Annotated in this window: 174 protein-coding genes, 1 tRNA gene, 4 pseudogenes and 1 riboswitch (1 of these 180 running past the window's edge); of the genes and pseudogenes, 83 read left to right on the top strand and 96 right to left on the bottom strand. The window is 70.7% G+C overall.

Features of this window, described 5'->3' with window-relative positions; translation table 11 throughout:
• Positions 1–95 precede the first annotated feature (95 nt).
• Positions 96–557, bottom strand: a complete 462-nt coding sequence (locus HNR40_RS39410; protein WP_184970757.1) for an RDD family protein — start codon at positions 555–557, stop codon at positions 96–98.
• A 90-nt stretch (positions 558–647) separates the two neighbouring features.
• On the opposite strand from HNR40_RS39410, the gene HNR40_RS39405 reads away from it, so the two are divergent.
• Both HNR40_RS39405 and glnA read left to right on the top strand, forming a co-directional pair.
• Positions 648–1,574 (top strand): hypothetical protein, encoded by a 927-nt coding sequence (locus HNR40_RS39405; RefSeq protein ID WP_184970756.1) that lies wholly within the window; start codon positions 648–650, stop codon positions 1,572–1,574.
• Positions 1,575–1,667: 93 nt separating this feature from the next.
• Positions 1,668–3,092, top strand: coding sequence for a type I glutamate--ammonia ligase (glnA, locus tag HNR40_RS39400; protein ID WP_184970754.1), 1,425 nt, complete (start codon positions 1,668–1,670; stop codon positions 3,090–3,092).
• A gap of 50 nt (positions 3,093–3,142) precedes the next feature.
• Here glnA and HNR40_RS39395 read toward each other — a convergent pair whose 3' ends face one another.
• Complete coding sequence (locus HNR40_RS39395) at positions 3,143–5,170, bottom strand: tetratricopeptide repeat protein (protein ID WP_184970752.1); 2,028 nt, start codon at positions 5,168–5,170, stop codon at positions 3,143–3,145.
• Between the two features lie 101 nt (positions 5,171–5,271).
• On the opposite strand from HNR40_RS39395, the gene HNR40_RS39390 reads away from it, so the two are divergent.
• The 3 genes from HNR40_RS39390 to HNR40_RS39380 are packed head-to-tail and all read left to right on the top strand — an operon-like array spanning position 5,272 to position 7,672.
• Positions 5,272–6,303 (top strand): hypothetical protein, encoded by a 1,032-nt coding sequence (locus tag HNR40_RS39390; RefSeq protein ID WP_184970750.1) that lies wholly within the window; start codon positions 5,272–5,274, stop codon positions 6,301–6,303.
• Positions 6,304–6,357: 54 nt separating this feature from the next.
• Positions 6,358–7,140 carry an aminoglycoside phosphotransferase family protein gene (locus tag HNR40_RS39385; RefSeq protein ID WP_184970748.1) on the top strand — a complete coding sequence of 261 codons (783 nt, stop codon included), beginning with the start codon at positions 6,358–6,360 and terminating at the stop codon, positions 7,138–7,140.
• Positions 7,141–7,144: 4 nt separating this feature from the next.
• Positions 7,145–7,672, top strand: a complete 528-nt coding sequence (locus tag HNR40_RS39380; protein WP_184970746.1) for a GNAT family N-acetyltransferase — start codon at positions 7,145–7,147, stop codon at positions 7,670–7,672.
• Here HNR40_RS39380 and HNR40_RS39375 read toward each other — a convergent pair.
• The gene (locus tag HNR40_RS39375) at positions 7,669–8,322 is read right to left on the bottom strand and encodes a GOLPH3/VPS74 family protein (protein ID WP_184970744.1); all 654 of its coding nucleotides are present in this window, start codon (positions 8,320–8,322) and stop codon (positions 7,669–7,671) included. The genes HNR40_RS39380 and HNR40_RS39375 overlap by 4 nt on opposite strands.
• A 79-nt stretch (positions 8,323–8,401) precedes the next feature.
• A complete protein-coding gene (locus HNR40_RS39370) occupies positions 8,402–11,365 on the bottom strand; it encodes a bifunctional [glutamine synthetase] adenylyltransferase/[glutamine synthetase]-adenylyl-L-tyrosine phosphorylase (protein ID WP_184970742.1) in 2,964 nt (987 codons plus the stop codon).
• Between the two features lie 79 nt (positions 11,366–11,444).
• Here HNR40_RS39370 and HNR40_RS39365 point away from each other — a divergent pair, with 79 nt between their 5' ends.
• Positions 11,445–11,975 carry an HXXEE domain-containing protein gene (locus HNR40_RS39365; RefSeq protein WP_221341365.1) on the top strand — a complete coding sequence of 177 codons (531 nt, stop codon included), beginning with the start codon at positions 11,445–11,447 and terminating at the stop codon, positions 11,973–11,975.
• Here the strand turns inward: HNR40_RS39365 and HNR40_RS39360 are convergent.
• Complete coding sequence (locus HNR40_RS39360; RefSeq protein ID WP_184970740.1) at positions 11,932–12,633, bottom strand: type 1 glutamine amidotransferase; 702 nt, start codon at positions 12,631–12,633, stop codon at positions 11,932–11,934. The genes HNR40_RS39365 and HNR40_RS39360 overlap by 44 nt on opposite strands.
• Positions 12,634–12,684: 51 nt before the next feature.
• Here HNR40_RS39360 and HNR40_RS39355 point away from each other — a divergent pair, with 51 nt between their 5' ends.
• The gene (locus tag HNR40_RS39355) at positions 12,685–16,143 is read left to right on the top strand and encodes a serine/threonine-protein kinase (RefSeq protein WP_184970738.1); all 3,459 of its coding nucleotides are present in this window, start codon (positions 12,685–12,687) and stop codon (positions 16,141–16,143) included.
• 9 nt (positions 16,144–16,152) lie between these two features.
• Positions 16,153–17,022 carry an alpha/beta hydrolase gene (locus HNR40_RS39350; protein WP_184970736.1) on the top strand — a complete coding sequence of 290 codons (870 nt, stop codon included), beginning with the start codon at positions 16,153–16,155 and terminating at the stop codon, positions 17,020–17,022.
• 4 nt (positions 17,023–17,026) lie between these two features.
• On the opposite strand, the gene HNR40_RS39345 is transcribed toward HNR40_RS39350, so the two are convergent.
• Positions 17,027–17,740 carry a PaaI family thioesterase gene (locus HNR40_RS39345; protein ID WP_184970734.1) on the bottom strand — a complete coding sequence of 238 codons (714 nt, stop codon included), beginning with the start codon at positions 17,738–17,740 and terminating at the stop codon, positions 17,027–17,029.
• Between the two features lie 254 nt (positions 17,741–17,994).
• Between HNR40_RS39345 and HNR40_RS39340 the strand changes: the two genes are divergently transcribed.
• Positions 17,995–19,239: a serine hydrolase domain-containing protein gene (locus HNR40_RS39340; protein WP_184970732.1), complete on the top strand. Its 1,245-nt coding sequence runs from the start codon at positions 17,995–17,997 to the stop codon at positions 19,237–19,239.
• 15 nt (positions 19,240–19,254) lie between these two features.
• Here the strand turns inward: HNR40_RS39340 and HNR40_RS39335 are convergent, their stop codons facing one another.
• A complete protein-coding gene (locus HNR40_RS39335; protein WP_184970730.1) occupies positions 19,255–21,525 on the bottom strand; it encodes a collagenase in 2,271 nt (756 codons plus the stop codon).
• Between the two features lie 335 nt (positions 21,526–21,860).
• Here HNR40_RS39335 and HNR40_RS39330 point away from each other — a divergent pair, with 335 nt between their 5' ends.
• Positions 21,861–22,613, top strand: coding sequence for a class I SAM-dependent methyltransferase (locus tag HNR40_RS39330; RefSeq protein WP_312896676.1), 753 nt, complete (start codon positions 21,861–21,863; stop codon positions 22,611–22,613).
• A gap of 515 nt (positions 22,614–23,128) precedes the next feature.
• On the opposite strand, the gene HNR40_RS39325 is transcribed toward HNR40_RS39330, so the two are convergent.
• Complete coding sequence (locus HNR40_RS39325) at positions 23,129–25,189, bottom strand: SufS family cysteine desulfurase (RefSeq protein WP_184970726.1); 2,061 nt, start codon at positions 25,187–25,189, stop codon at positions 23,129–23,131.
• 196 nt (positions 25,190–25,385) lie between these two features.
• On the opposite strand from HNR40_RS39325, the gene HNR40_RS39320 reads away from it, so the two are divergent.
• Positions 25,386–26,597 carry a helix-turn-helix domain-containing protein gene (locus HNR40_RS39320; RefSeq protein WP_184970724.1) on the top strand — a complete coding sequence of 404 codons (1,212 nt, stop codon included), beginning with the start codon at positions 25,386–25,388 and terminating at the stop codon, positions 26,595–26,597.
• Here HNR40_RS39320 and HNR40_RS39315 read toward each other — a convergent pair.
• On the bottom strand, positions 26,554–27,039 hold the full coding sequence (locus HNR40_RS39315; RefSeq protein WP_184970722.1) for a methylated-DNA--[protein]-cysteine S-methyltransferase: 486 nt from the start codon (positions 27,037–27,039) through the stop codon (positions 26,554–26,556). The two genes, HNR40_RS39320 and HNR40_RS39315, sit on opposite strands and share 44 nt — an antisense overlap.
• A 16-nt stretch (positions 27,040–27,055) precedes the next feature.
• On the bottom strand, positions 27,056–27,868 hold the full coding sequence (locus HNR40_RS39310; RefSeq protein ID WP_312896675.1) for a TetR/AcrR family transcriptional regulator: 813 nt from the start codon (positions 27,866–27,868) through the stop codon (positions 27,056–27,058).
• Positions 27,869–27,937: 69 nt separating this feature from the next.
• On the opposite strand from HNR40_RS39310, the gene HNR40_RS39305 reads away from it, so the two are divergent.
• Positions 27,938–29,575: a right-handed parallel beta-helix repeat-containing protein gene (locus HNR40_RS39305; protein WP_184970718.1), complete on the top strand. Its 1,638-nt coding sequence runs from the start codon at positions 27,938–27,940 to the stop codon at positions 29,573–29,575.
• Here the strand turns inward: HNR40_RS39305 and HNR40_RS39300 are convergent.
• Positions 29,572–29,970, bottom strand: a complete 399-nt coding sequence (locus tag HNR40_RS39300) for a nuclear transport factor 2 family protein (protein ID WP_184970717.1) — start codon at positions 29,968–29,970, stop codon at positions 29,572–29,574. The genes HNR40_RS39305 and HNR40_RS39300 overlap by 4 nt on opposite strands.
• 63 nt (positions 29,971–30,033) lie before the next feature.
• Between HNR40_RS39300 and HNR40_RS39295 the strand changes: the two genes are divergently transcribed.
• Positions 30,034–30,597 carry a TetR/AcrR family transcriptional regulator gene (locus tag HNR40_RS39295; protein ID WP_184970715.1) on the top strand — a complete coding sequence of 188 codons (564 nt, stop codon included), beginning with the start codon at positions 30,034–30,036 and terminating at the stop codon, positions 30,595–30,597.
• Here the strand turns inward: HNR40_RS39295 and HNR40_RS39290 are convergent.
• The gene (locus HNR40_RS39290; protein ID WP_184970714.1) at positions 30,594–32,363 is read right to left on the bottom strand and encodes an NAD+ synthase; all 1,770 of its coding nucleotides are present in this window, start codon (positions 32,361–32,363) and stop codon (positions 30,594–30,596) included. The two genes, HNR40_RS39295 and HNR40_RS39290, sit on opposite strands and share 4 nt — an antisense overlap.
• Before the next feature lie 67 nt (positions 32,364–32,430).
• Entirely contained in the window at positions 32,431–33,648 is a 1,218-nt protein-coding gene (locus tag HNR40_RS39285) for an MDR family MFS transporter (protein WP_312896674.1), read from the bottom strand.
• A 59-nt stretch (positions 33,649–33,707) separates the two neighbouring features.
• Here HNR40_RS39285 and HNR40_RS39280 point away from each other — a divergent pair, with 59 nt between their 5' ends.
• Positions 33,708–34,694, top strand: coding sequence for a DUF5937 family protein (locus tag HNR40_RS39280; RefSeq protein ID WP_184970712.1), 987 nt, complete (start codon positions 33,708–33,710; stop codon positions 34,692–34,694).
• Here the strand turns inward: HNR40_RS39280 and HNR40_RS39275 are convergent.
• From HNR40_RS39275 to HNR40_RS39265, 3 genes are read right to left on the bottom strand one after another with little or no spacing between them, the layout of a single operon-like run.
• On the bottom strand, positions 34,638–35,132 hold the full coding sequence (locus HNR40_RS39275; RefSeq protein WP_184970710.1) for an expansin C-terminal domain-related protein: 495 nt from the start codon (positions 35,130–35,132) through the stop codon (positions 34,638–34,640). The genes HNR40_RS39280 and HNR40_RS39275 overlap by 57 nt on opposite strands.
• Positions 35,133–35,162: 30 nt before the next feature.
• Entirely contained in the window at positions 35,163–36,119 is a 957-nt protein-coding gene (locus tag HNR40_RS39270; RefSeq protein ID WP_184970708.1) for a terpene synthase family protein, read from the bottom strand.
• 14 nt (positions 36,120–36,133) lie between these two features.
• Positions 36,134–36,679, bottom strand: a complete 546-nt coding sequence (locus tag HNR40_RS39265) for an EF-hand domain-containing protein (protein ID WP_184970706.1) — start codon at positions 36,677–36,679, stop codon at positions 36,134–36,136.
• Between the two features lie 152 nt (positions 36,680–36,831).
• Between HNR40_RS39265 and glnA2 the strand changes: the two genes are divergently transcribed.
• The 7 genes from glnA2 to HNR40_RS39230 all read left to right on the top strand — a co-directional run bounded on the left by glnA2 (position 36,832) and on the right by HNR40_RS39230 (position 45,177).
• Positions 36,832–38,193, top strand: coding sequence for a gamma-glutamylpolyamine synthetase GlnA2 (glnA2, locus tag HNR40_RS39260; protein WP_184970704.1), 1,362 nt, complete (start codon positions 36,832–36,834; stop codon positions 38,191–38,193).
• A 145-nt stretch (positions 38,194–38,338) separates the two neighbouring features.
• On the top strand, positions 38,339–39,877 hold the full coding sequence (locus HNR40_RS39255; RefSeq protein ID WP_184970702.1) for an MFS transporter: 1,539 nt from the start codon (positions 38,339–38,341) through the stop codon (positions 39,875–39,877).
• A gap of 7 nt (positions 39,878–39,884) precedes the next feature.
• Positions 39,885–40,487: a TetR/AcrR family transcriptional regulator gene (locus HNR40_RS39250; RefSeq protein WP_184970700.1), complete on the top strand. Its 603-nt coding sequence runs from the start codon at positions 39,885–39,887 to the stop codon at positions 40,485–40,487.
• Positions 40,488–40,707: 220 nt separating this feature from the next.
• Positions 40,708–43,008 carry a right-handed parallel beta-helix repeat-containing protein gene (locus HNR40_RS39245; RefSeq protein ID WP_221341362.1) on the top strand — a complete coding sequence of 767 codons (2,301 nt, stop codon included), beginning with the start codon at positions 40,708–40,710 and terminating at the stop codon, positions 43,006–43,008.
• A gap of 11 nt (positions 43,009–43,019) precedes the next feature.
• A complete protein-coding gene (locus HNR40_RS39240) occupies positions 43,020–43,385 on the top strand; it encodes a cupredoxin domain-containing protein (protein ID WP_184970698.1) in 366 nt (121 codons plus the stop codon).
• Positions 43,382–44,608 carry a hypothetical protein gene (locus tag HNR40_RS39235; protein ID WP_184970697.1) on the top strand — a complete coding sequence of 409 codons (1,227 nt, stop codon included), beginning with the start codon at positions 43,382–43,384 and terminating at the stop codon, positions 44,606–44,608. The genes HNR40_RS39240 and HNR40_RS39235 overlap by 4 nt, the downstream gene beginning before the upstream one ends.
• Complete coding sequence (locus HNR40_RS39230) at positions 44,605–45,177, top strand: TetR/AcrR family transcriptional regulator (protein ID WP_184970695.1); 573 nt, start codon at positions 44,605–44,607, stop codon at positions 45,175–45,177. Before HNR40_RS39235 ends, HNR40_RS39230 begins: the two co-directional genes overlap by 4 nt.
• Here the strand turns inward: HNR40_RS39230 and HNR40_RS39225 are convergent.
• The 4 genes from HNR40_RS39225 to HNR40_RS39210 form a co-directional block, all read right to left on the bottom strand.
• Positions 45,118–45,693, bottom strand: coding sequence for a vitamin K epoxide reductase family protein (locus HNR40_RS39225; RefSeq protein ID WP_184970693.1), 576 nt, complete (start codon positions 45,691–45,693; stop codon positions 45,118–45,120). The genes HNR40_RS39230 and HNR40_RS39225 overlap by 60 nt on opposite strands.
• A complete protein-coding gene (locus tag HNR40_RS39220) occupies positions 45,674–46,393 on the bottom strand; it encodes a DsbA family protein (RefSeq protein ID WP_221341361.1) in 720 nt (239 codons plus the stop codon). Before HNR40_RS39220 ends, HNR40_RS39225 begins: the two co-directional genes overlap by 20 nt.
• A 110-nt stretch (positions 46,394–46,503) precedes the next feature.
• Complete coding sequence (locus HNR40_RS57560) at positions 46,504–47,490, bottom strand: M56 family metallopeptidase (protein WP_184970691.1); 987 nt, start codon at positions 47,488–47,490, stop codon at positions 46,504–46,506.
• On the bottom strand, positions 47,487–47,930 hold the full coding sequence (locus HNR40_RS39210; protein WP_184970689.1) for a BlaI/MecI/CopY family transcriptional regulator: 444 nt from the start codon (positions 47,928–47,930) through the stop codon (positions 47,487–47,489). The genes HNR40_RS57560 and HNR40_RS39210 overlap by 4 nt, the downstream gene beginning before the upstream one ends.
• 115 nt (positions 47,931–48,045) lie before the next feature.
• Here HNR40_RS39210 and cutA point away from each other — a divergent pair, with 115 nt between their 5' ends.
• Entirely contained in the window at positions 48,046–48,378 is a 333-nt protein-coding gene (cutA, locus tag HNR40_RS39205) for a divalent-cation tolerance protein CutA (protein WP_184970687.1), read from the top strand.
• Here the strand turns inward: cutA and HNR40_RS39200 are convergent.
• Positions 48,367–49,587 carry an MFS transporter gene (locus HNR40_RS39200; protein WP_184970685.1) on the bottom strand — a complete coding sequence of 407 codons (1,221 nt, stop codon included), beginning with the start codon at positions 49,585–49,587 and terminating at the stop codon, positions 48,367–48,369. The genes cutA and HNR40_RS39200 overlap by 12 nt on opposite strands.
• Before the next feature lie 129 nt (positions 49,588–49,716).
• Here HNR40_RS39200 and panB point away from each other — a divergent pair, with 129 nt between their 5' ends.
• Both panB and npdG read left to right on the top strand, forming a co-directional pair.
• Positions 49,717–50,538 carry a 3-methyl-2-oxobutanoate hydroxymethyltransferase gene (gene panB, locus HNR40_RS39195; protein WP_184970683.1) on the top strand — a complete coding sequence of 274 codons (822 nt, stop codon included), beginning with the start codon at positions 49,717–49,719 and terminating at the stop codon, positions 50,536–50,538.
• 78 nt (positions 50,539–50,616) lie between these two features.
• Positions 50,617–51,264, top strand: coding sequence for an NADPH-dependent F420 reductase (gene npdG / locus HNR40_RS39190; RefSeq protein WP_184970681.1), 648 nt, complete (start codon positions 50,617–50,619; stop codon positions 51,262–51,264).
• A gap of 208 nt (positions 51,265–51,472) precedes the next feature.
• Here the strand turns inward: npdG and HNR40_RS39185 are convergent, their stop codons facing one another.
• From HNR40_RS39185 to HNR40_RS39160, 6 genes are all read right to left on the bottom strand, one after another.
• Entirely contained in the window at positions 51,473–52,078 is a 606-nt protein-coding gene (locus HNR40_RS39185) for a response regulator transcription factor (RefSeq protein ID WP_184970679.1), read from the bottom strand.
• Positions 52,075–53,160, bottom strand: a complete 1,086-nt coding sequence (locus tag HNR40_RS39180) for a sensor histidine kinase (protein WP_184970677.1) — start codon at positions 53,158–53,160, stop codon at positions 52,075–52,077. The genes HNR40_RS39185 and HNR40_RS39180 overlap by 4 nt, the downstream gene beginning before the upstream one ends.
• 12 nt (positions 53,161–53,172) lie before the next feature.
• A complete protein-coding gene (locus tag HNR40_RS39175) occupies positions 53,173–53,898 on the bottom strand; it encodes an ABC transporter permease (RefSeq protein WP_184970675.1) in 726 nt (241 codons plus the stop codon).
• Entirely contained in the window at positions 53,895–54,776 is an 882-nt protein-coding gene (locus HNR40_RS39170) for an ABC transporter ATP-binding protein (RefSeq protein WP_184970674.1), read from the bottom strand. Before HNR40_RS39170 ends, HNR40_RS39175 begins: the two co-directional genes overlap by 4 nt.
• Positions 54,777–54,795: 19 nt before the next feature.
• A complete protein-coding gene (locus tag HNR40_RS39165) occupies positions 54,796–55,500 on the bottom strand; it encodes an alpha/beta fold hydrolase (protein WP_184970672.1) in 705 nt (234 codons plus the stop codon).
• A 464-nt stretch (positions 55,501–55,964) separates the two neighbouring features.
• A complete protein-coding gene (locus tag HNR40_RS39160; protein ID WP_184970670.1) occupies positions 55,965–57,386 on the bottom strand; it encodes an aminotransferase-like domain-containing protein in 1,422 nt (473 codons plus the stop codon).
• A 59-nt stretch (positions 57,387–57,445) separates the two neighbouring features.
• On the opposite strand from HNR40_RS39160, the gene HNR40_RS39155 reads away from it, so the two are divergent.
• On the top strand, positions 57,446–58,615 hold the full coding sequence (locus tag HNR40_RS39155) for a trans-sulfuration enzyme family protein (protein ID WP_184970668.1): 1,170 nt from the start codon (positions 57,446–57,448) through the stop codon (positions 58,613–58,615).
• A 40-nt stretch (positions 58,616–58,655) separates the two neighbouring features.
• Positions 58,656–59,570 carry a threonine/serine dehydratase gene (locus HNR40_RS39150; RefSeq protein ID WP_184970666.1) on the top strand — a complete coding sequence of 305 codons (915 nt, stop codon included), beginning with the start codon at positions 58,656–58,658 and terminating at the stop codon, positions 59,568–59,570.
• Positions 59,571–59,625: 55 nt separating this feature from the next.
• Here the strand turns inward: HNR40_RS39150 and HNR40_RS39145 are convergent, their stop codons facing one another.
• Positions 59,626–60,756 carry a lipase family protein gene (locus HNR40_RS39145; protein ID WP_184970664.1) on the bottom strand — a complete coding sequence of 377 codons (1,131 nt, stop codon included), beginning with the start codon at positions 60,754–60,756 and terminating at the stop codon, positions 59,626–59,628.
• A 127-nt stretch (positions 60,757–60,883) separates the two neighbouring features.
• On the opposite strand from HNR40_RS39145, the gene HNR40_RS39140 reads away from it, so the two are divergent.
• Positions 60,884–61,462, top strand: coding sequence for a hypothetical protein (locus HNR40_RS39140; RefSeq protein ID WP_184970662.1), 579 nt, complete (start codon positions 60,884–60,886; stop codon positions 61,460–61,462).
• Here the strand turns inward: HNR40_RS39140 and HNR40_RS39135 are convergent.
• A complete protein-coding gene (locus HNR40_RS39135; RefSeq protein WP_184970660.1) occupies positions 61,403–62,365 on the bottom strand; it encodes a LysR family transcriptional regulator in 963 nt (320 codons plus the stop codon). The genes HNR40_RS39140 and HNR40_RS39135 overlap by 60 nt on opposite strands.
• A 73-nt stretch (positions 62,366–62,438) precedes the next feature.
• Between HNR40_RS39135 and HNR40_RS39130 the strand changes: the two genes are divergently transcribed.
• Positions 62,439–62,690, top strand: a complete 252-nt coding sequence (locus tag HNR40_RS39130; RefSeq protein WP_184970658.1) for a CBU_0592 family membrane protein — start codon at positions 62,439–62,441, stop codon at positions 62,688–62,690.
• Positions 62,687–63,337: a cyclase family protein gene (locus HNR40_RS39125; protein ID WP_184970656.1), complete on the top strand. Its 651-nt coding sequence runs from the start codon at positions 62,687–62,689 to the stop codon at positions 63,335–63,337. Before HNR40_RS39130 ends, HNR40_RS39125 begins: the two co-directional genes overlap by 4 nt.
• Positions 63,338–63,349: 12 nt before the next feature.
• Here HNR40_RS39125 and HNR40_RS39120 read toward each other — a convergent pair whose 3' ends face one another.
• The 4 genes from HNR40_RS39120 to HNR40_RS39105 are packed head-to-tail and all read right to left on the bottom strand — an operon-like array spanning position 63,350 to position 68,382.
• Positions 63,350–63,529 (bottom strand): hypothetical protein, encoded by a 180-nt coding sequence (locus HNR40_RS39120; RefSeq protein ID WP_184970998.1) that lies wholly within the window; start codon positions 63,527–63,529, stop codon positions 63,350–63,352.
• A 42-nt stretch (positions 63,530–63,571) separates the two neighbouring features.
• Positions 63,572–66,202, bottom strand: coding sequence for a helix-turn-helix transcriptional regulator (locus HNR40_RS39115; RefSeq protein ID WP_184970654.1), 2,631 nt, complete (start codon positions 66,200–66,202; stop codon positions 63,572–63,574).
• 3 nt (positions 66,203–66,205) lie between these two features.
• Complete coding sequence (locus HNR40_RS39110) at positions 66,206–66,991, bottom strand: NAD(P)H-binding protein (protein ID WP_184970652.1); 786 nt, start codon at positions 66,989–66,991, stop codon at positions 66,206–66,208.
• Positions 66,988–68,382: a DsbA family protein gene (locus tag HNR40_RS39105; protein WP_184970649.1), complete on the bottom strand. Its 1,395-nt coding sequence runs from the start codon at positions 68,380–68,382 to the stop codon at positions 66,988–66,990. Before HNR40_RS39105 ends, HNR40_RS39110 begins: the two co-directional genes overlap by 4 nt.
• A 73-nt stretch (positions 68,383–68,455) precedes the next feature.
• Between HNR40_RS39105 and map the strand changes: the two genes are divergently transcribed.
• Positions 68,456–69,304 carry a type I methionyl aminopeptidase gene (gene map, locus HNR40_RS39100; protein ID WP_184970647.1) on the top strand — a complete coding sequence of 283 codons (849 nt, stop codon included), beginning with the start codon at positions 68,456–68,458 and terminating at the stop codon, positions 69,302–69,304.
• Here the strand turns inward: map and HNR40_RS39095 are convergent.
• The 4 genes from HNR40_RS39095 to HNR40_RS39080 all read right to left on the bottom strand — a co-directional run bounded on the left by HNR40_RS39095 (position 69,291) and on the right by HNR40_RS39080 (position 73,738).
• Positions 69,291–69,680 (bottom strand): sensor histidine kinase, encoded by a 390-nt coding sequence (locus HNR40_RS39095; RefSeq protein ID WP_184970645.1) that lies wholly within the window; start codon positions 69,678–69,680, stop codon positions 69,291–69,293. The two genes, map and HNR40_RS39095, sit on opposite strands and share 14 nt — an antisense overlap.
• 180 nt (positions 69,681–69,860) lie before the next feature.
• Positions 69,861–71,837: a bifunctional copper resistance protein CopD/cytochrome c oxidase assembly protein gene (locus HNR40_RS39090; protein ID WP_184970643.1), complete on the bottom strand. Its 1,977-nt coding sequence runs from the start codon at positions 71,835–71,837 to the stop codon at positions 69,861–69,863.
• Complete coding sequence (locus HNR40_RS39085) at positions 71,834–72,403, bottom strand: copper resistance CopC family protein (RefSeq protein WP_184970641.1); 570 nt, start codon at positions 72,401–72,403, stop codon at positions 71,834–71,836. Before HNR40_RS39085 ends, HNR40_RS39090 begins: the two co-directional genes overlap by 4 nt.
• A gap of 51 nt (positions 72,404–72,454) precedes the next feature.
• Complete coding sequence (locus HNR40_RS39080) at positions 72,455–73,738, bottom strand: helix-turn-helix domain-containing protein (RefSeq protein WP_184970639.1); 1,284 nt, start codon at positions 73,736–73,738, stop codon at positions 72,455–72,457.
• 377 nt (positions 73,739–74,115) lie between these two features.
• On the opposite strand from HNR40_RS39080, the gene HNR40_RS39075 reads away from it, so the two are divergent.
• The gene (locus HNR40_RS39075) at positions 74,116–76,929 is read left to right on the top strand and encodes an AfsR/SARP family transcriptional regulator (protein ID WP_184970637.1); all 2,814 of its coding nucleotides are present in this window, start codon (positions 74,116–74,118) and stop codon (positions 76,927–76,929) included.
• Here the strand turns inward: HNR40_RS39075 and HNR40_RS39070 are convergent, their stop codons facing one another.
• Positions 76,930–78,465 carry a PucR family transcriptional regulator gene (locus tag HNR40_RS39070; RefSeq protein WP_184970635.1) on the bottom strand — a complete coding sequence of 512 codons (1,536 nt, stop codon included), beginning with the start codon at positions 78,463–78,465 and terminating at the stop codon, positions 76,930–76,932.
• A gap of 94 nt (positions 78,466–78,559) precedes the next feature.
• On the opposite strand from HNR40_RS39070, the gene HNR40_RS39065 reads away from it, so the two are divergent.
• The 3 genes from HNR40_RS39065 to HNR40_RS39055 are packed head-to-tail and all read left to right on the top strand — an operon-like array spanning position 78,560 to position 82,440.
• Positions 78,560–80,758, top strand: coding sequence for a xanthine dehydrogenase family protein molybdopterin-binding subunit (locus tag HNR40_RS39065; protein WP_184970633.1), 2,199 nt, complete (start codon positions 78,560–78,562; stop codon positions 80,756–80,758).
• Positions 80,759–80,767: 9 nt separating this feature from the next.
• A complete protein-coding gene (locus HNR40_RS39060) occupies positions 80,768–81,001 on the top strand; it encodes an EF-hand domain-containing protein (protein WP_184970631.1) in 234 nt (77 codons plus the stop codon).
• A gap of 59 nt (positions 81,002–81,060) precedes the next feature.
• Positions 81,061–82,440: an NCS2 family permease gene (locus HNR40_RS39055; protein WP_184970629.1), complete on the top strand. Its 1,380-nt coding sequence runs from the start codon at positions 81,061–81,063 to the stop codon at positions 82,438–82,440.
• Here the strand turns inward: HNR40_RS39055 and HNR40_RS39050 are convergent.
• Complete coding sequence (locus HNR40_RS39050) at positions 82,412–85,396, bottom strand: AfsR/SARP family transcriptional regulator (RefSeq protein ID WP_184970627.1); 2,985 nt, start codon at positions 85,394–85,396, stop codon at positions 82,412–82,414. The two genes, HNR40_RS39055 and HNR40_RS39050, sit on opposite strands and share 29 nt — an antisense overlap.
• 68 nt (positions 85,397–85,464) lie before the next feature.
• A complete protein-coding gene (locus tag HNR40_RS39045; RefSeq protein WP_184970625.1) occupies positions 85,465–86,457 on the bottom strand; it encodes a pentapeptide repeat-containing protein in 993 nt (330 codons plus the stop codon).
• 173 nt (positions 86,458–86,630) lie between these two features.
• On the opposite strand from HNR40_RS39045, the gene ald reads away from it, so the two are divergent.
• The gene (gene ald / locus HNR40_RS39040) at positions 86,631–87,746 is read left to right on the top strand and encodes an alanine dehydrogenase (RefSeq protein WP_184970623.1); all 1,116 of its coding nucleotides are present in this window, start codon (positions 86,631–86,633) and stop codon (positions 87,744–87,746) included.
• Positions 87,747–87,748: 2 nt separating this feature from the next.
• Here the strand turns inward: ald and HNR40_RS39035 are convergent, their stop codons facing one another.
• Complete coding sequence (locus tag HNR40_RS39035; RefSeq protein WP_184970621.1) at positions 87,749–88,450, bottom strand: thioredoxin-like domain-containing protein; 702 nt, start codon at positions 88,448–88,450, stop codon at positions 87,749–87,751.
• A 117-nt stretch (positions 88,451–88,567) separates the two neighbouring features.
• Here HNR40_RS39035 and HNR40_RS55450 point away from each other — a divergent pair, with 117 nt between their 5' ends.
• Both HNR40_RS55450 and HNR40_RS39025 read left to right on the top strand, forming a co-directional pair.
• Complete coding sequence (locus tag HNR40_RS55450; RefSeq protein ID WP_184970619.1) at positions 88,568–89,176, top strand: DUF305 domain-containing protein; 609 nt, start codon at positions 88,568–88,570, stop codon at positions 89,174–89,176.
• Positions 89,173–90,567 (top strand): phytoene desaturase family protein, encoded by a 1,395-nt coding sequence (locus HNR40_RS39025; RefSeq protein WP_184970617.1) that lies wholly within the window; start codon positions 89,173–89,175, stop codon positions 90,565–90,567. Before HNR40_RS55450 ends, HNR40_RS39025 begins: the two co-directional genes overlap by 4 nt.
• Positions 90,568–90,571: 4 nt before the next feature.
• Here the strand turns inward: HNR40_RS39025 and HNR40_RS39020 are convergent, their stop codons facing one another.
• From HNR40_RS39020 to HNR40_RS39010, 3 genes are read right to left on the bottom strand one after another with little or no spacing between them, the layout of a single operon-like run.
• Entirely contained in the window at positions 90,572–91,621 is a 1,050-nt protein-coding gene (locus HNR40_RS39020; protein WP_184970615.1) for a threonine aldolase family protein, read from the bottom strand.
• Entirely contained in the window at positions 91,618–92,247 is a 630-nt protein-coding gene (locus tag HNR40_RS39015; protein WP_184970613.1) for an SDR family NAD(P)-dependent oxidoreductase, read from the bottom strand. The genes HNR40_RS39020 and HNR40_RS39015 overlap by 4 nt, the downstream gene beginning before the upstream one ends.
• Entirely contained in the window at positions 92,244–94,304 is a 2,061-nt protein-coding gene (locus tag HNR40_RS39010; protein ID WP_184970611.1) for a DUF6421 family protein, read from the bottom strand. Before HNR40_RS39010 ends, HNR40_RS39015 begins: the two co-directional genes overlap by 4 nt.
• A gap of 689 nt (positions 94,305–94,993) precedes the next feature.
• On the opposite strand from HNR40_RS39010, the gene HNR40_RS39005 reads away from it, so the two are divergent.
• Together HNR40_RS39005 and HNR40_RS39000 are read left to right on the top strand one after the other, a co-directional pair.
• Positions 94,994–95,419, top strand: coding sequence for a hypothetical protein (locus HNR40_RS39005; RefSeq protein ID WP_184970609.1), 426 nt, complete (start codon positions 94,994–94,996; stop codon positions 95,417–95,419).
• A 143-nt stretch (positions 95,420–95,562) separates the two neighbouring features.
• Positions 95,563–96,792 (top strand): serine hydrolase domain-containing protein, encoded by a 1,230-nt coding sequence (locus HNR40_RS39000; RefSeq protein ID WP_184970607.1) that lies wholly within the window; start codon positions 95,563–95,565, stop codon positions 96,790–96,792.
• A 395-nt stretch (positions 96,793–97,187) separates the two neighbouring features.
• On the opposite strand, the gene HNR40_RS38995 is transcribed toward HNR40_RS39000, so the two are convergent.
• Both HNR40_RS38995 and HNR40_RS38990 read right to left on the bottom strand, forming a co-directional pair.
• Positions 97,188–97,883 (bottom strand): hypothetical protein, encoded by a 696-nt coding sequence (locus HNR40_RS38995; RefSeq protein ID WP_184970605.1) that lies wholly within the window; start codon positions 97,881–97,883, stop codon positions 97,188–97,190.
• A complete protein-coding gene (locus HNR40_RS38990; RefSeq protein WP_184970603.1) occupies positions 97,880–98,224 on the bottom strand; it encodes a hypothetical protein in 345 nt (114 codons plus the stop codon). Before HNR40_RS38990 ends, HNR40_RS38995 begins: the two co-directional genes overlap by 4 nt.
• 157 nt (positions 98,225–98,381) lie before the next feature.
• Between HNR40_RS38990 and HNR40_RS38985 the strand changes: the two genes are divergently transcribed.
• The 7 genes from HNR40_RS38985 (at position 98,382) to HNR40_RS38955 (ending at position 104,907) form a co-directional block, all read left to right on the top strand.
• Entirely contained in the window at positions 98,382–99,620 is a 1,239-nt protein-coding gene (locus HNR40_RS38985) for a helix-turn-helix domain-containing protein (RefSeq protein WP_184970601.1), read from the top strand.
• Positions 99,621–99,922: 302 nt separating this feature from the next.
• Complete coding sequence (locus HNR40_RS38980; protein WP_312896684.1) at positions 99,923–100,555, top strand: HAD family hydrolase; 633 nt, start codon at positions 99,923–99,925, stop codon at positions 100,553–100,555.
• Positions 100,556–100,626: 71 nt separating this feature from the next.
• Positions 100,627–101,802 carry a helix-turn-helix transcriptional regulator gene (locus HNR40_RS38975; protein ID WP_184970597.1) on the top strand — a complete coding sequence of 392 codons (1,176 nt, stop codon included), beginning with the start codon at positions 100,627–100,629 and terminating at the stop codon, positions 101,800–101,802.
• A gap of 93 nt (positions 101,803–101,895) precedes the next feature.
• Entirely contained in the window at positions 101,896–102,309 is a 414-nt protein-coding gene (locus HNR40_RS38970; protein WP_184970595.1) for a hypothetical protein, read from the top strand.
• On the top strand, positions 102,306–102,587 hold the full coding sequence (locus HNR40_RS38965) for a hypothetical protein (protein ID WP_184970593.1): 282 nt from the start codon (positions 102,306–102,308) through the stop codon (positions 102,585–102,587). The genes HNR40_RS38970 and HNR40_RS38965 overlap by 4 nt, the downstream gene beginning before the upstream one ends.
• Positions 102,588–102,853: 266 nt before the next feature.
• Positions 102,854–103,753: a radical SAM/SPASM domain-containing protein gene (locus HNR40_RS38960; RefSeq protein WP_184970591.1), complete on the top strand. Its 900-nt coding sequence runs from the start codon at positions 102,854–102,856 to the stop codon at positions 103,751–103,753.
• On the top strand, positions 103,750–104,907 hold the full coding sequence (locus HNR40_RS38955; protein ID WP_184970589.1) for an rRNA adenine N-6-methyltransferase family protein: 1,158 nt from the start codon (positions 103,750–103,752) through the stop codon (positions 104,905–104,907). Before HNR40_RS38960 ends, HNR40_RS38955 begins: the two co-directional genes overlap by 4 nt.
• On the opposite strand, the gene HNR40_RS38950 is transcribed toward HNR40_RS38955, so the two are convergent.
• The 3 genes from HNR40_RS38950 to HNR40_RS38940 all read right to left on the bottom strand — a co-directional run bounded on the left by HNR40_RS38950 (position 104,904) and on the right by HNR40_RS38940 (position 108,508).
• Complete coding sequence (locus tag HNR40_RS38950; RefSeq protein WP_184970587.1) at positions 104,904–105,125, bottom strand: winged helix-turn-helix domain-containing protein; 222 nt, start codon at positions 105,123–105,125, stop codon at positions 104,904–104,906. The two genes, HNR40_RS38955 and HNR40_RS38950, sit on opposite strands and share 4 nt — an antisense overlap.
• A gap of 393 nt (positions 105,126–105,518) precedes the next feature.
• Positions 105,519–107,054, bottom strand: a complete 1,536-nt coding sequence (locus tag HNR40_RS38945; RefSeq protein WP_312896673.1) for a serine/threonine protein kinase — start codon at positions 107,052–107,054, stop codon at positions 105,519–105,521.
• Positions 107,051–108,508 (bottom strand): hypothetical protein, encoded by a 1,458-nt coding sequence (locus HNR40_RS38940; RefSeq protein ID WP_184970585.1) that lies wholly within the window; start codon positions 108,506–108,508, stop codon positions 107,051–107,053. The genes HNR40_RS38945 and HNR40_RS38940 overlap by 4 nt, the downstream gene beginning before the upstream one ends.
• Before the next feature lie 106 nt (positions 108,509–108,614).
• Between HNR40_RS38940 and HNR40_RS38935 the strand changes: the two genes are divergently transcribed.
• Together HNR40_RS38935 and HNR40_RS38930 are read left to right on the top strand one after the other, a co-directional pair.
• Positions 108,615–110,606: a hydantoinase/oxoprolinase family protein gene (locus HNR40_RS38935; RefSeq protein WP_184970583.1), complete on the top strand. Its 1,992-nt coding sequence runs from the start codon at positions 108,615–108,617 to the stop codon at positions 110,604–110,606.
• Positions 110,597–112,279, top strand: a complete 1,683-nt coding sequence (locus tag HNR40_RS38930; RefSeq protein ID WP_184970581.1) for a hydantoinase B/oxoprolinase family protein — start codon at positions 110,597–110,599, stop codon at positions 112,277–112,279. The genes HNR40_RS38935 and HNR40_RS38930 overlap by 10 nt, the downstream gene beginning before the upstream one ends.
• Here the strand turns inward: HNR40_RS38930 and HNR40_RS38925 are convergent.
• From HNR40_RS38925 to HNR40_RS38885, 9 genes are all read right to left on the bottom strand, one after another.
• Complete coding sequence (locus HNR40_RS38925) at positions 112,228–112,806, bottom strand: Uma2 family endonuclease (RefSeq protein ID WP_184970579.1); 579 nt, start codon at positions 112,804–112,806, stop codon at positions 112,228–112,230. The two genes, HNR40_RS38930 and HNR40_RS38925, sit on opposite strands and share 52 nt — an antisense overlap.
• A gap of 63 nt (positions 112,807–112,869) precedes the next feature.
• Positions 112,870–113,508, bottom strand: a complete 639-nt coding sequence (locus HNR40_RS38920; RefSeq protein WP_184970577.1) for an adenosylcobinamide amidohydrolase — start codon at positions 113,506–113,508, stop codon at positions 112,870–112,872.
• The gene (locus tag HNR40_RS38915; protein WP_184970576.1) at positions 113,505–114,278 is read right to left on the bottom strand and encodes an ABC transporter ATP-binding protein; all 774 of its coding nucleotides are present in this window, start codon (positions 114,276–114,278) and stop codon (positions 113,505–113,507) included. The genes HNR40_RS38920 and HNR40_RS38915 overlap by 4 nt, the downstream gene beginning before the upstream one ends.
• The gene (locus tag HNR40_RS38910; RefSeq protein ID WP_312896672.1) at positions 114,275–115,312 is read right to left on the bottom strand and encodes a FecCD family ABC transporter permease; all 1,038 of its coding nucleotides are present in this window, start codon (positions 115,310–115,312) and stop codon (positions 114,275–114,277) included. The genes HNR40_RS38915 and HNR40_RS38910 overlap by 4 nt, the downstream gene beginning before the upstream one ends.
• Positions 115,312–116,277: an ABC transporter substrate-binding protein gene (locus HNR40_RS38905; protein ID WP_184970574.1), complete on the bottom strand. Its 966-nt coding sequence runs from the start codon at positions 116,275–116,277 to the stop codon at positions 115,312–115,314. Before HNR40_RS38905 ends, HNR40_RS38910 begins: the two co-directional genes overlap by 1 nt.
• A 70-nt stretch (positions 116,278–116,347) precedes the next feature.
• Positions 116,348–116,461, bottom strand: a riboswitch (cobalamin riboswitch).
• A 13-nt stretch (positions 116,462–116,474) separates the two neighbouring features.
• Entirely contained in the window at positions 116,475–117,335 is an 861-nt protein-coding gene (locus HNR40_RS38900; RefSeq protein WP_184970572.1) for a Gfo/Idh/MocA family protein, read from the bottom strand.
• Between the two features lies 1 nt (position 117,336).
• Positions 117,337–118,521, bottom strand: coding sequence for a cytochrome P450 (locus HNR40_RS38895; protein WP_184970570.1), 1,185 nt, complete (start codon positions 118,519–118,521; stop codon positions 117,337–117,339).
• Positions 118,467–119,468, bottom strand: coding sequence for a phosphotriesterase family protein (locus HNR40_RS38890; protein WP_312896671.1), 1,002 nt, complete (start codon positions 119,466–119,468; stop codon positions 118,467–118,469). The genes HNR40_RS38895 and HNR40_RS38890 overlap by 55 nt, the downstream gene beginning before the upstream one ends.
• The gene (locus HNR40_RS38885) at positions 119,453–120,220 is read right to left on the bottom strand and encodes a phytanoyl-CoA dioxygenase family protein (protein ID WP_184970568.1); all 768 of its coding nucleotides are present in this window, start codon (positions 120,218–120,220) and stop codon (positions 119,453–119,455) included. Before HNR40_RS38885 ends, HNR40_RS38890 begins: the two co-directional genes overlap by 16 nt.
• A gap of 78 nt (positions 120,221–120,298) precedes the next feature.
• Here HNR40_RS38885 and HNR40_RS38880 point away from each other — a divergent pair, with 78 nt between their 5' ends.
• Entirely contained in the window at positions 120,299–121,195 is an 897-nt protein-coding gene (locus HNR40_RS38880; protein WP_184970565.1) for a TIGR03621 family F420-dependent LLM class oxidoreductase, read from the top strand.
• 43 nt (positions 121,196–121,238) lie between these two features.
• Positions 121,239–121,826: a histidine phosphatase family protein gene (locus tag HNR40_RS38875; RefSeq protein ID WP_184970563.1), complete on the top strand. Its 588-nt coding sequence runs from the start codon at positions 121,239–121,241 to the stop codon at positions 121,824–121,826.
• A 10-nt stretch (positions 121,827–121,836) separates the two neighbouring features.
• Here the strand turns inward: HNR40_RS38875 and HNR40_RS38870 are convergent, their stop codons facing one another.
• The 6 genes from HNR40_RS38870 to HNR40_RS38845 all read right to left on the bottom strand — a co-directional run bounded on the left by HNR40_RS38870 (position 121,837) and on the right by HNR40_RS38845 (position 125,216).
• A complete protein-coding gene (locus HNR40_RS38870) occupies positions 121,837–122,103 on the bottom strand; it encodes a sigma factor (RefSeq protein ID WP_184970561.1) in 267 nt (88 codons plus the stop codon).
• Entirely contained in the window at positions 122,103–122,978 is an 876-nt protein-coding gene (locus HNR40_RS38865) for a maleylpyruvate isomerase family mycothiol-dependent enzyme (protein ID WP_184970559.1), read from the bottom strand. Before HNR40_RS38865 ends, HNR40_RS38870 begins: the two co-directional genes overlap by 1 nt.
• A 24-nt stretch (positions 122,979–123,002) precedes the next feature.
• Positions 123,003–123,779 (bottom strand): hypothetical protein, encoded by a 777-nt coding sequence (locus tag HNR40_RS38860; RefSeq protein WP_184970556.1) that lies wholly within the window; start codon positions 123,777–123,779, stop codon positions 123,003–123,005.
• A gap of 45 nt (positions 123,780–123,824) precedes the next feature.
• Positions 123,825–124,070, bottom strand: a complete 246-nt coding sequence (locus tag HNR40_RS38855; RefSeq protein ID WP_184970554.1) for a hypothetical protein — start codon at positions 124,068–124,070, stop codon at positions 123,825–123,827.
• Positions 124,071–124,157: 87 nt separating this feature from the next.
• The gene (locus tag HNR40_RS38850; RefSeq protein ID WP_184970552.1) at positions 124,158–124,394 is read right to left on the bottom strand and encodes a DUF397 domain-containing protein; all 237 of its coding nucleotides are present in this window, start codon (positions 124,392–124,394) and stop codon (positions 124,158–124,160) included.
• A complete protein-coding gene (locus HNR40_RS38845) occupies positions 124,395–125,216 on the bottom strand; it encodes a Sco1979 family transcriptional regulator (RefSeq protein WP_184970964.1) in 822 nt (273 codons plus the stop codon).
• A gap of 223 nt (positions 125,217–125,439) precedes the next feature.
• On the opposite strand from HNR40_RS38845, the gene HNR40_RS38840 reads away from it, so the two are divergent.
• Together HNR40_RS38840 and HNR40_RS38835 are read left to right on the top strand one after the other, a co-directional pair.
• Complete coding sequence (locus tag HNR40_RS38840; RefSeq protein WP_184970550.1) at positions 125,440–125,943, top strand: ATP-binding protein; 504 nt, start codon at positions 125,440–125,442, stop codon at positions 125,941–125,943.
• Between the two features lie 87 nt (positions 125,944–126,030).
• A complete protein-coding gene (locus tag HNR40_RS38835) occupies positions 126,031–128,430 on the top strand; it encodes a helicase-associated domain-containing protein (protein ID WP_184970547.1) in 2,400 nt (799 codons plus the stop codon).
• On the opposite strand, the gene HNR40_RS38830 is transcribed toward HNR40_RS38835, so the two are convergent.
• Positions 128,414–129,055 (bottom strand): TetR/AcrR family transcriptional regulator, encoded by a 642-nt coding sequence (locus tag HNR40_RS38830; protein WP_184970545.1) that lies wholly within the window; start codon positions 129,053–129,055, stop codon positions 128,414–128,416. The genes HNR40_RS38835 and HNR40_RS38830 overlap by 17 nt on opposite strands.
• Positions 129,056–129,091: 36 nt before the next feature.
• Here HNR40_RS38830 and HNR40_RS38825 point away from each other — a divergent pair, with 36 nt between their 5' ends.
• The gene (locus tag HNR40_RS38825) at positions 129,092–129,427 is read left to right on the top strand and encodes a rhodanese-like domain-containing protein (RefSeq protein WP_184970543.1); all 336 of its coding nucleotides are present in this window, start codon (positions 129,092–129,094) and stop codon (positions 129,425–129,427) included.
• A 1-nt stretch (position 129,428) separates the two neighbouring features.
• Here the strand turns inward: HNR40_RS38825 and HNR40_RS38820 are convergent, their stop codons facing one another.
• Positions 129,429–130,682 carry an ArgE/DapE family deacylase gene (locus tag HNR40_RS38820; protein WP_184970542.1) on the bottom strand — a complete coding sequence of 418 codons (1,254 nt, stop codon included), beginning with the start codon at positions 130,680–130,682 and terminating at the stop codon, positions 129,429–129,431.
• Positions 130,683–130,724: 42 nt separating this feature from the next.
• On the opposite strand from HNR40_RS38820, the gene HNR40_RS38815 reads away from it, so the two are divergent.
• Positions 130,725–131,636 carry an endonuclease/exonuclease/phosphatase family protein gene (locus tag HNR40_RS38815; RefSeq protein ID WP_184970540.1) on the top strand — a complete coding sequence of 304 codons (912 nt, stop codon included), beginning with the start codon at positions 130,725–130,727 and terminating at the stop codon, positions 131,634–131,636.
• Between the two features lie 5 nt (positions 131,637–131,641).
• Here the strand turns inward: HNR40_RS38815 and HNR40_RS38810 are convergent, their stop codons facing one another.
• The 3 genes from HNR40_RS38810 to HNR40_RS38800 form a co-directional block, all read right to left on the bottom strand.
• The gene (locus HNR40_RS38810) at positions 131,642–132,205 is read right to left on the bottom strand and encodes a DUF1349 domain-containing protein (RefSeq protein ID WP_184970538.1); all 564 of its coding nucleotides are present in this window, start codon (positions 132,203–132,205) and stop codon (positions 131,642–131,644) included.
• A 4-nt stretch (positions 132,206–132,209) separates the two neighbouring features.
• Positions 132,210–132,881: a spherulation-specific family 4 protein gene (locus tag HNR40_RS57555; RefSeq protein ID WP_184970537.1), complete on the bottom strand. Its 672-nt coding sequence runs from the start codon at positions 132,879–132,881 to the stop codon at positions 132,210–132,212.
• 436 nt (positions 132,882–133,317) lie between these two features.
• Positions 133,318–134,187 carry an NAD-dependent epimerase/dehydratase family protein gene (locus HNR40_RS38800; protein ID WP_184970962.1) on the bottom strand — a complete coding sequence of 290 codons (870 nt, stop codon included), beginning with the start codon at positions 134,185–134,187 and terminating at the stop codon, positions 133,318–133,320.
• A 275-nt stretch (positions 134,188–134,462) separates the two neighbouring features.
• Here HNR40_RS38800 and HNR40_RS38795 point away from each other — a divergent pair, with 275 nt between their 5' ends.
• Positions 134,463–134,783, top strand: a complete 321-nt coding sequence (locus tag HNR40_RS38795; RefSeq protein ID WP_184970536.1) for a GroES family chaperonin — start codon at positions 134,463–134,465, stop codon at positions 134,781–134,783.
• Between the two features lie 150 nt (positions 134,784–134,933).
• Here the strand turns inward: HNR40_RS38795 and HNR40_RS38790 are convergent, their stop codons facing one another.
• Both HNR40_RS38790 and HNR40_RS38785 read right to left on the bottom strand, forming a co-directional pair.
• Complete coding sequence (locus HNR40_RS38790; RefSeq protein WP_184970535.1) at positions 134,934–135,851, bottom strand: hypothetical protein; 918 nt, start codon at positions 135,849–135,851, stop codon at positions 134,934–134,936.
• Positions 135,852–135,904: 53 nt separating this feature from the next.
• Entirely contained in the window at positions 135,905–136,339 is a 435-nt protein-coding gene (locus tag HNR40_RS38785; protein ID WP_184970534.1) for a TIGR02611 family protein, read from the bottom strand.
• A gap of 118 nt (positions 136,340–136,457) precedes the next feature.
• On the opposite strand from HNR40_RS38785, the gene HNR40_RS38780 reads away from it, so the two are divergent.
• From HNR40_RS38780 to HNR40_RS38770, 3 genes are read left to right on the top strand one after another with little or no spacing between them, the layout of a single operon-like run.
• Positions 136,458–137,363, top strand: a complete 906-nt coding sequence (locus tag HNR40_RS38780; RefSeq protein ID WP_184970533.1) for a phosphotriesterase family protein — start codon at positions 136,458–136,460, stop codon at positions 137,361–137,363.
• Between the two features lie 20 nt (positions 137,364–137,383).
• Entirely contained in the window at positions 137,384–138,343 is a 960-nt protein-coding gene (locus HNR40_RS57550; RefSeq protein WP_184970532.1) for a sensor histidine kinase, read from the top strand.
• Between the two features lie 39 nt (positions 138,344–138,382).
• Positions 138,383–139,036 (top strand): response regulator, encoded by a 654-nt coding sequence (locus HNR40_RS38770; protein ID WP_184970530.1) that lies wholly within the window; start codon positions 138,383–138,385, stop codon positions 139,034–139,036.
• Here the strand turns inward: HNR40_RS38770 and secY are convergent.
• Positions 139,029–140,294, bottom strand: coding sequence for a preprotein translocase subunit SecY (secY, locus tag HNR40_RS38765; RefSeq protein ID WP_184970528.1), 1,266 nt, complete (start codon positions 140,292–140,294; stop codon positions 139,029–139,031). The genes HNR40_RS38770 and secY overlap by 8 nt on opposite strands.
• Before the next feature lie 85 nt (positions 140,295–140,379).
• On the opposite strand from secY, the gene HNR40_RS38760 reads away from it, so the two are divergent.
• Positions 140,380–140,976 carry a P-loop nucleotide/nucleoside kinase family protein gene (locus HNR40_RS38760; protein WP_312896670.1) on the top strand — a complete coding sequence of 199 codons (597 nt, stop codon included), beginning with the start codon at positions 140,380–140,382 and terminating at the stop codon, positions 140,974–140,976.
• Here HNR40_RS38760 and HNR40_RS38755 read toward each other — a convergent pair.
• Positions 140,918–141,529, bottom strand: a complete 612-nt coding sequence (locus tag HNR40_RS38755) for a TetR/AcrR family transcriptional regulator (protein WP_184970524.1) — start codon at positions 141,527–141,529, stop codon at positions 140,918–140,920. The two genes, HNR40_RS38760 and HNR40_RS38755, sit on opposite strands and share 59 nt — an antisense overlap.
• A gap of 49 nt (positions 141,530–141,578) precedes the next feature.
• On the opposite strand from HNR40_RS38755, the gene HNR40_RS38750 reads away from it, so the two are divergent.
• Positions 141,579–143,750 (top strand): excinuclease ABC subunit UvrA, encoded by a 2,172-nt coding sequence (locus HNR40_RS38750; protein ID WP_184970522.1) that lies wholly within the window; start codon positions 141,579–141,581, stop codon positions 143,748–143,750.
• Here HNR40_RS38750 and HNR40_RS38745 read toward each other — a convergent pair.
• Complete coding sequence (locus HNR40_RS38745) at positions 143,713–144,486, bottom strand: putative hydro-lyase (RefSeq protein WP_184970520.1); 774 nt, start codon at positions 144,484–144,486, stop codon at positions 143,713–143,715. The genes HNR40_RS38750 and HNR40_RS38745 overlap by 38 nt on opposite strands.
• A gap of 47 nt (positions 144,487–144,533) precedes the next feature.
• Here HNR40_RS38745 and HNR40_RS38740 point away from each other — a divergent pair, with 47 nt between their 5' ends.
• Positions 144,534–145,976 (top strand): hypothetical protein, encoded by a 1,443-nt coding sequence (locus HNR40_RS38740; protein ID WP_184970517.1) that lies wholly within the window; start codon positions 144,534–144,536, stop codon positions 145,974–145,976.
• A gap of 35 nt (positions 145,977–146,011) precedes the next feature.
• Positions 146,012–146,443 carry a PaaI family thioesterase gene (locus HNR40_RS38735; protein ID WP_184970515.1) on the top strand — a complete coding sequence of 144 codons (432 nt, stop codon included), beginning with the start codon at positions 146,012–146,014 and terminating at the stop codon, positions 146,441–146,443.
• A 9-nt stretch (positions 146,444–146,452) separates the two neighbouring features.
• Here HNR40_RS38735 and HNR40_RS38730 read toward each other — a convergent pair whose 3' ends face one another.
• The 4 genes from HNR40_RS38730 to HNR40_RS38715 form a co-directional block, all read right to left on the bottom strand.
• Positions 146,453–147,703, bottom strand: coding sequence for a sugar ABC transporter permease (locus HNR40_RS38730; protein WP_184970513.1), 1,251 nt, complete (start codon positions 147,701–147,703; stop codon positions 146,453–146,455).
• Positions 147,700–148,470, bottom strand: a complete 771-nt coding sequence (locus HNR40_RS38725) for an ATP-binding cassette domain-containing protein (RefSeq protein ID WP_184970511.1) — start codon at positions 148,468–148,470, stop codon at positions 147,700–147,702. Before HNR40_RS38725 ends, HNR40_RS38730 begins: the two co-directional genes overlap by 4 nt.
• 1 nt (position 148,471) lies before the next feature.
• A complete protein-coding gene (locus HNR40_RS38720; RefSeq protein ID WP_184970509.1) occupies positions 148,472–149,590 on the bottom strand; it encodes a sugar ABC transporter substrate-binding protein in 1,119 nt (372 codons plus the stop codon).
• Positions 149,591–149,667: 77 nt separating this feature from the next.
• Positions 149,668–150,078, bottom strand: a complete 411-nt coding sequence (locus HNR40_RS38715) for a winged helix-turn-helix transcriptional regulator (protein WP_184970507.1) — start codon at positions 150,076–150,078, stop codon at positions 149,668–149,670.
• A gap of 67 nt (positions 150,079–150,145) precedes the next feature.
• On the opposite strand from HNR40_RS38715, the gene HNR40_RS38710 reads away from it, so the two are divergent.
• From HNR40_RS38710 to HNR40_RS38685, 6 genes are all read left to right on the top strand, one after another.
• Complete coding sequence (locus tag HNR40_RS38710; protein ID WP_184970504.1) at positions 150,146–151,063, top strand: NADP-dependent oxidoreductase; 918 nt, start codon at positions 150,146–150,148, stop codon at positions 151,061–151,063.
• A gap of 68 nt (positions 151,064–151,131) precedes the next feature.
• Complete coding sequence (locus HNR40_RS38705) at positions 151,132–152,196, top strand: ATP-binding protein (protein ID WP_221341357.1); 1,065 nt, start codon at positions 151,132–151,134, stop codon at positions 152,194–152,196.
• The gene (locus tag HNR40_RS38700) at positions 152,193–153,245 is read left to right on the top strand and encodes a vWA domain-containing protein (RefSeq protein WP_184970500.1); all 1,053 of its coding nucleotides are present in this window, start codon (positions 152,193–152,195) and stop codon (positions 153,243–153,245) included. The genes HNR40_RS38705 and HNR40_RS38700 overlap by 4 nt, the downstream gene beginning before the upstream one ends.
• Positions 153,242–153,910 carry a hypothetical protein gene (locus HNR40_RS38695; protein WP_184970498.1) on the top strand — a complete coding sequence of 223 codons (669 nt, stop codon included), beginning with the start codon at positions 153,242–153,244 and terminating at the stop codon, positions 153,908–153,910. The genes HNR40_RS38700 and HNR40_RS38695 overlap by 4 nt, the downstream gene beginning before the upstream one ends.
• A 245-nt stretch (positions 153,911–154,155) precedes the next feature.
• On the top strand, positions 154,156–155,088 hold the full coding sequence (locus tag HNR40_RS38690) for a LysR family transcriptional regulator (RefSeq protein WP_184970496.1): 933 nt from the start codon (positions 154,156–154,158) through the stop codon (positions 155,086–155,088).
• Between the two features lie 83 nt (positions 155,089–155,171).
• Entirely contained in the window at positions 155,172–156,617 is a 1,446-nt protein-coding gene (locus tag HNR40_RS38685; RefSeq protein WP_221341356.1) for a S1 family peptidase, read from the top strand.
• 54 nt (positions 156,618–156,671) lie between these two features.
• Here HNR40_RS38685 and HNR40_RS38680 read toward each other — a convergent pair whose 3' ends face one another.
• Positions 156,672–157,199, bottom strand: coding sequence for a histidine phosphatase family protein (locus HNR40_RS38680; protein ID WP_184970494.1), 528 nt, complete (start codon positions 157,197–157,199; stop codon positions 156,672–156,674).
• Positions 157,200–157,328: 129 nt separating this feature from the next.
• On the opposite strand from HNR40_RS38680, the gene HNR40_RS38675 reads away from it, so the two are divergent.
• Positions 157,329–157,402 (top strand) — tRNA-Ile (locus HNR40_RS38675).
• A 263-nt stretch (positions 157,403–157,665) separates the two neighbouring features.
• On the top strand, positions 157,666–157,929 hold the full coding sequence (locus HNR40_RS38670) for a hypothetical protein (RefSeq protein WP_184970492.1): 264 nt from the start codon (positions 157,666–157,668) through the stop codon (positions 157,927–157,929).
• On the opposite strand, the gene HNR40_RS53905 is transcribed toward HNR40_RS38670, so the two are convergent.
• Positions 157,915–158,292 carry an integrase core domain-containing protein gene (locus HNR40_RS53905; RefSeq protein ID WP_221341355.1) on the bottom strand — a complete coding sequence of 126 codons (378 nt, stop codon included), beginning with the start codon at positions 158,290–158,292 and terminating at the stop codon, positions 157,915–157,917. The genes HNR40_RS38670 and HNR40_RS53905 overlap by 15 nt on opposite strands.
• Positions 158,293–158,710: 418 nt before the next feature.
• Between HNR40_RS53905 and HNR40_RS53900 the strand changes: the two genes are divergently transcribed.
• The gene (locus HNR40_RS53900; protein WP_221341354.1) at positions 158,711–158,902 is read left to right on the top strand and encodes a hypothetical protein; all 192 of its coding nucleotides are present in this window, start codon (positions 158,711–158,713) and stop codon (positions 158,900–158,902) included.
• A 432-nt stretch (positions 158,903–159,334) separates the two neighbouring features.
• Here HNR40_RS53900 and HNR40_RS38660 read toward each other — a convergent pair whose 3' ends face one another.
• The 7 genes and pseudogenes from HNR40_RS38660 to HNR40_RS57990 all read right to left on the bottom strand — a co-directional run.
• Positions 159,335–163,534 carry a heparinase II/III domain-containing protein gene (locus HNR40_RS38660; RefSeq protein ID WP_184970490.1) on the bottom strand — a complete coding sequence of 1,400 codons (4,200 nt, stop codon included), beginning with the start codon at positions 163,532–163,534 and terminating at the stop codon, positions 159,335–159,337.
• Between the two features lie 543 nt (positions 163,535–164,077).
• Positions 164,078–164,509: pseudogene (locus HNR40_RS38655) on the bottom strand (transposase); the annotation flags it as partial.
• A 50-nt stretch (positions 164,510–164,559) separates the two neighbouring features.
• On the bottom strand, positions 164,560–165,141 hold the full coding sequence (locus HNR40_RS38650; protein ID WP_221341353.1) for an integrase core domain-containing protein: 582 nt from the start codon (positions 165,139–165,141) through the stop codon (positions 164,560–164,562).
• Positions 165,142–165,268: 127 nt separating this feature from the next.
• A complete protein-coding gene (locus HNR40_RS38645) occupies positions 165,269–165,760 on the bottom strand; it encodes a hypothetical protein (RefSeq protein WP_184970486.1) in 492 nt (163 codons plus the stop codon).
• Between the two features lie 33 nt (positions 165,761–165,793).
• Positions 165,794–165,964, bottom strand: coding sequence for a hypothetical protein (locus tag HNR40_RS38640; RefSeq protein WP_184970484.1), 171 nt, complete (start codon positions 165,962–165,964; stop codon positions 165,794–165,796).
• 131 nt (positions 165,965–166,095) lie between these two features.
• Positions 166,096–167,499, bottom strand: coding sequence for a vanadium-dependent haloperoxidase (locus HNR40_RS38635; RefSeq protein ID WP_184970482.1), 1,404 nt, complete (start codon positions 167,497–167,499; stop codon positions 166,096–166,098).
• Positions 167,500–169,221: 1,722 nt separating this feature from the next.
• Positions 169,222–169,461 (bottom strand): annotated as a pseudogene (locus HNR40_RS57990) (tetratricopeptide repeat protein); the annotation flags it as partial.
• Between the two features lie 113 nt (positions 169,462–169,574).
• Between HNR40_RS57990 and HNR40_RS38625 the strand changes: the two are divergent.
• Complete coding sequence (locus HNR40_RS38625; RefSeq protein ID WP_184970480.1) at positions 169,575–170,033, top strand: hypothetical protein; 459 nt, start codon at positions 169,575–169,577, stop codon at positions 170,031–170,033.
• A gap of 301 nt (positions 170,034–170,334) precedes the next feature.
• On the opposite strand, the gene HNR40_RS38620 is transcribed toward HNR40_RS38625, so the two are convergent.
• Entirely contained in the window at positions 170,335–170,853 is a 519-nt protein-coding gene (locus HNR40_RS38620; protein ID WP_184970478.1) for a tyrosine-type recombinase/integrase, read from the bottom strand.
• A gap of 137 nt (positions 170,854–170,990) precedes the next feature.
• On the opposite strand from HNR40_RS38620, the gene HNR40_RS38615 reads away from it, so the two are divergent.
• Complete coding sequence (locus tag HNR40_RS38615) at positions 170,991–171,587, top strand: hypothetical protein (RefSeq protein WP_184970476.1); 597 nt, start codon at positions 170,991–170,993, stop codon at positions 171,585–171,587.
• Between the two features lie 49 nt (positions 171,588–171,636).
• Here HNR40_RS38615 and HNR40_RS38610 read toward each other — a convergent pair whose 3' ends face one another.
• Entirely contained in the window at positions 171,637–172,005 is a 369-nt protein-coding gene (locus tag HNR40_RS38610; RefSeq protein ID WP_184970474.1) for a hypothetical protein, read from the bottom strand.
• 518 nt (positions 172,006–172,523) lie between these two features.
• Here HNR40_RS38610 and HNR40_RS55435 point away from each other — a divergent pair.
• From HNR40_RS55435 to HNR40_RS38595, 4 genes and pseudogenes are all read left to right on the top strand, one after another.
• A pseudogene (locus tag HNR40_RS55435) lies at positions 172,524–172,707 on the top strand (transposase family protein); the annotation flags it as partial.
• Between the two features lie 55 nt (positions 172,708–172,762).
• Positions 172,763–172,863, top strand: a pseudogene (locus HNR40_RS57985) (IS5/IS1182 family transposase); the annotation flags it as partial.
• A gap of 1,352 nt (positions 172,864–174,215) precedes the next feature.
• Positions 174,216–175,745, top strand: coding sequence for a hypothetical protein (locus HNR40_RS38600; protein ID WP_184970469.1), 1,530 nt, complete (start codon positions 174,216–174,218; stop codon positions 175,743–175,745).
• A gap of 110 nt (positions 175,746–175,855) precedes the next feature.
• Entirely contained in the window at positions 175,856–176,170 is a 315-nt protein-coding gene (locus tag HNR40_RS38595) for a response regulator transcription factor (protein WP_184970467.1), read from the top strand.
• A gap of 172 nt (positions 176,171–176,342) precedes the next feature.
• Here the strand turns inward: HNR40_RS38595 and HNR40_RS38590 are convergent, their stop codons facing one another.
• The 3 genes from HNR40_RS38590 to HNR40_RS38580 are packed head-to-tail and all read right to left on the bottom strand — an operon-like array spanning position 176,343 to position 177,936.
• A complete protein-coding gene (locus HNR40_RS38590) occupies positions 176,343–176,849 on the bottom strand; it encodes a hypothetical protein (protein WP_184970465.1) in 507 nt (168 codons plus the stop codon).
• Complete coding sequence (locus HNR40_RS38585; protein WP_184970464.1) at positions 176,836–177,363, bottom strand: PLL family lectin; 528 nt, start codon at positions 177,361–177,363, stop codon at positions 176,836–176,838. The genes HNR40_RS38590 and HNR40_RS38585 overlap by 14 nt, the downstream gene beginning before the upstream one ends.
• Before the next feature lie 27 nt (positions 177,364–177,390).
• The gene (locus tag HNR40_RS38580) at positions 177,391–177,936 is read right to left on the bottom strand and encodes a carboxymuconolactone decarboxylase family protein (protein ID WP_184970462.1); all 546 of its coding nucleotides are present in this window, start codon (positions 177,934–177,936) and stop codon (positions 177,391–177,393) included.
• Between the two features lie 138 nt (positions 177,937–178,074).
• Here HNR40_RS38580 and HNR40_RS38575 point away from each other — a divergent pair, with 138 nt between their 5' ends.
• Positions 178,075–178,893 (top strand): helix-turn-helix transcriptional regulator, encoded by an 819-nt coding sequence (locus HNR40_RS38575; RefSeq protein ID WP_184970460.1) that lies wholly within the window; start codon positions 178,075–178,077, stop codon positions 178,891–178,893.
• A gap of 389 nt (positions 178,894–179,282) precedes the next feature.
• On the opposite strand, the gene HNR40_RS38570 is transcribed toward HNR40_RS38575, so the two are convergent.
• Complete coding sequence (locus HNR40_RS38570; protein WP_184970457.1) at positions 179,283–179,756, bottom strand: cytochrome P450 family protein; 474 nt, start codon at positions 179,754–179,756, stop codon at positions 179,283–179,285.
• A gap of 315 nt (positions 179,757–180,071) precedes the next feature.
• On the opposite strand from HNR40_RS38570, the gene HNR40_RS38565 reads away from it, so the two are divergent.
• The 3 genes from HNR40_RS38565 (at position 180,072) to HNR40_RS38555 (ending at position 186,581) form a co-directional block, all read left to right on the top strand.
• Positions 180,072–181,520: an MFS transporter gene (locus tag HNR40_RS38565; protein ID WP_184970455.1), complete on the top strand. Its 1,449-nt coding sequence runs from the start codon at positions 180,072–180,074 to the stop codon at positions 181,518–181,520.
• Between the two features lie 307 nt (positions 181,521–181,827).
• A complete protein-coding gene (locus tag HNR40_RS38560; RefSeq protein WP_184970453.1) occupies positions 181,828–184,809 on the top strand; it encodes an AfsR/SARP family transcriptional regulator in 2,982 nt (993 codons plus the stop codon).
• 473 nt (positions 184,810–185,282) lie between these two features.
• Entirely contained in the window at positions 185,283–186,581 is a 1,299-nt protein-coding gene (locus HNR40_RS38555; protein WP_184970451.1) for a glycosyltransferase, read from the top strand.
• On the opposite strand, the gene HNR40_RS38550 is transcribed toward HNR40_RS38555, so the two are convergent.
• Positions 186,578–187,606, bottom strand: coding sequence for a class I SAM-dependent methyltransferase (locus HNR40_RS38550; RefSeq protein ID WP_246509958.1), 1,029 nt, complete (start codon positions 187,604–187,606; stop codon positions 186,578–186,580). The genes HNR40_RS38555 and HNR40_RS38550 overlap by 4 nt on opposite strands.
• Positions 187,603–187,971, bottom strand: a complete 369-nt coding sequence (locus HNR40_RS38545; protein ID WP_184970449.1) for a TcmI family type II polyketide cyclase — start codon at positions 187,969–187,971, stop codon at positions 187,603–187,605. The genes HNR40_RS38550 and HNR40_RS38545 overlap by 4 nt, the downstream gene beginning before the upstream one ends.
• 217 nt (positions 187,972–188,188) lie before the next feature.
• Between HNR40_RS38545 and HNR40_RS38540 the strand changes: the two genes are divergently transcribed.
• Positions 188,189–189,682 (top strand): peptide MFS transporter, encoded by a 1,494-nt coding sequence (locus HNR40_RS38540; protein WP_184970446.1) that lies wholly within the window; start codon positions 188,189–188,191, stop codon positions 189,680–189,682.
• A gap of 156 nt (positions 189,683–189,838) precedes the next feature.
• Positions 189,839–190,666: an AfsR/SARP family transcriptional regulator gene (locus HNR40_RS38535; RefSeq protein WP_281395737.1), complete on the top strand. Its 828-nt coding sequence runs from the start codon at positions 189,839–189,841 to the stop codon at positions 190,664–190,666.
• Positions 190,667–190,680: 14 nt separating this feature from the next.
• Here the strand turns inward: HNR40_RS38535 and HNR40_RS38530 are convergent, their stop codons facing one another.
• A protein-coding gene (locus HNR40_RS38530) for an acetyl-CoA carboxylase biotin carboxylase subunit (protein WP_184970443.1) crosses the window boundary here: on the bottom strand, positions 190,681–191,521 show its 3' portion. 515 nt of this gene lie beyond the right edge of the window; the window shows 841 of its 1,356 coding nt (coding positions 516–1,356); its start codon lies off the right edge, out of view; the stop codon is at positions 190,681–190,683.

Here is a 191,521-nt window from a genome sequence, read left to right as displayed (position 1 = left end):
TACATGTTGACGGTGCTACATGTTGACGGTGCTACATGTTGACGGTGCTACATGTTGACGGTGCTACATGTTGACGGTGCTACATGTTGACGGTGCTACATGTTGACGGTGATCGTGTTGGACGCGCGGTCGTGCATGCCGCGGTTGTCGCGGTCGTAGATCACCGCGGGCACGGCCAGGCACAGCAGCACGGTGCGGACGAACACCGGCAGCAGCCGGGGGATGCCGCCGTCCATGGCGACGACCTTGATCTTCAGCAGCCGGTGCCCGAACGTCTGGCCCAGGAAGGCCACCAGCAGCAGATATTGCAGGGCGAAGATGAGCACCGGCGCCCACGGCGAGGCGGTGGGACTGATGCCCAGGATGAGCTGCGCGATCGCCCAGGTGCAGATCATCCAGTCGATGACCAGCGCCGCGATCCGCCGCCCCCACCCGGCCACCGACCCGCTGCCCCGCTCTGGCAGCCCCAGCCGCTGACCCGGGTACCCGAGGTCGACCCCGGCGGCGCGCACGCCGCCGAGCCAGGTCTGCGTCCAGCGCGGCTGCTTCTCACTCATGCCCACCACGGTATCCGGCCGGGGCGCCGGTCGCGATTGTGACCCAATCGCGCTTCTGCCTGGGCGTTTCCGCACGCATGATGTCTCCTCATGGACGACCTCGACGCACGCTTCCAGGAGCTGGTGTCCCAGATCGGGGAGGGCGAACAGCGCAGGATGCGCGAGGCCGCCGCCAAGGCCGCGCGCCAGGCCGCGCCGCCCGCTTCCCGGCGGCCGTCCTCACCCGCGCGGCGGTGGGCGCTGGCCGTCGTCCTGGTCCTGGCCGTGCTGGTCGCCGCGGCGAGCGTGCTGGCCTTTCGCCCCGAGTTGCTGACGCCCGAGCCGGCCGTACGGCGGATCCGGCCCGCGCCCACGAGCACGCCGGAGCCGCCCGCGCCCGCCGACCCCTTCGAGGGCTCCCCCGCCGCCGGGTACGCCTCGGGGGCGGCGGGGTTCGAGCTGCCCGAGCCGAAGGCGGTCGGCGGGTTGTCGGCGAAGGAGGTGGGCAAGGGGCTGGCGCGGGTGCGTGACCTGCTGACCGCCGCCTACCTCGACCCGGCGACGCTCATGGGCGGCGAGCCCAGGGCCTTCGCCGGCCTGGCCGACGCGGAGCAGCGTAGGAAGGTCACCCGGGCCTGGGTCAACAGCTTCGCGCCCGGCACCACCGAACTGGCCACCGACGTCATCAAGGTCCGCGGCGAGGCCACGCTCTCCCGCTACCGCGAGGGCGCCCGCGTCAAGATCACCTACCTGGTCGTCTACGCCGTCCAGCCACCGGGCCGCCCCGACCAGGTGGTCCGGCTGGTGACGCACGCGCGGGGCTCATTCGACATCTTCGAGTCGGCGGGCGGGGTCCGGGTGTGGGTCGAGAGCCTGGGCGCCAGCGCCACCCCGGTGCGTTGCGACACCGACGGCTACATCCACCCGCAGTTCCCCGCGTCCGACCCGGGCCAGGTACGCGGCACCGGCGCGCCACGCGACCCCTATGACCTGCATCAGCCCGTGGGCGACGGATGCACGGCTTCGTCGGCCACGTGAGGCCCCTTAACACCGGCGAAACAAACGAGACACGGCGTGGAAATCGCCTCGCCCTAACGTCGGGCTGATACCCGTCCCCAGGGAGGTTCGAGAGTGTTCAACTCCGCCGACGACGTCCTGAAGTTCATCCGGGACGAAGGGGTGCAGTTCGTCGATGTCAGGTTCACCGACCTGCCGGGGACGACGCACCATTTCACCTTCCCCGTCGAGAACTTCGGCGCCAGCGTCTTCACCGACGGCCTCATGTTCGACGGCTCGTCGATCCGCGGGTTCCAGGCCATCCACGAGTCGGACATGCTGCTCCTGCCCGACCCGACGAGCGCGGTCGTGGACCCCTTCCGCCAGCACAAGACGCTCAACATCAACTTCTTCGTGCACGACCCGCTGACCGGCGAGGCCTACAGCCGCGACCCCCGCAACGTCGCCCGCAAGGCGGAGGAATACCTCAAGGGCACGGGCATCGCCGACACCGTCTTCTTCGGCCCCGAGGCGGAGTTCTACATCTTCGACGACGTCCGCTTCGAGACGAGCGCGAACGCCGGCTACTACTACATCGACTCCATCGAGGGCGCCTGGAACACCGGCAAGTCCACCGAAGGCGGCAACCTGGGCTACAAGCCGCGCTACAAGGGCGGCTACTTCCCGGTCCCGCCCATGGACCACTTCACCGACCTGCGCTCGGAGATGGTCCGCAACCTCATCGAGTGCGGCATCGACGTCGAGATGCAGCACCACGAGGTCGGCACCGCGGGCCAGGCCGAGATCGACTTCAGGTTCGGCACGCTGCTCAAGACCGCCGACAACCTGATGCTCTACAAGTACATCATCAAGAGCACCGCCCTGGAGTACGGCCACACGGTCACCTTCATGCCCAAGCCGATCTTCGGTGACAACGGCTCCGGCATGCACTGCCACCAGTCGCTGTGGAAGGACGGCTCGCCGCTCTTCTACGACGAGGTGGGCTACGCGGGCCTGTCCGACACCGCCCGCTACTACATCGGCGGCCTGCTGAAGCACGCCCCCTCGCTGCTGGCCTTCACCAACCCGACGGTGAACTCCTACCACCGCCTGGTGCCCGGCTACGAGGCCCCGGTCAACCTGGTCTACAGCCAGCGCAACCGCTCCGCGTGCGTGCGCATCCCGATCACCGGCTCGAACCCGAAGGCCAAGCGCATCGAGTTCCGGGTGCCCGACCCGTCGTGCAACCCGTACTTCGCCTTCGCCGCCATGCTGATGGCCGGCATCGACGGCATCCGCAACAAGATCGAGCCGCCGGAGCCGGTGGACAAGGACCTCTACGAGCTGCCGCCCGAGGAGGCCCGCAACATCCCGCAGGTCCCGGGATCCTTGACCGACGTCCTGAACGCCCTGGAAGCCGACCACGACTATCTCCTGGAGGGCGGCGTCTTCACGCCCGACCTGATCGAGACGTGGATCGCCTACAAGCGCGAGAACGAGGTCGACCCGATCCGCCTGCGCCCGCACCCCCACGAGTTCGAGCTCTACTACGACGTGTAGGACGGCGAGCACGGCCCGGCGTCGACCGCGATGCCGGGCCGTTCGCTCGCTCAGGGCCCGGTCTGGTCGCGCCGCAGGTGGGCACGGGCCTGTTCGATCACCACGTGGCCGGGGCCGAGCACACGTTCGCCGGTTTCCAGGAGTTCCGCGTATATCGCGTGGGCCACGGCCGGGGAGCCGGTCGATGCCAGGAAGTCGGCGAACACCAGCTTGGTCTGCAGGGTGAAGACGTTGTCGGCGCCGAGCACCCGCTCGTATCCCGCTATGCAGGCGCGATAGAGCCCGGCCGCGCGTTCGTCGTCTCTGGCGTTGCCCACCACCATCGCCAGCCCCCGCTTGGCCATCAGCGTGTCGGAGTCGTCCCCGCCCAGCACCCGGACGCTGTCCGCGCAGGTCGACTCCATGAGGGCGATCGCGCGCTCGTGCTCGCCGGCGTGGCTGACGGTCAGGGCCAGCAGGCCGCGGCGGGCCAGGGTGACGCGGTGGCCGGAGCCCAGGACCCGGACGTGTTCGGCCACCGCCCGCTCCTGCAGGGGCACCGCTTCGGCCGGGTCGTAGTTCAGGCTGTAGACGTCGGCCAGGCCCGCGTACGACTTGAGCGTGCCGGGGTGGTCGGGGCCGAGGACGCGGATGTAGTCGGCGATGGTGCGCTCGTAGATCTCCACCGCGCGTTCGGGCCGGCGCAGGTGACTGTAGGAGAAGGCCAGGTCGGCCCTGGTGTTCAGGGTGATCTCGTGCTCGGGGCCGAGGACGCGTTCGAAGTCGGCCAGGCACTGCTCGAAGAGGGCCACGGCGTCGGCGTTGCTGGAGTGGCGGGCCCGGTAGCCCACGCCCAGTTGCCGCAGGGTGGCCAGCACCGGAGCCGCGCGCTCGCCCACGTGGGCGTAGACCGCCTCCGTCTGGGTGACGAAGGACTCCCATTTGCCGCGGTTCACCCAGGTGTCCAGCGGGCGGTACAGCTGCAGGAGGTAGGCGGCCCGGTCGAGGGCGCGGCCCGTGGCGTCGGGGTCGCGTTCCCTGAGCACCCGCTGCGTCACCCGGTGCATCACCACGGACTGGCGGTCCTGGCTCCAGGTCAGCAGCGACCTGCGCACGAGGGCGGCCAGCCGGTCGAGAGCGTCGTCGTCGATCTCCGGGTAGAGCAGGCCGCGCGGGACGCCGTCGGGCGACAGGACGGACAGGACATTGAGCACGTCGGCCGCGCCGTCGATCTCCGCCTCCGCCGCCTCCACCGCGAGGGTCACGGCCTGCACGGCGCTGTCGGGATAGGCGTCGCTTTCGACGCTGCGCAGGCTCCTGGCCAGCGGCACCCGGCGCAGCGTGGCCAGGTAGCCGGCGTAGGTGGATCCGCGATCCTCGATCAGGGCCGCGGCCTGGGCCAGGGCGAGTGCCAGATGGCCGAGTTCGGCGGCCAGGGCGGCGGCGCCGGCGGGGTCGTCGAGGCCAGTGGCCCGTTCCAGGAACGCCACCGCCTCGCCCTCGGTGAACACGTCCACCGGCACCCGCGCGCCCAGCCGGTCGAACGCCCGGTCCCTGGTGGTGATCACCGTCTGCACGTTGCCGGTCGCGGGCAACCATCGGCGCAGCTCGCGTACGCTGGCCGCGTTGTCGAAGACCACGAGGCACGGCTCGCGGGCGGCGGCCAGCCAGTCGCGGGCCTTCTCGGCGGCCTCGGCCCAGGAGTCGTTCGCGCCGCGCAGGCCCGCCCGGTCGGCGAGCCGGCCGAGCCCGGCGACGATCTGCTCATGCGTCTCGGCGTGGACCCAGGCGACGACGGCGAACGAGGCGGCCTGGCATTCGCGGGCGTACGCGGCGGCCATCGTGGTCTTGCCGACGCCCGGCGCCCCGCTCACCGAGCGGACCACGCTCACCCGGTCCTCGCCGCGCAGCCCGGACATGATGCCCGGACGCTCCTGGAAGGAGGCGGGGAGCTGGGGGATGTCTCCCACGACGAGCCGTCCGGCGGCGGCCGGAGGCGCCCCTACCTGAACGGTGTTGTGATCGCCTGGGATGACGATGGCGCGCTCGCCGACAGAGCCGGCGGCCACGGCCCGATCGCCCGCCGCGTCCTGGGTCATAGCCCAGTATGTGCATTTCGGGGGTCCGTCGCGGGCGTGATCCGCGGATCGCATTGCGGGCCGGGCGCGCCGGGGTGTATCAAGGCGCGGGGTGATCCATTTTGCTATCTCTTTACGTCGATCTGGCGATCGGGCTGATCCTGTCGTTCCTGCTGCTGTCGTTGCTGGTCAGCGGCATCAACGAGGGAATCGTGCGGTTGCTGGCCATCCGTAGCAAGTTCCTGTGGGCGTACCTGCGCGACACCATGGACGGGTCTTCCAACGGCAGGGCGTGGTTGCCGGCCAAGATTCGCGACGTGTTCACGGCGCTGCCGTTCCTGCACGATCCGAGGCCCAAGCACAGCGACCAGCCGTCGCCGGTGGAGTCCACGATGCCGGCCCACGAGTCGGTGGCCGACGACGCGATGACGAAGCTGCTCTACGAGCGGGTCCGCGAGATCGACCACCCCAAGACGGGCAAGACGAGCATCTCCAACATCCCGCCCGCCCGCTTCGCCGTGGCGCTGATGGAGCTCGCGGCCACCGACCCCAACGGCGTCGAAGGCTGGCTGGCCAAGCTCAAGGCGATGAAGAGCCCGTTGTACGGCCACCTCATGGGTGTCTGGGAAGGCGCCCAGCGCGACCTCGACCGGTTCAGGCAGGGCGTCGAGACCTGGTTCGACGGCGAGATGCAGCGCCTGTCGATGCTCTACAAGCGCTACGTGAAGTGGGTCATGGCCGCGCTCGGGCTGGTGGTGACGCTGCTGTTCAGCATGGACGGCCTGGAGTACTCCAAGACGCTGCTGCGCGACAACGGGCTGCGCACCGGCGTGGCCGCGGTGGCCGCCGGCGACCCGGCCACCGTCAACGAGCTCAAGGCCAAGTGCACCGAGAACGTCCAGCTGACCGACTGCCTCACCGAGACGCTCAGCTCGCCCGCGCTGGTCAAGATCTTCGACAACGCGATCATGCACATCACCATCCCGGCCGACGGCGACCCCAGCATCAACTGGAACGGCGGCGTGTGGTGGGACCGCCTCACCACGCTCAGCCACTGGCCCGGCTACCTGCTGACCTATGTGGCGCTGCTGTTCGGGGCGCCGTTCTGGTGGGACCTGTTCCGCCGCATCACCGGCCTCAAGAGCCGCCGATAGGACCGTCGTCACCGGGCTCAAGGGCCGCCGATAAGATCGTTCTCACTCCCGGCAGTGAGGACGACCTTGATCGACGACTACGCCCGCGCGATGGGCCGCACCCCGGACGGCCTGCGGCTGGTCCGCGGCGAGCACGCCGACGTGGTGCTCGACGACGACACCGGGCTGGCCTGGCGTTTCCCCCGCTACGGCGCCCCGGTGGAGCCGCTCGCCGAGCGTGTGCGCCTGGTGCGCGCCCACGGCCTGCCCGCCCCCGAGGTGCTGCTCGTGCGCGCCGACTGCCTGGTGACCCGCCTGCTGCCGGGCGCGCCGCTGTCGGAGCGGACGCCCGTGGACCCTGACGCGCTGGCCGCGCTCCTGACAGCCCTCGCCTCCGTCCCGCACGACGACGCCGCGTCCTGGCGCGGCTCCACTTCCTGGCGCGCGGAGTGGCAGACCCTCGCCTCCGAGGTACGGCACCGCGTCGCCCCCCTCCTGTCCCCCGAGGCGGGCCGAAGGGCGCTGGCCGAGGTCACCGCGGCCGCCGAGACCGCCGCGAGCGCCCCGGCCGGGTTCGTCCACGGCGACCTGGGCGGCGCCAACGTGCTGATCGAGAACGGCCGGGTGAGCGGCGTCCTCGACTGGGACGAGGCGGGACCGGGCGACCCGGCGGTCGACTTCGCCGCGCTGTCGGTCTCCTCGCCGGAGCCGGTCAGGCGGCGGCTGGCCGTACGGTTTCCCGATCTCGCGGAGCGGGCGCGCGCCTATGCCGCGACCTTCGCCCTCCAGGAGGCCGTGCACGGGCTCCTGCACGACGAGCCGGAAGCTGTGGAGGCGGGGCTTTCGTCCTATCGTTGACGGGATGGAGACCGAGCGACTGATCATGCGCCGCTGGCGCGAGGAGGACCGCGAGCCGTTCGCCGCCATGAACGCCGACCCGGAGGTGATGGAGCACTTCCCGGCGCGGCTGACGCGGGTACAGAGCGACATGATGATCGACCGCATGGAGATGGGCTTCGACCGCGACGGCTACGGGCTGTGGGCGCTCGAGGTGCGGGAGAGCGGGGAGTTCGTCGGCTTCACCGGGCTGATCTACTGGGACTTCCCCGCCCATTTCACCCCCGCCGTCGAGGTCGGCTGGCGGCTGAGCAGGGCCGCGTGGGGCCGCGGCTACGCCACCGAGGCGGCCAGGGCGGCGCTGGCCCGCGGCTTCGGCGAGCTGGGCCTGAAGGAGATCGTCTCGATGACGGCCGTGGCCAACGTCCGTTCGCGCGCCGTCATGGAACGCCTGGGCATGACCCGCGATCCGGCCGACGACTTCGACCATCCGAACGTGCCCGAGGGCAGCCCGGTCCGCCGTACCGTCCTCTACCGGCTGAGCCGTCCCTAGAGCGCGCCGTCCCCGAACACCGTGTTGAACGCCGTCGTGGCCACGTCGCCCTTGCCTGCGCCGCCGTAGTAGGCGAGCAGTTCCTGGCCGACCCAGTCGCCGGCGACGAGCTCGTCGGCCCGCGCTGTGTCGGCGCCGGGGAACAACTGGGGCAGCAGGCGCGCGGCGTACACCACGGCCAGCACCGCGGCGGTGCGGGGGGTGACCTCCGCGCCGCCGAACCCCGCCTGGATCCGGGCCCTTACCTCCTGCTCGAAGGCGGGGTCGCCCTGCGGGTAGCGGGTGCTGGTGAAGACGCCGAAGCTCCTGCGCCGCTCGGCCCGCAGGGCGCCGGTCTCGGCCAGGCTCTCCAGGATCGGGGCCGGGTTCTGCTCGGCGTGCAGCCTGGCGAACCACGTGCGCGGCAGGAGCGTGGTCTCGACCTCGCCGATCCTGGCCAGCACCGCGTCCAGCGCGGCGTCACCGGTCGGCGCGCCGTCCAGCAGCAGGACGCCGCCGTCCTCGTCGAGCTCGATCCGCTCCCTGAGCGCGAGCTCCGACATCAGCGCCGCGACGAGGACGAGCTTGACCCGCTCCTCCTTGACCAGCGGCTTGCCGTCCTCGTCCGCGTGTGCGAGGAGCACGAACTCCTCGGCGATGCTCAACGTCATGCCCCGAGTGTGCCTCCTGCCCCTGGGGCAGGTGCAGACTCCGCCGTCATCGATCCCGCCTGACAAACGTCATCCCGGCTCAGGAGCCGTAGAAGACACGTTCCACCACCTGGCGGGCGCGGCGGGTGACCCGGCGGTAGTCGTCCATGAGGTCCTCGGAGCCGTCCGGCGGGTAGCCGAGGGTGCGGGCGATGAGGCGGCGTTCCGGGGCTCCGGCCGGGAGGCTGTCGCCGGGACGGCCCTTGACGAGCATGATGGCGTCCCTGATGCGGGAGGCGGCCCGCCACGCCTCGCCCAGCACCGCCTCGTCGGCCGCGTCGAGCAGGCCCTCCTCCACCGCCGCGCGCAACGTTCGCAACGTCTGGGTGGTACGCAGGGACGGGTGCTCGTGGGCATGCTGGAGCTGGAGCAGCTGGGCCACCCACTCCACGTCGGACAGCCCGCCGCGGCCCAGCTTGGTGTGCAGGGCCGGGTCGGCGCCGCGCGGCAGCCGCTCGGCCTCCATCCTGGCCTTGAGCCGGCGGATCTCCCTCACCGCGTCCTCACCGACGCCGCCCGTCGGGTAGCGCAGGCCGTCGGCCGTCGCGGTGAACTCCGCCCCCAGCCTGGCGTCCCCGGCCGAGAAGCGGGCGCGCAGCAGCGCCTGCGACTCCCAGGGCGACGACCACCGGGCGTAGTAGGCGGCGTAGGAGGCGAGCGTACGCACCAGCGGGCCCTGCCTGCCCTCCGGCCGCAGGTCGGGGTCGATCAGCAGCGGCGGGTCGGGCGCGGGCAGCGCCAGCAGCCGGCGCAGCTCGTTGGCCACCGCGAACGCGGCCTCCGACGCCTCCCGCTCATCCGAGCCCGCGGGCGGCGAGTGGACGAACATGACGTCGGCGTCGCTGGCGTACGAGCATTCCATCCCGCCCAGCCGGCCCATCGCGATCACCGCGAAGCGGGTCGGCAGCGGGGCCCGGCGTTCCAGGGTGACCTTGGCCACGGCCGCGTCGAGCGCCGCCTGGATGGTGACGTCGTTGAGCTCCGACAGGGCCACGCCCACCTGTTCGATGTCGATCAGGCCGGAGATGTCGGCGACGGCCGTACGGAAGAGCTCCTTGCGGCGCAGCGCGCGCACGGCGGCCACGGCCGCTTCGGCGTCGTCGTGCCGGGAGACCGCCGCGGAGGCCTCGGCGAGCAGCGCGGCGGCGGGACGGGTGGCGAGCTCGTCGTCGGAGCCCAGCAGCGCGACGGCGTCGGGGGCGTTGGTGAGCAGGCCGGTCGCGTAGCGGCTGGTGCCCAGCACGCGGGCCATCCGCGCGGCGACGGCGGTCTCGTCGCGCAGCAGCCGCAGATACCAGGGGGTCGAGCCCAGCTTGTCGCTCACCTGGCGGAAGCCGAGCAGGCCCGCGTCGGGATCGGGGGTGCCGGCGAACCAGCCCAGCATCACCGGCAGCAGCGTGCGCTGGATGGCGGCGCGGCGTGAGACTCCGCTGGTCAGCGCGGCGATGTGGCGCAGGGCGCCGGGCGGGTCCACATAGCCGAGCGCCTCCAGCCTGGCCGCGGCGGCCGAAGTGGAAAGGCGCGACTCCGACTCGGGCAGCCGGGCGACCGCCTGCAGCAGCGGCCGGTAGAACAGCTTCTCGTGCAGCCGCCTGGCCTCCATGGCGTGGCGGCGCCAGCGCGCGGTGAACTCGCCCACCGGGTTCACCTGCGTGCCGAGCGCGCGGCCGAGGCGGCGCAGGTCTTCCTCGGCGGTCGGCAGGACGTGGGTGCGGCGCAGCCGGTGGAGTTGGAGCAGGTGCTCGACCTGGCGCAGGAACGTATAGGCCTCGGCGAGCTGGCGGGCGTCCTCGCGGCCGACGTACCCGCCCCGGGACAGTGCGGCCAGGGCGGGCAGCGTGGCCTTGCGGCGCAGCAGCGGGTCGAGGCGGCCGTGCACGAGCTGAAGCAGTTGCACCGCGAACTCGATGTCGCGCAGCCCGCCGGGGCCCAGCTTGATCTGCCGCTCGCCCTCCGCCCGCACGTGCTCCTCGACCCGGCGGCGCATCGCCTGGACGTCCTCGACGAAGTTCTCGCGAGTCGCGGCCGACCAGACCAGGTCGTTCACCGCGGCGACGTAGGCGGCGCCCAGCTCCAGGTCTCCGGCGACCGGGCGGGCCTTGAGCAGCGCCTGGAACTCCCACGTCTTGGCCCAGCGGCGGTAGTAGGCCAGGTGGCTGGCGAGCGTGCGTACCAGCGGGCCCGAGCGGCCCTCCGGGCGCAGTCCCGCGTCGACCTCCCACAGGGCGCCTTCCGAGGTGGCGGCTGAGCAGGCGCGCATCATCGCCTGGGCCAGGCGGGTGGCGGTGCGCAGCGCCTTGGTCTCGTCGGCGCCGTCGCGTGGCTCGGCCACGAAGATGACGTCGACGTCGCTGATGTAGTTGAGCTCGCGGGCGCCGCACTTGCCCATGCCGATGACGGCCAGCCGTACCGTGTCGAGGCCGTCGGGGGCCTCGGCGCGGGCGATGGCGAGCGCCGCCTCCAGCGCCGCGCCCGCCAGGTCGGACAGCTCCGCGGTGACCTCGGCCGGCGCGGCCTGCCCGGTCAGGTCGCGCGCGGCCAGGTGGAGCAGGCGGCCGCGGTAGGCGACGCGGAGCGCCACCAGGGTGTCGGTCGTCGTGCTCGCGCGGGGCTCGGTCGCGGCGGGCTCGGCGCCGACCGCGCGGAGCAGCTCCGCGCGCGCCTCCTCCAGCTCCGGTACGGCCAGCAGCCCCACCTGGCCGGGGTGGCGCACCAGGTGTTCCCCGAGCGCCGCGCTCACCCCGAGCACGGCGAACAGGCGCTCGCGCAGCGGCCGGTCGGCGTGGAGGGCGGCCAGGACGTCAGGGTCGCGTTCGGCGAGCCGGGTGAGCGAGGTCAGCGCCAGGTCGGGATCGGCCACCCGCACCAGGTCGTTGAGCAGTTCCTCGACGACGGAGGCGGTGGACGGGGTCGGGGTGAGGCCGGCTACCAGGCGGGCCGCGCGGGCGCCGTCGGCGAAGCCGAGCTTGGCCAGGCGGGCTGCGGTGGACTCGATCCTGGGCACCTCCCCATCTTGACAGGTGGCCTCGCGGAACGCTTAAAGTAAAACGCAACGGTGCGTTGTGTTTGTGGTCGGGAGGGCGATGATGGGACAGGTTCCGAAGACGGTGACGTGGGGGCTGCTGGCGGCGTGGGCGGTGCACGACGCCGAGGAGCTGGCGACGATGGCCACGTGGGTGCGCGACAACCGGGAGCGGCTGGAGGAGCGGTTCCCGCAGGTGCCGTGGGCGCGGCTGGAGGTGTCGCAGCGACATGTGAACGTGGCGATCGGGCTCATGGCCGGAGTGATCGCCGCCGCCGCTGCCGACGGGGCGCGCACCGATGGGCGCAGCCCGCTGTTCCAGACGGTGCTGGCCGGGTTCGGGCTGCACGGGCTGGTGCACCTGGCCCAGGCCGCGATCACCCGCGGCTACACGCCGGGGCTGGTCACCTCACCGCTGGTGGTGCTGCCGTTCGCCGCCTGGGCGTGGCGGCGGCTGAAGGCCGAGGGCGTTCCGGTGCGCGGGAGCACGGCGGGCCTGCTGTGGTTTCCCGTGGTGCTGGGCGGGGTCCACGCGCTGGCCCACCTGCTCACCCGGCCGAGGAAGCCCCGGGAGAACGACCGCTGGTTCTGACGACGGCGGCGAAGGCCTCCGCGACGGGCCGCCAGGTCGCGACCAGGCTCGCGTCGGCGGCCTTCACCTCGGTCGCCAGCTTCTGGTCCTGCCCGGAGGCGGCGATCCAGCGGTCGAAGATCTCCGGGGTGACCTCGGGGTGGAACTGCACCGCCCAGGCGCTCGTGCCCAGCCGGTAGGCCTGGTGGGGGTAACGCTCGCCGGTCATGAGCAGGGTCGCGCCCTCCGGCAGGGTGGTCATGGCGTCCCGGTGGAACTGCGCGGCGGGGACCGTTCCCGCCAGGCCCGAGCCGGACAGAAGGGGATCGGCGACCGGGAGCAGCGTCACCTGGCAGGCGCCGATCTCCAGGCCGGCCGCGCCGCGTTCGACCGTTCCGCCGCAGGCCAGCGTCATGAGCTGGGCGCCCAGGCAGATGCCCAGCACGGGGGTTTGCGCGGCGACCGAGCGGCGGATCAGGTCGCGGGTGGCGGGCAGCCAGGGGTAGGCCTCGTCCTCCCAGGCGGCCATCTCGCCGCCGAGCACGATGAGGCCGTCGGCGGCGTCGGCGGGGATCGGGTCACCGAGGTAGGGGCGGACGACGTCGCAGGGCAGGTCGAGCCAGGCGGCGAAGTACCCGAGGGGCGCGTCGGCCTCGTGTTCGATGACGGTGATCCGCATATTGCGTAATTTACCGGCAACCATCCCCTGCTCAGCCGCATCCAAGTGGCCATGGGGAAGTTGATCGACGGGGACCCGCAGCGGCTCGGCTCGTACTGGCTGGCGGGGCGGCTGGGCGCGGGCGGTCAGGGCGTCGTCTACGAGGGGTACGGCGAGGACGGCCGCCGGGTCGCGGTCAAGGTGCTGCACGGCGACCAGACCGCCCAGTTGGTCAGGGAGGCGGAGGCGGCGCAGCGGGTGGCGTCGTTCTGCATCGCCGAGGTGGTCGGTGCCGATCTGGAGGGGCCGCGGCCGTACATCGTGAGTGAGTACGTCGAGGGGCCGAGCCTGCGGGCGGCGGTCGCGGACGGGCGCCGGTTCGCGGGCGGGGACCTGCACCGGCTGGCCACGGCGATCGCCACCGCGCTGACCGCGATCCACGACGCCGGGGTGGTGCACCGCGACCTCAAGCCGGACAACGTGCTGCTCGGGCCGGACGGGCCCCGGCTGATCGACTTCGGCATCGCCAGGACCGCCGAGATGTCGCTCACGACGACGGGGCTGGTGACCGGGACGCCCGCCTACATGGCGCCCGAGGTGTTCACCGGGCAGCGGGCGGGGGCGCCGGCCGACGTGTTCGCGTGGGCCGGTGTGCTCGTCTTCGCCGCCACCGGCGCCGATCCGTACGAGGCCGACAGCCTGGGCGCCATCATGCACCGCGTGCTGTCGTCCACGCCCGACCTGAGCGTGCTGCCGGACTCGCTGCGCCCGATGGCCGAGGCGGCCATGAGAAGGGACCCGGCCGAGCGGCCGAGCGCCCGTGAGCTGCTGCTCGCGCTGGTCAGCGGCGACACCCGGCTCGACGCCGCGCACCTGAACCGCGGCGGGCCCGCCCTCCGGTGGTCGGCGGACGGCCTCGACACCGGGCGCCTGCTGGCCGCGGGCGGGCGCGAGGCGGCGCGGATGGGCGCCGCGGCCGACGACCCCGCCCTGGGCACGCTCGCCGAGGAGACCTACGGCCTCCTCGATCCGGCCGAGCGGGAGCTGGCGCCCGAGGTGTTCCTGCGGCTGGTCACGGTCGGCCCGCGCGGCGAGCTCACGGTACGGCAGGCCGCCCTGGCCGAGATCCTCGACGGCCGCCCCCTGCCGGAGGCGGCCGCGGCCAAGCGCCTGCTGGAGGTCTTCGGCTACCTCTTGACCAGGACGGACGACGAGGTGACGCTGGCCCGCCCGGCGCTCCCCCACGCCTGGCCCAGGTACCGGCGCTGGATCGAGGCCAACCGCGACGGCCTGGCCGTACACCGGGAGATCCTCGCCGCGGCGAGCAGGTGGGAGGCGGCGGGACGCAGGGACGGCGACCTGTTCCAGGGCAGCAGCCTGGAGAACGCGCTGCAGTGGGCGGCCACCGCGCGCAGGAACATCACGCTGTCCACGGCCGAGCGCGACTTCCTGGAGGCGGCGGCGCGGCTGTCGCGCGGCCGGGCCAGGCGCTCGCGGCTGGCCGCGCTGAGCCTGGCGGGGCTGCTGGTGATCGCGCTGGTGGCCGGAGGGCTGGCGATCCACCAGGGGCGGCTGGCCGATCAGCGGTCCGAGCAGATCGCCGGGCAGTTACGCAGGTCGGAGGCGGACCGGCTGGCCACGCTGGCCGCCTCGACCCGGCGCGCCGACCCGATGCTGGCGGCGCTGTTCAGCGCGACGGCGTGGAAGCTGGACCAGACGCCGCACACGCGGGCGGAGCTGACGGTCTCCGCCAACCAGCGGGAGACCGGCATGTTCCGCGATCCGGCGACCAGCCCGGACACGATGCGGGCCATCAGCGCGAACGGCCGCTGGCTGGTGAGCGTCGGCGACGACGAGGCCCGGCTGTGGGACCTGCGGACGGGGCGGCGCGCGGGCGGGGTGCGCGCGCTCGGGCTCAAGGGCGAGCTGACGGGCGCGGTCGCGCTGTCGCCGTCCGGGCGCACGCTCCTGGTGGTGACGGCCGGGCGCGCCCGGGCGTGGGAGGCCCGCACGGGCCGGCCGATCCGGAGTGTGACCTTCACCAAGCCGTTCGACCTGGTCTACGGGTGGGTCGGCGTGGTCTTCCCCACGGAGGACACGCCCGTGGTGACCGACGCGGACGGAGGCACGCGGTGGAATCTGCGCACGGGCGCGACCAGTCCCTCACGCGTGCGGGACGGCACGGCATACAGCCAGGACGGACTCTGGCGGGCCGAGGAGGTCGGCGTCCCGGACCCGAAGCGGGTGCGGCTGACCGGGCGCGGGCGCGTGGAGGAGCTCGGTGACCTCGACGGCGCGGGCACACAGGGCGTCTGGAACAAGGGCGGCCCGGTCTTCAGCGGCGACGGGCGGCTGGTGGCCACCATGGCGGAGGAGACCATCCAGTTCTGGCGGATGTCCGACACCCAGTTGCTCGCGTCGGCGCCGGTCAGGGGCGAGGCGGAGGAGGCGTCACGGCCGACCGGCGGCTTCGACGGCACGACCTTCCGCTATCTGCAGGCCGACCAGGTCTTCTCGCTCGACGTCGGCGACCTGCGAGGGAGGCCGGCCAACCCGCTGGAGATGGGGCAACTGGCGCCGGACGGCACCAGGATGGCGATCGGCGGCCTGGGCGACGGCGTGCGGATCCGGCGGGTGTCCGACGGCAGGCCCGAGGGCGGGGCGCTGGAACTGGAGACGGCCCATTTCAGCCCGGACGGCCGTCTGATGGTCAGCATCGACCTGGAAAGACGGCGGGTGACGGTGGTGGAGGACGGCACGGTCCACACGTTCACCCCGGACGGAAAGCTGGGGCCGGAGCTGGTCTCCGTCAGCCCGGACGGCGCCCTGCTCGCCCTGTCGATGACCTCGTCGGGGTTCAAGCGAAAAGACGACTATCTGGTCCAGGTCTGGGACTGGCGGGCCCGCCGGATGTTGTGGCAGTCCACGCACGACGGCCAGCCGCTCACGACCTTCTCCCCCGACGGCCGGCGGCTGGCCGTGGGCGGGCGGCACGTGACGGTCGTCGACGCCGCCACCGGCAGACCGGCGGGCCCCGCGTTCGGCGGCACCGGAAGGGAAAGCGCCGTCGTCGGCCTGCACTTCGACCGCGCCGGCGGCACCCTGTTCGTCATCGACTCCCGTGAGCGCATGACCGGCTGGGATCTGGCCACCTGGCGGCGTACGGGCGGGGTCTCCACCGGCGTCGGCACGATCAGCGCGCGCTCGCCCCGCGAGGACGTGGTCGCGGCCTGGACCACCGCCGACGGCAGGGTCCGCCTGTACGAGCCGGTCAGCGGCACCGAGCTCGCGATGCTGCGCGACACCGGCGGCGCCCTGGACCCGCAGGTGCGCGAGGTGCTCTCGCTGGCCTTCAGCGCCGACGGCTCCACCCTGCTGACGCTGGACCGCGACGGCCACCTGAACGAGCACCCGGTCGCCCCGGCCAAGGTCGCCGCCGCCGTCTGCGCCCGCGCGGGCCGCTCGCTCAGCGAGGCGGAATGGCGTACGTACGTGAATCCAGGACTCCCCTACACGAAAGGCTGCTCCTAGGATCACGTCATGCGATACGACGAGGTGGACGGTATGCGGTTCGCGGTCTTCGGATCCGGGCCGAAGCTGATCGTCGCGGTGCACGGCATCACCGCATCGCTGATGGCGTGGAACGCGGTGGCCGCGCACCTGCCGCCGGAGTGGTCGCTGGTCGCCATGGACCTGCGCGGGCGCGGCCACAGCGCGGACCTGCCCGGCCCCTACGGGCTGGAACGGCACGCCGAGGACGTGCTGCGGGTGGCGGAGCACGTGGGCGCCGGTGCCGGGGCGGTGCTGACCGGGCACTCGATGGGCGCGTACGTGGCGGTGCTGGCGGCGGCGCGGCGCGCGTTCGAGCGGGTGGTGCTGGTGGACGGCGGGCTGCCGTTCCCGCCCCTGGCGCCGGGTGCGGACGTGGACGCCGAGATCGAGGCCACGCTCGGCCCGGCGATCGCCCGGCTCAGCCAGACGTTCCCGTCGGCGGACGACTACGTGGCCTTCTTCCAGGCGCATCCGGCCTTCGTCGGCCACTGGACGCCGACGGCCGAGGAGTACGTGCGCTACGACCTGACCGGTCCGGAGGGGGCGCTGCGCTCGCGAGCCGTCGGCACCGCGGTGCGCGAGGACGGCCGGTGGATGCGGCTCAAGGGGGACGCGATCGGGTCGGCGCTGGCCGCGATCGAGGCGCCGGTGACGTTGCTGCGGGCGCCGCGCGGGCTGCTGAACCAGGAGGTCGGGATGCTGCCGGGCCCGTTGGCCGCGCACTGGGAGCGGCGGGTGCCGGGGCTGCGCGACGAGCTGGTGCCCGACTGCAACCACTACACGATCATGTTCGACGAGCGGTGCGCGGCGCTGGTGGCCGCCCGCCTGTCAGGGGTACGGCCGGGCCGTACCCCTTGAGGGGTCAGCGTGGAGCGATCCACGTGGCGCGGGCGGCGGCGACCAGGGTGCCGTCGCCGTCGTAGATGGCGCTCTCACCGAAGAGCTTGCGGCCCTCGCGGCCGGTGGCGCGGCCGACGACCGAGTAGGTGCCGTCGGGGTAGACCCGCCGGTGGATCTGTACGGCCAGCCGCCCGAGCAGGGCCGACTCGCCGGGCCCGAAGTGCGCCCAGCCGGTGACGCAGTCGAGGGCGGCGCCGACGATGGCGGCGGGCACGCCGTCGTCACCGGCGACGCTGTACGGCACCCGCCAGCCGGCCGCCACCAGGTCGGTGCCCTCGACCGGGCCGGGGTAGATCCGCAGGCCGTCGCCGGGGTCGCGCAGGCCGCAGACGAAGCACTCGGGGAAGGCGTGGCCCTGCCAGCCGGGGAACCCGGCCTCGGCGCGGGCGGCGTCGGCGAAGCGCACGTACTCGGGGGCCTTCAGGTCCTCGTGCACGGGGATGGCCTCGACCAGCAGCTTGTCGCCGTGGTAGAGCGAGGCGGTGTTGGCCACGTGCTCCAGGCGCAGTTCGGTCTCGACGGGGGTGGGGGCGTGGAGGGTGACCTCGACGGCGTTGCCTCGGCCTCCCAGAGCTTCGGCGACCGTACCGGCCAGCCAGCCTCCGTTGACGATCCCCTGGGGACCCTGGAAGCGCTCGGGAACGGTCAAAACAGTCTGCAGAGCAGCCGTCGTCATGCGTCATCCTCCTTCATCGCGATATAACGCCCACGCCAGAAAGTTCATTTCAAACAGACCTATTTTAGGGTGTCTTGCCTGGGCTATTGCGCTCGCCCCACGTTCGTCGGCGACCCCAGGTGTGCGGGACATCCGGAAAGGTCCGTAATATACGGACCTCATTGAGACGGATGTGACTCGGGGGTCACCTGTGAGACTACCCGGCCTCGGCCGGGGCGCAGCTGACCCGTCATACCCCTAGGAGATCCCACCCGATGACCGTCAGCCGCCGGACCCTGCTCAAGACCGGCGCGGGACTGCTGCCCGCCGCCGCGCTCGTCACCCGCCCAGCGCAGGCCGCGCCCGTCCCCGCCGTCGAGGCGAACGGCGTCGCCCCGTCGCAGCTCGCCGGGTTCGACAACCTGATGAAGAAGTTCGTCAAGGACCGCAACATCTCGCAGTCCCAGCTGGCGATCATGAAGAACGGCCGGATCGTGCTGGCGCGCGCCTACCGCTACAACGACGGCTCCCGCGCGGTGCCCGCGATCACGCCGACCTCGCAGATGCGCATCGCGAGCCTCAGCAAGAACATCACCGCCGCCGCGATCATGCGGCTGGTCCAGGACGGCAAGCTCAGCCTGTCGGCGAAGGTCGCGCCGCTGCTCGGCCTGTCCACCACCACCGACCCTCGGCTCGCCCAGGTCACCGTGCTGCGGCTCATCCACCACCTGGGCGGCTGGGACCGCGACGTCTCCAAGGACCAGCTCTGGCTCGACCACACCATCGCCGCCGCCCTCGACGTGCCGCTCCCGATCGGGCACGCCGAGATCATGAAGTACGGCTCGCAGCGCCGCCTCGACCACGACCCCGGCACCAAGATGGTCTACAGCAACTACGGCTACATGCTGCTGGGCCGGATCATCGCCAAGGTCTCCGGCCAGTCCTACGAGTCGTACGTGCGTGCCAAGCTCCTCGCCCCGCTCGGCATCACCCGGATGCGGCTCGGACGCAGCCTGCGCGCCGAGGCGTTCCCCGGCGAGGCGATCTACGAGTCGAAGTACACCAACAAGAGCGTCGTGGACGCCTCCGGCAAGGTCCTGCCCTACCCGTACGGCGGGTTCAACATGCCCAACCAGGACGCCAACGGCGGCTGGCTGGCCTCCGCCGTCGACCTCGTGCGCTGGACGCTGGCCATGGACCGGCCCGGCAAGGTGCTCAGCTCGGCGTCGATCGCCAAGCTGATCGCCAAGCCGGAGACCGGGGTCAACGAGTTCGGCTCCTGGTACGGCGGCGGCATCTGGGTCCGTCAGGTGCCGGGGAACGTCAACACCTGGCACAACGGCTCGATGCCGGGCACCTACACCTACCTGTGCCGGATCCAGAACGGCTTCAGCTACGCCGCCTGCTTCAACCGGCGCGAGGAGCAGGGCTCGCCCGACTTCGACGGGTTCTCCGAGCTGATGAACAAGGTCCCGGTGAGCTCGTGGCCCACCGGGGACCTCACTTCGCGTTACTTCTAGAAGCTCGCGTTACTTCTAGAAGCTCGTCGTCACCGCCGCTCCGGTGAAGGCGGCGGTGCCGTACAGGCTGATGTAGTGGTAGCCCGCGGGCGGGTTGGTGACGGTGAGCGTGTGCGCGTTGCCGGCGCCGGTCGCCCGCTGGGTGTAGGAGCCGGTCGTGGCCCACGACGATGAGCTGTAGTAGAGGTCGGCGTCACCGGTGCCGGCGTCGCTCTTGATGGTCAGCTTCGCCGTACCGGCCGGGACGAGGATGTACAGGTAGGCGTAGTTGCCCTGGCCGGCCGACAGGCCGCTGCGGCGGCAGTTCTGGCCGAGCGCCCGCGTGTCCGAGCCGGTGCACTCCGGCACGGGCGGCTCACCGGTGTCGCCGCCGCAGGCCCCGGCCGCGCAGGCCGTCAGCCAGGTGTCGAAGCCGGCGTTGTAGTTCAGCGACCTGAGGTGGGTGCGGGCGGCGTTCCAGTTGCCGGTGCGGTAATGGCCGAGGACGGTGTTGACGTCCGCGCGGTGCTTTTCGAACATGAAGCGGACCGCGAGGTAGCCCCACCGGTAGACGCGCTGGGTGTCGTGGTCGTAGGTGGTGTCGAAGACCGTGCTCAGCGGGTACGTGTGCCTGGCCGCCTCCTCGATCGCCGCGTCGTAGGCCAGGCGGCGGTAGCCGTAGGAGACGTACTCGGCGAAGCCCTCGATCCACCAGATCGTCGGCGTGCTCACGCCCGCCTCGAAGTCGCCGTGCATGTTGAAGCGGCCGTCGAGATAGTGCGTGTACTCGTGGTTGAGGTTCCAGATGTGGAACGCCGGGCGCAGCCACTCGGCCTCGTAGGCGATGAACCTGGGCAGGTTCCCTGCCGCCGACGGGTCGCCCTCCAGGTACATGCCGCCGTTGTTGGTGTCGATGCCGAAGATGGCGCCGGCGTAGGTCTGGTAGTCGTCGCTGGAGTCGAACGCGTTGACCTCCAGCGTCGCGTTGTTGTCACCGGCGACCGGGCCGTTGTCGGCGGCCAGGTTGTGGAAGTAGGCGTCCTGGCCACTCAGGCTGGAGCAGGTGCCGCTCAGCTCGGCCGCGGTCATCTGCTGGGCGCGGATCCTGAGCGTGGGGCCGCACGTGTGCCGCACGGGCAGGGCGGCGGCGGTCAGGCGGTTCTGCAGGTCGCAGGTGTCGTAGAAGGCGCAGTTGGCGCGGTCGTAGAAGTCGGCCATCTCGGCCACGCCCACCCAGAGCTTGGCGGTCGGGCCGGTGATCCGCGAGCGCTGCAGCAGGTCGCGCAGCATCGGGCGGACCGTCGCCCTGAGCTGGGCGTGCTGCACGAAGCGGGCCAGCTCGCGGCCCGCGTTGCCGGTCAGGTAGGCGCGCTCGGTGTTGAGCAGGTTCAGGTGGTTGACGGCGAAGTCGCGCAGCGTGGTCAGCGTGCTGGGGTCGTTCTGGACGGCGGTGACGAACTCCGGGAGCTGGTGGCCGCGGAACAGGACGGTGTAGACGCTGTTGACGGCGTTGACCATGTACCACGAGGCGTCGTAGGAGCTGTTGTAGGCGGTCAGCAGGCGGCGTACGACGGGGAGGTAGCGGGCGTTCTCCTGGGCGCTGTCGATCAGGATGACCGCTTCGCCCAGCACCTCGCCGTTGGCGTCGCTGACCGTGCCGGACCGGCTGTTGTTGTGGAAGGCGTCGAGGCCGCCGCGGATGGCGGTCCTGAGCGCGGCGCCGTACTGGCCGACGTCCTGCGAGTAGTACCACTGCACGTAGTAGCCGGCGCGTAGATAGAGGACGAGCTGGAGCGTCTTGGTGCTGTTGTCGCCGGGGTATGTGGCGGCGGTGTCGCGCAGGGCGTTCGCGACCGTCACCATCTGCGACTCCTGGAAGGCCGCGCGGGCCCGGGAGCCGGTGAGCGAGAAGAGCCCGTTCAGACAGCTCATGTCGGCGGCCTTGACGGCGGTGACGAGGGCGGCTCCGGTGCGGCCCTCGACATCGCAGGCGGCCAGCGACCTCTGCCGCTGGGCGGGCTGGTCATAGTCCTGCTTGAGCCGGTCCGTGGTGGCCGGGAGGGGCGGGCGGACATCAGCTTTGAGGGGTTGGTCCTGCTGGTGCCGGGCCTCGGTGGCTTCACTGGCCGGCTGGGGGGCCGGGTCCGTGCGGGGGGCCGGGTCCGTGCGGGGGGCTGCGTCCGTGCGGGGGGCGGGCTCGGTGCGCTGGGTTGCGGTCTGTGGGGCGGGCGTCTGGGCATTGGCCGGTACGGCGAGGCCGCCGAGCACCAGCCCGGCCGCCACGAGTAAGGATCCTGCGACTCGCATCGCATACTCCTGGGTTGGGGGGTGGGTAATGTGATATGTAAAATTTCACATTGCGCATAGGCGAATCAACCCCAAACCTCACGGAAAATCCCGCGCGGACTCCGGACGCGTCGATCCCGTCCCGGTAGGCCTTCGGCTCTGGCTGCGGTTGTCCGCTCTCGAAGGGGGACACCCCGCGTCCCCGCGCGGCCCAGCCCGAGACCCACCTACCGACCAAGTGGTAGGTCCTGGGCTACGGGCCAACTCCTGAAGGGTCCGCGAGGCTGGGCGCTCATAGCCGGAGGCGAGGTGGTGCAGTGGCGAGGCCGGGGTTGGGTGGGTGAAAGGATCGGGTGGTGGAATATGACGAACTGATCGCACAAGGACTGACCACGCCCTTCGAGGGCTGGGACTTCGGGGTGTTCCAGGGGCGGATGGTCGAGGACTCCAAGGCCTTGCCCTGGGACTATGAGGAACTGGTGCGGGAACGCCTGCCGTACACGGGATCGCTGCTGGATCTTGGGACGGGTGGGGGCGAGTTGCTGGCCTCGCTCGCTCCGCTGCCCGCGCGGACGGCGGCCACTGAGGGGTATGCGCCCAATGTCCCGGTGGCCAGGAAGCGGCTGGAGCCGCTGGGGGTCGAAGTCGTGGAGGTGGGTGACGATGATCGGCTGCCGCTTCCCGACGGGTCGTTCGAGCTGATCGTCAGCCGGCACGAGTCCTACGATCCCGCCGAGTTGCGGCGGGTGCTCAAGCCTGGGGGGACGTTCATCACCCAGCAGGTCGGCGGGCGGGACCTCGCGGACGTCAACCGGGCGCTGGGGGCGCCGGCGCACGAGTACGCCGAGTGGGATCTCGCCTCAGCCGTCGAGGAGCTGGTGGAGGAGGGGTTCGAGGTCTCCTGGCAGGACGAGGCTCTGGTTTCGTCCACGTTCCATGATGTTGGGGCGCTGGTGTTGTTTCTGCGGATCACGCCGTGGCACGTTCCCGACTTCGACGTCATCCGGTACGGCGACCGCCTCCGCGCGCTCCACGACCAGATGCGCACCGGCCACCCCCTGACCGCCACCGCCCACCGCTTCGCCCTGACCGCCCGCAACCCCACCTGATCCCCCGGGCTCGGGCCCTGGCGCCTCGGGCTTGCCTTCGCGCCCCCGGGTCCCGTCTTCGCGCCCCCGGGTCCCGTCTTCGCGCCCCCGGGTCCCGTCTTCGCGCCCCCGGGTCCCGTCTTCGCGCCCCGGGGTACCGCCTTCGTGGCCCGGGGTACCGCCTTCGTGGCCCCCGGGCTCGCCTTTGTGACCCTCGCCTCGCACCCTTGTGCCCCCGGTTGCCTCGGCATGGACGGGCTTCGGTCAGGGGTGTTGCCGGGCGGCTTCGCCGTCGAGGGCAGGGAAGTGCGCGGAAGGGTTGCGAGCACTGAGGGCGGCGACGGAGCGGCCCAGTGCGCCCCGGCCGAGTTCGTCCTGGCTGAGGAGGCGCCGGGCCGGGTGGCGGTGGTGCTGTTTCTGGCCCGGTCTGGTGGCGGTGCGGGTTCTCACCCACGAGCCGCCTTCCAGACCGGCGCAGGCCGTACCCCAGACCTCCCGACGCCAGATGCGACAACGCCCGAGGAGCGTGGGAGGAGCTAGACGGCCGTGGCTGTCACCACGCTCGATGCCGTCAGCGCGTGCACACCCTCAGCGTCGGTGCGGTCGGCGAGGTTGGCGCGGACCGCGTCCAGCAAAGCGGTACGCCGCTCACTCCCCAGCCCGGCCACCTCAGGCCCCACAGCCGAGAACGAGAACAGGCACGACAGCGCCTCGACCCCACCGGCCACGGTGACCGGCACCGTCCACTGGTCCAGCCGCACCTGCCCGAACCCGGCGAACGCCACCAGGTCCGCGACCTCCTCCCCGGCGAGCGACCACGGTTCCTCGAACAGCGCCGCCGCCTCGTGCCCGAGCACGGCGGCGAGCGCCTCGTGCAGGGCCTGGAAGAGCGGGTTGCGGTCCAGGGGCAGCCAGGTGGCGATCGCGAGCCGCGCCCCCGGCCGCAGCGCGCGGCGCAGTTCGGCGACGGCGGCCCGGCGGTCGGGGACGTACTGGAGCACCTGCTGCATGGTGACCAGGTCGAACGCCTCGTCGGAGACGTGGAGCGGCGCGGCGCCGCATTCGACGTACTGGATGGCGGCGCTGCCCGCCGCGGGCGGCACCTCCTTGGCGAGGGCGAGCATGCCGGCGCTGATGTCGGTGCCGACCACGGCTCCCGCGGGTCCTACTGCGGCGGCCAGGAGGCGGGCGACCGTACCGGGGCCGGTGCCGACGTCGAGGGCCCGCGCGCCGGGCGCGGGGGCCAAGGCGCCGACGAGCGCGTGGCCCCACGGCTCGAAGATCCCGGGCATCAGGATCTCCTTGTAGGGGCGGACGGGGCGGGTGTCGGTCAGTTCGGGCGGGGTGGCGTAGACGGTGGTGGTGGAGCGGGTGCGCTCCAGGGTGTCGGCGAGGAAGTCGACCTCGGCGGTGGTGTTGTACAGGTAGAAGGAGGCGCGCACGGCGGCGGGGATGCCGAAGCGGCTGCAGGCCAGCTGGGCGCAGTGGTGTCCGGAGCGTACGGCGATGCCGGCCTGGTCGAGGGCGGTCCTGACCTGCTGGAGCGGCACGCCGTCCAGGACGAAGGACATGAGCGGCAGCCGGTCGGCGGTGTTCTCGGGGCCGATGAAGCGGATGCCGGGGACCTGGGCGAGCCGGTCGAGCGCGTACTCGATGAGGGCCTGGTCGTGGGCGGCGATGGCGTCCATGCCGAGGGAGTCGAGGTAGTCGCAGGCGGCGCCGAGCCCGACGGCCTGGGCGACCGGCGGCGTGCCCGCCTCGAAGCGCAGCGGCGGCGGCGCGTAGGCCATGGCGTCCAGGGTGACGGTCTCGATCATCTCGCCGCCGCCGAGGAAGGGCGGCAGTTCGGCGAGCAGGTCGTATTTGCCCCACAGGACCCCGATGCCGGTGGGGCCGCACATCTTGTGCCCGGAGAAGGTGACGAAGTCGGCGCCGAGCGCGTTCACGTCGATGCCCAGGTGCGGCACCGACTGGGCGGCGTCGACCACGAGCAGCGCGCCCACCTCGGCGGCGCGGGCGGCGATGGGCGCGATGGGGTTGACGGTGCCGAGGATGTTGGAGGCGTGCACGACGGCGACGAGCTTGGTGCGCTCGGTGACCCGCTCCTCGAGGTCGGACAGGTCGAGGCGGCCGTCGTTCGTGATGCCCAGGTAGCTGATCTTCGCGCCGACCCGCTCGGCGAGCAGCCGCCACGGGATGAGGTTCGAATGGTGTTCCATCTCGGTGACGACGATCTCGTCGCCGGGGCCGATCCGGTGCTCGTCCTCTGCCCACATGAGCGAGTAGGACAGCAGGTTGACGGCTTCCGTGGCGTTCTTGGTGAACACGATCTCCTCGCTGCGCCGCGCGCCGACGAAGGCGGCCACCTTGCCGCGGGCGCCCTCGTACAGCTCGGTGGCCTCGACCGCGAGGCGGTAGACGCCGCGGTGGACGTTGGCGTTGGAACGTGTGTAGTAGGCGTTGAGCTGGTCCAGCACCGCCGATGGCTTCTGCGTGGTCGCCGCGCTGTCCAGGTAGACCGGTGGGCCTGAGCCGTCAGCGGCCGGGTCGAAGAAGGGGAAAGACTTCCGAATCGTTTCGACGTCCAGTAGCCCCATCGTGATCTCCTTCTGCCGAAAGGTGTAGGGGCAGTCTGGGCACGGGAGATCGGGCTAGATCCAACTGCTGTTGTACGGCAGGCGATCCTTTCCACGGTAACCCGGATCCGCCCCCGCGGAACCGGCAGGAAGTGGCCGCCTTTCCTGGCCGCCGGGAGCCGCGGGGCGCCACCGGATCCTCGCCTACGGTGAAATCATGACCAGCGACTTCATGGTCGACGGAGCCAGGATCATGGCCGTACGCCGCTCGCGCGGCATCTCGCGGCGGATCCTGGCGAACCTCGTGGGCTGCAGCGAGGAGTGGCTGCGCCTCATCGAGAACGGCGCCCGGCCGCTGGACCGGCTGTCCACCATCCTGCGCATCGCCGACGTGCTGCGGATCAGCGACCTGTCGGAGCTGGTCGGCGGCGACGTGGCGCTGCCCGCGATGGGCGCGCAGGGTGAGTACGACGAGATCGGCCACGCGCTGCTCTATCCCAGGCGGCTGTCCGGGGAGCCGGGCGAGAGCGTGCACCGGATCGCCCGCCACGTCTCGGCCGCGTGGGACGTCTGGCAGCGTTCGCCGCGCCGCTATTCGGAGGTGCGCAGGCGGCTGCCGGAGCTGCTGGTGATGGCCGAGACGGCGCCGCTGGACGAGGAGCCGGCGGCGGCCGGGCTCACGCAGGTCTACCGGCTCTTCTCCACGTTCCTGCGCGGCTGCGGCCAGCACGCGCTGGCGCTGCTGGCCGCCGACCGGGGCGTGGCCGCGGCCGGGCGCGCCGGTGACCCGCTGCTGTCGGCGGTGGCGCGCGCCGAGCTGGCCGAGGTCCTCATCCACCTGCGCAGGTACGGCGACGCCCGCCAGCTCTGCCTGGCCGCGATCGACGGCGTGGGGCAGGCGGGGCCGTCCGCGATCGCCGTGGCGGGAGGCTGCTATCTGACGGCGGCGCAGGCGGCCGCCGAGGAGAACGACGTCCCGCACACCGAGGAGCTGCTGCACCGCGCGCGGAAGATCGGCGAGTCGCTGGGCGAGGACCGCGACGACCTGCACGCCCCGTTCGGCGCGGCCGAGGTGGAGGCGCAGGCGGTGGCCGTGGCGGTGCGCCTGGGACGCTACCGGCAGGCCATCCGCCTGTCCGGGGAGATCGACCCGGCCCGGCTGCGCGCCAGGGACCGCCAGGCCCGCTACTTTTTGTCGCTGGCCAGAGCCCACTCGATGGAGCGTGACGCAGCGGGCGCCACGGCGATGCTGCGCAGGGTGCTGGACGGCTGCCCGGAGGAACTCGCCTACAACCCGCAGGCCGCCCGCGTCATGGAGCAGCTGCGCCTGGTCGACTGCGCCACGACCCGAGGGGAACTGCGCGAGATCACGCTGTCGACGCGGCTCAGAAGAGCGTCCCCCGCTCGAAGTCGAGCAGGTAGCGCTTGACCGGCAGCCCGCCGCCATACCCCGTCAGGTCGCCGTTGGCGCCGACGAGCCGGTGGCAGGGGACGATGATGCTGACCGGGTTGTGGCCGTTGGCCAGCCCGACCGCGCGGGCCGCGCTGGGCGGGCGGCCGAGCCGTCGCGCCAGCCCGCCGTAGGTGAGGGTCTCGCCGTGCGGGATCTCCATGAGCGCCGCCCAGACCTCTTTCTGGAACGGCGTGCCGACCAGGTTCATCGGCAGGTCGAAGACCTTCAGGTCACCGGCGAAGTACGCCCGGAGCTGGCCGGTCACCTCGCCGAAGGGTTCGGGGTCCGGATGCCCGAAGAACTCCTCCGGCGGCCGGTAGCGCTGCTCGCGCATGTAGAGGCCGGTCAGCAGCCCGTCGAGGGCGACCAGCGTGAGCGGCCCGACGGGGCTCTCGATGATGGTGTGCGTGCGGATCATGGCATCTGCCAGAATTTCACACTTTGCGGCGGCGGTACGCCTTCTGCTGACAGGCCCGCGAGCAGTAGGCGCGGGGCCGTCCGGTCTCGGCCGGATCGATCACCTTCCCGCAGACTGCGCATCGAGTTTCGTCACGCACTTCATCACGGATGAGCGCCTCGATCCCGTCGAGCACCCGCTGCAGCCCGAACTCGAAAGGGTCGAGCGGCTCGTCGAAGCCGCCCTCCTCGTAGATGCGCGTCAGCGTGGGATAGCGGTCGAGGTGCTGGTAGAGCGAGTCGCGCGCACCCCACCACTCGTCGTGGCCGACGCCGGTGCGCCGCTCGATCCTCGTCGTCTCGACCACCTCGCGGGCCGCGCTCTCCACGAAGTGGCCGACCAGCCCCACCACCGCCACCACCTGGGCCGGCCGCAGCCCGGTCGCGGCCACGATCGCCAGCGCCTGCTCGAACCCCGCGATGGAGTTCGGCCCCGGCACGTGCCGGACGCCCGCCGACTCCAGCAGCCACGGATGGCGCCGGTAGAACTCCAGGCCCGAGCGCGCCCACGCCTCGGTGTCCGCCCGCCACCCGCGCGGCGGGCCGAGGTCCGGCTCGGTCCCCAGCGCGGTGTCGCGCATGAGGTCCACGAGCTCGGCCTTGCCGGGAACGTGACGATAGAGCGACATCGTGGTGTAGCCGAGCCGCTCGGCCACCCGCCGCATCGACACCGCCGCCAGCCCCTCGGCGTCGGCCAGCTCGATCCCGGCGCGCACGATGCGCTCCAGGTTGAGCCCGCCGCGGCCCTTGGCACCCCACAGCAGTTCCGTGCTGCGCTCCGGATTGGCCACCTCTTGACTCCTCTCCCTGTATATGCTGTATACCAGATGTGTACACCGCATACCTGGAAGGGATTCCTCATGATCTTCGTCGACCCCTCCGGCGACGACTCCGGCCCCGGCACGATCGAGCGCCCCTTCGCCACCCTGGAACGCGCCCGCGCCGCCGGCGGCGTGATCACCCTCAGGGCCGGCGTCCACCGGCTGACCGAGACGCTCCGGCTGACCGAGGCCGACTCCGGGATCGTCCTTCAGGCCCACGGGTACGGCACCGCCGTACCGGAGAAGGTGGTCCTCAGCGGCGGCACGCCGATCACCGGCTGGCAGGAGGGCGACGGCGGCGTGTGGACGGCGGCGGCGCCCGCCACCCCCGTGCGCCAGCTCTACGTGGGCGGCCGCCGCGCCGAGCGCGCCTCACTCCCACTCGGCGAGACGGCGATCACCACCACCGAGACCGGCTACGTCCTGGAGGAGGCCGTGGACTGGCCGGGCGCGGTCGAGTTCGTCTACCGCGGCGCCTACCCCTGGTCGGAGGCTCGCATCCCGGTGGCGTCGATCTCCGGCACGAACATCACCATGGCCCAGCCCGCCTTCGGCTGGGCGCGCAAGCTCTACCACTCGATCATCTCCTGGGAGGGCTTCGGCGAGCAGTACGCCGTGGACGCGCCGACCTCGGCGGAGAACAGCCCCGCCTTCCTGACCCCTGGCACGTTCGCGGTGAGCGAGGGCGTGATCCACTACCTGCCGCTGCCCGGCGAGAGCCCGGACGACGTGGTGGCGCCAGCCCTGGAGACGCTCGTGCACGCCGAGGGGGTGCGCGGCGCGACCTTGCGCGGCATCACGTTCGCCGAGGCCGCGTGGACCCGGCCGAGCGGGCAGGAAGGCTTCCTCCACTACCACGGCAACGGCTTCTACGTCGGCGGCGACCTCCAGATCGTCACGTTCGACGGCGGCCAGGTCACCGTGCCGGGCGACAGTGCCGCCATCCCCGGCAACGTGGTCGTCGACGGCGCCTCTGACGTGCTCGTGGAGGGCTGCCGGTTCACCAGGCTCGGCGGCGTGGCGCTGGAGTTCCGCGGCGCCGGGGCGCGCAACGTGCTGCGCGACAGCGAGATCGACGAGGTGGCGGGCGGCGGCGTGGTCATCGGCGACGGCGCCCGCGAGCACCGGATCGAGCGCACCTGCCTGCGCCGCGTCGGCCTCGACTACCACGGCTCCCCCGCGATCCTGATCGCCGGGACCGAGTCCGCGGTCGTGGCCCGCAACGACATCGGCGAGGTGCCGCACAACGGCGTCGTCGTCAACGCGAGCCGCGGCACCCAGGTGATCGGCAACCTGATCCACGACACCATGCAGGTGCTGGCCGACGGCGGCGGCCTGTACGTCTCCGGCCCCCAGGGCTCCTCCTACGCCAGCGGCGCCCAGATCCGCGGCAACGTGATCAAGGACACGCTCACGCCGTACAACTACGGCCTCTACACCGACTACGGCGCGGCCTGGGTGACCGTGCAGGGCAACGTGGTGCACCGGGCCGACAACCCGGTGGTGCTGGAGCCGTCGCCGCCGCTGGAGCACGTGGCGTTCATCGGCAACTTCTGGGACGCCGACCCGGGGCAGCCGCCGAAGGGCGTGACGCTCTTCGACAACACCGTGCTCGGCGAGGGCGTGCTGGAGTCGGACCCGGCGGTGGCCGACATCGTGGCGGGCGCCGGGATCTAGGCGGCCAGCGCCTCGTGCCAGCGGGCCGTGTCGGTGTATTGGTGCAGCCAGGAGATCCGGCCGTCGGCCACCCGCCACAGGTGGACGAACTCGGCCTCGTACTCCCGGCCCGTGGCCCGAGCGCGGCCCCGGTAGTGACCGGTGACCACGACCGTCCCGTCGGCGGTCTCCTGCCAGGTCTCGTCGTAGGGCGCGGTGTCGTACTCCGCGAACACCGCGCCCCACACCCGGGTCAGCACCTCCGCCGGCCCGCTGAAGGCGCCGCCCGCCCCGCACGGCATGCCCGGCGCGGTGCGCGCCTCGAAGTCCGGATGCAGCAACGCCAGGATCGCGCCCCCGTCGGCGGTCTGGGCGGCGCTGTAGAACCCCTTGACCACGTGGCTCGCAGTGGACATGCCCGTCCTTCAATTAGATGGTAGATTCTAGAACTCCTCCACTAATACCATCGAAGGGCGAGCGTGGGAAGACCGGCGAAGTTCACCCAGGACCAGATGCTGGACGCCGCGCTGGCCATCCTCGGTGACGGCGGCCCCGCCGCCGTCACCATGGCCGCCGTCTCGGCGCGCACCGGCGCCCCGATCGGATCGCTCTACCACCGCTTCGCCTCCCGCGACCTGCTGCTGGCCAGGCTGTGGCTGCGGTGCGTGGAGAGCTTCCGTGAGGGCTTCATCGCCGCCATGGCGGACGACGACGTCGAGGCGGCCGCCCTGCACACGCCCCGATGGTGCCGCGCCAACCCCGCCGCGGCCGCCGCCCTGCTCCTGCACCGCAGGGAAGACCTGGCCGCCCAGTGGCCGGACCAGCTCGGACCCGAACTGGCCGAGGTCAACACGTCGACGGCGGACGCCCTCGACGCCTACCTCGCGCGCCACCCGGGCGCGGACCGGCAGCACCTGATGTTCGTCCTGGCCGACGTCCCCTACGGCGCCGTACGCCGCCATCTCCTGGCCGGGCGCACCCCTCCCCCGGAGCTGGACGCCCTCATCCTGACCACTTGCCGGGCCGTGCTGGCGACAGGCTAGGCCTGCTCGCGCCAGCGGTTGGTGATGGGCAGGCGGCGGTCGCGGCCGAAGTTCTTCGGGGTGATCTTGGGGCCGGGCGGATACTGGCGGCGCTTGTACTCGGCCAGGTCGACCAGCCTGATGATCCGGGTGACCAGCGCCGGATCGTGGCCGGCGGCGATGAGCTCGGCCGAGCCCATGTCCTTCTCCACGTAGTCGTCCAGCAGCCGGTCCAGCACCTCGTACGGCGGCAGCGAGTCGGTGTCGCGCTGGTCGGGGCGGAGTTCGGCGCTCGGCTCCTTGGTGATGGAGTTCTCCGGGATGGGTGCCGGCACGTCCATCGCGAACAGCGGGCTGTGATGGGCGTTGCGCCAGCGGGCCAGCTCCCACACCATCGTCTTCGGCACGTCCTTGATGGGCGCGAAACCGCCGGCCGAGTCGCCGTAGAGGGTGGAGTAGCCGGTGGCGAGCTCGCTCTTGTTCCCGGTGGTCAGCACCAGGTGGCCGTGCTCGTTGGACAGGCCCATGAGGATCATGCCGCGTACCCTCGCCTGGAGGTTCTCCGCGGCCAGGCCGGACAGCTCGATCTCCTTCTCGAAGCCGCTGACGATGTCGCCGATGGGCACGACGCGCGAGTGGACGCCCTGCCGCCGCACCAGCTCCTCCGCGTCGCCGATGGAATGCTCGGAGCTGTAGCGCGAGGGCATGAGCACGACGTGGACCCGCGAGGGGCCGACGGCGTCGGAGGCGATGGCCGCGGTCAGCGCCGAGTCGATGCCGCCCGACAGGCCCAGGATGACCGACTGGAAGCCGTTCTTGGCCACGTAGTCGCGTACGGCCAGCACCAGCGCGTGGTAGACCTCGGCGGGCGCGTCGAGCGGCGCGGCCAGCGGCGCCGGGACGGGCTCGTAAGGGGCGACCGGCTCCTTCGACAGCACGAACCGGTCGACGGTGATCGTGGAGCCGTCGCCGGCGTCGTAAGCGACCTGCGAAGGCGGCGCGTCGGAGGTGGCCAGATCCAGGTCCACCACGAGCAGGTCCTCCTGGAACTGCCGCGCCCGCGCCACCAGCACGCCCGTCTCGTCGACGACCAGCGAGTCGCCGTCGAAGACCAGCTCGTCCTGTCCGCCGACCTGGTTGACGTAGACGAGCGGGCAGCCGGCCTCGCGCGCGCGCCGCGCGCACAGCTCCAGCCGCACGTCGTCCTTGTCCTTCTCGTACGGCGAGGCGTTCGGCGCGACCAGCAGCCCGGCCCCCGCCTGCGCGACGGCGGCCACGGGCCCCCCGTCCTGCCAGAGGTCCTCGCAGACCGCGACGGCCACGTCGACCCCGTGCAGCCGGAAGATCGGCAGCCGGTCGCCGCGGACGAAGTAGCGGTACTCGTCGAAGACGCCGTAGTTGGGCAGGTGGTGCTTGGCCGTGCGGTAGACGACCTCGCCGCGGTGCAGCAGCGCGGCGGCGTCGAGCGGCGCGCCCTTCGGCCGGCCGGCGCGCGGCGCGAGCCCGGCGCGGTCGACGTAGCCGACGATCACCGGCAGCTCGCCGAGCCCTTCCAGGGCCAGGCGGGTCGCCGACTCCTCCAGCGTGCGGATGCTGGCCTCCACGAAGGAGGTGCGGAGCACGAGGTCCTCGACGGGATATCCGGTGAGGAACATCTCGGTGAAGACCGCGAGGTGGGCGCCGCGCCCGGCCGCCTCGCGGGTCCACGCGAGCAGCTTGTCGGCGTTGGCGGACAGGTCGCCGACCGTCGGGTTCGTCTGGACGAGCGCGATGCGCAGTTGAGCCACGCGACCAGCCTAGTCTGCGGCGCATTCGTACCTGCGGAGGCGTCGCCGTGCCGGGATGTCCCTGGCTCTAGGCTGCCAGGGCGCTTCTGCGGCGGACGGCGGGCCCGAGGGCGATCATCCCGGCGGCCGAGAGCATGCCGACGCCGCCGAGCGTGAACCACAGCGCGCCGGGGCTCACGCCGAGCAGCGCGCTGCCGGCCAGCGGCGCGAGCACGGTCGAGGCCGACCAGGCGAAGCCGTACAGCCCGGAGTAGCGTCCGCGCAGGTGCGCGGGGGCGAGGGCGGCCACGATGGTGCCGACGATGCCCGCGGTCACGATCTCGCCGGCGGTCCAGACGACGATGGTGAGCGCGAGCATGGCCACGTTGGTGACGAACGCCGTGAGGGCGAAGCCGACGGCCATCACGGCCAGCCCGGTGGCCAGCGTGATGGGCGCGTCCAGGCGGCCCAGCCAGTTGGACACCAGGGGCTGCACCACCACGATGAGCACCCCGTTGAGCGCCATGGCCAGCCCGAACTCGCCGGTGCTGAGCCCGACGACCTTGGTCATGGCGACGGGGAGCATGGTGAACGTCTGCGAGTACATGATCGCGTTGCCCAGCACGACGAGCGTGAAGCCCACCATGACCCGGTCACGCAGCACCGTGCCGAACCCGCCGCCGGCCGTCCCCTCGGCCGGGGGCGGCGGCGCGGTCTCCGGCACCGCCCGCCACACCAGCACGGCGAAGGCCACGCTGGTGGCGGCGTTGATCCAGAACAGCCAGACGAACCCGAGCTCGGCCAGCCAGCCGCCAGCCGTCATGCCCACCGCGTAGCCGAGGTTGATCGCCCAGAACAGCAGCCCGTAGGCGCGCGGCCGTTCGGCGGGCGGGACCAGGTCGGCCACGAGCGCGTTGGAGGCGGGCCGGTAGGCGTCGATCACCACGCCGAGCACGAACATGGCGGCCAGGATCGACGGCAACGAGGTGCTGTAGCCGAGCCACATCATGGCGGCGGCGGTGGCCAGCATGCCGCCGGCCAGCGTGGCGCGGCGGCCGATCCGGTCGGTCAGCACCCCGGCCAGCAGCTGGGAGATCAGCGACCCGGCGCCGAAGAGTGCCATCACGAGTCCGGCCGCGGCGACCGACAGCCCGCGCGCCTGGGTCAGGTAGACGCCGGTGAACGGCAGCACCATGGTGCCGAGGCGGTTGACGAGCGTGCCGCTCCACAGCGCCCAGAAGGGCCTGGGCAGCCCGCCGACCTTCGACCGCAGGAAGGATGGCTTCTCGGCCAGTGCGTTAGTCACCCCCAGAGCATGAGATATCCGCTTTTGGGGCTCCAACGATTTAGGGCACACTAAAACCTATGGGAGTCACCTGGGTGCTCAAGAGCGAAGACGTGGCCAGGATCCGGTTCGGCTTCTCCCCGCTGTGGGAGCTCGTCGCCAGCCTGCGCACGCTCCAGGACCCCGCCCGCCAGCTCGTCCACCTGCCGTGGATCAAGGCGGTCCGCCCCCGCCTGGCCCAGCTCGACATGGACGAGCTCTTCGCGCTCGTCCCCGCCGAGGGCTACATCGCCGACTTCCTCACGCCGCCGCCCGACACCCCTTTGCCCGACTTCGCGCAGGAGCTCGACCGGGTACGGCGCACGCCGCCCGAGACCGCGGCCCAGGAGGCGGACAGGGTCGCGAACGTCGACCGGGCCGTCACCGAACGCTTCCGCGCCGACCCCGAAGCGGGCCTGCGCCGGGCCGCCGACGCGCTCCAGGCCTACTGGGACGCCTGCTTCGCCGAGTACTGGCCGCGCGTCTACGGCCTGCTCGAACGCGACGTCCTGCGCCGCTCGCGGCAACTGGCCACCGGCGGCGCCCGCGAGCTGTTCGCCTCCCTCGACTCCGCCGTCGTCTGGACCGGCGAGCGCCTGCTCGTCGACCGCCCCTGGTGCGAAGACAGCGGCCTGCACGGCGACGGCCTGGTCCTGGTGCCGAGCGCCTTCTACTGGCCGTCGGTCGCCGTGATGACCGCGCCGTACCAGTCGGCGCTCATCTATCCCGTGCTGGGCGTCGGCACGCTGTGGGAGGACGGGCCGCCGCCCGCGCCCGGCGCGCTGGCCGCCCTCATCGGCAGGAGCCGGGCGCAGATCCTGCTCGCGCTGGCCGAGCCGGCGACGACCTCGGCGCTGGCCCGCCGCATGGCGCTCACCGCCGGCGCGGTCAGCCAGCACCTCGGCGTGCTCAGCGACGGCGGGCTCGCGGTCGGCATGCGCGTCGGCAAGCAGGTCGTCTACCGGCGCACCTCAACAGGAGACGCGCTGGCTGTCGGCAGCGGCGGGAGCCGGCGTGGGAGCGGGTGAAGGGCGGGCGGGGCCGTACAGGAAGACGCCGGTGCGCTGCACCTCGCCGGGAGCCAGGTCCAGGTCGTCGACGGTCCTGCGGTGCGCGCGCACGTCGGTGACCCGGAACGCGAACGGCCCGTCGCCAGCGCCGTCGCGCGCCACCCAGTAGCCGTCAGCGCGCCGCCGCAGGTCGCGCCAGCGGCCGTCCACGCGGACCTCGACGCTGCGCAGCGGCCCGCCGTGATCGAGCACCTGTACGGCCAGCCACTCCTCGTCCGAGCCCGGCTTCACCACGAAGCCCAGCGACCGCTCCGCCTGCGGATCGGCCCGCGGCACCGCGCAGGCGGGCCCGTTGAACAGGTTGACCGTCCACAACACCACGCCCGCCGCGCCCAGCGCCGAGATCGCGCTGAGCCCCCGCCGACCCCGCCGCCTCCGCCGTCTGTGCCGCGCCACATGAGTACATAGTGAAATCGCGCGGTCACGTTACGTATATCGCGCCGACTCCAGCAGCCAGTCCAGGTGGGCACGCGGCGCGGCCAGGTAGGCGCAGGCCACCTTGCTGGCGTCGCGGGCCTCCTTGGGCTCCAGCTCGTCGAGCGGCAGCATGCGGGCCGCCGCGCGCATGTCGGCGCAGCGCTCCTCGACGCGGTCGAGCACCCACCCGGTCGCCGCCCGCTCGTCCAGGTCGAGCTCGTGCATGGCGATGACGACCAGGTTGTGGGCGTCGCCCTGCTCCTTCGGGCGCGAGGCGACGTCGTTGCACCAGGCGATCGTGTCGCTGCACGCCTCCACCAGCTCGCGCCAGGCGTCGCAGGCGTGCACCCAGTCCGGCACCTCCACGCGCAGGCACGGCTCGACCAGGTCGTAAAGGTAGGGGCCGACGGTGCCCCTGCGCAGCGCCGGGTATTCCTCGATCGTGGGGATCCGGCCCGTCGCCCGGTTCCTGGCCTCGGTACGGCAGGCGTCGTGCTGGCGCTGCAACCCCATCGCGAACCTGGCACGCCACCGGTCGCTCATCCTGGCACTGGTCACCCGCCACAGGTCGGCGAACGCCGACTCCAGCGGATGCTGCGCCGTACCCTGGAGCAGGCCCTGGAAGATCTCCAGCGGGCACGGCCCCTCGTCGAGCTCGTCGTCGAAGTGGTAGAGCCACGTCAGCCACTGCGCGAACAACGCCGCGGCGGCCGCGTCGAACTCCGCGAACGCCCGCCCGGCCATCCGGTGGAAGCCCACGCCCGGATCGGCGCGCAGCCCCGTCCTGCGGGCCCAGTCGAGCACGGCGGCCTCGATCGCGTACACCGACGGATGCATACGGCAGGGCGCGGCCATCGCCGGCACCCGCTCGACCAGCGGCAGCAGCGCCTCGGCCGGACTGCCGCCGCGGCGGGGCGCGGGAAGCACCGGCTTCCTCGCGAGCACGGAACGCAGCACGTCCCTCATGGAGGCGATCACCATCACAGGGGCCCGAAGAACCAGTTGCCGCGGGCGTGCGGGTCCTCGCCGGTGTAATACTCCTTGGCCGCGTCGACCAGGTCCGTCACCGACAGCACCCCCTGCCCGGTGCGGTCGAGGCGGTCGAAGGCCTCGTCCACGTCGTCGTAGGCGGTGCCGAAGGCGCTCAGCATCGTGCGGAACTCGCCCGGCCTGACGAACCCGTCGCCGTCGGCGTCGCAGAGTTCCGCCACCGCCTGGATCGCGGGACGGAAGACCGGCTCGTAGCGCTCCCCGTCGATGAACGCCGCCGCCATCGCCTTGTGGAAGTCCTCCCGGGTCATGCGCGCGTCCGCGTCGCGGTCCAGCACCCCGGACAGGGCGGCCCAGATCCCGTCGAAGCTGTCGACGAGCTTGGTGCCCGTCGCCGAGGTCGGCGACTCGCCGAAGCCCACCAGGATGCGCGCGCCCAGACCCAGAAGGTCCGCACGCTCGATCTCGCCGCCGCCACTCACGTCGATGTGGTCGAAGGCGCGGTCGAGTTTGTGATTGCGCAGGTCGATAGCCACGAAATGCCTCCCCCGAGACTGATCTGCGTGCTCACATTAGGTGGACGCGGGTGGTTTGTCAGTGAGCCACGCACCGGAGGGGCACGTAACGTGTGCGAAACACGGACACGGCATCCTGTAAGCGACCACCAATGTCTTCACGAGGGGCTGCCTTGGACCGCCAGCAGGAGTTCGTGCTCCGCACGCTCGAGGAACGCGACATCCGGTTCATCCGGCTGTGGTTCACCGACGTCCTCGGCTTCCTCAAGTCGGTCGCCATCGCCCCAGCCGAACTCGAGGGCGCCTTCGCCGAGGGCATCGGCTTCGACGGCTCGGCGATCGAGGGCTTCGCCCGTGTCTACGAGTCGGACATGCTGGCCAAGCCGGACCCGTCGACGTTCCAGATCCTGCCGTGGCGCAGCGAGAACCCGGGCGCCGGCCGGATCTTCTGCGACATCCTGATGCCGGACGGCTCGCCGTCGCACGCCGACCCGCGCTGGGTGCTGAAGCGCGCGCTCGCCAAGTGCGCCGACATGGGCTTCACCTTCTACACCCATCCCGAGATCGAGTTCTTCCTGCTGAAGAACCGCCCGGTGACCGGGGAGAGACCGGAGCCGATCGACGCGGGCGGCTACTTCGACCACACCCCGCACAGCTCGGGCCACGACTTCCGGCGCCAGGCGATCATGATGCTGGAGTCGATGGGCATCTCGGTGGAGTTCAGCCACCACGAGGGCGCGCCCGGCCAGCAGGAGATCGACCTGCGCTACGCCGACGCCCTCACCACCGCCGACAACATCATGACCTTCCGCCTGGTCATGAAGGAGGTGGCGCTGGAGCAGGGCATCTGGGCGTCGTTCATGCCCAAGCCGTTCACCGAGCACCCGGGCTCCGGCATGCACACCCACATGTCGCTGTTCGAGGGCGACCGCAACGCCTTCTACGAGGCGGGCTCCGAATACCAGCTCTCCAAGACCGGCCGCTCCTTCATCGCGGGCCTGCTGCGGCACGCCGCCGAGATCACCGCGATCACCAACCAGTGGGTCAACTCCTACAAGCGCCTCTGGGGCGGCGCCGAGGCCATCGCCGGGATGGGCGGCGAGGCCCCCTCCTACATCTGCTGGGGCCACAACAACCGCTCGGCGCTGGTCCGCGTTCCCATGTACAAGCCGCACAAGGGCGGCTCGACCCGCATCGAGTTCCGCTCGCTGGACTCCGCCTGCAACCCCTACCTCGCCTTCGCCGTCATCCTCGCCGCCGGCCTGAAGGGCATCGAGGAGGGGTACGAGCTCCCGGCGGCCGCCGAGGACAACGTCTGGACCCTGACCAGCGCCGAACGCCGTGCCCTGGGCATCCGGCCCCTGCCTCAGTCGCTGGACGAGGCCATCGGGGTCATGGAGCAGAGCGAACTGGCCGCGGAGACGCTGGGCGAGCACGTCTTCGACTTCTTCCTGCGCAACAAGCGCGCGGAGTGGCGCGACTACCGCCGCCAGGTCACCGAGTTCGAGCTGGGCCGCTACCTGCCGGTTCTGTAGGGGCTTCCCGAGGGGCCGAGGGATGCATCCCCTCGGCCCCTTTTTGTGAGCTTCCTTACGAAACGGGACCGTTGCGTATCGGAATCTCTTGCGATACGGTGACGTTGCGAAACTTTCCCGTATCGAAATTAAGGACCATTCCCCCATGGAAACCACCAACGGACACCCCCGCAGATGGGCGATTCTTGGCGTGCTCGTCTTCAGCCTGCTGGCGGTCGTGCTCGACAACACCATCCTCAACGTGGCGATGAAGACGATCGCCGATCCGGTCCAAGGATTGGGCGCCACCCAGAGCGAGCTCGAGTGGGCGATCAACTCCTACACCCTCGTGTTCGCCGGCCTCTTGTTCACCTTCGGCGTCATCGGTGACCGTACCGGGCGCAAGAGGATGCTGTTCATCGGCATGCTGCTGTTCGGGCTGGCCTCACTGGCCTCCGCCTATAGTCAGGATCCGACGCAGCTGATCCTGGCCAGGGCCGCGATGGGCATCGGCGGCGCGGCGATCATGCCGGCCACGCTGGCCATCATCTCCAACGTCTTCCCGCCCCACGAGCGCGGCAAGGCCATCGGCGTCTGGGCCGGCGGCGTCGGCCTGGCGGTGGCGATCGGCCCCATCACCGGCGGCCTGCTGATCGAGCACTTCTGGTGGGGCTCGGTCTTCCTGATCAACGTGCCCATCGTGATCATCAGCATGATCCTCATCGGCACGATCGTGCCCGAGTCGCGTGACCCGAAGCCCTCCAAGCTCGACCCGGTGGGCGTGATCCTGTCGATCATCGGTCTGGTCGCGGTCGTCTACGGCATCATCCGCGGCGGCGAGCTGGGCTCGGTCCTCAACGCCGAGGTCCTGCTGCCGACGCTGTTCGGCCTGATCGTGCTGGGCGCCTTCGTCTGGTGGGAGCGGCGCGTCGAGCACCCCGCCTTCGACGTCCGCAACTTCTCCAACGTCCGCTTCAGCTCGGCCATCGGCATGATGGGCATCGTCTTCTTCGCGATGATGGGCGGGATGTTCTTCCTGACCTTCTACCTGCAGATCGTGCTGGGCTTCAGCGCGCTGCAGGCGGGGGCCATGATGATCCCGTTCGCCGCCGCGCAGCTCATCTTCGCGCCGCTCAGCCAGCGGATCAACGAGCGCTTCGGCGCCAAGCTCTCCTCGACCGTGGCCATGCTGATCATCGCCCTGATCCTGGCCAGCTACGCGCTGTTCGATCAAAATACCCCGATCGTGCTCATCGAGATCGTCTTCTTCATCCAGGGCGCCGCGATGGCCAACATCATGCCGCCCGCGACGACCGCGATCATGGAGGCGCTGCCCCGCGAGAAGGCGGGCGTCGGCTCCGCGATGAGCAACACCGTCCGCCAGGTGGCCGGCGCGCTGGGCGTGGCCGTGCTGGGCGCGGTCCTGTCCTCGGCGTACCGCAGCGAGATCGCCCCCGCCCTGACCGCCCTTCCCGAGGCGGCACGGCACGCGGCCGGCGAGTCCATCACCAACACGGTCGCCGCCGCCCAGGGCGATCCGGCGATCCTCGGCCCCGCCTTCAACGCCTTCATCGACGGCATGCACGTGACCGCTCTGGTCTCGGCGGTCATCGCCCTGGTGGGCGTCGGGGTGGTCGCCAAGTGGATGCCGGGCAAGGCCGCGGCGGTCCTGCCCGTGGAAGACAAGGAACCAGCGGTAGTGTGAGGCCGCGATGACGATTCAGGATGCAGGGGCGGCCCGTCCGGCGGGCCGGCCGCGTAGCGAAAAGGCCGAGAAGGCCATTCTCGAGGCCACCCTCGACCTCATCGGTGAGGGCATGGGCATCTCCGAGCTGTCGATCGAGGCGATCGCGGCCAGGGCCGGGGTCGGCAAGACGACGATCTACCGGCGCTGGTCGAACAAAGAGGACCTCGTGGTCGACGCGCTGGCCACGCTGAAGGCGCCGGTGCCGCCGCTGGCGGGCGAGTCGGTGCGCGACGACCTGGTCACGCTGCTCGACCAGATGCGCGACGAGTCCGGACATGTCAGGACCAAGTGTGTGATGAACATCGCGCTGAGCGAGTCGGACCGGTATCCGCACCTGTTCGAGAAGTTCAGGAAGATCGCGATCGAGCCACGCCGGGCGGCGATGCGCCAGGTCCTGGAGCGGGGCATGGCCAGCGGCGAGCTCCGTTCCACGCTGGAGATCGAGCTGGCCATGGCCATCCTGACCGGCACGATGGTCTGGTTCACCAAGTGGGGCGACACCTCGGACCGCGGCCCCGAACTGGCCGAGGGCATCGTCGACCAGGTCCTGGCCGGAATCGCCCCCTGACCCGACCCACCTAGATCGCGCCCTGAGCCACTCTTGATCGGCCCCCCTGAACCATCCCTCGATCGCACCCCGAACCTATCCCTTGCTTGTACGGCGGGCGATCCGCCGTACCAGGGGGCAGGGAACGGCGGTGTCCGGCGGGGCGGCCCGCCGTACGAGGGGCGGGGAATGGCGGTTCCGGGGCTGGGCAGAACGTGAGCAATGTTCTAGTCTCGCGGCCATGCCCCCCATGCGCAGGATCGTGGCCTTAGGCGCCCTGACATTAGGGCTCCTGTTACCCGCCACCGCCGCACTGGCCCACGAGGAGCGGAAGGTCACGCTCCCGGACGGCAGCGGCAGTGTCCCGGCCCACCGGCAGGCCGAGCCCGATCTGCTGGTCTGCAAGAGCGACCGGCCCGACTTCGAGCGCCGCGTCGAGAACTTCCCCGCGGCCCTCAAGCAGCGAAACATCCAGCTCTACGAGTTATGTCAGCAAAAGGGCGTCAGAAACCTCCAGGAAGCCATCGACAAGGTCGACAGGCCGGGCATGGCGATCGCCATCCTTCCCGGGCTCTACCTGGAAGAGCCCGGCAGGGCCGCCCCCACCGGCGCGTGCGCGAACCTCCCCGCCCGCTGGTCCAGCTGGGGCTACCAGATCCTCTCCTTCGAACAGCAGCAGGCCTGCCCGCACAACCAGAACCTCGTCGCGATCCTCGGCAAGAAGGATCTGCAGATCGAGGGCACGGGCGCCGGGCCGCTGGACGTGGTCATCGACGCGGAGTACCGCAAACTCAACGCCATCCGCGCCGACCGCACGAACGGCATCTACTTCCGCAACTTCACCGCCCAGCGCACCACCTTCAACTCCCTGTACGTCCTGGAGACCGATGGCTTCGTCATCGACAAGGTGCTGACCCGCTGGAACGACGAGTACGGCTTCCTCACCTTCGCCAGCGACCACGGCCTCTACACCGACTGCGAGTCCTACGGCAACGGCGACGGCGGCCTCTACCCCGGCAGCGCCTCCAACCTCAACGACGGCCGGGGCCACGAGGTCCCCCGCTACGCCATCGAGATCCGCCGCTGCAAGAGCCACGACAACGCGCTCGGCTATTCGGGCACCGCGGGCGACTCGATGTGGGTGCACGACAACGAGTTCTACGACAACATGGTCGGCGCCACGATGGACAGCCTCTGGCCCGACCACCCCGGACTCCCGCAGAACCACGCGAAGTTCGAGAACAACAAGATCTACAACAACAACCGCGACTACTACCGGTACACACGCGACGGCACCTGCGCGAAGCCGCCCGCCGAACGCGGTTACGAGAAGGGCGTGGTCTGCCCCCAGGTCGGCGTGCCACCGGGCACCGGCATCCTGGTCGCCGGCGGCAACTACAACGTCTTCAGGAACAACCGGGTCTGGGGCCACGCCGGCAGCGCGTTCCACCTGTTCGGGGTGCCGGCGTTCATCCGGGGCGAGGAGGCGCTCGCCAAGCAGGCCGACACCTCCAACCACAACCGCTACGAGGGCAACGTCTTCGGCGTCAGCCCGACCGGCGAACAGCGTCCGAACGGGCGGAACGTGTGGTGGGACGGGCAGGGCACGGGCAACTGCTTCCAGGCCGACACCGGGGCGTCCTCACCACAGGCGCTGCCGGTGTGCGGTGCGTCGGCGCCCGGGGTGTCGGGCGGGTCGCATCGGTGGGTGGCGGAGCCGGTCAAGATCCTCAAGCTGTACCTGTGCTCGGACTTCTCGGCCCAGGACGCCCAGCTGCCGGCGGGGTGCGACTGGTTCGGGGCCGCGGGGCTGGGGAAGGTGGAGACGCAGCTGGCGTTGGGGGGATCGTTGGTGCTGGGGTTGCTGGCCCTGCTGTTCTGGTACCGCAACCCGATCCGCCCGCCCGCCACGACATCGCCCAAGTCGGCCTTCGAAACGCAGGCACTCCCCATGCCACCTCCCGAGACACCAAGCCCTGAAGAGAGCGCTCCCGCCGTGGTGGCGGATGCTCCGGGTGCGGCGAATGCTCGGGTCATGGCAGACCCGATGGTTGCGGATGCGTCGGGCGCCCCGGACACGGCGGATGTTCCCGGCGCGATGGACACGGCGGATGTTCCGGGCGCGGTGGACGCCCTGGACACGACGGGCGCCGCAGACCCGGCGGTTGCGGGTGCTTCCGTGGGTGTCGGGAGGGTGCTTGTGGTGGGGACCCTGGTTGGGGTGGCTGGTCTGGGGCTGGATGTGGTGGCCGCTTCCGCGGACTCGCCTCTGCTGACGGCGGTCGCATTGGCCGGGGTGGCGGTGTGGCTGGTCTGTCTGGGTGCTGTCGCGCGGCGGGTCCGGCCGGTGTTCGGGTGGTTCACGGTGGTGCTTGGGGTGCTGACCGCGGCCGACGCCTTTGATCGGGCGGTTCATCTCATTCCACTCATTCCGCTGGGTCCCGGCTGGGTGCGGGGGCTGCTCACCGGGGTCTGGGTGTTGTGGGCGGTGGTGGTGCTGGCGCCGCGCCGCCGTACCGGGGAGCGGGGGGTGGTCGGGTGAGGTGGCTGTTGGTGGCGGCCGTGGTGGTGGCGGGGTGCGGGCAGTTGTCCGATACGCACCGTCGGCCGGGTAACAGCCATGAGGTGGCCACCGCGGCGCCCAGCACGGTCAACGGCGAGGTCGTGGTGCCGATCACGATCGCGCAGGGGCAGGTCAGCCCGCCGTCGGGCTGGGTGGAGATCAGGAAGGGGCAGCCGGTCGCCATCACCGTGACCAGCGATGTCTCGGACGAGGTCCACGTGCATGGTTATGACGTCGAGGCCGAGCTTCTGGCGGGTAAGGCGGTTACGGTGCGGTTCACGGCGGATGTGGCCGGGGTGTTCCAGGTGGAGACGCATGAGAACAAGCTGGTGCTCACCCAGCTGGCGGTGAAGTGAGCGGGATCCTGGCGCACGGGGTCGGCAGCCGGGGTGACCTGCCGATCCCGCTGTTCTACGCGTATGCGGGGGCGTTCGCGGCGCTGGTGGTGTCGTTCCTGGCGCTGGGGCTGCTGTGGCCGGACTCGCGGTTTCGGGGTGAGGTCGCTGGACGGGCGCTGGCGCTGCGCCTGCCTGCTGTGTCGCGGATGTTGCGGGTGATCACGCTTCTGGTGGTCGGGTACACGGTGGGGTGGCTTGTTCTGGGGCCTGAGGAGGGGAACGCGGGGCCGCATCTGGTCTATGTGATCTTCTGGGTGGGGCTGGTGCCGGCTTCGCTGGTGTTCGGGCCGGTGTGGCGGGTGCTGAGCCCGTTGCGGCTGCTGCCGGACCGCGCCCGCCGGCCGCTGCCCCCGCGGCTCGGCTACTGGCCGGCCGCCGCCGGGCTGCTAACGTTCACGTGGGTGGAGCTCGTCTCGCCGGAGCCGGCCGCGCCGTACACGCTGCTGGTCTTTCTGCTGGTGTACGGCGGCGCGCAGATCCTCGCCACGCTCCGGTACGGCCACGCGTGGCTGGCCCGAGGCGAGGCCTTCGAGGTGTATTCAACGCTGATCGGGCAGCTTGCCCCGTTCGGGCGGCGGGGTGACGGGCGGCTCGTGCTGCGCAATCCGTTCGACGGGCTGGATGCCGTCCAGCCGGCGTCTGGGCTGGTCGCGACCGTGTGCGTGCTGCTCGGGAGCACCGGGTACGACGGGTTCTCCGGCGCGCCGGTCTGGGTGGACGCGCTGCAGTCGGGTGCGGCGGGCCGGGTCGTGCTGGGCACGGCGGGGCTGGTGGGGGCGATCGTGCTGGTGACGGCGCTGTACGCGGGCTGTCTGTGGCTGGCGGGGCGGATCGGCGGCGCGCGCGGGCTGGCGCCGAGGTTCGCGCACTCGCTGGTGCCCATCGCCGTCGGCTACCTGGTCGCCCACTACTTCTCGCTGCTGGTGATCGAGGGGCAGCGCGCGTTCGTGCTGGCGCTGGGGCTGCGGGCCGAGGTGGACCTGGAGGCGGTGGGGCCGGGGACGATCGCCACGGTGCAGGTGCTGGCCATCGTCATCGGCCACGTCGCGGGGGTGGTGGCCGCGCACGACCGGTCGGTACGCCTGCTGCCGCCCGCGCGGGCCGTCGCCGGCCAGATCCCGATGTTCGTGCTCATGATCTGCTACACGATCGGCGGCCTGACCCTGCTGCTGGCCGCATGAGGCGGGCACCGGTCCAGCGGCGCAGCGCCGAGCGGGTCGAGCGCATCCTCGACGCCGCCGCCCGGCTGCTCGACGAGAGCGGCTACGAAGGGCTCAGCACCCGCCGGGTAGCGGCGGTGACCGGGCTGCCGATCGGCTCGGTCTACCGGTACTTCCGCGACAAGCGGGAACTGGCCGACGCGCTGGCGGCGCGGAACCTGGCCGCGTTCGTGCGCCGGGTGCGCGGGCGCGGGATCACGCACTGGGAGCCGCTGGTGGAGGCGGTGGTCGATGAGTACCTGGAGATGAAGCGGACCGTGCCGGGGTTCGCGGTGGTCGACTTCGGGGCGAACGCGGAGGTGGCCGAGGCGCTGGCGGAGGTGCTCGCCGTACAGGCTGGGCTGGTTTGTGACAGTGGTGTGCTGCTCGTCGCGGTCGAGGCGGCGGACGCGCTGCTGCGCGCCCACCACGACGAGCCGCACCTGATCGCCGAGACCAAGATGATGCTGCGCGCCTACCTCGCGCTGCGGCTAGACCAGGCTGCTCCAGTACGTCCAGAAACGGATGGTGATGAGCGCGAGCACGGCTAGGTACCACAGCGTCAGCACGATCACGTGGTTGCGCGCGAAGGGGCGGGCGAGGTTCCTGAGCGTGACGTAGAGGAAGATCGGGATCGTCACCGCCCACACGACCATGCAGTACGGGCAGAGCGCGCCGATCACGTAGAGGCTCTGATAGATCAGCCAGTGCACGAACACGACGCCCGCGGTGACCCCGATCTGCAGCCCCGCCCAGAACCACCGCTTCAGCACCGCCCCGGCGAGCAGCGCGACGCCGGTGGTCGTGACGATCGCGAACCCGGCCACGCCCAGCAGCGGGTTGGGGAAGCCGAACAGCTCCGCCTGCGGCGTGGACATGATCGAACCGCACGACAGGACCGGGTTGATGCTGCAGCTCGGGACGTACGCGGGATTCTTCAGCAGCGCGATCTTCTCGACGGCCAGCACGAACGCCGCGACCAGCCCGATCCCGCCACCGATCAGCAGCAGGTACGGCAGCAGCCGGGGGAACGGCTCCGCCCGCTGCTCACTTGGCGAGAGCCGCATCGATGGCCGCCTTGATGTCGTCGGTGGACTTGGGCTGGAGCTTCTGGCCGTTCAGGAAGAACGTCGGGGTGCCCTCGACGCCGAGCGCCTGCCCGTCGGCGACGTCCTTGTTGATGCGGGCCAGCGTCTCCTCGGCGGCGTAGGCCTTGTCCCAGGCGGCCATGTCCAGGCCCATGCTCTGCGCGAACTCCCTGAACAACTTGTCGGCCGGGGTCTGCTTCTCCGCCCACTGCTTCTGCGTCTGGTACATGCGCTGGTACATGGCGTCGAAGCGGCCCTGCTTGGCCGCCGCCTCGACCGCCCGCGCGGCGCGCTCGGCGTTGAAGTGGCTGGCGATCGGGAAGTAGCGGGCGACGAAGGTGACCTTGCCCTGGTACTGCTTGCGCAACTGCTCGATCACCGGGAACGCGGCGCCGCAGGCCTCGCACTCGAAGTCCAGGAACTCCACCAGCGTGACCTTGCCGTCCGGGGCGGTCTGGAGGCGGTGGCTGTCGGCGCGTACCACCTGGGCCTGCTCGGCCGGCGCCTCCCCGCCGGACCTGCTGACCACCAGGACGGCGGCGACCACGACCGCGAAGACGGCGATGGCGGTCAGGACGAAGGCGGTGTTGCGCTTCCTGGCGCGCAGGCGGTCGTCTTCCTCGCGCATGGCCTCGACCTTGGCGCGGCGCGCCTGGGCCCGATCCTGCTCGTCCGACACGTGGCCTCCCTGGAGTTTCTACGTCACGTAGAAAATTGGATTTCTACATAGCGTAGAAGACAAGGGCAGTGGTCGGTCCCCCGGTTCACACAACATCGGGCTACCCGGGCTCAGCCGGGCCAGAAGGTGACGCAGGCCACCGGGGCGACCAGCACGGCCAGCGGGCCGCTCATCAGGGCCAGCGCGGCGGTGTACACCGCGGCCGGGACCCATCTCCGGCCCCGGGACGTGCCGAGCAGGCGTTCCACCCGCTGCACCACACCCTCGTCGGCCAGCCCGAACGCCACCTCGGGCCCCTTCGGGGCGGCCATGAGCACGATCGCGCGGGCCAGCGTGCGATCGCCGCTCACCTGCCGGGCCCGATCGTCGGCGAGCATCTCCAGCAGCACAGGTACGGCCTGCCGCGCCGCCTTCACCACAGGCAGCCAGGGAAAGGCGGCGGCCAGCGCCGCGAACGGCATCAGGAACAGGTCATGCCTGCCCCGCGCGTGGGCCCGCTCGTGCGCGAGCACCGCCCGGAGTTCGGCGGGGTTCAGCAGATCGAGTGCCCCGCGGCTCAGCACCACCCTCGACCGCCATCCGGGCACGCAGTAGGCCACCGGCTCGGCGCCCGGCAGCACGTACACCTCACGATCGATGGGCAGACCCACGCCACGCCCGTCGACCGGCACGCCCATGTCGCGCTCGTCGATCCGGTCGGCCAGGATGTCCACGAGCGTGCGCTGGCGGCGTTGCCTGGCCACGGTCCTGACAGCGGTGCGGGCCGTGTGTGCCACGAGCCAGGCGATCAGCGCGGCCGACCAGGCCAGCGCCAGGTTGTGCCCTGGACCGAGCCCTGCCAGGCCGCGCCCGTCGACCACCTGATGCCCGAACGTGTGCATCCCATGCGGAAAGGCCGCCGCCAGCGGGGCGACCGCCGCGACCAGCCCCACCCCCACGGCCCCGAGCCCACCGGCCAGCGCGATCGCCTGCCACAGCACCAGCGCCGCACGAGGATGCCGCCGCGCCCACTCCGCCCCGGCCAGCGCCGAGGCCACCCGCCCGCCGAACACCACCGGCAGGAGCGCCACCCCGGTCACGACCAGCCAGAACGTCACGACCCCCCGCCCCTGACCGAACCACTACGATCCGCCGTCAGAGCTTCCGGGGTCGCCGTAAGGTCGGGGCGGTGCGTTTCCCCGGGCGTCGTCAGGTCGGGGCGGTCTGTCAGGGCGGCGCGGAGGGCGGCGGCCACCTCTGGTGAGACCGCGCCCACGAACCGGTTCACCGCCGCTTCCACGTCACCGGCCTCGTCCAGTGCCTCCCGCATGGCCTCGGCCACGAAGGCGTCCTTGCCGGCCGCAGCACGGTAGAGATGCGCCCGGCCGGCCCGTTCCCTGGTCGCCAGGCCCTTGCGCGACAGGCGTACCAGCACGGTCAGCACGGTCGTCACGGCGGGTGAGGAGGGCAGCGCGGCGGCGAGGTCCTGGGCCAGGATCCCCTCCGGGTGCGCCCAGAGGGCCTCCATGACCGAGCGCTCCAGGTTGCCGAGCCGCACCGCCGTACCCCTCTCGCGAGATTCTCGCTCTACGGTAGACGCTCCTCCGCGATGGCCGGAGCCGGCCGCCCTCAAGGGCCTTTCCTGGGGGGATAAATCCGCACAAAATGCGTCTATGACCGGCCATCTGCACGTGTACACGACAGTGGACAGCGCCGATGCGGCCGAAAGCCTGGCCCGCGACATCCTGGGCGCCCGACTGGCCGCCTGTGTCCAGATCATCGGGCCTGTCCGGTCCCTGTCCTGGCGGGAGGGAGTGCTGGACGACGCCCAGGAATGGCAACTGCTGATCACGACGCCCGCCGCCGACTACCCCGCCCTGGAAGCGCACATCGGGGTCAGCCACGGCTATGCGACCCCGGAGATCGTGGCCACCGAGATCGTCGCGGGCAGCGCCGCGTATCTGCGCTGGCTCGATGCTCCCGACCAGGGGCTCTCACAGAGGTGAGGTCGTGGCGACCGTCTCCTCGCGGACCGGGGCGGGCGCGAAGGCGGCCGGGCGGCGCCGCCACAGCGGGAGGGCGATGAGCACCATGACCACGCCCACCAGGCCGGCCGCGGCGAACGCCCACGCGGGGCCGTACCCGTCGATGATGGCGCCCGCGATCGGCGCGGACGACGCGCCCCCGATCAGCAGCGCGGTGCCGTGGAAGCCCATCGCCTCGCCCCTGGCCGCGGCCGGGACCCAGCGGCTGGCCGTGTCGACGGTGCTGGACAGGGCGGGCGCGCACAGGATGCCCGCCGGGACCAGGGCGAGCAGCAGCAGGCGCCAGTCGCCGCCGGCCAGCCCGACCGGGATCGTCAGCGCGCCCATCAGCCCGATCAGGAGCAGCGGCGAGAAGCCCCGCGACAGGCCGCCGTAGACGAAGCCGCCGGCCAGCGAGTAGAAGCACCAGATCGCCACCGCCAGGCCCACCCAGCCGACGTGGCCGGCGTTCTTCATCGTGGCCACCATCGCGAGCTCGGAGGCGGTCAGGATGAACGTGGCCGCCGCGGTCGTGCCCAGCAGCGCCACGAACGCGGGCGTCAGCCACTGCCGACGCGGCACCTTGACCTGCTCCACCAGCAGTTCCTCGGCCGAGCGGGTGGGCGGGTTGAGCAGGGTCAGGGCGGTGCCGGAGCCGACCAGGCCGACGGCGACGACCGTCATCGTCCACGTGCTGCCGAGCGTCGTGACGCCCGCGACGGCCAGCGCGGGCCCGGCCATGTACGCCAGCTCGACCAGCATCGAGTCGAGCGAGAAACCCATCCGGCGCTGCTCCGGCGGCACCAGGGCGGCCAGGCACTGCCTGATCACGCTGAACACCGGCAGCGCCAGCAGCCCGGCGACCGCCGCCGCGACCGCCAGCACGGGGAACGGCAGCGCCCACGCGGTGGCCCAGAACACCGCCTGGGCGAGGGTGGTGGTGATGAGGACGGGACGCAGGCCGTATTTGTCGACGAAGCGCCCCGACAGCGGCGAACCCACCGCCATGCCGACCGTGCTGGCCATCGTGACCAGGCCGGCCTTGGCGAATCCGAGGTCGAGGGAGTATGCCACGTGCAGGGTCAGCGCCATGCCCGTCGCCGTGGACGGGACACGGGCGAACAGCCCGATCAGCAGCAGGTTCCGGACACCGGGCAGCCGCAGCAGGCGCCGGTAAGGCTCGATCGCCATGATTGTTACTTACCTCCGACCCCTATTGTGACGGGTCGCACTGACAGTTTCCGCCCGGATGAGGCATCATCGATGGTGTCCGGGTACGCCACTGGGGCGACTCGAGGCTTTGTTCAGGAGGGTTGTTCCATGTCCTCTCTGTATGGCGGCGTCACGGGCCGCCGGGTCACCATCCGCGATCTGGCCCAGGCCAAGGAGCGTGGCGAGAAGTGGCCCATGCTCACCGCGTACGACGCGATGACCGCCCGCGCGTTCGACCGGGCCGGGGTGCCGGTGCTGCTGGTCGGCGACTCGGCGGCCATGGTCGTCTACGGCTACGACTCCACCCTGCCCGTCACCGTCGACGACCTGCTGCCGCTGACGGCGGCGGTGGTGCGCGGGTCCTCGCGCGCGCTGGTCGTCGCCGACCTCCCGTTCGGTTCCTATCAGGCCTCGCCGGCGCAGGCGCTGGAGACCTCGGCCCGCTTCATGAAGGAGGCGGGGGCGCACGCGATCAAGCTGGAGGGCGGGCGCCGCGTGCTGCCGCAGGTGGAGCTGCTGGTGTCGGCCGGGGTTCCCGTCATGGGGCATCTCGGGCTGACCCCGCAGTCGGTCAACGCGCTCGGCGGCTACCGCGTCCAGGGGCGCGGCCAGTCGGGCGACGAGCTCATGGCCGACGCCAAGGACCTCGAACGGGCCGGCGCGTTCGCGGTGGTGCTCGAATGCGTGCCCGCCGAACTGGCCGAGCGGGTCACGACGTCGCTGTCCATCCCGACGATCGGCATCGGCGCCGGTGACGCCACCGACGCCCAGGTCCTGGTATGGCAGGACATGATGGGACTGACGGAGCACCCGGCCAAGTTCGTGAAGGCCTACGGCACGCTGGCCGCCGACCTCGACCGCGCCGCCCGCGCGTTCTCCGACGAGGTGGTGTCGGGCGCGTTCCCGTCCGCCGAGCACACCTACACCTGACGTCCACCTGACGTCCACAGTTCCGCAGGGCGGTACCTGGAGGCGGCTCCCGGCGGCCGGGCTGGCATGATCTGAGCCATGACAGACGTGAGCGGGCTTTCGATCGGCATTCTGGGCGGCACCGGAGACCAGGGCAAGGGGTTGGCGCGGCGGTTCGTACTGGCCGGGCACACCGTGCTCATCGGGTCACGCAGCGCGGAACGAGCACAGCAGGCGGCCGAGCCCATCGGCGCGCGGGGCGCGGGCAACGCCGAGGTGGCCGCCCAGGCGGACGTGGTGATCGTGGCCGTCCCCTGGGACGGCCACAAGGAGCTGCTGGAATCCCTCCGCAGCGAGTTGTCCGGAAAAATCGTGATCGACTGCGTCAACCCGCTCGGCTTCGACAAGCAGGGCGCCTACGCGCTGCCCGTCGAGGAGGGCAGCGCCGCCCAGCAGGCCGCCGCCGTGCTGCCGGACAGCCGCGTGGTGGCGGCCTTCCACCACGTCTCGGCCGTGCTGCTCCTGGACGAGACGGTGGAGAAGGTCGACCTGGACGTGCTGGTCCTGGGCGAGGACCGCGAGGCCACCGACACCGTCCAGGCGCTGGCGTCGGTCATCCCGGGCGTGCGCGGCGTCTACGGCGGCCGCCTGCGCAACGCCCACCAGGTCGAGGCGTTCACCGCCAACCTGATCTCCATCAACCGCCGCTACAAAGCTCACGCCGGCCTCCGCATCACCGACGTCTGACGGCTTCCGCGCCGACGCATCCCTTAAGGCTCTCGCGCCGACGCCTCTCTTATGGCTTCCTCGCCTACGCGTCTCTCAAGGCGCCCATCCCGTACGGCTCCCGCCACCAAGACGCCACCCTCCGACGTGAGCGGCCCCCGATCATCGGGCGCTTCTCACGTCGGACGTGGTCCCCGCCGCCACGAGGCACGTACACCGGCCAAGTGGTTCACAACCACCCGGCATCCTCGGCGATCCGCACCGCGTCGATCTTGTTACGGGCCCCGGTCTTGGTGATGGCCGAGGTCAGGTAGTTCCGTACCGTGCCCGGCGACAGATGCAGCCGCCCGGCCGTCTCCTCCGCGCTCACCCCCTGGGCCGCCTCCCGCAGGACCGTGGTCTCGCGCTGGGTCAGGGGGCTCTCGCCGTACTCCATGGCCGAGCTCACCAGTTCGGGGTCCAGCACCCGCAGCCCCGCGTGCGTGCGGCGGACCGCGTCGGCCAGCCGCTCCCCCGGCGCGTCCTTCACCAGGAACGCGGTGATTCCGGCGGCCAGCGCTCTGCGCACCTGGCCTGGCCGGCCGAGCGCGGTCAGCACCAGGATGCGGCACTGCGGCAGCCGTTCGCGCAGTTCGGCGGCGGCGGTGATGCCGTCCACGACGGGCAGGTCGATGTCGACGATCGCCACGTCGGGGCGGTGTTCCAGGGCGGCGGGCACGATCTCGTCGCCGCGCGTCACCTCGGACACCACCGCGAGGTCGGGCTCCAGCCGCAGCAGCGCGGAGAGCGCCGCGCGGATCATGAGCATGTCTTCGGCCAGCAGCACCCGGATCACGCCGGCACCTCCACGACCAGCCGGAACGCGCCGCCTTCCGCGCGCACGGCGACGGTGCCGCCGGCCTGCCCGGCGCGCTCGGTCAGGCCGGTCAGCCCGCTGCCGTCCTCGCTGGGCGCGTCGGGCGCGCCGTCGTTGACGATCTCCAGGCGCAGCCGGCCCGCCTGGGCCGCCGTGGTGATGGTGCAGGTCGTGGCGGCGCTGTGGCGCAGGACGTTGGTGATGCCCTCGCGTACGGCCCAGGCCAGCGCCTCCTCCGACGCCCGGGGCGGCACGCGGTCGGCCAGGTTGACCTGCACGCTCACCCCGGACGCCTCCAGCAGCGAAGCGGCCCGTTGCGTCTCGCCCCGGAGCGTCAGCTCCCGGTAGCCGCGGGCCACCTGCCGTACGTCCTGGGCCGCCTCCCTGGCCACCTTCACCAGGTCGCCGACCTCGGCGCGGGCCGTACCGGGATCGCGGTCCATGAGACGGGCGGCCAGATCGCCCTTCAGCGCGATCGCGGTGAGGCTGCGACCGAGACCGTCGTGCAGGTCGCGCGAGATGCGCAGCCGCTCCTTCAGCACGGCCGCCTCGGCCAGCCCGGCGCGGGCCGACTCGAGTTCGCGGCTGACGGCGACCAGGCGGACGACGACGTACACGATGATGCCGCTGATCGGGATCGTCACCGCGTAGAGGGCGGCGACGACGGGGATGTTCAGCGTGACCATGATGCCGCCCGCCTGCACCACGGTCATCAGCGCGAGCAGCGGACCGGCCGCCCACAGCGGCAGATACAGCAGGAGCGTGCCGGCGAGCAGCTGCGCGGTCACCCCGGACCACCCGCTCGGCAGGAACGGGTCGGGCAGGTAGGTCGCCACGGCCTGGAACACGACCGTCAGCGGGAACAGCGGGGGCCGCACGCCCCGCAGCGCGGCCCGCATGTTGAGGAAGTGGGGGATCCAGCAGCCGGCGAGCGCGGCGAGCACGAGCAGGGTGACGTCCATGCGGCCCGAGCTCAGGTAGATCAGGCCGAGCATCGGATAGCCGACGGAGATCACCGCGATCAGCCAGGTGGCGAGGCGTTGAGCGGAGGAAGCGGTCATTGTCCGACAAATCTACGAGCGCCGCGGCTCCCAGCGAAACCAGAGCCGGATCGCGACCAGCCCGGCGAGCGTCCAGAGCGCCAAGTTCAGGGCGGGCGCGGCGAACTCGCCGGTCTTCATCGCGTGTACGGCGGCGCTGGTCGGCAGCAGGTCGAAGACGGAGCGCACCCAGGAAGGCAGCAGGTCGAGCAGCGGCCCCATCGCGCCGGCCCCGACCCCGCACACCAGGAACACCGGCACCGTCATCGCCGCGGCCAGCTCCGCCCGCGGGATCGCCGCGGTGTAGGCGGCGCCGAGCACCGCCACGCAGACCGCGCCGCCGAGCGTCGCCGCGACGAAGACCACCGGATTGTCGGGAAACGGCACGTCCGCCACGAACCGCACCGCCACCAGGCAGCCGACCACGAGCGCGACCGTCTGCGTCACCGTGCTGGCGATCTCCCCTGCCAGGATCTGCCCGTCGGTCAGCATCGTCGAGCGCAGCCGCTTGAGCACGAGCTGGTCGCGCCGCATGGACAGCGCCACGGCGATGTTCATGAACCCGGTGATCGACAGCACGAGCGCGGTCGAGCCGTAGAAGGTCTGGGTGGCCCAGGCGACGCCGTCCGCCTGGACGTGCCGCATGAGCAGCGGCATCCCGACGGTCAGGCCCACCGGCGTGATCACCGACCCGGCCAGCATGGCCTTGTCCCGCCAGAACAGGCGGGCGCCGAGCTTGTAGGTGGCCGCGAGGCTCATGAGGTGCTCCTGTCGAGGAAGAGGTCTTCGAGGGTGGCGGCGCGTACGTCGAGGCCGGTCAGCCGCAGGCCGCGCCCGGCCGCCCAGCTCAGCAGCGTCTGCGCGGCCAGGTCGGGGTCCTCGGCGCGGCAGACGGCCAGCTCGCCCTCGAGCGTGACCGGCAGCGGCAGCTCGTCGGGTGCGACGCCGGGCGGCATCCGGAAGGCCACCCGGCCGCTCTGGGCGGCCAGCGTCTCGGCCATGCCGCCCGCGGCGACGATCGCGCCGCCGTCCAGGATGGCCAGCGACGAGGCCAGCCGCTGCGCCTCCTCCAGGTAGTGCGTAGTCAGCAGCACCGTGGCGCCATCGGCGGCCAGGCCGCGCACCAGCTCCCAGGTGTCGCGGCGGGCCTCCGGATCCATGCCGGTCGTCGGCTCGTCCAGAAAGAGCACCTCGGGACGTCCCAGCGTGGCCAGCGCCAGATCCAGCCGCCGCTTCTCCCCGCCCGAAAGCTGCCGCACCTTGGTGCCCGCCTTGTGCGCGAGCCCCGCCAGCCGCAGCGCCTCATCGCGCGGGCGGGCCGCCGCGGTGAAGTCCCGCCAGGTGTCGACCGTGCGCGCCACCGTCAGGTCCGGGAAGAACCCCGCCTCCTGCAACATCACGCCGGTACGGCGCCGCGCCTCTCCCCGCTGCCCCGCCGGATCGAGCCCGAGCACCCGCACCGTGCCCTCGTCCGGCCGCTGGAACCCGGCCAGCACCTCGACCGTCGTCGTCTTGCCCGCGCCGTTGCGGCCCAGCAGCGCGAAGATCTCCCCTTCCGCGACCTCGAAGGAGACGCCCTTCACGGCCTCGAACGCGCCGTAGCGCTTGACGAGGCCGGATACCTGGATGGCTGTCATGCCTCCGATCGTCGCGGGGTCAGCGTTCGGGGAACAGTGAAGAATTCACGATCCGCAGCAGCGTGTCCGCGACCCCTTCCGGGTCGACGACCTGGTGAAGGTGGGCGCCGGGCGCCCGGGTGACCGGCCAGCCGCGGGCCGCCGCCCGCTCGGCCACCTTGTCGTACGGCGGGCCGTACCAGAGAAAGCCGCACGGAACCCCATCCCAACCGGCCGGGACCGGCACACGCTGGGTGTAATAGACCAACGGCAGCCGAGGCTGCTCCTCGACCACCCGCCGCCTGACCTCGGGGTCGGGCAGCATCGGGGCGACGTCCTCCTCGCTCCACCAGTCGGTCCAGCGCGGCAGCAGCCCGTCATCTCCGGCGAGATCCCGAAGAAACGGCAGGAACGCCTCCTCCGCCGTCCTGACCAGCCCGTCACGTGGCGGCAGATGGGCGTCCGCGAACACGCAGGCCACCACCCGCTCCCCCAGCCCCTCCTTCACGACCGGCAGGAACAGCCCCGCGTTGCTGTGCCCGACCAGCACCAACGGCCCTTCCTCCGGTACGGCCGCGCGCACCGCCTCGACCACCCTGGGCCAGTGCGGCGGACCGCCCTCGGTCACCGCGGTCAGATCCGGCACCACGGCCCGCCTCCCCCGCCGGCCGAGCGCCTCCGCCACGGGCCGCCACGTCGAAGGACCTACCGAGGGGCTGTGCACGAGCACGAAGATCGCCTGCATGCCCGCCACTTTCCCACGCCCGCAAACCCCACCGCCCCGATATCGCTCCCAGCGTGACCCCCGTTCCCTGGCTACTTCACTGCCTGGGTAACCCAAGGCATTGGCTACCCGGGTCGGGGGTTACCCGGAAGGGCGGCGCCCCTGGTGAGGGTGACAAAGCCCGCCGACCGCCACGGCAACACGGACGTCACCCCGTGGAAGAGCCTCAGCTGGACGAGCGGCCTGAGAGGGCGAGGCCCGCAGGGATGCCCACGACCCGGAGGGATGGCCCGCGAGGGGTGTCCGAGAGGGCGTGGTCCGGCAGGAGTGAGCGGAGGCGCAGGCGGGAGCGGGCCGGAGGAGGGAGCGGGAGCAGGAGCGGGCCGGAGGAGGGAGCGGGAGCAGGAGCGGGCCGGAGGAGGGAGCGGGCGGGACGAGGGAGCGGGAGCAGAGGCGGGAGGGGGGTGGAGGAGGGGGTTGGGGGGTTAGACGATTAGGGCGTGGGTGGTGGTGGGGTGGTGGGTGCCGTCGTAGGAGTGCCAGGCGGCCGACAGCCCGGCCACGGCACGGCTGAGCTCGCGGGGCGTGAACAGGAAGTGCAGCCGCGTGTAAGAGCCCTGCCCGCCCACCGGGTCGAACGCGCGCCCGGGCGGGATGGCGACGCCGTGGCGCAGGGCGACCTGGGCGAAGGCGTCGGTGTCGCCGTGCGGCAGCCGTACCCAGATCGTCTGGCCGCCCTGGGCCGGCTCGAACGACCACGACGGCAGCCACTCCCGCAGCTCAGCGCACAGGTGGTCGTGACGCTCACGCAGTACGGCGGTGCGGTCGCGGCGGATCTCCGGCAGGCGGCGCAGCAGCGCGACGGCGGCCAGCTGGGAGACGGCCTCGCCCGCCAGGTCGTGGATGGCGCGCAGCCGGGCCAGGCGGGTGGCGAGCGGGGCGGCGGCGCGGATCCAGCCGATCCGCAGGCCGCCCCACACGACCTTGCTCAGCGAGGCGATGGTGATGATCTGCTCGCCGGAGGTGAAGGAGGCCAGCGGCGGCGGGGTCTCGCCGGAGAAGCACAGTTCGGCGCAGACCTCGTCGTCGATGAGCGGCACGTCGTGCTCGGCGGCGAGCGTGGCCAGGCGGCGGCGGGTGGGCACGTCCATGACGGCGCCGGACGGGTTGCTGGCGGTGGGGACCGTGTAGGCGAGGGCGGGGCGTGCGCGCAGCGCGCCGGCCACCCCGTGTTCGGCGCCGCGTACGACGGCGGCGGCGTGCCGGAAGACTTCCAGCGCGCCCGGGTAGGTGGGCGTCTCGGTGAGGACGGTGTCGCCGGGCTGTACGAGCAGGCCGGTGAGCAGTGAGAGCGCCTGCTGGGCGCCGTTGGTGACGACGATCTCGTCGGCGGTGGTGGGCAGGCCGCGGGCGCGGTAGTAGGCGGCGATGGCCTCGCGCAGCGCGGGCTGGCCTGCGGGGTAGTAGCCGAGGTCGTGGGGGCGGGCGGCGAGCCGTTCCGCCGCCTCGGCGTAGGCCTCGACCATGAACGGCGGCGGCACGTCCGGTGCGGCGCAGGTGAGGAGCTGGACCCCGTCGGGCGGGTGGAGCATGTGCTGGATCAGCGGATTGGCGGGCACGCCGTCGACGACGCGGGCGGCCGACAGCTGGGCGGCGGCGACGCGGGTGCCGCTGCCCTGGCGGCGTACGACGCGCCCTTCCTGCTGGAGCAGGTCGTAGGTGGCCACGACGGTGCCCCGGCCGACGGCCAGGAGCTTGGCCAGCACCCGGTCGGGCGGCAGCAGGTGGCCGGGCGGCAGGACGCCGTCGTCGATGAGCGCGCGCAGCCGGGCCGTGAGCAGGAGGTACAGCGGCCCCCGGCCGGTGGCCCACCGGCCGAGCAGATCCACCAGATTGGCTCCATCCATGGACCAATTCTCCACCATTGGATCTGACATTGCAGGACATTTCCGGAGATGCTGTTGACATGGAACTTCGTCCCGAGACCCGAGCCGTCCACCTGCCCCAGCCGGAGATCACCGGCAGCCGGCCGATCACCGTGCCGATCTACCAGACGTCCGGGTTCGTGTTCGACGATCCCGCGGTCTTCGCCGACGCCATGGGCCGCCCCGACGGCTCCTTCGTGTACGGCCGGCTCGCCAACCCCACGGTCCGCTCCCTGGAGACGGCGGTCTCCGGCCTGGAAGGCGGCGTCGCCGCCCTGGCCACCGGCTCCGGCATGGGCGCCATCAACTGCGTGCTCCTCGGCCTGCTCGGCCCCGGCGACCACCTGGTCTCCCAGAAGGCCATCTACGGCGGCACCGCCGCCATGATCAACGAGCTGGTCCACCGCTTCGGCATCACCGTGACCTACGTCCCGGAGGACGACCCGGAGGCGCTGCGCGCGGCCGTACGCCCGGAGACCAAGCTCGTCTACCTGGAGACGCTCGCCAACCCCGCGCTGCAGGTGGCCGACCTGCCCGGCATGTGCGCCGTGGCGCGCGAGCTCGGCATCGTCTCGGTCGTGGACAACACGTTCGCCACACCGCTGCTCTGCCGCCCGATCGAGCACGGCGCCGACATCGTGGTGCACTCCACCACCAAGTACCTGTCCGGCCACACCGACGTCGTCGGCGGCCTCGCGGTCTTCGCCGACGACGCGCTCTACCGCAAGGTGTGGCACTTCTCGGTGGAGCTGGGGGCCACGCCGGACCCGTTCGCCGCGTGGCTGACGCTGCGCGGGCTGCAGACCCTGCACCTGCGCATGGAGCGCCACTGCTCCAACGCCCGCTACCTGGTCTCCCGGCTGGCCGCCCACCCCGCCGTGTCCGCGGTCCACTGGCCCGGCCTGCCCTCGCACCCCTCCTACGAGCTGGCCGGCAAGCTGCTGCCCGACTTCGGCGGCGTCTTCTCCTTCGAGCTCGCCGGCGGCCGGGCGGCGGGCGAGAAGTTCATGGCCGCGGTACGGCTGGCCCTGCTCGCCCCCTCACTCGGCGGCGTCGAGACCCTGGTCATGCACCCGGCCACCACCTCCCACCGCTCGCTCAGCCCCGAGGAACTGACCCGCCACGGCATCGGCGAGGGCACCATCCGGGTGGCCGTGGGCATCGAGCACCCCGAGGACCTCTGGGCCGACCTTGAGCAGGCGCTGTCCTAAGGTCGGATGGAACGACGACTCCGTGGCGAGGGGATGACAGATGACGGTGACGCACGCCGACGTGAAGGCGGCCGGGGAACGTGTCGCGGACCACGTCCTGCGCACTCCGATCCTGGAGATCTCCCCCGGGGTGATCTTCAAGCTGGAGCAGGTGCAGCGGTCCGGCTCGTTCAAGGTGCGCGGGGCGTTCAACCGCATCCTGTCGGCGGGGACGCTGCCGCCCACCGGGGTCATCGCGGCCAGCGGCGGCAACCACGGCCTGGCCGTCGCCTACGCCGCCCGCGCGCTCGGCGTCCGCGCCGAGATCTTCGTGCCCACGGTGACCAGCCCGGTGAAGCTCGCCGGGCTGCGCGCGCTGGGCGCCGAGATCACCCAGACCGGCGCCATCTACTCGGCGGCCGCCGAAGCCGCGGCAAAACGGGCCGCGGAGACCGGCGCGCTGCCCGTGCACGCCTACGACCAGCCCGAGGTGATCGCCGGGCAGGGCACGCTGGCGCTCGAACTGATGGAGCAGGCGCCCGGCGTCGACACCGTCCTGGTCGCGGTGGGCGGCGGCGGCCTGGCGTCCGGCGTCTCACTCGGCCTGCGGGAAGGCGTGAAGCTGGTGGCCGTGGAGCCCGAGCTGATCCCCGGCCTGCACCGGGCGTTGCGGGCGGGCCACCCCGTCCCGGTCGAGGTCAGCGGCGTGGGCGCGGACGCGCTCGGCGCCACCCAGGTGGGCGGCCTGGCCTTCGGCATCCTGTCGGGCGCGGGTGTGGAGAGCGTGCTGGTCTCGGACGAGGCGATCATCGACGCCCGCCGCCGCCTGTGGTCGGAGCACCGGCTGGTCGTCGAGCACGCCGGCGCCGCCGCCTACGCGGCCCTGCTCAGCGGCGCGTACCGGCCCGCAGACGGGGAACGCGTGGCCGTGGTGCTCTGCGGCTCCAACACCGACCCGGCGACGCTGACCGCCTGACGCGGGAAGGGGTCGCGCTGGGGGGTGTGAGGCGCGACCCCTTGGTCCGCGGATTTCAGCAGTTGCCGAAGGCGGGCAGGCCGTACACCCTCAGGGCCAGCCACTCGATCGCCAGGGGGCCGCCCTCGACGGCGCCCAGCACGTGGTTGCCGCCGGGGATCGACAGCCAGCGCGCGTTCACGCCGGCCCGGCAGTACTCCGAGCGCAGCGTGGAGCCGACGGCGTGCGGGATGATCTCGTCGCCGCGGGCGTGGTAGAGGAAGATGGGCACGCGCGGGGGCCTGGCGCCCAGGCGGTTCTCGGCCAGGCGGGCCAGCCACTTGGGCTGGTTCATGAGGTCGATGGGCGACAGGTCGGAGAAGCGCAGACCGGCGAGCTTGGAGAGGTCGCCCACGCAGTCGTCGGCGGCGTCGGTCATCAGGGCCTTGCCGCGGTCGTTGAGGTCGTTGAAGAGGTCGAGCTCGTCGTAGGCGGCGTCGAAGCCGACACCGGCCGCGGCGGCGAGGCCGAAGTTGGCGCCGCCGTCGAGGCTCTGCGCGACGGCCTTCAGGTCGGCGGGCACGCCACCGGCGGCGACGCCCTTGAGGCGGAGGTCGGGAGCGTAGGAGGGCTGGAGCTGGCCGGCCCACCCGGCGGAGGCGCCGCCCTGCGAGTAGCCCATGACGCCGACGGGCGCACTGGCCGACAGGCCGGAGCCGGGCAGCCGGATCGCGGCGCGTACCGAGTCGAGGACGGCCTGTCCCTGCGAGATCCCGGCCATGTACGTGTGCTGGCCGGGCGTGCCGAGCCCCTCGTAGTCGGTGACGGCCACCGCGAAGCCCTTGAGCAGGAACAGGCTGACCAGGGCCAGCTCGGTCTCCCTGCCCTCGCGCATGGCGAGGGACGGGGCGCACTGGTCGCCGAGTCCGTGGGTGCCGACGGCGTAGCCGATGACGGGGCGGCGGCCGAACGGGTAGGACGCCTTGGGCACGAGCACGGTCGCGGAGACGGCATTGGGCGCGCCGGTCGCGGAGGTGGAGCGGTAGAGCACATTCCAGGCGTTCACCGGGACTTCGAGGAGCTTGCCCGGCAGCAGGTACACCGTGGTCGGCTGGGCGGAGATCACGTCTCCGGCCGAGGCCGCCTGAGCGGGCACCGGTAACAGGATCAGCGAGATGATCAGGGATAAGATCACGGACAGTCTCATGGCGCCGTCCTCCCGCGCGAAGACCACGCTGGCCGCGTGGAAACCACGCTGATCGTTACCCGGCGGTAACCTTCTGTCAAGGCCCGAAATAACGCCGGTCAGGACATCCGTCCGGCAGTATGGTCGGATGGACTCAGGGTCTGTGGCCTTCCTCCGCGAGCTCCTCGCCGACACGGGCTGGATCGAGCGCACCCGCGAACTCGGCATGGCCCTGCGGGCCACCCGATCCCCCGGCGGCCTGCTCCTGGTCGGCACCCCCCTCGACGAGCCGTGGCACCTGACCGCGCACCTGGGCGACGAGGCGCGCCTGTCCGGCCTGCCGCAGCTCGCGCCCACGCTGGTGCGCTGGCAGCCGCCCGCCGACGCCCCCGCCCACCTGCGGATCGGGCTGGAGCGCATCGAGGCGGCCCGGCGCGGTGAGACGTTGTTCGTGGTCGCCGAGCAGCAGGCGCCGGTGCCGCTGCTGGAGCGGGTGGACGACGCCCGCCGTACCGGCGCGACGATCATCGCGCTGGAGAGCGGCGACCCCGAGCTGACCGGCCTCGCGCACGAGGCGCTGGCGATCCCGCAGCACGGGCTGATCACCTTCGACGGCGCGCAGCACCTGGTCAGCACCGCCGCGGGCGAGATCCCGCAGCGGCCGAGCCTACGCGACCGGCTCGCCAGGCTCCTCGACCGCGTGAGCGGACCGCAGGTGGCCGACTAGCTCCCGCGTCGCGTCCTCGATCGCGCCGATCACGACCGCCTGCACGGGGTCGGGCTCCCCCGACCGGGTACGGCTGACGCGCGTCACCGCGTCCAGCCGCCGGGCCCCGACGTCCTTGATGTAGCTGACCCGCACCTCGCCATCCGGCACGTCGAGCAGGGCCAGCTCGGGCACGATGGCGACCCCGTGCCCGGCCACGACGAGCGACAGCGTCGGGCCGAACTCGGTGATGACGTGCACCTTGCGCGGCTCGAACCCGTGGATGGCGGCCAGCCGGTCCAGCGCCTGCCCGCAGGCCTGCGAGGGCTCACCGGCCACCCAGGGCATCCCGGCGAGCTCCCCGATCGTGCGCGGCGTCTCGGGCCAGGCGGGCGGCGCGACGATGCGGTACTCGTCGACGTAGAGGGTGCGCGTGGACAGCGACGGCTGCGACAGCGCGGGCAGGCTCATGTCCTGCTCGGTGATCAGCACGTCGACCTGGCCGAGCCGGAGCTCCTGGAGGGCGGGCGGGCCGTACACCTCGTGGATGATCGGAACGATCTTCGGATGGTGGACGGCGAGCCGCTGAATCGCCGGGACCAGGATGTGCTTGATCACGGTCGGGAAGGCGGCGATCCGCACCGGCCCGGCCAGCCGCTCGGTGAACCGGGTGAGCTCGCGCCGGGCCTCGGCGAGCTCGTCCTCGACGCGTTCCGCGTACCCGGCCAGCACGCGGCCGGCCGGCGTGAGCGACACGCGGCGCTGGGAACGGTCGATGAGCGCGAGGCCGACCTCGCGCTCCAGGTGGGCCAGTTGCTGGGAGACGGCGGAGGGGGTGAGGAAGAGCGCCTCGGCCGCGCGCATGACGCCACCGCGGCGGGCCACCTCGTGCAGGACACGCAGGCGCCGAGGATCGATGTCCATGCAGGTCAGCTTACGCGCAACTGTAGATTTCATTACTTGTGCTTTAGCTCAGGAAATCCGGAGAATGTCCGCCATGGAGTTACTCCTCGACGCCCTGGGCTGGCTGGGCGCGGCCACCCTGCTGTACGGCTACGCCATGGTCTCCTCGGGGAAGATGTCGGGCGACGGCCTGCCGTACCAGGTGATCAACCTGTTCGGATCGGTCAGCCTGATGATCAACAGCGGCTACAAGGCGGCGTGGCCGTCGGCGGCCCTGAATCTCATCTGGGCCGGGATCGGTATCGTCGCCCTCGTCAAGCTCTACCGTCTGGGAGTCGCCCGATGATCGTCGAACTCAGCCACCGCATCGTCGAGGGCATGACCACCTACCCGGGCGTGCCGGGGCCCGTTCTCGGCCTCCACCTGAGCAGGGAGGACTCCCGCGAGGTCTACGCGCCCGGCACGGAGTTCGAGATCGGCGTGATCACGCTGACCGCCAACACCGGCACCTACCTCGACACCCCGTACCACCGCTACGCCGGCGGCGCCGACCTGGCGCGGGTCCCGATCGAGAAGCTCGCCGACCTGCCCGGCCTCGTGGTCCCCGCCGAGGGCCGCCGGGCGATCGGCCTCGACGCCTTCGACGGCCTGTTCGTACGCGGCCGCGCCGTCCTCGTACGGACCGGCTGGGACGCGCACTTCGGCACCGAGACGTACCTGAGCGGGCACCCGTACCTGACCTCGGAGGCCGCCGAATGGCTCGCCGAGCAGGGCGCCGCGCTGGTCGGCATCGACTCGCTCAACATCGACGACACCCCGCCAGGCGGCGAACGCCCCGCGCACACCGTCCTGCTCGCCGCCGGCATCCCGATCGTCGAGCACCTCACCGGCCTGTCCGCGCTGCCGGCCGGCGGTTTCCGCTTCCACGCCGCGCCGCCGATGGTGTCCGGCATGGGCACCTTCCCGGTGCGCGCCTACGCCGTCATCCCGTAGGGCGGCGGCGCGTCAGTCGTCCTCGTCCTGGTCGGCCTCGTCCCACGCCTTGTTCCTGGCGGCGGCGCGTTCCAGTGCGCCTGCGGCCTCCTCCTGGGTGGCGTAGGGACCCATCCGGTCCTTGTTGGGGCATCCCTGGTCGGGCTCCACCCTCATGTGCTTGAGGCAGAACCACCACTGGCCTTCGCTCACGTGAGCAATGATGCCCCTTTGATCCCTTCCCAAGCATGAACATCAGAGGCCGAGTCCGGCCAGTTCCCCCCGCGAGGCCACGCCCAGCTTGGGAAACGCGTTATACAGGTGGTAGCCGACCGTGCGCGGGCTCAGGAACAGCCGTGCCCCGATCTCCCGGTTGCTGAGCCCTTGGGCGGCCAGCCGTACCGCCTGGAGCTCCTGGGCGGTGAGGCGTTCCGCGAGGTCGGGCGCGTGCGCGCGCACCGCGCGGCTCTCGCCCGTCGCGCGCAGCTCGCGCCGCGCCCGCTCGGCCCACGGCGGCGCGCCCAGGCGTTCGAAGGCCTCTGCGGCGGTCCGCAGCCACGTGCGTGCCTCGCTCATCCGGCGCTCGCGCCGCAGCCGCTCCCCGTAGAGGAGCTCGGCGCGCGCCCGGTCGAGGGGAAACGCCTCATGGTGTACGGCCAGCGCGTAGTCGTCCGGGTCGTCGGTGAGCAGCGCCCGGTTGCGCAGGGACACGCCCTCGGCCCAGGCCTGTCCGCTCTCGCGGGCCCACCGCTCGTAGGTCGCGGCCGGGCCGGCGGCGTCGGCGGGGCGGCCGAGCCGTACCGCGGCCTCGACCATGAGGGGCAACGCGGACAGCATCCCCATCGGCCGCGAGCCCGCGAGGACGGCGGCCAGCCGGTCGAAGGCCGGCTCGTAGCGGCCGAGCCCCAGGTCGAGCAGGCTGAGCGCGGCGGCGGCGTGCACCGAGCCGGGGGCCAGCCCGCGCTCCAGCGCCTCGGCCGACAGCTCGCGGCAGCGTTCCTCGTCGCCCTCGATCGCGGCCAGTTCGGCGAGGACGGCGCGCAGCTCCAGCGCGGGCCGGGTCTGCCCGGTGTCGGCGGCGATCCGCAGCCCGTCCTCGGCGGTGAGCCGGGCGTCGCGGTGCGCGCCGGTGAACAGCTGGCAGCGGGCCAGGATCACCTGCACGGCGGGCAGCGTGCCGAGCGCGCCGTGCTCGCGGGCGTCGCGTTCGAGCCAGGAGACCTCGCCGTAGGCGCCGGCGATGTCCCCGGTGATCAGGCGCATCCGGGCGAACAGCAGCCGGTCGCGCACGTCGGCGGCCTCGCCCGGCGGGTCGGCGAGCAGTGCGCGCAGGGCGGCCAGGCCGTCGGCCACCTCGCCGCGGTCGATGCGGTTGGCGGCCAGGGCGGCGGTGGCCAGCGTGGCGACCGGGGCGCCGCCCTTCAGCGTGCCCGCGAAGCCGCCCATCATCTCGACGCACTCGAAGTCGTTGTTGCGCCAGGCCGCCGCGACCGCGTCGCGCAGCAGGACGACGGAGTCGCTCGGGGCCGCCGGGTCGGTCTCGTGGAGCAGGATGCGGTAGGCGTCCTGGGCGTCGTCGCGGGACTCGGCGAGCACGGCGCGCAGCTTGGCGGCGTGCACCCGCTCCTCGAAACCGGTCAGTCGCAGCAGCTCGGTGGCCTTCTCGAACTGCCCGGCGTCGGTGGCCGCGCGGGCGGCGGCGACGCGGCGGCGGGCGCGCACTGCCGGGTCGGGGGTGAGCTCGGCGGCCCGCGTGTAGGCGGCGGCGACGGCCGCGTAGCCGCCCCGGTCTCTGGCCCGCTCGGCGGTGGCCGCGAGCGCGGCGGCGACGTCCTCGTCGGGTTCCGGGGTGGCGGCGGCCAGATGCCAGACGCTCCGGTCGCCGTCGAGGACGTCGGCCAGCGCCCGGTGCGCGGCCATCCGCCTGGCCAGCGGGGCGCGCTGGTAGACGGCGCTCCTGATCAGCGGGTGGCCGAAGGCCAGGCGGGCGCCTGAGGCGGTGAGGAGCTCCGCGCGTTCCGCCGGTTCGAGGTCGGCGGGCCCGGCGCCGAGCAGGCCCGCGGCGGCGAGCACGGCGGCCGCGTCGCCGGTGTCGTCGGCCGAGGCCACCAGCATGAGCGTGCGGGTGGCTTCGGGCAGGGCGGCGACCCGCTCGGCGAACCCCTGCTGAATCCGGCTCTGCACCGGCACGATCCCCACGGAGTAGGGGCCGGACTGCCGACGCGCGGCCGACAGCTCCAGCAGGGCTAGCGGGTTGCCCGCCGACTCGACCAGCACCTCCTCGCGCTCGCGGGCCGACAGTTCGCCCGCGCGCTCGGCCAGCAGGGCCTGGGCGCTCTCGTCGGCCAGGCCGCCCAGGCGCAGCTCGGCCAGGCCCGCCGCCTGGAAACCGGGGGCGTGCGGCTCGCGTACCGTCAGCAGCATCACCACCCCCTCGGCCTCCAGCCGCCGCGCGGCGAACAGCAGCGCGGCGGCGGAGGCGTGGTCGAGCCACTGCGCGTCGTCGACGAGGCAGAGCAGCGGCCCCGCCTCGGCCAGCAGCGTCAGCACGGCCAGCCCCACCAGGAACGGGTCACCCTCCCCCGCCGGTCCGGTGCCGAGCGCGGCGGCCAGCGCCCTCGCCTGCCCCTCCGGCAGCCGGTCCAGCCGCTCGGCGGTGCGGCCCAGCAGCAGGCTGAGACCGGCGTAGGGCAGCTCGTGCTCCGACTCGATCCCGGCGCCCCGCAGCACCGGCAGCCCCCCGGCGCGCGCGGCGGCGGCGTCGAGGAGCGCGGTCTTGCCGATGCCCGCCTCACCCCTGATGACCAGCGCCGCGCTGGCGCCTTCCCGGGCTCCGGACAGCAGCCGCTCGATCATGGCCGTCTCGTCCGTCCGCCCGTGCAGCATGTCTCAGAGGCTACCCGCGAAGTCCCGGGCGTGATCGGCGGCCCACTCCCGGTAGGTGCGCGCGGGCCTGCCGGTCAGCTTCTCGACGGTGTCGGTGACCCGCTCGGGCGGGAAGTCCTGGAGCGCGTCGGCGAAGTCGCCGTAGAGTGCGGCGATCTCCTCGCGGGTCATGTTCTCGAAGCGCAGCGGCCGCCGCAGGACCTCGCCGAGCACGCGCACCCGCTGCCCGGCGTCGAGAGGCTCCGGGCCGGTGAGCACGTAGCTCTGCCCGGCGTGGCCCGGGTCGAGCAGCACGCGGACCCCGGCGGCGGCCAGGTCGGCCTCGTGGATCAGCGTCCGCTTCCAGTCGCCGAAGGGCCCGCGGGCCACATCGCCCGTCGCGAGGCCGGGCGCCCAGCGCAGGTCGTTGGTGGCCAGGCCGGTGATGCGGAGGAACGTCCAGTCCGCGCCGGACTCCCTGACCAGGCGTTCCATCTCACCGTGGGCGTAGTTGATCGGGTCGGCCGCGCCGGCCTCGGCAGAGGAGAAGTAGACGACGTGCCTGCCCGGCCGGGCGATCCTCCCGACCGCCTCCGCCTTCCTGGGATCGCCGAGCACGGGCCAGACGAGGAAGACCTTGTCCACGCCGTCGAGCGCGGCGTCCAGGGTCGCCGGGTCGGTGAGGTCGCCGTAGACCTCCCCCGGCCGCTTCGGGTCGCGGGTCAGCGCCCGCGCCTCGACGCCCTGCTCGCGTAGCCGGTCGACCACCTGGCCGCCGACGCTTCCTGTTCCTCCGGTCACCAGGATCATGACGCTTCCCCGATCAGCTCGTAGAGGGTCTCGACGGACTGGGCGCCGGACAGCGTGCGCGATCCGGCCTCGAACACCGGCACCCCGCTGACCTGGACCTCGGCGAGCCTGGCCCGCAGCTCGTCCGCGCCGCCGTCCTGCCAGGTCACGCCGGTCTCGGCGGCCAGTTCCCTGAGCGTCGCGAGGTCGGACAGGTCAAGGCCGTCGGTGAAGTAGGCGCGGAACAACCGCTCGGTCATCTCCTCCCCGCGCCCCTGCGCGGAGGCCAAGGCGATCAGCCGGTGCGCCTGGAAGGTGTTGGCGAACCGGGCCCGGTCGAAGCGGTAGTCGAGGCCCTCCGCCGCGCCCAGGCGGGTCATCCGCTCGGTCGACGTGGCCGCCTCCGGGCCGAAGGCCCGCTCGTGCACCAGCGTCAGCGGCTCGACCTCCCGCACGCCGGGAGCCAGCTGGTACGGACGGAAGTCGACCTCCACCCGGGCGTCCTCGGCCCGGCGTCGCTCCAGCGCCGTCCGCAGCCGGTTGAAGCCCAGGTAGGACCAGGCGCAGGCCAGGTCCAGCGTCATCACGACCGTGGGCGGGGCGAAGTCCGCGCGGTGGTCGGCCACCCACTCCCGGTAGGTGCGCGCCGGCCGCCCGGTGACCTCCTCGACCGCGCCGGTCACGGGCTCGGGCCGCGCGGTGAGCTGGCGCATGTCGTCGAAGGTGTCGTCGACGGCCTCCGGCGGCAGCCACGTCTCGAAGTGGGCCCTGGCCTCCGTCAGCGGCATCTCCTCGAAGCGCAGCGGCCGCCCGATGACCTCGGCGATGATCTCCACCCGCTCTTGCTGGGTCTGCGCCTCGGGCCCGGTCACCTCGTACGCGGCCCCCACGTGGTCGTCGTCCAGCAGCGCCCGCACTCCCACGGCGGCCAGGTCAGCCTCGTGCACCAGCGACCTGGCCCACCCGCCGAACGGCTCCCGCACCACCCCGCCGGCCCGGATGCCCGCCGCCCAGCCCAGGTCGTTGCCGGCGAAGCCGCCGCCCCGCACGAACGTCCACTCGACGCCCGACTCCCTGATCAGGTCCTCGATCATCCGGTGGGAGGAGTTCACCGGATCGGTCCCCTCCTCCGCCCCCAAGGAGGACAGGTAGACCACCCGGCGCACCCGCCCGGTGATCTTCTTCAGCACCTCCGCGGCCCGCCCGTCGGCGGCCAGCGTCGGCCACACGAGGAACACCTTGTCCACGCCGTCCAGCGCGGCGTCCAACGTGGCGGGGTCGCCGAGGTCGCCGTAGACCTCCCCGGGCCGCTTCGGATCGCGGGTCAGCGCCCGCGCCTCGACACCCTGCTCACGCAACTGTGCGACCACCTGGCCGCCGACTTTTCCGGTAGCTCCGGTAACAAGAATCATGTCTGCGACCGTAGGCTCCGGTGGCGGGACACAGCATCTGTCAACCGACTGGGGCTCGGTAGACTCGTGTCCCATGACGACACTGCTCCAGCCCGGACGGATCTCGCCCATGCGTAAGGTCCCCGCCCACATCGAGCGGCCGGAGTACGTCGGCAAGAAACGCCCCAAGACCGGTGAGTCCGATGTGAAGACGCCGGAGGTCATCGCGCGCATGCGGGTCGCCGGCAAGCTCGCCGCCCAGGCGCTGGACGAGGTCGGCAAGCACGTACGGCCGGGCGTCACCACCGACGAGCTCGACCGGGTCGGCCACGAGTTCCTGCTCGACCACGGCGCCTACCCGAGCACGCTCGGCTACAAGGGCTATCCCAAGTCGCTGTGCACCTCGATCAACGAGGTCATCTGCCACGGCATCCCCGACGACACCGTGCTGCGCGACGGCGACATCGTCAACGTCGACATCACCGCCTTCATCGGCGGCGTCCACGGCGACACCGACGCCACCTACCTGGTCGGCGAGGTCGACGAGGAGTCCAGGCTGCTGGTCGAGCGCACCCGCGAGGCCATGATGCGCGCCATCAAGGCGGTCGCGCCCGGCCGCCAGCTCAACGTCGTCGGCCGCGTCATCGAGTCCTACGCCAAGCGCTTCGGCTACGGCGTGGTGCGCGACTTCACCGGGCACGGCATCGGCACGAGCTTCCACTCCGGCCTGATGGTCCCCCACTACGAGGACCCCTCGCTGCGCGTGGAGCTGCGGACCGGCATGACGTTCACGATCGAGCCGATGCTCACGCTCGGCACCATCGACTACGACATGTGGGCCGACGGCTGGACCGCGGTCACCAAGGACGGCAAGCGCACCGCGCAGTTCGAGCACACCATCCTGGTGACCGACAGCGGCAGCGAGATCCTCACCCTCGCCTAGGCACCACTCCGGTCACCGTCGTGCCCTCGCCGCGGACGCTGTTGACCGACAGGCTGCCGCCGATCTCGGCGAAGTGGGCGCGCATCCGCGTGATGCCGCGCCCCACGTTCGCCGCGTGGAACCCCGTGCCGTCGTCGCTGACCGTCATCCGCAGGCCGCTCTTGCTCGCCGTCACGGCGACGGAGACCACCCGTGCTCCGCTGTGCCGTTCGACGTTGGCAAGGGCTTCCAGAACAACCGCGAGCACCGCACGCGCGATGGGCTGCGGGACCTCGACCGTGGGCAGCGCCCAGGTCTCCACCGTGATCCCGGTGCGTTCGCCCCAGTCGCCGAGACAGCCTTCCAGCTCCTCGGCCAGGCCCCGCCCCCCGCGCATGCGCGTCTCTTCCGCCAAGTGATCTCGCCCTTCTACAAGCGGGCAACGCACCGGACCTGACTCCGGCACCCCTCAGGCCACCGCGTGCGGCCGTAAGAACTGCCCGGCTCCCCCACGTGAAAGCCTACTAGGGCATACAACGCACGTGGGGGTGACAAGGTTGCTTTCATGACGCGGGAGTTACTCGCCCTTGTCCGCCTTGTTGAGCCGCGCGAGATAGTCGTTGTAGTCGTTGAGCGCGGTGTCGCCCGCCGGGTTGCGGTCCGCGCGCCGGTCCTCCCGCCGCGCCGTGCGATCCTCGTCGCGATACCACTGAACGGCGATCGCCAGCAGAACGATCAAGGTCGGGATCTCGCCGAACCCCCACGCGATGGCTCCGCCGTTGTTCTGGTCGGCCAGCAGCGGCCCGCCCCACGTGCGCCCGAGCTGCTCATACCAGTCGGCGGCCAGCACCGTGCCCATCATCATCAGCGCGATGCCGAAGAACGCGTGGAACGGCATGGTGACGAACAGCAACAACAGCCGCCCCACGTACGGCAGCTTGTGCGGCGACGGGTCCACGCCGATGATCACCCAGAAGAACAGGCTGCCGCTCAGCAGGAAGTGCAGCGTCATCGCGATGTGGCCCAGGTGCTCCTCCATCGCGCCGGCGAACAGCGGGGTGAAGTAGAGCGCGTAGGTGGAGGCGATGAAGATCGCGGTGGCGATCGCCGGGTGCGCGATGACCTTCACGGCCCTGCTGTGCAGGATCGTCGTCAGCCACTCGCGCGGGCCCCGGTCGCCGCGGCGGGCGGCGGGCTTGAGCGCGCGCAGCGCCAGCGTCACCGGGGCGCCCAGCACCAGGAAGATCGGCACGATCATGGACAGCGTCATGTGCTCGACCATGTGCACGCTGAACATGACCTTGGCGTAGCGGGCCACGCCGCTCTGGGTGGCGATCACCAGGATGGCCACGCCGATGAACCAGGACGCCGTGCGGCCCCAGGGCCACTTGTCGCCGCGCTTCAGCAGGCGGTAGACGGCGGCGCCGTACAGGATGGCGAGGGCGGCGGCGATGGCGGCGAAGAACAGATCGAACCACCACATCGAGGCCAGCGTCTGCAGCGTCATCGGCGGCGGCATCGCGAAGCCCAGCAGCTCGAACGCGCGGTCGGCGGGCAGGCTCACCACCGGCGGCGGGGTGCGCGAGAGCGCCACCGCGAGGCCGACCGTGGCGAACATCAGCAGCGCCTCGCCGGCCGCCAGCCGGGTGAACGCCCTGGGCTGACCGGCCGCCAGGCCGACCATGGTGCGCTGGCGGTGGAACCAGCCGATGTAGCCGAGCAGCACGAAGCCCACGGTCTTGGCCACGATCAGCACGCCGTAGCTGGAGGTCCACAGGTCGGAGACGGCGGTCAGCCGCGCGACGACGCTGAGCACGCCCGACAGGCCGACGATCACGTAGAACCAGAGCGCGGCGCGGGAGAAGCGGGCGGCGGTCTGCTCCAGTTGCGGCGCCTTGCGCACCGCGTGGACCACGAGCACGACCAGCCCGCCGACCCACAGCGCGAGGCCGGTCAGGTGCAGCGACAGGCCTGCCGTGGCCAGGTCGTGGTTGGGCGAGGAGGAGGCGTGCCCGGTCAGCGCCGGGGGAAGCAGCGCGACCAGCCCGAGCACGAGCAGCCCAGCGGCCGCCCCGGCGGTGATGGCGCCCCGCGAGAACAGCGCGATGGCCACCCCGAACAGGATCACCAGCGTCAGCGCGATGCCGTTGCCGACCTGCGTGGCGTAGCTCGGGATGTAGTTCTTGAGAACGACGTTCGCCACCGAGTCGGTGTAAAGGTCGGAGAGCTGGAAGAGCATCAGCAGGAACGCGAAGCCCGACCACGACAGCGCCGTCCACGAGGCGGCCTTGACGTAACCGAGCGCGCTCTTGCCGAGCATGCCCTTGTCGCTGGGCAGCAGCAACGCCGCCACGAGCAGCAGTCCGACGGTCGCCACGGCCGCCGCGTCCATGCCCAGCTTCGACAGCGGCAGCCCCCAGCGCGTCAGCGCCCCTGCCACCGGAATGCCGGGAATGACCCGGGGGAACGCCGCGCCACCGGCGATCAGCGCGATGACCAGCCCGGCGACGGCTGCGGCAACGGTCCCGAGCGCCACCCGGGCGGTTTTGCTCACGGCTTCTTTCTCCGCATGCTCAGCAGGAACCCGATGCCGATGCCCGCCAGGGCGCCGACCACGATGATCAGCCAGATCGGGAACCCGGCCGGCTGGTCCTGTTCGGCGCTGGCCGGAGTCTGGTCCGGCGTCTGCACCTGCTCGGACGGCGACGGCGCCGCCGCGCTCGCGCTCTCCGACGGGGTGGCCGAGGTCTCGGGCTTGGGCGCGCCCTTCACCGTGAACGGGATCTCACCCTCGATCGGGTGCCCGTCGGAGGAGACCACCCGGTAGGCGATCGTGTACTTCCCGTCCTGCAGCGCGCCCTTGAGCGCCTGAGTCACCACCTTGCCGTCGAGCTCCGGCTTGCCCTGGTGGAACTCGACGCCGTCACCCCTCACGATGACGAACGGCATGCGCACCTTGGCGGTGAACTCCAGCTTCACCTGGTCCACGGACTTGACCGTGCTGCCCTTGGCCGGGTCGCTGGTCCGCAGCGCGTCGTGCGCCAGAGCGGGGGAAGCGGTGCCGAGGAGGATCAGGGCGGCGAGAATCGCGGTGAGTGCCGCGAGCGGGGATTTGTTCATGGCACCCCCAAGGCTACCCACGACACCACCCGGTCCCGCCGCCGCGCCGGGCTACAACCCGGCCGACGCCAGCGCCCGCTGGTACGCCCCGACAGCGCCCTCCATGTCCCCGAGCTGCTCCATGCCCTCGGCCGCCGCGTACCAGGTGCTGGCGACCTTGCTGGAGTCCGGCATGGGGCTCAGCCACGCGCGGACCGCGTCGATCTCGCCCGCGGCGGATTCGAGCCTGCCCAGCCCGATGTAGGCGCGGCTCAGCAACAGGTGGGACTCGGCGCCGGCCGCCCGCGCGGTGCCGGGAGCCTCGTCGCGCCCCATCGCCGCGTGCTCGAGCGCCTCCTCCAGACGTCCCGCGACGATCTCGCTGCGTGCCAGCTCCATCAGGCCGTGGGCCTTGTCGAAGGTGCTCGCGGAGGTCTCCGAGAGCTCCTGGTTGGCGCGCAGCACCATCTCGCGCGCCTCGCCGCTGGCCTGCGGACGCACACGCAGCAGCAGGGCCGCGTACGCCAGCCGCATCCGGGCGAGGTTGCGCGGCTGCCCGGTCTCGGACTGCACCGCGAGCGCGCGCTCGGCCAGCGCCAGGGCTTCCTCGCCCTGGCCCATGGCCAGCGCGACGAGCGAGGCGTTCCAGGACGCGGCGACGGTGGAGCGGGGTGTCCCGAGCGCGTCCGCCGCGTTGAGCAGTTCGGCGGCGTACTGCCGTGCCCGCAGCAGGTCGCCCCTGTAGAGGTAGGCGGCCAGCAGGTTCGCGCCCAGCTCGATGAGGGAGTCGGACCAGGAGGGGCGGCTCGGGGAGCCGAGGACGGCCTCCCCGACCTCGACCGCTTCGGTGAGGCGGTCGCTGACCTTGTAGACGCGTACCAGCGCGCTGGCGACCTCGATCTGGCGCTCGGAGGGGAGCTCGTCCTCGCGCAGCCTGCAGAGGATCTCAGCGGCGCCTGCCAGGTCGCCGGACGCCTCCGTGGCCAGGGCAAGTCCGAATTGTACGTCTTGACGCAGTGAAGTGAGACCTGTCAGGTTGTTGTCGGCCAGCAGCTCGGCGAACCGGGTTCTGGCCTCGGTGACCTCACCGTTTTCCAGCGCCAGACGGGCGTAGCCGAGTGCGAGCTCGATGTCCTCCATCTGCTCGGCGGTTACGCCGTTGACCAGATAGGAGAGTGAGCAGTCGAGCTTCTGGGCGAGGAGCTCGAGGACCGCAGGAGTCGGGGTACGCTTGCCACTCTCGATCAAGGAGACATAGCTGTCGGACAGTTCTGGGTGCGCCAGTTGGGCCTGCGACAGCCCTCGCTGTCGCCTGACAGTCTTAATCCGCAGGCCGACCAGGTCAGATGTGGTCACCGCTGACGCTCCCTGAAATGATAGATCCCAGTATCACCCACAGGCGAGGGAGAACCCCCCATGCGCACGCGTCTTGCCATGTCCGCACTAGCTGTAGTGATTGCGACCATTGCGGTCGCTGGAGGCAATGCTACGGCGGCCAATGCCGAATCGCCATCCATCCCCTCAACCAGCGCCTGGTACGACATTCCTTCCTGCTGCTGACCGCATCGGCAGCTGCGCCACCCACTTGCTCAGCCGCACTCTGTGTGAGTGGGCGGCGTGATCGCCGATCCCATTGATGCGCCCCCACACGCACCCCGTACAGACAGATTAGGTCGCGCATCTATATTTCACCTACATTCGGCGCCAGGCTCCGACGCGGTGGGGGGATCCGAGTGGGCTCAGACGTTCACATCCGCCTTCTCGGGCTGGTGGGCGGGTCGACGACACGTGGTGCCATCGACCCGGGGCCACCCCGGCAGCAAGCGGTCCTGGCCATGCTGGCCTGCCACGCGCCGCAGCCGGTCGGCATCGGCGCCCTGGTCGACGGGCTGTGGGACGGCGAGCCGCCGCGCAGCGCCGAGCAGAGCATCTACACCTACATCGCCGGCCTGCGCCGGGTTCTCGAAGACGCCCGCGCACCCCGCGCGCGGGCGTCCGTCGTCGTCGCCGCCAACCGCGCCTACCAGCTCCGGCTCGACCCGCGGCAGATCGACGCCCGCCTGTTCGCCCTTCACCTCGAAGAAGCACGCCTGCTGCAGGGCGGTGGCCGCCACTCGGAAGCGCTCCCGCTTCTGGAGCGCGCCCTCGAACTTCCGCAGGGACCGCCGCTGAGCGGCGTGCCCGGCCCCTTCGCCGACGCCGAGCGGGCCCGGCTGGGCGAGCTTCAGCTGACCGCGGTCGAGCGCCGGGCGGAGTCGCTGCTCCAGCTCGGCCGGCCGGACGACGCGCTGCCCGCGCTCCAGGAGTCGGTTGCGCACCACCCCTTACACGAACGGCTCCGCGAGCTGCTCATGCTGGCGCTCCACCAGGCCGGCAGGCAGGCGGAGGCGCTGGAGTCCTTCGTGGCCGGACAGCGCGTCCTGGCCGATGAGCTGGGCGTCGACCCCGGAGCGGGCTTGCGCGCCGCGCACGAGCTCATCCTGCGCGGGACGGACGTCCCCCGGCCCGGCGTGCCGCGCGAGCTGCCCCGCCCGTTGTCCGGCTTCGTGGGCAGGGCCGGGGAGATCGTCCGGCTGCGGTCGCTGCTCGCCCCCGAGGGCGGCGAGGCGCCCCACCCGTTCGTCGCGATCTGCGGCCCGCCCGGGGTGGGGAAGTCCGCCCTGGCCGTCCACCTGGCCGACGCGGTCAAGGAGCGCTTCCCCGACGGGCAGCTGTTCGTCAACCTGCGCGGGGCGACTCCGGAGATCGCACCGCTGTCGCCGATGGACGTGTTCGGCCGCTTTCTGCGTGCGGTGGGCATCGCCGGTCAGATCGTCCCGGCCGATCTCGACGAGGCGGCCGCGCTGTGGCGTACCCACATCGACGGCAGGCGGCTGCTGATCGTCCTCGACGACGCGGCCGGCCTGGAGCAGGTCCTGCCCCTGCTCACCACGCCCCTCGGCACCTCCGTTCTGGTGACCAGCCGCGAGACGCTGTCGGCCGGCGACGACTGCGAGCAGCTCGTGCTCTCCGGCCTTTCCCCGGAGGACTCGTCGGCGATGCTGGCGAAGCTGGCCGGATCCGAGCGGGTGGCGGCGCGGCCCGCCGACGCCGCGCGGGTGGCGCGCATGTGCGGCGGCCTGCCGCTGGCCCTGCGCATCGCCGGGGCGCGGCTGGCGGAGCGGCCGGAGTGGAGCATGGCCACGCTGGCCGGGCGGCTGAGCGACGAGCGGACCCGGCTGGACGAGCTCCAGATCGGCAGGATGGCGGTCCAGTCCAGCCTGGAGTCGAGCTGGACCGCGCTGCGCGACGCCGGGCGGCCGCGCGACGGCGCCGCCGCGCGGCTGCTGGCGCTGCTCGGCGTGCTTCACCTGCCCGATGTGACCGCCCAGATCGCGGGCGCCCTGCTCGGCGGGCCGGAGGGCGCGGCTCGCGGGGCGCTCGACCGGCTGGCCGAGGTCCACCTGCTGGAGCCGGTCCAGGACGACCGCTTCCAGATGCACGATCTCGTCCGGCTCTTCGCGACCACCTTGCGACCGGAGGGAGCGCGCGAGACCGTCGTCAGGGTCCTGACGTACCTGGTCGTCACGGCGCGCCGGGCCGTCACCCTGACCAATCCCCAGCGGGTGCTGGCGCCCGCCCCGGACCTGGAGGCGCTCCCCGCGCCCCTGAGCGACGCCGGTCAGGCCCAGCAGTGGCTGCTCGCCGAGGAGGCCAATCTCCTGGCCGCCGCGAAACAGGCGATGTCGGACGACGGCGAGGAGATCGCCAGGCTCGGGGTTATGCTCGCGTTCGCCCTCAAGTGGTTCCAGTACGGCACGTTCCGCCTGGCGGAGATGTCGGCCTGCAACGAGCAGGCCCTGGAGGTGGCCACCCGCCTGGACGACAGCTCCCTCGCCTGCCACGCCCACAGCCACCTCGCTTTCACGCTGGCCCATCGGGGCCTGCTCACCGAGGCCGTACGTCACCGTGAGCTGGAGCTCAACCTGGCCCGGCAGACCGGCGACGCCTTCAGCGAGCAACGATCCCTCGGCAACCTCGCGAACATCCACATCATGTGGGGCAACCACGAGATCGCCCTCGAGTACGCCGCCCGGCAGTTCGAGATCGCCCGCGAGCTCGGCTCGCGGCTCGGCATGCGCTACGCCCAGATGATGCGGGGTGATGCCCTTCGCTACCTCGGCAGGCGCGAGGAGGCCGTCAGAGCTCTCGACGAGGCGCTGGACGCCGCCGTCACCGACGGCGACGCCCACCACGAAGCGGCGCTCCACATGATCCTCGGCGAGATCTCCCTGGAGGAGCAGCGTCCGCGGGACGCCCTGGGCGGCCTCCACCGCGCCCTGGCGCTCAACCACCAGGTGATCTACCGCGTGGCCGAGGTCCGCGTTCTCATCCGCATCTCGCAGGCGCACCGTCAGCTGGGGCAACCGGCCATCGCCCTGGAGCACGCCGAACAGGCAGTGCTCGTCTCCCGCACGCTCGGCGACTCCATGTGGGCGGACGAGGCACGCCAGGAGCATGCCGCCGTCTACCGTGAGCTCGGCATGGCGCCGGTGGACCCGGGCTGATCAGGGGGCGCGCAGGGCGAGGTAGAAGTCGACGCGGTCCGGCATCGTGGACAGGTCGCGGCCGGTCAGGTCCTCGATGCGTTTGATCCGGTAGCGGACCGTGTTCACGTGCACGTGCAGATGCTCGGCGCACAGCTGCCACGAGCCGGCCGCGTCGAGGAAGATTCCCAGCGTGTGCATCAGGTCGGACTGGTGCCGGCGGTCGTAGTCGCGCAACGGCCCCAGCAGGCTCGCGGCGAACGAGCGGCTGATGTCGGCGGGCACGGTGGCCAGCAACAGTCCGTGCGTGTAGATCTCGGCGCTGGTGACGACGCCGCCGCCGCGGGTCTCGGCCAGCCGGCGGGCGTGGCCGGACTCCGTCACCCCGCCGCGCAGCCCGGCCGCGCCGGACAGCGCGCTGCTGAGCCCGGCGCACACGCTGGTGCCCGGCAGCGACGACAGCACGTCCATGCCCGCGCGCAGCCGGTCGGCGAGCTCGCTCACCGACCTCCCGCGCAGGGGCACGACGGCGATCGCGCCGTCCGGACCCTCCGCGGCCACGACCTCGCGCCCGAGCAGCTCCTCGATCACCTGGCCGCCGAGTGTCACGGGGCCGGGGTCGCGTCCGGGCGCGCCGGTCGCGGTGGCGTTCACGATGGTGTACGGCTCCGCCGCGTCGATCCCGCAGGTACGCAGCCCGGCGTTGAGCTCGGCGGCGTCGCTCTCGGCCAGGGCGGCGGCGATCAGCTGCCCGGCCAGCCGGCGCTCCACCCGGCGGCCGGCGTCCAGGCGGATACGTTCCAGCGCGACGCAGGCGGCCAGCTCGTAGCCGAGGTCGGCCCGGTCGAGCAGGTCGCCGTCGCAGGCCAGGGCCCATCCGGCGGCGCGATGGCCGCGGCCGACGGCGAAGACGGTGTGCCCGCCGGTCACGAACGGCAGCCGGGGCGCGGCCAGGTAGGCGCGCGCGAGCCGTACCCTGGCGGGCTCCTCGGTCCGAGCGGCGCCTTCAGCGGCCGGATCTCCTTCGGAGGCCGGGTCTTCGAGGGCGCCCGCGATCAGTTCGCCTGAGGCGGAGACGACCGCGCCCGTCACGCCGAGCTCGGCGGCCGTGAGGGCGACGAGCTCGGGCAGGTCGGCGCCTTCCGCGACGGCGGCGACGATGCGGCGGTGGCGGCCGAGTTCCTCGCGCAGGTCGCCCGACAGGCGCGGCACGACGATCTCGCTGAGTGTGCGGAAGGAGACGGCGGTGGGGACCTCGATGAGCGGAAGTCCGGCGGCGGTGCAGGCGGCGACGAGGTCGTCGGGGATGTGGCCGAGCCAGGCCTGCCCGGCGCCGAGCGCGGCCACGCCCGCCTCGCGCAAGGCGGCGACGAAGCGTGGCGAGTCGCCGGGGCCCTGGCGCCACAGCATGCCGGTGAGCACCAGCTCGCCGCCGGACAGGTAGCGGCCGGGCTCGGGCAGGTCGGTGATGTGCACGGTGCCGAACTCGGCGGAGGGGTCGCCGGTGAGCAGGTTCAGGCGTAGCTCCGGGATCGCCAGCAATTCACTGATGCGCACTTGGAGGAATATACAAGTGTGCCCGCCAACCGCTGACCGTGATTTCACCTGTCGCGCATAGGACGCCCGCGCGGGCCGGTGCTGTACTCGGAAGATGACGGAGACGGTCGGCACGGCGCGGCAGGGCGTCGGTGAGAGCGCGCGACGGCCCGACGCCGCGCTGAAGGTGACGGGCGAGTTCGCTTATGCGTCCGACCTGTGGCTGGACGGCATGGTCTGGGGCGTGACGCTGCGCAGCCCGCACGCCTCGGCCTGGATCAGGTCGATCGACGTGGGCCCGGCGCTGCGGATGGCGGGCGTGCACGCGGTGCTGACGCACGAGGACGTGCCGGGCGAGAAGTTCTACGGCCTGGAGCACCACGACCAGCCGGTGCTCGCCATCGACCAGGTGCGCTACCAGGGCGAACCGGTGGCGCTGGTGGCTGCCGACCATCCGGAGACGGCGCGGCGCGCGGCGGCGGCGATCTCCGTCGAGTACGAGCTGCGCCCCGCGGTCACCGATCCGAGGGCGGCGGCCGACGATCCCGGCCAGCCGCACGTGCAGCCGGGCGGGAACATCCTGCGCAGGCAGCCCGTCACGGTCGGCGACACGTTCGAGGCCGACGTGGTGGTGACCGGCGAGTACGAGGTCGGCATGCAGGACCAGGCCTTCCTCGGCCCGGAGTCCGGGCTGGCGGTGCCCGACGGCGAGGGCGGCGTCGACCTCTACATCGCCACCCAGTGGCTGCACGTCGACCGCGACCAGCTCGCCCCCTGCCTGGGCCTGCCGCCCGAGCGGGTGCGGCTCACGCTGTCGGGCGTCGGCGGCGCGTTCGGCGCGAGGGAGGACCTGTCGATGCAGGTCCACGCGTGCATGCTGGCGCTGCGCCTGAACCGGCCGGTCAAGATGTCCTATGGGCGCGAGGAGTCGTTCTTCGGCCACGTCCACCGCCACCCGGCCTGGATGCGCTACGAGCACGGCGCCACCCGCGACGGCGAGCTGGTCTACGTCAAGGCCGAGATCCTCCTGGACGGCGGCGCCTACTGCTCCTCCTCCCCCGCCGTCGTCGGCAACGCGGCCTCGCTCGGCGTCGGCCCGTACGAGGTGCCGAACGTGCGGGTGGTCGCCACCGGCGTCTACACCAACAACCCGCCGTGCGGGGCGATGCGCGGCTTCGGCGCCGTGCAGGCGTGCTACGCCTACGAGTCGCAGATGGACAAGCTGGCCGCCGCCTGCGGGCTGTCGCCGGTCGAGATCCGCGTCCGCAACGCCGTCTCGCAGGGCTCGCGGCTCATCACCGGCCAGCTCATCGACGCGCCCGCCCCGCTGGCGGACATGCTGCGCACGCTGGAGTCGATGCCGCTGCCCGCCGCCGCCGACGACCGCGCCGACCTGCGCGACCTGCCGGGCGGCGTCTCACAGACCACCCACGGCGAGTCGGTACGGCGGGGCGTCGGCTACGGCGTCGGCATCAAGAACATCTGCTTCTCCGAAGGCTTCGACGACTACTCGACGGCCAGGGTCCGCGCCGAACTGGTCAACGGCGAGCCGCACGTCACCGTGCACACCGCCGCCGCCGAGGTGGGCCAGGGGCTGGTGACCGTACAGGCGCAGATCGCCAGGACCGAGCTCGGCGTCGACGACGTCACCGTGGCCACGGCGGACACGGCGGTCGGCTCCGCGGGGTCGTCGTCCGCCTCGCGGCAGTCGTACGTCACCGGCGGCGCGGTGAAGGCGGCGTGCGAGGCGGTCCGGGCGCGCTTCCAGGGGCTGGAGGCGCGGGCGGCGCTGGAGAAGTTCGGGCCGATCGAGGAGACGAGGGAGTACCGGCACCGGCCGACGTACCCGCTGCACCCGGTGACCGGGCAGGGCGACTCGCACACCCAGCTCGCCCTGTGCGTGCACCGGGCGGTCGTGGACGTGGACGTCGAGCTCGGGCTGGTCAAGGTGGTGGAGCTGGCGGCGGTGCAGGACGTCGGGCGGATACTCAACCCGCTCGCGCTGGAGGGGCAGATCCACGGCGGCACCGCGCAGGGGCTCGGGCTGGCGCTGATGGAGGAGATCCAGGTCAGGGACGGGCGCGTGGTGAACCCGTCGTTCACCGACTACCTGATCCCCACCATCCTCGACATGCCGCCGATGCGGCTGGAGATCCTGGAGAACGCCGACCCGGCCGCGCCGTACGGGCTGAGGGGGGCGGGTGAGCCGCCCACGCTGTCGTCGACGCCGGCGATCGCGGCGGCGGTGCGCGACGCGACCGGCCTGGCCCTCGCGCGGGTGCCGATCCGGCCCGAGGAGATAGCGCTCCTATAGGTTGTCGGGATGAGCAACATCGAGGCTGAGGCGAGAGAAGAATTCGCCAGATTCGACACCGACGGCGATGGCGTCATCACCGTCGAGGAGATCCGGAAGGTCAACGAGGCACTGGGGACGCACGGCCTCGACCACACCGAGATCGAGCTGTTCATCAGATCGGCGGACAAGGACGGGGACGGGCACATCGGACTGGAGGAGTTCGTCGCCATGGTCGGCGGCGGACGGCACGAGAAGGCATGACCGGCTCCCCCGCCGGGTAGGCAACCGGCAATCCCCCTTGATCGCTAGGGGGGACCGCTGTGCTCGACCGCTTCTTCGAGCTGTCCGGGCGGGGGACGACCGTAGGCCGTGAGGTACGCGGTGGCATCACCACGTTCATGGCCATGGCCTACATCATCCTGCTCAACCCGATCATCCTGGGCGGCGCCAAGGACGTCACCGGCGCGCAGCTCACCATCGCCCAGCTCACCACCTCCACGGCGCTGGCCGCCGCCATCTGCACGCTGCTCATGGCCGTGGCCGGAAACGCGCCGTTCGGCCTCGCGGCCGGGCTCGGGCTGAACGCGGTGGTGGCCTACCAGGCGGCGCCGTTCATGACCTGGGCGCAGGCGATGGGCCTGGTGGTGCTCGAAGGCGTCGTGATCATCATCCTGGCCGTGACCGGGCTGCGCACCCTGATCATGAACGCGATCCCGCTGGCTCTCAAGCACGCGATCAGCGTCGGCATCGGCATGTTCATCGCCCTGATCGGCCTCGTGGACGCCGGTTTCGTGGGCCGCGGCACCGGCACGCCCGTGCAGCTCGGCGCGACCGGCCACCTGTCCGGCTGGCCCGTGGCGGTCTTCTGCTTCGGGCTGCTCCTCATGATCGTCCTGTACGTCAGGAAGACGCCGGGCGCCATCTTGATCAGCATCGTCGTCACCACGATCGTCGCCGTGATCGTGAACTCGCTGGCCGTCATCGACCCCAAGACCTGGGGCATCGTGGTGCCCCGGCTGCCCGAGTCGCTCGTCGCGGCGCCCGACTTCGGGCTGGTCGGGCAGGTCGACGTGTTCGGCGGCTTCGCGCGGGCCGGCGTGGTCACCGCGACCGTGGTGCTGTTCACGCTGGTGCTGTCCGGATTCTTCGACGCGATGGGCACGATCATCGGGGTCAGCGACGAGGCGGGCCTGGTCGACGAGAAGGGCCGGGTGCCCAGGCTCGGCGCCATCCTCACCGTGGACGGCGTCGCCGGCGTCGTGGGCGGCTCCATGAGCGCCTCGGCCAACACCGTCTTCGTGGAGTCGGCTGCCGGGGTCGGGGAAGGGGCGCGTACCGGTCTGGCGAGCGTCGCGACCGGGGCTTTGCTGGGGCTGACGCTGCTGTTCACGCCGCTGGCGGCCGTGGTGCCGCCCGCCGCGGCCACGCCCGCGCTCGTGCTGGTCGGGGCGCTGATGATGACGCAGTCGCGCAAGGTTCCCTGGGAGGACCTGGACCTGGCCATCCCGGCGTTCCTGACGATCGCGCTGATGCCGTTCACGTACTCGATCACCAATGGCGTCGGCGCCGGAGTGATCGCCTACACGCTGATCAAGGCGGCCCGCGGGCGCTTCCGGGAGATCCCGTGGCTGCTCTGGGTGGTCTCGGTCATCTTCGTGGCCTACTTCGGGATCACCGCGCTGGAGGGACTGTTCGGCTGACGGCCAGCGCCTCGCGGACCGCGTGCCGTTCCACCCGGACCCGCGCCTCCCACCGCGGATTCTTCAGTACGGCGGCCAGGGCCGCCGCCCGCTCGGCCAGCTCCCCGGCCTCCTCCAGGCGCCCCAGCTCGCGCAGGGCACACGTGCGGCCGACCATGTTGCGCAACTCGCCGATGCGGTTGGCCACGCTGCCGAGCAGGGCGGCGGCGTGGTCGAAGCGGCTCAGCGACCGCTCGGGCCGGCCCAGAGCCAGGCAGGTCTCGCCCAGGACCAGGTGGGCCATGCCCTCCTGGTAGGCGTCGCCGTCGCTCATCGCGCCGGCCAGGACCTCGGCCAGGGGTTCCGCCGCCTCCTCGGGACGGCCCAGCCCCAGCAGGGCGTTGCCGATCATGAGCTGGGCGTAGCGGATGCCGACCGGCGTGCCGATGTCCCGGGCGATCACCAGCTGCGCCCGCGCGAAGGTCAGGGTCCGGCTGTAGCGTTCGGAGATCAGGTTCAGGTTGGCGAGGTTGCCCAGGGCGCGCTGCTCGCCGAAGCGGTCGCCGAGCCGTCTGGCCAGGTCGAGCGCGGCCTCGTGGTGCCCGGCCGACTCGCCCAGCCGGTTGGCCATCCACAGAGCTCCGGCCACGTAGGCGTGGGCCTGCTGGGCGAGCGCCGGGTCGTCCAGCCGCCGGGTCACGGCCAGCGCCAGCTCGTTGCACTCCAGCATGTCGATGGTGTGGTAGGCCATGCTCTGGAACCACATGAGCGAGAAGGCCAGCGCGACGCCCAGCCTGGCGATCTCGTCGTCCTGGCCGGACATCGCCTGCTTGGCCGCCGAGACGAGGTTGGCCGACTCGGCCACCAGCCACTCCTGGCCCTGCCGCGGGGAGTCCAGGGCCGCGGGCTCGGCCTCGACAGGAGGGATGACGGGCTGGACCCGATGCGGGTCGACCAGGACGCTGGCGTGCCGGGCGGACGCCACGCAGAACGCCAGCGCCCTGACCATCGCGGCCTGGGCCCCGGCCGGCCTGAGCTCCGCGGCGAACAGGCGGACCAGATCGTGCAGGTGGTAACGCTCGGCATGGCCGCGTTCGACCAGATGGGCGTCGGCCAGGCGGCACAGGGCCGCGGCCGCCTCGGCGGTGTCCGAGCCCAGCAGCGCGGCCGAGAACTCGACCGTGATCTCGGGGAAGTGGAGCTCGCCGAGCAGCGACAGCAGGCGGGCGGCGGCCCGGTCGCGACGGTGCGGGCTGTCGTGGAGGGCGCTCCAGCTCGACATGAGCGCGGAGCGGACGGCGAAGTCGCCGATCTGCAGCTCGTGCAGGCGGCGGCGCTCGTCGCCGAGCCGCGTCACCAGGTCGGCGACGCTCCAGCTCGGGTGGTCGGCCAGGCGCGCGCCGGAGATGCGCAGGGCCAGCGGCAGCCCGTCGCACAGGCGCGCCAGCCGTTCCGCCTGGGCAGGGTCCGCCGCCACCCGCTCCGCGCCCGCGAGTGTGGCGAGCATCGCGGAGGCCTCGGCGGGCAGCAGCCCCTCCAGCCTGACCTGCGCGCAGTCGTCGCTCGCTGCCAGCGTCTCCCTGCTGGTGACGATCATGGCCGTGCCCGGCGGCGGTGACAGGAGCGGCCGCACGTGGTCGAGACCGGCGGCGTCGTCGAGGATGACCAGGACGCGCCTGCCGTGCATCCTGCTGCGCCACTCGGCCGCCGCCTCGTCCAGATCCACCGGTACGGCACTGCCCGGCACACCCAGCGCCCGCAGGAACCGCCCGAGCACCTCCAGCGGAGTCAGCGGCGGCACGCCGGGCGTCCTGCCGCGCAGGTTCACGAACAGCTGGCCGTCGGGGAAGCGGTCGGTGACGGCGTGGGCCAGCTTCAGCGCCAGGGCGGACTTGCCGATGCCGGGCGGCCCGGAGATCGCCACCAGCGGATGACCCCGCTCGGCGACCAGCTCGGTCAGCCTGGCCAGCTCCCCGGCCCGGCCCACGAACCCGATGAGCGCCCGGGGAAGCTGCCGCGGCACCGGATCCCGGCTGCCCTGCGGGTCCGCACCATCGGGGCCGACCTCCCCCGCCGTCACGGGCCGCCCGCCCTGCGAGCCCGCGCTCTCGTGAGCGATCTCCCTTCCGACCGGCGCCTCCACGAGCCCGCCCGAATCCGGCGTCGCTGCGAGCCCGCGCTGACCAGGCGCCTTTGCGGGTGTGCTTCCGCCCGCGACCCCCGGGACGGGGTCGCCGCGGAGGATCAGCTCGTGGCAGTGGCGCAGGCTGGTGCCCGGGTCCACGCCCAGCTCGTCCGCCAGGACGCGGCGGCCGTCGGCGAAGACCTCCAGCGCCTCCGCCGGACGTCCGCACTGGTAGAGGGAGAGCATGAGCAGTTCGCGCAGCCGTTCACGCAACGGGTGGTGGGCCAGCAGGCCGTTGAGCGAGTCGATCGCGGCGTCCGCGCGGCCGGTCTTCAGCAGGGCGTCGGCGCGCAGCTCGGACGCCGACAGCTGTAGCTCCTGGAGACGCCGCCGCTCCGCCTCGGCGAACGGGCCCGGCACGCCGCCCAGCGGGTCGCCCCTGACCAGCCCCAGCGCCCGGTCCAGAGCCGACAGCGCGGCCGGGTGATCGTCGTGCTGCCCGAGCCGCCTGGCCTCATCGACCAGCCCGGTGAACTCGCGGGAGTCCACCCGGTGCGGATCCAGCCGCAGCTGATAGCCGCCCGCGCCGCCCACCAGCACGCTCGGCGGCTCCCGCCGTCCGCGCACCGGCTCCAGCACCCGGCGCAGACCGGCCACGTACGTGTAGACGCTCTGCCCCGCCGAGCGCGGCGCCCGTGCGCCCCACAACCCCTCGATCAGCGCCGTCATCGCGACCGGGTGCGGCGCTTGCGCGGCCAGCATCACCAGGACCGCCTGCCGGCGGGGCGGCCCCGCGACGAACGCCCCCGCGGCCGTGCGCACTCCCACCGGTCCGAGCAACAGAATCCGCACCTGACAACCCTCCGAAGGCCAGACTCACCGGGGAGCCTAGCCACCGCCCCCGACAATCCGGGCGCGGCTCAGAGATCGGCTGAGTTGCAGGCCGTGCCGTTGTTGTCCTTGTCCACGTACCAGGTGTATTCGGTGTGCCGGCCCTTGGTGTAGGGGCCGAGACCCGCGGCCACCGCCTCCTTGCAGGACGGGTAGCGCTTGTCCTTGGCGGGCAGCAGCGAGCCGCCGGTCGGGTTGGCGCCGACCGGGGTGTTGGCGGCCGGCGCGGTCGCGGTCGGGTTGCCGGTGCCGGTGTTCGGCAACCCGGTGTTGGGCAACCCGGTGTTCGGCAATCCAGTGTTGGGGGCCCCGGTGTTCGGCGACCCCGTGTTGGGCGCGCCGGTGTCCGGCGACCCCGTGTTGGGCGCGCCGGTGTCCGGCAGCCCCGTGTTCGGGGATCCGGTGCCGGTCGGGGCTCCGGTGCCGGGGACGCCCGTGCCGCCCGCGCCCAGGCGGACGGCGAGGGCCTCCGCCTCGGCCTTCGGCAGCGGGCCGATGCTCACGCTGTCGCCGTCCATCGCCTGCAGGACGGACGGCGCGGCCACGACGACGTTCGCCGGCGTCAGCACCACGGCCAGCGGCCGCTGGTCGCCGGCGAGCTCCTGGATGATCGTGGCCACCCGCGCCTTGAAGGCGGGCGCCATGGCGATGCGGACCGAGTACGTGCCGTCGTCCTCGGCCACGGTCTCGATCTGCTGCACGGCGTTGACCGTGACGCCCTTGCCGATCAGGTAGCAGGTGGTCTTCAGCTCGTCCAGGACCGCTTCCTCACCGGGGCACGGCGCTTCCTTGGACTCGCGCACGGGCGCGAAGTGAATGGGGGTGGCGAGCTGCATCGGCGGCACCGCGCCCAGCAGCGGGGCGTCGGGGCTCCTGGTCATGAGGACGGCCACCGCCCCCAGCACACCGGCGATCACGATCACCAGGACGAGCGAGACGATCAGGACGATCGTGGTGAGCTTGCTGGCCTGCGGCTGCTCAGGCCGCGGCGTGTCGGAGACCGGTGGATTCTCCATCGACATGGACGACGACCCCATCCTGGCGTTCGCGGGCTGCCGGTGAGCTTATCGAGGACAAGCCGGACCGGGGTAATCAGCCGGAATTTCTCCACTTTCCACCATGGTGTGAGGAAGAATGGAAGAACAATTACAGATTGTCGATAGTTCTGTTTGACTGGCGAGTCGAGAGTGGTCTCATGAAGGTCGGAGTACCCCGCGAGATCAAGAACAACGAGTTCCGCGTGGCTCTCACCCCCGCGGGCGTCCACGAGCTCGTACGGCACGGCCACCAGGTCCTCGTCGAGCGGGACGCGGGCACGGGCTCGGCGATCCCCGACGCCGACTTCGCCAACGCCGGCGCGCTCATCCTGGACGGCGCGGACGCCGTCTGGACCGAGGCCGATCTGGTCCTGAAGGTCAAGGAGCCGGTGGCCGAGGAGTATCACCGGATGCGCAAAGGGCAGGTGCTGTTCACGTACCTGCACCTGGCGGCATCCGAGGCGTGCACCCGCGCGATGCTGGAGTCGGGGGTGACCGGCGTCGCCTACGAGACCGTGCAGACGGCGAACGGCGCGCTGCCACTGCTGGCCCCGATGTCCGAGGTGGCCGGACGGCTCGCGCCCCAGGTCGGCGCCTACCACCTGATGCGTTCCAAGGGTGGAAGGGGCGTGCTCATGGGCGGCGTGCCCGGCGTGCGGGCGGCGAACGTCGTGGTGATCGGCGCCGGCGTCTCCGGGATGAACGCCGCCGCCATCGCGCTCGGCATGCAGGCCGAGGTGCTGCTGCTGGACCGCAACATCGACAAGCTGCGCCAGGCCGACGCCATCTACCAGGGCCACTGCCAGACGGTCGCCTCGAACACGCTGGAGGTCGAGCTCGCGGTGCTGGAGGCCGACCTGGTCATCGGGGCGGTCCTGGTGCCGGGGGCGAGGGCGCCGAAGCTGGTCTCCAACGACCTCGTACGCAGGATGAAACCCGGCTCGGTGCTGGTGGACATCTCCATCGACCAGGGCGGCTGCTTCGAGGACTCGCGCCCGACCACCCACGCCGAGCCCACCTACCGGGTGCACGACTCGATCTTCTACTGCGTGGCCAACATGCCCGGCGCGGTGCCGCACACCTCCACGTACGCGCTGACGAACGTGACACTCCCCTACGCGCTGGCGATCGCCGACCTGGGCTGGGCGCGGGCCCTGCGCGAGGACCCCGCGCTGGCCCACGGCCTCAGCACACACGAAGGGCACCTCACCAGCCGGCCCGTGGCCGAGGCGCACGGGCTGGAGTGGGTGCCCATCGAGGACGTGCTCGGCTAGCCCTACTGGTTGGACGACGACGGCGTCGGGGCGGGGCTGCCGGTCGGCTGCTGCTGCGGCTCGGGCGGCAGCGGCTGCTGGTCGGCGGTCGTGGTGATCGCGTCGGCTCCGCCGCAGGTCGCGCCCGGCTCGGGGGTGTCCTTGCCGTTCTGGTACTTCTTGATGAACGCGGGCAGCTTCTCGTCGGTGGCCTTGTCCAGCTTCAGCTGGTGTCCCCAGGAGGAGGCCACGATCGGAGCGGGCAGGTTCGCGAACGGGCTGACGAGCATGTACTCGATGTTGCCCGTCTCACTGGCGACCTTCTTCAGCGCGTCGACCTCGGCCTTGGGCAGATCGGGCCGGTAGGTGATCCAGACCGCCCCGTGCTCCAGCGAGTGCACCGCGTGCTCGGGGTGGATGGGCTTGTCGTAGATGTCGCACTTCTGCCAGTAGTTGTTGTGCTCACCGCCCACGGGCGGGTTCTCCTTGTAGGAGACCGTCTTCCACACGTGCTGCCCGGCCTCGTACTTGACGCTGGTGACGGCGTCGAGGGAGCTGGCCCTGGACTGGTTGATCAGGTAGAAGCCGACCACGCCGACGAGCAGCACGATGACCGCGCCACCCGCTCCCCACATGAGGAACGCGGTGCGGCGCTCCTTACGCCTCTGCGTGGCCCGCATCTTCTCCAGATGCTCGCGCCGCGCCTGCGCTTTCTCCTTCGTCATCGCGATTTTCCTCCATCGGCATGCCAACTGCGGGTCACCCTATGCCCTCCGGGCGTATATGGAGAATAAGAAGCTTAACGACGAGCTCACGCCAGCCCTGGGTACGCTGGAAGCGACATGAACAAGCTCATCGCCGTCGCCGCGGTCGCTCTCGCGGCCATTGCCGCATTCCTGCTCTTCGGCAGGGGAGGCACGCCTTCCGAGACCTCGCCGGAGGCCGGGTTCGCCCGTGACATGGCCACCCACCACGCGCAGGCGGTGGAGATGTCGTTCACGATCAGGGACAAGGGCCCCGCCCCCGAGGTGCGGAACCTCGCCTTCGACATCATCAACACCCAGGCGAACCAGCGCGGCATGTTCCTCGGCTGGCTGCAGCAGTGGGATCTCAGCCAGACGACCGACCTGCGGCCGATGGCGTGGATGAGCGGGCACGGGCACGGCGGGCAGCCGGTGAAGGCGGGCGTGATGCCCGGCATGGCCTCGCGCGAGGAGCTGGACAAGCTCAAGGGGCTGCAGGGCAAAGAGGCCGAGGTGCAGTTCCTGCAGCTGATGATCCGCCACCACGAGGGCGGGGTGCAGATGGCCAGGGGGCTGCTGCCGCTCTCGCAGCGCGACGAGGTGACCGACATGGCGCAGAAGATCATCGACGGCCAGAACGGCGAGATCAAGCTGATGACCGAGATGCTCAGGCATCGCGGGGCGCAGCCGCTGCCGTCCATCTTGTGACCTACGACGCGGCGGTGGTCGGCTCCGGCCCCAACGGGCTCGTGGCCGCGATCACCCTCGCCGCCGCCGGACGCCGGGTGCTGCTGCTGGAGGCGGCCGACGGGTTCGGGGGCGCGCTGCGCTCGGCGGAGCTGACGCTGCCCGGCCTTGTCCACGACGTGGGCGCGACGGTGCTGGCCATGGCGCTGGTCTCGCCCGCCTTCCGGGCGCTCGGGCTGACCACGATCGTGCCGTTCGCGCAGCCCGATGTCGCCGTGGCGCATCCGCTGGACGACCGGCCCGCCGCGCTGGTGCATCGTGACGCCGGCCGTACCGCGGAAGGGCTGGGGCGGGACGCGGCGGCGTGGCGCGCGTCGATCGGGGCGGCGGCCCGCGCGGGCCTGCCGCTCGTCGAGACGCTGCTGTCGCCGCTCTCGCCGCCCAGGGCTCCGGTGGCGGCGGCGCGGTTCGGGCTGCTCGGGGCGCTGCCCGCGACCGTGCTCGGGCGCGCGCTGTTCCGCACCGTCGAGGGGCGGGCGCTGCTGGCGGGCATGGCCGCGCACTCGGTGCTGGACCTGCGCGCGCCGATCACGGGCGGGTACGGCATGCTGCTCGCCGCCAGCGCGCACATGGTGGGCTGGCCGCTGGTCAGAGGCGGTTCGCAGGTGCTGGCCGACGCGCTGGTGGAGCGGCTGAGGCGGCTCGGGGGCATCACCGTGAGCGGCCACCGGGTGCGCGACCTGCGCGAGCTGGACGCCCCGATCGTGATGCTCGACGTGACGCCCCGGCAGTTCCTGCGGATGGCCGAGCTGCCCACCGGCTACCGCGACCGGCTGCGGCGCTTCCGGTACGGGCCGGGCGTGTTCAAGATGGACTGGGCGCTCGACGGTCCGGTGCCCTGGAGTGATCCGGAGGTGGCGCGGGCGGGCACCGTCCACCTGGGCGGCACGCTGGAGGAGATCGCGCTGAGCGAGGCCGAGGTGTCGGCAGGACGCCACTCGCCGCGGCCGTACGTGCTGCTGGTGCAGCCGTACGCGGCCGATCCCACGCGGGGCGGGCACACGCTGTGGGCCTACTGCCATGTGCCGCGCGGCTCGCCGGCCGACATGAGCGCGGCGATCGAGGCGCAGATCGAGCGGTTCGCGCCCGGCTTCCGCGAGCGGGTCCTGGCCCGGCACACGATGAACACCGCCGACCTGGAACGGTTCGACCCGAACCTGGTCGGCGGCGACATCAACGGCGGCACCGGCTCACTCGGCCAGTTCGTGAAAAGACCGGTGTGGTCACCGGCGCCGTGGCGCACGCCGCTGCCCGGCGTCTACCTGTGCTCCGCCTCCACCCCGCCCGGCGGCGGGGCGCACGGCATGGGCGGCTACCACGCCGCCCGCCTGGCGCTGCGCGAGCACCCCTGACGGCTCAGGCCGACATCTCCTCGCGCACCGCGGCGGCGAAGGCGTCCACGTCGGCCTCGGTGGTGTCGAAGGAGCACATCCAGCGCACCTCACCGATCGCCGAGTTCCAGGTGTAGAAGCGGAAGCGCTTCTGCAGCCGCTCCGTCACCTCCGGCGGCAGGATGGCGAAGACCGCGTTGGCCTCCACCGGCCTGGGCACCTCGACGCCGGGGATGTCGCGCACGGCCTCGGCCAGGCGGCGGCCCATGGCGTTGGCCCGCTTGGCGTTGCGCGACCACAGGTCGCCGCCGAGCAGCGCCTCGAACTGGGCCGAGACGAACCGCATCTTGGACGACAGCTGCATGTAGGTCTTGCGGATGTAGTCGACGCCGCGGGCCGCGTCGGGGTTGAGCACCACGACGGCCTCGCCGTACAGCAGCCCGATCTTCGTGCCGCCGAAGGAGAGCACGTCCACGCCCGCGTCGGTGGTCAGCGCGCGCAGGGGCACGTCCAGCGCGGCGGCGGCGTTGGTGAGGCGGGAGCCGTCCAGGTGGACCTTCAGGCCGAGCCCGTGGGCGTGCTCGCAGATCGCGGTGATCTCGGCGGGGGTGTAGACGGTGCCGAGCTCGGTGGTGTTGGAGATCGACACGACGCCGGGCTGGGCGCGGTGCACGTCGCCGAAGCCCCACGCCTGCGTGTCGATCAGCTCCGGGGTGAGCTTGCCGTCCGGGGTGGGGACGGTGAACAGCTTGATGCCGCCCGCCACCTCCGGCGCGCCGCCCTCGTCGGTGTGGATGTGGGCGGTGTCGGCGCAGACGACCGCCTGCCACGTGTCGAGCATGGCGCGCAGCGAGACCACGTTGGCGGCGGTGCCGTTGAAGACCGGGTAGACCTGGGCCCGCTCGCCGAAGTGCCGACGGAAGACGCCCTGGAGCGCCTCGGTGTAGACGTCTTCGCCGTAGGAGATCTGGTGGCCGCCGTTGGCGCGGGCGATGGCCTCCAGGATCTCCGGGTGGACGCCCGCGTAGTTGTCGCTCGCGAACGCCTTCAGTTCTGGGTCGTGCCGGGAAATCACGCGGTGAGGTCCAATCGGGTGCCGTTGATCTGCGCGGCCGGGCGCTCGTAGAGGCCGCCGATGGCCTCGGCGAGAGTACGCACGTCGGTGAACCCCTCGAACCGGGCCTCCGGTTTGGCGGCTCGCATGGCGTCGTTGACCAGCGCCTTCACCACCAGGATAACGGCGGCCGAGCCGGTGTCCCTGAGCGCGTCGGCCAGCGACCTGGTCCACGCCTCCGACGCGGCCTTGGCCGCGGCGTAGCAGGCGCCGCCCGCGGTGGGCGTCTCGGCGGCCTTGGCCGAGACGATCGCGAACCGGCCGTTGCCGCTCTTGCGCAGCAGCGGCTCGAAGGCCAGCGTGACGTGCTGGAGGGTGCGCACGAGCAGGTCGTGCAGCAGGTTCCAGTCGTCCAGGTCGGTGTCGGCGAACGTCTTGCCGCCGCGCCAGCCGCCCACGAGGTGCACCACCCCGTCGACGCGGCCGTGCTCGGCGTCGACGCGCTCGGCCAGCGCCTGTACGGCGGCGCGGTCCAGCAGGTCGACGTCGTCCTTGTCCACGCCGACGACGGTGTGGCCCTGCTTCTCGAAGTGCTCGGCGACCGCCCGGCCGGTGGGCCCGGCGGCGCCGGTGATGAGGATGATCATGCGCGGATCCCCTTGGTGCTCTCGACGACGTCTGCGAGCTTACGGCGCAGCGCCTCGTAGAACATGCTCAGGGGGAACTCGTCCGACAGCACCGCGTCCACCTTGGCCTTCTGCTCCTCCGGCAGCGCCTGGATGCCCTTGGACCAGGTCGAGGCGGGGTTCGGCTCCACGTAGGCGCTGACCAGGTCGTACGCGGCCAGCCAGTGCGCGATCTTGGACCGGTCGATGCTGTCGCGGTAGAGCTTCTCCACCTCGCCGCGCAGGTCGGCGACGCCGTCGGCGACCCGCTCCCAGTCGATCGTGAGCCGGTTGTCGGTCCAGCGCACGACGTCGTTGCGGTGCAGGTACGCGAAGAGCAGCTGGCCGCCGAGCCCGTCGTAGTTGCGCACCCGGGCACCGGTGATCGGGAAGCGGAACAGCCGGTCGAACAGGATCGCGTGCTGCACGTAGCGGGCGTGCGGCACCCCGTCCTTCTCCAGCTTCACCGCCTCGCCGAACGCGGTCAGGTCGCAGCGCAGCTCCTCCAGCGAGTAGAGCCAGTACGGCATCCGCTGCTTGATCATGAACGGGTCGAACGGCAGGTCACCGTGGCTGTGGGTACGGTCGTGGATCAGGTCCCACATGACGAACGTGTCCTGGGCGAGCTGCTGGGAAGCCAGCAGGCGGGCGGCGTCCGGGGGCAGGTCCAGCTTGAGCGTGGCGGCGGCGGCGCCGGAGACCGCGCGGAACCTGGCCGCCTCGCGGTCGGCGAAGATGCCGCCCCAGGTGAAGCGCTGGGGCGCCTGCCGTACCGCGACGGTCTCGGGGAACAGCACGGCCGAGTGGGTGTCGTAGCCCGAGGTGAAGTCCTCGAAGGCGATCGGCACGAACATCGGGTTGTCGTAGCCTCCGGCCTCCAGCCCGGCCAGCCAGTCGGGCCAGATCGTGCGGATCCAGACGGCCTCGACGTTGCGGTTGGGGTTGCCGTTCTGCGTGTACATCGGGAACACCACCAGGTGCTCCAGCCCGTCCACGCGCTGGGTGTCGGGGTGGAAGAGCTCCAGCGACCCGAGGAAGTCGGGGACGCCGAGGTCCTGCTCCGACCACTGGCGCAGGTCGGCCTGAACCGCCTGGAGGTAGGCGGCGTCATGCGGGAAGTGCGCCGACATCCCGCCCACCTGGCGGGCGATCGAGTCGACGAGTTCCTTGGCCCGCTCCTTCTCCTCCGGCACCGAGCCGTCCTTGACCTGCAGCGGGCGCAGCTCCTCGACCGTGGCCTTGAGCGCGGCGAACCCGGCGGCCTTGGCCTCGTCCGTGCCCGTCGCCGCCCGGTCGTCACCCGGTACGCGCGCGGCCCAGGTGACCACGTTGCCCCAGAGGCGGCGGTGGTCGTAGTCCTCGATGGAGTCGTCGCCGAACAGGTCGGAGTCGGCGAAGACGACCACGCGGCCCTTGCCGTACGCGCGCGCCACGGCCAGCGGGGCGGCGGCCGGGGTGGCGGACGGCGAGGACGCGAACAGGACGGTGGCCCCGTCGGCGGACAGGACGCCCGACCGGTAGAAGCAGGCCTCCCTGACGCCGGCGAGCAGGCCGTCGGAGGTGTTCTTCGCGGCCAGGACCCAGGTGGCGACGTCCCGGTGGGCGTTGCCTGGGTCGCGGACCGTGGTGTGCTCGACGGTCACGCCGAAGCGGGCGAGCAGGTCGTTGAGGTTGTTGCCGTACTTGTCCTGCTCCTCCTCGGCCAGCACGACCAGTCCGCCGCCGTCCTCGACGTAGGCGGTGATGGCGTCCAGCTCGGCGGCGGAGAAGACCGGGCTGCCGTGGCCGGTGGTGCGCTCCCAGCGCTCGCCCGACGGGTGCGCGATGACCAGGACGTCCTTGTCCTGGAGCGTTCCCTGGTCGAGGGCGCCGGTGGTGTGGGCGGTGACGGTATGCCCAAGGTGTCGCAGTTGCGCGGCGGCGCGCGCGTAGCTGTTGTCGTCGGGGTGGCCCGGGTTCATCGCCTCGGCGACGTCGCGCCGGATGGTCCACGACTCGCTGTGGGCCTCGTCGAAGAGCACCTTGGGGAATGACTTCATGAAATATCTCCTGCCAAAGTCACCTATTGACGGAAAATATACACGAAGGGTGGGGGTGCAACGCTAGTCCCTTCATGATCCGAGGGTGGGCACCGAAGGCGTCGATGCTGGCGGCGGCCCTCCCGCGCCCGCGGCATGCCGATGGTGGCGGCATCTCCGGACATACGCGCTTTCTACGACCCCGAAGCCATGGAGGTCGTGATCCGCTTCGCACCTTCATGGCATGCTTAGTGGCCGTTTGGGCGGTATGACGCTGAGGAAGGCTGATAGAGAGTGAGCGAGGAGCTGGCGGGGCGGCTACGGCAGCTGCGTGACCTGACCGGCCGGCCGGAGCCTGCGCGACCACGGCGCGGCGGAGCGGCACCTCGGGCGGGCTCTGGAGCTCGCCGTCGAGCTGGGCCTCTCGTCCGGCACCCAGTCCCTGGACGCCCGCGCGATCCCCTCCACCTGCTGCGGGCCCATGCTCAGATAGCCGGTACGGCCGTGTTGCACGGGTGTCCCGTCCCGGGACACCTGCGCGACGGCCGTGCGGCGGGGTGACGGCGCAGGTCGGCAGGGTGTCGCCGGGATGTCTCGTGTCCCGCGAGGCCTGACGCGGCTTGTCCCGGACCGCCCGCCGGATCAAGGCTCTGGGCCATGCACACGACACCTTCCCTGCTCGCCGAGCTGGACGCGCTGCCAGGTGGGAAGTGGACGGGACGCTCGCCGCGCCCGTGGCGGCGGTGGCCGAGCTCCTGCTCGCCGTCACCGCGGGGCGGGTGGGCGATGACAACCTGCTGGTGCTGGCCAGGGCCTCGGCGGCACGGCAGGGAGCGATGAGCGTGGTGGCCGGCTCCGGCACCGGCGCCTATCGCGCCGAGTTCGCCGGACCGGTGGAGCCGGTGGAGATCGAGGTGGACCCGGCCCGGTCCAGGCTGGCGGTGCGGAGCTGGTACGCCGGGGTGCACGCCGTCACCGCCTGCCCCGAAGGGGCCCGGGTGACCCGTCGCGTGTACCAGGTCCTGCCCGGCCATCCGGGATTCGCCGGCGGGATCGCCGAGATCGGCCTGCGTACCCGCATGTCACGCGATCTGCGGCAGGTGCTGGACGTGATCGCCGACCGGCTCGGCTGCTGAAGCGGCGGCGTGTCAGCGGCCGTGTCAGCACGACGACGGTCCGGCGTCAAGGCGGTCGGCGATCGTCTACCTCATGAACAGCGCGGCGATCGCGGCCTCAGGGCCCGGCGCCTGGCGCATCGAACACTGAAAACGAGGAGATCATGATGGAACACGGCAAGAGCGGCTTCTCCGAGTCGGGCCTGCGCCGGGTGCGTGAGGTGCTGGGGCGGCACGTCGAGTCCGGGCAGATCCCCGGGCTGGTCGCCCTGGTCAGCCGCGGTGACGAGACGCACGTCGAGACCATCGGGACGATGCGGCACGACGGCGGCGCGCCGATGAGCCGGGACACGATCTTCCGGATGGCCTCCACCTCCAAGCCGGTCACGATCGCGGCGGCGATGGTGCTGCTGGACGAGTGCAGGCTGCGGCTGGACGACCTGGTCCAGGAGTGGCTGCCGGAGCTGGCCGACCGGCAGGTGCTCAGGAGCATCGACAGCCAGCTCGACGACACCGTGCCGGCCCGTCGGCCGATCACCGTCCGCGACGTGCTCGCCTCCACCTTCGGGCTCGGCATGGACATGACCGTGCTGGGCACCCCGATCATGGGCGCGATCTTCGAGCGGGGCCTCACGCCCAACCTGCCGACGCCGGTGCCCGAGCAGGACGAGTGGATGCGCCGCCTGGGCGAACTTCCGCTGATGCACCAGCCCGGCGAGCGCTGGCAGTACCAGATCAGCAGCGACCTGGCCGGCGTGCTCGTCTCGCGCGTCACCGGCCGGCCGTTCGAGGACTTCCTGCGCGAGCGCGTTTTCGAGCCGCTGGGCATGAAGGACACCGCCTTCCACGTCCCCGCCGACAAGATCGACCGCCTGCCCACCCTGTACGCCCCCGACCCGCAGACCGGCGAGTTCCAGGTCTGGGACGAGGCCAAGGGCGGACGCTGGAGCGCCCCGCCGGCGTTCCAGGGCGGCGGTGGCGGCCTGGTCTCCACCGCCGACGACTACCACGCCTACTTCCGCATGCTGCTCAACGGCGGCACGCACCAGGGTGAGCGCATCCTGTCCCGCCCCGCCGTACAACTGATGACCACCAACACCCTCGCACCCGAGCAGCAGGCGGCCAGGCACGCCATGGCCACCGAGAACGTCCACATCTCCTTCGGCCAGGGCCAGCAGGGCGGCTGGGGCTACGGCATGGCGGTCCGCACCCAGCGCAACGACTACGCCCCCATCGGCCAGTTCGGCTGGGACGGCGGCAGCGGCACCTCCACCTACGCCGACCCCGAGAACCAGCTCACCGGCATCCTCCTCACCCAGGTCGGCTACACCGTCCCGGCCCCGGCCCGCCTGATGACCGATTTCTGGACCACCCTCTACCAGGCCATCGACTAACCATGGTCCTCGCGCTGACGCGCTCGGGCTCCTCTCACGGGGGAGCCCAGCTCCCCCGCGCCCCCTCGCCGGGGGGCCTCCCGGCCCCCGGTCCCCCGAGCGCTGGCCGGGTTCCGTGGCTCAAGAGCATGGAGCTCGCTACGCTCGCGCGCCTTTCCGGGTTTCCCCACCCGTTATCCCGATCGGTGGCCGGCCAGCTGGACCCCACCCAACCAGGAGATTCTTCATCCCAACCGCTAGTTGACCAACCACCGATGGACCCAACCAGACCGGACCCCTCGCGTAAGCGTGACCGGTTGGCCGACGGCCCCGGCATCCATGGGCCTACGCGTAGTCCCGCGGAGCTTCACGATGGCCACTCACGACTCTGATGCCGGAGGTACCCCACCCCAGCTCTATGGCTGCGAATCGCGCAGACTTCGCAGCCAAAGGGGCCTCACCAAAGAACAGCTGGCCGAGGCAATCACCACGGCGGGCTCGTCGCGCATGTCGATCAGCCGCACCCACGGCTGCTTCCCCAGGGCCACGCGCAACAGCCGGTCGTGACCCTGGCCGTACGGGATATTCACCTCGTGCGCGAACTTGACCGGCGTCTCATCGAACTCGCTCGGCATGTACAGGTCTGCCGTCACGGCGTACGGCTCGGTCGCGGCCACGGAGACGATGCGGAACCGCTCGACCAGCCGAGGGCACGTCTTCAACGACTCGGGGATACACGCTGGGCACGTGGGCGGCAGGTTCGTGATGGGCGTTCCGTCCGGCGCTGTGGCGGGGTCGTCGACGAACAGCCACGAGATCCGGCCGTCGTCGCGGACGCATGACGCGGAGTCCACCATGCACAAGTGATCCCGCAGCATCACCCGCGTGCGCGGGGTGTTGACCGCCTTCCACCTGTACAGGCCAGCCCGGTCCTGGCCGTGGCGGACCCACAGGACGCCCTGCTCGAAGTCGTCGTCCGCAGGGTCAACGTAGGACAACCGGATGTCGTCCACCGCCGGGTCCCACCGGAACGCCAAGGGCAGAGCGCGGCGCTCTCCCGTCCAGAGGGTCTGATCGGGGATGCGCAGACCCCGCCGGGTACGCGTCTTCACAACTGCTCCGCGGCCAGCAGCCGACCGACCCGCGCGCAGTCCTGCGGCGCCACCACACCGTAGCCCTGGACGAGCAGGACGCTCTGCCCGGCCGCCCACGGCCGCCACAACTTTGCCAACCCCTCGGCGTCGACCACGCCCAGCGCATCCACCACGGCAGTGATCGGGGCCTGCTGAAGCAGCGCCCCGGTGGCGGAGGCCATGGAGTGGCTGTAGGTGGTCTGGTGCATGGCTGAGACCCACGCGATCTCAGCGAGTCGGAACTCGACATCCCGCTCCCGGAGCGAGGAGCCCAGCAGTCGCCGCCAGTGCTCGAACTGCTCGGCAAAGGTGTACTCCATGGCTTCGCGGCACGTCGCGACGATCGTGTCTGGGGCACTGCCTGCGGGTTCATCCACGAGACCCATCTCAGCCGCCTGTGATACGACTGCGAAGAGGACACTGGAGGCGGAGCCCGGATATCCGCCGTGTCCGCCCCGCCCTCCGGAGGTACCCGCGATGAGCGAAGTTCCCGCCTGGTCACGTCGGCTACGCGCCGAACGGACGAGGCGCGGATGGTCTCAGCGAGACCTCGCCGTTCAACTGGCCACAGCAGCGAACAGGCCCTTTCCCGAACCGGAAAGCGTGGTGCGCCGTATCCGCGACCACGAGAGCGGCAAGCACCGGCCCGACGACGAGTACGCCGAGCTGTACTGCCGCGTGTATGGCCTTAGCGAGCATGCATTCTTCGGCGATCCGGCTGACGATGCCGACCTCGGCGACGAGATCGACGCGATAGAACTCGCCCGCCGGGCGGCAGCCAGCGACGTCGGTAGGGAGACCCTGGAACGGCTGGAACTCGCGGTGGACGACCTGGCATCCGCCTACCCGCGCACACCACCCGCCCAGCTCCTGGGACGTGTGAGGCGACACCTGGAGTACGTCGGCCGCCTCCTTGATGGCAAGAAGACCCTCACCGAGCACCGGCGGCTGCTTGTGACTGGAGGCTGGCTGTCTCTACTCGGCGCGACCTGCCACATCGACCTGCGCCAATATCCCGCCGCCGCCGCACGGCTCCGGACCGCCGCCCAGTTGGCCTGCCACGCTGAGCACCAGGAGATCAGGGCCTGGTGCCTGGAGACCGAGGCGTGGCAAGCCCTCACCGAGGGCGAATACCACCACGCCATGGTCCTCTCCCGGGGCGCACAGGATGTGGCGCCGCGCAGCAGCTCCGCTTACATCCAGGCGACCGGCCAGGAGGGGCGGGCGTGGGCACGGATGGGCAAGGGTCCGGAGACGCGGGATGCGCTCACCCGGATTCAGCAGCTCGTCTCGCCGATGCCAATGCCGGACCGGCCAGAGCACCACTTCCGCTACGACCCAGTCAAGAGCGAGGCGTACACGGTCACGACCCTGTCGTGGCTTCGAGACCCGGCAGCCGTGCAGTACGCGCGCCAGGTGCTCTACCGCCTGGAGTCTCGGGAGGACGGCGGGCCGCGACCGCGCCGCGCCGCCTCCGCGCGTCTGGACCTCGCGCTGGCTCTGCTCGCCACCGACGAGCCGGGTGAGGCGGGGCACGTCGCGCTGCAGGCGATGACGACGCGGCTGCTCGTCCCCTCGAACTATTGGCGGGCCAAGGAGGTCATCGTGGGTGTCGAGCAGCACGGTATCCCGGAGGCTGACGAACTACGCGAGGTTTACCACGAGTTGTACGGCACGCCAGCCGAGGCACAGCGCCAGATTGGCCCCGGGTTCTAAGCCTATCCGTGCCCTCCGAACCGAGCGCGGATCTCCCCCGCATGCCCGCGCCGCGGGCATGGCCGCCAGCGCCACGGCAGCACCGCCGAGCGAAGGACTCCGCGCCCGTAGAAGGCTTATCTCCCCGTAAGGAACAAAGGGCGTGATCACGCACAAATGCGGAGTTATCGTGACGGCATGCGAGAGTCACTCGCAATCGGGGGCGATGACGTGGAGCTCGGCGAGGGAAAACGTCACACGGCCAAGACGACCGCCTTCCCAGGCGTCACCTGGTCGTGCGGCCACCTATGCTCATGCACGTGATGACCATCGTCCTCGACGTCGGTGAAACCATCGTCCGCGACGACCGCTATTGGGCAGCCTGGGCCGACTGGCTCGAAGTCCCTCGACACACTCTGTCTGCCCTGGTCGGGGCCGTCGTAGCGCAAGGCCGCGACAACGCCGACGCCATCCGGCTCTTGGATCCCGATGTGGACATCGCCGCCGAGTACGCGGCCCGGGAAGCGGCAGGTCTCGGCGAGGTCCTTGACGAAGCCGACCTCTATCCCGACGTTCGCCCCGCTCTGGCCGCTCTCCGAGAGGCCGGCCACCGAATCGTGGTCGCGGGCAACCAGACCGTTCGCGCCGCCGACCTACTCCGGCGCCTGAACCTGCCCGTCGACGCCATTGCCACCTCCGGTGAATGGGGCGTCTCCAAGCCGGACCCGGCCTTCTTCACCCGAGTATTGGAGCTCACCGGATCCGCTCCGGCCGCCACCATTTACGTCGGCGACCATCCCGCCAACGACATCACCCCCGCACGCGCCCTCGGGATGCGCACGGCTCACATCCGTCGCGGCCCATGGGGGCACCTGTGGGCAGACGACCCGGCGGCGGCTGCGGCGGACTGGCGGATCAACAGCCTCGCCGAACTCGTCACGATCGCCGCAGAATAGCGCGCTAACTGGGCAAGTTGGTAGTCGGCTCGCTACAGTCCGAGATAGACGTCTCCGGAATCGAGCTCCCCATGCCCCCCAGCAGCGGGATTGGTCGACGCATCGCGTACCACCGGGGCGTCGCGAGCATGACCCAACAGCAGCTCGCTGACGCCGCGAGCATCCATGTAGGCACTCTCCGAAAGATCGAACGCGGCGCCCGCGGTGCGGGCGACAGTGTGTTGGAGGCCATCGCGGCCGGCCTTGGGCTCGACCCGTCGATACTGCTGGCGGACCGCGCCCAGGCCAGCGCCCGGATCCAGCACGCGCTGCCTGATCTGTCTGCGGTCATCGCTGCCTACGACGTGCCCGAGGACGGCCCCGTCCGCGCACTCGAAGAGTTGCAAGCCTCGGTCGCGGAGTCTGCTTCATGGAGGCTGGCCGCGCAGTATGTGCGGATCGTGCGCCACGTGCCGGAACTGCTCACCGAGCTCTTCCGCGCTTTCCATACCGCGACCAGCGAGCAGCAGCCAGAGATCGCGCGACTGCTCGTGTCCGCCTGCCGTTCCGCCGATGCCGTGGCTTACAAACATGGCGCCCACGATCTGTCAGCCCGGCTCATCGACCTGATGCGCTGGGCGGCGCCACACACCGACGATCGCCTGATCGACAGCGTGGTCGCCTACGTACGAACCGAGACGTTCTTCGCGGCGTACGCGCATTCGTCGGGACTGCGCGCTCTGCAGCGGGCTATGGATGCCGCACCCCCACCGACGCTGGCGCCGTCCATCGCGGCACTTGGGGCACTCCACATGAGGGCCGCGGTCATCGCGGGCCGGGCCGGCGACGTCGACGCTGCGGACTTCCACCTCACCCAGGCTCGACACCTCGGCGACCAGGTGGCCGAGGGCATCTACGCCGGCACCGCCTTCGGTCCCTGTTCCGTCAGGATCCACGAGGTCTCCGTAGCGGTGAGTCTCGGCAGCGACCACGTGCAACGCGCACTCGACGTCGCTCGCGAATGGGTACCTCCACCAGATCTACCAGCTGAACGGCGCAGCGGCTTCTACATCGAACTCGGCCGAGCCCAGCTGTGGGCTGGCCTGCCAGACGACGCCTTCGAGTCGCTCAAGGTGGCCAGAAGGATCGCGCCACAGCACACCAGAGACCATCGCTGGGTGCGCGAGGACGCCGCCACGCTGCGCCGGCTCAAGCGGGCCGACGCCGAATCGCTGAGCAGCTTCGCGGAATGGTGCCACGCCGTCTGATCACGCAATCCAGGTGACCCACACTGGGTCACCTGTCGCCAGATGCACACCGGATCATCAGGTTGTCCAACGGCGACAGATCGGATTGCCCCGGTGTCCAAGGTCACGCGAGCGCCCGAGATAAGCATTGTTCGTCTCCACGGCGAAGCCTGCATTCGCTGCGGCTCTGTATCGCGGCCTCTGCATGCAGCTGGCCAGATCACGTATCGAGGCCGTCCCTGGAACGTGGTTGCGTGCGACCGCCACGCTCCAGGCCAACAGCTCGACGGATTCCGCAAGGACCTTCCTGATTGGAAGTTCTGGCGTGGTCGCGATGAGCAAGGTGCTCAGGCCGGTTGGTATGCCACCCGGATCAACGACGCGCCTGTCGAGGAGACCGTCGCCCACGGCCTGAGCCGGACCGTGGGGGCCGGCTCAGCCGACGAACTGCGCCGACTCGTGGTGGAACAGGACGAAGCTCGTGCCGAGCTGGGAATCATCAGCCTGGCCGCAGGGAGCACTTCATGACCCAGCGCGGCGGCGGCCAGACCGTTTCCCAGGCTGCCGACGCCGCGCTGCCCTCACCCGACCGGCAGCTGAACCTCCTGCGACAGGACTACCCCGGCTGGGACATCACGGTCGAGGACGGCCAGTGGACCGCCCGGCTGCGCAGGCCCCTCACCTCGGACCTCGCGCGGGCAGGCATCAGCGTGGTAATCACCGCACCATCCGCCGCGGAGCTCGTAGCCCGCCTCGGGCGCGAGGTGATGCGGTTCCAGGCCGTCCGCCAGGCGGCCTCCCAATGACAGTCCGGCCGTGGCAGACGCCGAAAGCTGCCGCGGCCGGGCGGGTGGTGGCCCTGTCCCGCTCTGGAGGGGTGACGGGGCAGGGCCACCACCCACGCAAGCGTCCGGCTGCTGCCATCGCCGGACCGGCCCGCCGGGTCCACCAGCCCGCGGGCCACCACAAGCCCGGGATCTACCCCCACGGTTCCCGGCTGACGTGGCCCCGCCCGGCCCGCAGTGTGAAGGCTGACCCGGGCGGGGTCACCCCGTCTCATCAGGAGGACCTTATGAGCACGGCACCACCCGCCCTGGACTTCTTCTGGGCTGAGATCACCGGCAAGTGCCAGCTGTCCTGCACCCACTGCTACGCCGGCTCCGGGCCGGACGGAACCCACGGCACCATGACCGCCGCCGAATGGGTCACGGCCATCACGCAGGCCCGCACGCTGGGCGCCCGCATGGTGCAGTTCATCGGCGGGGAACCCACGCTCCACCGCGACCTGCCGACGCTGATCGGGCACGCGCTCGGCGACGGGCTTGAGACCGAGGTGTACACCAACCTCGTCCACGCCACCCCCGCGATGTGGGAGGTGTTCGCCCAGCCCGGCGTGCGCCTGGCCACCAGTTACTACACCGACGACCCCGACCAGCACCGGCAGATCACCGGCCGCAAGACTCTGCACCTCACCCGCCGCAACATCGCGCAGGCGGTCACCATGGGCATCCCCATCCGCGTGGGCATCGTGGGCGTCGTCAACGGCCAGCGCGTCGACCAGGCCAAGGCCGAGCTCGCGCAGCTCGGCGTCACGGACGTCGGCATCGACCGGATGCGGCTCCTCGGCCGCCCCGCCCGTGCCGCCTGCGACGCCTCCGAGCTGTGCGGCCGGTGCGGCGACGGTATCGCCGCGATCCTGCCGGATGGCACCGTCACCCCGTGCCCGCTCGGTCGCTGGCTCAAGGCCGGCAATCTCCGCGACCTCGGCCTGGGCGAGTTGTACGCTGGCGCCAACCGTCTTGCCGCCGACTCGGGCGTCCACGCGCGGCGCATGCCGCCGTGCGAGCCCGACGGAGACGGCCAGTGCGAGCCGAAGTGCCGTCCCGGCTGCGATCCGGCACTCGGCTGCAGACCTCCAGGCGGCGACCCGCCGCCGCCCCCGCCCGACGACCGACGCAAGGTGGCGTCATGACCGTGACCGGCGCGTATGGCCCGTCGGACCTGACCGCCTATCTGATCTCCTCCGGCGTACTCGACTCCGACGATGCGCGCCAGCGCCTCTGGCTGCGCGCGTTCGACGAGATACCCCGGCACCTGTTCGTCCCCGAACACGCCTGGGCGCAGCCGCAGTACGACACTCCAGACCACGCGATCAGCCGCGACCACGACCCCACCAACTGGTGGAAGGCCGTCTACACCAACACCGCCATCATCACCCAGCGCGGCGAAGGCACCACCGACGTGGCCGACATCAGCGCCTACCCCACCTCATCGGTCTCGTCCCCGCACGTCGTCGCCGAGATGCTTCACCTGCTCGACCTGGAACGCCACCACAACGTCCTGGAGATCGGCACCGGCAGCGGTTGGACTGCCGGCCTGCTCTCGTGGCGGCTCAGCGACGACCAGGTGACCACGATCGAGGTCGACAAGGCCGTGGCCGACGCCGCCGAGGAGAACCTCCGGCGGATCGGCGGGGTGGTCGAGGTCATCGTCGGCGACGGCCAGTTCGGCTGGCCCGACCATGCGCCGTACGACCGCGTACACGTCACCTGCGGAGTGCGCGACATCCCCTACGCGTGGGTCGAGCAGACCCGGCCCGGCGGCTCGATCGTCCTGCCATGGATGCCGATGCCCGGCCAATGGGGCATGCAACTACGCCTGGACGTGCTCGACGACGGGACCGCGATCGGCACCTTCCACAACGACTGCGGGTTCATGATGCTCCGCTCTCAGCGCGACGCGTGGTCGACGTTCCCGGACGACAGCGCCGACAGCGTCACGACCACCACGCGGACCGACCCCCGCGAAGCCTGGGCCGCGCTCAACCGCGGGTTCGGGCTGGGGCTGGCCGCCACCGCCCCGCACATCGCCATCACGTCGGCCGGACGCGAGGTGCTGGCCGACGGAAGCGGCTGGGTCATGCGGCTGCGGGACCTGCGCGACGACGGCTGGGCGATCGCGACCATCCGTCCTGGCGAGGACACCGAGGTCGTCCAGAGCGGCGCCCGCCAGCTCTGGACGCAGCTGGAGACGGCGTTCATGGAGTGGCTGCGCGGCGGCCGGCCGGACAGGTCCGCGTACCGGATGCTCGTCACCCCGTCGAAACAGGACGTGTGGCTGACCTAGGCCCGCTCGACCACATAGATGCCCATGCCGGGCTCGGTCTCTACGAGGCCCTCGTCCTTGAGGACCTTGACCGCTTTGCGGAGCGTGTCGCGGGCGAGGCCACCGGTCTCGGCCTCCAGCTCGACCAGGCTGGGGTTCCGGGGGCCTGGCGGGATCTGGCCCGAGAGGATGCGTTCGCGCAGCTCGGCGGCGACCTGCTGGTAAGGACGCTTTGGCATCCGCGACACCGAGCGCCCGATCAGCCCCCGCATGTCGTCAGCGCATCCCTCTGGGACGCCTTCCTTGATGGTGCCAGGAAGGGGAGGCGTTGCCGGATCGTGTCAGGGACTACCGCGAGGGGTCCGGTCTGGTTGGGTCCATCGGTGGTTGGTCAACTAGCGGTTGGGATGAAGAATCTCCTGGTTGGGTGGGGTCCAGCTGGCCGGCCACCGATCGGGATAACGGGTGGGGAAACCCGGAAAGGCGCGCGAGCGTAGCGAGCTCCATGCTCTTGAGCCACGGAACCCGGCCAGCGCTCGGGGGACCGGGGGCCGGGAGGCCCCCCGGCGAGGGGGCGCGGGAGAGCTGGGCTCCCCCGTGAGAGGAGCCCGAGCGCGAAGCGCGAGGACCGTTTAGCCCACCCGTACGGACTGCCGCACCCGAACCTGCGTGGCGTCGTCGCAGGTGGCTCGGGCGCAGAAATACAGGAGCAGCATCGGCTTGGCCGGACGGTCGACCACGTAGCCGACGAAGCCCAGTCTCGATCCGCCTCGGGGGTCCTGGAGGGTGCCCTGGAAGCTGCGGGCCTGGCTGCTGCCTGCCTGGTCCTCCACCGGGTTGCGTGGGATGGTCACCTGGCCGGGCAACAGACCCTCCAGCGTCGACTTCATCTGGTCGGCCGTGGCGGTGCCGTCCAGCGTGTCCGAGAGCTGGACGTATACGCCGGACGCCGACTCCGGGTCCTCCGCGATGATCGGGGCCACCTTTGACCAGTCCGCGCTGGCCCCCGACACGAACAGTGACTCGAACTCGGCCGCCCGTGGCGAAACCACCGCGAACAGGTCCCCGTGCGTGATGGCCGTCCAGTCTGCCGGGTGGTCGAACGTCAGCGGGGCAGCCGCCGTCTGCCCGTAGCCGGTCCACGCGTCGGATCGCTGGTTCATCAGCACCAGCACCGCCAGGACCAGCGCCGCCACCGCCGCCATCAGGGCGGTCAGCACGATGGGCAGCTTGCCGCCTCGCGGTATCGGCCTCGCGACCGCGCCGCTGCCCGAAACGGCGCCTCCAGCGGATCGGAAGATGGGCAGTTGCGCGCGCGGCGCGGTCTCCGGGACGTGGCCGCTGATCGCGTCGCGCAGCGCGGCCACGAACGCGGTGCAGCTCGGGTAACGCTGTTCCGGCGCCTTGGCCAGGGCCCGCATCATCACCCCGTCCACCTCGAGCGGCAGGTCGGGCCGTACCTGCGACAGCGGCGCCGGCTGTTCGGCCAGGTGCGCCCACAGCAGCGCGATGTCGTTGTCCCGCTGGAACGGCAGCCGCCCCGTCAAGGCCTCATAGACCACGCAGGCAAGGGCGTATTGGTCACACCGCCCGTCCACGGTCTCCTTGTTGATCTGCTCGGGCGACATGTAGCGCGGCGTGCCGATGAACTGGTCGGTCTGGGTCAGCCCGGAGATCGAGGTGCGGTGCTTGGTGATGCCGAAGTCGGTCAGGTACACGTGGTCGCCGGCCATCAGGATGTTGGCGGGTTTGACGTCGCGGTGGATCAGATCGTGGGCGTGGGCGGCGTCGAGGGCCGCCGCCACCTGGGCGAAGATCGTGTTGGCCTGGGCGACGGGCAGCGGGCCCCGGTCGTAGATGTGGCGGCGGAGGTCGGAGCCGTCGACGTAGCGCATGGCGATGTAGAGGACGCCGGAGGGATCGGCGTTGGCCTCGTAGATCGGGATGATGTTGGGGTGTTCGATGCTGGCGACGGTGCGCGATTCCAGGATGAAGCGCTGGCGGAAGCGGTCGTCGACGCTGAGGATCGGGTTGAGGATCTTCAGGGCCACGCGCCGGCTCAGGCGCGGGTCGAGTGCCAGGTAGACGACGGCCATGCCGCCTTTGCCGACGATGTTCTCGATGAGGTACCCGGCGACCTCCTGCCCGATCAACGATCTGTCGTTCACGTCGGCAGCCCGCAGTAGCCGCAGAACCGGTGGCCGTGTCCGAGCCTCATGCCGCAGCCGGTGCAGTAGCGCTGTTCCGGGGCGGTGAGCACGGGGTTGGGTGTCGGCTGGAGCGCCTGGTCGCGGCGTACGACGACGGTCTCGGTGGAGCCTTCGTCGAGGCGGGGCCGTACCGCGGCGACTGGGCCGTCCGGTGGACGGGGCGGCGCGGCGGCGGCGGGCGCGCGGCCGCGGCGCCACAGGAAGAACGCGCCCAGCAGGGCCGCGACGAACAGCACCCCGGCGGCGGCGATGAACGGCCACAGCGGGATGGAACTCCCCTGCCGCAGCGGCGTCTGCTTGGTGCCGGCGTCCTCGGGGGTGCCGCGCTTGGCCAGCGAGGTCTTCAGGTGCGCCCCGGCGACGATGTGGCCGGGGTAGAGCTCCAGCACGCGCTGGAAGCCGGGCGCGGACTCGGTGTAGTACTTGGTGTGGAAGCGGGTGAGCGCGGCCTCGAAGGTGGCGTCGACGGCGCCGCGTCTGGGCGTGACGCCGGCCGCGGCCAGCGCGGCGGTGATCTCCCTGACGCCGACCATCCTGGCGTCCTTGCCGCCGCCGACGAGCATGCCGATGACGTGGCCGTCCTTGTCGCCGATGACCGGGGCGCCGATCATGCCGCGGTCGGCGAGGCCGCCGAGCTTGACCGGTTCGTCGACTTTCTTCTCCGGGTCGGAGAAGGGCCGCCCGCCCTGGCCGGCGCCGCCCTGGCCGAGGTGGGCGATCTCGACGGTGTGCTGGAGCTTGGCGGCGGGGCGGCCGAGGAATCCGGCGACGTTGGTCGGTGAGCCCGGTTTGTCGGGCACCTTGTCGGCGAGGGGCGCGGTGGGCATGCCGACGCTGCCGTCGGCGCGGCCGGTGGGGACGAGCACGGCGGGGGTGTCGGGGCCTGAGCCCGCCTTCACGACCTCGGCGGTGAAGCCCTTGGCGTCGGGTGGCGAGATGTTCGGAAAGATCGTGATGCTGGTGGTGGCGTTGATGATGCAGGTCGCGGTGGGACGCTTGGGCGGGTAGCAGTCGCGCAGGTGCCGGTCGAGCTGCGGGTCGTCGAGCTTGTGCCGCTTGAAGTCGGCCGGGACCTTCACCTTGTGGTGCTCGGAGAAGACCTTGTTGGCGGCGTAGATACGCACGTCGTCGGGGCTCTGCACGATCCTGGTGAGCGTCACGATGGCGCCCTCGGGATTGACCACGATGCCGGTGCCCTTGCCGATCGGCAGATCGTAGGCACGTTCCACGTGGACGAGGTCGCCGATGTGGTCCAGCAGGGTGATCTCCACGTGCGCCGTCGCCTCCACCCTGACCACCGCCGGCGTCACCAGATCGGTGATGCCGCTGGGGTGTTCGTGAGCCAGCGCGGGCAGGCCGAGCACGACCACGGTCATCGCCGTGGCGCCCACCAGAGCCGTGAGACGCGACATTTCCGCTCCCCTACGAAATGGATAGAAACAGCGTCCCAACCACCCGGCATAAGTCAAGGTCCCGGCACATAGACAAGCGCTTGCTAGGCGACCTACGGTGAACCCGATGAGCTACGTGATCGCCGTCGATGTGGGCGGCACCTTCACCGATGTGGTGCGGCGCGGATCCGATGGCCGGACCGTGGTGGCCAAGGTACTCAGTACCCATGACGATCCGGTATCAGGCGTAACGACGGGAATCCGCCGCGTCCTCACCGACCCGTCAGAAGTGACCAGGGTCGTCCACGCCACCACGCTGGCCACCAACGCCGTCCTGGAGCGCAAGGGCGCGCGCGTCGCCTTCGTCACCACCCGCGGGTTCCGCTCGGTCATCCCGCTCGGCCGCTACGCCCGCGTCGAGGAGGACCGCTACGACCTGCGCTTCACCCCGCCCCCGCCGCCGGTCGCCGCCGAGGACTGCTTCGAGGTGGCCGAGCGCGTCTCCAGCCGCGGCGCCGTACTCACTCCCCTGGACCTTGATTCTGTACGGCGGGCCGCCGCGGACATCGTCGCCCGGGGCATCACCTCGGCGGCCGTCTGCCTGCTGCACTCCTACGCCAACCCCGTCCACGAGCGCCAGGTGGCCGCGATCCTGCGGGAGAGCGTCCCCAACGTGGCCGTCTCCAGCGAGGTCTGGCCGGAGATCCGCGAGTACGAGCGGGCCACGACCACGATCATGTCCGCCTACATCGGCCCGCTGATGTCCGACTACCTCAGCCGCCTGCGCGGCAGCCTGCGCGAATTGGGCATCGACGCCCCCGTGCACGTCATGGACTCGGCCGGCGGCGTCATCTCCGCCGAACTCGCCGCCCGCCGCGCGGTGGCCACGATCGAGTCGGGTCCCGCCGCCGGGGTCCTGGCCGCCGCGGCCACCGGGCTGCCCGCGGTCGTCTCCTTCGACATGGGCGGCACCACCGCCAAGGCCTGCCTGGTGCGCGACGGCGTCCCGGAACTGACTCGCGAGTTCCACGTCGGCGGCAAGGGCAGCTTCGGCGGGCGGCGGGCGGGCACCGGCGTGCCGATCAAGACGCCCGCCATAGACCTGGCCGAGGTGGGCGCGGGCGGCGGCAGCATCGCCTGGGTGGACGAGGCGGGCGCGCTGCGCGTGGGTCCCCGGTCGGCCGGGTCCTCCCCCGGGCCCGCCTGCTACGGCCTGGGCGGTTCCGATCCGACGGTCACCGACGCCAACCTCGTGCTCGGGCTGCTGTCGTCGGCGTCGATCCCGTTGTCGCGGGCGCTGGCGGTGAAGGCCATGGAACGGCTGGCGGTGCCGCTCGGGGTGTCGGCCGAGGAGGCGGCCGAGGCCGTGCACGAGATCGTGTGCGCGTCGATGGCGTCGGCGGTGCACGTCGTCACCGTGCAGCGCGGCATCGACCCGCGCGGCTTCACGCTGGTGGCCTTCGGCGGGGCGGGGCCGATGCACGCCTGCCGGGTGGCCGAGCGTTTCGGCATCACCGAGGTGCTGGTGCCCGCGCACTGCGGCGTGGCCTCGGCGGCGGGCCTGCTCACGGCGGTGCCCGCGACGGAACGGGTCCGCTCGGCCCTGTCCGCGCCCGACCCGGCCCGGATCTTCGCCGAACTGGCCGGAGAAGCGGCCCACGACCTCGGCCTCCCACTGTCGGAGCTGCGGGTCACCCGGCTGGCCGACGTGCGCTTCGCGGGTCAGGCGCACGACCTGACCGTGGAGTGGAGCGACGACCCCGGCACACTCTCCGCCCGCTTCTTCGCGAAATACACGCAGGTGTACGGCATAGCCCAGCAAGGCGCGACCGAGCAGGTGAGCTACCGCGTCCGCGTCACCCACGAAGCCGAGACCCCGGAGCCGGGCGGCATCCCCGCGGAGAGCGTCGCGGCGGCTCCGACAAGCAGGACCGTGTATCTGGGCGGCCCCGTCGAGGTCCCGGTGCACACCCGCGCCACCTTCACCACCCTGGACGGCCCGGCCGTCATCGAGGACCCGGAGGCCACCATCGTCGTCCCGCCCGGCTGGCGCGCCCGCCTCGGCGGGGCGGGAGCCGTACACCTGGAGCACGCATCGGACCTGACCGCATGGACCTGACCGCGGAAGTGCTGCGCCACGCGCTGGTCGTGGCCGCCGAGGAGGCGAGCATCGTCGTCGTGCGCTCGGCCTACTCCACCTTCATCGTCGAGGGCTCCGACGCCTCCGCCGCGATCCTCGACGCCGACGGCGCCCTGATCGCGCACTCCATGGCCACCACGCTCATGAACAGCATGGCGCTCAAGGTCGCCCTGCCCGAAGTGCGCAAGGACCACCCGGCCATGCGCGACGGCGACGTCTACGTCACCAACGACGCCTACCGGGGCGGCGTCCACACCAACGACCTGCTCGTCTTCCGCCCCGTCTTCGTCGGCGGCGTCCCGCGCTACTTCACCGCCACCATGATCCACGTCTCCGACCTGGGCGGGCTGTCGGCGGGCGGCATGGCGCCGCTGGCCACCGACATCTTCCTGGAGGGGCTGCAACTCCCCCCGATCCTCCTGGCCACCGACGCGGGCGTGGTGCCCTCGGTCGAGGCGGTGCTGCGCGCGAACAGCCGTACCCCGGACAAGGTCATGGGCGACGTCCGCGCGCTCGTGTCCGGGACCGCCGTCGCAGCGACCCGCCTGCGCGCCCTCATCCAGGAGTACGGCGAAGCCGGCCTGGCCCGCGGCATAGCCGGATACCTGGACTACACCGAGGAAAGGACCCGGGCAGCGCTGGCCGAGCTGCCGCGTGGCCGCTTCACCGCCGCGTACCCCATCGACGACGACGGCCTGGACCCCGACGCCCCGCACCACGTGCAGGTCGCGGTCACGCTGACGGGCCGCGGCGCGGTCCTCGACTTCGCCGGCACCGGCCCGCAGGTGCCCGCCGCCATCAACGCCTCGGCGTCGCAGTCGCTGGCCGCGGCGGTGTTCGCGCTGCGCTGCTTCCTGGACCCGTCGATCCCCATGAACGAGGGCTGCCTGCGCGCCCTGGACATCCGCCTGCCCGAGGGCTCCCTGCTGAACGCCCGTTCCCCCTACCCGTGCGGCGGCCGGTTCGTGCCCATCTACGCGGCGATGGAGGCGGTCATCCAGGCGTTGTCCGAGGCGGTGCCGGAACGGGCGATCGCGGCCAGCGGGATCCTGCAGCCGTTCTCGATCGCCGCGATGGGCGCGCCGTACTGGATCCACCTTTCCTACGACTTCGGCGGCGTGGGCGCGCGGCGCGGCCTGGACGGCCCGGACGCGACCGGCGTGCACTTCGGCATCGGCCGCAACTCGGTGCCGCAGGCCGAGCCGGTGGAGAGCCGGTGCCCGCTGGTGGTGGAGTCGGTGGAGACCATCCCGGACTCCGGCGGTCCCGGCCGCTGGCGAGGCGGCCTGGGCACGCGCACCGTCTACCGCTTCCTGACGCCCTGCCACGTCACCACCCGAGGCGACCGCCTGCGCATCCCGCCCCCGGGCCGCGAAGGCGGCAAGCCCGGCAGGCTGGGCGGCTTCTTCAAGCGATCGGCGGACGGAACGGTCGAACGCCTGGCATCAAAGGTGAACAACGTCCTGTTCACGGAGGGCGAGGCGTTCATCGTCGAAACCACGGGCGGCGGCGGCCTCGGCCCGCCCTCCGACCGCCCCCGCGAGGAGATCGAGGCCGACCTCCGCTCGGGCCACATCACCGAACCCGGCGCCCACCGGGACTACGCGCCGCGCGGCCTGACCAGGTCGCCAGGGTCGAACGCGACCTCATAGGGCGTGCTGAGCTGGGCGACCTCGCCTGCCTTGTAGACCTCGGGACCCGCGTAGCTGCCGTCTTGGAGCGTGTAGACGTAGAGAGCCTCGGGCTCGATCCGCCAGTAGGTGGGGATGCCCGCTTTGGCATATTCAGCGGTCTTAAATGTGCGGTCACGTGCCCTCGTGCTCGGGCTGACGACCTCCACGGCGAGCAGGATGTCCGCCGGGGCGAACATCAGCTCGTTGGCTTCTACCACAGCCGTCGGCACAACCACCAGATCAGGGATGAAGAAGTCCTTCTCGGTCACCCTGAGGTTCACTGTCGACAGCGGCTCCAGTGTCGGCGGCGCGAACTCCTCAAGGAGCAGCTCCAACCGTCGGATCGCACGCTGATGCAGGGGGAGGGGGGCAGGGCTCACCAGTAGGCTCCCGTTGAAGAGCTCGTAGCGGTTCCCGTCGTCGGGGAAGCGCAGCAGGTCATCGACGGTGAACGGCGGCTTTCCCGGAAGAACCGTGCTCGTCTCGGTCGGTTCGATCACTGCCATCGCGGTCACCCACCCAGTATCGCGATCGTTGCCCTAGCTCACATGGTACTTCCCAGATTTCCGTCACTTTCCGTTGCGGTGTCGCCACTTTTCGGCGCCGGTGCGGACCGCGGTGTGGACGGCGCGGGCCATGCGGGAGCCCCAGTCGGAGCGGGGGCCGCCGAAGAGTTCCTCGGGGCCCGAGGAGCGGACGGCCACGCAGACCGCGTCCGAGGCGGTTCCGGTGCAGGGGAAGCCGGTTTCGGCCAGCGCCTGTGATTTGGCCTCGGTCACCGTCATCACGGTGTTGACCAGGGCGGCGTCGGTCATCGCCACCGGCGCCACCACCACGATGTTGATCGTGCCCACGCGGATCGGGGCCAGTTCCGGGTCCACGGCGTCGGGGGGTGCGGCGGCCCAGGTGGGAACGCGTAGGCCGACCGTGGCCCAGGCGGTCGCGTCGCCGTCGGCCGCCGTCTCCACGCGGTCCACGGAGGCGGCGGTCATCATGCCGACCCCGGAGCCTCCGGGGCCGAGTGCCGTGAGGTGGTCCACCGGGTCCATGCGGGAGTAGCCCGCCACGACCTGGGCGTTCAGGATCCAGGAGCGGGGGCCGATGCCGCCGCCGAGCATGGCCGAGGAGATCGTCCGCCAGCCGGGCCCCAGCTCCCACAGCAGCGACCCGAGCCGGACGCCGTCCTCGGCGCGATAGGAGAGGTTCACGGTCCTCCTCGGATCAGGTGGACGACGGGCCGTCCGTCGGGACCGGGTTCGATTTTGACGTGGGCGTCGAAGTGCTTGCCTATCAGCGCCCCGGTGAGCACCTGGACGGGCTTGCCGTGCGCGGCGGCGCGGCCTTCTGCGAGCAGGAGGAGGGTGTCGGCGTACTGGCCGGCGACGGTGAGGTCGTGCAGGGTGGAGACGACGGTGAGGCCGTCGGCCAGGCGCAGGCGGTCGACGAGTTCGAGCACCTGCTGCTGGTGGCCGAGGTCGAGGGCGGTGGTCGGCTCGTCGAGCAGCAGGACGGGCGCCTGCTGGGCCAGGGCCCTGGCCAGCACGACGCGCTGGCGCTCGCCGCCGGACAGCTCGCCCAGCCGGCGGGCGGCGAAGGAGCTCAGGTCGAGCCGGTCCAGGACGGACGCGGTGACCTCCCGGTCGTGGCGGCTCTCCCGCCCCAGATAGGGGATGTACGGCGTGCGGCCCAGCAGCGCGTACTCCGAGACGGTCATGTCGGGCGGCAGGGCAGGCGTCTGGGGTGCGTAGGCGACCAGGCGGGCCCTGGCCCTGGGCTTGAGTGAGGCGGCGGGACGCTCGTCGATCGACACCTCGCCCCGGTGGCCGACGATGCCCATCACGGCCTTGAGGAGCGTGGACTTGCCGGCGCCGTTGGGGCCGATGACGGCCAGCCATTCGCCGCGCCGTACCTGGAGGGTGACGTCGGAGAGCACCTCGCGCTCGCCGAGCGTGACCGACAGGCCGGAGACGCCGATCATGTCGAGGTCCTGCGGGTCATGCGGAGCACGGCGACGAAGAACGGCGCGCCGATGAACATGGTCACCACGCCGATGGGGAGTTCGGCGGGGGCGATGACGGTGCGGGCGAGCAGGTCGGCCAGGACGAGGAAGGCGGCGCCACCGATGAGCGAGAGCGGCAGCACGATCCGGTAGGAGCCGCCGGCGAGCCTGCGCACGACGTGCGGGACGACGATGCCGACGAAGCCGATCAGGCCGCTGACCGCGACGGCCGCGGCGGTGGCGAGGGAGGCGGCCAGCAGGACGGCCAGCCGTACGCGGGAGGCGCGCACCCCGAGCGCGGTCGCCTCGTCGTCGCCCACGGACAGCACGTCGAGCATGCGCCCGTGCACGAGCAGCGCGACCGAGGAGACGGCGGCGTAGGGCAGGACGAGCCAGAGCTGGTCCCAGCCGCCGCCGACGTCGCCGAGGATCCAGGAGTAGATGCGCTGCAGCTCCTCGACCTTGAACTGCTGCACGAACGTCTGGATCGCGGTGAGGAAGGAGGTGACGGCCACCCCGGCCAGCACCAGGGTGGCGGTGCCGCCGGAGCGGCCGGCGGTGTTGCCGAGCGCGAAGGCCAGCATGACGCCGCCGATCGCGCCGACGAACGCGGCGACGGGGATGGTCAGGACCGGCGCCGGAACCATCACGATCACCAGGGTCGTGGTGAGCCCGGCGCCCGCGGCCGCGCCGAGCAGGTACGGGTCGGCCAGCGGGTTGCGGAAGACGCCCTGATATCCGGCGCCGGCCATGGCGAGCAGGCCGCCGACCACGGCGGCGACCAGGACTCTGGGCAGGCGCAGCTCGTACAGCAGGCCCTTCTCGATCGGCGCGAGGCCGGAGTCGATCTCGACGAACGGCAGCCAGTCCAGCGCCTGGAGCACGACCTGCCACGGCGAGATGCCGGCGGCGCCGCCGAGCAGGCCGGCGACCATGCTGGCGGCGAGCACGGCGAGCGCGCCCGCCACCCAGAGCGGCCGCGCCCGTGCGGGCCTGAGCTGCGTGTCGAGCACTACTTCGCGGCCGCCTTGTTCACCGCGTCGCCGATGGCCTTGGCCAGGTCGACGACGCGCGGGCCCCAGCGGGAGGCGATGTCATCGTCGAGCAGGACGACCTGGTCGTTCTTGATGGCCGACAGGCCCTTCCAGCCGGGCCGCTTGGCCAGGGTGTCCTTGTTCTGCTGGCAGCACTTGACGTCGGCCAGGAAGATCAGGTCGGGGTCGGACTTGGCGACGAACTCGGCCGAGAGCTTGGGGTAGCCGCCGGCGGCGCCGGGGGCCTTGTCGGCGATGTTGGTCAGGCCGAACATCGAGTAGATCTGGCCGATGAAGGTGCTGGACGTCGCGGCGTAGGGGGTCTGGTCGAGCTCGTGGTAGTAGGTGAGCTTCTTGTCCTTGGGCGCGGCGGCGGCGAGCTTGTCCATCTCGGCCTTCATGCCGGTCACGACCTGGTCGGCCTTGTCCTTGTTGCCGGTGGCGGCGCCGAGGTCGGCGATCTCGTCGTAGGCCTCGTCGATCTTCGTGGGGGCCGGTTCGAGCAGGACGGGCACGTTGAGCTTGCCGAGCTCGGCGACGATCTTGTCCAGGTCGTTGGAGAGCACGACGAGGTCGGGCTTCTTGGCGACGATGGCCTCGACGTTGGGCTTGAACCCGGACAGGTCGCTCTTGGGGGCCTCGGCAGGGTAGTTGGACTGGTCGTCGACGGCGACGACCTGCGGGCCCGCGCCGATCGCGAAGAGCGTCTCGGTGTGGGCGGCGGACAGCGAGATGATCCGCTCGGGCTTCTTCGCCAGTGTGACGGAGCCGTTGCCCGCCTCGATCGTCACGGGGAAGCCTGCGGCGGCGGAAGGCGCGGCCGAGGTGGGCGCGGCGGAGGTTGGCGCGGCGGACGAGGTGGTGGTCGTGCCGGTCTGACCGCAGGCGGTCAGGACGAGCGTTCCCAGCAGCGCGCCCGCGAGGGCCGTGCGTACGGGCCTCACGAGAAGTCCTTTCAGATCGGAACCGAGAGACCCGCGTTGAAGCGACGGATCACCCTTTTCCACGAGGGTTGATGACGTCAGCGCGGTGGCAGGCGACCTGGCTTTGACAGTTGCGGGACAGCGCCGGATTCACACCGGACTTCGCTGCGACACTGCGCGTCGGACAAACGCTATCAATGCTCCGATGCCGATCGGAGTCAAGGGGTGGTGACTTGATTCTCCGCCTCGGAGATGATGCGCTGCAGCCGCAGGCCGTGGGCGGCGTCGAGGGGGTGCCCGTCGCCCTGCCGTACGGTCTGGGCGAACTCGGCGGCCACGACCTCCAGGGGGTCGTCGTCGAAGTGCGGCAGCGTCACGTTGCCCGTGCGGCCGTAGACGGCGAACGTCGAGGGCGGCAGATCGCCGGTGCCGGCCATGCAGAGGGAGATCTCGCTCACGGCGCCGCCCTCGTGGTCGAGCAGCAGCCCGACCCAGCCGAGCGGGTTGCCGTGCGCGCGCACGCCGGTCACCCGGCCGAGCGCGGCGTCGAGCAGGTCGATGACGTGCGGGCCGACGTCGAGCAGCGCGCCGCGCTGAAGCCGCCACGGGGTGCCGAACGGGTGCTCGCCGCTCAGCACGTCGCTGACGTTGACGGCGTGCCCGCCGAAGGGCTCGATCTCGGCGCACCGGCTCAGGAACTCGCGGACCTGGGGCGCGTACCTCAGCGTGAGCAGCATCTGGGACGGCACGCCCGCCTCGGCGACCGCGTCGGCCAGCCGCTGGGCGCCGTCCAGGGAGTCGGCGAGCGGCTTCTCCAGCAGCAGCGCCTTGCCCGCGCGCGCCGCCTTCACCCCCAGCTCAGCCTGTACGGCCGGCGGCACGCAAAAACACACCGCCTCACAGGCGTCGAAAAGATCCTCGATCCGCTCGAACACCGGCGCCCCGAGCCGGGCGGCGGCCTCCGGCCGGCGGGCCCAGACCCCGGCGAACTCGATCTCCGGGCTCTTGGCCAGCATCGGCGCGTGCGCCATCTCCGCCCACGGACCTGCCCCGACCAACCCGACCCTCACCGGTTCCATGTCACCATTTAACCGGCAATTCGGTCAGCCCTCGACCGACGATCGACTTGCGGTACACCACAGGCCCCGGGACCAGGCGCAGGCCGGGCAGCCGCTGCCCCAGCACCTCCAGCGCGGTACGCAGTTGCAGCCGCCCGAGCGCCGCCCCCACGCAGAAGTGGATGCCGTAGCCGAAGACCATGTGCCCGTCGGCGTTGGGCCGGTCGAGGTCGAAGGTGTCCGGATGGGCGAAGACGGCCTCGTCGTGGGCGGCCGAGTCGGTGGACAGCAGCACCAGCGACCCCGCCGGAATGCTCACCCCGTGCAGGGAGATGTCGGCCGTCGCATACCGGAAGGAGCCCAGCGAGGCCCCGTCGATGCGCATGCACTCCTCGACCGCCGCGGTCAGCTTGTCCGGCGGCACCGGCCAGATGCCCTCGCGCAGCAGCCGCAGCACGCTGTTGCCGAGCTGGTTGGGGACGGTGTCGTTGCCGCCGAGCAGGATCGTGGAGATCAGCTCCACCACCTCGCGATGCGACAGCTCCTTCCCGATCAGCCCGGTCATCAGCGAGGTGAAGTCGTCACGCGGCTCCCGCGCCCGCGCGGCGACCAGCCGGTCCACGTAGTCCAGGTACTCCAGGAAGCTGTCGGCCAGCACGAGCTGCCGCTCCGCCGGCTGCGGCGACAGGAAGAGCTGGAACCAGTCCTTGACATGCGCCCGCACGAACGCCTCGTCCGCCTCCGGCACCCCGATGAAGCGGGCGGTCAGCTTGACCGACGGCTCGTGGCCCAGGTCGCGCACGAAGTCCGCCTCGCCCCTGGCCTCGATCCGGTCCAGCAGGTCCTCGTTGAGCTCGCGGAAGCGCTGCTCCATCGCGGCGACCGCGCGCGGCGTGAACGCCCGCGACACCGACCTGCGCAGCCGCGTGTGGTCCGGCGGATCCACGTTGGCCACGAAGCTGGACAGGAACGAGCCGTGCTCCCCCAGCTTCTCCCGCGTCTGCTCGGTGAGGCTGCGCGAGATCGTCAGCGACCCCTCGGAGGAGAAACGCCCCGGGTCGCCGTAGGCGGCCCGCACGTCGGCGTGCCTGGTCAGCACGTACGCGCCCAGGTGCTCGCTGCGGAAGACGGGGTGCTCGCGCCGCAGCCGCCTCAGGAAGCCGTAGGGGTCGGCGACGTGCCAGTCGGAGCTGACGTCGAAGTCCATCCAAAGATCCTTCGCGGGTTGTCGACCAGCATCTGGCGGATCTGGTCCTCGGTGACGCCGCGCTTGCGCAGCTCGGGCAGGACGTCGCGGGAGATGTGCAGGAGGTGGTAGTCGGGGTGGCGGCGCCGTACGACGTCGGCGTCGAAGCGGTCGTTGAAGCAGTAGGAGTCGTGGGACAGGACCATCCGCCCGGCGTGGCCCCGCTCGCAGAGCGCGGCCACGACCGCGACGCGGTCCTCGAACGTGCTGATGGTCGCGATGCCGAAGCGGTCCATGCCCAGGTAGGAGCCGGCGGCGAGGAGCTCTTCGAGGTAGTGCAGGTCGGTGGAGTCGCCGGCGTGGCCGATGACCACGCGGGTGAGGTCCACGCCGCAGGCGGCGAGCAGGCGCTGCTGGTCCAGGCCGCCCGGCTCGTGGCTGTGGGTGGTGATGGGCGCGCCGGTCTCCACGTGCGCGTCGGCGACCGCGCGGAAGACCCGCTCGCAGCCCGCGGTCATGCCGGGCCGGTCGGTGGCGCACTTGAGCATGGCGGCCTTCACGCCGGTACGCCCGATGCCCTCGGCGATGTCGCGCACGAAGAACTCCGCCAGCCGGTCGGGCCCGCCGAACAGCGAGCCGGGCCCCCGGTTGCCGAAGTACGGCGGCAGCGCGTCGTAGGTGTAGAGCCCGGTGGCGGCCACGATGTTGACCGAGGTCAGCTCGGCCACCCGCTGAACGGCCGGCACGTAGCGGCCCAGGCCGAGCACGGTCAGGTCGACGATCGAGTCGATGCCCTCGGCCTTCAGCGCGTCCAGCTTGGCCGCGGCCTCGCGGGCGCGGGCCTCCAGGTCCCAGCCTTCGGGGATGTCCGGCCAGTTCCAGAGGATCTCCGGGCTGAGGCCGAAGACGTGCTCGTGCATGAGCGTCGCCCCGAGGTCGGCGACCGGCCCTCTCACGGTCTCAGGCACGGGAACCTCGGGTGGTCGAAGGGCCGGTTGACGGTCAGGCCGAGCCCGTCGGTCTGCCCGTACGGCGCGCCGGTGTAGAGGGCGTCGGCGTCGAAGTAGGTGGCGGTGAACGACAGGCGGGCCGCCTCGCGCCGGTTGGCCGGCGCGCCGTGCACGGTCAGCGCGTGGTGCACGGTCGCGTCGCCGGCCTTGAGGTCCAGCGGCGGCGACAGCTCCAGTTCCTTCAGCCAGGGATGCTGGCTGAGCTGGTCGTCGCCGGCGCCGACGAAGCTGCGCCCGAGCAGGCCGTGCCGGTGGGAGCCGGTGTAGAAGCGCAGCGCGCCCATGTCGGCGGGCACGTCCGCGAGCGCGAGCCAGACGGTGAGCATGGCCGAGCGGTCCATCGGCATCCAGGGGAAGTCCTGGTGGAACACGGTGGAGCCGTGCTCGCCCGGCTCCTTGACCAGCAGGTTGGTGACCTGCACGCGCACGGCGGCGACGCCGTGGAGCATGGCGGCGGCACTGGCGGCGATGGCCGGGCTCCTGGCCAGCGCGCCGAAGGCCGCGTCTCGCTCGGCGATGTCGCGGGACTGGCCGAAGGCCTGGTCGACGGCGGTGGCGCCGGCCTTCGGGCGGGCGGCCAGGTGGGCTTCTGCGCGTTCGCGCAGCTCGGCAACGCCGGCCGGGTCCACCAGGCGCGCCAGCCGTACCCACCCCTGGTTCTGGAAGGCGGTGATCTCGTCGGCGGTCGCCTGCCGTGCCTGGATGTCCATGTACCCGATATTGGTAGCAAGCGCTTGGTAAGTCTAGTCACCCTTGCTTCTCAGCCAAGCGCTTGTTTGGATTGCCGCATGCGTCCCTTCAGGTTCGGTGCGGTCGTACGGCACGCGGAGTCGGCCAAGGCGTGGGCCGAGCAGGCCAGGAGGCTGGAGTCCTCGGGCTTCGACGTGATGCTCGTCCCGGACCACCTCGTCGGCGCGCGCTTCGCCCCGCTGCCCGCGCTCGCGGCGGCGGCCACGGCCACCACCCGGCTGCGGCTCGGCACGATGGTCCTGGCCAACGACTTCCGCCACCCGGCGGCACTGGCCAAGGAACTGGCCACGCTCGACGTGCTCTCCGACGGCCGGGCCGAACCGGGCATCGGGACGGGCTGGCTGGCCGCCGACTACACGGCGGCCGGGCGGGTCCTGGATCCGCCGGGTGTGAGGGTGGGGCGGCTGGCGGAGGCGCTGGCCGTACTGAAGGGGCTGTGGGGTGAGGGGCCGTTCAGCCACGACGGCGCGCACTACCGCGTGGACGCCCTCGACCTCTACCCGAAGCCGGTCCAGCGTCCGCACCCGCCGCTGCTGCTGGCCGGCGGCGGGCCGCGCCTGCTGCGGCTGGCCGCGCGCGAGGCCGGCTCGGTCAACCTGGCGACCCGCGTGCGCGCCGACGGCTCGGGGCCCGACCCCGCCGACGGCGGCCTGGACGCCTTCCTGGCCAAGATCGCCATCGTCCGGCAGGCCGCCGAGTCACGCCCGGTCGAGCTGGGCACCAGCATCCTGGAGCTCGGCGAGGGCGGGGCGGAGGCGTGGAGCCACGCCGACACCTCGGCCATGGCCGAGACCCCGCAGGTGCTGCGCGGGACCCGGCACGACATCCGCGACAAACTGCGCCACTGGCGCGACGAGCACGGCCTCACCTACTTCGTCCTCCACCACGAGCGGGACCTCGACGCGTTCGCCCCCGTGGTGGAAGACCTGGCCTGACCTGGCGGGAAGTCAGCCGATGGCGTCCTGGTTTGATGGGTGCATGAGGGAACTACTGCTGCTCAGGCACGGCGAGACCGAGTGGAGCAAGAACGGCAGGCACACCGGCCGCACCGACCTGCCGCTGACCACGCACGGAGAGGGCCAGGCAGCGGCCCTGGCGCCGCTGGTCAAGGGCAACGGTTTCGACCTGGTGCTGGTGAGCCCGGCGCAACGGGCCAGGCGCACCGCCGAGCTGGCCGGTCTGACCGACTACGAGGTGGATCCCGATCTGTGGGAGTGGGACTACGGCGGCTACGAGGGCATCACCACGGCCACGATCCGCGAGACCCGGCCCGGCTGGTACCTGTGGCGTGACGGCGTGATCCCCGGCGACGCCGAGCATCCCGGCGAGAGCGCCGCCCAGGTGGGCGCCCGCGCCGACCGGGTGATCGCCCGCGCCAAGGCCGCCGACGGCGAGGTCGCGCTGGTGGCGCACGGCCACTTCCTGCGCGTGCTGGCCGCGCGCTGGCTCGGGCTCCCGCCCGAGGACGGGCGCCTGTTCCGCCTCGACACCGGCACCTACTCCAAGCTCGGCTTCGAGCACGCCGAGCCGGTGGTGCTCAACTGGAACGCCCCGGTGCTCAGCTGACCCCCGGTGCTCAGCTGACCGCGCTGCGCAGGGCCGACTCGTGCAGGCTCCTGGTGACCAGCCAGGCCCGCAGGGTGCCGTGCCGGGGGTCGTAGGAGCCCGGCCGCTCCCACAGGGCGGCGAAGACCTCCTCGGTGATCGCCTCGGCGGTGGCCGCGCTGCCGGTGACCCTGACGGCCACGCCGTACACGGAAGGGGCGTGCAGGTCGTAGGCGGCCTCCAGCGCGCGCAGGTCCCCGCACAGGAGCCGCGCGCGCAGATCCTCGTCCTCGGCCATCAGTCGCAGCCCAGCGTGGCCGCGGCGGCGACGAGGTCGCGGGCGAGCCCGGGGTCGCCCTCGGCGGCGTAGGGGAACTCGCGCGCCCGCCCCGCCAGCAGCGTGCAGAACCCTTCGGCCTCGGCCGACAGCAGGACCGCGACCCGCTCGGACGGCTCGGCCAGCGGCACCGTCCAGGTGCCGCCGCCGGGACCGGTCAGCACGAACGTGGCCGAGACGTGCCGGCGCGGCCCCTTCAGCGCTTTCGGCAGCATGCCCAGCCCGAACTCCACGATCTGCCGCAGGTGATCATCGGCGGGCGGCGCGCCGCGGGGGCGGCCGACGGCGGCCCTGATGTCCTCGGCGTGCGTCCAGGTCTCGAACGCCCGCTGCACCATCGCCTGCCGCAGCGACCCGCGCGCCGGACGCGTCCCGGCCAGCGCGACCTCGACGCCGAGCAGCGCGTGCGCGCCCCCGGCGACCCGTTCGAGCAGCGCGCCCGCCTGCTCGCGCCAGCGCCGGTGCACCGGCGCCTCCCGCGCCCGCACGCCCATGAACTGCGCCACCCGCGCGTCGTTGGCGGCCAGATGCTCGACCATCGCGCGCACGGTGCCGTGCTTGACCACCGGCGCGTCCCACTGGGGCACGCTCAGCTCGGCGAGCAGCTCGTCCATGAGCGCCACCTGCGTCGCATACGGTACGGCTACCGCCGCCACCTCCGCCGTCGCCGGCTGCCTGCGCCCGCGCGCCCTGGACAGCACGCGCTCGCGCAACATGGCAGGCGGCGCCTGCGCGTGGCCGGGCCGCTCCACGAGCGCGATCGCCGCCGTGCACTCGGGGCACTCGGCCACGTGCTCGTCGGGACTGCGACCGTTGAAGAGGTACGGGTCCGTCATTGGGGACACCTCCGCAGCCCGACGCTACGTCCGCGCGCGCCCCGCGTCGAGTGCCAGCTTGCTACCGGGGAAGGGCGAGAGCACCGTCTCCCGCCAGGGCCCCTCCAGGAAGTCGCGCGCTCGCTTGCGCCAGCCGGGCAGCCGGTCGTCGGCCTCGGCCTCGTCGTCCAGGCCCAGCGCGGCGTCGTGGGCGCGCTGCGCGGCCAGGTGGGCGTCGAGCGACATGCCCCAGACGGTGACCGCCTCGGTGTCGCAGAACAGCACCTCGTAGAGCCCGACCAGCCGGTGGCCGTGGTCGGCGAGGATCGGGGCGCGCTCGGTGCGGACCGCCTCCAGGTAGTCCAGGGCGGCGCCGGGGCGTACGCGGGCGCTCTCGAACAGGTAGAACTCCGCCCCGTAGCCCTCGGTCACCAGGTCGGCCAGCACGGGCGAGCCGGGCGCGGCGCCGAGCGGGCGGGAGAAGGCGGAGAAGCGCAGGTCGTCGATGTCGGACAGGAAGAGCCGGTCGTCGACGCCCTGGTAGATCTCCATCATCTGCCGCCAGCCGCCGTCCCAGCCGCCGTGGCAGTCCCAGAGCGTGACGGCCTTGAACTGCGGGTGGCCGGTGATGCCGACGGCGTAGAACGCGCCGACCAGGTCGATCTCGCGTGACCTGATCGACATGCCCTCGGTCAGGGATGGCTCGCGCCTGCTCTGGTCCTCGCGCTTGTAGCGGGTGAGCCAGGTGAGGTACTCCATCGGCCTGCGGGAGTTCATGGGCCGGAAGTCGACCTCTTCGAGCAGGTAGATGCCACGCCGCACCACGCCACCTCGCCTCTGCCAAGCGTTTGCTTGGTAGATACGCTATCAGGCGGGGACCGGTTGCGGACCACGCCCGGTGAGCCATTCCAGGACACGCCGGTGACCCGAGGCCGCGTCCTCGAAGTGCCCCCAGTGCCAGTAGCGCGGCTGGTCGCGGATGCCGGTCACCCACGTGCGATAGGAGATCGAGCCGTGGGCCGGGGCCACGCCGTACGTGCGGACGACGACCTTGCCGCCGGGCGCGAAGAGCACGTCGTCGGCGATCGGATAAAGGGTCAGCGAGTCGAGCATGGAACGATCCTCACAGCGCGCGAGGTCCGGCCCATTACACCCCCGGCGCGCCGCCGTTACGCGGCGGCGCCGGAGGTAAAAATGACGTTAAACGAGGAGGCCGTCGAACTCTCCGTCCTTCACCCCGAGCATGAGCGCCCGGATCTCATCGCGGGTGTAGATCAGGGCCGGCCCGTCGGGGAAACGCGAGTTGCGCATGGCGATACCCCCGTCGGGGAGCTCGGCGAGCTCCACGCAGTTGCCCTGCGAGTTGCTGTAGCGGCTCTTGCGCCAGGCCACCTGCTTGAGGTCGGCCGCGGGCATGCCGTTATACGTGTGCTTCATCTAGATCTTTCTGAGAAGACCGCCGATGAGCTCCACGGTGCCCCCTGGCGTGGTGCTCTCCACGCACAACTGCTCCATAGCGGTGAGGTACGGATCGACGTCCTCACGCTTGTCGAGGTACAGGGCACCCCAGAGCTGTTCGACGTATACGACGTCCGACAAATCGGACTCGGGAAACCGCAAGATGCTGAACGCGCCACCTTCAGCGGCGTGCATGCCGTACCTGAAGGGCATCACCTGAATGGTGATGTTGGGGAGGGCGGCGACCTCCAGCAGGTGCTGGAGCTGCTCGGCCATGATGTCTCTCCCGCCGATGGTCCTCATGAGCGTCGCTTCGTCGATGACCGCCCACAGTCGCGGGCCGTCCTTCTGGGTGAAGCGCTCCTGCCGCTGTAAGCGCAGATGCACGCGGCTTTCTATCTCTTCGGAGGTTGCATCGGGGTTGCCGAGCCGGTAGACGGATCGCGCGTAGTTGGCCGTCTGCAGCAGACCGGGCACGTGCTGCACCTCGTAGGTGCGGATCACGCTCGCGGCCTCCTCCAGCCCCACATACGTGGTGAACCAACCGGGCAGGACGGACGAGTACTTGTGCCACCATCCCGGGGTGTTGGCCTCGCGGACCATCTCCAGCAGCGCTCGCCGCTCGGCGTCGTCGCTGACGCCGTACAGCGTGAGCAGGTCTTCAACGTCACGTGTCTTGAACCCGACGCGGCCGAGCTCCATCCGGCTGATCTTGGACTCGGACGCCCGGATGTGGAAGCCGGCCTGGCCGCGGTCAAGTCCGCAATCCTCGCGCAGGCGCCTCAGGCTCGCCCCGAGCATGATGCGCCGAACTGTCGAAGCTGAACCCGGCGGATCGATGGACACGTGCTGCTCCTTGGTCGATTCCTTGTCACACAGTCTGTCACTTCACGGCCGAAAGATCATGGGCCGCGGACAAGATCCCCTTTCCCGCCGATTGACCATTTGATGGCCAACCGTAGCGCGCAGCGCGTGCTTCTGCACGTGCATTCGCTCTTGCACCTGCACGATAGTTTGCCCCAGAATGATCAACGTGCAATCCACCTTGGCGCACGGCCAATGGACCACGTTCGACTGGTGGCCCCCGGTCGGCTGGTGGCCGGAGGCGGCGCGTGATCTTCTGGTGTCCGGTCCCCATGCGAGCGCCACCTTCGTACTTCCGCCCGCCGCACCCTCCGTGCACTCCGCCCGCGTCTTCACCTCCGGCACGCTGAGCGGCTGGGGTCTGCCGGAACTGGCCGAGAACATGGAGCTGGTCGTCTCCGAGCTGGCGACCAACGCCCTGCGGCACGGCCTGCGGCTCAACGAGCCCCAGTGCCGGCGCCCCGTCCACATGTCGCTGGTACGGCGCGGCCCCCTGGTCACCTGCGCGTTCACCGACCCGGGCTCGTCCGTCCCGGTCCTGCGCTACCCGGGTCCCCTCGACGCCGGCGGACTGGGCCTGCACATCGTCGACTCGCTCAGCATGCGCTGGGGATGGTCCGCGCTGGCCCCGCACGGGAAGATCGTCTGGGCAGTCCTGTCCTGACAGCCCCATCCCGGCGGGTCATCTGCACTACCGTGGTTGGTCATGGCTCACGGTGAGTCCCGCGCGACCCCATGAGAGTGCTGACAGATGGATGATCACCTGCTCGGCTGGCTCCGAACACTCGACGAAGACAGGCTCGGCCGTGTCCTGGCCAACCGGCCCGACGCCATCGCTCCCCCGTGGCCGCGCCGCCTCGACATGCTGGCGCAGCGCCTCGGCAACGGCTTCGCCGTCATGGAGTCGATGCGCGGCCTTCCCCTGCCCTGCCTCGAACTCGCCCAGGCCTGCCTGGTGATCCACGCGCCCACGCCCGGCACCGTCTCCGCGCTGCTCGGCGCGCCGGTCGAGGAGACCACGCCCTGGCTCGACTGCCTCTACGACCACGCGCTGGCCTGGCCCGACGGCGAGGGCGTCATCCACCTGTCGGAGGCGGTCTCGCGCTGGTGGGCCGCCCCGCTCGGCCTGGGCGAGCCGCTCGACCACTACCTCAACTCCTGGACGATCAGCAACGACGCGCTGCGCGCCATGGCCCGGAGCCTGGGCGTGCCGCCCCACGGCAACAAGCGCCGCACAATCGTGCGGGCGACCGAGGTCCTGGCCGACCCGGCCCGCATGGAGGCCATGCTGGCCAGCGCCCCCGAGGGCACCAGGCAGCTGCTGGAGTCCTTCGCCTGGGACGGTCCCGTGCGCGGCGTCGAGGGCGGCCGCTTCGTGCTGCCCGGCACCCCGGAGAAGTGGGCCGCCGACCACGGCCTGCTCTACCGCCCCCGCTGGGACCTGGCGGAGATGCCCCGCGAGGTGGCCCTGTGCCTGCGCGGCCCCGACTACCACCCGCCCTTCACCCCGCACCCGCCCGAGGTGGCCACCATCCCGATCGACCCGGCCGAGGTCGACCACCTGATGACGCTGGCCGCCCCGCACGTGGTCGAGCGCTGCGCGGCCATTCTCGACAACACCTCCAAGACGCCGCTGCCGCTGCTGAAGACCGGCGGCGTCGGCGTGCGCGAGGTGCGCAGGGTGGCCAAGGAGACCGGCTGCGACGAGGACGAGACCCGGCTGCTGCTGGAGGTCTGCGCGGTCTCCCGGCTGCTGGCCTGGGACGAGCAGTCGGGCGGCATGGTGCCCACCGACCGCTTCGACCGCTGGCGCCTCGACGAGGGCTCGGCCCGGCTGCGGGTACTGCTGTCGGCCTGGTGGCGGATGGAACGCTCGTCGCTGCGGAAGATCGACGGCAAGTACGGCACCGTGCTCGGCGACGACCCGTCCGGCTCCTCCGTGGCGAGGGTGCGCAGGGCCGTGCTGACCGGCCTGGCCCACCTGCCCTCCGGCACCGCCTTCGCCGACCGGGGCAGCCTGGTGCGTAACGTGCACTGGCACGCGCCCCTGCTCGACCAGGCGCTGCTGGCCGAGTGCGCGGCCGGGGTGATCGACGAGGCGAGGCTGCTCGGCCTGCTGGCCAACGACGGCCTGACCGACCTCGGCCGGGCCCTCGCCGGTCTGGCCGCCCAGGCCGGGGACGAGAACGACGACTCCGTTCCGCTGGTCGAGCACGATCCGGTGCTGGTCGGCGCGTCCACCCGGGCCCTGGCCAGCGTGCGCAGGAGCGCGCTGTTCGGCCCCGACCTCACCGCCGTGGTGACCGGGCCGCCCTCCTCGGAGCTGGCCGCGCTGCTCGACCGGGTCGCCGAGCGGGAGTCCAGGGGCGCCGCCTCGGTGTGGCGCTTCACCACCGAGAGCGTGCGCCGCGCCCTCGACGACGGCTACGAGGCCGACGAGTTGCTGGAGGAGCTGAGCGGCGTGGGCTCCATCCCGCAGCCGCTGGAGTACATGGTCCGCGACGTGGCCAGGCGCCACGGCGAGGTGACGGTGACCTCGGTCGGCTGCATCGTGCAGGCCGGCGACCCGGCGCTGCTGGCCGAGATCGCCGGGCACCGCCGCCTGGCCAGGCTGGGGCTGCGGCTGCTCGCGCCCACCGTGCTGGTCAGCTCGGAGCCGGCCGAGCGCACCCTGGCCGTGCTGCGCGAGCACGGCTACTCCCCCGTGCCGGTGGCCGACACCGGCGAGATCGCCATCCGGCGCACCCGCGTCGAGGAGCGCCAGGGCGGCAAGCTCATCCTGCTGCCCGGCGGCCAGGTCGCCGAACTGTCGGAGATGGACGACCCGGCCCACCTCATCCCCGAGCCGGGGCCCGACCCGCACGAGCACGCCAGGCGGCTGGTCGCCTCCTCCACGCAGAACGGCCAGGCCGGGCGCACGTGGGCGGTCATCGGCCGGATGGCCTCCCGGCTGCCCACCGCGCAGCAGTCGCTGCTCGGCTTCGTGGTCGACCGCGGGGTGCGGGCCGGGATCACGCTCACCGACGGGCTGACCGCCACGATCAGCCACGGGGAACTGCGCGGCAGCGCGCTCGACGCGTGGTGCGAGGAGGCCGGCGACTACCTGGAGTTCCCGCTGGCCGAGATCGTCGAGGTCAGGGCGACGTACTAGCCAGGGATCCGGCCAGGTCCAGCGCCGCCTGGCGGGCTCTGGGCTCGCCGTACTCCTGCTTGAGTATGTTCGCCAGTTCGCCGCCGACGGCGGCGAGCATGAGGTGGGCCAGCGCCTCGGCGTCGGCGCCCGGACGGGCTTCGGTCAGCAGGATGGCGACGTGGCGGTGCCAGAAGCGGTACGCGCCGATGCGGTAGCGGGCGCCGGGGCTGGCGGTCTCCGACATGCGCACCAGGTCGAGGTGGGCGAACAGGTAGTCCAGGTACGCGGCGGCGAAGGCGGCCAGGCGCTCGGCGGCGGGCGCGCCGGGGCCCAGGGGCGGCGGGCCCGACAGGATGCGCTCCTGCAACTCCTGCTCCCGCCGGTCGAGCAGCGCCACCGCCAAGCCCGACTTGTCGCCGAACCGGCGGAACAACGTGCCCTTTCCCACGCCCGCCTCGGCCGCGATCGTGTCCATGGAGACCGCCTCGACGCCCTTCTCCGCGAACAGGCGGGCCGCGGCCTTGAGGACCTTCTCCCTGTTCCTGGCCGCGTCGGCGCGTTCGGCGACCGGGCGGGCGCGCAGGATCTCCAGCGTCTCACTTGACGAAGCGGACTGCGGTCCGCTAGTTTTCGAGCCATCCACGAAACGGACTGTAGTCCATTTACTCTGGAGGTCGCAATGACCGCGCTCATCTCCCGCGAAGAGCTCAAGACCGCGATTGAGGACGGCTCCGTGACCGTGCTCGACGCGCTGGGCGGGCAGTACTACGAGCAGCAGCACCTGCCCGGCGCGATCGCGCTGGTCGAGGGCGAGGTGAACGAGCGCGCGGCCGGGCTGCTGCCCGACCGCGACGCCGCGATCGTCACCTACTGCTCCAACCCGGCCTGCGGCAACAGCCAGGCCGTCGCCAACCGGCTGGAGGCGCTCGGCTACACCAACGTCCGCAAGTACCGCGAGGGCATCCAGGACTGGGTCGAGGCCGGGCTCCCGGTCGAGTCCGGGGTGCTCGCCTGACTCAGAGCGTGCCGCACCGGCGCAGGGTGAGCAGGGCGAGCGCGCGTGTCACCTCGCGCACCTCGGCCAGCTCGACCTGCTCCCTCGGGGCGTGCGCGAAGGCCACGTCGCCCGGCCCGTAGTGGAGCGAGGGGATCCCGCCGCCGTTGTACAGGCGCAGATCGCTCCCGTACGGCGCCGCCGTCTCCGGGGGCCCGGCCCCGCGCACGGCGGCCACGGCGGAGGTGACCTCGGCCAGCAGCGGGTGGCCGGCCGGCAGCCGCCCGCTCGCGAACTGCCCGCCCGGCCAGGTGACGACGGGCGGGTTGGCCCGCAGCCACGGGTCGGCGGCGGCCAGCACCGCCTCCTCGAACGCCTCGCGCGCCTCGGCCGGATCCTCATCCAGCCGCACGCCCATCCGCCCCTCGGCCACCAGCAGGTCCGGCACGCTGCTGGCCCAGTCGCCGGCCCGCACCGTCCCGACCTCGATCGGGTACGGCATGCGGTTGCCGTCGAAGATGACCGGCAGGTTCCGGTTCCGCTCGGCCTCCAGGCGCCGGATCGCCTGGAACACCGGCCAGAACACCTCGATCGCGCTGACCCCCTCGTACCGGGTGGCCCCGTGCGCGGCGCGACCGGCCAGTTCCAGCCGGAAGGTGAGCGCGCCGGCGTTGGCCGTGATCACCGCGCCGCTGGTCGGCTCGGTGATCACCGCGGCCTCGCCGGTGTGGCCCCTGGCCAGGGTGGCGAAGGCGCCCAGGCCGCCGTCCTCCTCGCTGACCACGCAGTGGACGGCCAGCGGCCTGGCCAGCCGTACCCCCGAGCGGTGGAGCGCGCGGACCACGGCCAGGTTGACGGCCACGCCCGCCTTCATGTCGCAGGCGCCGCGGCCGTGCAGGGTGTCGCCGGTGATGCGGGCGGCGAAGGGGTCGCTGCCCGCCCACTTGGCCAGGTCGCCGGTGGGGACGACGTCCGCGTGGCCCTGCAGGATCAGCGCGGGCGGGCCCTCGCCGGAGGTGGTGCCCACGACGCCGTAGCCCTCGGCGCGCGGGGCCTCGGTGCCGGGGAAGCCGTCGCGGGCGCGCAGGTCGTCGAGGTCGAGTTTCCAGACGTCGACGTCCATGTCCGCTTCGGTGAGCAGGCGGGCGAAGCGGTGCTGCAGGTCGGACTCGGCGTCGGTGCCGGTCACGCTCGGGATCCTGACCGCTTCGGCCAGCAGGTTCACGGTGTCCGCGTCGTCGATGGCGTCCAGGACGCGGGCTTCCACATCACGCATACGGTGAACCGTATCCGGCTTGTCCGGCAATACAGCCATGTGATGTGGATTCTGGTGGTTCCCTTCGCGGGGTGGGCGGTGTTGCGGGTGGCCGGAGTGGTGCCCGCCTGGCCGTGGGTGCCGCTGGTGGCGTTCACGCCGTATGTGGCGATCGTGTCGGTGGTGCCGCTGGCGCTGGCCGCCGCGCGGCGGCGGTGGGCGGCGGCCGGGGTGGCCGCGGTCAGCTGCCTGGCCCTTGCCGGGAGCGTGCTGCCCCGTCAACTGCCCGAGGCCAACCCGCCTGCCACGGGCGCGCGGCTGCGGGTGCTGGCCGTCAACCTGCGCGTGGGCCAGGCCGAGCCCGAAGCCCTCGTCGCGCTGGTACGGCGGCTGCGTCCCGACGTGCTGACGCTGCAGGAGTTCACGGCGGAGTCCCGCGAGCGGGTCGATTCCGCGGGGCTTGGCGGGCTGCTGCCGCATCGGGTGGACCGTTCGGCGCCTGGGGCCAGCGGGTCGGCCGTCTACGCGCGGTATCCGGTGACCGAGCTGCCGATGATCGCGTACGGGGACTTCCGGCAGACCCGGGCTACGGTGACCGTGTCGGGTGTCGCGGTCGAGGTTGTGTCTGTTCATCCTTGCGCGCCCCGGTACGACGGGCGGGTCACCTGCTGGCGTGAGGGCCTCGACGCCCTGCCACGGGCCGGGGACGGGCTGCGGGTGCTGGCCGGCGACTTCAACGCCACCCTCGACCATCCGCCCATGCGCACCCTGCTGACGTCCGGCTACCGGGACGCCGCCGACGTGACCGGGCAGGGGTTCACGCACACGTGGCCGGTCGTGGGGTGGAAGTATCTGCCCGGCGTGCAGATCGACCACGTCCTGGCCTCGCGGGAGATCGCGGTGACCGGGTTCAGCGTCCACGACCTGCCCGGCACCGACCATCGGCCCGTCTTCGCCGGCCTCCGGCTTCCCTAGGCGGATCAGGCGGCGGCTATGCGGACGTCGGTGAAGCGGAGCGGGAAACCCTTGCCCACCGGGGCCGCGGCCATCGCGCCGGCCAGGACCGGGGCCTCCGGCGGGAAGTAGGCCACGCGTAACAGGTGTTCCGGGGGTTCGCCGGCCAGGCCGTACCGGATGCTGACCGCGTCGCCCACCCGGTCCAGCTCGAAGGTGACACCGTCCGGGCTCTCGTGCAACGGCAGCATCGAGGCGTCGGAGTAGTCGCGGGTCACCACCGTGGCCAGCGAGAACACCCCGTCGGCGAACTCCACGCCCGCCTTGATCCAGGTCGTCTCGTCGATCCGCAGGACGGCGCCGGCCTGGTCGTGCTGCTCGGAGTACTCGCCGGTGAAGGTGACCGAGAGCCGCAGGTCGCCGTTCTGCGTGCGGCCGAAGACGTGGGCGTTGTCGAAGGTGTAGCCGTAGCGGGTGCGCCGCCACAGATCCGTGCCGCCGTCGCAGAACAGGGTCAGGCCGTCGTCGGCGGTCCACTCGCGGGGAGGGTTCAGCCACTGCCAGCCCGTGGCGCCGAAGGCCATGATCATGTTTTTATCCTGCCACGATCCTCCGACCGTAGTAAGCGGGCAGGTCTGTCCAACCGGGGCCGTCACTGAGGTGGACCGTTCCCGCCAGCCTGGCCGCCTTCCGCAACGTCGCCACCCGGACCCGCTCGCCCACCCCGTGGATCAGATGGCAGAAGCGGCCGCGCGCCAGCGCCCTCGCCCAGGCGGGCTCCCTGATCGCGCGATAGGCGGCCAGCGGGCCCTCGAACGTCACCAGCACATCCGCCAGCGCCGCGTAGCCGGGGTCGGGGTAGACGCCCGGGTTGAGGACGATCGTGCCTCGGACGCCGTCGACGATCTCGCGGTAGTGCTCCAGGCGGTCGGCGTCGGCTGCGACCTGGTCGAGGAAGACGCCGCGCAGGCCGTACCAGGACCTGATCCTGCGCAGGTCGGCGCGCACCTCAGCCGCGGCGCGCAGCCCGAAGTCGGTGTCCACCCGCGCCAGCACCTCGCTGCCCGCCGCGACCAGCCTGCCCACGATCGGCGCGTAGGCGGCCTCGCGCTCCTCACCGAGATCAAGCACCACCAGCCTCGGCGGTACGGCCAGCAGCCGCCGCCACGTGTCCGCCGCCTCCCCCGGGTGAAAATAGGCCGGCACACAGGCCCCGACCAGTGCCTCCCCGACCTCCAGCAAGCGCACTTCCTCCTGCTCACCCACCCGTCCCCCACCTCTCCCCAAAACCGCCCCACTCCTCCGCAAACCAGCCCCACCCCGAGACTCCGCCCCGACCACCCCACGTCCCAACTCCGGCCAGCCCCCGCCCGCCACATGCCCCGGCTCGGCCCCAAGCTCAGGCCGGGTCTCGACAGCACCATGCCTGGGCTCTGGCCGGGTCTCGACAGCACCGTGCTTCCGACCGGCCCCGGGCTCCGGCCGGGTCTCGACCGGCCTGTGCCCGTGAGACCACGGCTCTCCGGGTTTCGCATGGCCGGACAGCCATGGCTCGCCCGACCTTTCGCGGGTGCCCGGCGTCACGTGCACGTCCGGGCTGCCGGGTGTCGTGGGCGTTGTGTGGCCGGGTGGTGTGTTGCCCGGTGTCCAGTCCCGTGCCGCGTTGCCGCTCATGCCCGCCCCTTGCCGATCCGGTGACCGCTCATGGTTTTCCGCTCTCCACCGGCCGGGCCGGGACGTTCAGGGCCGACCACAACGTCTGGAGCGAGTCGCGCAGCGTCGTGCGCGGCCGCCAGCCCAGGGAGTCGGCCGCGCGGGTGATGTCGGCGCACTGCCATGGAACGGCGGGCGAGCCCTGCCCGCCGGGCAGCACGCGGGCGCCGGGCCTGGCGACCTCCACGAGGGTCGAGACCAGGTCGTGGACGGGGGTGGCGCGCCCGCTGCCGATGTTGAGCACCGGCGGCAGCGGCCCGTCGGCCCTGGCGGCCATCGCCACCGCCTCGGCTACGTCGCGCACGTCCACGAAGTCGCGGTAGACGTCCTGGCCGCCGACGACCAGGTCGCCGCCGTCGCGCAGGGCGAGGACGAGTTTGGTGGGCAGCGTGGCGGGCGGCGCGCCGGGTCCGATGACGTTGAAGACGCGCAGGACCGAGGCGTCGAGGCCGTCGGCGGCGGCCGCGCGGACGAGTTCGGTCCCGGCCAGCTTGGCCAGGCCGTACGCGCCGATGGGGTCGCAGGGGGCGTCCTCGGAGATGGGCGGGCCCATGGGCACCCGGCCGTATTCGGCGGCGCTGCCCACCTGCACGTACTTCGCCCTCGGGGCCGCCACGGCGAGCGTGGCCAGCAGGCGGGCGACGGCTACGACGTTGTCCTTGGCCAGGGTGGCCGGGTCGCCGCCGGTGGCTCCGGCGCAGTTGATCACGACGTCGGGGGCGATCTCGTACATGAGCCCGGTCAGCTTGGCGTGCCCCGAGGCGGCCAGATCGATCCGGCCGCGCGGGACGGCGACGACGTTCCGCTCCCCCAGCGCGGCCCGCACGTGCCGACCGATGAATCCGGCGGCGCCGAACATCACGATCACCGCGAGCCGCTCCCCATATCACCACAACCCCGCACTCAGCCAGATGCCCCCCTTGACACCGCGGCTGAGCAAGTTATAGCCGAGCTCCGGGAAGGCCCGCCGGAGGTTCCCGCAAACCAGGCTCTGACCTGCGCAAACACCATCCACCGACATTTCCGCAAATTTCGCGCGAAAGGCCTCAAGCGGCAAATGTCCCCCGGCCGGAGCGCCAGACCGTCCGGGGCATGCGGGCGGGCCGAGGTTCCCGATGGACGTAAACTGCGGATGTGGCAGAACCGAAGTTCGAGATCCAGATGCTCCACGACCGGGTGCTGATCCGGCTGGAGCGCGAGGCCGAAGAGCGGCGCAGCGGAGCGGGGATCGTCATCCCGGCGACGGTCAAGCTCGCCAACCGGCTGGCCTGGGGCCAGGTCTGCGGCGTGGGCGCGAGCGCGCGCACGGTCAAGGTCGGCGACAAGGTCCTGCTCAACCCGGAGGAGCAGTTCGAGGTCGAACTGCACGCCCAGACGTACCTGGTCATGCGCGAGCGCGACCTGCACGCGGTGGCCACCACCGAAACCGACCACGGCACCGGCCTCTACCTGTAGCCACGCACCGCACGACCGGCCAGGCCCGCACCACGCACCGCGCAACCGGCCAGGCCCGCACCACGCACCGCGCAACCGGTCAAGCGCGCACCACTGACCGCGCCACCTGCCAGCCGCGCACCGGTGACGGCGCGACCGGTCAGGTGCGGATCACTGGTCGCGGACGAAGTGCAGCCAGAGGTCGCCGCGCCACGTCTTGGCGGGAACCCCGGCGAGCACGCGCTTGGTCTTGCCGGTCAGGTCCAGGACCACCAGCCGGTACGCGCCCTGCCACGCCGTGACCGCGATCACGTGGCTCTCGTCCCACCACCCGAACAACGCCTCGGGCTGGGCCCGCACCCGCCGGACGATCTTCCCGCTGGCCGGGTCGACGACGCACAGTTGCTCGACGAACGACGACGGGCACCACATGGCCAACTGCCGGCCCGACGGCGAGAAGGCGTCCTCGGGTCCGGTGGGCAGCCCGATCGCGGGGAACGTCCGCACCACCTTGCCGTCGGCCGGGTTGTAGACGCGCAGGCCCGTGCCGTACTCGGCGATGAGGTTGCCGTCGGGCGTCCACCAGAAGCCCGCGCGCGCCGCGGTGCCGGTCACGGTGACCGTGCGGGCGGTGGAGGTGAGCGCGTCGACGACGGTGAACCCGGTGGTGCGCCACTTGCCGCTCACCTTCTTCTCCACGGTCAGCACGACCTTGGTGCCGTCGCGTGACCATGAGGCGTAGGAGGCGGTGAGCGGCTTCCTGACCGTGCGGATGCGGGCGGGTTTGCCGGCGACCCGGTCGGTGACGACCACCGAGTCCCAGCCGGCGCGGTAGGCGTCGGGCACCGCGGCGACCCTGCGGCCGTCGGGTGAGAGCGCGGCCTCGGAGAAGCCCTTCTGCCGGACGAAGGTGTCGCCGGTCAGCGCCCTCAGGTAGGTGCGCTTGGTGCCGAATCCGTACGAGCTGAGGCGTACCGGATCGTTGGTCTGCTCCTGGACGGTCACCCCCGTGCCGGGCAGGGGCACGTTGGCGGCCACGCCCGCAGGGGCGAGCAGCGCGATCACCGCGAAGACGCTTTTGACGAGCACGCCCGCAGATTAGACACTCCTGGGGACAAAGTCCCGCATGATGCCGAACGGGTCTAGAGGTAGTCCTTGGCCATCTGCAGGAGGTCGACGCCGAGGGTCCTGAGGCCGAAGTAGACGATCACGCCGGCGGCCGCGACGGTCACGACGGCGACCAGGATGCGGATCGTCCAGCCCTGCCGTTTGTACCACTGGGTCCAGGCGTGAAGCGTGCGCTTGCCGAACTCCAGCACCTTGTGCGCCCAGTGGAACTCGGTGGCCAGCACCGCGAGGCCGGCGAAGACGACCAGCCAGCCGGGACCGGGGAACGGCACCATGATGAGGCCGCCGATGACCATGACGGCGCCGATGACGCCGATGACGATCTTCAGCGTCAGCGCGCCGGATCGGGTGGACCTGATTCCGTCCAGCCACCCGTGTATGCCGGACCTGCGCGCCGCCTCGTCTTTGAGCTTGTCGGCGTCGCCGGTTTCGGAGTTCTGGATAGGCACGATCCCCCCGCGACTGTCGGTGTGCGAACCACGATACCGGTGCGGCTTTCATTTTCCTTGCAGGTAGATCTTCGCCTCAAAACAGGCATTGAGCGGCAAATATCGGTTAATGTCTGGCATGCCCGAGGTCATGCTTCGCACCGTCACCGGCCCCATACGCGCGGCCGCGATCACCGGTGCCGTTCTCCCCCATGAGCACCTGCGCAACGACATGCGCTGGGCGGTCGGCGTCGACTCCGACCCGCACCGCTGGCTCGACGAGGAGCGTCCCGTCACCGAGGAACTGCGCTCGCTGCGCCAGCAGGACGGGCTCGGCCTCGTCGTCGAACTCACCTGCATGGGCATGGGCCGCGACGCCGCCTCCCTGGCCCGGATCGCCGCCGGCAGCCGGGTCCCGCTCGTCGCCGCCACCGGCCTGTACGCCGAGCCGTTCGCCGACGCCCGCGACGCGAGCGTCGAGGAGCTGACCAGCCGGCTGATGAGCGAGATCACCTCCGGTCTCGACGGCACCGGCGTCTTCCCCGGCGTCATCGGCGCCGTCGGCTGCTGGGGCGAGGAGCCCACCCCGGTCGAGGAGCGCTGCCTGGTCGCCGCCGCCCGCGCCTCGCAGTCCTCGCGCCTGCCGGTCGCCACCCACGGCCAGGACCCCACCGGCGTCCTGGAGATCCTGCTCGGCCAGGGCCTGCCCGCGAACCGCGTCAGCGTCGGCTACACCGGCACCGACCTGGGCGCCGCCCGCAAGATCGCCGAGGCCGGCGCGTATGTCGGCCTGTCCTCCCTCGCCCAGGGCCCCGAGCAGGCCGCGCGCCTCGTGCTCGGCCTCATCGAGGACGGCCACGCCGAGCGGATCCTGCTCGGCTCCGGCATCAGCCGCGTCGCCCAACTCCAGCGCTACGAAGGTCCCGGCTACGCGCACCTGTTCCACGCGCTGCTGCCCCGGCTGTGCGAGGCCGGCGTGCCCGACGAGACGCGCCACCTCCTCACGCACACCAACCCGCTGCGCTGGCTCACCGGGACCGGCTGACGACTGGTTAGGATCGTGGGGTGAGCAAGCTCCCCCGCCTGTCCAAGCTGAGCGACCTGCCCGCGGTCGTCGTGCTGGCGTGGGCGGGCTGGCTGGCCGTCCCGTGGTCGTTCAGCGGCCTCGCCCAGGCGCAGGCCGCCGCCGCAGAAGCCGCCGCCCAGACCGTCCCCCACGATCCGGCCCGCGTCGCCGCCGAGGTCCGCGAGGCCCCCGCCCCCGCCGAGATCCGCGCACCGACCGTGGACGCGCGCCCTCCGGCCGTGGAAACGCGTGGCGTGGAAGCGCGCGGTGCGGGCGTGGACGTGCGCGGGGGCGTTCCTGCCGACGATCCGGTACGGCAGGCCGAAACGGTCCGCCAGGCCGGGCCGTACAAGACATGGGGCATGGCGGCGCGGCGCGACGCCGTCGCGATGGAGCGGGCCAGGATCGCCGGAGAGGTGCACGACGCGGCGGGCCACGGCCTGGCGGCGATCGCCATGCAGGCGGGGCTGGCCCTGGTCACCCTCGACGAGAACCCCGAGCAGGCGCGTGCCTCACTGCTGGCCATCAAGGAGACCAGCACCCAGGCCTTGGCACACCTGCGGGCCGCGCTCGACGGCATCGAGGCCGAGGGCGATCTGCCGGGGCTGATCGACGGCGTGCGGGCGGCCGGGCTGCCGGTGGACGTCGAGCCGGCCGAGCCGAAGGTGCCCGCCGACCTGAGCGGCGCCGTCTACAAGGTGGTGCGGGAGTCGCTGACGAACGTGTTGCGCCACGCGGGCCCGACCAGGGCGCTGGTGCGGCTGTCGGCCGACCCGGGGGTTTACGTGGTGGAGGTGGCCGACCGGGGCGCGGGCTGGTCGGGCGCGGCGGAGGGCCGAGGGCTGACCGGGATGCGGGCGCGGGTGCAGTCGGCGGGCGGGCAGTTCGCCGCAGGTCCCCGTGAGGGCGGCGGCTTCCGGGTGATCGCCCGCTTCCCCAGGACCGGCGACACCGCATGACCGGGACCCCGGCGTGAACAGCGCGAACCGAGGCGACGCGTGATCCGGGTCGCGGTGGCCGACGATCAGGCGGTCGTGCGGATGGGGTTGCGGGCGCTGATCGAGCGTGAGGGCGACCTGGAGTGCGTGGGCGAGGCGGCCGACGGCGCGCAGGCGCTCAGGCTGCTCCGCGACACCCGCCCCGACGTGCTGCTGCTGGACATCCGCATGCCGGGCATGGACGGCGTCGAGACGCTCAGGGCCATCGCCGCCGACCCCGGCCTGAGCGGCACCCGGATCGTGGTGGTGACCACGTTCGCGGTCGACGAGTACGTGTTCGCCGCCCTGCAGGCGGGCGCCAGCGGCTTCGTGCTGAAGGACAGCGCCCCCGACGAGCTGGTCAGCGCGATCCGGGTGGTGGCGGCGGGCGAGGCGCTGCTGTCGCCGTCCATCACGCGCAAGGTCATCGGCATGTTCGGCCGCCACGCGGGCGCCGAGCCGGTCGCGGGCGTGGAGACGCTGACGCCGCGTGAGCGGGAGCTGGTGGCGTGGGTGGCGACCGGGCGCTCGAACGAGGAGATCGCCAGGGAGCTGGTGATCAGCCCGGACACGGTACGCACCCACGTGAGCCGGGCGATGGTGAAGCTGCACGCCCGCGACCGCGCCCAGCTGGTGGTGTTCGCGATGCGGGCGGGCCTGGCGCTGCCTACCTGAGCAGCCCTTCGTAGTTGCGCTGCTGGAGCTGGGCCTCGATCTGCTTCACGGTGTCGAGGCCGACGCCGACCATGATGAGCACGCTGGTGCCGCCGAAGGGGAAGTTCTGCTGCGTGGACGGGTCGCGCAGCAGCGCGAAGGCGACCAGCGGCAGCAGGGCGAGCACGCCGAGGTAGACGGCGCCGGGCGCGGTGAGCCGGGACAGCACGTACGACAGGTATCCGGCGGTCGGCTTGCCGGGCCGGATGCCGGGGACGAAGCCCCCGAAGCGCCGCATGTTGTCGGCCACCTCGACGGCGTTGAAGGTGATCGACACGTAGAAGTAGGCGAAGGCCACGATGAGCGCGAAGTATCCGGCCATGTACAGCGGATGGTCGCCTTCGAGGTACGGCGCCAGCCACGGCACCTGGTTGGCGAAGAGCGTCGGGATGTAGAGCAGCGAGGAGGTGAAGATGACCGGCACGATGCCCGCCTGGTTGACCTTGAGCGGGATGTAGGTGCTGGTGCCGCCGTAGGTTCTGCGGCCGACCATGCGCTTGGCGTACTGCACGGGCACGCGCCGCTGGGCCTGCTCCATGAAGACGACCGCCGCCACCAGGAAGACGCCGGAGACGAGGATGACGACGGCGGCGAAGCCGTTCATCGTGAAGATCGTCGACATGTAGGCCGGGAAGACCGCGACGACCTGCGTGAACATCAGCAGCGACATGCCGTTGCCGATCCCCCGATCGGTGATCAGCTCGCCCAGCCACATGACCGCGCAGGTGCCCGCGACCATGACGCTGACCAGCACGGCGATGCTGAGCAGGCCGTCGTCGCGCAGCACCGGCTCCTGGCAGCCGGGGAACAGCTGCCCGCTCCTGGCAAGCGCCACCACGGTGGTGGCGTTGAGCACGGCCAGCGCGACCGTGAGGTAGCGGGTGTACTGGGTGATCTTCTGCTGTTTGCCCTCCTTGCGCAGCGCGTCCAGCCTCGGGATGAGCACCGCCATGAGCTGCATGATGATGCTGGCCGTGATGTACGGCATGACGCCGAGCGCGAACACCGACAGCTTCAGCATCGCCCCGCCGCTGAACAGCTGCACCATCTCGGCCAGCCCGCCGCGGACGCTGCCGAGGCACCGCTGCACGGCGACCACGTCCACGCCCGGCGAGGGCAGGATCTGGCCCAGCCGGAACAGTGCGATCAGGCTGAGCGTGAACAGCAGCTTCCGGCGCAGATCCGCGACACGGAACGCGCGTACGAACAGGGTGAGCATGCGCCGAGTCTGGCCACGCGCCGCGTCAACGGCGTCCGACGGCAGGAGGCTGTCGGGTACGCAGATCCGCGTAGGCTCTGACCTCGTGGTTCCTGTCTGGGTGATCAGCGGCCCGCCGGGCGCGGGCAAGTCCACCGTCGCCGCCGCGCTCCTGGCCCGGCTGACGCCGGTCCCGGCGCTGCTGGACAAGGACACCGTTTACGGCGGCTTCGTCACCGAGACCCTCCGCGCGTACGGCCGGCCGCCCGGCGAGCGCGAGGGCCCCTGGTACGACGAGCACGTCAAGCGGCACGAGTACGCAGGCCTGACCAGGCTGGCCCGCACGATCAGGGGCCACGGCTGCCCGGTGATGCTGGACGGGCCGTTCACCTCGCAGGTGCACTCGGCCGGGTTGTGGGAGCGCTGGGTGGAGGAGCTCGGCGGCGGCCCGGCGCGGCTGGTGTGGGTGCGCTCGGACGGGCCGACGTTGCGTGAGCGGCTGGTGGCCCGGGGTCTGGAGCGGGACGCGGGCAAGCTGGGGGCGTTCGAGGACTATCTGGTGGCGATCCGGGTGGACGAGCCGCCGGCCGTTCCGTATCTGGAGATCGACAACCGGCGGGGCGCGCCCGCGGTCGGCGACCAGCTCACCGCGGCGGGTATGCCCCCGCGAACACCTCGGGCAGGCGCGGGACCAGGCGCATGAAGACGCCGTCCTCGTAGGAGGCGTCCGGCTGGTTGGCGAGCTGCTGGGAGACGACGCCGGCGATCAGGCTCGCGGCCAAGGCCAGGCCCTCCTCCTCCGCGGCCTCGGGGGCGAGCTCGCCGCGGGCGACCGCGCCCTCGACCAGCATGGCGAAGTGCCGGCGGATGGCGAGGGCCGGGGCGTAGGCCTGCTCCGATGGGGTGAATCCGGGCACCGGGCGCCAGAACAGGAGCTGGGCGAGGATCTGGTTGGCCATGATCCAGCGGGCTCCGGCCTCCAGGGAGGCGCCCATGGCGGCCAGGCCCGGTTCCATGCCTTCGGCGGCCTGCCGTACCGCGTCGAGATAGCCCTTCTGCCCGTGCTCGAAGAGCGCGTCGTAGATCGCGGCCCGCGACGGGAAGTACTTGTACAGCGAGGGCGGCTGAATGCCGAGCCGTCTGGCGACGGTGGCCATGCTCAGCGCGGCCACGCCGTCGGCGGCCATCACCTCCAGGGAGATCCGCAGGATCTCCTCCTGGGTCTCGGTCCGGCGGCGGGCTCGACGGTCTGTCACAGCCATAGCATAAGCTATAGGTAGTAGCTAAAGCTATGAGGAGTTCCCCGTGGACATCATTCTGGCCGGACTGAAGCAGAACAACCTCAAGGACATCTCGCTGAGCCTGCCCAAGGAGCGCCTGACCGTCTTCACCGGCGTGTCGGGCTCGGGCAAGTCGTCGGTGGTGTTCGGCACGATCGCCACCGAGTCGCAGCGGCAGATGAACGCGACCTACAACGCGTTCATCCGCAACCGGCTGCCCAAGTTCGAGCGGCCGCGCGCCGAGCGGCTGGCCCACCTGACGCCCGCCGTCGTCGTCGACCAGAAGCCGGTCGGCGGCAACGCGCGCTCGACCGTCGGCACCATGACGGAGATCCACCCCATCTTGCGCGTGCTCTTCTCCCGGTACGGCAGGCCGTCCGCGGGCCCGGCGACCGCCTACTCCTTCAACGACCCCCAGGGCATGTGCCCCGAGTGCGACGGCCTGGGCAAGACCGTCCAGCTCGACCTTGACCTGGCCATCGACAAGACGCTGTCGCTCAACGACGGCGCGCTGCGGCTGTGGTCGGTGGGGTCGTGGACGTGGAAGCTGTATGAGCAGTCCGGCCTGTTCGACATGGACAAGCCGGTCGGCGAGTTCACGCCGGAGGAGACCCACCAGTTGCTCCACGGCGAGAGCTTCAAGCTGGAGCGCGGCACCTACGAGGGCGTGGCCGACCGCTTCAACCGCCTCTACCTCAAGCGCGACAAGGAGCTGGTGTCGGCGAAGAAGATGCTGGCCGAGGGCCCGTGCCGGACCTGCGGCGGCGCCCGGCTCAACCGGGCGGCGCTGGACTCGCGCATCGGTGAGCACAACATCGCCGACTACGCCGCGATGGAGGTCGCCGATCTGATCGTCGTGCTGGAGGGCCTCGGCAACCCGGTCGCCGGCCCGGCCGTGGCGGCGCTGCGCCGCATCGAGGCGGTCGGCCTCGGCTACCTCAGCCTCGACCGGCAGACCGGCACGCTGAGCGGCGGCGAGGCGCAGCGCCTGAAGACCGTGCGCCACCTGGGCAGCTCGCTGAGCGGGCTCACCTACATCTTCGACGAGCCGAGCGTCGGCCTGCACCCGCGCGACGTGCACCTGCTCGGCGAGCTGCTGCTGGAGCTGCGCGACAGCGGCAACACGGTGATCGTGGTCGAGCACGACCGCGACATCATCGAACTGGCCGACCACGTGGTGGACATGGGCCCGCGGGCCGGCACGTCCGGCGGCGAGGTCGTCTACGAGGGCAGCGTGGCGGGCCTGCGCGCGGCCAGGACGCTCACCGGCCGCATGCTGCGCCGCACCACCGGGCTCAAGCCGGAGGTGCGCGCGCCGTCGGACTGGATGACGATCACGGGCGCCTCCCGCCACAACCTCCACGACGTCTCGGTACGCGTCCCGCTGGGCGTGCTGACGGCGGTCACCGGCGTGGCCGGATCGGGCAAGAGCACGCTGATGGCCTTCGCCGACGGCATCGCGATCGACCAGTCGCAGATCGGCGGCTCGATCCGCTCCACGCCCGCCACCTACCTCAACGCCATGGACGCCATCCGCAAGCTCTTCGCCACCGCCAACGGCGTGGAGCCCGGCTGGTTCAGCTTCAACGCGCTGGGCGCCTGCCCGGCCTGCGAGGGCAAGGGCGTGATCAAGACCGACCTCGCGTTCATGGACCCGGTCACCTCGGTCTGCGACACCTGCGGCGGCAGCCGCTACAACCCGACGGCCCTGTCCTACCTCTACGAGGGCCGCACGATCGCCGACGTGCTGGCGATGACGGCCGAGGAGGCCGACGGCGTGTTCGGCATGTTCGGCGCGCTGAGCGAGCTCGGCCTCGGGTACCTGACCGTCGGGCAGCCGCTGAGCACGCTGTCGGGCGGCGAGCGGCAGCGGCTCAAGCTGGCCCACCGGCTGCGCGAGAGCGGCAACGTGTACGTCTTCGACGAGCCGACGACCGGGCTGCACATGGCCGACGTGGACACGCTGCTGGCGCTGCTGGACCGGCTGGTCGACGGCGGCAACACGGTGATCGTGGTGGAGCACGACCTGGACGTGGTCAAGCACGCCGACTGGGTGATCGACATGGGGCCGGAGGCGGGCCAGCACGGCGGCCGGGTGGTGTTCACCGGCACGCCGGCCGAGCTCGTCCACGCCTCCACCCACACGGCGAAGCACCTGGCTAGGTCACTCGAAAGTCCTCGTCGCGCGCGTCGATGATCGCCATGTGGCCGGGCAGGTGGCCGATGGCGAAGTCCACGGCGCCGAGCGCGAGCTGGGGCGTCACGCCGCAGGCCCAGAACACCGGCACCTCCCCCGGCCGCAGCGGCACCTGATCCCCGAAGTCCGGATTTTTCAGGTCTTGGATCCCCAAAGCCATCGGATCCCCCACGTGCACGGGCGCACCGTGGACCGCCGGGTAGCGGCCGGTGATCTCCCGCGCGGCGGCCACGAGCTCCTCCGGGATGGGCCGCATCGAGACGACCAGCGGCCCCGCGAAGACGCCGGCCGGCTCGCAGGCCACGACGGTGCGGTACATCGGCACGTTCACGCCCAGCTCGACGTGCCTCATCGGAATGCCCGCCGCCATCAGCGCCGCCTCAAAGGTGAAGCTGCAGCCGAGCAGGAACGCGACCAGGTCCTCGCGCCAGTCGGCCACCACGTCCGCTGCGTCCTTGACCGCGTGGCCGTCTCGGTAGACCCGGTATCCGGGCAGGTCGGTACGGAGGTCGCCGGGGAACAGGCGGGTGGCGGTGGCGCCCGGTTCGCTCACGTCCAGGACGGGGCATGGTTTGGGGTTGCGCTCGGTGAAGCGCAGGAAGTCACCGGCGTGCCGGGAGGGCAGCGCGATGAGGTTCGCCTGCGTCCAGCCCGCGCACCAGCCCGCCGTCGGGACCCGCTCCCCCTGCCTGAACCTGTCCCGCGCCCGCGCCGGGCTGAGCTCCGATTCCCGCACGTCATCTCCCCTGGGCTTTTCGGTCGGGCGCGAGTAGAAAGTGACTCGTGCCCCCAACGGACTGGAACGCCGCGGAGACCCGCCTCTGGCACGCCTTCCGCCAGGGCGCCGAGCTCGACCTCGCCGCCCTGGACGAGGCCGAGCGCAAGGTCCGCGCGGACGTCGTCGCCGAACTCCTCCTGCACGGCCCGGACGCGCTGCCCGGCAGGGTCGCCGCGCTGAAGCTCACCGGAGCCGAGATCCAGGGCCGTCTCGACCTGGAAGGCGCCGTCATCGAGCCCGCGCTGGCCCTGGTGGGCTGCACGTTCGAGCACGGCGTGAACCTGACCACGGCGACGGCCGGCGCGATCTGCCTCAACGACTCCCACCTCCCGGAACTGTCGGCGGAGCTGCTCAGGGCCCGGACGTTCATGATGCGCGACGCGGAGCTCGACGGGAACCTCTGGATCCAGGGCGCCCGCGTCGACATCGACATCGACCTGGACCGCACCCGCGTCGCCGGGTTCCTCAACGCCAACCTCGCCGTCACCGGCGGCTGGCTCAACGGCCGCGGCTCCCCGCGCCACGACGACGTCGAGCCCGGCCTCACCATCGGCGGCGAGCTCGACCTGGTCGGCGCCCAGCTCGGCGGCCTCGACCTGCACGGCGCCAGGATCGGCGACGGCGTGTGGGCCAGGGGCGCCGTCATCGGCTACGCCTGCCTCGCCACGGCCGAGATCGGCGGCCCGCTCAGCCTGCGCGCCGCCCGGATCACCGGGGAGCTCGACCTCGACGCCGTCGTCATCCGCCCTCCGTCCGACCCCATGATGATCGACCTGACGGACGCGGAGGTGGCCACCGCCGTCGTCACCCCCTCGCCCGACAGCTCCGGCCGCCTCTCGCTGCGCAATGCCCGCATCACCGCGTACGCCGACCAGCCCGGCGCCGGCCACGAGACCGACCTGGACGGCTTCGCCTACCAGCGGCTCCACCCCCTGTCACCGGAGTGCGCCGACGAGCGCCTGGCCTGGCTGGAACGCGGAGCCGCGCCGAGCACACCACAGCCCTACGAGCAGCTCGCCGCCGCCTACCGCGCCGTCGGCCTGCACCGGGAGGCCGGGCGCGTGCTGCGGGAGAAGCTGCGCCGTACCTCGCGGGCGCGGGGCGGCCTCGCGCGGGCGTGGGGCGCGCTGCAGGACCTCGTGCTCGGGTACGGCTTCCAGCCGTGGCGGGCCGTCGTGGCGTTCGCGGCGATCCTGGCGGCGGGGACGGTCTACTTCGCCACGGTCAGCTGCCCGTCCCTGTGCCCGATCAAGGCCGGTGAGCATCCGGCCTGGGATCCGTTCCTCTACACCCTCGATCTGCTGATCCCGCTCGCCAACCTGGGCCACGACGGCGTCTGGAACCCGGTGGGCCTGGCCAAGGCGGTCAGCCTGATGGTGATCGTGGCCGGGTGGGCCCTGGTGACCACCATCGCGGCCGCGGCCGCCCGCGCCCTGACCCGGCCGTGAGAATCTGTCGGTGACGGCGTGTTCAATGGCGAACCATGGAACATCGGAAGGGCCCCTTCTGGGACGTGCTGGCCGGTCGGGCCGACCCGCCGCAGGCCGCCGCGCTGCTGGGCTGGGAGCTGATCACGGTCGACCCCGGTCAGGGCACGATCTCGGTGGCCTTCCGGGCCGACGAGCGGTTCACCAATCCGGTGGGGGCGATCCAGGGCGGCTTCCTGGCCGCCATGCTCGACGACACCCTGGGCCCGGCGCTGGTCGCCACGCTCGCGCCCGACCAGTTCGCACCCACGCTCGACCTGCACGTGCAGTTCCTGCGACCGGCCCGGCCCGGCCGTCTCGTGGGGCACGGGCGCGTGGTCGGGCGCGGCGGGGGCGTCGCGTTCCTGGCCGGTGAGCTCGTCGCCCCCGATGGCGAGCAGGTCGCCGTCGCCACCGCCACCACCCGCATCCAGACCGTGCGGCCGTGAGCGCGGTGGTCAGGCGCGGCCGCTGGCCTTCTGGCTGCGGCGGCTGACCGAGTCGATGACCACGGCGGCCAGCAGCACCGCTCCGGTCACGATGAACTGGATCGCGTTGCTCACCCCCTGCAGCGCCATGCCCGAGGCGATCGACTGGATGACCAGCATGCCGAGCAGAGCCGAGTAGGTGCTGCCCCGGCCGCCGAACAACGAGGTGCCGCCGATGACGGCCGCCGCGATGGCCATCATGAGCACGTTGCTCTGCCCGGTGGCCTGGCTGGCGCTGGAGATGCGGGAGGCGGCGAAGATGCCGCCCAGCGCGGCGAAGGCGCCGGAGATGGCGAAGACGGACATGCGGATGAAGGCCACGTTGATGCCAGCCCGCCGGGCGGCCTCGATGTTGCCGCCGACCGCGAAGATGCTGCGGCCGTACTTGGTGCGCCGCAGGACGAAGTCGGTGACGATCACGACGGCCAGGAAGATCAGCAGGGCCAGCGGCAGGCCCCGGTAGAGGTTGAGCACGTAGGCCACGCCGAACGCCACGACGGCCAGCACCGCGGTGCGGAAGACGATGTCGCCGACCGTGCGGGACGGGACGCCGGCGGCGCGGCGGCGGGCGTTGCCCACGAGCGAGACGAGCAGGAACCCGGCGGTCGCGGCGGCGGCCAGGCCATAGGCGGCGATGACGTAGGCGAAGTAGGTGTCGGTGAGGTTGGAGATCAGGCCGTCGGGCAGGTTGATGGTGCCGTTGGGGCCGAGCACCCACAGCTGGAAGCCGGTCCAGGCGAGCATGCCGGCCAGCGTGACCACGAAGGACGGCACGCCGATCTTGGCGAAGAAGAAGCCGTGGAACAGGCCCATCGCGCCGCCGACCGCGACCGCGACGACCATCGACAGCAGCGGGTCCCACCCCTGGCCGACGCTGAGCACGGCCAGCACCGCCGCGCAGGCGCCGCTGACCGCGCCCGCCGACAGGTCGATCTCGCCCAGGAGCAGCACGAAGACGATGCCGACCGAGATCAGGCCGGTGGCGACGATGTCGACGCTGAGGTTGGACAAATTCTGCGGCGACAGGAAGCGGTCGTTGAGCGTCTGGAAGACGAGCCAGATGACGACCAGCCCGACGATCACGGGGAGCGGGCCGAGCTCGCCGCCCTTGATCCGGCGCCGGAACTCGCCGAGGTAGCCGGCGAAACCCTCCTCGCGCACCAGCAGCCGGGGGTCCACCTGCGCCTCGCCCGCCGGGCCCGCCGGCTTCTCCTGCGTCATTCGCCCTCCTCGGAGCGGGCCCGGCGGCGGGAGACCGCGTTGTCCGTGGCGCCGGTGATCGCGGCGATGATCTCCTCCTGCGTGGTGCTCCGCGCGTCGAAGACGCCGTTGTTCCGGCCCAGCCGCAGCACGGCGATGCGATCGGCGACCGCCTTGACGTCGACCATGTTGTGGCTGATCAGGATCACGCCGAGTCCTTGGGCGCGCAGCCGTTCGACCAGGTCGAGGACCTGCGCGGTCTGCTCGACGCCGAGGGCGGCGGTGGGCTCGTCCAGCAGGACCACCTTGGGCTCGCCGAGCAGCGAGCGGGAGATCGCCACGGTCTGGCGCTGGCCGCCGGACAGCGAGGCGACCGGGATCCGCACGCTCGGGATCTTGATGGACAGCGTGTTGAGCAGGTCGCGCGAGCGCTTCTCCATGGCGACCTCGTCGAGCACGCCGAGGCGGCGGATCTCGTTGCCGAGGAACAGGTTGCCGACCACGTCGAGGTTGTCGCAGAGCGCGAGGTCCTGGTAGACGGTGGCGATGCCGAGCGACTGCGCCTCGCTCGGACTGTGGATGGTGACCGGCCGGCCCTGCCAGCGGATCTCCCCCTCGTCGGGCGGGCCGACGCCGGCGATGACCTTGATCATCGTGGACTTGCCCGCGCCGTTGTCGCCGACGAGCGCGAGGACCTCGCCGGAGTTGACCTCCAGTGAGACGTCCGACAGCGCCTGCACGGCGCCGAAGCGCTTGGAGACGCCCTCCAGGGCCAGGACCGGTGCCACGTCAGTTCAGCCCGGCGGCCTTGCAGGCGGCCTGGACCTGCGGAGTGCAGATCTCCTTCACGGTCCAGAACCCGTCCTTGACGACCGTGTCGTCGATGTTCTGCTTGATGACGACGATCGGCGGGATGATCTGGGCGGGGATCGAGTCGTTCGTCCCGTTGTTGACCGTGACGGTGCCCTTGACGTCCTGGCCGGTGCCGAGCGCGATGGCCATCTCGGCGGCGTTGCGCGCCTCCGGCTTGATCGGCTTGTAGATCGTCATGGTCTGGGTGCCGAGCAGGATGCGCTGGATGCCGGCGAGTTCGGCGTCCTGGCCGGTCAGCGGGGTGCCCGGCCTGACGCCCGAGTTCTGCATGGCCTTGGCGATGCCGCCGGCCATGCCGTCGTTGGCGGCGTAGACGCCGATGACGTTCTGCGCGCCGAGTGCGGTGAAGGCGCCGTTGGCCTCGGTGTTGGCCTGGTCGGGGCTCCAGTCGGGGGTGTCGTACTCCTTGCCGATGGTCACCTGGCCGTCGAGCACCGAGTGGGCGCCCTTCTTGAAGTCACCGGCGTTCGGGTCGGTGGGCGAGCCGTTGATCATGACGATCGGGCCGCGCTTGGGGTCGCCGCCCGCCTTGACCGCGTCCAGCAGGGCCTGGCCCTGCATCTTGCCGACCTCGATGTTGTCGAAGGAGGTGTACGCGTCGACGGGCCCGCTGGCCAGCCGGTCGTAGGCGACCACCTTGGCGCCCTGGTCGGTCGCCTTCTTGACCGCGCCCGCGATGGCCTTGGCGTCCACGGCGTCCAGGATCAGCACCTTCACGCCGTTGGTCAGCATGGTGTCGACCTGCTGCTGTTGCAGGTTCGGGTCCTGGTTGGCGTTGTTGTAGACGACCTCGCACTTGGGGCACAAGGCCTTGATGCCCGCGGTGATGTACGGCCGGTCGAACTTCTCGTACCTGGCGGTCTTGGACTCGGGAAGCAGCAGGCCGATCTTGAAGCCCTGCTCCACGGTGCCGATCGCGCTCGGGCTGCCCGGCGCGCCGCCGCCGGTGCTTCCGCCGCCCGACTGGCCCGCCGTACCGCAGGCCGCCGCCAACCCCAGGACGGCCAGGAGACCGCCGATAACCTGTGCTTTCACACGGCGAGCCGTACCCAGGCGGCATACCGGCGCGCGCCGGCTTGCCAATCCTTGCCCAGGTGATGTCGGGGTCTTGGTCAGATGGGCTGGACGGGCTCCGCGGCGCGTTCGTCGTAGGCGCGGCGGGCGGCGAAGACCTCGTCGGCGTGCTCGGCCGACCACTCCGCGATGGCCGCGAGCAGGCCTCCGGCGCTGCGGCCCAGTTCGGTCAGCTCGTAGTCGACGCGCGGCGGGATCGTCGGGTAGACGGTGCGCCGGACGAGGCCGTCGCGTTCGAGTGCGCGCAGGGTCTGGCTGAGCATCTTCTGGGTGATGCCGTCGAGGATGCGGCGCAGTTCGTTGAAGCGGCGCGGGCCGTCCAGGAGCGCGCCCATGACCAGCGTGGACCACTTGCCGGTCAGCATGTCGAGGATCGCGCGGGGCTTGCAGGCCCGCAGGAACGCGTCGGCGCCGCCGTACCTGCGCAGGTCGGGAAAGGTGGTATCCATCAGGTACCTGGATATCAAAAGGGTGCCTTCTTCACAAGTGATACCACCCGCGGCCACGATGGCAGGCATGAGAACGATCGTTTACCGCTCCTTCGGCGGGCCCGAGGTCCTGGAGCCCGCCGAGGTCGACAGGCCCGTGCCCGAGCCGAACGAAGTGCTGGTCAAGGTGCACGCCGTCGGGGTCAATCCGCCCGACTGGAAGTTGCGGCGCGGGCCGTACCCGCCGCGCTGGGTGACGCCGCCGCTGGTCCCCGGCTTCGACGTGTCCGGCGTGGTGGAGGCGTCCGGGGCCTACCAGGGCAGGTTCGTGCCGGGCGACGAGGTGTTCGGCATGATCCTGTTCCCGAACCCGGCCAACGCCTACTCCGAGTACGTGGTGGCCAGGCCCCGCCAGTTCGCCCGCAAGCCCGAAGGGCTGAGCCACGTGGAGGCGGCGGCGCTGCCGATGTCCGGCCTCACCGCCTGGCAGGGCTTCGAGGACTCCTGGGACGTACGGCCCGGCCGGCGCCTGCTCGTGCACGGGGCGGCCGGCGGGGTCGGCCACCTGGTGGTCCAGCTGGCCAAGCAGCGCGGGGCGTACGTGATCGGCACGGCCAGCGCGGGCAAGCACGACTTCGTCCGGCGCATGGGCGCCGACGAGGTGATCGACTACCGCGCCGGGGACTTCGCGCGGGCGGTCGAGCCCGTGGACGCGGTCTTCGACATCGTCGGCGGCGACTATCCGGAGCGCTCGCTGCCGCTGGTGAAGGCGGGCGGCGCCTACCTCGGCGCGGCTGACATCTCCGACGAGGTCGGCGCCCGCTACACGGCCCGCGGCGTGCGGTGGCGGCGTTTCCAGGTGGAGCCGGACCACGCGTCGCTGGCCGAGCTGGCCAAGGTGCTGAACGTGCACGTGGACCGCACCTTCCCGCTGGAGGAGGCGGCCAAGGCGCACGAGCTGGCCCAGAGCGCGGACTTCGTCGGCAAGATCGTCCTGGAGGTTTGACATCACCCTCGCGTCAATCTACGTTGACTTATCTAACGTCAATGAACGTTGACGCGAGAGGAGTCCGCATGCATGCGCTGGCCATGGCCGTGAGCGCGAACCTGCCCGTGATCCTGTGGGGCGCGCCCGGCACCGGGAAGACCTCGTCGGTGCTCGCCCTCGGCGAGCATCTGGGGCTGCCCGTCGAGGTCGTCGTGGGATCCGTCCGGGAGCCGAGCGACTTCGCCGGGCTGCCCGTCGTGCGCGACGGCGGCACCTGGTTCGCACCGCCCCGCTGGGCCGAACGGCTCGCCGCCGCCGGGCAGGGCATCCTGTTCCTGGACGAGCTGACCACGGCGCCGCCCGCCGTACAGGCGGCCATGTTGCGGGTCGTGCTCGAACGGGTGGTCGGGGATCTCGCGCTGCCCGACGGGGTGCGGATCGTGGCCGCGGCCAATCCGCCCGCGCTGGCCGCCGACGGGTGGGATCTGTCGGCGCCGCTGGCCAACCGGCTGGTTCATCTGGATTGGTCGATCAGTGCGGCTTCGGTGGCCGACGGGTTCATGGGCGGCTTCGCCGTACCGGATCTCGCGGGGGTCGGGGCGCCCACCGCGGCCGAGGTCGGGGCGGCGCGGGCGCTGGTGGGGGCGTTCCTGCGGGTACGGCCCTCGCTGGTGCTGGCGGTGCCGGAGGACAGCGGGCGCGCGTGGCCCAGCCCCCGCACGTGGGAACTCGCCGCGACCGCCCTCGCCTGCACCTCCTCCCGGCCGGGCGAGTGGCTGGAACGGGTGCGGGCCGAACTGGTGGTGGGCGCGGTGGGCGAGGCGGCCGGGTTCGAACTGCTGTCGTGGGTACGCGACCTCGACCTCCCCGACCCCGAGACCCTGCTGTCCGACCCGGCGGCGCCCCTGCCCGAGCGCGTGGACCGGCTGCACGCGGTGCTCGGCTCGGTCGTCGCCCACGTGCGCGCCGACGGCGGCGGCGAATCCTGGCAACGCGCCTGGAGCCTGGTCGCCCGGGTGGCCCGCCGTACCCCGGACGTGGCCGCGGGGGCCGCCCGCTCGCTGGCCTCCCGCCGCCCGGACGGCGCTCCGCTCCCGCCCGCGATGCTGGAGCTGGCCCCGATCCTGCGCGCCGCCGGCCTGATGCCGTGAACGTCGCCGCCGCCCGCCTGTGGGCTGTCACCCAGGCTCCCTACCTGGCCTCCGCCCTGTTCGCGCTGCGTCCCATCGAGCACCCCGACGGCCCGCCCGGGGTGAGCGCGGACGCCGACTGGAACGTCCACGTCTCGGGCGACCTGCCCGCCGAGGAGGCCGGGTGGTGGCTGATCCACCACGTCGGCCACCTGCTGCGCGACCACCCCGCCCGCGCCCGTGGCGAGTCCTGGCCGCTGGCCTCCGACGCCGAGGTCAACGACGACCTCCCGCCGCCGCCCTTCCCCGCCGTCTCCCCCGACACCCTGGGCCTGCCCCCGGGGCTGCTCGCCGAGCGGTATCTGGAGCTGGTCGGCCTGATCGACGTTCCCCCCGAGCTGGTCGCGTGCTCGGCGCCGCCGTACACCGGACCCGCCGTCATGACCGACGTCGAACGCTCCCTGCTGGTACGCGCGGTCGCCGCCGACATCGACGCGCACCGGGGCGCGGCCCCCGGCGGCTGGCGGCGCTGGGCCGAGGAGGTGCTCCGCCCGGCCGTGGACTGGCGCGCCCTCCTGGCCACCCTCGTCCGGCACGGCCTCGGCCGGGCGACCGGCCGCGTCGACTACAGCTACGCCCGCCCGTCGCGCCGGTCCGTCCCGTCCGTGGTGCTGCCGTCCCTGGTCCGGCCCGTCCCGCGCGTGGCCGTCGTCGTGGACACCTCCGGCAGCGTCCGCGAGGAGGCGTTGCGCCGCGTGCTGGGCGAGGTGGACGGCGTGCTGCGGGCGGGCGCGCAGGTGGACGTGATCTGCTGCGACGCCGCCGCCCACCCCCCTCAGCGGGTACGGCGGGCGCAGGAGGTCACCCTGGTCGGCGGTGGCGGCACCGACCTGCGCGAAGGCCTGAAGGCGGCCGGTGCCCTCCACCCCGACCTGACCGTCGTGCTGACCGACGGCGACACCCCCTGGCCCGCCACCCGTCCCCGTCACCCGGTCGTCATCTGCCTGATCACGCCTCCCGATCCGGCTGCCGTCCCGGCGTGGGCGCACGTGGTGCGGGTGGAGTCATGAGCGGGTGGAAGGGGTTCACGCAGGGCGAGATGCGCCTTTGGCGGCGGGCCGGGTTCGGCGAGGAGGAGGCGGCGGCCTGGCGGGAGGCCGGGGTGGAAGATCCGGATGACGCGCGGCTCTGGCGCACCACCGGCGCCACCCCCGCCGGCGTCGTCTCCTGGCAGCGCGGCGGGCTGACGCCCCGGGACGCGGTGCGCTGGCACGAGCTCGGGGTGGCGCCCCGGGAGGCCGCCGCCCGCCACCTGGCCGGCGAACGGCCGCACCGGGTGTCGCTGCCGGCCCGGCTGTTTCCGGGGATACGGCTGAGCGATCTCGCACCCGGGCCGACGGCGTCGCTGCGTACCCTGCTCCGCGCGGGGGTGCCCGTGGACGTGGCGCGCGCCTACACCGACGCCGGGTGGGACGGCGACGCGGCGCGCGACTGGGCCGAGCGGCGGATCCCGCCCGCTGAGGCGGAGGTGTTCAGGGCGATGGGGTTCACCGCGGCCGAGGCAGCACGTGCGGGACGACCGCCCATGGAGGTGCTGGCCGCCTGGTGGGGCGCGGTGCCCCTGGACGAGGTGGCCGCCTGGTGCGCCGCCGGGCTCGGACCGCGGGAGGCGGCGGCGCAGCGGGCGGCGGGCGTCACCGCCGAGCAGGCGGCCGTCCTGCGCGCCCTGCGGTAGTCCTGACTCATCTAGACCACTGCTCCGGACAGCGGCTGTGTGACTGCCAGTTTCGGGGGCGATGGCAAGTGACGCCACCATGAATGCCGACGTCGGATCGGGCTCGCACGTCATCCCCTCTCATGTCGAAATCCTCCCCGTATAGTCGTGCTTAACCCCCTACACTAGGAGGCCTCGACAATATCTGTCATATTTCCTGACTTATCCCCATTGCGACCCAAGAAAGGCCGTCTTACCTTCCCGTTATGGACCTCGAGCTCAGGCACCTCAGAATCGTCCGCGCCGTCGCCGACGCGGGCAGTGTGAGCAAGGCCGCGAACCTGCTCGGCCTGGCGCAGCCCGCGTTAACCGCCCAGCTCAAACGGATCGAAAGGGTGCTCGGAGGCTCCCTGTTCGAACGTGACAGGCGCGGCGCCAGGCCCACACTCCTCGGCGAACTGGTACTCGAACGCGCCCGCGTCCTGCTCCCCGCCGCCAAAGAACTTCAGGATGAAGCCCTGCGATTCGCCAGCACCCCCTCCGTGCGCTACCGCATCGGCGCCACCAACGGCCCCGTACTCGGCGGGCTCGTCGACCGCCTCGCCGCGGAGCGCCCCGTCACCACCCACACCTCCTGGTCGGAACACGAGCTGACCACCATGGCCGACCTCGGCCGCCTCGACTACGTGCTGATCGGCGCCTGCGGTGACAGCGGCGCGCCCAACGGTTCGCTCGAATGGGAGACGATCAGCGTCGATCCCGTGTTCGTCCTGCTCGGCGCCGGTCACCGGCTGTCGGAGGAGAAGGAGCTCGAACTGGGCGACCTGGCCGGCGAGCAGTGGTCGGTCACCCCCGGCGACGGCTGCTTCGCCGACTGCTTCGCCATGGCGTGCGCCCGCGCCGGCTTCACCCCCGGCACCATCTACGAGACCGACGTCTCGACCTGCGCGCACCTCGCCCAGGTCGGCCGCGCCGTCGTGCTCTGCCAGGCCACCCACCAGCCCGCCGCGGGCCTGGTGAAGGTGCCGCTGACCGGCGCGCCCCTGCGCTGGCGGCAACTCCTCGGCCGCCATCCCACCGCCCCCGACCCCGCGTGGGTCCTCGCCCAGGCCAAGGCCGCCCATGCCGACGCGGTACGGCGCAGCCCCGTCTACCAGGATTGGCTGGTGAGAAATCCGGGTTTTGGTACCGCGCCATAACCCGGTGATATGAGCAAGCTGATACTCCTCGCTCCCTGGGGCCCCGTCTACCGTGACGGCACCCCCAGCAGCGAGGAGACACCATGCTTCGTCGCACCCCGGCTCTGGTCGCGATCGCGATCGGGGCCCTGGTCGTCACGACCACGCCCGCCGTCGCCAAACCCCCGTCCGACGGCATGATCGGCGCCCTCCAGCGCGACCTCGGCATCACCAGGGAACAGGCTCTCGACCGCCTGGCCAACGAGGCTCGCGCCAGCCGTACCACGCCGTCCTTACAGAAGCGGCTCGGTGAGCGCTACGCCGGCGCCTGGCACGAGGGGCCGCAGGCCGCGCTCGTCGTGGCCACCGTAGACGCGGCCGACGCCAGAACGGTCACCTCGGCCGGCGCCCGGTTCAAGGTGGTCCAGAGGACGCTGGCCCAGCTGACCGCGGTCAAGGACGGCCTGGACCGGGCCACTCCGCCGGCCTCCGTCCACGCGTGGGCGGTGTCGCCACAGGACAACTCGGTCCTCGTCCAGACCGCCTCCGAACAGGACGCCCGCGCCTGGATCACCGCCAGCGGCGTGGACGCGGCCGCCGTACGCGTAGAACTCTCGGCCGAACGACCCAAGCCGTTCTACGACATCCGGGGCGGCGACGCCTACTACATCCCGTCGAAGGGCTACCGCTGCTCCGTCGGCTTCGCCGCCCGCCGAGGCACCACCCTCGGCTTCACCACGGCGGGCCACTGCGGCGACGTAGGCGACGCCACCCAAGGCTTCAACCGGGTCGACCAGGGCGTCTTCCGCATCTCGTCCTTCCCGAGCGACGACTACGCCTGGGTGGAGACGAACTCCCAGTGGACCGCCCCCGGCGTCGTCAACGGCTACAGCGCCGGAATCCTCCCGGTACGCGGCTCCGCCGTCACGCAACCCGGCGGCTCGGTGTGCCGCTCCGGCTCCACCACGCAATGGCACTGCGGCACCGTCCAGGCGCTGAACTCCACCGTCAACTACCCAGAAGGCACCGTCTACCAGCTGACCCGCACGAACGTCTGTGCCGAAGGCGGCGACTCCGGCGGCGCGTTCATCTCCGGCGACCAGGCCCAGGGCATGACCTCCGGCGGCTCCGGCAACTGCAGCAGCGGCGGCACCACGTACTTCCAGCCCCTCGCCGAACTGCTGTCGATAGGCGGCCTCACCCTGGTCACCGCCGGCGGCGACCCGAACCCGCCCACCGGCTGCGCGAACTACCGGGAGAAGTACACCGGCTCCCTCACCGCCAACCAGAACCAGATCCAGCCGAACGGCACCTACTACCAGTCCACGGTCTCCGGCACCCACGCCGGCTGCCTGGACGGCCCCAACGGCGTCGACTTCGACCTCTACCTGGAGAAGTGGAGCGGATCGTCCTGGTCCATCGTGGCCCGCGGCGACAGCGCCAACCCCGATGAGGCCGTGAGCTACAACGGCACCTCCGGCTACTACCGCTACCGCGTCCACGCCTACAGCGGCGCCGGCGCGTACACCATGGGCCTCAACCGCCCATAGTCCCCCATACGAGTACTCGCTCGCCCGCGCCCCGATAAGCGCAGGTCGTAAGGCTCAGGCGAGCGAGTACTCCCACCCCGGCCGCCAGTCGAACGGCGCATCCACCAGTTCCTCCAACGGCACCCCATGCAGCAGATTCTGCAAAGCCCACCGATTGGCCGAATGCGCGATGACCAGCACCGTCCGCCCCTGCCAGCGCTCCATCACCTCTTCGAGAAACGCCGCCGTCTCCGCGACAACCTGCCGATAACTCTGCCCACCCGGCCAAGGCACATCGACATGCCGCCGCCTCAGCCGAGCCAGCTCATCCACCGGCCGCCCGTTGTAGATCCCGTAATCACACTCCCGCAGCCGCACATCCCGCAAAACCTCCCGCCCACCCCCAAACGCAACCTCCGCAGTCTGTACGGCCCGCCGCAGGTCAGAGCTGTACACCACATCCACCCCGGCCCGCCGAACCCCCAGCTCCACCGCCAGCTCCCGCCCCCGAGCCGACAACTCCCCCGGCAGCCAGCCCGTGGCGATCCCTGTCTCGTTGTCCACGGTGATGGCATGCGTCTCATAGATCAGCTTGACGGCCATAGGTCCGAAACTACCGCTGCCGAGCGCCGAGAAAGCCACGAATGTGATCGCCTTGGACTCCATCTAGGCTGCGGGGCATGGAATGATGTCCCAGGCGGTGCTGCAGGCTCCGCCGTACAACTCCATCCAGGGGCGGTAGCTCAGCCGGTCAGAGCATCGGACTCATAATCCGTGGGTCGTGGGTTCAAGTCCCACCCGCCCTACTCTAAAGACCAGCCTCAATCCCTGCCTGACCTGCGCTAACGGCTGTTCATGGGCTCTCGACATGTGCCAGCGTGTGCCAGCCCCGGCCCGCACGTGCCGCCGTTCGCGGAATAGACGCGGAATGATCTTGCCGTCCGTGTCCGTCGCTGCTTGCTTGGGCGGGGTCAGGTGATGGCGCTTGGCGCGGCCACTTGAGGAAGAGCCAGCACCCGGCGATGCGACTGCGCCCTCTTCTCGATCGGTGCCGCGGGGGCACGTGCAGGTGCCTCGTTCTCTGCTGCGCTCGGCGTCACATGACGCTCTGGCGGTGGTCGCGTGGGCGATGTACGAGACGTTGATGCCGCGTGCCCTGGGGGGTGGCCGGGCGCCGGCCTACGCGCGGCGTTGCTGGGTGGCCGACGCGTTGAGTGTGAGTGAGAAGACCCTGGACGGCGCCCGCCGCCAGCTGCTGGCCGAGGACGTTCCGGGCGGGCCGTGGCTGTGCGCCTGCCGAAAATTACGTCCGTGCAGCTCAAGCGGCGTGTGAGTATTCGTGGAGAATGCCTCCGAGCCGGTCGTGTCGGCGGACGGTCAGGTCGATGACGCGCGCCGGTTCGGTGATCGGGTCCGGGACGGCGCGAAGTGGAGCCGCCTGGCCAAGGGCATGGTGAGCGCGATGCTCGTTGTAGAACTTCTCGTACTCGGCCAAAGCGTGGCGTAGATGGCGTTCGTTCCAGATCAGGCAGCGGTCCAGGAGTTCGCGGCGGCAGGTCTGCACCCACCGCTCCATGACCGAGTTCATCCGCGGCATCCGGATGCCGGTGAGCACGGTCTGGATACCGGCTTCGGCGAGAATCTCGTCCATAAGTATGGGGAACTTGCCGTCCCGGTCGCGGATCAGAAAGCGCATCCTCCAAGTCCATGACAAGGTTCCTCATCGCCTGGGTGACCCAGGCCTTGGTCGGATGGGCGGTAGTGCCAAGCACGCGTACGCGCCTGGTGGCGTGCTCGACGACGGCCAGGATGTACTGGCGCTGCCCGCTCAGGGTGACGGTCTCGAGGAAATCGCAGGCCAGGAGCGCGCCGGCCTGTGATCGCAGGAAGTCGGCCCAGGTGGTGGAGGCTCGTTCGGGTGCCGGGTCGATGCCTTCCTGCTGGAGGATCTCCCAGACCGTGGATGCGGCGACCTTAAGGCCGAGTGTGGTGAGCTCGCCGTGCACCCGCCGATATCCCCAGGACGGGTTTTCTCGGACGAGACGCAGCACGAGCGCGCGGACGGAGCGAGCCGTGGGCGGGCGCCCTCGCCGCCTATGCCGACAGGTCCGAGCGTGCCGCTGTTTCACGATCTCGCGGTGCCAGCGCAAGATGGTGTCCGGGCGGACGACAAGCCGGAACTGGCACAAGACTGCGCGGGGAAGCGAGGTCAGGAGTGCCGCCAGGAAGAGGCGGTCTTCGGGGGTGAATCTCACCCGCACATCGGTGCCGAGCTGCCGTTGCAGGACCATGATCTGGTGGCGTAGAGCGAGAATTTCGACATCCCTGTCACGATCACTCATCGGCAGTAGCCGCAGCGTGGCGAAGGCGTTCGTGACGGTCAGATAGGCCAGACGAAGAAGCACGAACGATCATCATGCCGCACCAGTCTTCCTCCACGAACGAGTGGAACAGCGGCTATGCCACCCCAGCCCTCACAGGGCCCTGAACTGGCCGGACGGGATTATCGGCAGGCGCAGAGCCCGCGTACGTCACGCGAAGCCCTCGCAGCGCCATGACCTGGGTGGATGTAATTATCGGCAGGCGCAAGTCGCCTAGCGAGCTCGGCCGCCTGCGCCGAGAAGGAATCCGGTCATGGCCCTGACCCACAAGCAAGGGGTGGTTGGCTTCGGCCGATCCCCTGGCGAAACCAACCACCCCTGTCACATCACATGACCCGTCGGCCGTGTCCGACAAGGTCACGAGCCATACCTGATGATGACATCGTGCCTGCCCGCCGCCATGGACTCGATCGTGAGTGTGCGTGCTGAACTGTCATAACTATACTCGTTCGACGGCACCGCGACGCCGTCGACAACCACCGATGATGGACTAGTGCGGGAATATGCCGTCACGTCCATCACGTCTGGAATTTCAACGACGCCAGAGTCTTTTCCTGCACTGGCGTCATAGCTGAACGAGCTGCTAAGCCGACCGCCGCCCGTCAACAGCACCTGTCCGTTAAACGTGAGGCTCGCTCCCCTCGTCATCGCGTACCCTTCAATCTCCCCTTTCCCGTCATAGCTCACTACCATCTGTTCCGCGTCACTCGTCACGCCGCTCAGCGCATACGTGCCTTCACCCTTTCTGAACAGAACAAGATCAGTAAGCGAGGGTGACCGATTTACCTTAGTTCCTAACGCATCGCTATTCTCGACACGTATTGCGTCAATAGCGGTCTTCGGGCCCGGAATAGCCCCAACCTTCTCAAGCATCACCGAATCTAGGCCGATATAGAAGTTTGATGCTTGCTCATTCTTACCTACCACTTCAAGACGCAGCTCGTGGTCGCCCGCGGTTAGGAAGAATTGCCCGAACTGCTCCTTCGGAGAAATTTGATAGGCAAAATTCGATGAGTACAAGTCAACTTCATTTCCGATTGGCACCCCGTCTAGCTTGGCGTGAATCTTCCCATTTACCGTCCATCGCATGAAATGCGCACCTAGATCATAAATTCCTGACTCATCAACAGACAACTTGTATGTGATGTAGTCTCCGACACTTTCTGCCTGATAATAGCCAAAGTTGGTGTCCAATAAGGCAGAGATTGAGTAGCCCTTGCCTGAGGAGGACACCACCGGCAGATCCTTGACGTGCATGAAGCCGGAGTCCTGCCGCTTCTCGGCCTTTAGCACACTAAGGAAACGGGCGTGCGTTTGCGCTGCTCCTGTGCCGACCTTTAGGTACCGTCCAAAGTTCTCGGCGCCCGTGTATTCAGATACGACTACGGGCCGCGGTGACGAGTCCAGGACCTTCACTGCCATTTGCGCGTCTCTCTTCGCAATATGGAGATCGTTACCGTTGGTCGTTGAACCATTCGCCACCGGCACGCCATCCACTTCAATGGTGGCCAAGTTCCCAGTGTACAGGTTCCACCAGAACGGCTTTGCTACGGTGGACTCCAAGTCATCTAAGATCACATAATAATCGCGATCAACCTGAACAATGTGGCGATCGAAACGCTCCAGGCTCGGGACTTGATAGGCGTGTTCCGCCGATCCCTTTACATAGGAATACGTCGGTGCCTGAAGTCCGTCGAGGAGAACGCCGCCGCCCTTTTGACTTTGGCTCGCGTCATCCACCAGTACGGTGTTATGACCGTACCTCATGGTGAAATCGTTCGCCGGCCCTCGGGAGAAGTCGGCGTAGCCCGGATCAGCAGCCAACCAAGTCGTCCCGTTGGCGATGATGAAGCTATTTTGGTCGTAGTGATTGTGCCCCAGCATTGAATTGTTAGAGGTAAATGCCAGCAACGTGTCGTCGCTTTCCCATCCGGTACGCATCGACGCCCAACCGACTTCCTCCAGCACGGATGAGACTTTCGAAGCGTCGGGAGCCGTTATGGTTCCGGCAACATTGAAGTAGATATATTGATCGAACAGATTGGTCTCAGGCTTCGCCTTCGCCAGGTACCAGCCAGCATCGCCATTGCCCAGGCGCGCATTGATAATGCTCATCGTTACATTGAAATAGTAGCTATTCCTGGAATCACCAAAGTTTGCGAGTCCCGCGCCGCCAGTGGACACGAAGTTCACGGCCCATTGAACAACAAAATCATCAATGAACGGGTGCTCCAAGAGCGATGAGTTCGAGCCTGTCACGCGGCTAATCTGATCGGCGACGCGTAGCAGATTGTCAGTAGCATACGAGTAATAGGACATCCCTTCGTTCTGGCCGGATTCCATCCTTTCATCCAGATACCACGTCAGATAATCTTCGGCCCGGGACAAATACTTGTCGGCGTCGGGGTTGTTACCCAACACTGCGGCGCTAGCGCTTGCCAGAGCAACCACTCGCAAGACTTGGATATTGTTGTCATCGAGTATTCTTGCATCTTGGTAAAGCAGCTTCAGGCCCAGATTCTCTAGTTTCGCCTCGACAGTGGACCGTTCAGCGCTAGAGAGGTGGTTATACAGCATGTCGTATGTCGTGGCAGCGGCCAATGTTAAATGAGCATGCTCGAGGCTTCCATTGAAATAGCCGTAATCGATACTCGGGTCCGACCACGTGTCCCACGTTGCCAGGGTCAAGAGGTATTCTTTCGCACGATCGCCATAATCCGCATTGTTCGACACCAGATACGCTAGGCTCAGTGTTTCCATTCTCAGCTGTATCTGCTTTGACAGGGCCGTCCAATACGGATAGTAATCAGTCCCCGTCCAGTCAGGGGGCACTGCCATAGGTGAGGGCTGCACGACTGGCACGTTATATGTTACTTGATATCCACCATAATAGGAGATTCTAAAGTTGGTTTCCACGAGGTATTTATTCGCACTAGCGATGATGTCAGACCAGATTTTTTGACCCGATGAGCCGAACGGTGAAGTCGTGGGATCCGTTGACCTAGTCTGAAGCTTGCTTATGTCATCGCTCGTAAAATAGAGCCTCGGATGACCCGGTACGGCCAGGTTGTGTTGCCTGATCACATCCGCCAGCTTCAGACGCAACAGGACGTTGTCATAGAATACGGTTCCGACGGTTTTTACATCAATGTACAGCAATATTGTTGCATAAGTCGTATTCGCCGGCGCTTCGAAGGCGACGGATATTCGTCTCCACTTGCTGGCAGCGGCGCCTACCACTGGGTACACGCCGATGCGCTTGTCGCTGGAATCCCAGAATTCTAGAAATACCTGGCCTTTGCCCTGCAGCACATGTATGTCGGCTGACGCCTCGTACGTTTTCCCGGCGTCGGCCGGATACTTGCTGCTACGAGCCGCGGCTCCTGTCGTCGTGCTATCGTCGGCCAGCTTAGCGCTGTAATGACCGCTTGAGACCTGTTCCGTTGACGATTCGAATTGACCAGCAACAACCTTCCAATCCGCAGGAAGGCCATCACGAACGAGCTCGAATCCACCATTTGCAAGCTCAGGTCTTATTTCAGCCGCGTCGAAATAGGCTGTGCCCACATTCGCCACGGACTGATAGACGAGAAGCGTCGCATACGATGCATTGGCCGGCGCTGTTCGTTCCAGGTTGATGGCGTTCCAACGCTGCGATGTGGAGTTCGTTCCGACGACGTAGTCAATTCGCACGTTGCTCGAGTCCCAGAACTCGAGGTAGAGCTGTGATTTTCCCTCCAGATTGTATGAATAGATGCTTGCCTTGTATGTCTCGTCCGGCACAACGGGAATATTGAGGCTACGTACACCCGTGCCCATACCGCCGGCGGGATCGAACAGCTTGATACTCTTCGATCCGTCGTACACGACCTCCGTGGACGATTCATAATGACCGGAGTGGCTGATCCATCCTGTTGGCTTGCCGTCAACAGCTTCCTCAAATTTCCCATTGAAGGGGAACTGCGGCGCAGGCGGAAGCATTGTTAGCGACGTGTCATCAAAATATGCCGTTCCTATATTTGAGGAATGCTGATACACCAAAAGCGTCGCGTAGGCCGCGCTTGCTGGCGCGACTTCTTCCAGGTTGAGTTTATTCCATGTACTTGTCGTGCTGTTCGTCTTTATTGCGTAATCAATTCGGACATCGCTCGAGTCCCAGAACTCTAGGTAGAGCTGGGACGTTCCCGCCAGGTTGAAGGAGTACGCAGAAGCTTCATATGTCTCGCCTGGAACTACACTGACACGTGAACTGCGTAGCCCGGTTGATCCGCTGCTGGACGAGTCGATCAGCTTAGCGCTGTACGCACCTCCGCGAACCTGTTCGGTCGAAGATTCATGCTGTCCGGCGAGGGATACCCAACCATCCGGCTTTCCGTTGGCGACGGTTTCGAACCCGCCGTTGAAGGCTTCAGCCGCCTTTACTGACCCTGATCCGATGATGAGAAATTGAACTAGCAATAGGCAGACCACTGACACCGACATTATGCCGCGCTGTACCTTTGTACGCCCGCGGCTGGTCTTTAGACCTGGCCCTGCGTATACGAGCGGACCGGTCATCTCTACTCCTTGTCGGTACTGTCGCACCCGGCATCTACCTCATGATTGGTCCAGAGATAGATCTCTGATTCTTTTGGTTCCGTCGACCCGTTCGGTACTACTGAACGCGGAGCGGAGCCGACACTGGTTGAGGTAGCACCAGAATCACAATTCCTCCGGGACGCAGCATGCGGTTGCTGCGCCAATAATGGGCGAGATGCTGACAAGCGATGCACACGTCATCGTCATGGATGTCCGCGCGGTTGGTACTCCCGAGGCGTGATCCCCGACATGAGCATCTGCCTCTCGTCGTGCCATCGGTCCCGTCTCCACTGGGTGCCCATAACGTGCGTGAGTATCCTGCGCCACCCGAACAAAGATCATCTAACCGGCGACCAGTACATATACGAAGAACCAACATGGCCGAGGTCACGACCTACGCGGGAGCAGTTGAGTACTCAGGTCCTAGGTCAGATGTAGGGCATGCTGCCATCTGATCCATGCACCGTCAAGAGTTCAGGAGGGCCATTCAGAAGTCGATCTAGGAGCTGTTCGAGGTTCGGATCATGGAGATGAGGTGAGGAGTTTCAGCCACATGATCGAGCCTCGTAAGTGAAGCCCTGCCTCGTAGCCTTCCGGGGTCTCGTCGTAGCGAGTGGCCAGACCGCGCCAGGTCTTGATATTCTGGAAGCAGCGTTCGACCGTGTTCCGCTGCCGGTAGCGCAAGGGATCGAAGCCGACGGGCCGCCCACCGGCCGACCCCTTCGTCTTCCGGTTGGCCCGCTGATCGCTCTTCTCCGGGATGACCGCCACGATGGGACGGCGACGCAAGTAGGCGTGGTTGGCCTTGGAGGAGTAGGCCTTGTCCGCGGCCACCGCGGCGGGCCGGGTCCGAGGCCGGCCAGCCGGACCCGGGACGCGGATCTTGTTCAGGACAGCGGTGAACAGCGGGCAATCGGCGGCTTGTCCAGGCGTGAGCAGGAAGGCCAACGGCCTGTCCGGTGCCAAAACTCGCTCGTGGTGCTGGCCTGCGGTTTCGTACGTCGTCAAGCAGCGCTGCGGTACTCATTGATTAGGCCGCAGCCGGCGCTTCGTCTCTCTATTCGGGCCGTGAGATCGACCACCTCGGCCGGATCGTGAACCGGAACGTGAAGGGGCTGACGTAGTGACAGCGCCTGATGCGGACGGTGCTCGTTGTAGAGGCGCTCGTACTTGGCCAGGATCTGTCGCAGGTGCCGCCCACCATACACAAGAAGGTGATCAAGGCATTCGCGCCGGAGCGTGCCAACGAACCGCTCGGCGAACGCGTTCGCCCGTGGCGAGCGCGGCGGAATCTTGACGATGTGCACGTCCGCGCCGGCGAGCACACCGTCGAAATCTCTGCCGACTTTGCCGTCCCTGTCCCGGATCAGGAACCGGAACCTGTCGGCTCGTTCGCCGAGTTCCATCAGCAGGTTGCGCGCTTGCTGCGCCGTCCAGGCACCGGTCGGGTGAGCCGTGACACCGAGGATGTGCACGCGCCGCGTTTCGATCTCCATGACGAACAGCACGTACAGACGCTTGAGGAACACCTGTACCGCGCCAAAAGGCACGAATGACGGTTGAACTGCAACAACGCGACCGCCCACCGGTAGAAGCTGAGCGCTCGCTCAAGTATGTTTGAGCGAGCGCTCGGATGAAAATGATCACCCTCCGGGCGTGGGGATGTCCTCTTTGAGCCTTCAACCCTGGTGCGAGAGGCCCGATTCCGCGGTCTCAGCGATCAGCGCCGCGTTGTGGCTGCCCGATCTTCTCTGGTCCCTTCGGGATTGTTGCTTGGTGGCGGCGCAACACGCCTACCTCGCCCCCGCTCTGAACAACTTCAGCACCGCGCATGATCAACTGGGCCAACGCAGTGAAGGCATCGCTGCCCGGCAGGAGGCGTTGACCACCTAGCGCGCGTTGGCTGAGCGGTCTCCGGAGCAATACCACCAGCGCTACATCGACCAGCACGCCGCGCTGCGCCGCCTGCTTGCCCGGGGTGACCAGCCGATGAGCTCGCAGCACCGACGGCAGGAAGCGGGCCAATGCCGCCAAGAACGCCCGATCGGCCCAGTCCGGCTTCGGCCGGGCGACCTGGCGCTTCAATACGGCCGTCTCATGGCGGAGCACCATGATCTCGACGTCCTTGGACGCTTGACCACGACCCGGCAACACCAGCCGGCCAAACACCCGAATCAAGGTCAGATGCAGCAGATGAACCGGCACGGACTGCGATCTTGCCCGCGTAGTCTCCGAAGGTCAAAGCCGCAGATCAAGCACCACGCGATGAGTTATGAAGCTGTACACCCAGCCCGGCTTGCCATCGAGCCGGCGGTGGAGCACGTGGTTCTCGTGACGTAGCACCAGCAGCTCAGCCTCTTTGGACAGATCAGAGCGAACCAGCACGGCCAGCAGGCCAACACGCTGCACCAACCGGTAGACCAGTGACTACAACACCCGCGATAGTCGCAGCCGCCGGCCACGCAGCAGAGCAACAGCTCACAGCACGAAGCCGTGTTTCCGAACGGCGCAGGATGGTCTACAGGCTGTGGGTCGAAAGGTCAGGAGGCCGCGCCCGACCAGTAGGCGCTCGCCCTGTCCCAGGCGGCCTGGCCGACCTCGGCGCCGAGGGCGCGCCCGCGCAGGTCGCCGTCCCGGAAGTGGATGCCGCCGTAACGCCTGGACTGGCCGGCCTGATCGGCCGCCTCGGTGAAGGTGTGCCAGCGCAGCGTGACGTCCTGCGCGGGGCTCACCCCCGGCTCGACTGTCGAGGAGCCCTTGGCCACGACCGCGCTCGCGCCGAAGTAGTCGCTGCCCGTGAAACGTTTCAGTACACGGGCGGCGGCGGCGCTGAAGGTCGAGTGGCCCGAGACGTGCTCGCCGAACGGCGGTGTGGGGAAGGTCGACGGCTGGTAGGGCGTCCAGGTGGCGCCGTCGATGTCGCGCCCGTCCCAGGTGCGGATCGTGGTGCCCTTGTAGAGGTGGCGGATCGCGGTGATCGGGCGAGCCGAGTCGTTGTCGCGTTTGGTCTCCCACGAGGCGATGCCGGCGTCCATGACGGCGTTGGACAGCGCGAAGTACATCTTCACGTCCTGGTCGAGGGTGTGCCTGTCGCGCTGGGAGACTGTGCGGGCCAGGAGTGACCAGTGCCCTGGGGGCGTCTCACTGCTCGGGCCGTCGCTCCAGTAACCCGAGATCGCCTTGTGCCGGTCGGTGAGCGCCGCCGTGGTTTGGACGATCTCCGCGGCCTGCTGCTGGTATTCGGCACTGCCGTACAGGGCGGCTCTCGGCACGGCGTCGGCGAGATCGCGGGCCTGACCGCTGAAGGAGGCGACGCCGCCCCAATGCGGCGCGAGGAACGGCGGGGTCACCTCGACTCCTGCCTTGTTGACGAAGGTGAGCGGCTGCCACCTGCTGGGGTCGTTGAGGGCGGCCAGCGGCTGGCTGACCTTCATCGGGGTGTTCACCGGCTGGTAGCCGGTGGTGTCGGCGTAGCCGCCGAGTTGGTTGGAGCCGTCGGTGTGGCGATAGGTGAGTACGGCGGAGCAGGCCCGGGCGCCGATGCCCGCCGCGGTGCTCGAGGTGTCGGCAGGGTCGTAGCCGAGCTCGCGCATCAGGGCGTCGAACGACGCACGGCCTGCCGGATAGAGGTCGACGGCGGCTGCATGGGCGGCATAGCTGATCGCTTCGTTCTTGTTGGCTCGCGTGTGCTCGGCGGGCGGCCTGCGCAAGGAGGCGCCGAGCCTGGTGCCGACGGCGACCGTGTCGTAGGCGGCCCAGGCGTCGTAGGCGCAGGTGTGCATGATGGCAAGCGCCCGGGCTACCTGGGGCGGACCGAGCGTGCCCGTGCGTACGCTCTGCAGGAGCGCATCATTCCAGCGCAATGCCATGTTGGGAGGTGGCGGGGTGGCTGCGTGGGTGGGGACGAGCATGGTCGCGGCGATCAGCAATGACGGAACCTTCATGATCCCTCCTTTGAACGGGTTCACCAAGATTCCATAGTATGTTCGAAAGATGAGCTATCTTTAGCGTAAGTGTTTGGTATCTTCGCCGAAGAGCGCAGCATGGGCTCGAATAGTTAGCCACAGCTCCCAATCTGCGGATTCACTCCACAGGTCAAGTCCCACGCTCCCGTTTGAGTTGTCGCTCAAATGGTTTGAGCATCGCTCAGACCGTGGCACCCAAGATCTTCGGGCGTGAAAGGAATTGCAGGTCACCACGTGAACCGAATATTTGAGCTCCACAGGAACAGGGCGCTCAGCTGGAGCGGGACCTCAACCACCGGCTCGTCTGGCCAGTTGTTGCCGCAGTCGAGCTCAGACCCGACTGCGTCATCCAGCAGCTCGACCAGAATGCCTCCATCTGCACCGTGCCGGTCGCGAGGCTGCCCACCAAGCCGATCCCGACCCCAACCAGCAAGCTCGCCATCGCCAGTAGTCGAGCCACCGGTGCGTGTCGCCCGCACCCGCCATGCCCCACAATCAAGGCCGCCCAACACAGCGGCAACCCGAAGGCCGTGCCTCCCGACCCGTTACCCAAACGCTCCTGCTTCAAAGCGAGGAGCGATGACACGCCTAACGCTCCTGTCCCCGGCCACGGAGTAGCGGTGGTGTCGGAACACTGGGCCCGCGTGACGAGGAGAGGCTTTGCGAATGGCCCGATGTCGTCTACGTCTAACCCTCGTCTCCTCAAATTGATCTTCTCCGACACTCACTGACAGATTGTTCACCATTCCGGACTGCAATCACCGGTCCTGCAGTCAGCCGTAAATCGCCCACTCAAATTACGTACCATCCCCTATGGATATCCATCAGAGCTGTGTCTACCATCAAGCAGGAAACATCGACACCGAAGGAGGTAACCAATGAGCCGTGTCAAGAAGTTGGGTGTTTCGGCGGCCGCGATCGCCGCCGTGACAACTCTAATGTCACCGACTGCTTCCGCCCAGGCACCGACCTGCAACGATAGTGCGCAGATTGGCACTATCGGCGGCACTGGCTGGGCGATGTGCAGCGGTACCGGAGTGACTCAGACAAGGGTCGTGCTCTTCTGCCAGAATAGTAGCGGTAGCTACACCACGGTGTACGGCCCCTGGGTTGCTAATTCCGTTAAATCAAATGCCCGATGCAGCAGCACCGCATGGCCGATATCGGTCGGACATCAAAGAATCTGAACCACCACACGCTAATCCGGTCGCAGCGTCAATTCCGCTCGACCGTGACCCGGCCGTTCCAGGCGAACCCTGAACCACCCGAAGTCATGATCATTAGTTGCCCGCAGGGACGCAGGCTAGTCTCGGTCCTTAAGCCGGTACCTGTCGCCTTTCAGCGAGACGACCTCGGCATGATCAGCCAGGCCCCTGGAGGGCATGGCGCTACTCGCCGCGCAGCAGCCGGGTCAGGCCCAGGCCGGCCAGCACCGGCTGGATGGTTCCCGGATAGGAGAAAGAGACGTCCGGGGCAGGCCAGCGGGTTCTTCACACGGTGGGATTCGACATCCAAGCCGGCCGGTCGGGGTCGTCTGGGGCGAGGCGGAGGGCCAGGTGTCCGAGGTCAGCGATCGCCCCACGGACATAGGTGGCGCTCACGCCTTGGCCTGTCGGTAAGCCTGGCCCCACCGGCCGCCACCTGTGACATTCCCGCAGCTAGGTGTGCCGTTGATGAGCTCGACCTAGGACAGCGCAGGTATCACTCGCCTTTGAGCCGAGCCAATGCTTGTCGAGCAGCCGTCGTCATCAGTTGGTCGGGTCCCAGCACAGCTTCTATGCGTTCGGCGACGTGCGCGTACTCGGCCCTGGCTTGCGCCAGTGCCCCAGCGGCCTCGTACGTCGAAGACAGGCCGAACCAGGTGATCAATCTGTCCGGATGGTCTGCCCCGACTACCCGTTCTTGGGCGGTGAGCGTCTGTTCGAACTGCTCGATCGCCTGATCGGGACGCCCGGCCTAGGCTGGCTGGCTGGCTGACGCGAGCCGTACCTCCTGGTCTTGGAGAACGCGGTCGCCCCGACGCCGTCGCGCCGATATTGCCGGCGACCGGTGTCGTGCGGGTGCTCATCACCTCCACCTCGCACGCCTTCGAGTGGCTGGCCGAACCTGTAGCGGTCGAGCGCTTCACTGCAAAGGAAGCACTCGACTCTCTGCGCGAGCGGGTCGGTCCGGGCGACGTGGCCGCGGCACGGGTGCTGGTAAGGCAGTTGGACCGGCTGCCTCTAGCGCTGGCCGTGGCCGCGGCGAGCATCGTTGGTCCGCCGCGGATCCGCTACAGCGCCTACGTCGAGCGCCTGCGCGCTGAACCCATCGATGGGCTTCTGGCTCGCCCCTCGGGAGAGGCGTATCCGCGCGGTGTGGCGCAGGCGACCCTGCTTGCGCTGCACGCGGTGAGCGGGCAGTCGAGGGTCCTGCTGAGGGAACTGTCGGTACTGTCGCCGCCCACCGGGGCTCGCTGCCGCCTGCCCACTAACTCTCCGATTTTCGGACTAGATCGAAGGCTGATCGAGTGAGTCCGGGCGCTGACCGTCGTCACTACCTGGCCTGCTGGAGGCTCCAAGCGGCGCGTGTTGTCAGGTGTCGAACATGCTGACAGCGCCCGCCGACCGGCGACAGGATGGCGCAATGGACGACCCGCTCGGCGAGCTGGGAGGGAGCATGCTGGTGCGATTCAGCACTGGTAGCAACCACCCCGAGGAAAGCAACCTGGGAGTCTGGCCGGCGCCCGCATCTCCTTCGTAGCTCGATTGCCGGCCGGACGTGGAAAACGGGCCCGTCCAAGGTGTGGCGGACCCGCTTCCCATGCTAAACGGCTCAGGTGGAGACGTTGTCGCCGGTCTTGGTCTGCAGGTTGATCAACCGACCTGCCTGGCCGTTTCGTGCTGCGGTGGTGACGAGGGCGGCGGTGGATTCGGCGGCGGTCTTGGCCAGCTCGGGGTAGACGCTGGTGTAGGTGTCACGAGTGAAGGTCGAGGAGACATGCCCCAGGGTTTCCTGCACGATCTTCACATCGACCCCGGCAGCCAGCATCCGCGACGCCGCACCATGCCGTAGATCATGCAAGCACACCGACGGCAGCCCCACATCGAAAGCCAGCACATAGAACTGACCACTGACCTGCGGATGCAACGGCCTGCCCATCTCGTCGGTAAAGACGAACCCGCAGTCCACCCACGCCTCCCCCGCGGCCAAGCGCTCAGCGGCTTGAGCCTTACGGTGCGCACGCAGCGCTGTGACGGTGTCATCATCGAGCGCGATGGTGCGGTCGCTCGCCTCGGTCATCGGCTTGCCTTGCACCGGCCGCCAGCCGAGCTGGGTGACCTGCCAGTGCACCCCAGCAAGTCCCCGCCGACAGGTCGACGTCCCGACAGCGCAGCCCTACCGCCTCACCCCGGTGCAACCCCCGCAACGCGATCTGCCGATACAGCGCGAACAACCGGTGCGTGACCGCGTGGGCGAGGAAGACATAGGTGTGCGACGGCGTCCACACCATCACCGGAGACGGACGCAGCGTAGAGGCATACACGGCGAGCATCACCGCCCGGCTCAGCGCGCCACTGCGCCGCTGCTGGTCGGCCATCAGCCGCTGCCGCAACGCCAGGTTCCAGTCGGCGACACGTTCGTCAGTCCACACCAGCGCCTTCGGCGAAGCAGTTCAACAGTCCCAGCTCGCGATCAGGCTGGTTCCAATGGGATACGCGCTGAACGCCTGCACCGCCCACCTGTCCACCTCGGAACTCTGGGCGCTCAAGCAGTGCAAGTACCTGCTCGGCGGAGTGGTGAACGACTTCGATTCCCAGCCCGGCAATATCGTCTCGACGATCACTGTCGACGAACTCAACACGGAGTGCGACCCAGAGGACGAGGACAACGTGCAAACTTCCTGCCCGGCGGCGACCCACTACGCAAGCCACAAGATCGGGCGGCTGTGGCACCCATCAGACCATCGCGGGCACGGTCATGCGCACGATGCCGTACTCCGGTGTGCGGTTCCCCGTGGCGACGCTTGCCTCGAACGAGGCGCCCGCGGCGCCATACCGAACGGGGTTCGCCCACACAAGGTGTGACGCCCCCGGAGCGGCAGGCACTCCGGGGCGGTTGTGTGTGGACGGACCGTCAGCCGAAGCAGTCCCTGGAAATTACCTTCCCAGTCTTCTCGTTTTGGCAGACTCGGCAAGTACGGTTCGGCCGGTCCGCGGTCGGCGACTTTACGTTGTCGCAGTTGATCGTCCCGGTGTCCTCCGGTGTCTTCTTGGAGTCTTCGCAGTACTTCTTCTTCCAGCCGCCGCCCTTCTTCTTTTGTTTGCAGTAAAGACACCTGCGGTCCTTCTTTTCGAACCATTGACATTTCGGCGCGAAGCTGAGCGCCGTGCCGCAGGGCGAGCTGGTCGCAGTGGTGGTGGTGGTGACCTGGGCCTGCACGTCAGACGAGGGGAGAAGAACGGCAGCCACAAGGGCGCTCACAGCGGACACTTCTTTGAGCATGAGATCCTCCCCGCTGTTTGATTGTGCTCTCGCCTTCCATCGTGACCCGCCGCCGCATGGAAGCGTCAAGATGTGCGGAGAAGATTCTTTTTTCTTGACCAAGGAATCCGTTTCGGATGTTTAAACATAACTTTAGTCGACTGCCCTGCAGTGGACCCGTGTGATAAGGGTCGGCGGAAATGTGGTCGACGGGCCGGGTGCTCGGCGGTTCAGTGGCGGATTGTTGTGGAGACGAGGTAGGAGCCGTCGTACGTACCCGATCACGGGGACGTCGCCGGGAACGTCCGGCTTGGAGACCGGGACATCCGGCCCGCCCCGGTCGCCACCTGCCCCTCCGTGACCTCCTGGGCGCGGGCGAAGTCCCGCGAACGCCTGGACCATATGAGCCAACGTCGCGCCGCTCTGCCGTGGTCAGCCTTCGACCTTCAGAGCAGGCTCCACAACATTCTCCACGGCTACGAAGCCGACCGACGCAAGGGGCAACTGGGATTCACGACCGCTTTCCTGCTGGAGAGATCCTCGACGGGACGCTCATCCACACCGACCGCGTTCGTGCCGACCGGCCCTTCTCCGGCAAGCATCACGTGCACGGCATGAACATCCGGGTCATCGCCAGTCCAGATGGGACGGTTCTGTGGGCCTCCGGTGCGCTGCCGGGCAAGACCCACGACCTGACCGCCGCCCGCGTCTGGGGCATCCTGCGGGAACGGGAGAAGACCGGGATCCTCACCACCAGGGCGCCGAGACCACCGTCATGATCTCGCCCTACAGGGGCAGGAACAAGCCAGCCTCGCAGAAACAGCCAACCGCTCCCATGCCAGTCTCCGCGGGCCAGGCGAACGGGCGAACGAGCAGCTCAACTGAAACGCGACGCGGCATTGAATCTGTCGTCTGCGGATCCCGCTGCACCCGGACGACCTACTGGCCGCGGTCTGCCGGCGCGCCTGCATGGTGATCACCGGCGACGAGTGGCGCCGCCGCGCGACTGCGGCGGCTGACCACTCAGGCGGCCACGAGCACGAGCGCGATCCCGGTGACAACGACGAGCGAGGGCGCCACGAGCCAGATCAGATCCTGACCACGTCGGACGACCCCTACGCACCCCGGCGACAGGCCGCGCGGGTGCCGACTTCCCCGGGCGAGGGCGGGCGGATGGACACGATACGGCTGGCCGTACTGCACGCACCAGGAGGCGACGCGTTCGCGGACACCCTGACCGAGCGCCTGGCCGGCCTGCCGGTGGAGATCGTTCAGGACGTGGCGCAGGCCGACGCCGTGGCGGTCGTGCTCACCGGTGACCTCCAGGTGACGGATCCGGCCGTAAGCCGCGACCTGCCGGTGGTGTGGTTACGGGTCCATCCGGTGGACGTGCCACCAGGCTGCCGCTGCTACGACTTCACCGGACCGGAGCAGTGGGAGGAGCTGATCGGCCACCTGCGCTGGATCGGCTCGCCCGCCTACCTGATCGACCGATACGAGCAGCGCCTGCGCACGCTCGACGAGCGGTACCCCGACACGGAGCGCCGCGCGCGGAAGCGCATCGAGCAGGAACGTCAACTCCTGAAAAGCCGCATAAACTCCCAAAAGGTTCGCCAGGCTGATCGCGGACGTCCCGCCACCCATGCGCCACCGGTGACCGGCCGCGCCCCGGCGGCCGGCAGCCACGCCGGCGGATTACGGTTTTACGGCCAGCCCCTGCCACTGGACGAACCACTGGACCGGCTGGAGGAGACGCAGACGCTGATCGACCTCCTGGCCTTCGGGCATGGGGCGATCGCGCTGATCGGCCCCGACGGCAACGGCAAGACCGCAATGATCTCACGACTGTTCCACCGGCTCCCCGAGGTCCGCCACGTCCTGCCCATCGACGGCTTCGTCTACCTGCCCGCGCGCGGACCGTACCCGATCAACACGGTGACGGTGCTCAGCGCGATCGCGGTGCTCGGCCTGGACGCGCACCGCGGCGTGGCCGCCGACCTGACGACGCTCACCGCCGGGCATCCACGCGTGCTGGAGCTGATGGTCACCCTGCTGCACGGCGAGCCGGACCTCACCCTCACCGGCCTGGTCTTGCAGCTCAAGCGCGAGGGCCTGACGTGGACGGCGCTGGTGCCACCGCTGCTGAGGCGGGTGCCGGCCGCGCTGGACCGCACCGAACAGCGCGTCCTGCAGGCCCTCGCCGTGCTCGGCCGCCCGAGGAGCCCGCCGCCGTGGACGCGATGCTCGCCCCCTACCTCCCCGGCCAGCTCAACGCACCGACCCTCGACGACCTGGTACGGCGCCGCCTCATCCGCAAGGACGGGCACCGATACGCCCTTCCCCGCGAACCCGACGCGGCCTGCTTGCTGGATGGCCTGGACCTCGGCTTCGCCGCCGACCGCACCCGCGAGCCCCGTCCCCTGACCCGGAGAGCCCTGTATGCCCTGGCCGCCGACTACTTCGCGGCGTCCGCGCCCCAGGTGCTCGGCGAAGAAGACATGATCCGCCGCCTGGCCGAAGTGGAGATGCGGCTGGCCGGCGGCGAACGGGACAAAGCCGGCGAGGTCATGGCCTGGCTGGACACCACATGGTCCCACGAGCAGAGAGCGAACCCCTGGCTGGCGCAGTTACGCGCCCGCGTGCCGATGGAGGACGACTACCTTGACGTGCAGAACCTCTCCTCCCGAGCCATGACGCTCCTCAACCAGGACGACCCGGACACGGCGATCGACGATCTGGAGGAGGCGATCGAGATCTGCCTGCGCCCGGACCTGCTCTTGCACCTGAGTGCCTGCGACCTTGCCATCCAGCTCGGGGGCGCGCATCTTCAACGCGGCGACTGTGCCACGGCCGGAGAGCGGTACACCTATGCGCTCGACGAGGCCGAAGAAGGTGACCTGCATCTGCTGGCAGGACAGGCGAGGGGCGGGCTCGTGCGCTGCCTCTACGAGCACGGGAAGTTCAAGGACGCGCTACGTGAGTACAAGCGCGCCAAGGCACACCTCGACCGCGGCGACGAACCCGGCGCGACGGGTTCCAGCCTCGTCCTGGAGCTGGCACACGCCGCGGTTGTGGCCGCGACCGGCAGACTGGGACCCGCCGAAGAGGTTCTCGACCAGGGGCGGCGCAAGGCCGGGGAACTCGGGCAGCGTCACCTGACGGGCGCCTTCATCGGGCAGCGTGCCACGCTCTGCCTCGACATGGGCCGGCCCGGCAGAGCCCGCGAACTCGCCACGCACGTGCTCGACCTGGGGATGCAGATGAACAACGTGCCCCTGCGCCGGGAGGCGGCCATCGTCCTGGCGCAGGCGTACCTCGGCATGGACGGGAGCGCCGACAGCCTCCGGGCCGCCCAGGCGGCCGCCAACCACGCCGTGCTGCGGCCCGACGACGCCGTCACCACGCACGTGCGCGCGCTGGCCGCCGGAGCCGTCGCCGCGGTGCCCCGCGACGTGCAGCCCTCAGCGGTGCGGGCGACGGTGGAGTCCGTCGTCGCCGGGCGCACCGTGCTGCCCATCGACGTGCTGCGGGGCCTGACCACGCCGGGCGCGGTGACGCCACCGGAGGCGGTGCCGCCCTCGCCGCGGGAACTGGGGTGGCTGCGCGAGCTGTCCACCGGGGCGACCGTCGCGGACGTGGCCGATCGCGCGGGGTACTCGGAGCGGATGATGTTCCGGCTGCTGCGCGAGCTCTACACGAGGATGCGGGCGGGCAACCGTACCGAGGCGCTGCTGCTGGCCCGCGAGCGCGGATGGTTGTGAGTGCGGAGAGTGCAGAGGGCGGACGCACGGATAGCGTCGTGGACCCGTACGACGATCGCTTTCTAGCGTCGAAGGATGCGAGCCTGCCGACTTCGGGGGAGGCGAGAGCGATGATGACGCGCTGGGGGGACCGCTTCGGGAGGCTTCTGCCGTTCAAGGTACGGCCCGACGACGCGAAACCGACGTGGCGGCCCCGGCCGACGCCGAGTCAGCGCGCCCAGGAATCCGGTACGGCGAAGCCGTCCGGGCCAGAGCTGGACTGGTTACGCCGCCTCGCCCGCGGCGACACGGTCGCGGATGTCGCCCGCTCGGCCGGGGTGTCGGAGCGCACGATGTTCCGCAGGCTCCGTGGGCTCTACAAGAAGATGAAGGTGCGTGACCGCGCCGCGGCGCTGGGGCTGGCCAAGCGACGCGGCTGGCTGTGACCCTCCCTTCACAGCCAACGTATATGCGAGCCGGGTTGGGCCACCTCGGATTGGCGCGGCTGCTTGTGACAGAGATCAGGCCGGCTTCTGTGAAAGCGCCGGGTGCTTCCACGAAGGTCGTGGAAGCACCCGGGCGGTTCAGAGGATGGCCGTCAGGCCGTGGGAGTGCTGCTCACCGCGATGTAGTCCTCGAAGTCGAAGTGTGACCGTTGGAGCCTGTTGAACAGCCGTTGAGTGTCGCCCCGGACATAGACGTACGCTGTGGGTCGCCGGTGAGAGCGGCACCGGCGCCCGGGCTACCGGTGAGGATGCCGCGGAGGTTGACATAGCCGATGAAGTTCGTCGCTCCCGGGGCTCTGCGGTTGACGTAGAGCTGGTCGGTGGTTCCGCGGACGAAGATCTCCACCGAGCCGTCGGACAGGTTGAGCACGGCGATGTCACTGTTGGCGACCCCGCCGAGGCCGCGCCGGCCCGGCTGGTCGAAGTTGTAGGTCATGACCGCCCGCGTGGCCGCGTCCTGGAGGAAGATCTCGTTGGGCTGGACGCCGGGGCGGTGCCCGCCTGTCAGAGCGATGTTCCCGCGTACGGCGGGCCCGCCGGTGCCGGTCCATCCCGTGGTGCTGCCGTCGCTGGACAACACGGTGGTGGACACGCGGTTGTCGGCATCACGGACGACCACGCGGAAGGTGTTTCCCGCTGCCCGTGGTAAGAGCGGCCGATATCTCGCTGGTGGTGAAGCCGCCGAGGTTGCGCCAGCCGTTCCAGCCGCTGGTCGTCAGCAGATTGGTGTGGACGGCCCCGTCGTCGAGCCCGCGGGCGAAGATGCGCACGAGCTCGCCGTCGGCGCCGGACAGTTGCACGACCTCGATCTCGCTGGACACCAGCAGCCCGGGTACCACCGTGAACCCGGTCTGCACGCCGCCGTTGGGGAAGAGGTTGGTCACCACCTGGTTGCTGGTGTCGCGGGCGAAGACCCGGACGCCGACATCGGGGATGGTGGCCGCCTGTGGATCACCTTGCGGGCTTCCTCCGGCGTCTGCCAGAGCGGTTACCCCACGGACCGGGATGGTGGGATTCCTGCGCCTGGACAGGAGGGCGTTGGTCGTGGCCCGGGTGACGACGTAGTTGCTGCCCCGAGGGTCCGCGAGCGGTGTGCTGAGTTCGGTGACGTCGGACGGCAGCGGGGGCGCCACCGGGTTCCTGACCTGAACCCCCAGAACCTACTTCCAGGCCTGCGAGCGCAGGGGCTCGTCCAGCTCGACCCGTCCGGCGAGGTTGTCGACCAGGCCGACCAGCGTGGCGAACGCGCACTCGGTGACCAGCTGCAGCAGGTCAGCCGGTCCGAGCCCGGCGGCCGCGGCCCGCCGTACCACTGCATCCGGTACGGCGCCGCGGTCGATCACCAAGGCCGTGGCGAAGGCGTAGACGGCGGCGTGGACCTCCTCGCGCGGTTCGGCGCCGCGCCGCATCGCCTCGATGTCGTCCTGACCGACGCCCAGGTGGCTCAGCACGGTCGAGTGGAAGGCGACACCGTAGGCGTTGCCCACGGCGACGCCGACCGCGACCCCGGCCACCTCCCGGCGTACCGGGTCGAAGGAAGGGTCGCCGACAGCGCGGCGCAGGCCGTCGAAGCCCTTCAGGAGGGTAGGGCTGGCCGCGATCGTGGCGGCGAGGTTGGGGACGAAACCGAGGTCGGCCTCGATGCCGTTGAGGATCGGCCGGGACTCGGCCGGAGCGGTCTCGGGAGTGAGAATCGGAAGGTTCATGGGTGGACCTTCTCCCGGGCGCCGGTCGGGTCGCGATTCCCTCGCGGGGAAGGGACGCACGCGCCCGCCGGCCGTAGGGTCGGCCCTATGGAGTCGTCCTTCGGTACCCTGGTGCGCTATTGGCGCCGGGTGCGTGCGATGAGCCAGCTCGATCTCGCCTCGGCCGCGATGACGACCCCGCGGCACATGAGCTTCCTGGAGACCGGCCGCTCGAACCCGAGCCGGGAGATGGTGCTCAGGCTGTCGGGCGCGCTGGACGTCCCGCTGCGCGACCGCAACGGGATGCTCCTGGCGGCCGGGTTCGCTCCGCTGTTCGCGCACAGCGGGCTCGACGACCCTGCGCTGCGGCGGGTCGTGGCCGCCATCGACCAGATACTCGACCGGCACGACCCGCTGCCCGCCGTCGTGCTGGATCGCGGCTGGAACCTGGTGCGCGCCAACCAAGGTGCGGCGCGCCTGTTCGGGACGCTCTTCGCGCCCGCACCGATCCCTGAGGACGCCAACGTGCTGCGGCTGATCATCGAACCCGGTCCGATCCGCGACGCCGTCGCCAACTGGGACGAGGTCGTGCCCGCCCTGCTCGAACGCGCACGGCGCGAGGCGGTGGGCGGGGTGCTCGACCTGGTCACCGCCGAGCTGGTGCAGGAGCTCCGGTCGCGCCCGGAGGTCGAGGCGCTCATCGCGGCGCCGCGGACCACACCGGCGCCGATCCCGATCGTCGACGTGCACTTCCGGCTCGGCGGCGCAGTCGTACGGTTCTTCTCGGTCGTCTCCACCATCGGCACGCCGGTCGACGTCACGGCGCAGGAACTCCGCGTCGAGGCGTTCTTCCCCTCGGACGAGGAGAGTACCGAACGCTGGAGTGCCGATTACTCGCGCATCCACCCCGGGAGACGACGACAGGCCAAGTCGTCGCCGCCGAATGTGAGAACACACGAGAACGAACTGCTCACTTAGATTTCCACCACGCCGGACGTTGCAAGGCCTGGAGCTCGCTCCGGCCGTCCTGCAGAAGGGACGGCACGGGGGATGAACGACACCGAACGCCAGCCCACCTGGACGGTCCTGACCAACCATGCCCGGATGTTGCGCATCGTCGTCGGCGACCCGCACGCGCGTTCAAGAACTACGGGGTCACCACGTGACCGGCAGGCGACGTGGACGACGGCCTCCGGTCGTGTCTCCCAGGTGAGTTGCTTCCACGGGACGCCGAGTTCGAGGCGCGGCAGCCTTCGTACCAGAAACCCGAGAGCGATCTGGAGTTCCGCCCGGGCGAGCGGTGCGCCGGGGGCACTGCCGCGCGCCGTGGCCGAAGGCCAGGTGGGGATTGGGCTCGCGGGTGAGGATCACGTGATGGGGATAGGCGAATTCCGCCGGGTCGTGGTTCGCCGCGAGGACCGCCTCGCCTTTCCGAGGGGAACTCCCGCGATCTCCGTGTCCTCGGTAGCCACGCGCATGTGGCTGCGGCTCCGGGCGAGGGGGTCGAAGCGGAGCAGTTCCTCCACGGCTGCGGGACACGAGTTGAGGAACGTGATTCCGCCCGGATGGCAGAGGAGGACGAGAATCGCGCTGGTGAGCGATGCGGCGGTGCTCTCGTGGCCGGCCGTGATGAGATGGGTGCCGAGGCTGAGGAGATCTTCCCGCGCCGCGGCGGGCGAACTGAGCAAGTCCTCACGCGGCACGCCGAGAAGCTCGAATCCGGTGACCAGCTCGGCGGGGGAACCGGCCGCGAGTAAGCGGGTCAGCAGATCGTCGGCGATCTCGTGGATGACCGGGCGCGGGCGTTCCACCCGGCGCTCGGTGAGTCCCTCCGAGGGCACGGAGAAGGGAAAGTACAGTTCCGCTCGCTGAGCCGGCAGGGCACGCTCCTTGCGGCACTGGCGGACTGAACCGATACACGACGGCGATACGCGGAGGAGCTTCGGAGAGCCTCCTAAATCAGCGGAAACCAGATTAGAAAATCACCATGCCCGACTATTTCCCCCTTAGTACACCAGTTTCTCACTCTTCGAGCCCAGTGGCGGCGAAGGCTCCAGCGGGGTTTGAGCCGGGCTCTAGTTACCCACGCCACTATTGGCAGATATGTCCGAAGTCCCGCGTCGATGAACCGGTGCTCCGTAGCAGGAGAGGGTCACATGGCCACCGAAAGTCGCCCGGCATTCCCCCACAGGTGGCTCGCGCTGCTGATTGTGCTCACGGCCATGTTCATGAACCAGCTCGATGTGACGATCGTCAACGTCGCCCTGCCGTACATCCAGCGTGATCTGAGGGCGGGCTTCTCGCTGCAGCAGTGGATCCTGGCCGGGTTCGCGCTCGCGTTCGCGTTGCTCCTGGTCACCGGGGGGCGTCTTGGGGACATCGCGGGCCGTAAGAAGGTCTTCCTCGTCGGCGTCGCGGGGTTCACCGCCGCGTCGGCGCTGGCGGGTCTGGCCCAGAGCGGCGAGATGATGGCCGGAGCGAGGGTGGCGCAGGGGGTGTTCGCGGCGCTGATGGTGCCGCAGGTGCTGTCCGTGATCCAGGTGATGTTCCAGCCGCCCGAACGCCTCAGGGCGATGGGCCTGCTCGGTGTGGTCGTCCCGATCGCCTCGGTCGCCGGGCCCGTCGTCGGCGCCCTGCTCACCGCCGGGCCCGGCTGGCGCTGGATCTTCTGGGTGAACGTCCCGATCGGTGTGCTCACGTTCGCGGGCGCGGCGCGCATGGTGCCGGAGTCGAAGTCCGACCGGCCGCTGCGCCTCGACATCCCGAGCGTGCTGCTGCTCGGGCTCGCCTCGGTCATGCTGATGTTCCCGCTGGTGCAGGGGCACGAGCTGGGCTGGCCGCAGTGGGCAGTGGTCTCGATGACCGCCTCGCTGCCGGTGTTCGTCGTCTTCGGCCTCCGCCAGTTCCGCCAGGAGGGTCTTTCTCCGCTGGTGCCACCGGCGCTGTTTCGCAACAGGTCGTTCGTTGCCGGCTCCATCCTGATGGCGCTCGTCTTCTCCGGCATCATGTCGTACATGATCGTGCTGGTTTGGAACTTCCAGATCGCGCACGGCTGGACTCCCCTGCGCATGGCCCTGACCGGCCTGGGCTGGACGATCGGCCTCGGCCTCACCGCCACCCTCGCGATCAGGTACGGCGCCGTCGCCGGCCGCCGGCTCATCGCCCTCGGCCTGGCCGTCATGGCCGCGGGAATGGGAGCACTGATCGCGCTGCTCCGGCTTCACGGCGGCGCCCTGAACTCCTGGCAGGTCTTCGCCTGCCTCCTCGCCGCCGGCATGGGCTCCGGCCTGGTCGTCCCCATCCTGGTGGACCTGGTCCTGGCCGGAGTTCCCGCCCGTGACGCGGGGGCCGGGTCCGGCGTGGCCAATGCCACTATCCAGCTTGGCACCGCCGTGGGCGTGGCGGTCGTCGGCGCGATCTTCTTCGGCCTGGTCGGTGCTGGACCGCGCGATCCGGTGGCGTGGGCGGGCGCCACCTGGCAGACCCTGTTGTACAACGCCGGGGTGTTCCTCGCCGCGATCCTGCTGGTCCCGCTCCTGCCCCGGCGCACCAGGACGCGTGGAACGCCGGTGGGTGACCAGCAATTGCCCACGGGCACTCCCTGAATTCTTTCCGCCCTTAATAGGCGCAGGCGCATGCACAAATAGGGGAGAGAAAACCGCTTTGCGTTGTTGAAGGAATCTCGGCATAATCGTAAGGGATTCTTGTCAAGGCGGTTTAAGTTTGTAAGACTGTCCAAGTGGGGGCGGCGAGGCTCCGCGGTCCGGCGACGCGCGCACCAAGCGGGAGCCGGCGGGAACCACCCCGCGCGTAATGGTCGAGTGCACATCACGTGCCATTCATTACATTCCTGCACGGGGGGCAATATCAATGGAAAAGGGGATAAGGTTCGCAATCTTGGGGCCGTTGGACGTGCGGCGCGGAAGTCGGGCGATCGCGGTCAACGCCGAGAAACAAAGAGCGATCCTCGCCACACTGCTGTTGTCGGCGAACCGTGTGGTGCTCGCGGACGACCTCATGGAGCGGCTCTGGGAGGACCGGTTGCCGCGCTACGCGCGCGCCTCGTTGCAGACACATCTGGCCCGGTTGCGCCGCACGCTCGGCGACGTGGAGGTGATCCACACAAGCCCCGGCGGTTATCTCATCGAGTCCGACCAGGACCATCTCGACCTGCTGCGTTTCCGCGCTCTTGTCGATCGAGCCGCGAGGGTGGAGAACGCGGGCGACCTGCCGGGCGAGCTCAACCTCCTGCGCGAGGCGCTGGCGCTGTGGCGCGGGACCGCGCTGGCCGGCATCCGCTCCGACTCCATCCTGCGCGACGAGGTGCCGCAGCTGACCGAGGAGTGGTTTCGGTGCCTGCATCGGCGTTTCGACGTGGAGCTCATGCTGGGAAACCATGACGGCGTCGTCCCCGAACTACGAAGACTCGTCCGCAAATATCCCTTACGCGAACGATTGTGCAGCCAATTGATGATCGCGTTGTTCCGCTGTGGTCAGCAAGTGGAGGCGTTGAAGGCGTTCGCGTCCGTTTCCGCCGTGCTGCGGCACGAATACGGGCTCGATGTCGGCGACGAATTGGAGCGCCTTCAACATGCCGTGCTGACCGGCGACCCTGACCTCGTATCCGTAAACGGTTACAGAAGAGGAGGCAGGGATCTGAACACGGCCGTCTCCTCATGGACGACGCCGCGCCAGTTGCCTGTCGGCATCTCCGATTTCGTTGGACGGACCGAACTTCTGAATCGCGTCGACACCGTCCTGGACCCCGGCCGGACCGGCTCGATGGCCATCGTCACGCTGACGGGGCCCGCCGGCGTGGGCAAGACCACCACGGCTGTCCAGATCGCCCATCATGTCCAGGACCGGTTCCCTGACGGCCAGATGTACGTCCGGCTGAACGGGACGGGCGAGCATCCGCGCACGCCCGCCGAGGTGCTGGGCGAACTGCTGGAGGCGACGGGGCTGAGCCTCTCGGTGATCCCGGTGGGCCAGGAGCAGCGATCGGCGCTCTTCCGGTCCCGGCTGGCCGACCGCCGGGTCCTGCTCGTCTTCGACGATGTACAGGACGTCGAGCAGGTACGCCCGCTTCTTCCTGGCACGCCGGCCTGTGCCGTGGTCGTCACCAGCCGCCGCCTGCTGTCCGCGCTGGCCGGGACCGTGTCGGAACGCCTGGTCTGCCTGTCGAAAGGCGAGTCGCTCGACCTGCTGACCGTCCTGGCCGGGCGCAGGCGGGTCCAGCAGGAGGCCCAGGCGGCCGAGGAGATCGCCGCCGCCTGTGGATACCTGCCGCTGGCGCTGCGGATCGCGGGAGCGAGGCTCGCTGCCCAGCCGCTGGCACGCCTGGCCTCCTTCGCCGCCCGGCTGCAGGACGGGCACCGCCGTCTCGACGAGCTGAGGATCTGCGATCTCGACCTGCGGCGCAGCCTGGAGCGCAGCTACGTCGCGCTGGATTCGCCGGCTCGTGCCGCCTTCCGGCGACTTGGGCTGCTGTCCGACACCGTGGTCACGCCCCTGACCTTGGCCGCGCTGGCCGATCCCGACGACGAGCGGCTGGCCGACCGGCTGATCGATCACAACCTGCTCGAACCGGTCGGCCTCAACACGATGCTCGACCCGACCTACCGCCTGCACCCCCTGTCCTCCCTCTACGCGGCCGGGCTCGCCGAGCACGACGACCCGGTGATCACGGACGCCGCACTGCGCCGCTACACGGACGCCATCCTGGCGTTCGCGGAGCGGGCGTCGGGGCACCTGCCCCGGGCCGTCGGCCAGCTCCCGCCGGAGAGCGGTTTCGGGGCGCCGGTCCCCGCGCACGACATCTCCCGCATCGACGAGCGTCCCTGGCGGTGGCTCGCCGCCGAGCGCGACCATCTCCGGGCGATGGTCATCCGCTGCTGCCAGTACGGCTGGCACGAGCGCGCCGCCCGCATCACCGAGATCATCGCCCAGCTCGCCAGCCACAGCGACGACCTGGCGACGCTCATCCGGTTGTGCATCGTGGTCCGCGACACCGCGTGGGCCAACGGCGACGAGCGGACCGGGTGGCGGGCCGAGCACTGCCGCGCCCTGTTGCTGCTCAGGCAGGGCCGGGTGAGCGAGTCACACAGGCTGATCGTCAAGTGTGTGAGCAGCTTCGAACGGCTCGAGGCCGCCACGGAGCTGCCTTACAGCATCGCGGTCCTGGCCTTCGTGAACGTGACGCAGTTGAAGGCGAGTGACGGGCTGACGCTGGCGAAGCGCGCGTACCATCTGGCCAGAAGGCGCTCTGACCCGCACGCCGAGGTCCTCGCGCTCGGCACCACCGCCGACGCGCTGCTGGGCCTGCGGCGCAAGGTCGAGGCGCGCGCCACGCTGGAGAGAGTGCTGCGGCAGTCGCGCGAGCTGGGCGAGACCCGTCTGGAGGCGGTGACGCTCAATCGGCTCGGCTGGTCGTCGCTGCGCGTCGGTGATCTGCGGTCGGCGCCCCTCAGGGCCCACGAGGCCAGGGAGCTCACCGGCATCGGCGACCGCTACGGCAAGGCGCGTCCGCTCGCGCTGCTCGGCGCCGTCGCGCTGGAGCAGGGACAGTTCGCCGAGGCGATGCGGCTGGCCGAGGAGAGCCGCCGCACCTTCGCCCGGCTCGGGGACACCAGCGGCGAAGCGGAGGTCGCCTGCCTCGAAGGAGAGATCCATCTACAGGCCGGGCGGGCGCGGGACGCCGTCGCCCTCCTGGTTCCGAGCCTGAGCCGGCTCAACGAACTGGGCGCGTACCGTGTGCGGGAGCGTGCCTCGCGCGTCCTCGCCGAGGCCAACATCGCGCTCGGCGAGCACCCAGAGCGCAAGCGGGGCGGCCGGTGGGCCGGGGAATTACCGGCGCGTTCGCTCAGACGGGATGGTCGCAGCGGCGCCGCCTGAGCCGGGCGCGCACGACGCGGACCGCCCCGACGGCGTAGAAAGTTCTCCGCCCTGTCCCATTTCCGGGCACCGATGCGCCGCCCCACCCAGCTGTGCCGGATCGACGGGCCGAACCGGCGCCCCAGCACGTACCCGAGCGTCTCCCCCGCCAGGCACCCGGCGGTGGTCCCCGCCGGCAGGACCACCGCCTCGCCCGGGACGAAGAGCCCTACCAGCGGCGAGGTCTCCGTGGGGCCATCTCCTCTGAAGGCATCGTTTTGCCTCATCGTGCCGTTGACTGCGGCCACCAACTAGCCGATCGCCACATTGTCAGGGTCATCTCAGGGACGGCCGGACGAACGTCAGGGTTGTTCCTGATGGCATCCGTCCCCGTGGCTGAAGAGCATGGTGGTGTGCGGTCGGTGACCGACGCCCACCCCTCCCGTACGAAAGACAGCTGCGAAGCATGATTCCGACGTAGAAGGAGTGGCCCCATGATCTCCGTCACGCGGGGACGATTCCGTCCTTCGGGACATTCGATCGACGGAGCCGAGGGCGAGCCACGAGCGCTGCGGCTACTCATCGGCACCGACACCTACCCGCCCGACGTGAACGGCACCGCCGGCTCCGCCTACCGGCTGGCTCACGCCCTGGCCGCCCGGGGGTACGAGGTCCACATTGTGTGCCAGTCCGAGCACGGGCCGCCCCGGGTGGAGAAGATGGGCGGCGTGACGGCGCACCGGCTGCGGTCGGTACGCACGCGGGCGCGGAAGACGAAACGCGTCACCGTGCCGCTCCTGCTCATGGGCACGGTCACGAGGTTGCTGCGGCGGATCGCCCCCGACGTGGTCCACGTGCACAGCCACTTCCTGGTCGGGCGCACGCTGATCAACGCGGCCCGCCAGTTGTGCATGCCCGTGGTGGCCACCACCCACGTCACGCCGCCGATCCACCCGCCGCACCGCACGCCGTCGCCGGCCGGGCTGGGGTTCGTGGCGGGTAACGCGGTGGACGATCTCGTGGGGGCGCTGGCCTGGCGCGATCTCGCCCGGGTGCTCGGACGCGCGGACCACGTCGCGGTCCCCACCCGGAGCGCCGCGGAACTGCTCGCCGACAAAGGCCTCACCCGGCCGGTCGAGGCGGTGCCCTGCGGCGTCGACCTGAGCCGGTTCCGGCCGCGGGAGGAGCCGAAGACGTGGGCGCGCACGAAACTCGGCCTGCCCGACCGGGAGACCGCCTTGTTCGTCGGCCCGCTGGATGCGGAGAAGCGGCTCGACGACCTGCTCCGCGCCCTCCAGTACGTGTGCCAACAGGCGGACGCGCAGGCCGTCCTGGTGGGCGTCGGGCCTGCGCGGCCGCAGCTGGCGCGGCTGGCGAAGACGCTCGGCGTGGGCCGCCGCACCTACTTCCTCGGGCACGTCGCGGAGGACGACCTGCACCTCGCCTACGCTTCGGCCGACGTGTTCGCCATGCCGAACGTCTCCGGCCTCGAGAGCGTCGCCACCCTCGAGGCGATGGCCAGCGGCCTGCCGGTCGTCGCGGCCGAGGCGAACGCGCTCACACACCTCGTCCAGCAGGGCAGGACCGGATATCTGTACCGCACCGGCGAGGTGCCGGCGTTCGCCCGCCTCCTCACCCGCGTGCTGACCGACTCCGAACTCGCGGCGACCATGGGCGGGATCGGCCGCGCCGTCGCGGTCACGCACGACCATCTACGCTCGCTCGCCAGGCTGGAGGAGATCTACACCGGCCTCACCCAGACGTACGGCCGGCGGATCCAGCGGCTGGCCTAACCGGCGGCCTTGTCCGCCACCAGAACGCGGAAGGCCAGGCCGGGGACCTCGTGCCGATGGCTGTTGGTGAACCCGGCCGCGGACAGCATCCTTGTGTAGGACTGGACGGTGTGCACCTCGCCCTCGAATGTCCAGGTCAGCATCAGGATCGAGAACAGGTGCGGGGCCGGGTCCTCGGCGGGCGGCGCGTCCAGGGTGAAGCCGACCAGCACGATCTTGCCATCGGGCTTGACCGCCGGGGCGAGCCTGCGCAGCAGTTCACCCGCGCGTTCCTCGGAGAAGTGGTGCAGCACGTTCGTGACCAGGACCACGTCGTACGGCCCGCCGAGCGGCACCTCGAACATGTCGCCCGGCAACCGGTGGACGCGGTCGCGTACCCCCATGCGCTCGGCGTGCTGCTCGGCCAGCGGGAGCACGTTGGGCCAGTCGAGCGCCCACATCCGCGCCTGTGGGTTGCGCTGAGCCAGGGTCAGCCCGTACATGCCGTGGCCGCAGGCGACGTCCAGCACGTCGAGGCTGTCCCGCCCGGCCGCCCAGGGCTCCAGCGCGTCGGCCACGACCTGGGCCGTGGGGCGGGCCACCGCGACCGCGTGGGACGCGAAGTCCTCCCAGTACTCGTAGCCGGGGGTCTCCGCGTGGACCTCCATGACGGTCCCGCCGTGGCGTACCGCCTGGTCCAGCTTCTTGAGCGCGTCCCACTCCCAGTCGCTGGCCATGACCCGGACCATGTCGCCGAAGTACGCCGGGCTCTTGCTCACCAGGAACTGCTCGGCTCCGGCGAGCAGGGCGAAGCGGCCGTCGTTCTCCTCGGCCAGGCCGACGGCGGCGAGGGCGTTCAGCAGGATGCGCATGCCGCGCACGTCGCTGCCGAGGCGGCCGGCCACGGTCTCGGCGTCGGCCGGCCCCTCGTCCAGGCAGTCGAACACGCCCATCGAGACACCCGTCCTGAGCAGGCTGGTCGTCTTGTACGCCTGCATCATTCCGAGCAGCGACTCGCGGGTGACGGATTTCTTGCTGGTGCTCATCGTCCCTCCCTGTCGTCAACGAGGTGGACGGGAGAGCCTCCCGGCTCGGCCTCCCATCGGTAGAACTCCCGGGCCATCGCATCCCGCGGGGAACGCCAGGTCTGCGGGTCGTACGGCTCGATGAACTCCGTGAGCCGCTCGCTCAGCCGCTGGAACTCCGGGTGCCGGCGGATCTGGCTCATCGTGTGCTGGGCGTTCTCGCGTACCTCCATGAGCTGGAAGTACAGGTCGTGGAAGGAGAAGAGGCTGCGGCTCACGGCGCCGCCGAGCCGGGGCAGCTCGGTTTGGTCCGATTCGGCGAACAGCTGGGCGACCTCCGCTTCGGCGGAGGGCCGCATGCGCGCGACGACCAGGATGCGTTCCATTCGGTTTCTCCTCGGCGTTTCGCTGACGGCCCTTGGCCCCCGCCCGCGTCGGGGGAAGCAGGGACGGGAAACCAGACGACGATCTGGCCGTCAGTCTGCATCGGCGGGCTAGCACGCGGCTCGAAACCACCTCGAGGGCCGGGCCTCGACCGGCCTTCGATCCGTGCTCTAGCCGCGGCCAGGAGCATGGCAGGTGTCCGGAAGCCTTGGAGGCGTCATGCACCCCCCTTCCAGCACCCCGAAGCCGCGCGGAAGGCCGCGCTGGCTCGTCACGCTGTTCCTGACCGACATGTGGGAGAGGTTCAGCTTCTTCGGGATGCAGGCAATCTTGATCTTGTTCGCGGTCGCCCCCACCGGGGAGGGCGGGCTGGGTCTGCCGCACTCGACCGCGGTCGCCCTGTACGGCGCGTACGTGGGCCTGATCTTCGTGCTGTCCCTGCCCGGCGGCTGGCTCGGCGACCGGGTCCTGGGCGAGCACCGCGCGACGCTGTACGGCGGGATCGTCATAGCGCTGGGCCACTACCTGCTGATGCTGCCGACCCGGCCCACCGCATACCTCGGGCTCGTGACGATCGCCGTGGGCACCGGGCTGCTGAAGCCGAACATGCTGGCGCTGCTGGGGCGGTTCTACGGCCCCCACGAGAGCAACCGGCGCGAGGCCGCGCTCGTCGTCTTCTACGTCGGCATCCAGATCAGCGCGCTGCTGGCGCCGCTGGTCACCGGTTTCCTGGGCGAGCGCATGGACTGGCACCTCGGGTTCGGGGCCGCCGGGCTCGGCATGACGCTCGGGGTGATCCAGTACGCCGTCGGCTCGCGGAGGTTCGGCGAGGTGGGCCGTGCGCCGGCGCACCGGGCGAGCCGGGCCGAGCTGCGCACCGTGGCGTCCCGGGTGGCATGGGCGGCCGGCGTCCTCGGCGTGCTGCTTTCGGTCGCCGTCCTGTCGGGCGGCTTCGCGATCACCCACGGGATCGCGCTCGTGGGGCTCGTCGCCCTGGTCGCGCCGTTCGCCTACCTCGCGATCCTGCGTCGGCGGGCGCGGCTCAGCCGGGCCGAGAACCGCCGGCTGTCGGCGTTCCGATGGATGCTGCTCGCGGTGGCGCTCTTCTGGATGTTCGTCATCCAGGCCGGCTCGACGCTCAGCCTGTTCGCTCAGCGGCATACCGCGCGCGAAGTGGGCGGTTTCCTGATCCCGGCGAGCTGGTTCCAGGCGGCCATCCCCTTGTTCATCCTCGTGACCGCGCCCGTCGCGGCGTGGTTCTGGACCCGCGGCGGCGGACGGATCGGCGTGATAGACAAGATCGCTCTCGGGCACGGGCTGGCGGCGGCCGGCTTCATCGCGATCAGCGTGGCGGCCGTGCTGGCGGCGGGCGGGCAGGCGGTCTCGCCCGCGTGGCTGCTGTTCGTCCTGCTCACGCTGGCGATCGGGGAGGTGATCCTCGGGCCGACGGTCATGAGCGCGACGGTGGATCTGGCGCCTTCCGCGTTCGCCGGCCGGACCATGGCGCTGTACTGGATGTTCGCGGGTGTCGGGGGCGGTCTCGGCAGCCTGCTCGGCCGGGTGGTCTCCGCTGGGGATCCGCAGCCCGGGTACTTCCTCGGCCTCGCCGTACTCGCGCTCGTGACGGCCGTGGGATTCGCCGCGGCCAGGCGGCGGCTCGCGGACGCGATGGCGCCCTCGGCCCCGGCCGCCGTGCCCTCGGCGGTCTCCTGAGTACCTGTTCGTGTTTCCAGGATCTCACGCCAGATAGTGCGCGAAAGAAAGACGAAAGCGGCAGTTTAGGAGCATCGACTACAAAGGGTGAAGGGACCGCACTCCCACCGAGAACCCCGAACGAGCCGACGCCGCTACGTGAGGAAACGATGCGACATGCGCTTTCAAGTGCTCGGAACCCTGGAGGTACAGGCTGGTACACGTCGGTTGACACCAAGTGCGCCGAAGCAGCGGACCGTGCTCGCACTGCTGCTGTCCTCGGCGAACGAGGTCATGCCGACCGAAGCGCTGGTCCAGGAACTCTGGGAGGGGCACCCGCCGGTGAGCGCGCCGACCACTCTCCAGACTTACGTCTACCAACTGCGCAAACTGCTGTTGCGGGGCGACCGGGAGGCCGACGGGCCGCGTCTCGTCACCAAACACGGCGCGTACCTGCTGGCCGTCGAGGACGACATGCTGGACGCCGTCCGCTTCGAACGGCTCGTCAACGCCGCGCAGCGGGATCTCAGGGCGAACAAGCTTGAGCCCGCGTCGGCGGCGCTGTGCCAGGCCCTCGGCCTCTGGCACGGATCGGCGCTCGCGGACGTGGTCACCGGGTCCCGGCTGGCGATCTACACGACCCGGCTGGAAGAGCTGCGTGTACACGCCACCAAGCTCAAGATCGAAGCTTGGCTGCGGATGGGCCGCCACCACGAGGTGATCGCCGAGCTCAAGCAGCTCACCGCGGTCCACCCGCTCGACGAGTGGTTCCACCTGCGGCTGATGGAGGCGCTCTCATTGGCCAGCCGGCGGCATGAGGCGCTGGAGGTCTATCACCGGCTTCGCTACATCCTGCGCGAGGAACTGGGCCTTGAGCCTGGCTCCGAGATGCAGGAGCTGCAGCGGATGGTGCTGGCCACCGGCCACGGTCCCGTTCTCGGCCGCGCCGCGCCGAACGGGCGCCGCGGGCCGGCGTTGCCCCAGAAGGCCGACTGCGTCCTGTGAGCAGCGCCCGGAGCTCACGACCTCATGGCCACCATGAGGTCGGCGAGCGACGTGGTGTGCCGCGCGTCACGAAACCGCGGATCCGCCAGCACGTCCTGTAGAAAGCCGATCGTCGTGCAGATCCCGCGTCCCGTGACCTGGAACTCACTCAGCGCACGTTCCATCCGGGCGATCGCCTGGTCGCGGTCGGGCGCCCACACGATGACCTTGGCCAGGAGGGAGTCGTACTCGGCGCCGATCGTGACACCGTCGGCGCCGTGGGTGTCGACCCGGGTGAACGGTCCTCCGGGCGGCACGAAGTGCTCGACGACGCCCGGCGTCGGGAGGAACCCGCGCCGCGGGTCCTCGGTGTTCACCCGGCACTCGATCGCCACGCCGCGCAGCACCGCGTCTTCCTGGCGGAGGGAGAGCGGGCGGCCGGCGGCGATCAGCAACTGCTCCCTGACCACGTCGACCCCGGTGACCATCTCGGTCACGGGATGCTCGACCTGGACCCGGCAGTTGGCCTCGATGAAGAAGAACCCGCCCGCGTCGTCGACGAGGAACTCGAACGTCCCGGCGCTCACGTAACCCACGCGCCGCGCCAGGGCCACGGCCGCCTCGCGGATGCGCCCGACCAGCTCGGCCGGCAACCCGGGCGCCGGGGACTCCTCGATCAGCTTCTGCCTGCGCCGCTGGACGGTGCAGTCGCGCTCGCCCAGGCTCAGGATGCCGCCGTGGAGGTCGCCCAGAACCTGAACCTCGATGTGGCGAGCGTGCTCGACGTACTTCTCGACGAAGACCCGTGCGTCGCCGAACACCGCCTGGGCGTTCGCCCTCGTCTCGGCGAACGCCCGCGGGAAGTCTCGCGGCTCA

This window comes from Nonomuraea endophytica (assembly GCF_014203235.1).
Taxonomy (GTDB): Bacteria; Actinomycetota; Actinomycetes; order Streptosporangiales; family Streptosporangiaceae; genus Nonomuraea; species Nonomuraea endophytica.
Note: the sequence above shows the minus strand (reverse complement) of the source record. Positions and strands in the feature narration are given on the sequence as shown.

Excerpts from the sequence above, each read along its gene's own strand:
- HNR40_RS38635 (WP_184970482.1), bottom strand. The coding sequence starts at position 167,499 with ATGAAGGTTCCGTCATTGCTGATCGCCGCGACCATGCTCGTCCCCACC.
- HNR40_RS38680 (WP_184970494.1), bottom strand. The coding sequence starts at position 157,199 with ATGGCCGTCAAGCTGATCTATGAGACGCATGCCATCACCGTGGACAAC.
- HNR40_RS39000 (WP_184970607.1), top strand. The coding sequence starts at position 95,563 with ATGATGGAACACGGCAAGAGCGGCTTCTCCGAGTCGGGCCTGCGCCGG.
- HNR40_RS38820 (WP_184970542.1), bottom strand. The coding sequence starts at position 130,682 with ATGCGTGATGTGGAAGCCCGCGTCCTGGACGCCATCGACGACGCGGAC.
- HNR40_RS39150 (WP_184970666.1), top strand. The coding sequence starts at position 58,656 with ATGACGGTGACGCACGCCGACGTGAAGGCGGCCGGGGAACGTGTCGCG.
- HNR40_RS39010 (WP_184970611.1), bottom strand. The coding sequence starts at position 94,304 with ATGAAGTCATTCCCCAAGGTGCTCTTCGACGAGGCCCACAGCGAGTCG.
- HNR40_RS38540 (WP_184970446.1), top strand. The coding sequence starts at position 188,189 with ATGCACCCCCCTTCCAGCACCCCGAAGCCGCGCGGAAGGCCGCGCTGG.
- HNR40_RS38685 (WP_221341356.1), top strand. The coding sequence starts at position 155,172 with ATGCTTCGTCGCACCCCGGCTCTGGTCGCGATCGCGATCGGGGCCCTG.
- HNR40_RS38545 (WP_184970449.1), bottom strand. The coding sequence starts at position 187,971 with ATGGAACGCATCCTGGTCGTCGCGCGCATGCGGCCCTCCGCCGAAGCG.
- HNR40_RS39345 (WP_184970734.1), bottom strand. The coding sequence starts at position 17,740 with ATGACGACGGCTGCTCTGCAGACTGTTTTGACCGTTCCCGAGCGCTTC.
- HNR40_RS38580 (WP_184970462.1), bottom strand. The coding sequence starts at position 177,936 with ATGAACCTTCCGATTCTCACTCCCGAGACCGCTCCGGCCGAGTCCCGG.
- HNR40_RS38735 (WP_184970515.1), top strand. The coding sequence starts at position 146,012 with ATGGAACATCGGAAGGGCCCCTTCTGGGACGTGCTGGCCGGTCGGGCC.
- HNR40_RS38845 (WP_184970964.1), bottom strand. The coding sequence starts at position 125,216 with ATGCTCGGGGCGAGCCTGAGGCGCCTGCGCGAGGATTGCGGACTTGAC.
- HNR40_RS38595 (WP_184970467.1), top strand. The coding sequence starts at position 175,856 with ATGATGACGCGCTGGGGGGACCGCTTCGGGAGGCTTCTGCCGTTCAAG.
- HNR40_RS38895 (WP_184970570.1), bottom strand. The coding sequence starts at position 118,521 with ATGGACTTCGACGTCAGCTCCGACTGGCACGTCGCCGACCCCTACGGC.
- HNR40_RS38880 (WP_184970565.1), top strand. The coding sequence starts at position 120,299 with ATGCGTCCCTTCAGGTTCGGTGCGGTCGTACGGCACGCGGAGTCGGCC.
- HNR40_RS39325 (WP_184970726.1), bottom strand. The coding sequence starts at position 25,189 with ATGGGGCTACTGGACGTCGAAACGATTCGGAAGTCTTTCCCCTTCTTC.
- HNR40_RS38930 (WP_184970581.1), top strand. The coding sequence starts at position 110,597 with ATGGACCTGACCGCGGAAGTGCTGCGCCACGCGCTGGTCGTGGCCGCC.
- HNR40_RS39245 (WP_221341362.1), top strand. The coding sequence starts at position 40,708 with ATGCCCCCCATGCGCAGGATCGTGGCCTTAGGCGCCCTGACATTAGGG.
- HNR40_RS39170 (WP_184970674.1), bottom strand. The coding sequence starts at position 54,776 with ATGACAGCCATCCAGGTATCCGGCCTCGTCAAGCGCTACGGCGCGTTC.
- HNR40_RS39060 (WP_184970631.1), top strand. The coding sequence starts at position 80,768 with ATGAGCAACATCGAGGCTGAGGCGAGAGAAGAATTCGCCAGATTCGAC.
- HNR40_RS38950 (WP_184970587.1), bottom strand. The coding sequence starts at position 105,125 with ATGCCAAAGCGTCCTTACCAGCAGGTCGCCGCCGAGCTGCGCGAACGC.
- HNR40_RS38835 (WP_184970547.1), top strand. The coding sequence starts at position 126,031 with ATGGATGATCACCTGCTCGGCTGGCTCCGAACACTCGACGAAGACAGG.
- panB (WP_184970683.1), top strand. The coding sequence starts at position 49,717 with ATGTCCTCTCTGTATGGCGGCGTCACGGGCCGCCGGGTCACCATCCGC.
- HNR40_RS38535 (WP_281395737.1), top strand. The coding sequence starts at position 189,839 with ATGCGCTTTCAAGTGCTCGGAACCCTGGAGGTACAGGCTGGTACACGT.
- HNR40_RS38815 (WP_184970540.1), top strand. The coding sequence starts at position 130,725 with ATGTGGATTCTGGTGGTTCCCTTCGCGGGGTGGGCGGTGTTGCGGGTG.
- HNR40_RS39270 (WP_184970708.1), bottom strand. The coding sequence starts at position 36,119 with ATGAGGGACGTGCTGCGTTCCGTGCTCGCGAGGAAGCCGGTGCTTCCC.
- HNR40_RS39110 (WP_184970652.1), bottom strand. The coding sequence starts at position 66,991 with ATGATCCTGGTGACCGGAGGAACAGGAAGCGTCGGCGGCCAGGTGGTC.
- HNR40_RS38885 (WP_184970568.1), bottom strand. The coding sequence starts at position 120,220 with ATGGACATCCAGGCACGGCAGGCGACCGCCGACGAGATCACCGCCTTC.
- HNR40_RS38955 (WP_184970589.1), top strand. The coding sequence starts at position 103,750 with ATGACCGTGACCGGCGCGTATGGCCCGTCGGACCTGACCGCCTATCTG.
- HNR40_RS39280 (WP_184970712.1), top strand. The coding sequence starts at position 33,708 with ATGGGAGTCACCTGGGTGCTCAAGAGCGAAGACGTGGCCAGGATCCGG.
- HNR40_RS38690 (WP_184970496.1), top strand. The coding sequence starts at position 154,156 with ATGGACCTCGAGCTCAGGCACCTCAGAATCGTCCGCGCCGTCGCCGAC.
- HNR40_RS38705 (WP_221341357.1), top strand. The coding sequence starts at position 151,132 with ATGCATGCGCTGGCCATGGCCGTGAGCGCGAACCTGCCCGTGATCCTG.
- HNR40_RS38900 (WP_184970572.1), bottom strand. The coding sequence starts at position 117,335 with ATGGAACCGGTGAGGGTCGGGTTGGTCGGGGCAGGTCCGTGGGCGGAG.
- npdG (WP_184970681.1), top strand. The coding sequence starts at position 50,617 with ATGACAGACGTGAGCGGGCTTTCGATCGGCATTCTGGGCGGCACCGGA.
- HNR40_RS38975 (WP_184970597.1), top strand. The coding sequence starts at position 100,627 with ATGCCCCCCAGCAGCGGGATTGGTCGACGCATCGCGTACCACCGGGGC.
- HNR40_RS38925 (WP_184970579.1), bottom strand. The coding sequence starts at position 112,806 with ATGGCAGTGATCGAACCGACCGAGACGAGCACGGTTCTTCCGGGAAAG.
- HNR40_RS38575 (WP_184970460.1), top strand. The coding sequence starts at position 178,075 with ATGAGCCAGCTCGATCTCGCCTCGGCCGCGATGACGACCCCGCGGCAC.
- HNR40_RS39065 (WP_184970633.1), top strand. The coding sequence starts at position 78,560 with ATGACGGAGACGGTCGGCACGGCGCGGCAGGGCGTCGGTGAGAGCGCG.
- HNR40_RS38810 (WP_184970538.1), bottom strand. The coding sequence starts at position 132,205 with ATGATCATGGCCTTCGGCGCCACGGGCTGGCAGTGGCTGAACCCTCCC.
- HNR40_RS38825 (WP_184970543.1), top strand. The coding sequence starts at position 129,092 with ATGACCGCGCTCATCTCCCGCGAAGAGCTCAAGACCGCGATTGAGGAC.
- HNR40_RS39130 (WP_184970658.1), top strand. The coding sequence starts at position 62,439 with ATGGAGTTACTCCTCGACGCCCTGGGCTGGCTGGGCGCGGCCACCCTG.
- HNR40_RS55450 (WP_184970619.1), top strand. The coding sequence starts at position 88,568 with ATGAACAAGCTCATCGCCGTCGCCGCGGTCGCTCTCGCGGCCATTGCC.
- HNR40_RS39355 (WP_184970738.1), top strand. The coding sequence starts at position 12,685 with ATGGGGAAGTTGATCGACGGGGACCCGCAGCGGCTCGGCTCGTACTGG.
- HNR40_RS38850 (WP_184970552.1), bottom strand. The coding sequence starts at position 124,394 with ATGAAGCACACGTATAACGGCATGCCCGCGGCCGACCTCAAGCAGGTG.
- HNR40_RS38695 (WP_184970498.1), top strand. The coding sequence starts at position 153,242 with ATGAGCGGGTGGAAGGGGTTCACGCAGGGCGAGATGCGCCTTTGGCGG.
- HNR40_RS38660 (WP_184970490.1), bottom strand. The coding sequence starts at position 163,534 with ATGACCGGTCCGCTCGTATACGCAGGGCCAGGTCTAAAGACCAGCCGC.
- HNR40_RS39180 (WP_184970677.1), bottom strand. The coding sequence starts at position 53,160 with ATGACCGCTTCCTCCGCTCAACGCCTCGCCACCTGGCTGATCGCGGTG.
- HNR40_RS39155 (WP_184970668.1), top strand. The coding sequence starts at position 57,446 with ATGGAACTTCGTCCCGAGACCCGAGCCGTCCACCTGCCCCAGCCGGAG.
- HNR40_RS38985 (WP_184970601.1), top strand. The coding sequence starts at position 98,382 with ATGAGCGAAGTTCCCGCCTGGTCACGTCGGCTACGCGCCGAACGGACG.
- ald (WP_184970623.1), top strand. The coding sequence starts at position 86,631 with ATGAAGGTCGGAGTACCCCGCGAGATCAAGAACAACGAGTTCCGCGTG.
- HNR40_RS38915 (WP_184970576.1), bottom strand. The coding sequence starts at position 114,278 with ATGATCGGCGTCTCCGGCCTGTCGGTCACGCTCGGCGAGCGCGAGGTG.
- HNR40_RS39405 (WP_184970756.1), top strand. The coding sequence starts at position 648 with ATGGACGACCTCGACGCACGCTTCCAGGAGCTGGTGTCCCAGATCGGG.
- HNR40_RS39335 (WP_184970730.1), bottom strand. The coding sequence starts at position 21,525 with ATGCGAGTCGCAGGATCCTTACTCGTGGCGGCCGGGCTGGTGCTCGGC.
- HNR40_RS38840 (WP_184970550.1), top strand. The coding sequence starts at position 125,440 with ATGATCAACGTGCAATCCACCTTGGCGCACGGCCAATGGACCACGTTC.
- HNR40_RS39145 (WP_184970664.1), bottom strand. The coding sequence starts at position 60,756 with ATGAGACTGTCCGTGATCTTATCCCTGATCATCTCGCTGATCCTGTTA.
- HNR40_RS53905 (WP_221341355.1), bottom strand. The coding sequence starts at position 158,292 with ATGCGCTTTCTGATCCGCGACCGGGACGGCAAGTTCCCCATACTTATG.
- map (WP_184970647.1), top strand. The coding sequence starts at position 68,456 with ATGACGACACTGCTCCAGCCCGGACGGATCTCGCCCATGCGTAAGGTC.
- HNR40_RS39300 (WP_184970717.1), bottom strand. The coding sequence starts at position 29,970 with ATGTCCACTGCGAGCCACGTGGTCAAGGGGTTCTACAGCGCCGCCCAG.
- HNR40_RS39160 (WP_184970670.1), bottom strand. The coding sequence starts at position 57,386 with ATGGATGGAGCCAATCTGGTGGATCTGCTCGGCCGGTGGGCCACCGGC.
- HNR40_RS39105 (WP_184970649.1), bottom strand. The coding sequence starts at position 68,382 with ATGATTCTTGTTACCGGAGCTACCGGAAAAGTCGGCGGCCAGGTGGTC.
- HNR40_RS39395 (WP_184970752.1), bottom strand. The coding sequence starts at position 5,170 with ATGACCCAGGACGCGGCGGGCGATCGGGCCGTGGCCGCCGGCTCTGTC.
- HNR40_RS38550 (WP_246509958.1), bottom strand. The coding sequence starts at position 187,606 with ATGAGCACCAGCAAGAAATCCGTCACCCGCGAGTCGCTGCTCGGAATG.
- HNR40_RS39175 (WP_184970675.1), bottom strand. The coding sequence starts at position 53,898 with ATGAGCCTCGCGGCCACCTACAAGCTCGGCGCCCGCCTGTTCTGGCGG.
- HNR40_RS39165 (WP_184970672.1), bottom strand. The coding sequence starts at position 55,500 with ATGCAGGCGATCTTCGTGCTCGTGCACAGCCCCTCGGTAGGTCCTTCG.
- HNR40_RS39350 (WP_184970736.1), top strand. The coding sequence starts at position 16,153 with ATGCGATACGACGAGGTGGACGGTATGCGGTTCGCGGTCTTCGGATCC.
- HNR40_RS38940 (WP_184970585.1), bottom strand. The coding sequence starts at position 108,508 with ATGTCGCGTCTCACGGCTCTGGTGGGCGCCACGGCGATGACCGTGGTC.
- HNR40_RS38710 (WP_184970504.1), top strand. The coding sequence starts at position 150,146 with ATGAGAACGATCGTTTACCGCTCCTTCGGCGGGCCCGAGGTCCTGGAG.
- HNR40_RS38780 (WP_184970533.1), top strand. The coding sequence starts at position 136,458 with ATGCCCGAGGTCATGCTTCGCACCGTCACCGGCCCCATACGCGCGGCC.
- HNR40_RS39085 (WP_184970641.1), bottom strand. The coding sequence starts at position 72,403 with ATGAACAAATCCCCGCTCGCGGCACTCACCGCGATTCTCGCCGCCCTG.
- HNR40_RS39340 (WP_184970732.1), top strand. The coding sequence starts at position 17,995 with ATGACCGTCAGCCGCCGGACCCTGCTCAAGACCGGCGCGGGACTGCTG.
- HNR40_RS39305 (WP_184970718.1), top strand. The coding sequence starts at position 27,938 with ATGATCTTCGTCGACCCCTCCGGCGACGACTCCGGCCCCGGCACGATC.
- HNR40_RS39410 (WP_184970757.1), bottom strand. The coding sequence starts at position 557 with ATGAGTGAGAAGCAGCCGCGCTGGACGCAGACCTGGCTCGGCGGCGTG.
- HNR40_RS38990 (WP_184970603.1), bottom strand. The coding sequence starts at position 98,224 with ATGGAGTACACCTTTGCCGAGCAGTTCGAGCACTGGCGGCGACTGCTG.
- HNR40_RS39225 (WP_184970693.1), bottom strand. The coding sequence starts at position 45,693 with ATGCGGCTCTCGCCAAGTGAGCAGCGGGCGGAGCCGTTCCCCCGGCTG.
- HNR40_RS39135 (WP_184970660.1), bottom strand. The coding sequence starts at position 62,365 with ATGGACATCGATCCTCGGCGCCTGCGTGTCCTGCACGAGGTGGCCCGC.
- HNR40_RS39035 (WP_184970621.1), bottom strand. The coding sequence starts at position 88,450 with ATGACGAAGGAGAAAGCGCAGGCGCGGCGCGAGCATCTGGAGAAGATG.
- HNR40_RS39375 (WP_184970744.1), bottom strand. The coding sequence starts at position 8,322 with ATGACGTTGAGCATCGCCGAGGAGTTCGTGCTCCTCGCACACGCGGAC.
- secY (WP_184970528.1), bottom strand. The coding sequence starts at position 140,294 with ATGCTCACCCTGTTCGTACGCGCGTTCCGTGTCGCGGATCTGCGCCGG.
- HNR40_RS39250 (WP_184970700.1), top strand. The coding sequence starts at position 39,885 with ATGACGATTCAGGATGCAGGGGCGGCCCGTCCGGCGGGCCGGCCGCGT.
- HNR40_RS39360 (WP_184970740.1), bottom strand. The coding sequence starts at position 12,633 with ATGCGGATCACCGTCATCGAACACGAGGCCGACGCGCCCCTCGGGTAC.
- HNR40_RS38960 (WP_184970591.1), top strand. The coding sequence starts at position 102,854 with ATGAGCACGGCACCACCCGCCCTGGACTTCTTCTGGGCTGAGATCACC.
- HNR40_RS39255 (WP_184970702.1), top strand. The coding sequence starts at position 38,339 with ATGGAAACCACCAACGGACACCCCCGCAGATGGGCGATTCTTGGCGTG.
- HNR40_RS39230 (WP_184970695.1), top strand. The coding sequence starts at position 44,605 with ATGAGGCGGGCACCGGTCCAGCGGCGCAGCGCCGAGCGGGTCGAGCGC.
- HNR40_RS38565 (WP_184970455.1), top strand. The coding sequence starts at position 180,072 with ATGGCCACCGAAAGTCGCCCGGCATTCCCCCACAGGTGGCTCGCGCTG.
- HNR40_RS38855 (WP_184970554.1), bottom strand. The coding sequence starts at position 124,070 with ATGCTCGACTCGCTGACCCTTTATCCGATCGCCGACGACGTGCTCTTC.
- HNR40_RS38730 (WP_184970513.1), bottom strand. The coding sequence starts at position 147,703 with ATGACGCAGGAGAAGCCGGCGGGCCCGGCGGGCGAGGCGCAGGTGGAC.
- HNR40_RS39095 (WP_184970645.1), bottom strand. The coding sequence starts at position 69,680 with ATGCGCGGGGGGCGGGGCCTGGCCGAGGAGCTGGAAGGCTGTCTCGGC.
- HNR40_RS39140 (WP_184970662.1), top strand. The coding sequence starts at position 60,884 with ATGGACTCAGGGTCTGTGGCCTTCCTCCGCGAGCTCCTCGCCGACACG.
- HNR40_RS39320 (WP_184970724.1), top strand. The coding sequence starts at position 25,386 with ATGACCAGCGACTTCATGGTCGACGGAGCCAGGATCATGGCCGTACGC.
- HNR40_RS38875 (WP_184970563.1), top strand. The coding sequence starts at position 121,239 with ATGAGGGAACTACTGCTGCTCAGGCACGGCGAGACCGAGTGGAGCAAG.
- HNR40_RS38555 (WP_184970451.1), top strand. The coding sequence starts at position 185,283 with ATGATCTCCGTCACGCGGGGACGATTCCGTCCTTCGGGACATTCGATC.
- HNR40_RS39045 (WP_184970625.1), bottom strand. The coding sequence starts at position 86,457 with ATGTCGATGGAGAATCCACCGGTCTCCGACACGCCGCGGCCTGAGCAG.
- HNR40_RS39315 (WP_184970722.1), bottom strand. The coding sequence starts at position 27,039 with ATGATCCGCACGCACACCATCATCGAGAGCCCCGTCGGGCCGCTCACG.
- cutA (WP_184970687.1), top strand. The coding sequence starts at position 48,046 with ATGACCGGCCATCTGCACGTGTACACGACAGTGGACAGCGCCGATGCG.
- HNR40_RS39380 (WP_184970746.1), top strand. The coding sequence starts at position 7,145 with ATGGAGACCGAGCGACTGATCATGCGCCGCTGGCGCGAGGAGGACCGC.
- HNR40_RS38610 (WP_184970474.1), bottom strand. The coding sequence starts at position 172,005 with ATGCTCAAAGAAGTGTCCGCTGTGAGCGCCCTTGTGGCTGCCGTTCTT.
- HNR40_RS39115 (WP_184970654.1), bottom strand. The coding sequence starts at position 66,202 with ATGCTGCACGGGCGGACGGACGAGACGGCCATGATCGAGCGGCTGCTG.
- HNR40_RS38965 (WP_184970593.1), top strand. The coding sequence starts at position 102,306 with ATGACCCAGCGCGGCGGCGGCCAGACCGTTTCCCAGGCTGCCGACGCC.
- HNR40_RS38935 (WP_184970583.1), top strand. The coding sequence starts at position 108,615 with ATGAGCTACGTGATCGCCGTCGATGTGGGCGGCACCTTCACCGATGTG.
- HNR40_RS39125 (WP_184970656.1), top strand. The coding sequence starts at position 62,687 with ATGATCGTCGAACTCAGCCACCGCATCGTCGAGGGCATGACCACCTAC.
- HNR40_RS39015 (WP_184970613.1), bottom strand. The coding sequence starts at position 92,247 with ATGATCATCCTCATCACCGGCGCCGCCGGGCCCACCGGCCGGGCGGTC.
- HNR40_RS38715 (WP_184970507.1), bottom strand. The coding sequence starts at position 150,078 with ATGGATACCACCTTTCCCGACCTGCGCAGGTACGGCGGCGCCGACGCG.
- HNR40_RS39200 (WP_184970685.1), bottom strand. The coding sequence starts at position 49,587 with ATGGCGATCGAGCCTTACCGGCGCCTGCTGCGGCTGCCCGGTGTCCGG.
- HNR40_RS39365 (WP_221341365.1), top strand. The coding sequence starts at position 11,445 with ATGATGGGACAGGTTCCGAAGACGGTGACGTGGGGGCTGCTGGCGGCG.
- HNR40_RS38800 (WP_184970962.1), bottom strand. The coding sequence starts at position 134,187 with ATGTTCGGCGCCGCCGGATTCATCGGTCGGCACGTGCGGGCCGCGCTG.
- HNR40_RS38870 (WP_184970561.1), bottom strand. The coding sequence starts at position 122,103 with ATGGCCGAGGACGAGGATCTGCGCGCGCGGCTCCTGTGCGGGGACCTG.
- HNR40_RS38980 (WP_312896684.1), top strand. The coding sequence starts at position 99,923 with ATGACCATCGTCCTCGACGTCGGTGAAACCATCGTCCGCGACGACCGC.
- HNR40_RS38865 (WP_184970559.1), bottom strand. The coding sequence starts at position 122,978 with ATGACGGACCCGTACCTCTTCAACGGTCGCAGTCCCGACGAGCACGTG.